Below are 230,686 nucleotides of genomic sequence, written 5' to 3'. Positions count from 1 at the left end.
GCAAGCAATCCCCGCACCTCATGGACCAGCCCCAGCCGCAGCATTTCGTCAATTCGCTGTTCAATACGGTTATAAAGCATTTGACGGTCCATTGTCAAACCGATGATGCAAAGCTCGTAGGGCGATTGCTTGTTTTGTCCTTCCAATTGAGACGATAACGTGCCGCCCGTCAGATGATGTATCTCCAAGGCCCGAATGACGCGCCGCACATCGTTGGGATGCAGCCGGGTCGCCGACTTCGGATCTACGGCAGCAAGCCTGGCATGCAGGGCTTCCGCTCCCTGCTCGTCGGCATATGCCTGCTGGCTGGTGCGAAACGCCTCGTCCGCCCCCGCATCCGTAAATTGAAACTCATAACAGACCGATTCCACGTACAGACCCGTTCCCCCAACGATAAAAGGCAAATGCCCCCGCGTTGTAATCTCTGGAATAAGCTCCCGGCACCACTCTTGAAACATAGCGACAGAGAAGGGCTCATCCGGTCTCAGCACATCGATAAGATGATGAGGGACGCCGCCCATCTCTGCCTGGTTGATTTTGGCTGTGCCGATGTCCATTTCTTGGTATACCTGCATGGAATCTCCGGAGATAATCTCGCAGGACAGGGACTTGGCCAGTTCAATGCTCAGCTTCGTCTTGCCCACAGCGGTAGGTCCCACCAGCACAAGCAGTCTAGGTTTTTGAGTTTGAGTCAAGTGAAATCACTCCGTAAGCTATTTTAGAATGGGCACGGGTACAGGGAGTAAAGCCCAGTCGGTCAAATTCTCCGCTGCTCTTCTGCTCCTTAAGGACCACGGACTTGCGCGCTACCCGGCAGGCTTCCTTCACGGCCTCGGCATCCAGCCGGTTCGAATTGGCGAAGGAGCGCAAGGGAGACAGAGAAGATGATTCCGCAATCGGATCGCGGAACATCGGATCGAAATAGACAATATCGACGCTATCATCAGGCATAGCGCGTAAAGCCTCCAGATGGTGCATTTGCCGAGCCTCAATCCGTCTAAGTGCCTCATTGAAGGGAAGAATCCTGGATGTGTATCGCTGCAAGCCTTCATATAGCAAAGCCCAGAGCGGAAGCGAATCCTCCAGCGCCACAACACGGCCTTTCTCACCTACTGCAAACGAGAACACCATCGCATCGGAGCCCAGCCCGGCTGTGGCATCGATTACTGTATCGCCGGGCATTACTCTGGCTGCCTCCAGCATGGCGTCTCCTTCGCCTTTAAGTAGTCGCTTGGCCCGCACAAAGGCCATGCTGGGGTGAAACACCATGGGTTCCTGCCCAGTGCGATGCAGACGTACCCCCAGCTCCAGGATGACCAAAATATCAGCATCGCCGTAGCGCTCCGCCAGCTTGGGTAGTGCGGTTCGGCTTCTAGACACATAAGGCTGATTAGACAGCTTCGCCAATTCACGCGCCCGCTGCACGGTACCAGGCGTTTCGTGGTCACCTGTTGTAATGATCAACATTAAATTCCAATTCCTTCCTTTACGGCCACCTGCTATCGTTACATGACCCGTTTGAACAGCTTTTCTAAATCATAGGTAGAGAAGGAGACAAGAATGGGACGCCCATGCGGACAGGTATACGGCTGTTTGCAGGCGGCAAGCCGCTGAATCAGCGTATTTGCTTCCTCCGGCGTCAGCTTCTGGTTCGCCTTGATGGACGCTTTGCAGGATACCAGGGTGGATGATTTCTCGCGTAGCTTAGACAAATCAATCGTCCGTTCGCTTAGCACCCATTCAGCCATCTCTTCAATAATCTCGGCTTCCTCCCCTTGAGGGAACCAGTACGGATGAGCCACCACACGGAAGGTGCTGCCCCCGAAATGCTCCAGAATGACCCCCGCTTGCTCGAACCAATGCAAGCGTTCCTGCAGCTTGGCTCCATCCGAAGGTGTGAATTCTAGCGTAATCGGTAACAGCAGTTCCTGAGAGGCATCCGCAGGATGTCCGAACTTCTCATAGTAATATTCATAATTGACCCGCTCATGCGCAGCATGCTGGTCGATCAAGTATAAGCCCTGCTCGTTCTGGGCGATCAGGTAAGTGCCGTGATGCTGTCCAATCAAGGACAGCTCGGGGAAGGCCGGAAGCTCCGGCGCCGCCTCTGGCGAGCCGCCGTACAGCGCTTCCGGCATCTCTTGCAGCCGCGCAGGCGACAGCGGCCCTCGCCAGTGCTTGGCGGGCGCACAGCCTGGTCCGCCGTTGCCGCTGGCCCGGCGGACCCATCCCCTGCGCCTGAACCCGGCGCGGCGAAATGGAATTGCTCCTGGATCACGGAGCGACTTCCTCCCTTGCCGATGTTCTGCCGCACCACCTGCGGAATCAACACCTGCCCGGACAGCACCGCACGGATGCTGTTCTCCACAAACCCGTTCAGCTCAGGCTCCTTGCTGAACCGCACCTCCAGCTTCGCCGGATGCACGTTAACGTCCACCAGCGATGGATGCATGTCCAGCATCAGCACCGCAATCGGATAACGGTTGATCGGCAGCAGCGTATGATAGGCCCGCAGCATGGCCTGATGCAGCCCATGGTTGCGGATATATCGGCCGTTAACGATCGTCGACATGCCGTTGCGGTTAGAGCGCGCCAGATCGGGACGTCCGATAAATCCCGTCAGCTTATAATCCAGATCCTCCGCCTCAATCGGCACCATCCCTTTGGAGGTGTTAATTCCATAGATGGCGGCAATCACTTGCAGTAAATCTCCCCCGCCCGGAGTTTGCAGTAGCGTATTGCCATTATGCCGCAGCGTAAAGGCAATTTCGGGATGCGCCAGCGCCTGACGGTACATCACGTCCGAAATATGTCCAAGCTCCGTTTGGATGGTTCTCATATATTTTAGCCTTGCCGGGGTATTGTAAAATAATTCCTTAACCTGAATATCCGTTCCTTGCGGGACCGCCTCGTCGTCCTGCTTCTTCAAGGTGCCGCCCTCAATCTCAATCATGCGCCCAAGTCCCGTATCGCTGTTAGCCGAGACAAGACGGACTTTGGACACGGCGGCGATACTTGCCAGCGCCTCGCCCCGGAACCCCAGCGTGCGAATTTGATACAAATCTCGTCCGGTCGCAATCTTGCTGGTAGCATGGCGGAAAAAAGCCGTCTCGCAATCCTCCGGATCAATGCCTGATCCGTTATCCGTCACCCGGATCAACTGCAATCCGCCCTCATCCACCGCAACTTCGACTTTCGTCGCTCCCGCATCCACGGCGTTCTCCACCAATTCCTTTACCACGGAAGCCGGGCGTTCCACAACTTCCCCGGCTGCGATCTGGTTGGCAATATGCTCGTCCAATATTGCGATTTTTGCCATTTCCTTGTCCTCCCGTCAAATAAGTCCGGTTCACGGTACACGGTCAGAAGCTTATAGCTCCCTGGCCTTCATCTTCAAATCGTTGACTAGCTGCATCGCCTGTAGCGGTGTCATATTCATCAAATCAATCTCTTTAATCAGATTAATGATCTCCCGCGTACCTGGATCTTCCGGAGCTTGAACGGATTTCGCTTTCCGCTTCGGTTCCTCGTCACCAAAGATCGATAATTGTACAACCTCTTTGACTTCATCGCTGTCCAAGACCTTTTCAACAGCAGTTGCTCCCGCAGCAACCTCAAGCGCCGCGAGCTTGGCCTCCGTCAAACCAGCAGAACGTTGTTCGAGTCCGTCATCTTCCAAACCATGCAGCAGCCCGTAGGCGCGGCCGATAATTTCGTCTGGCAACCCGGCCAATCTGGCACAGTAGATACCGTAGCTAGTGTCGGCCGCACCCGGAATCAGCTTGCGCAAGAAGTGCACCTTATCGCCACTCTCCTGCACAGCCATACTATAGTTGCACAACCCATGCAGACTTTGCTCCAGATGAGCCAATTCGTGAAAATGGGTTGATACGAGCGCTTTGCAGCCGATACGGTCGTGCACGTACTCAATGACCGCCTGGGCGATGGCCATCCCTTCGCTCGTGGATGTACCACGTCCTAACTCATCGATGATGATCAGACTTCGCGGTGTCGCCTTTTCGGTCATAATTTGAATGTCAGCCATCTCCACCATGAAGGTGCTCTGGCCCCCGATTAAGTCATCCGCCGCTCCAATTCGCGTAAAGATGCGGTCCACCAGTGGCATTTCCGCCTGATTAGCCGGAACGAAACTGCCGATTTGCGCCATAATTGAAATAAGGGCTACCTGCCGCATATACGTACTTTTGCCCGCCATATTCGGCCCTGTAATTAACAGAATGCTGGCGTCTTCCTTACGCAAGGCTGTGCCATTAGCAATAAACGCGGAATCATGCATAACCGACTCCACGACTGGATGGCGGCCCTGCTCCACGATAAGATCATAACCATCCGTCAATTGCGGCTTAACAAAGCGGTTCTCCGATGCCACGGCTGCCAAAGCACGCAACACGTCGATACCGGCAATTTGCTCTGCCAGCTTTTGCAATCGCGGGATATTGCCAGCAATTTGCTCGCGCAGTTCATTAAACAGCGCATATTCGAGGTCAACCATTTTCTCCTCGGCTTCCAGGATCAGCGCTTCCTTCTCTTTTAGCTCAGGAGTAACGAACCGCTCCGCATTGGCCAGCGTCTGCTTGCGCTCATATCGCCCTTCAGGCAAGGAATTCAGGTTGGCACGGGTGACTTCAATATAGTAGCCAAATACTTTGTTGTAGCCAATCTTCAGTGATTTAATGCCGGTTGCTTGCCGTTCTGCCGCTTCCAACTCAGCAATCCAACGCTTCCCGTTCGCTCCCGCTTCCCGCAGCTCGTCCAATCGTGCATGGTAACCGGACTTGATAATACCGCCATCCCGCACTGATACCGGAGGATCGTCGGCAACCGCCGTATCAATCATGTCCGCCAGGTCTTTAGCCTCATCCATTGAGGCCGCAATCCCCTGTAAAGTAGACGACCCTGAGCCCGCGCACAATTCCTTGATTTGCGGAACCTGACGCAAGGAGGTTTTCAAGGCCACCATATCCCTGCCATTGGCATTACCAAAGGCGACACGCCCGACCAGCCGTTCCAAATCATAGATTTCCTGCAAGGAGCTGCGCAAATCCTCACGCAAAATAAACGCACCATGCAAATGCCCTACCGCTTCCAGCCGTTCCTCAATACGCCCCTTCTGTAACAATGGCTTATCGATCCAGCGGCGCAACAGTCTTGAGCCCATGGAAGTCTCGGTCTTATCGAGCAGCCATAGCAGGGAGCCTTTCTTGGAGCGTTCCCGAACCGTCTCTATTAGCTCCAGATTACGCCGGGTGAAAGGATCGAGAATCATAAAATGCTCCGGCTCATACGTGGATATTTTCGTTAATTGTCCAAGAGAACGTTTCTGGGTTTCACTCAAATAGCCAACAAGCAAAGCGATATTGTCACAGCGCTCCGGCTCCAGACGAGTCCATTCCGCTTCCCCAAACAAGGTGCGCCCTGTATCCTCTCTTGATTTGGTCCAAGGAGTATACACAACAGGTTTGCTGAGCGGCGCGGCTTGTCCGTTAACCCATTCCAGCAGTTCGACATCACCAATCATTTCCGCCGGATCGTACAGACCGATTTCATCACGAAGCCACTCCTTGTTGGATGGCGCCGAGGTCGCATATAGTTCTCCAGTAGACAGATCACAAGCGGACAAGGACATCGTGCCTTGCTGCTCGGTAATACATACGATGTAATTATTGACCCGCTCGCTAACCGTTTTGCCTTCCATAATGGTGCCCGGAGTAATCACCCGTACGATTTCGCGTCTAACGACGCCTTTGGCGACCGAGGGATCCTCCAGTTGCTCGCATATCGCAACTTTATAACCCTTCTCAATCAGCCGGTGTATGTAGTTGTCCGCCGAATGGTAGGGAACTCCGCACATCGGAATTTTTTCCTTCGTGCCCCCATCCCGTCCGGTTAATGTAATTTCCAGTTCCTTCGAGGCCAAAATGGCATCGTCAAAAAACATCTCATAAAAATCGCCTAGCCGGAAAAAGAGAAACGCATCCTGCGCCTCTGCCTTGACCCGCAAGTATTGTTCAATCATTGGCGTGTAGGTAGCCATGATCCCCCTCCACCTTGTCCTCTTTTAGTTGAAGCTTGCCAAATCTTTCTTCGACAGACTTCTATTATACCAGAAAGGGACCTGTGGTTACGAGAGGTTTTGCTTCTCTGACAGGGCAGTCGCTTTACGAAAGCGGACGTCGGTTCATCCAAAAGAGCAGCATCCGTCCTGCAACATGAGCTTCTTTTAATGCTAGGCCACACTAGTGGGAAATTCTCCCGCTAATTTGCGGAAATCGGCTGAATTTCGAGGTTTAGCAGGAAATGCTCCCTATAAATCCACACTTTTGGTCCATATTCGGTAATTACGACCGTATTATATGGAGAAATTCCCTATAAAGGGTAATAATTCATTCAATAATAAACTTTAGCTGGAGAATTTCCCGTTAAATGGGCGGTTTGCGATAGGCAATGGATTGGCGCTTACCAGTTCAGATTAATGCGCTCTCACCGGCTAATTATCTCGACTAAGGCAAGGGGCCTAATATTTAAGGCCCCTATCCATCTGCTATCAATTTACCCCGGCAGCTTCCAGGCGCGGCGGATATCGGCGGACTCATCCCACGTACGGCCGGAAAGGACCAGCTTGAGGAAGGGGACAAGATAGCTTTCATAGGCAGCATATGAGGGAGCCGCCTGAATATCCGCGATGATGCGCGGCAACGCCGCTTGGAGCGTACGGCGGTCGCCGCTATAGAAAGCCGTGAAGATCTCTTCCCGGTCCAGCGGTCTGGCCAGCAACTGGCTAGAATCCTCGGCAATCAGGCAGGCCAAAGCTACCACGCCCTTGGTGATGCGCGGAGAGACGAGGAAGCTGGGCAAGGTCCGGTACTCAAAGCCGCCGTATTCCTTGCGGCGGAAGTCGCCAAGGAAGCCGTATTTCGGACGGCGCCGCGCGCTGCCTTCTCCTTCTAGTAGTGAGAGAGGCAAGGCCAGATAGTTGTCTAACGTACGCAACAGCTCTGCCGTCAGTAATACACCGCTGAAATGCAGATGCCCTCCCAGCGGGAAGCCCTGCTGCGGCATAGCTCCCGCCTGCCAAATCAGCTCGCGGTTGTCAATGGCCGCATGAGCTTGATGGAAGGCTCGCAACAAGTGAGTGACGACCTCACGTGGCTCTTGCCCCGGACGGGGACGAAGCTCCGCAAGGGGGAACAAGCGTCGCCCCCTGTACCGCAAGACATCGCATCCTGCTTCTCCATGAAATTGCAGATAACGCGAGGCCGGAATCACTTTACGTGTCGTATGGTTAAATAACAGAAATTCGGGGTCCATCCCGATCATCCGCTCCTTGGACAATTCCAGCAGCCGCTCCTGCTCGGCAAGCTCATCACGCAACGCCAAAGCCACCCCATCTGCAACCACGGAGCTTCTTATCTCCGGAGATATAGACAGTGGATCGATGGTGAATCTGCCCTCCTCGCCTGCGGAGATGATGACCTCCCCCATATCCAGGCCAAGTGCATAGAGCGCCCGGATAGCTGTGCTTTCCAATCGCTTCCCAAGTGGCGAGTCAAAAGAAGGGCCGCTACCTGGAAGTGGCAAGGTCTGTCCTGTATTCCCCAGCAAACGAGCGTCCAGCGCCCGGAGGTGAAATACCGTCACCGCATAACGTCGTGCGAAGGAGGTTTCGCCACCGCTTTGAGGCACAGAGCGGCCCTGCGCTACCTGTAACCCGGCTGCTTGAAGCCGTTGACGCCAGGCCGCCGGGTCGCGCAAACCCAAGCGACGACCAACTGTGATCTCCTCTACAGGTCCGCGGAAGTAAGCGTCCTCCGGTCCGTAATAAATCCAGCGTGGACCGGAGCCTTTGAGAGCATCAGCCTTGGGCAACACCTGATAAGGACCTCCTAGACGGACAAGCGCCTGTAACAAACGAGTATGGGAGGCTTCTGAGCTAAGCCGGATTTTGAACACCAGGCATTTTTCCCTAGCCATGACGCACCCCCTCCTTTCGCCCAATCGGGAAATCATTCCACAAAAAGAGGGCAGCCGCCCTCTTCGACGACGCCCCTGCTGCATATACTACACTGTAAGCGGCACAACCCGGTTCTTCTCCATTACGACTTCCGGCACAGACACGAATCACAGTTCGTCGTCGAGGAGATCCGGGTCCAGGTCTTCGTAATCTCCAAGCTCCGAGCCGAAGTCATAATCCTTGTCTTCAATGTCACTTCCCGGCACAACAAGGACATTCAGCTTCGTCTCGGCTACCAGTTCCACCGAGAATTCGCGTTCCACCCGAATGGCAACGCGGCCGTCTCCCGACACGCTGGCTTCTACCGTACTTGGCTCTTGCGTAGCTTCGGCAGATACCTCCACCGTAGAAGTACGGTGTCTGGAATCCAGATAGTTCAGCGGCACATTCTCAACATAAGATACAGTTTCCTTGGCAACCTCAGTCTGCGAGTTCTTGTCGTACGAATACCAGATGTTAATATCGTAAGTACCAATAACTTCAATTCCGTCTCCCGCCGCAACCGCTTCATACTGGTGGTTAATAATCCAGGCCCCCAGAATGCTTGAAGGTTTGTGAGGTGGAGTCACGGTATGTGTTACGGTAGAGAACTTACGACCTTTTCCGCAGATCGCTTTCGTGATGATCTCTCTACTTTGATATTTCAATGACATGTTAGAACCTCCTCCATACATCATTCACTAAAAGTGTATGCAGGACATTCGTCTAGGGTGACAACTATTTTAAAAGCTATTTCAGTTCCCCTTCACCTGTTGCTCCGCGATTCGCTGAATCGGGGTTTTATTTTTTTTGGAGATATCCAGAAATAGAGACAACTCGCGGCATAACTGAAGGATCGCCGAGCGAATCTCGAACTCCTCACGAGTGGAAGGTAACTCCATCATTTTAAAGTTTTGCTCCAGATCGTCCAGCATTTGTTCCGTAATGCCGGTGTACTCCTCCTCGTTCACATCCACACTAAGTCGATCGAACAGCATGGCGGCGATTTCTCCTTGCGGCATTTGTTGATACACCTGGGCGATAAGCTCAAGCATCCCTTCAATGCGTTCCAACTGCTGCTTGCGCATATAGAAGTACACCGTCCAGGCCTCGTTTGGGGCAATCATCTGATTCTCCAGCGCCCGTCCCGCTGTCGTTACTCCTTCGTCCACCAATCTTCCCGCCTTCGTCAGTTCCTTGCCGTCCCAAATATGCTTCGGGTCCCGCAGCGTCTCCGCTATCTCCTGAAAAATAATAGAGAACGAGCCATCCACCCTGCGGCGCAAATCCAGGAGCTTGTCCTCCGTCTTGGGCATATAGAGGAAATTAACGACCATCGCCGAGCCGAGACCGATAATAAGCAGCTCCGTCTGCGTCAACAGGACATGCCACGATATCTCCTCACCCCCGAACACACGGAACACCACGACCGAGCTCGTTACAATGCCTTCCTTGAAGCCCGCCCGGGTAATGAGTGGAAAAGCAATCAGAATATAAATGGCCAGCACCCAGATATGAAATCCCAGAACGTAAAAGATACCGAAAGCCAGCAGCAAACCGAGCAATGAAGCGAAAAACCGCGCCCCGATGGATTTCAGACTCCGCTTGCGCGTCACATCCACGCCCAGAATCGCCAGTAAGCCCGCCGAATTAGCTCCCGGCACATTGGCAAAATCAGCGATAAAAATCGCCATCAATGTGGCTATTGCTGTTTTGATGACTCGAAACCCCATAGAAACCACCTTTTCTCGCATCGGATGAACAATCATTATAGTATGGCAATATCCTACTTGATTTTGCACATTCCGACAATGATAATCTAAAAAGGAGCGTCACCGCTCCTTGATTAGCTTGCGTTCAATATAGACAACCATCTGATACATCGCGGTGGCGACGATGGCGATAATGACCAGGCTTGACAACACTAGCGTAAAGTTGAACACCTGGAAGCCGTATACAATCAGATAGCCCAGCCCGATTTTGGCTACCAGGAATTCTCCAACAATGACGCCAACCCAGGCCATGCCTACATTCACCTTGAGTGTCGAGACTATGGCGGGAAAAGAAGCAGGAAGTATCGCTTTCAGGAAGACGTCACGCCGACTGCCACCAAATGTTCGGATGACCTTCACAAGGTTGGAATCCACTTCATTAAAGCTATTAAACACAACAAGGGTAGTTACAATCACGGTTATCGACAACGTCGTGACTACAATAGCTGTAAACCCGGCGCCAAATAATACGATGAAGATCGGTCCCAATGCCACCTTGGGCATGCTGTTGAATACAACCATATAAGGGTCCAGCACCTTGGATAAGAACGGTGACCACCAGATCAACACAGCCAGCAGCGTGCCAAGCACAGTACCTAACAAAAAGCCTACCGCCGTTTCGCCCACCGTCATGGCCAGATGCGGCCATAGCTCACCATTTAGCATATCCTTAATGATCTGCCCGCCCACTTTGGAGGGATAGCTGAAGATCAGGACATCGATCCATCTCATCCGTCCGGCCAATTCCCACAACAGGATGAACGCCACTAGCAGCAGGGCCTGAACTCCGAACACCCAGCGGTTCATTCTCCGTTTTCGCTTACGGTGCTCTATCCATTTCTCCTCCAGCCAAGCTTCCATACCTACGCCCCCCCTCTTTCCGCACTCTCAAGATCTCCCCAGATTTCATGAAACAGCTCATTGAACCCTTCCGCTTCCCGGGCGTAGAAGGGCGTCGCCTGCCGAATCGGTTCGGGAATGCTATATGTGCTGCGAATTCGGCCCGGATTGGGAGCCAGCACAATGACCCGGTCGCTGACCGCAATCGCTTCAGACAGATCATGGGTGACCAGTACGCCCGTCTTATGCCGCTGCTTAAGGGTTGACCACACCAAATCCTCAAGCTGAAGCTTGGTTTGGTAATCCAGTGCGGAGAAGGGCTCATCTAGCAGTAGCAATTCAGGATCAGTTGCGAGTGTCCGTACCAACGCGACCCGCTGCCGCATGCCGCCCGAGAGCTGATGAGGATACAGATCTTCCGTATCCCCAAGTCCCATCTCGGCCAGTAATTCTCTGGCCTTCCCCCTGCTATCCGGTGTCAGCCGTCCGGTCAGTTCAAGCCCCAGCACCGCATTATCCAAAATTGTGCGCCAAGGAAATAAATAATCCTGCTGGAGCATATAACCGACCATCGGAGACGGTCCGTTCACAGGCTGGCCATGCAGCAGCATTTCACCGCGCGACGGAGGAAGCAATCCGGCCATGACGGAGAGTAACGTCGTCTTCCCGCAGCCGCTCGGACCAACCAGGCTGATCATCTCGCCCGCGTGCACCGCCAGATTCATCTCTTGCAGAGCAAGTACGGCTTCCCGGTCCGTGACGTAGACCAAATCCAAATGCTTTAATTCCACGACAGAAGGCATCAAATGCTCACGTCCCCTTTCCGTATTTGATGAATGTACTGCGTGCCAAGCCGCTTATTTTGCCGTCTCCACAGCCTTCTCCGCAAATCCATTGTTAACGAGCGTTCCAGCATCTACCCGTTCGTTCAATTCCCCTGCTCCCTCCATCACATCCAGCAGGTTATTCCAGGCTTCTTCTTCCAGAGCCGGCGTCTTGGCATAGGTATCCTGTTCCAAGTAACGCTGAATAGAACTAACCAGAATATCCATATCCGTATCTTTAAAATAAGGAGCGATCACGGCCGCGGTCTCCTCCGGCGTATGGGACTGCACCCAGCGTTGCGCCTTGTGAACGGCATTCGTGAAGCGTTGGACCGAGTCAGCGTGATCGGTAATATAGCTTTGGCGCGTCATGAACACCGTGTAGGGCAATTGCCCGCTCTCCGTGCCGAAGGAGGCAACTACATCCCCTTTGCCCTCCCGCTCAATAATGGAGGCCTGAGGCTCAAACAACTGGACAAACTGCCCCGTGCCGGAGACGAATGCTGCCGTAATGTTGGCAAAGTCAATATTTTGAATCAGATTCAGATCCTGATGCGGATCAATTCCATGCTTGCGCAAGGTGAATTCCCCAGCCATTTGCGGCATGCCGCCCTTCCGCTGGCCCAGAAAGGTACTTCCCTTCAACATCTCCCAATCAAAATCACTAATCTCTTCGCGTGACACTAGAAACGTGCCGTCCGTCTGCGTCAGTTGGGCGAAATTGATGACCGGGTCCTCAGAGCCCTGCTGATACACATAAATTGATGTTTCTGAACCAACGAGTGCCACATCGATGGCTCCTGACAATAATGCCGTCATCGTCTTATCCCCACCTGCGGTGGTTTGCAGTTCAACATCAAGTCCCTCTTCGGCAAAAAAACCTTGGGCCAAAGCAACGTATTGGGGTGCATAGAATACCGAACGGGTCACTTCCCCGATTTTGATCTTAGTCGCTTGACCGTTATCTCCACAGCCGCTCAAGGCAGCGGTCAGGAGCAAGACGAGGGCAAGCCATAATCCGGCATGGCCTTTGCTCATACCGTTCACCTCTCCTTCCAAATACTAAATAATATGCACAGGCTAGGCAAAAGGTTAAGGCCGGACGCCTCCCCCTTGGACATAACAAAAAGCCGCTACCAAAGTGGATTACTCCATTTCAGCAGCGGCTTTGTCGTCAGATGGTCACCAGATCAACCGGAAACTTTAGATGGGTTAGATACTTTAGAATCCGTAAATGGCTTTAAATTTTTCTTCCAGATAATCAGCCAGATAATCCGGGTTCAACTCTTCACCGGTTACAGCCAGGATAATCTCCGAAGGCTTGCGGCTCTTGCCGTATTTATAAATTTTGTCCGTCAGCCATTCCTTAATCGGCAGGAAGTTACCCTCGGCGATAAATCCTTCAAACTGCGGCAACTCCTTTCGCAAGGTGTGCGTAATCTGCGCAGCATACATATTCCCCAGCGCATAGGACGGGAAGTAACCGAATAACCCGCCGGACCAATGCACGTCCTGCAGCACGCCAAGTCCATCATTTGGCGGAGTCAGGCCAAGGTAGGATTTGTATTTCTCATTCCATACCTTAGGCAGCTCACTCACGGCCAGCCCCTCGTTAAACAGCATCTTCTCAATCTCATAGCGGATAATAATATGCAGATTGTAGGTCAACTCGTCGGCTTCAATGCGAATCAACGAATTCTCTACGCGATTAGACCCGCGATAGAACTGCTCTGCGTTCACATCCTTCAGCTCAGTTGGAAAATGCTGCTGCAAATCACCAAAGTACCGCTGCCAGAAAGGCAAGCTCCGTCCGACCACGTTCTCCCAGAAGCGGGATTGCGATTCATGAATCCCCATGGATGTCCCTTGGCCCAGCGGTGAACCCGCCAGGTCTTCAGCAACATTTTGCTCGTACAGAGCATGACCGCCTTCATGCAAGGAGCTAAAGATGGCACTGGTCACGTCATCCTGCTTGTAGTTGGTCGTAATACGTACATCCCCATGATTAATAGTCGTCTCAAACGGATGGACGGTTTCGTCGATTCGACCGGCTTCAAAATCATAGCCGATCTGCTCCAGCAGGAAGCGGCTGAACTTCTCCTGCTGCTCTTTGTCGAACAACTGATCCAGAAATGGAGCCTCCGGTTTGTTCTTGGCGGCAGTGACTGCCTCCACCAGCGGAACCAACCGATCACGCAGTTGGCCGAACACCTGATCGACCTTCTCTACCGTCAAGTCCGGTTCATACATGTGCAGCAGCGTATCGTAGCGGGTCGCTCGCGGTCCCCAGTAATCGATAAACTCTTGTGTCTTGTCCACAATCTGCGTTAAGTAAGGCTCAAATCCGGCGAAATCACTATCTTCCTTGAAGTCTTCCCACAGCGTTTCCGCATGAGCGGTTAATTCCGTATACTCCTGAAATTTCTGAGCCGGAATCTTGATACTGCGATCATAATCTTCTTGAACTTCCAGAACCATGCGACGCTGAACATCATCCAGTTCGCCCAGAACCGTGGCATGGTTGAGGTAGGAGAGATATTCTCCCATCTCCGCAGAGGTTTGCAGCTTGAAGGCTTCCGTCGACAATAAGCCGATGGTTGCTGCCCGAGTCTCCGCTCCTTTGCGCGGCGCTCCCGTACGTAAATCCCAGTTCATCAGGGCTACTGCTTCCTCATAAGCGCTAATCTTCTGTAGAAGTGTCCGAAAGAGCTCCCACTTCTCGGCCGTTTCCTGCTTCATGACATCTCCCACCTTTGCGAGTTGAAATTATTTTATTGCTACTCTTGATGATACTTTTAACAATCCGTATAATCAAATTTTAAGATAGGAACTTAGCTAAACAAAGGAGGCAGGTCAGATGAACCAACTGCATTCGATTCTGGATTTCAACCGTAAATTCGTTGAAGGCAAGGAATACGAGAAGTATTTGACAGATAAATTCCCAGAGAAAAAAATTGCGATCGTGACCTGCATGGATACACGGCTCGTTGAGCTTCTGCCTAAAGCGATGGATCTTCGCAATGGCGATGTCAAGCTGATCAAGAACGCAGGAGCTATCATATCCCAGCCCTTCGGGAGTGTCATGCGTAGTCTCATCGTAGCCATATATGAGCTACATGCTGAAGAAGTGTTCATTGTGGGACACACAGGCTGTGGTATGGCTGCCTTGAACTCGGACCACGTCATCGACTCCATTCGGGAGCGGGGCATCAACGATGATGTGCTGAATACGCTGGAGAATTCCGGAATCAAGCTTAAGAAATGGCTGCGAGGATTCGAGAATGAGAAGGAAGGCATCATTCAAACGGTGAATATTGTCAGAAGACACCCTCTCCTGCCCGCAGATATTCCTGTACATGGGATGCTGATCGATTCGGTGACAGGCGAACTGGAGTTAATCATTGATGGATACGAGCACATGCCTGAGCTATAAGGAAGGGATGGAAGCATAAGATGAACTACCGTTTGGATGAAAGGATACCTCGGCGGGGAACCTGGTCCGAGAAGTGGGATACAGGACAGCAATTGTTCGGCGATCAAGACGTGTTGCCGCTTTGGGTAGCAGACATGGACTTTGCCTGCGCACCGGCCATTGTTGAAGCTGTTACCGAACGTAGCAAACATGGCATTTACGGGTACACACTCCGTCCCCAGGAATATCTGGATGCCATCACAGGCTGGTTCTCCCGTCGTCATGACTGGGAGATTGACTCGGCCTGGCTAACGGATGCGCCAGGAGTAGTACCTGCGCTGAGCATAGCTGTACAGGCCTTAACAGCGCCAGGGGATGCCATCATTGTGCAGCCTCCCGTGTACAACCCCTTCTATGACGTCATCCGCAGGAATGATCGGAAGGTTGCGGAGAATCCGCTCATCCTGGAGAACGGGCAGTATCGCATGAACTACAGCGAGCTTGAAGCTCTGATGCAGGACGGGGCTAAGCTGCTGCTGCTGTGCAGTCCCCACAACCCCGGTGGCCGGGTATGGACCCGGGAAGAGCTGGAGCAAGTGGGTAGTCTCTGTACCCGTTACGGCGTTAAGGTGGTAGCCGATGAGATCCATTGCGATCTGGTGTTCCGCGAGCAGCGCCATTTACCATTCGCTTCGCTATCCGAGGCTCATGCTCAAATGACGGTTACCTGCCTGGCTCCTTCCAAGACTTTTAATATCCCGGGATTGGCTACCGCCTTTACGGTTATTTCCAATACTGAACTACGGCGCAGGTTCAACGACCGGCTGAAGGCATTGGCCCTCGGTTCAGTCAATTACTTTGGCCCTGCGGCAACGATTGCAGCCTATAATCAAAGCGAGGACTGGCTCGAAGCGGTGCTTGACTACGTACAGGACAATCGCGACTATACGATAAAATATCTATCTACCCATCTCCCCGAGGTACAGCCCATGTTGTCCGAAGGAACCTACCTGCTCTGGGTGGATTATAGGAAGCTTGGCCTTAGCGGGACTGAATTGAAACAACTGATGTACCGCCAGGCCAAAGTCGCATTTACCGAAGGCTCTGTCTATGGGACGAACGGAGAAGGCTTCCTGAGAATTAATCTGGCCTGCCCCCGTTCCTTGCTGACAGAGGCGCTGGAGCGGTTTGTAGCAGCAGTACGGCGCTAGTCCTTCTCTATGAAAATATGCCGTTTCATCCAAGAAACATATGATCTGTGACATATGCTAGAGTATCCTGACAGTAAAGGAGGGATACTATATGCCTACTCTTATTGATGGTAGAACCTCGCAGAATGCCAGTACCGCCAACTCCATCGCTATCCCGATTCTTGTAATCAACACCCCGCAGCTCTTCGGACAAATCGGGTTGATTACCCAAGGAGCGGTAGGAGTGCCGCGTGTTCAGTTAAAGGGAACGATTGCGCTTCAGCTCCCATTAGCCCTGGTTGCGATCACGATTACGGTGGTTAGGGGAACGCTGCCGACCGATCCGGTCGTATATAGCGCTTCTTCCACATTTAACCTTTCTGTACTGGCACCGCAGCTTCTCACATTCTCTGCCGACGATTTCAATCCTCCGTTGACTCCCCAGTTGACTTATACTGCCTTCGTCTCGTCCAACCTTCTGGGAACAATTCGGGTCGGACCGGAGAACTTTGACGGCATTCTGATCTCCGACTAACTTCTTGGTTCATCATCCGAAGCCAGGTCCTGAGGTTATCTCCTCAGGGCTTGGCTTATCTGCGAATAACATGAAATAAGCCACTTCACTAGTGGCTTATTTCACCTTATTGCTAGCTGACAATCAACACTTATCCGCCTTGGCTGGCCTCCGCCTTCTCCTTACGCAACGTCTTTAATTGCTCCGAAAGCTGATCCAGTGATTTCTTCCGTCGTTCCATCGCTTGCTGATGCTGCTGCTCCAGCAAAGCAAACTGCCGACAGTCGAACTGCATCCAGGCCATTAAACTAGGCGCATCCGGTAGGCCCCCCCGCTTGAGATGACTACGTTTGCGAGCCACACAGCACAAATATTTATGCTGTAGTTCTACCTTCTGTATCTCGAAATAGGGATTCAGACAAACCGCCAGATTCCCGGCATAAAACGTCTGCTTATGATCATAAAAAGGATGGTATCCGTAAGGCACCGTCACTACCAGCGTCCCATCGTCTACGAGCAGCCGGTGAGCATGTTCCAGCAGCGTCTCCGGCCGGGCAAAATGCTCCAGAATCTCTCCCAAAATAATAGAGTCGAAGCTACCCTTCCCCTTCCAATCCGTGATGTCCATTAGCTTGAATTGGGCCTTGGCTCGCACGGAGACGGATTCCTTGGCCAATTCTTGACGCGCGTACTGGATGCTCTTCTCTTCGAGATCGATGCCGGTTACTCGCAATCCTTCTCGCGCCAGCAAAATTGCGGTAATCCCTTGACTACAGCCTACATCAAGCACTGTCTGGCCGGTAACCGAACGGCATATCCAGTGTACCCTGGCCCGGGTCGATTCATGGGATTCCACCGAATTAACCAGCCCGTAATAACGCTCGCTCACCCGATCATGAATAGCCATCTATCAATCGCCTCCCCTCTCCCCTCAGAATGTCCCGCCCTTAGACCATAAATTCCTTCAGCACCCGCTGAATCTCTGGCGGACTCAGCCGATCCCGCGGGGGAACCTTCTTCTTGGAGGTATTGGTGGCGTGCACCACATTTACATAATTGCGGGGAGCCAACAATTCATGGGGCAGATCAACCACATTACCATGGGTGCCTCTTCCCGGTAATTTCACGCGGTAGCCTGATAGATATTCCGCCGTCTTGTACAAGAAAACATAAAATTGTGGCGAACGGTGAAAGGTTGGTGCCATTTCACCTGCTACGCTATCCCACAGATATCCATTCTGATTGGTCAAGGCCATCGTGTCTGCTTTCGGCTTGACATCATACAGTTGCTGTACATAAGTACGATGATACAAATCGTCGGAATCCAGGCGGGCAATATATAAATCCTCACTATTACCGGCAAAGGACGAAATCACTTTCACGCTGTCCTTATTGGTACCGAACCAGATATTCTTGGGCAGCGGGCTTTGACTCGCCAGAATATCGGCAACGAATTTCTCTGTGCCAGGTGCAATTTTTAATATAGCCATAAAATTCTGATTGGTTTGCGCCTTCAGGGAACGAAGCGTATAGGTGCGAAAAATCTCCATTCGGTTCACCAGCCACTCCTTGGTCAAGCGCTGCGGATCAAAACCGAAGGTATTGAAATTCGTCTCAATAATCACCTTTCTTGACATGCACTCTCCTCCTTCATCGTTGAAACCACCGGTGTTGTACTTTATGCTTCAGGTGGCCAAACCGACAGGACATATGCAGCAATTCCGGCAAAATATAGATTATTGTGCCACAGTCCGGGCCTCGGTCAGGATAGCCGCACAATAATTTCACCAGCTAGCTACATAGAGTAAAGAGATCCATACGTCATGTGAAGGGATGGAGTTGGCATGCAACAGGTATTTCTGGAAAGTAGAGATTTATTAAAACGCATGTCCCAGGCTCTTTGGAAGAAAGAGCCTTTTTCTCTGGTGCGCGTCGGGGATGGAGAGAACCTCGTGTTGTCCCAGGATACGGTATGGCCGGTAAGCAAGGTTCTGGAGGAACGCTGGGCCATTAAGGCCAGCAAGGGGCAGAAAGGCTTGTACCTGCCCAACATTCCCTTAAGGGATGCGGTTGCAGCCTCCATTCGAAATGCATCCGTGGTTGGCATTCTGCCATATAACGATGACATGATCAAGGCCCCCGACTACTTGAAGCGGCCGTTAACCGATCAGGTATTCCGTCACTTTGATCTAAGTCCTCCGTTAATATGCCATGCCGGGGTAAATCGTGAGTTGGCAGAGATGCGTGAGTTCTGGAGGCTGCTCAAGCAACGGCGCATTCTAATCGTCACCCGGGAGGCCGAACAACTGCACCAACGCCTTGAACAACCGCCCTATTCTCTGCATATTGTCAAGGCCTTGCCTTTTGACCATTGGGGACAGTACCGGCAAACCATAGACTGGATTACCAGCCATGCCGCCAGCTTCGACATCGCCCTCTTCTCTTGCGGGGTTAATGCCGTGGTCCTTGCCGAACGGACGATGGCCCTCACTGGGAAAATAGCACTGGATTTCGGTAAAGCAGCTAATATCGTCTTAAAAGGACGGGCCAATTGAGCGGAGTGCTTCATCTCCGCAAGCTAGGAACATCTCTTTGGCTGCAAGTAATAAAAAAGAAGCGGCCCTCTAGAAAAGGACCGCTTCCTTCAAATATTACCAGGCGTCTGTTCAACCGATGGCTTGCCTGCTTCCAACAACGGTTTGTTCCGCACCAAAATCAGGGATAGCAATAATATGAGCACCCCTGTGCCAAGCAGTAACCATTCAATCGGAAATACATCGGCAATCGGACCGAAAATCAACATGCCCAACGGCATCATGGAGGTGGAGATCATGCTGAACACTCCAAAGATACGCCCCATATAGTTCTCGTCCACCTTCTCCTGGATCATGACCATGGTTGGTGTGTTCAAGAGTGGCATCGCTATGCCGAAGATGGCCATGAACACCAAGTAGATCCAGAAGATAGGCACCGCTCCAAGCAGAAAGGTACATACTCCCATCAAGATAGTGGCAAGTGTCATGGTATGAACTTTATTTCTAAAACCGCCCCAAGCTGCAATTAATGCTCCGCCTATCATCATCCCGACAGAGAATACAATCTCAATGGCCGTTAGTCGCCAGACATCATCACCGAAGGTTCTGGTAACTTGCAGGGGCGTCAGGAAGGAGGCAGGGGCCATCAGAATGAAGAACACCGCCATGAAGGCAAAGAACGCCTTCAGGTAAGCTTGCTTCCCGATATAAGCCAACCCTTGCTTGAGATCATCAAAATATCCCGTGGTCGCATGCTCCGCTGCTTTACGGTGAACGGGAATACGAAAGAACAGCAGCAATGTCAGAATGGCGAGGGCCGCAGTCACGACATCGATGAAGAAGATGGCCTCAATGGTGGCGACCGTTAATAACCCCGCGCTCACGATTGGAGACACGAACATAATGATGGCTTGCAGGCTTCCGTTAATCCCATTAATTCTTGTTAGCTTGTCTGCTGGTACAATCTGCGGCAGAATTGCCCCGACCGCCGGTGTCTGCACACCTGCACCAAGTGCACGGACTGCTGCAATCACGAATAATAACCACGCCTCGTCATAGCCCGCCAGGAACAGGAGCGCTAATATGAGCGTGGAGAATGCAATCATGCCATCAGCCAGCATAATAAGTCGCTTGCGGTTGTACCGATCCGCCCACACCCCCGCTACTGGAGACAACAAAAATGTGGGGATGAAGCCGCAAATAATATAGAGGGTCATCATCACGCCGGACTTCGTGTTCAGCGTAATGTACCACATAATTGCGTACTGAACCAGAGAAGAGCCAAATAATGAAATAGTCTGACTGCTAAGAAAGAGAATGACATCTCTTTGCCACTGGTTCGGCGACGGCTTGGAAGTGGATTGTTCTGTGCGGCTCACCTTTGTCCCCCTTTATTATGAAACAGTAATATGCCTAATTATAGAATAACCCGCTTCTGTCGCCAAATACTAAAATTTCATGATGTCAGTTCAGCTCTTACGGAGAGGAACGTATCCAGTTCACGGGTAGTGATCGCATCCACTCCCATGGAAGCCAGCCGCCTCATCTCCCTAGCCTCGGATACCGTCCAGACATACACCACCAGGCCTTGGTTATGGGCCGCCTCCAGCATTTCCGGCCGGACAAGCTCATAAGGAACATTTAACCCGAAGCAACCTGTCGCCAGGCTATCCGCACAGGCATGAGCAACCGCCTTGGTATAACTAAGCGTGTGAAAACGATCAACGTCTATATTCAGCAGCTTATGTAATTGGGGCGCACCTAGCTGAGCCTCCAGAGCAGCAGAATAGCCGCAACCACTGAGGAAGACCTGCTCGGTCATCTCTAGGCGATGAATCAACGCCGCCAATGGCTTCAGGCAGGCCATTGTCTTTAGATCCAGATTCATGGTGAGACCGACCTCCCTAACACGGGACAGGAGCGTCTCCAGCAGAAGCGGCGGTGATATTGCTTCATCCTGTAACTCCTTCCAGCTCATGGCTAAGATGCTACCTTGACCACCGCCATGCAAACTAACCCCGTCATCGTGAGCCAGAACAAGCTTTCCATCACGCGTTACGCGAACATCATCTTCGTAAATATCAGCTCCCAATTCCAGCGCCGCATCCAGCGAAATCAAGGAATGATCGGGATGTCCCATACAGCCGGTATGAGCAGTCATTAAGGGAAATTTAGACATGTTATAAATTACCTCACCTTCCGTCAGGAATACGACAAGAGCTTGAAGCTCAACTCCCTATGTTACGTAGCATCAATCATCTCTATATCATCGCGATGTTAAGTTTATGTAAAGGACGATGAAGTACAAATGGCGCTGCCCGGACATGCCCGGGAGCGCCATTTGCTTAATTCAGCTCTTGCTGATTCTTCTCCTGCTTAGGGAGCACGCCTCAGGAACCGTAGACCTTCCAGCTTTGCAGTCCCGTTGAGGTTGTTTCCTTGGCCACAATCATCAGCCGCAGGCGATCGGTGGTCACAGGAGTAAATGTGGTTGTGTTATATTGATCGGCCTGGGTTCCGTACCCCGAAGCCCCTGTCACATCTACCCAAGCTGACCCATCCCAATATTGAAGGGTATAGGCAGCGGGAAGATCAATTCCACCGTCGTCATCAAACCAATAGACATCGACCTGTTTCACTGTGAAGGTCTGATTCCACTCATACTGGACCCATTGAGTAGTATTCGGGTTGTCCCAATTCCCGTAAACCGCATGACCACGGTCGTTGGAACTGGTTGGGCTATAGCCGTCATTCAAGCCGTCGAGACTCTCCCAAGGGGAGACATAAGAAGTCGAGACCGTAGCAAGCGGAGCAATATCCTCCGTCTCCTCCTCGCCCCCCTCCGAGTCACTACTAGCCAGTGCAGCAATTTCGGTAGCACTGAGTCCACGACCGTAAATCCGGAAGTCATCAACGCTTCCGTTGAGATACGCATCCCCGCTGAATTGCGAGCGTCCAATCCAATTTTGCGTCGTCAAGCCCAAATTTGACGGGCTTAAGGTCAGCGCCGTATTGCGAGCAACCTCGCTGCCGTTGACGTATAGAATGCCCGTTGTTCCGGATTTTGTGACTGCAACATGAGTCCATTCCCCGGTAGGAAGCGGCGTATTCACGCCAATCTGCTGCTCACTGCCATTCCCGTTGGTCGTGATGCCAAATCGTAGCCCGGCAGCTCCCCCGGCATCAGGAGTCAGGAACATATAACTGCTTGTTCCCGTACCGAAGTCGAAAATCCGGGCCCATTCGGAGTTAGCCCCCAGGTTCACCCAGGTAGCAATGGTAAAGTCGTTCACGTTGCTGGTGACACCTGAAGGCAACGAGGCGTACGCATTCGTGCCGTTCAAGGCCAGTGCATTACCGGACTTCCCTGCCACCCAGCTAGTTCCACCGGACAGAGTAGCATTGTACCCATTACCTGAGGTATCCGTAGCCGTGGAACCCGAAGTCTCATCCAGCGGATAAATGGCTACTACTTCCGGTGTTCCCGGTACACCCGGACCATCGCCGGGCTGCAATTTGATGTCATAAGTCGTGGCCGTACCGATGTTCAGAGAGACTACAGCCGGTGATCCACTGATTGCCGTCACGTTGCCAACGACATTGTCGTTGATTAATACATCATAGGAATCCGCAGCAAGACCAGTGAAGGTCACCTTCGTGGTATGAGCGGTCCCTGGCGTTGCATTCTTCAGGTTAAATTGGACATAGTCCTTGGAGGTTGCTACTGTAGCTGTTGTATAGGTATCCCGCTCCAAGGCCATCCCGAATTTCTCTGTAATCAGATTCAGCTTCTGGAACACGCCGTCCTTCGGAATCACAACGTAGTTGTTGCCATTCTTGGTAACATCGGCTCCGTACCCGTAAAGGCCAAACAGCGGATCAACCGCTACATCGGCGCTCAGGATCTTGATCGCACCCCACAGGCCCAGATCGGCTTCGCCGGACATGCCGCGCCATCCGTTAAACAGCGGGCCATCCCCGACACCAAGTGCCCCATGGTTGCCCTTGGTCATTTGATACGTCCAGGACACTGCCCCGATATCTTCCGGGTCGGAGCTGATTTGCCCGGAGTTGATTGCGCTCAGATTACCAATCTTTGAAGCATAGGTCAGACGTTGCTCCACCTCCGGATTCGTAGAATGATTACGCACCCAATCATCCATCGCGTAGCCCTGCAACGCTACCGTGTACTGGAAGTTCCACCATGGTTCGCCTGTAATCGTCACCGGCACCGAATAGAAGTACCAGAGCGGCATATGACCACGAGTCGCCCGAACCTTGGTATTGATTTTGTTCATCATCGTCTGATTATCGTTCATCTTCGCAAGCGTATATACGGACTCTTCTCCCGTGTTGTCGTAGTTATATTCGGAGCCGTACGGATAAGTGGTGTTGCGGAAATTGTTATACTTGCGGGTCATTTTATTAATAACATCGTTGGCTTGGGTGTTATACCCCTCCTCTTGCAATGCCTTGATAATCTCTGGCGTGCTGAGTTCGCCCATCAGCCCGGTATTCCAGTTGTACGCCACCGGACCATCGTATAATGCTTTGAAAATATTATAGGCACGAAGCAGATAAGTCGTACGTGGATGCTCATAGTTGATCAGATCCGGGTACATCTTTGCCAGCTTGTACATGCTGAAGTAGGTATTGTAAACGTGCGGGTATGCGTATCCACGATAAGTTGGCGTCGTGTTCGGCTCCGGCATGAGGAAATCGTGAATTAAATAATCGTCATGATGCCCGTTCATCAGGTTGGTCCAGATCGCCGTCTCCAGATAGTCATCTACGGCTTGAATCTCGGACGCTACCGGTCTCTGAACATTCTTCTCGGCCAGGAACTGGCCATGGGTCAAGCCCCAATCATCGCCCCAACCCCAATAACCATTAAATACGTTACGACGGGAATTCGACTGCATCATCCAGTCGTCAAACACCTTGTCCCGGATATCTCCTGGCACATTCCACTGTTGCTTCTGTACCATAAAGGTGGCATGGCGCTGCAAGGCATCGGCAATAGGCTCAATAGCGTAAAATTGCAGGACGGTCTTCTCGCCGCTACCATAGTTCACTGTAATGTCATTTTGGCCGAGCCTGCTTAGCTTTAATGAATACAGTTGGTGTCCGCCAGGCGCGGTACCAATTGAAGTAATCGTGGTCTGCGAAGGATACTGAGCCACAACGGAGTTGATCGCCTTGGTCGTCCGCAAGCTGAACTTGGCCGTCTGGTCCGTAGGCACAATCATCCCCGGTACGACAGTAAAGTCGATCATGCCTTCCGAGTACAGTCGATCCTTCACGGCTTGCTCGTTAGCCGCTTTGAAAAATTTGAAGGCATACGTCTTGCTGGCCCCCGGTGCCAATACGAGGCTCGTATTCGGCAAATACCCTCGGTTCGTGCTCTTGATAACATTGGAGTGGATATAGAACACCGTCAGCCCTTCCGGCCAGCCGCCTTGATCGGCTGCCCATTTGCTGCCCGGATGCTCTTCAATCCGCCAGTTGTCCATATATTCGAACCCTGCCCCGGTCGTGCTATCCGGCACCATGAGCAGTGTATTGCCAATGCCGCTTGGACGTTGAACCGTAATATAGGAGTTGTTGTTAGCCACGTTAGAGTGGGTTACAACCCGCGACTCGTAAATCTGCTCATTGCCCCCTGCTGACCAATATTCATTGAAAGGCAAAGGCAGCCCGAAATCGCCAATTTCCAGCGTCTGATTGCTGGTGTTGGTCAACGTAATCTCCCAGCGCAAGTGATTGCTCTGCAATGAATAAGACTGGTTCACCCGGAAGTTGCGAATTCCTTCTGAATTGCTTGAATTCTGATACGTGATATTGACCGTATTTCCGGATTGGCTTTGCGTCCGCCCGTCCGCAGAGCGGTTGGTCCAAGCTGTCGTCCAGGCCCCGTTATTCAAGCGGTACTTGAACATCAACTCCCCCACCCACTGGTGATCGGACGTATTTTGCTGCGGTGCATTGGTAGTGTTCATCACGTAGTTGGTTGGAAAGCTGTCCCCGACAATCTGCAAGCTGGTAATTTCCCCGTGATTTCCCGTAGTTACCTGAAAATCGCCGTTGGACAATGTGTAGGCGGAAGCCGCCTTCGGTAATGCGATAACCAGCGTACTTGCGACAAATAAGCCGACTAGCCATTTTATAGGTCTTGACAGTGTCCTTCCTTGCCCCATCATTCGTCGCGCCTCCTTCTTCGATTCAGGAATAGTCAGAACAGCCCTCTTCTCCGATCCGGGTTTCTTATGTGTATGCTTGTCCTCTCTCCGATGCCTACCTGAAGAACACCACCTCCTTTCCAGTTGAAATGGGCCGCATAAGTACCTTAAGGGCATGGCACAGGTTCCAAGCTCCTAGCTCTGCCTCGGCAAACGCACGACAACCCGGGTTCCTTGGCCTGGTGCTGAATGAAGCTCTACACCGTAGTCATCTCCATACAGTAGCTTGATTCGGCTCCTGACATTGGACAACCCCACGCCAGTAGCATCGGGATTCAGCACCGCTCCCAGGGTAGCTTCATCCATGCCTTGGCCGTTGTCCTCTACCGTGAATTCCAGTATCCCCGCCTCTTCGCGGCCAGTAATGACCAACTTGCCCCCCGCTTGGATCGCGCTAAATCCATGAATAATGGCATTCTCCACGAGCGGCTGAAGGAACATCTTCGGCACCTTGATGTCCGCCGGAATGTCTTCCAGGTCATATTCGGCTTCAAAGACGCCGCGATAACGCTGCTCCATAATGTACAGATAGCTCCGCAGCCAGTTAAGGTCATCGTTAAATGCTACGAGTTCCTGCTTGTTTTTGACCGTGTATTGCAACATGGTGGACAAGCTGACGAGCATCTTGCTCATCGCTTCCTCTCCCCGTTCCAGAGCCATCCAGTTAATCACATTAAGCGTGTTGTAGAGAAAATGCGGGTTAAGCTGCAAATTCAGCGCCATGATCTCGGCCTCCTTCTCCCGCAGCCGGGTCTCGTAGTTCTCCTTGATCAAATCTCCGATCTTCTCGTTCATCAGATTGAATTTGTTGATGAGAATTCCAAATTCCAGATCATGCTGCTCGGGAATTTTGGTCGAGAAGACACCACGTCCCGTCAACTGAATCGCTACTAAGAGCTTCTTGATCGGGTTCGTCAGCCAACCTGAAATCATATACGCTACCGCCACAGATACCGCAATGAGTACCGCGGCAATGTAAAGGCTATAGATCGGCACCAAGGGAAGATCGCTGAGCAGCCGGTCATAAGGCACCGCCAGTACACTAATCCACCCGGTAATTTCCGAAGTGTCATAGCATATGAGCATCTTCTCTCCATCCATCTCCGATATAGCCGTGCCTCGCTTGAGCACCAACGCCTTGCTTAACCAATCGGCAGATTCCGCCGCCGTCAGCCTGCCCGTATCCGGGTGAGCGACAATATCTCCTCCCCCGGAAATCACGAAGAGATAAGAGCCCTCAATAGCCGTCTCGCTCCCCTTCGGTGAGCGGAAGAAGCTTTCGTTGAAATTAATCAGCAGCAGCGGGTATTCGGTGCGCGCCTGCCAGCTTCTTACCACACCATCTTGAACAATGGAGCTCTTGAGCAATTGGGCGGCTGAGAAGACGTAGCGGTATCTTGGGTCCATGTCCGTAAGTTCCTGCTGGTCGAATTGTTTGGCAAAATCATAGGTGGGAATCCAGATCAGCTTGCCATCGGCCAGCCGCGTTTGGCGGTAAAGCTCTGACGTATGCAGCTTGTCCGGCTTGACAGACACAAAGGTGGGTCTGGAAGTCACCGACGCCGTCCCGCCAAAGCTGTAATAGCTGGTGACGAGTTGAACGCCCTCTACGCTCGGCTCGGAGGCGTAATAGGTGCTTAAGATCTCCGAGACCTTGCGGTCCATTTGCAACAGTTCGAGCAAATCTGTGGGGCGCGTTCGGTCGAAGAGATGGAACAGGTCCGGGTCAGCTAACAGGGACAATGATTGATCCTTGACTCGACCCAGAACGATGTCTGTATATTGGGTATTCTTCTGGACAACCTCCTGCATACTGTCGCTGGCGTGCTTGAGAATGATGTCTGAGCTGGTTTTGTAGTAGGCATAGCTGATGAGCATGATGGGGAAGGCAATGAGGAAGACATAGTAGACAATCAATTTAGTTCTGAATTTGAGACGGTTAAACCGCCGAAATGCACGGATGAAGGGCATCATCAAGAGGCTCTACCCCCGCTTCCGTTCTAGAAGGCGAATGGTTTTGCGGTATTCCTCCGGCGTCATTCCGACCTCGCGTTTGAATACGCGGTTGAAATACTTGGCATCCTGATACCCAACAGATTGAGCAATTTGGTAGACTCGCAAATCTTCGCGCTCCAGCATGACCTTGGCCTTGGTCAAGCGGACTTGATTCAAGTAGGCCGTAAAGTTGATATGCAGCTTGTTCTTGAAATACTGGCTGAAATAGCCGGGACTAAGTCCAAAGCGTTCAGCCGCAGATTCCAGGGAAATGTCGTAAGCGTAATGCTCATCGATATAGGCCAGACAGCGATGGACAAGCTGGTGACGGCGATTGTCCTTCCACTCCCGAACCGAGTGAACGGCACGGCGAAGCACATCGTGGGCAGCGCTCGCAAGCGTCGATAAGACGGTCGCATGCTCCGTGAAGGCCTCAATCTCCCTCAGCCAGTCATCGTGCTGGCTTCCCTCGCGGAGTAGTTCATGATCCTCGATCGCCTTGGTGAGCAGCAGCCGGCACTTATCCCGTACACGGCGGGGCAGCGGATAAGGGCGATGACGCCACTCGCGAAATATGCTGGCAAGTGACTCGGTGGCCGCCGCCTCATCCCCGCTGCGGATTGCCTCCTTCAACTGCGACTCCTCTGCGGTTGTCAGCACAGGAAGAGCCTCGCGGTCCAGCCCGCAGGAGGTAAAGTAAAATACGATTTGATCCTCATGGTAGAAATGCTCCGCCAAGGCCAGGCGGGCCTCGCTCAAACTGAGGTGAGCTTCTAGCAGCAGAGAGTCACGGCGCGTTCCTATTCCTGCCACCAAGGACTCAAATGCTGGCTGCTGAGCCATTTCAGCAAATATCCGTCCAGCGCTGGCGGCGTCTATCCCCCCGCCCAGCAGACAAACTAATTCTTCGTCCCCGTGTCCTAAGAGAAAACAGAGACTATCTCCGTAACTCCGTAGACGAGCCTGCACTTGCTGCACTTCCTCGTGACTGAAGGGCGTCTTCCTGCGAGCGCAGACCGCTGCACCCGCTCCTGTGAAAGGCAGGATGGCCGCCAATTCACTCAGTCGCTCCGGGCTAAGTGTCCCCTCAACCCAGGCCTGCAACAAGCGCTCGCTATAGGCCGGTTCCATTCGACTGATGCGGGCTGCCAGTTCTTGCTGGCGCCTCCGCTCTCCCCGCTCACGCTCGCTAGTTTGCTCCGCCCGGCGGAACACCTCTTGCAGCTTACCCACGTCTACCGGCTTCAACAAGTAGCCAAAGGCCCCAAAAGTAAGCGCTTTCTGAGCGTATTCAAAAAAGTCATACCCACTCAATACGACCACCTTCGACCGAACCAACGGGTCAAGCTTCTCCATAAGCTCCAGACCGTTCATCTGCGGCATCTGGATATCGGTGAAGATCAGATCAAAGCTCTGATGAGCACAAAGATGCAAAGCTTCCTCGCCGTTGCGCGCAGAACTGATGCGGTCATTCGGTCGCAGCTTACCCAGTAATCCGGTAAAGCCAAGCACATGGCCAGGTTCATCATCAACCAACAGGAAATGCAGCATATTCTCCCCTCCTTATACCTCATTATAATCAAATAATTGAACAAATTGGTATAAATAGGAGGTTATTCTTATCCCTTCACACCGCTCATGGCAATGCCCTCCACGAAGAACCGTTGGCCAATCAGGAATACGGCTAATGAAGGCAGAACAATAATGGAGGTTGCCGCCATCATCAGATGCCACTGGGCAGTATAGGTGCCTTGGAAGAGCGTAAGTCCGAGCATCAGGGTATAGTTTTTCTCTGAGGAAATGAACACCATCGGGGCCAGATAATCATTCCAGTTCGCCAGAAAGGTCAACATGCCAACCACAATTAACGCCTGCTTGCCGATAGGCATAATGATATTCCAGTAGATACGGAAGTGACCGGCCCCGTCCATCTTGGCCGCCTCATCCATCTCCCGCGGAATAGTCAGGAAGAACTGGCGCAGCAAGAAGATGTTGAATACCCCGCCGCCGAACCAGGCCGGAGCAATCAGCGGCACCAGCGTATCCGTGAGATGAAGCAGCTTCCACCCGAGAAAATGCGGGATCATCACTACGAAGAACGGCAGCATCAGCCCCGTAAGGATGAAGCCGAAGATTTTATCCCGCCCGGGCCAGGAAATCCGCGAGAAGCTGTAGGCACATACCGATCCGGACAGAAGGACACCTGCTACGGATAACACAGTCACTACGGTACTGTTCCAGAAGTAAAGACCAAACGGACTGCTGGAAAGCGCCTCGGCAAAATTGTCGAACTGGAACGTATTCGGAATGATATCCGGCGGAATGGTGAATAACCCCTCCATGCCGGTAAAAGCCGTGCGCAGCATCCAATAGAACGGAAAGACAAATATAAAGCCGCCTAGTGACAAGATGGCATACAAGCAGATGCGACCCACTGTTCTGCGTAAGATCATCGTTCACGCTCCCGCCCTTCGTAATAAACCAGTGAATTAGAGAATCTGAAGAGCACGAAGGTGCACAGCAGAACAACCAGGAACAACAAGGATGCGACCGCACTGGCCGTGCCAAACTTCGTGAATTGGAACCCTTCCTTGAACAAGTAATAGACGATGAGATAGCTCGCATTATCCGGCCCTCCCTGCGTCATGACTGAAGGCTGGACAAAAGTCTGGAAGGCGTTCACCAATCCAATGACCGTATTGAAGAATATAATCGGCGAGCACATCGGCAATGTGATGTACCAAATCTTGTGTAAGGTATGTCCCCCGTCTACCTCTAAGGCTTCATACAGATGAGACGGAATGTTTTGCAGACCAGCCAGGAAAATGACCATCGTGTTCCCTGTCAACCAAAGGCTGAACAGAATTAAGGTAGGAATGACGGTCGTATCCGAAGATAGCCAGGAACTCTTGGGCAGATGCAGCAAGCCCAGCACATAATTGACGATGCCGAAATCCGGCTGGAGCATCCACAGCCAAATGACCGAGGATGCGGCGAGCGGGATAACCACCGGCAGGAAGAACAGACCACGAAAGAAGGATTGGCCCTTGATTTTGCTATTGAGCAGCATCGCCAGAATGAAGGAGAAGGCAATGCCCAGGGGAACGCTGACGAACACATAATATAGGGTGCTAACGGTGGCATCGTAGAACAAAGGCTCCCGTCCACTGAACAGCCGAACGAAGTTATCCATGCCCACAAACTTGGGACTGCCCACCATACTGTATTCCGTAAAGCCAAGCGCGAAGGTAAACAGCAATGGTCCCAGCACGAAAAGCAGGTAGCCCAGCAATACGGGGGAAGCAAACAACAACCCATATTTCAGTTCGTTCCTTTTGCGCTTGCGTATCCCCCGCCCCGGATCAAACACAGCTTGACTTGAGACGGATGTTTCAGCCATTTTCATACGTAACTCCTTCTGCCAGGATGGGGATGCCCAAGGAGGGCTAAGCTTTATGGCTTAGTACACGCCCCTTGGACTTGGGCCCCGTGTGCTGCTATTTGTCGTAACGCCCCTGAACCTCAGGTTGAACCTTGGCCGCTACTGCCTTCATCGCCTCTTCAGCCGTTTGCTTGCCCAGCCACACCGGATCGAGGGCAGAAAAAGCCAATGAGCTTACCTTGCCGAAATTCTTCACATAATACACCGGCGATGGAGTGCTGTTATTGAGCAGATTATCCAGGAAGGCGTCCTTGAAGCCGGCCGGATGAGAGGGATTATCCTCGGCCCACTGGGCCACCAATGCCGGGTCTGTGTACCAAGCCTTAAGCGTTGGCATCCAAAGTCCATCCCGGTACAGGTTCAACGCCCCCGACGGATCTGCCAGGAACTTGGTCAAGAGCCAGGTCTCCTCCGGATACTTTGTCGCCTTGAACATAGCACTTACTCCGCTGATTCCCATCGCCACGCTTCGCTGCATCTTCGGCAATACGCCGATATCATAGTTCACCTTGGCAGCTCCCAGGTCGAGATTGATCCACTGTCCGTGCATACTCATGGCAACCAGACGCGATTGCAACGCCACCGCCTGAGAAGGTATGGACTTGGCTTGCACCGGGTTCGGTGCCACATGATGCACATTGATCAGATCGGCCAAGCGTTGGATGGCTTCCACGGCTTCCGGTTGGTCCAGCGCGAACGTCGTACCGTCCTCGGATACAAGATCGCCGTTATTGTTGACGATGTGCGCCATCACTGGACCATACCAGCTCTCGAAGGAAACGCCAAATTGCTTGATATTATTTTCATCAAAATCAGGATCGGCCGCATTTTTTCCATTCTTGTCAAGGGTTAGCTGCTTGGCGACCTCCACAAATTCCTCCCAGGTCCAGGCTTCCTCCGCCTTCGCTGGAGGCATCTCCACCTTAGCCTCTGTAAATAAATCCTTGTTGTAAAACAAGGCAAAGGTCTCCCCGGCTGTGCTAATTCCCCAGGTATAGTCCGGGTCATCGCCATTAAACCAGATATAATCGAGGAAATCCTCCTTCTTCAGCTCCGTGTCCTTGGCGAACATATCGTTGAAGTTAATGAATTTGCCTTCGCGCTGCCAGGCCTCGCCCAATTCACCATGGACATACCCGGCATCCGGTGTTTCATTGGCGGCTACCATAGCCGTGAGCTTGGCGTCATAATCGCTTTCAGGTATATGCACGGCATTGACGGTAATCCACGGATATTTCTCCGTGAATTTCTGCGTTGCTTCCTCCACAGCCTTCTTCTCCTGAGGACTCCCCCAGAATGTGTATTTCAGCGTTACAGGCTCCTTCTGTCCGCCTTCATTCGTATTCCCTTCCGCCCCCGTGGCAGAATTACCGCCAGCGTTATCCGGCGAAGCCCCCATCGAGTTCTGTCCTGCATTTGTTCCGCCGCAGCTTGCCAGCATGACCACCATCACAAGCAGCAGTATGCTGAGCCATGGTGAACGTTGTACCTTACGGTTCAAATTCATTCCTCCCTTCAACATAGGTCTCACGTCTGCCTGAAGGTTAAGTTGTTTTCATTATAATGTAAACGCTAACAATGGAAAATTATAGATTTTTCAGATAAGTGGACATTTTATAGGTCAGATTTGATGGATTGGATATACATCATAGCCTAACTCATTTAGGGAACAAAAAAAGACGGGGAGTCTCCCGCCTTGAATTGTGTTCATTTCTAAACTTCCCACGCCTCGAGAATTGTGATGGTATCCAGAACAGGATTGTCTGGCCAAAGAATATATTGCTGCTCTACAAGTATGCGTAAGGCTCCAGTTATCTCTTCCCTGGAACGCCCAGTCTTTTGCTGCAGCTCGGGCATACGAGGCATACGTCCGTGTAGTGATGAAAAATTATAAAGAATACGGAGCAGTTTACGCTCCAGATCATCTAACATATGTATCACTCCAATAAGAACATTTGTTCTTATTATACGAAAACATACGTTTCCCAATCAACAAGGAAAAATTTCCTTGTCTGAATCAACATGATATTGCAGATATATTAACTACTCCAAATTGCTGTGTCGTTGGAAAGCTTGCTCATGGTCGACCTGCTTCAGCTTGGAATAGATCAGGCAAATGGCATCAAACATAATGTGGATGCTCTGATCAAACAACGAGCCTAGCGGTTGAATAGATGGGGGTTCGTTCTCGTTGCGATATTTCGTAGCCGCAGGCACGACCGCCAACAAAGACGCATGAGATGCCAAGGCTGAATCTGGATTGGTCGTCACCACAACCACCTCGCAGGAGGCTGCTTTCGCTTTTTCCGCGGTCCATATGACACTTTGCGTTTTTCCCGAGCCTGACACAGCGATTAACACATCACCGGCTTCGATGGAAGGCGTGATCGTTTCGCCCACTACATACGCATTGGCCCCCAGATGCATTAAGCGCATTGCAAAGGATTTGGCCATAAATCCGGAACGGCCTTCCCCCGTAACGAATATCCGCTTACCGTTCTGCAAAATAGCTGCAATCTCGTTCAGACGTGTCTTGTCGAGCTTGCTCATTACGCTCTGAATTTCCTGTAAAATCAGTTCTGTTGTGTTCATCGTCGTATTACCCTCCTTGTAAACCTTCCTTAAATGCTTTTGCGGCACCTTGCGGATCAGCAGCTTTGGTAATGGCTGAGCCAATAATGACTACCTCCGGCTGTTTAACAACAAGGCCCGGTAGCGAATCCATACTAATGCCCCCAGCGACCGCAACCTTGACATCAGGAGCGTAACTGGCTACTGCTAAATCATTTCTTTTGCCCGATACCTCCTGCTCGTCCTTGCTGACATGCTCGCAATAGTATACGTCCTGACTGGCTAATTGAAACAACCGTTGCTGCTGCTCAGGTGTGGTATTGAGCAAATCGATCATCACCTTCTTGCCCAAGCTCTGAGCTGTCTGCAAGCAAGTCTCCACCGTAGCGAGGGGAGAAACACCCATAACCGTGACTACATCAGCCCCGGCCGCAAAACAAAGCTCAAATTCATATTTGGCATTATCAATGGTTTTCATATCTGCCAGGAGGGTCTTGTCAGGAAAACGTTCCTTCATTCTTCTTACGCTGTCCATCCCATATTCTTTAATGAGCGAAGTTCCGACTTCCAGCCAATCCACGTGCTCCTCCGTCAGTTCGCCCAATTTCAGCGCTTCCTCGATCGTCAAGCGGTCTAATGCCAATTGAATCATCATCATTGTCGCCCCTCATTTAACTAAATCGGTTTATTAAATAGGCAAAAAAAGGGCTCGAATATACTGCCCCTATTCTCTTGTTAATCTGGATGATTCCTTCACCACAAGCTCACAGCTATACACTACATCCTGAACGGCCGTGTCTTCCTTCTTGATCAACTTGTACAGCATGTCCGACGCCTTCTTCCCCATCTCATAGGAAGGCTGCGCAATCATCGTAACCGGAGGGTCCACCAGATCAGCGAATGGAATATTGTCAAATACGGCTAAAGAGAAGTCGCGGCCTACCTTAAGTTTGCCTTCCTTGGCAAATTTCAGCACCTCCAAAAAGGCCAGGTCATTCCCGGCCAATAGGGCTGTCGGCGGCTCCGCTTCGGCAAAAAGCTGCTTCAACGCATTCCCCATCAGCGATACTTCTGCACTGATGATGTACCTTGGATCAAGTAACTTTCCATAGGCTTTGAGCGCGCTCTTGTAGCCCTCAATCCGGTCAATCCGAGTCGAAATAGTCAGCGGCTGTGTCACAACAGCAATCCGGTCATGCCCATAGTTAATCAAGTGCTCAATAATGGCATAGGTGGATTCGAAGTTGTTGACTTTCACAGCAGGAATATCAATTCCCTGTACCTTGCGGTCCATAAATACCACAGGATAACCGCTTTTCAGCATATTCTCGTAGAGCTGCACATTTTGCCCGGTAGGAAAAATAATAAGGCCATCCACCTGCTTGGCACGCAGCATATCAATATACTTCTTCTCTTTCTCCGGATCGTTATCTGCATTGCAGAAGATCGTATGAATGTCATATTCGTTAAAATAATCCTCAATGGCCCGGCTGACCTCAGTAGAGAAACGGTGCATAATATTTGCTATGATAATGCCGATCATGGACGTCCGCTTCTGCTTCAAGCTGCGAGCGATATAGTTAGGCTGGTAGCCAAGCTGATTAACGGCCTCCTCGATCTTCTTCTTGGTGTCGTCGCTCATATATTCATACCGTTTATTCAAAAATTGGGACACCGTGCTTTTGGAAACGCCTGCTTCCTTCGCCACATCCGCCATCGTTACTTTTTCCATAAGCTCTACCTCTTTTTCTTAATCACTCCTTGATAATCGGTGTTCAAAAAGTCAGGTTTTCAGCACCGAGAAGCTTGGATAAAGCTAGGGGCTGAGTAGCGGAGCGTACGTAGTGGGTACGTGAGCAACGGAAGACCCGGCTGAATTCAAGATTCGACGCCGAATCTACTTCCTGACCCGCTTCGTGATCAAAAGCTGACTTGTTGAACTACCTCTTATTATTGTATCTTGTCTTGCGGCCCTAATCCAGTTAGTAAATCTAAACCCTCTAAACGCATGCATCGTCTAGAGGGTGTTTGGGGGATTGTGAACTTTATCAGAACTTAGGAACATCACGTCCCTGGGTAAATCCAGGGCCGCCCGCCGCCATATAGCCGTTGCTATGCCCCTCTTCATCCGGTGAGATCCAGAAGGAATAGAGCGTTGCATTCTCTAAATAGAAACGAATTTTGATGATGTTGGTATCTAAGTCTTCTAACCGCTTGTTGTTCCATTTCAACTCTATCTTCGTCGCATCCCCGGATACCGGGATACACTCCGACTTGCCAAAACCCTCGATGACCTTGGAATTCTCGTCCAGCAGTTCGGCATAAATCCGGCCCGTCTCACAGGAGGCGTTGACGAACAGATGGTTCCCGGTAAAGCTTAGCTTGGTCGTCAGCACTTCGCCGCCCTTACCTTGGTCGCTCAAGGAAGCAAAGCCGTCCCGGCGTAATTTAGCCAATCCCAGGCTGCCTCCGGAATATTTATGAGAACCGAATTTCGGCGATTCCCCTGAGAAGCAGGAGTAATAGAAGTAAATCTCATCTTCCACCACCAGGCACACCCCATTGACAGCATGGGCATATCCGTAGTCCCACGCTCCCTTCTTCCGCGAAGAGGCAATAAAGTTGTCGTAGGTGGGACGATGCCAGTGGAAGCCATCCCGGCTATAGCCTAATTTAATGTCATTAATCTTAGGCAATCCCTGCTTGCCGCTAATGTTGTTGGGAGGTCCCATAAATACGCTGAATACTCCCAGCATCAAGCTCTCATAAGGCGTAGCATCCAGATTGTACAATTGCGTATAGTAGCCCATGTCCGGGTCAGGCATATCATAGATATCGGTTCTGGACCAGAACTTGATATCCTCGGCCTTCCAATTCGTTCCGCCAAAGAAATCATCTGTTTCGAAGTAACCTCTAGTCCGAATACGGCTATCCAGCGAAGAAAAGGTCCGCAGGCTGAATACCCATTTCTTCGTAAAAGGATTATAGAAGAAGGTAGTATTATCGCCGCACGGGCCAACATCGCCCACTTCCTGCCAATCAATACCGTTGGCCGATTTGTATAGTACAGCTCGCTCCAGCGGCGGAATCGAACCCGGGATATCGTGGGAGTGCTTCGGCTTGTCCGGGTAATACCGCACATCGAAGTCATACTTACGGTAGAAGATCAGCATCTTGTATTTCTCGTCGGGATGCTCCGCCTCATAGTCCAGCCATACGGCTGAACCGTCGCGCAAAGTGCCGAACTCGCGCGGAATGACCCGCTCCGATGTTCTCTCTGGAAGCAGCTCGGTGAGCCGCCTCCAATGTACTCCGTCGTCGCTCTCCGCATAACCTACCGCATCAAACCAACCAGCGTGATACCACATTTTGAACTTCTTGTCTTCATCGTCGTAGAAGATGCCATCGTTGAAAGGACAAGCACAGGTGCAATTGCCTTCATTTAACTCCAGCGGTGTTGTCGGCTCAAAGATCGGGGCATCCCCTAACTCAGGCTGATGGAATTCACGCACCAGATTGCTCTCTTCGATCAGGAAATCATCGACGAACAATTGCCGTCCTACCTCGATATTGATGATTTCAGGCCTATTATTGATATACGGAGCCCCAAGTGGCTGGTCCAAGGTCGTTTCCTTATATTCGGGAGGCCAGGTGTCCGGTAATTTCAAGTTATTATATAGCCGTGTCATGCTTACCTTCCCTTCTGATGAAGTATCGTGTTGTCTGTCATGCTGATAACTCGTAACTGCTATTCCTTATGCTTGAAGAAAAGATAGGTTAAGGTGAACGCTACACCCAGACCAATCAAGTTGGCAATGATGTACATCAGCATTTGGCCATTCAAGTATAGCAAGGCGCCCGGGATTACCGTAATGGCCATACCTGTTCCTTGCAAGCCTACGATGGAGGAGAAGATCCCGGCAACACCGCCGCCCAAGAGACCGAATACGAACGGCTTCACCAACCGCAGGTTAATCCCGAAGATAGCCGGCTCGGTAATACCCAGGAAAGCAGGAATCGTGGAGGAGAAATACAGCGATCTCTTCTTCAGATCCTTTGTCTTGAATGCAACCGCCAGAGCTGCGCCGCCTTGTGCCGCAATCGCTCCGGATACCAGGGCGTTGAAGGCATTGGCGCCCGTCTTGGCCAGAAGCTCAATCTCCAGCGCTTTGAAGATATGATGGACCCCGGTGGTGACAATTAATTGGTCCAAGGCCCCGATGATAAATCCGCCGATTCCCAGTGGCCAGGTTAACATCGCCCGGAACCCGTTCAAAATAATGGCTTCAATCCCGTGCATCAACGGACCCACGATCAGCAATCCGCAGAAAATACTGACGAGCAGCGTAGCAAATGGTGTAATGATCAGAGATAACGTATCAGGTACAATCTTCTTGAAACCCTTTTCTATTTTGGCCGCAAAGATAGCGATTACGAGCGCAGGAAGTACGGAACCCTGATATCCGGTAATCGGGATCGACAACCCGAGGAAGTTTAACAGAAGTGGTTCCACGGTACCGCTGGCCACTGCATTCGCATTAGGGAGCTGCGGTGCGACCAGCATCAGCCCGATGACGATCCCCAGTAATGGAGAGCCGCCGAATTTCTTCATAACAGAGTAACCTACAAGAGCCGGCAGGAAGGCAAAAGCCGTATCCGTCAGCACCTGAGTAAAGACCAGGAAGGTCGGGTTCAGTTCAACGCCGAGATTGGTGATCAGTCCGCGCAGACCCATGAACAGACCGGTCGCAACCAGCACAGGAATGATAGGAATAAAGACGTCACCGAGCGTTCTGGATATTTTTTGGACCAGAGTCATGTTCTTGTAGGCTTCCGCCTTATTATCATTCTGAATGGAGGTATCTCCACCCACAAACGCATCATAGACCTTGTTGACGAAGCCTGTGCCGAGGATGATTTGATATTGTCCGGCGGAGAAGAATTGCCCCTTCACTCCGTCGATTTCATCGATACTTTTCTCGTTAATCTTGGATTTATCCTTCAAAATCAATCTTAAGCGTGTAGCACAATGTTCTACAGAAGTCACATTCTCTTTACCGCCAATATGCTCAAGAATCTGTTTGGCAACTTCTTGTTCTTTCGACATTTCATGGCCTCCCTCTAAATTTGCCTTATTGGTTGAACTTTCATAAATTGCTCTAGCTGCTCTCTCGTCGGATAGCCGTCATAATCCCCAGGGGACTGAACCGCCAGGGAACCGATAGCATTTCCTCGTTGCACGGCCTCCACGATTGAGCACTTCTCGATCAGGGCACTGACTACACCTACGGCAAACCCGTCTCCGGCACCTACCGTATCCACGGCTTGGTCAATCGGATAAGGATCAACATAGCCTTCCTCGCTAGCGTTCCGGTAGTAGGCTCCCCCGGCACCAAGCTTAACAATCACTAACTCGACCCCTCGCTCCAGATAAAAAGCAGCGATATCGCGAGCTTCCCCGTAACCCGTGAGGATTTGTCCCTCACTTATACCCGGAAGCACGTAATTCGATTCAATGGCAAATTCATTCACCACCTGAATCATCTCTTCTTCCGACTTCCATAATGCAGGACGCAAGTTCGGGTCAAAGGAAACGGACCGACCATGCTCCTTCATGCAGCGAAGAACGGTGCCTGCGTAAGCCCTGGTGTGCTCCGACAAAGCCAGCGGAATACCGGTCATATGCAGATGAGCCGCTCTCAGATAATGTTCTTCCGAGAAGCGTTCTGGTCCCATATAGCTTGCAGCAGAGCCTTTCCTGAAATACTGAATTTCCGGATCTCCCTCCACCACCTTGGATTTCAATTGAAAACCTGTGGGGTACTGGGAGTCAACCTGAACATGCTGCCTGTCCACCCCTTCTTCTTGCAGGCGCTGCAGAATCAGCTTGCCGAAGGAATCCTCCCCGACCTGGCTTACCCACCCGGACCTCAGGCCCAGCCTGGCCAAACCGATCGCAAAGTTCATTTCAGCACCGGCCAAGCCTAGCGTATAGTGGTTAATTTCATGGAATGGACCCGGTTCGTCCGCGGTAAACATCGCCATCGCTTCGCCAAAAGTAATACCATCCAAGTTACTCAATTGATTTCTCGCCCTTCTTTGGATTTCTGCGGGTATGGATTCATTTTGAAAAATAAATCTCCCCTTCCACTTCAGAATTCCCATCCTGTTCAGTTTCAAGCAAAATGGGTTGTTGATTGTTTCCCCCTTTTTGATAAATCGGTTTAGTAAATCGATTTACCTAGATTATAGATCATATGTAAGCGCTTTTCAATACCTAAAATAAAAAATCTCATCGAATGTCAAATTTGACGGATAAGCCGCCAAATATTCTCTATTTCATTTGTAACGAAAGTTTAGTTTTATAGATATATAGTGTGAGAGGGGGTGAACGAATGGCGAAGGATTTGGAGGAAATCTATAAGAATCATGCTAATAGCGTCTATAGGTACTTGCTCAGTTTAACCCATGATGCAGACGTGGCTGAGGAACTCACGGAGGAGACATTCTACCGGGCTGTTTATTCCATTCATACCTATGATGGCTCTTGCCAAATCAGAGTTTGGTTATGTCAAATTGCCAAGCATATCTGGTATCAGGAGCTTGCCAAGAAGACCAAGCAAACCCATCAAGAGCTTCACGAGGATATTCCTTCGCCGTCCAGGTCCCCGGAGGAAGCTGTCCTGTTCCACGGTCACAAGATGGATTTGTACAAGGCTATTCATCAACTCAGCGAGCCGATGCGTGAGGTTGTACATATGCGGATATCCGGCGAGTTTTCATTTGCGGAAATCGGTGAGATCCTGGGCCAAAGCGAAAACTGGGCACGCGTGAACTTCTACCGGGCCAAACAAAAACTTATGGAGGTGCTCTAATGCTTAAATGCCATATCGTTCAGGATTTATTGCCTAATTATATAGACGGCTTGGTGAGCAAAGAGACGGAGGCTGAAATTCAACAGCATTTGCAGGAATGCAAAGCCTGTCAGGCTATCTATACTCAAATGTCCACCCCAACAGATGCGCCGTCCACTATTGCAGATCGTCGGGAGATCGATTTCCTGAGGAAAATCCGGAGAAGATTCACGGAGAAATTACTCTTGAGCGTTGCCGGTATCGTTCTGGTTCTTGCTATCGTGGCTTATTTCATCGCAATAGGCTCTCCTGTTAATCAGAATCATCTGGTTTATAAGACTGAAGTTAAAGGAGACCTCTGGCAGCTTGATTTGGAGTTGACCAATAACAAGGCCTTGCTCGTAAGGACCGAACCCCTCTATGGGGAGGCTAATGCAAACGGCATCCGCCCTGTAATTGGCACGCTCCTTAAGCCGTATCAACTCGTGCCCTCTCCCCTGCTCGAAGCTGAGAACAAGTCGTTTATGTATGGGACCCAATTGGACAGCTTCGAGCGGGAAGATTACAAGATTATTCTGCGGCTGGACGATGGTGATGTTACGTTTACGGGCGATAATTTCAATCAATAAGGTGGGCTATTCGCGCCAGGGGACCCCGGTCGATGCTATAATCATTATTAATAATCTATGGTATTTGCAGAAATCTTCCCAAGGAGTTGGACCCACCGATGACTACGCTCCACCCTGACTATAACTATATTCAAGCCATTCTTGAAGCCTACCCGCTTCCTCCTTGCTTGGGAATCGAGGAGCGAGACAGCGGCATGAACAATACAACGCGTTATGCGCTGTTCCCGGACGGGCTGGTCCGAGTGCTGCGTATCTATGAAAATCATCGCTCGACGGACAAGCTTGCGGCCGAACACGAGCTCTTGCTGCTGCTCGCGAAGCAGGAGCTGCCTTTCGCCGTGCCTTGTCCGCTGCGCACCCGGCAAGGCGGCACCTGGACCGTCGCTCCGGACGGCAAGCTCGCCGCGCTGTTCACCTATTTGTCCGGGGCGAAGCCCGCACCGGACCAACACCATCTGGCTTACGCCTACGGTCTCGCCACGGGCCAGCTTACGCAGGCCATGGCGGGACTACGGCTTGAAGCCGCGCCCGCCTATCCGCCCTATGACGAGCTACTGGGCGGAGACACCACAGAGGCGGCGGAAAGCGCCCGCCGCCTCTATCATGCCGACCCCGACCTCGCTTCGCTCGCCGGGGAGGCGAACTTCCTGCTGGACATTCTGACCTCCTTGCCCAGCCGTGCCGAATCCATCCGCCGCCTTGCGCGGCAATGGATTCATGGCGACTTCTCCCACGCCAACGTGCTTATGGACGGTGGGAGCGTCAGTGCAGTGCTCGACTTCGAATTCGCCACCCATGACCTTCGGGTAATGGAACTGGCTGTCTGCCTGGCCGAGCAATTATCGGCACCTGGAGGCCTCTCCAGGTCCGTGGTGGTTGAGATGCTGGCTGGGTACCGCCAGGCACAAGAGCTTACAGCCCACGAGTTAGCTTGTCTCCCTGAACTGCTTCAGCTCCGCAAGCTTGACGTCTTCCTGCATTTTCTTAACCGCTATGAAGCAGGGTTGGACTCCCCTCTCGTCCTGCGGGACCAGACGCAAAAATCCGCTACCGTCTGCCGATTTATCAGCACGGAAGCGGATTGGATTCGCAGCGTTTAAGCATCCTTCAAGCCTCTATTCGGAGAACTCTGTCAGCAATTCCTCCACTGGAGTTCTCCGCTTAGGCTTGGGTGCCTTATCGAAATACCCGAGATGCAAAGTACCCACGATGCGCTCATGGGGCATCACCCCAACCTGTTGATGGAAGGATGGGTCCCAGTTCCACTCATTGGTCTTCCAGACTACCCCCACCTGTCGCTCCCAAGCCAGCAATTGGATGTTCTGAATTAACGCCGACGCCGCTCCAATGGCATCCTCCCAATACTTCTGGCGAGGATCAGCTTCAATGACCACCAGCAAGTGGGCCTGCATCAGCTCGCAGTATTGCCTGAATGCCCAGTCACTCCAGCGCTCTGCCAGTTCGGACGAATACGTTCCGATAACGGCTTCTGCGAACCGTTTGCGAGCCTCGCCAGTGAACAGGATGAACCGCCACGGCTCCTTCCTGCCGTGAAATGGTGCCCATACGGCATCCCGCAGTATGCCGAGAATAACCTCTCGCTCCAGCGGCTGACCGTTAAAATCCCGTACGGTTCTGCGCTCCCGGATGATGGAGGCCATTTGCATATCCTGCTCCCGATCAGCCATCCCGGTCATTTCCCTTCGTCAGCATTTTCCGGAGCCAGCATCTCTACGGCTTCCTTCATCGTCTCGCGAATCGTGACAATATCCGAGCCATAATACTTGTCCGTCTCCAGAAAATGCAGCTTCCCGTTCTTCACCGCATCAAGGCTGTTCCATAGCCCCGACTCCTTAATCTCTTCAAAGGCTTGGCGGTCATCTCCCTCTTCACGTACGATAATGAACAGGTGATCGCCCGCAAATTCCGGCAACTTTTCCATGGATATTTGCACGGCTGAGCTATTAGGATTCTGCTCGATTTCGGCAGTCACTGCATCCGGTGCCGGAACCTGCAAGCTGCTGCGTAGCATATATCCAGCAAAGTTCCGGTTCAGATAGATCCGCAGCCGTCCCTTCTCCACCCGGAAAATAGACACCGTTTCATCGCCAATCGCAGCCGCCAAGCGCTCCCGCCCAGCTTCTGCCTCCTGCTCATACTCGGCAATCCAGGCTTTGGCCTCCTCACTTTTGCCAACCAGTTCGGCCAGCTTAACAAAGATGCCATGGATGGGATCTTGGTCGAAGCTCAAGTAATATACCGGGGCAATAAGAGCGATTTGCTCCATTTGCTCTGGATAAATCTCCAGGAACACCGTAGGCGCAACAACCAGGTCAGGATCAAGCTCCAGAATTTTCTCCGGGTTAGGCGGATCACCAATGCGGTCCACCCCTTCCATCTCGTCCAAGGTATAAATAACCTTAAATCCGTTATCTCCCGAAGCGATGGGCTTAATGCCCAGCGTCAGTAGTTCGGGAGCGAACTCTCCGGCAACGATCCGCTCAGGAGCTACAGGAACCTCTACTTCCCGATCCAAATCATCCACTACGGTGCGAGTCTTCGCTTCCAAAGGTGCTGGTTCTGTCGCGGCATTCTGCGGCTCATTGCCACTACCACTTGGCGTATTTGTTGCACCGCACGCTGTCGCCAGCAATGCCACTATTAGCAGCAGCAACAGCATAAATCCCGGTTTTCGTTGCAGGTGTAAGACATGATGTAAATTCATAGGACCCTCCCGTTTTCTATGTGATAATGATTATTAATATCAACTTATATTTTAATCATCTCACCAGAACGGCTCCATGGCGAATTGTTGCGTGGAGGATGGATTATTCCGGCATATGAGCCCCGGATAACAACAAGCCTGCCGCTTCCTCCATTTGGAAACGGATGGATATCGGATCATATGCCAGCCAGCGGCTGACGTCCAGCTCATATATTCGCCCTGATCGATACGCGGGATGAGAACACAAGGATGGCGAGGCCTGCAACTCCTTCCACCGTCGCCGTGCCCCCTCTTCCGGCTGGACTACAACGAACAGTTCGTCTGCCTCATAGAATCCGATCTCCTCCATACTAATAGCACTGGAATGAAAATGAACATTGCATACCGTTTGCAGCAAAATACGCTCGGGAGGAACCACTTTCAAGGAGCGATAGAATGGATAGCCCATATTTTGCATCCCGTAAATTTGGAGCAGTGGTTCCCTGACGCGGAGAATTGCCACACGACGTGATTGCCCGTCCTTGGCAAGCTGCATTTTCAGCATATGGCAGCGTTCTTCGTAGTCCTGAATCCATTGTGCCGCCTGCGCTTCTTTGCCAAGAGCGGCCGCAAGTTTGACAAGCTGCCCATAAATGGGGTCCTCCAACACATCCAGGAATACGACCGGGGCAATCTCTGCCAATTCCTGCTCGTCATGGCGATTCATCGTGATGATGATATCTGGCTTCAGGGTGGCCAAACGCTCTCTGTCCATTTCCCGTTCCCCGGATAAGGACAAGACCTCGACCTCCTTCATCCATGGCACATATTGACCGATGGGTTTGGCATCCGCCGCAACTGGCACCACACCAAGCGCCAGACAATGCCCATAACCGTCGAGTGCCACCACGCGAAGCTGGGGCGAAGCCATATAAGCTGAAGGAGCTACACCAACGACTTGCTTGAACCTGCGGCTGAAATGATACGGGTCCTCGAACCCTACGCTGCGGGCAACTTCCATAATGGACGAAGGCGACTTGGCGAGCAGGGATTTGGCCCTCTCCATCCGTAAGCGCGTGATATATTCCTTCGGACTAATCCCCGTTTGCTTTTTGAACATCCGCGAGAAATGATCCGGGTTAATGCCTGCAATGTCAGCCAATTCGGAGCGGCTGATGGACTCATTCAGATGATCCTCTATATACATCATGGCTTGTTGAATATGCCCGTTTCTCATGATAGCACCTACCGTCTTCACTTTATGAGAATCATTATCAATAGATTATAGCATATTCAAGTTATACAATTTTCAGCAATTTCAATGGTTAGGGCTATCTCGTTACATTGTTTATGTTGTACCCAACAAAAAAGAACAAGCACCTCCCGATGGGAAGTGCCTGCTCGTCTTGTGCTAATTATTTATTTATTCCTTGGTGAGCGAGGAATTCCCTTTCTCCCCCAAATGCAGCAGTCGAACATGCTTCAGTGTAGGATACCCGCGGTACTGCTTGAATACGATCTTTATTCGATCCAGCCAGGTCACGGGAATACGGAGGATTTTCTTATAGCCGATGATGCTGCTCTCAGCCAATAAAGTCCACTCCACTTGATCGCCACCAATCGCCCATATCTCAAATCGCTCAACCCGTTGGCCTAACTGAATTTGCTCCTGAAGCATAATCGTATCGATAGTTACCTCATTCTCCAAAGTAAGCTGGACCCAAGGCTCTGTATCATCTTCCGCTGGCCTCCAGACAAATTCGCTATACGCCGAATTCAATAAGCCCTCCATGTTTTCCTGAGAAGCTTCTTGGTTGCTAGAGACGTCAACGCGCGCGCCTAAACTCAGATTGACATCGTTCAAGCGTGTAATTTTGCTTCCCAAATCGCCAAGCGCCTGACAATCTTCTTCCACAATCACGCCCTCTGGATTGGGAGGAAGATTTAGCAGAAAGGTTCCGTTCCCGCCTACAGCATTCAAGTAAATATCAAACAGTTCGCTGCCGCTTCGCACTTGGCTATCCTCTTCCTGATGGTAGAACCAGCCTGGGCGAATGGAGGTATTCACCTCAGCCGGATACCATACCCAATCCTCATCGGGGTATTGAGCGATAGCTTTACGGCTTCCTAAGTCCTCATCCATCGAATTCAGAGAACGAGAGAACTCTCCATCATCGGCCTGTTGAGACTTTTCGGCCACCTTCTCGGCATCACGCAGGAACCTCGGGACCACACTCCACTCTTCCTGGCGGGTATGTCCAGCTTCATTGCCAACCCAGCGAATATCCGGACCACAAACACTGATCACACACTGCGGCTGAAGGCGGCGAACCGTCTCATAATATCGGTCCCAATCATAATATTGCTTCTTCCCACTAGGACCTTCCCCATTAGCCCCATCCAGCCATACACAGGCAATCTCGCCATAATGGGTTAACAGTTCGGTTAGCTGATGGACATAGAAGTCATCGTATAGCTTCCCCTCCCCATAGCTTGCCTCCGTCCGGTCCCAAGGGGATAAATACACCCCAAATTTCAACCCCTGCCGTCGGCAAGCATCTGCCACCTCTCGCACCACATCTCCTTGCCCTTGCTTCCACGGCGTATTAGCCACCGTATGCTCGGAATAACGGCTAGGCCACAAGCAGAATCCGTCATGATGCTTGCAGGTTAGGATCAGCGCCTTCATTCCGGCATTCTTGCACATAGACACCCAGTGCTCGGCGTCCAGCTTCACCGGATTAAACAAGCTTATATCCTCATGCCCCACCCCCCACTCGCGTCCGGTCATCGTATTGATGCCGAAGTGGATGAAGCCATAGAACTCCAATCGTTGCCACTCCAACTGTCTCCGGGAGGGACGAACCTCGAAAATTTCTTCTATTCTCATCAGCGCTTCACTACCCTCCATTGAATATCTTCGGCGGCCAGTTCTATCTTCTCCATCTGCCCGTTGCCATCGTAGACATGGGTTACCTGTGGCACGGACGAATTGTTCACAACGGCGTAATATCCGCTATCTGGATAGGCATGAACCTCACAGTGCAAGTTATCGGAATACCATATCTGCATTTCCTGTTCTTTGCCAGCAGCATAATATAGACTGCGCATCAACAGCCTGCTGTTCTCCGCGGAATAAGGCAATCCGGCAATATACACGGCTCGGCCTTGTCCCGCCTGATTTGCTGACAAATGAACTTCTCCGTTAGAATACTCCAGAATTTGAGTGCGATCATGCAAGGCGTACACATTTTTCATACTCTCGCCAAAATGGAAAGTTACATGTTCTTGCGTAATAAAGTGTTCGGCAACCGCTTCATGGAAGTATTTATCCGTGGATAGACTCAGTCCCATCTCCTTGTCGACGCCCAGGCAGTCGGCCAATTGAAAATATCTCCCCTGGTGAAGCACCGCCCCAGGCTCGCCCACCCCGATCAGACCGCCGCCGCCATATACCCATTCTCTCAATATCTCGATAAGCTCAACATTCTTCCAAACCTCACCGCCTGAGAACGCGGTCCCCGCATCCCCTGCATTAATGATGACATCCGTGGAAGGATCAATGCCACCGCCCAGCACATCCTCGAAGCTGATAAATTGCACCTCGACATTCATTCCACTAAGCGCTTCTAGGATACCGTAATAAGAATAAGCTTGCTTGGAATACAGGCTGTGGGCCACCGTAAAAGCCTGCCACGTCCGCAGCGTTCCCCAGCTATTGAGAATGGCCACCTTTAATCCGGTGTAGGGCTTGCTCTCTCCGATATGCTGATGAATCTCTCTGAACTCATCGGTAATCTTCTCTACGTACTCTACGAATTTCGGGAACTTGTAGGCCAGACTTAGATAGCCCCCGTACCCCATGCGATCGATGGGACTTCGAAGTATGGCACGGCGAGCTGCCAGCCAGTTCTCTCTGGCCTCTACCACCGGATCATTGCCTTCATGAAATACATCCGGGAAAAAGTAAGGCAAAAATCTTCCTTCCGTATAGGATACATGCGGAATGTCCGAAATCATCCGCAAGGTGGTCCCGTCGCCTACACTTCCCACCACCGCATCAAGCCCGATGGACGAGAAATACGGGCCGTAAGGCTCCATGCCAATCCATTGGTCTCCCAGGAACATAATCGCTTCCTTCTTGCTGTCATGGACCAGATCAACCAGCTTCTTCGCTTCGGCTGCCACATACTGTGAGACAAAATCCACATAATCAAGATACGCTGCCGCAGGCACCCGGAAGGAGGAATTATAATATCCCTGATCTACAAAATCCTCCGCCGTCAAGGCATACCCCTTCTCCTTGCGGAAGTCCTCCAGCATGGACACCGATACGCTCGCGCCATAACCAAACCAATCCACGAACTTCTCCTTGCCCTGTTGATTAAAGACCAGACTGAATTGATAGAAGAAGGTCGTGAACCGCACGACATCCACTTCCGGATTATCGACCAGCCATTGCTTCATCGTCTCATAAATAAAAGCATTCGTCTGCGGCTGCTTCACATCAAATGGAATCTCATGGGGCTTGTCACCCCAGTCGTTGATGATGTGATTGTACATTTGAACCGGGTCCCATTTGATATAAGCCAGGAAAGCTACGGTATACTCATGCCAGGGCTTGGCCTGGCGAATCAGCACCTTATGATCCGAGGGGCTAACGCTCCAGTTCTCCTCCGGTACAAGCTCCCCCGCCGTACGGTCCATGACCTGCCAGTAGGTCTTGGGCTCATGGATATAATCTACATCCAGTTGCTCCCCATAATAGGACTGAAGCAGATTAATCTCTAATGCTGTAGACTGGGCCATCGTAAAATCGGACATGAGATATATTTGTGGACATTCTTCCATATGCTGTTCAATGAATTCGTTATGCCCCCGCGTCGGAAAATAAGCCGTATAGATTTTGGCGTCCAGCGCTTTAAGCTGATCATCGAGCTTCGTCCCGTCGCTATCCCGAATCGCATCTGCTCCCCACCGCTCCATAATTTCCTTCGTCTCCCGCACGAAGCCTTCTTCGCTAGGTAGCGTAACTCTCCCCTTCTCTGTTGCCATCTGTCATCTCTCCTTTTGATCAAATCGTTGTATGTTATTAAGGTCTAGCCCTTGATTCCGCCTAACATCATACCTTCGGTCAGCTTCTTCTGTAGCAGAATATAGACGAGAATGGTGGGTGCCAGCACGATGACGAGTCCGGCAAATAATGAACCCCAATCCGTGGCATATTGCTGGATTTGCATCAGATTGGATAAGCCGACCGGAATGGTCTTCTTCGCATCATCGCTGATGAAGGTCATCGCCATTACGTATTCGTTCCAGAAATCAAAGAAGCTGAACACAATTAAGGTAATAATCCCTGGACGGGCCATAGGAACAATAATTCGCAGTAAAGTCGTGAAATAGCCGCAACCATCAATCATCGCTGCTTCCTCATAGTCATGTGGAATGGATTTCATGAAGCTGGTCAACAAGAAGATGGAGAAGGGCAAGCTCCCTGTGGCGTACACCGCACTCAGCCAGAAGCGATTGTCTAGCATATGCAAGCTATTCATCAGGATAAAGAGCGGTACAATGATATACACTCCTCCAACAAATAACCCCGCCATATAAAAATTGCTGAAAAAGGAACGTCCCCTAAAACGCATTCTCCCCAGCACATAGGCGCTTGGAACAGCCGCTATCAGGAGAATCGCCATCGAGAAGATAACCACCAGCAAGGAATTCAGCATGTAATCACCGATGCGGGCGGTGGTAAAGGCATGGACGTAATTGCTCCACTCCAGCCCGGCCGGCAGCTTCCACGGGCTCTCCATAATTTCCGCGTTGGTCTTGACCGAAGCAAGCACATTCCATAGCAACGGGTATACGACTACAATGGTCTGGATAATTAACAGCAAGCGTAACAGGAGCTTGCCGAAGCTAAAGCGGCGTCTATTCTTTGTGTGTGGATAATCTACCGTGTGGTCAACCATATCAGTGGGACCCCCTTTCCGTAAGCTTGTTGCTGAGCAAGGCCAGTATCATTGAAATGATGAAGATAAATACACCGATAGCCATCGCGTAGCCAAAGTTTGAATTCGTGAAGGCCTGGGAATACAAATAGGTCATAACCACCTCGGAATGATGATCCGGACCGCCAGCCGTCATCACCGACACAATGATGAAGCTGATGCTTAGCACCCCGTTAATGCTGAATATAATTGTGACCCGGATGATCTCCCATAACATGGGGATGGTGATTTGCATGAACTGCTGAAAGCGGGTAGCCCCGTCCAGATCGGCGGCTTCATAGAGATCAGGCGAAATGCCGTCAATCCCGGCCATATAAATGACCATATAATACCCCGCCGCTTGCCAGATCAAAGTCACCGCCAGCGCCCAGAGCACGACCCGCTGATCGCCAAGCCAAGGCAGCGCCCATTCTCCAAGTCCAAGGAATTCCAGGCCGGAATTCAGAAACCCCATCGTCGGGTGATAAATGAACGACCACAGAATCGCGATGACCACAAAGGACAGAATACTGGGGAAGAAGAACACGGTACGGTACAAGTTCCGTTCCTTGAGCTTCGACTTCGCCAGAATGGCTGCATTAGCCAAAGCGATTAGCAACGTAATTACAGGAACCACCAGCATCAGCAGCCCTGTGTTCTTCAAAGACAAGAGAAACGTATCATCATGGAACATGTCGATATAATTTTTAAGTCCGACAAACTTTGGCTTATCACTAAGCCCTGTCCAGAGATACAATGATTTCTGGAAGATTTGCACCGTCGGATACACCTTGAATAATAAGAACAAGATGAATCCTGGTAGCAGACAGGCAGCGATAAACACCCTTCTTCTTGTTTTGAGCAGCATGGTTGGAACCCCTTTCGATCAGATGTCCTCATTATAGAGTTGGAAGCACTTTCATCAAATGAACAAAAGAAAGGATGTTCATGGAGAATTTTAAGCGATATGCCTACCCAGTTACGTCCTCCATCCCCTGTCATTGTTGCATCTTAAAATTGTTAAGTTTCATGAAGGCAAAAAAATACCCCCGGCACCTTAAAGGTACCGGAGGTAAGTTCGTTCAGCCTCTTCTTATTGCTCGCCTTGCTCAGCCAGTTCTTTCTGAATGTCCGTATAGACCTTGTACATCTTATCCGAATACTCCTGCAACGTCATTTGCTTGCTCATAATAGAAGAGATCGGTTTATACACTTCGTCGCTCGGATTGTATTTACTGCCCTTCGCCACCGGCTGGAAGGAGCCATTAACAGCCACCATTCCGCTATCCACCGCTTTATAAATATTGTAGGTGGTATCAGAGATGTACTCTTTGACGAGATCAGGAGCTCCCTTCACCGCCATAACGCCCTTCGCTTTCTCAGCATTCAACTTGACGCTCTTCTCGGTGTACAGGTATTTCATGAACGCTTTAGCCAGCTCCGGGTTTTTCGCTTTGGCCGGAATGACCATTTGCTCGACCTGTGTCAATGCCATTACCTTACCTCCGGCATCCAGCGACGGAACGCCGAGGAACCCGAACTGGAAGCCATCTTCACGGGGCGCGTCCTTCATTTCATCCTCAAACCAGGTACCATTCGGAATGAACATGGCTTTACCCTGCAAGAAGGCCGTTTGAGATTGGGTATGGTTAAGAGCGACGGTCCCCTTCATTAACCCGTTGTCTTCATTCGCAATTCTCTCCAGCAAACCCCAAACCTGGGTAAACGTTTCACTCTTCCAGAACTCCGGGTCATAATTGAAGAATTGTTCCAACGCCTGTGGTCCGCCCGCATTGGCGATCGCGGGTACAATCATTTCTTCCAGATAACCAGGATACAGTCCCTGGTAAGTAAATAGCGCACGGTCATTATCCTTGGCCACAGCATTAGCAGCAAAGAATTCGTCCCAGGTGGTAGGCGGTGCGATTTGTTTCGAGTCAAATAGATCCTTGTTGTACCAAAGGCCCATTAGCCCAAAGTTATAAGGAGCAAGGTACACCTTACCGTCACCGTAGGGCGCGCTGGAGCTTGATTCCAGGACGCCGTCCAGGATTCGTCTCTTCAGGGGAACCTCGGACTCCGATTCTGATTCAAAGATATCCGTTAATTCCAGCAAAGCCTTGTCCTTGATTAATCCTGTCAAAATCGGCGTGTTGTCGCTGCCAGAAATATACATGAAGTCAGGGGGATTACCTGCGACAATCTTTGGTCTGATCAGCTCAGCAATTTTAGGGCTTGCACTAATATTGATCTTCGTACCCGGATACTCCTCCATAAATGCAGCCGCAACACTATCCCAATAATCCCGGCCGTAACCTCCTTGGAATACAGCAATGTTGAGCTCTGGATTATCGAAGGTCTCTACATCCCCATTGCTCTCCTCCGGAGCCGAAGGAGCAGGTTGGTTCTCGCCAGCCGCTTGATTGTTGCTGGAGCCGCAGCCAGATAGCATGCTTGCAAGCAGCAAGGCTACCGATGCTAGTACAATCCATTTCTTTTTCAATATCATGGTTTGACCCCTTTCTGGTTTGATGGTTTCATTATAGGATTGTAAGGGGTTTCAACATATTAACAAAAGAACGGATCATCATGGATAATTTTACGCAATCCGCTTACATTCCGTGGCAAATTTATCCCAAAGCTTTATTTTTTTCAGGTGACCTTAAAATTGTCCATTTTAACCTGCCCTAGGAGGGTTGATTCTTCTTGATCGTCTTCGGGGCTACGCCATAACGTTTCCTAAAGAGGCGATTGAAATAAAATGGATCGGGAATGCCTACCTCCATCGACACTTGCTTGATCAGATAATTACCCGTAGACAACATTTCATGGGCCTTGTTCATCCTGATCTCATTGAGGTACGTCAGCAGACTTACGCCCGTCTCGGCCTTGAACACCTGGCACAGGTAAGGTTCTGAGAAGCCAACATGAGCTGCAATATCGGAAATTACGACCCGCTGAGCATAATGCTTCTTCAAATAAGTAATAGCTTGCCGAATCTCTTCACGCAGATGCAATTGATCCCCGGGATTCTTGCCCACTCGGGTTACAACTTCATCGTAAAGATCCTGTAGTAACAGCATGAGAGCAGAATCTGTATCGGCTAACTCGATCTTCCGAATCCAGGCGCTCTCGTTCCACGACGTTTCGCTGCTCATGATCTTGGAATTGACCAGCCCCCAGACCCCGCCGATAATCGCCCTCTTCAAGGTACTGGGCTTCGTCTGAAGATCAGCGGCGGATTGAATCAAGCTTAGTCCACTCTCTAGCCAGAGATCCAAATCCGTGCCAGCCACATGATGGAAGCTGTCTTTGACTTGAATTTCCAGCCCCTTGAAGTCCTCGTCATTGTGAATTGGCTCCTTCAGATACGCATTAAAGATGCATTCTGCGCGATACTTCATGTAGAAGGACAGATCATCGGCTTCCCGGTTGAGCTTAATTTGTTTCATTAGTTCATCATAAGTGGATGCCCGGCTCCCGTATACAATTCCGATCTCCATATTGTAATAGCTCTTGAAGAGCGCTTTGATCCTCTTGGCCAGTTCCTCGGCCGCAGGTGGCTGCTCCCCTTCCTGCTGCTTTGGCAATGCCGCCAATAGGGAGTAGCGGTTGGGTGGAAGAGAGGCAACCCACCATTTGGATTGCGCCGGGAACAATCCTTCGGCAATTTTCTGCAATGCTTCTATGTATTCCGTAGTAGCTTGTGGCTGAACAAGCTCTTGCTGGTAAGCCTGTATATCAAACACAAAGGCCTGCCCCCTGTGTTCGCCTGTAAACCAGCGGGCTACTTCCGCTCGACCCAGGGAGTTATTTTGTTCTCCCATTTCCTCATGCGCCTGCTTGAGCCATTGTATAACCGCTTGTTCGCTAGCCTTGCCCGTGTCCTCATTCCCCTGTGGCGCCCGATCTCCAGACCTTTTCCCATCCAGCTTTAATGCCATTTCCTCTAAAGTGGACATGAACTCATCCGTCTTGAGAGTAAGCTTCAGCATATAGTCATGGGCTCCGCATTTCAGGGCCTCACGAACCAACTCAAAATCATTATAATTGCTAAGAACCAATACTTCTCCCGCATAACGGGCAGAGGTAAGCTGCTTGATCAGTTCCAGGCCGTCCATCTCGCTCATCTTGATGTCCGTAATGATAATATCCGGTTGCGTCCGATTCACCATCTCCAGCGCCGACACACCGCTTGCTGCCGATCCGGCATATTCGAAGCGGCTCCCCTCCCAACGAATCAACGATTTCACGGCATGTCTGACAATCATTTCATCATCTACGATAAGAACCTTGTACATCCCGCTTACCCTTCCTTCCTTTTGACAGGCAGTCGAATTGTCGTTACCGTCCCCTGCTGGGGCTCACTGCTGATATGCATCCCAAAAGGTTCTTCGACATATAGACGAAGACGCTCCTCCACGTTGACAATGCCAATGCCCGACAGCTTCTCGTGGGAAGCTCTGCGAAGCTGCAGGTCCCGGGTGTCAAAGCCCTTGCCATTGTCTGAAATCTTGAGTTGTAGTATACCATCCAGCGCCGTAATTTCAATATGAATTTTGACGATTCTCCCATCGTCTCCTCCGGCATGGATGATTGAATTTTCAACAATGGGCTGAAGAATAAACCGAGGAACCAGGCATTCATAAAGCCCCTCTTCCTCCACGCTAAAGGTCAGATCAAAGGATTCGCCGTAGCGGATACGCTGAATAACCGAATAATGGAGTAGATTATCCAATTCCTTGCTTAAGGGAATCATCTCTTCATGGTCAAGAATCGTATTGCGCAGCAGTTCCGAGAGAGAGGCAATCCCTTCCTCAACTACGGTATTCTTGCTCATCATCGCGCTCCATTTGAGGGAGTTAAGCGTGTTGAACAGGAAATGCGGATTAATCTGAGCTTGCAGCATCTTCAGCTCTGCGTCTCGCTTCGCCTTCTGCTCCATTTCCACCTGATAGATCAGCCGTTTCAATTGAGCCACCATCTGGTCGATAGTCTCCGTCAATTTGCCCATTTCATCCGGGGCATTCTCAGAGGGTAGCTTGAAGTCCAGCTTACCGAGCTTGATGGTCTTGGCATACTGCAACAGTTCCTTCATGGGATTAATGATACTTCTGTAAATTAGCAGAGCCATAAAGGTAGACAAGAATAGAATGAATATGCTGATGACAATCAGATTGCTGCGAATATCTACGAGTTCGGAAATGATGAAGGAGTGGGGAATCAAGCCGATCATATACCAATCAGCGGAACGGATATACGTGTGGGTAACCAGATACTTCTTGTTATTTATACGGGTATAGAAAGACTGCCCCGTCTCATTCCCGACAACTTTATCAAAGACTTCCTGCTGGCTATAAGGGCCGCCTTGTCCAATGATCGGATTAGCTGAGGAGACAACGGTCCCGTGCCTATCCATGATATACACCATTCCGCCATTCCCCAAATCGACATGCTCATAGGTATTACGAGTAAACACCCGGCCATCGATCACGATGATGAGATATCCTAATTTTTTATTCAAATTATCGGCAGAGAAAATAACGCGACTTAACGCGATCTTATCCGAGCCACGATTGGAACGAAGATAACTCCAGCTGGTATTCCCGGATAAAGGGTCGATTCGCCCAATGCTCTCCTGGATTTGATCATCGGGATACCATTCGTAGCCTACGTCGTAGAACGCTTCCATCTCTTCGGTGAGGACCACGACGTTGGACAAATTGCTTAGTCTGAAGACCTGCTCGCCAAGATCATTGTTGATTCGGGTCTTGAATTCATTCTTCTCAAAATCGGACATCGTGCCGGCCAGCCGTAACCCCTCTTGAATTTCTTTATTAACGATAATGGATTCACTTAAGGTTTCATACTGCACCAGTTCCCTGGATACGTTGACCGCAGATTCGGAGAGCACCTGTAAGGAGAAGGCGCTTAGCTTGTCAGAGATAGATTCCTCATAACGAATATTGGAATAAATCGTAATGAAAATGACGGGAAGCAGAGAAGTAATAAAAAACGCCACCAACAACCTGTTTTTTATGGTGATCCTTCTCAAAGTGGCGAGGATTTTGCCTGAATTGCTAAAAATACGACGTGGATTGTCCATACCAGTTCCCCTTGGCCTCGGTGTATGAGCGAATAGATGATTATAATATACTACTATTTATTATTAGAATTTTAAATTACATATTCAATATCAGAGTCATATGTATTAGATAAGTATAAATTTTGTTGTATCAATTTACTTCGTTCAATATGTCTAAAAATAGTTGCTTTTTCTGAGCTGAGATGATTCCCAATTAAAATCAAATTATTGTCTACAGGATGATAAATATACCATTTAATATTGCCTTCTATTATAAATAATTTTTTTTGGTCAGAAATAGAAATTATCATTTTAAATTCCCATCTCAATATCCACCAGGAAAAAACACATGATGCCAACATCAGTAGTAATATAAATGTTAGTTTCCCATAAGTATCAATAACTAAATTTTCTTCTGGGATCAAGGCTGCTGCAGAACCCGAATAAAAAGGCATCACAACAGCAATACAAATAATGTTAATCATAAATACAATTAAAGATATCATCTTCCAACAAAAATTCATGTTATTCCAGACTTTTTTACTCCAATCGCTAGAGAATGAAGTAATCCCCACTAATAAAAATATGATAAAAATGAAAACCATTCCAAGGTAACTTATCAATTTAAATTGATGAATTTTATTGCTATAAGCATACAAAAAGACGAGTATATAAGAAATATAGAGAACTACAATATATCCTATATTTGTTACTACTTTAATAGAAAGATTTCTCTCTTTTGTTGATAGCCTTTTCTCCACATATGTGGAGGTTAGCATAGTGACAGGCCGCAATCTAAAAATAGTTAAGACAAGAGTAATTATTCCCCCTGAAATTCCGATCTTACTTAGAAGACTATTAAAAATGTCCATTAGCCTCACCCTTCATAAATATGATTTTTAAAAAAAATTAGAGTAATTCATCATAGCCGAATCACTTGATTCGCCAGTGCGGTTAGTTCATCCTCATGGGAGATAAAGACCACCGTTTTCCCCGGATTAGTAATTATCTCCCGAACTAATTCCTTACCTTGCTGATCCAGGTCATGGTAGGGCTCATCCAGAAAAATGAGGGGGCTATCTTTTAATAAGGCACGCGCCACCGAGATGCGTTGCTTCTCTCCTCCCGAACTGTTCTCTATCTCTAGGCCCAAGGCCGACATATGAGATAAGCCCGTTCTGTCCAACACCCTTGCAACTTCCTTGTCACTGGCCTCGGGGCGAGCTAGCTTAACATTGTTGTACACCGAGTCTTCAAATAAATACGGAGACTGCTCCGCATAAGCATACTGCGCAAAATAAGAAGGCAAATCGATTTGCGAAAGGTCTACATGATTTACGGTAAGCTTCCCGCCACAGGGCTTAAGTAGTCCCGCCATAATTTGCATAAGCGTAGACTTCCCCCGCCCATTGGGGCCAACAATCGCCACCTTGTCCCCCTGCCTAATCTGAAAATCAATTGACGCTAATAACGGGCGGCCTTCCTCATATTGAAAGCTTATTTGTTTGCCTTCCAGTGCCAAAGGCCCCCCTTCTACTTGAGTGAGGTTAGCACGCGTTCTCCCGTCACTGATTTCACTTAATTTAGGAAGATAAATTTGCATCATATGATAGCTTTTAAGTGCTGCATCCAGATCGAGAAATACAGTCTTCAGTGTATTTGATAGGCCAAAGACCGTCATAATATAGCCGACTTCTATGTAACTCGCCGCCACAAGCCACGCACCACACAGAATAATGATGGCACTGGTGAGCAGACCCGTGAACGAGTCAAGTCTCTCCAGCATGTATTGCAGCCGCATATGATGTTGAAGCCGAGAAGTGTAATATTGCTGGAACCGTTCAGCAAACAGTCTCAGGAACCCCGATCCAAGCTGAAATACCTTGAGGTAACCGGCCCCATGTACCATATCCAGTTCCAGATTGCGGCTGCTCATCTCGTAATCCCTGGTCTTCATTTTATATTCGGCTTCTATCCGTTTCTTCACCCGACTAGCCAGCAACGGAACCGCCGCTACGATCAGACAGACCAGCGCATACCCCATATGAATCCGTATCAATTGCACGACTATACCCGCCCCCACGATAGCTGATACCGGGATCTTCGTGAACACAGCTAATACCGCGAACCGAAATTCATTAGGATCTTTCTCCAACCGGTATTGCATGTCCCCTTCCTTAAAATCCTTGATACGCTCTGGCGGCAAATGGATGAACTGGTGCAGGATATAGTGATCATGCTCCAGAGCATTGCGGAATAACAAAATATTCTTGATATATTGCAACAGCGGAAGCAATAGAATGCTCCCTAGCAAAGCCAGGATGAAGTAGGTGGCTGAACGGAAGGTCATCTCCTCCGGTCGATACAAGATATCGTTGGTAAAGCTCCCGATAATCCGATAAATCAAGATCGTTAGATAGCCCCCGGCAATGCCCTGTATGACTCCAAGCAGGATTGTCCATTTGTGGTGCCGCAATGCTTGGGTGACCACTGAGTTACGCATGTGCTCCATTCCTTCTATGCAAATTTATATCGCCTTGTTGCAGTTCAACGACTACGGTTGCTTGCTCGATGAATCCCTCTCCATGACTAACCATAAGCAAGGTTTGATCCGTCTTCTCCAGCCACTGCTGTAATACGCTTCTAGCTGCGGCATCCAAATAATTGTCCGGTTCATCGAGCAAAATGAGAGAGGCTGGCTTTAACAGCGCTGCGATGAGGTAGACCTTCTTCCGCTCACCACCGGACAGATCACGGATTGGACGTTGCTCCAACAAGACTTTGTTCAGACCAAATCTTTCAGACCAGACCACCATAGCGGACCATCGGTCTGTTCCTTCTTGGAACATCATCTGGTATAGCTGCTTTGGCGTAATCGACAGCAGGCAATCCTCCTGGGGTAACCAGGAAATCTCTTGCAAATAGGTTTCCTCACAAATTCCGGATAGTTCATTGCCCTTGTACATGATGCTGCCACGATCATATAACCTACGGCGAAGTAACACATTCAGCAGTGTTGATTTTCCCGAGCCGTTGGGGCCTTGGAGGAGAATTCGCGATTTTTCTTTAACAGACAGATTTACGATCACCTCTCTTCCGGGACTCCCAACAGGAAGATTGGCGATGAACACCAGAGGTTGATCCACTTCCGGAGGCAACACACATAGGGATGGTTCTTCTAGCTCCAAACCCATCAGTCCCTCTACCCGGGCTCTAGCGGTAACATAAATCGGTCTTTCTACGATATAATTAAAGATTTGTGCAGCCGCCCGATAGAATTCGGTACTTAGTGCTAACACGGCCAGCCCTGCCTTAAGATCGCCTGCCCCTTTCACCGTCAGGATGGCCACAAGGCCATAGGTGCCGAACTTGATAATATGCTCCAGAGAAGCCGTCATCCCTTGCTCAACAGTAATGGTTCTCTCCGCTTTCTTCCCGATACGATGATATTCCGTATGTATATTTCTAAGCTTATTCAGAAACCAGGCATGAGCCCCGTATACTTGCAGAACCTTAAATCCCCTGTAGCCCGCCAGCACATGGTTGGTCAGCCGCGCTTCAATCTCCCGGGCATCCAGATAATTTTGCCGCATATACCGTTTAATTAACACCGGAGGGATGACATGGAGCAAGGCGGCCAGAAGCAACAACCCACAAATCCATACATCCACGGTGGCAAAATAAACCGCATAAGCCGCAGCAGTGACCAGTGCAGCCAGCCAAGTCGGCAGACTATTTGTAAAATATTTCACAATTTCATTCACATCATGCTCCAGTCGCTCAATCACTTCTCCTTTACTAATCTCTGATGATAGCGATTTCATAGAACGACTCAGAAATCCGCTTAGGAGCGTTGCCTTGAACTGGTGCTTGCCAACCTCTGTCTGAACCTGCATGGCGACACTGACCATATAGTCAATGACGTAATAACAGATAGCTATTCCCACAAGCAATAGACTTTGTCGTAATAATTGCTCAAAGTCAGTATTCATGGCCGCCTGGATAATATCCGCCAGCAAGAATGCCGACATCAACCCATAAGGTACACCCAGCAACGACTTAGCCGTATTCCCGGCCGCGACCTTATACAGTAGAGCATAATTCCGTTCCTTCATCTTCATCTTCCCCAAGCCATTGGCCTCATTTTCACAGATTCTTCTATTATAAATCCAATAGGAAAATAATGACACTCCCCCTCCTAAAGATTGGGTTTACATATGCCGATATAGGAAAGAGTCGACTTACAACATGAAGGGATTTGGAGAGAAATGAAGTTCAAATTGTACAAAGTCACGCTAACTATGAGCGTACTACTACTTGTAGTTTTAAGTGGGTGCGGCGGGCCATCCTCGCTTACCAAGGACAAGAACGGGCTTCCGGCAGCCGATGAATTATTACAGAAATCCTCCGAACAATTCGACTTAATACATAGTTATGAAATTAAGGGCCAGCAAACTTATCGCGAATATGATACCCCTGAACAACAGGAGACCGCTCCATGGAACAACATCACGATATTAGATCAATACAACAAGGAACCCTTCCTATGGTATATGGAGCAAACCTATGAAGAAGGATGGGAGTATAAAATATACATTACCGAGCCTTATGGCCTGTTGTTCCACATGGGGTTAGATTATTGGGAGCAGTGGGGGAAGAAAGATGAAGAACACACTACTAAGGAGGTTGAAGCCAAGAAGCAGTCCATTAACCCATTCCTCGCAGCTTTGCAAGTGGAAAAGACGAACATGACCGTAAATCAGGATAAGGACAACTATACCCTCATCATTACAGGATCTCTGCATGAAGAGCCGAAGCAGGATGAATCGACGGACGATGCCCCTATCCTCGACATCCCGCGCTACACGATACTCAAGCAAACGTTCACTATCGACAAGAAGACTTTGTTGCCTATGCAGCAGGTTGACGACTATGAGGAGCAATTAGACTTCTCGGGGGATATTACCTATGTCGAGGGAACAAGAACACGGACTTACCAGTACAATCAACTGGATGAACAGGCAATAACCAGTACAATTGAAGAGATTATAGAGTCGAAGTTAACAAAATAGAAATACATCCTTGTAAAAAAACGAGCCCCAGCATATAAGCTGAGGCTCGTTTGCTATTGAAACAACCCGAACTCTACCTATCTCCGCCACTTCATGAACCGGTAGTCCAGCAGATCCACCAGTAGAAATAGCAGAAAGCCAACCAGGCTGAACAGCAGGATTCCAGCATACATCTGCGGGTAATCCAGCCTTAGCCAGGCATCCATGATGAAGAAGCCCATGCCATGCTCCGTTCCATAGATTTCCGTAAAGAACAGAACTGAGATCGCTGTTCCCAGCGAGACACGAATCGTGCTGAGGATGACTGATAAGGCGCCGGGCAAGGTCACATGCCAGAACTTCTGACCCCGCCCTGCTCCGATACTGGTCAGCACATCATAGGTGCTTGCCGGAATCGCTTTGATGCCATCCCGAACAGAAATGATAATCTGGAACAACAGAATCAGCATAATCATGAGAATCTTGGACGTCTCGCCAAGTCCAAAGAACAGCATTACCACGGGCAGCAAGGCAATCTTTGGTACCGGATATGTCAAGTACACTACGGGGTCCAGCAGCTTGTTCCAAAGTACGGATCGCCCCATCAACAGCCCAACAAGCAGGCCGAGAATCAGTGCCAACAGTACGCCGGCAAATACACGCATCAAGCTGTAGCCAACATTCAGTACAAGCTCCCTTCCCCCGAGCTGGCCCATCGCCAGGTAGACCCCCAGCGGACTGGGCAGCATGGGATGGTTCACCAATACATGCGCCACGTACCAGATGATATTCATCCCCACGAACACCAGCAACAATCTCAAGATATAGTTCAGTCTCCGCGAATTCACCATTTCTCCTGCATTACCTTTCTGACCTTCTTCATTTGGGTGAAAAAAGCATCGCTGGCCCGCTTCTCCGTAAGCTTCATGGAAAATACTTCCTCGTTATCGATAATTTCCGCCGGATCATTCTTACTAGAAGGGAGAACAATCATCTTCTGCCCTAGCAAAATAGCCTCGTCAACATCGTGCGTTACGAATAGCGCAGTAGCGGGATTGGCCTGCCAATGTTCCAGGAACAATTGTTGCAGCGTTTCCCTGGTTATGGCATCCAGCGCCGAGAACGGCTCGTCCAGCAACAGCATGGATGGAGCAATGGCAAAGGCCCGCGCAATGGCAACCCGCTGCTGCTGACCACCGCTAAGCGACAGCGGATAACGCTCCGCCAGCTCCGCGATGCCCATCGCCGCTAGCCACTGGTCTATCTGCGCTTCCCGGACCTGCTTGCTCTGTCCCTGAGGATGCGCGATGCTCATCGCTACCCGGATATTGCCCTTCACGGTCTTCCAGGGCAGCAGACCGTAATTCTGCGGAACCAGGCCCATCAGAACGTGCTGTTCACGCAAAGAGCTTCCATTGAACAGCAGTTCGCCCCGGTATTCCGGCAATAGACCGGTGATGGCACGAAGCAATGTGGATTTCCCGCTCCCGGAGGGGCCGAGAATCGTGTAAATGCCATGCTCCGGCAGGGTGAAACTGACCTTCCCCAATGCCAGTTCCCCGCTCCGGTATTCTACTTCAAGCTCCCTGACACTGAGTCCGCTATTTCTTGAACTGGACATCGGAGATCACATCTTCGGGGGTAATGTCTTTGGTCAACAGCCCCTGCTCACGGGCCCAGGCGAAGGCCGCTTCAACTTCCTTCACATCGACTTGGTTGGCCGGAATGTAAGCTGGCACCTCAATTTGCTCCTTCAAGGTTTCGGGATAACCCACCTCTTCAATCACCAGATCGATGTAGTCCGCTTTGTCATGGGATTGCATGTACGCTACGGCCTCATCATAGGCAGCATACATCGCCCGGATGGCGTCAGCCTTGGCATCAATGGCGCTCTGCGGGAAAGCCAGCACGAACGGATTAATGTTCGCTTCGTGCGTCGAGCTAAGCATGCGCAACCCTGCGGCTTGGCCCATCGTGACAAATGGCTCCGGTAAAATCGCCGCATCAGCCTTATTATTCTTCAGCAGCTCCAACCGGGTAGGAATTTGTGGTACTTCCGTGATACGGATATCCTGCTCCGTCAGACCGGCCTGCTTTAACATCATGGCAACGGTATACTGCGTTGAAGTATTTTTGGACAGAATCACAGTCTTCCCTTTCAGATCCTTCACATCCTGAATCTCGCTGTTGCCGGTGAGCAGATCAAATTCTCCAAAGGTCGTGCTGGTAATTTTCACGTCCAGCCCCGCCTCATTATAGATGGAGATCGCAACCAGATCGGCACTAATTCCGTCCACCTTGCCTGCTTGAAAAGCGACGTCCCGATCCTTGGCACTCTTGAATGTCTCAATGTCCAGAAGAACTCCATGCTGCTGATCGAAGCCTTGCTCATGGGCAATGACGAATGGAATGGCATCTATGGACGGCAACAGTCCCAGCTTCAGCTCGGCCAATCCCTCCGGCCCATTATTGGTTGAATCGGCGGCAACTGCGGTGCCACTCCCTTCACCCGTGTTCGTAGAATTTGCCGCCTTACTACCGCAAGCCACACCCACGATGCCGACGATCAGCACCAGTGCAAGCAGCATCATAGTTCTTCTAGTAGTCTCTTGCTTCATTGTTGTCCCATCTCCCTATATGTTCTATCTATAGTAGGCATAGCCATGTGCCATACTGGCTTAAATTTGTTCTACCGCCTTGGTTTGCGATTTTATTCACAATACATAAGACAAGTAGGCCATATTCCTCCAGGCAGCCTCAAATAACTTCATTTTACACCCATTGCTGTATTTTGTATATTTTCATTTTTAAATAATATAGAAAAAAACCGGCGCTCAGCAGCGCCGGATTAATCAGTCCCATGGATTTATTCAAACAATTCGCCAAGCCCTTCCTTAATCATCACATTCTGAAGTGCCTCAAGTGCTACAATACCACCCTCCCCATCCGTTTCCAAGGTTAGCGTATCTCCCATCTCAAGTCCTAAGGACAGTACGCCCAATATAGACTTCAGCGTCACCCTCTTACCATGAGCTTCTGCAAATGCTTCAACTCCCTGGAACTGATTAGCTGTATTAACCAGGGCTGTAGCTGGTCGCGCATGGATGCCGTCTTCATCGGTAATTTTAAATGTTTTTTGCATGTTTTCTGATCCATCCCTTCCCTTTTAACAGAATTCGCTCAACCAGCAAGGTTCCCGGGCCTGTAAGAAGCAAGGCAATCACCGTGCCGATCCCTACAATTCCCCCGCAAAGGTAACCCGTTCCTAATAAAATCGCATCCACCCCTATTCTGCCAAGATCGTATCTTAAGCCAAACTTCGACTCCAAATAACGTAATATGGCATCGATGGCATACATGCCGTTGCCAAATCTCATGAGCAGAACATAGGTGATGGAGTAACAGAAATTAGCTACAATAACAACGATAATTTTGTTAAATAACTGTAGATGGTCTAAGCCCATATTGGAAATGAACGGGAACAACATATTAATAAATGGGCCTATGCCGAAAGAATAAATGAAGGAAGATACGCCGATAGCCTTACGATTGAGTAAAAGTGCTACAGCCAGCAGAACCATGTTGATGATAAAGCTGGTCAGGCCTAGGCTCCTTCCGGTAGTCTTATGAAGTCCCTCCAATAGAACCGTGAGCGTATCCGATCCTATATTGCATGCGATAAACAAATTGACTGCAAGGGCGGTGAACCCCATCGCTATGATCAACATGATGACTTGTCCACCGAATTTCCAATAATTTGACATGGCTAACGCAACCTCAATCCAGGTTCTCCCCATTCGTAGCTATGGCTTTCTGCATCCAATAGAAGCTATCCTTGCGCAGCCGTCTCTTCGTCCCCTTACCATAATCATCTTGATCTACGTAGATAAATCCATAGCGCTTGCTCATCTCCGAGGAAGAACAGCTAATGATATCGATAGGGCCCCAGGCATAGTAACCTCTCAGGTCCACCCCATCCTTAATGGCTTCTTTCATTTGCTCGATATGAGCACGGAAGTAATCAACACGATAAGCATCATGAATGGAGTCGTCGTCCTCCAAAGTGTCGTGGTAGCCAATACCGTTCTCTGTGATATAGATAGGACACTGGTACCGATCATAGAACAGATTAAGCAAGGTGCGAAGCCCGATGGGATCAATCGTCCACCCCCAGGGATTGGCCGGAAGTTCGGCGTTGCGGTACGTCCCGCTCTTGTTCTTCATGCTGGCTTCGTCAAAAATACGAGTATAATAATAGGAAAATGACATAAAGTCAGCGGTATGTCTTAACGCCTCCTCGTCTCCCTCTTCGAACTTCACACTAATATTGTTATCCGCGAAATAGCGAAAAGCATAACCAGGGTAATATCCGCGCAGTAAGACGTCGGAGAAGAAATACTCCATTTGATTTCTCCTTACGGTCGCGAAAATATCTTCGGGCCGGCAAGTCGCCGGATATGCCGGGCCACCACAAAGCATCATACCGATTTGCAAGTCCGGATTCAGTTCGTGAGCATATTTCGTAATCAGTCCGCAGGCCACCATCTCATGGTGTACCCCTTGGTATTTGGCTGACTCCAGATCATCCACAACGTCTTCGGCAATGCCCAGGTGGTTGAAGGATTCATGGACAATCAAATTAATCTGATTAATGATAATCCAATACTTCACTTTGTGTTGGTAACGATCCAGGATGATTTTGCTGAACCGAACGAAGAAATCAATGACTTCTCTTGAATACCAGCCTTTATAGGCTGTGGTTAAATGCAGAGGCATCTCGTAATGGGACAAGGTGAGCATAGGTTCCATCCCATTGGCGATGATCTCATCAATGAGATTATCGTAAAACTTCAAACCTTCCTCATTAGGCTGCTCTTCATCCCCATTGGGGAAAATCCGGGTCCAGCTTATTGAGGTACGAAACGTTTTTAATCCCAGCTCCTTCAATAGCTTCAAATCTTCCTTATACGTGTGGTAGAAATCAATTCCCCAACGCTTGGGGAAGACTCGATCCGTACTAAGCATTGCTTCGCGAATATAATCGGTGGTTAACTCGGTATTCGTCTTTTTATCAAGCGGGATATCGTTCACATATTCGTTAATGTCCGCTACGCTTAAGCCTTTGCCCCCCACATTATAAGCACCTTCCAGTTGATTGGCAGCAACGGCACCTCCCCATAGAAAATCAGCGGGAAATCCTTTTGGAATAGGGTTCATTTACGTCTCTCATTCCTTTCTTTTATCGTTTATTTCTTAATCATTTCAAGGCTGACTAATCTTTGATTAAAGCTTTCAAAAATATCAATCAATCGCTTAACAAGATGAATTTCGCTGTATACAGTCATTAACGTGTCTTGAGCATGAGCGAATAACACCGAGTATTCACCCTTCTCCTCTCCTTGCGTTTCTTTCTGGATACAGTTCGTTTGCACACGATGAGCGATCACAATTTCTGAATTGGCCAACTTCACCTTTTGCTTGGCCTCTTCATAATTGCTTTTCTCAATATCCTTCAGTGCATCCGCGCAGTGTTTTCTCGCTTCTCCGGCGTGTAAAATAATTTGCATTGCATTTTGAGCCATTTGTTCCGAGGTCATAGTATGGTCTCCTTACACATTAATTAATAGGTGTTGCTTCTCTCTCAAGCTCTTGTTTTTCATAGGTTTTAAAAAATGGATACCAGATCAAGGTCGCTACCGCAACACAGATCAGCATAAGGATAATCCCCGTAATGGCTCCGGTTGTAATCCAGGTAGAAATCGGAAATGGTACATACCACATGTCAAATACGATCTTTGGAATGGGAGCAAGATGAATGATTTTAGTCCCAATCCAAACGATAGCCGGCAGGACCAATCCGATGAGCCACATGGGTAACATCAACAAAGGATTCCATACGATCGAGCCGAACACGATAGGTTCATTGATATTGAAGATGGATGGTACGAAGCTGGCCCGTCCCAGCGCCTTTAACTTGGCGCTTTTTGAGAACATGTGCATAATGACGAGCGGTAACGTACAACCCACGCCTCCTACCCATAAGTAAGCGGAATAGATCGTTTCGGAAGTAACGAGATTATGCGCACCCAAGGTGGCATTTGCAGTTATAGCTGCCAGAAGAATAGGCTTGGTGACGGGGGTTAGGACCCAACTGGAAATGCCCATGGAATATAGTAAGCAGTATATGAACATAATCAGGATGAACCCCCATGGCGTCTCAACCACATTGGCCAGCGGCATGAAGATACTTAAAATGATGTTATAAATATCAATATGAATGATATCTACCAATAGCCAAGCCGTAACCAGAGTAACTCCAATGGGAAGCATCGAGTCAAACCAGGCTCGAACAAAATCCGGAATAATCGATTCTTCCTTGAAGAAAGAGAATTTGCCGAACAAGCTCATGATATATCCGGTAAATAGAGCTGCGATAATCGCAACAAACATCCCCCCGGTTCCCAGTGAAGTATGCGTAAAGCCAACCGTTCCGTCTTTTACAATCTGGGGAGACACGATAATCAAAAAGGTAATCAGACCAGTACAGCCTGCAATAAAACGCTGTTTTCTTAATTTCTTCTTTTCCATCAAATTGAAGGGAATGAGGAACGACACCAGCAACGACAGCATCCCCATTGTCCATCCAAAGAGCACCCAGAAGTCAGGGTAATTTTTAATTTGATAAATATCTCCAGGTATGGTGAGTAGACAAAATACCGACCCCAGCAAAATGAATGGCAACAACTGCATGACGGAATCCTTGAGGGTGACAACCCATACATTGTTGTTAACTTTGTTCATCTTGGGAGAGAAATCATTTTTTAACCAGGCAATTAACTTGTCCATGGATCTTGTCCCCTTTAACTTTTCAATTCCTGTAACAAATCGTCTAAAGCAGCATCTCCATCCAATGTGGAGTAGTAGGAAGATTTCATTAAGAGCACTTTCACTTCCAGATCCTTAGTGAGTTCCTCAATTTCATCAATGATATACGCCAGATGAGGACCTACTAACAAAGCGTCGATATCATGGATATAATTCTCAATCTCTGCTTCTCCTCTGGCTTTGATATCCATGTCCAGATTTCTCTTCTTAGCAGCCTTCCTGATGTTGGCCGCCATAAACCCGGAACTGGCTCCGGAACCGCAAATAAGCAGTACGTTTAGTGTTTCGTTGGAATGGTCCATGGTGATCCTCCCTGCTTTTAGTTTGTTTTTGAGCCGCTGTTGAGCCTACTTGCTTGTTCCTTTCGTTCATTCTATAATTTTGACAGCGCTATCATTTGTTACAACCACAATATATTACAGAGCCTGCAACCCGCTCAAATAAAAAACTGCACCCCAAGGGTGCAACTAATTAAAGTGAGGACAACAATATGAAAGCTCAATATATGGATTTGATTCATTGCTTGAAATCTCCTCATCAGGATTGGGTCTCATCGCAAAATTTAGCGGATCAATTAGGCGTATCCAAGCGCACGATTAAATCATATATCAGTGAAATTCAGAGCCTTTACCCCAAGCTTATTATTGCTTCCAACAAAGGCTATAAAGTGAATACCGATCAAGTTAATACGTTTTTGTCTCATGAACGGAAGGCACTCCCCCAAACCCAGACGGAAAGGGTCGCTTACATTCTGAAAAATTTGGTGCATACCGTAGAACCCGTGGATATATATGATTTAAGCGATGTTCTGTTTATCAGTGATTCCACCCTTAGACTGGACCTCAAGCTGATTAAGGAGAAGTTGACCCAAAACAATCTGGAGCTGTACTTGACCAAAGATCAGCTATCCATCAAGGGGACAGAAAAAGACAAGCGCAAGCTTATGAGTAATATTTTGTACGAAGAGGCTAATGGAAGCTTTATTGATATTGAGAAACTTAAAGGTTTGTATGAGGGAATCGATATTGATTACATCCGCGATATTGTGGTGGAGACCTTCTCATCTCATCACTTTTTTACCAATGATTACTATTTAACGAATGTGATTATTCATATTACGATCGCCCTGGATCGAATGAAACATGATTTTCGCTTTCTCAGCAAAACGGTCGATTTCAACATGGACAATAATGCTTATGTTATTGCTCAGAAAATCGCGGTGCGGCTGGAATCCCATTTCCATGTTCAGTATTCTGAGGAAGAGATTGCAGACTTGGCGATCTTGATCTCAAGCAATGGAACCAACGTCAACTTCACACAAATTGAGATCGGCGATCTGGAGCGCATAGCAGGCAGAGCCTGTATTGATCTGGTTCATGCCATCACTACAGATTTAGACAATTATTACTATATCCATATTGCAGATTCAGACTTTGTAATCCGGTTTACCTTGCATATCAAAAATCTGCTCATGCGCCTGGATAACCGCTACTCCACCAAGAATCCCTTGACCGCTACGCTGAAGAGGGAATGCCCCCTCATCTATGATTGTGCGGTTCATGCTTCTCATGTAATCAAGGAGAAAACCGGGTACATGATTAGTGATGACGAAATTGCTTACTTGGCCTTTCATCTCGGATATGCGCTAGAATTACAAAGGCAAACGAACGTAAAAATCTCTTGCACCGTGTTATTCCCTCTGTACTACAATATGAACGTACAAATCATTAACAAATTGCAGCAATATTTCGGAGAGGATATCTCCATCCACTCCATTGTGACGGACGAGGGGGATTTAAGTTATATCACCAGCGATTTTATCATTTCAGCATCCCAGTTGCATAAGGTTCCAGAGGTTCCCTATGTCGTCATCACGCCCTTTTTTACCCGCAGCGACCGGGAAAAAGTCTCCAACAAAATATTTGAACTGAAAGAACAAAAGAAGAAGAAACAGTTTAAGCATAACTTGAAATTATTTTTGCACGATAACCACTTCTGCAGTTCCACTGCGCTGTCTGAGAAAGAGGATGTCTTGCGGTTGATCTGTCAAGTCATGAATCAAGATGGTTATACGGACGAACATTTTTTCGATAAAATTATGGAACGGGAAGCGATGTCCTCTACAGCGTTTGGACAAGTCGCCATTCCTCATGCCATTAAAATGGACGCACGTAAAACGGGCATTTATGTCTACTTAAATCCTAGCGGAATCAGATGGGACACTTCCGTGGTGAAGATTGTGCTGCTGTTAACCGTAAGCGGGGAGAATCGAATCATTTATCGCGATGTATTTGATGCCTTCGCCACCATTTTAACGGAGGATAAAAATGTAAACCTGCTGGCTTCCATTCAGAGCATCGAGGATTTTGTAGATAAATTAATCGATTGCTGGGAGTAAGTCAGCTTGTGTTATTAAATAGAGCCTCCTTATCCACTTTTCAGGTAGATAAGAAGGCTCATTTTCACTCATTCCTGAGCATCGAACTGGCTGTTGTACAGCTCTGCATAATATCCGCGCTGAGCCAACAATTGCTCATGGCTTCCGCTCTCCACCACATCTCCATCCTTCATATACAGAATGAGATCGGACTCGCGGATAGTCGAAAGTCTGTGGGCGATAACAAAGCTCGTTCTGCCCTCCATCATACGTTTGAAGGCTTGCTGGATGCGAATCTCTGTTAAGGTATCAATACTGCTGGTTGCCTCATCCAGAATCAGCATTGGAGGATCTACCAGCATAACCCGAGCGATCGTCAGCAATTGCTTCTGCCCTTGGGATAAGCTGTCCCCGGTACCGCTGAATTCCGTATCATACCCCTTGGGAAGTCTCTTGATGAACGCATGGGCATTGGCTGCCTTGGCGGCTGCAATGACCTCTGTTAGCGGAGCATCCGGCTTACCATAAGCAATGTTCTCTCGAACTGTACCACTTTTGAGCCAGGTATCCTGCAAGACCATGCCAAAAGCACCTCTCAGATGATCCCGGGTCATATTTTTGATATTGATGCCCCCAATCGTAATCTCACCCGCATCCACATCATAGAAGCGCATAAGCAGATTGACGAGTGTGGTCTTGCCCGCTCCCGTCTTGCCCACGATAGCAACACGGGTACCCGGAGTCACCGTCAAATTCAGATCAGAAATCAGCGGACGATCGGGTTGATAAGCGAACCGGACATGCTTGAATTCAATCGTAGATTGCCCGGGTGGCAGTACAGCAGGGGCTTGCGGATCATCTGACTCGGAACCCTCATCTATTACCTTGAAGACGCGTTGTGCCGATGCCGTAGCCGCCTGGAGTTGCGTCATTACCCCGGTAATTTCATTAAATGGCTTGGCGAACAGGTTGGCATAGATCAAGAAGCTCGATAAGCCCCCAACCGTTATTCGGGACAAAATCACCAGTATGCCGCCAAACATGGCAATGGCCGAGAAGGTAATATTGTTGACCAAACGGGTGGAAGGGTTAGACAATGAGCTAATGAATTGCGACTTTTCTCCCGTCTTTTGCAGACGTTCATTTTGCACTTGAAATGCTGCAAAGCTGCGGTCTTCAAATTGGAAAGCCTGAACCACCTTCTGGCCACCAATCATTTCCTCGACGTAACCGTTCAGACTACCCACAATCTCCGCCTGATCCCGGAATAATTGCTGGGAACGCATAGTTATAAACCGGGCTACGTAGTAAGCCGCCGGGGCTGACAACAATACAGCAACCGTCAGAAGCGGACTGGTGTATAGCATTAACACAATCGAGCCTGCTATGGTGACAACACCCGTCAGAAGGGTAGAGAACCCCTGAAGCAATCCGTCTGAAATAGCGTCCATATCATTGACGAAGCGGCTTATGCTGTCTCCTTGCGGGTGATTATCATGATATTTTAACGGCAAAGTGTTCAGCTTATCGAACATTTCTCGACGAAGATCGTTCACGGTCTCGTAAGCAAGACGATTTGTCCAGACGGCAAGCAGCCAGCCGAACAAGCTTCCCAGGCCGTATACGAGAGCCAGCCAAGTTAACAATTGAAATACGGCGTTAAATTCTACAGTCCCCTGAATGACCATGTGATCTATAGTTCTACCAATCAGAAGCGGCCCCACCAAGCTGGCGGTGACACTAAGCAACGCACTGATCATCGTTCCAATTAAATAAAGTTTATATTTTCCGGTATAGTGAAATATTCTGGACCAGGTTTCTCTCGTATTCATCATTTTGCCTCCTCCTCTGACAACTGGGAGTTGCAAATTTCACGGTAAGCATCACATTCCTGAAGTAACTGCTCATGGGTGCCGATCCCGGCAATTCCCCCATCCTCCATCACAATAATCCGGTCTGCATAACGGACCGTGCTGACTCGCTGAGATACAAGGAGCAGAGTCATCTGCTCACCATAACTGCGGATTGAATGGCGAAGTGCTGCTTCCGTAACATAGTCAAGCGCACTGGAGGAATCGTCCAGAATCAGAATATCCGGGCGAGTGATCACGGCTCTGGCAATGGTCAATCTCTGCTTTTGACCCCCGGACAGGTTCAAGCCTCCACGAGCGACCTGGGTGTCATAACCCTCAGGCAACTTGCTGATGAACTCAGCCGCTTGAGCTATGGTAGCTGCCTCTCTGATCTCTTCCTCGGTAGCCTGCTCTTTCCCCCAACGAATGTTACTCGCAATGGTGCCGGTGAAGAGCACCGCCTTCTGCGATACAAGCGCAATTTTACGGCGAAGTTCTGCCAGCGCAAGACTGGACACGTCCTGCCCCTCAACACGCACTACGCCTTGCTGAGGATCATAGAAGCGCGGAATCAGATGTACCAGTGTAGATTTGCCGGAGCCAGTTCCTCCGATAATTCCGATGGTCTCACCTGGATAAATGGCAAAAGACAAGTCGCGAAGAGCAGGATCACCGGCTTCGCTATAACCAAAGGTCACTTGATCAAATTCAATAATCGGTACACCGGGCTTACTACCGCTCCCTACGCCCATTGAATTCATCCGGGCTGGTTCTGGATTGGCTATGCCTGGCGTTGTATCCAGCACTTCATTGATCCGAGCCGCCGAAGAGGACGCCTTCGTGAACAAAATAATCAGATTGGATACCACAATAAGAGCAAGCAATATTTGGGTTACGTAATTAATAAAGGCAATAATCTCCCCGGAAGACAAAGTTCCGGCCTGGATATGAATGCTACCCACCCACAGAACAGCAATAATGGTCGAATTAACAACCAACGTGGTGGTTGGACTAAGCAAGGCCGAAATGCGTCCCACCCGAATCGCTGTAGCTGTAATATCATCCGCCGATTCACGGAATCGCGCCTGTTCTTCTCTCCGTTTGGCGAAGGCACGAATTACACGAACACCACTCAGATTCTCACTCAGTACCACGGCGAGTCTATCCAGCTTTTTTTGATAAATACGGTATAAGGGGGCTGATTTCTTGATAATCAAGTACAAGACCACGCCAAACACCGGCGTAGCAGCCATCAACACCAGGGAAAGGCGCATATCCAGCAGCATGGACATAATAATGGCCCCAATGCAAATGAATGGCGCTCGGATGACCAGCCGAATGAGCATGGCTACCGCTGTTTGGAGCTGATTGACATCATTGGTCGTTCGATTGACCAGAGAAGGAGTACCAAAACGGTCCAATTCCGCATAGGACAGCGAAGAAATATGCTTGAATAGCCTATTACGCAAGGTTGTTCCGAAGCCTTGGGAGGCTCGGGCCGCATAAAATTGGCAGATTAGTGAGCAAGCATAGCCGAGTATCGACATGGCGAGCATTAGCCCGCCCATTTTTAACACATATGTACTATCCTTATTACCAATGCCATGATTAACAATCAAGGCCACCACGGTCGGCAGGAGTAGCTCCAGTATGGCTTCAATTAGCTTGAATAAAGGGCCAAGAATCGTTTCTTTCTTGTAGGGTTTGAGAAATGCAGCTAGTCTGAACAAGGTTGCACCACCATCACTTATTTTGAAATTGTCAAAGCCAACTTTGATTATGACACAAAGGCTGATATATTAATAATATTGGTTTTATATCCTTTCCATACGTTTTCAATATACCAAAAGTGAGGATTTATTTATGGATATCAAGCAGCTTCACTATTTCCTGACCATTGCGGAAGAAGGACAAATTACGGCGGCAGCCAAAAAGCTGCAAATGGCGCAACCGCCTTTAAGCCAGCAGTTAAAACAGCTTGAAGATGAACTTGGAGTCCAGCTCGCTGAACGCGGCCCGCGCAGCATCCATTTGACAGATGCAGGCGAAATCCTTCGCCGGAGAGCTTTACAGATTATTGCATTGGCAGATTCTACTGTGCGGGAAATCCAGGATTTGTCCCATGGTCTCATGGGAACGCTTCAGCTTGGCACCGTCTCTTCGTCCGGAGCAGCACTGCTCAACGATAGGTTAACCGAGTTTCAACAAACCTACACGGGTGTGAAATTCGAAATTCACGAGGGCAATACGTTCCATGTGATCGATTTACTTCGCAGTGGGGTGATTGAACTGGGCATTGTACGAACCCCCTTCCAAACCAATGGGCTAAATTGCAAATTCATCTCCTCCGAGCCAATGCTGGCTGTTATGACACCGAAGCACGACTGGAGTCCAGGTCAATCCGCCTGTGAAGTGGAGGAACTCAAGGATCGTCCGCTGATTATTTATAGACGCTTCGAAAGTTTACTTCACGATACCTGTGAACGAGCTAATTTCGAGCCCAAGCTGTTCTGTAAAAATGATGATGCCCGTACCACCATACAATGGACGCAAGCCGGGTTTGGCATCGGTATCATTCCTCAATCCGCCTTGAAGTTGACTCTTCCCGAGGGGCTGATTGCCAAAACCATTAACAGTGAAGCGCTTTGGACTCGAATTGCCGCCATTTGGCCCAAGGATCGCTATCTGTCAGGTCTGGCCGAGCGGTTCCTCCGCAGCTTCGGGGAATCATGAAAAAGTAAACGGGCCAAAGCGTGCCTCCTGTTCACAGGTTGCAGCCACTTTGGCCCATAGCTTGAGGATGAACGGGAACCGGCAAAGGTCTCTTCCAACGTCATCCAAATCATAATTAGAGTTTTTCAATTTGCCCCTCTTTTAGCACGAAAAAACCGTTTCTGGCAAAGGACAAGATTTTGCTGGCACTAATGCCCGTCTGCTTCGAAATATCAATGACCATCGTATCGGGATGTACCTCCACAATGCCACGTATTTTTTCATAAGCTTCTTCACAGCTCTTGCACATCTTCTTACTCGACTTCACACATAAATTCCCACAAAAATCACAAATCTGATAATTTCCCATACCGACTCCTTGTCTGTCTCATATCGTGTTGGCTTCCATTCATGTAATCCACTATAAATTAAAATTATCCTTTATTAACTGAGCTACTTCACCTGCACTAAGATCAGTGTTGTTGATTTTTATGTACGAGTCTTTTGTAATTTCTCCCGGTTTGGAATTTAACCTGTGCTGATCCATGGTTGCCATTAAATTTTGTTTAGATTGTTCAACATTCCTTTTGGTTGGCTTTTGTTCCAGCCTAAAGGCAGTATCATTTCTCTGTAGCCTTGCTTCAAGATCCGCTTCTAATTCTACAAAATAAATTTCAGCACCTTGGGCTTCGAAAACATGACAGGTTTCATTTACAAAATCCCAATCCTCTTGAAGGTCAAGCGCCCATACATAGGTAAAAATCATTCCATATTGATCGCTTCTGGCGAAAGATTCAAACAACTCTTTCCGAAGAAGGTTGCTTAACCTCCATGTTTCACTTTCAAAACCAAAGTAAGGGTAAAACAATTCAATTGACATATGATTATGAAATAATTTTAATTCTGTTATTTGGGACAATTCGTGGCCTACCGTCATTTTCCCTACCGCCTGGGGTCCAAATATCAAGATGAATTTAATAGCCATCACTCCTTACCTTATATATTGAGCTCATCCATATTTCCTCTTTCATTCCTTCAAGTGTAAGGGTATTTAATGTTATAATAACTATAACTAGTTCCTGAAAGGTGTTGATTCTGAATGGCTATTAGTAAAGAACGAATTAATGAACTTCTTGACCAGTTATCTAAAAAAGACTTTGAGTTAGTTTCTGAGCTAGTCGAACGTCTTTCTCAAAGGTCACTCGATAGAAAAATCCCCCTGGATGATGAACCTACTACTCAGGATGATCTGAATGCAATAAATGCAGCACAGGATGCTTACTTAAAAGGTGAACTAGTTAACCTTAAGGATGTTGAAAATGAGTTACGAAGTTAAGTTTCTCAAAGAGGCTTTCAAATATCTTCAAAGGCAGGATGTAACAACCCGAAATCGAATCCTGGACCATCTAAAAATCCTGTCTGACAATCCCAAACACCCGGAACTCGATATTAAGAAAATGCAAGGTATTGACGATCGGTATCGACTTCGTATTGGTTCTTTTAGAGTCGTGTACTCCATTATAAATGATGAGCTAATCATTATCGTCATTAAAATTGGTTCTCGTGGAGATATTTACAAATCTTAAAGACACTTATATTCCAAGTGTCTTTAATTTGTTTTACACTCTTCCAATAATACCCCTGTTCCTTATAGCATGAAACGGTTCAGCCTTCTCCTCGCTTCAAAGCACCTTTAAACTCATGCTGCAAACCCCATATCTCCTTTAACTCAATTGCCTGTTTGTATGTATTTTCGATATCCTTGCCTTCCTTGGTCCACAAGTAAGGAAATATAGAGATTCCTTGATTAGGGGCTAACTGCTTCACGTCTTCTTGCCAGTTGTGCCATCTAAATGTCTCATAATACAAGTTCAGGTCCCCATGGAACACCCAATTCATAAAATCGGTGTAGCCTTTCTCCGTGTCCTCCCACTCCAAGGTATCCGGTGCAAAGTAATAAATATTGTGGGAATGTGCATCAAATTGACCCGTATTCATAGCAAATAACCCGCCTACAGCATCATAAGCAATAACATAGCCTTCCTCCAGCAACGGAAGCTGCCTGTTATCCGTCAATGACCCGTACATGGCTGGATGGCCTGAACCAAGGATGTGCAGCCAGCCGGAATCTACTACAATGCCGCCACATCCCAAGGCTATGGCCCCCATCGTTGATCTATTGGTGATCTGCATACGAAGCAATGCCGCTTCACCATCACTTTTCGTATTTTCAAGAACCTTGACATCAACCTGCGCTTCATCGATCCATTCCTGAATTATGGGCCAAGCTGAATCTTCTATAATAAGCTCTTCAATCGGCTTCATCGAAATAACGCTCCTTCACCAGGGGTACTCATTCGGTATAGCTAGATATTGCAAGTATATCATTAATCAATTATAAGAGGTTCAAAAAGTCGTCTTCCCAGTACGAAGCTGTTCGAGGAGTTAATTCGACATCGAATCTTGAATTCAGCCGGGACTTCCGTTGCTCACGTACCCACTACGTACGCTCCGCTACTCAGTCCCTAGCTTCATCCAATCTTCTCGGTTCTGTAAACCCGACTTTTTGAACACAGACTTGAAGAAAATCCCTCTCGGACAATATCTCAGCTTTTATCTAAAAAAATTAGAATTATCAATTGTGATGTTACTTAATGTATGGTAGTGTATTGTTAAGTAACATATTGGGAGGGATTCTCTGTGCAATATGTAAATCCGATTCGAGATATTGAGACCATACAAGCGATGAAGCTCGTACTGAGAAAGCAATCGCTCAGAGATGTGTTGCTGTTTGTACTTGGAATCAACACCGGAATCGGTCTTCTTGACATGTTGAACCTTACCGTACAAGATGTCTGGGACGGTCAGAGCCCCAAGCCATTCCTTTATCTTAAGGATGCGAATACTGGGGAAGTGAAGGCGTATTACCTGAACAGTAAAATTCGTCAAATTCTTAATGAGTATCTATCTGGCTGCGACGCATGCCCGGAAGATTATTTATTTAAATCCAAGAAGGATCGTCGTCCGATTACCCGTCAGCAGGCATATCGTATTATTAACCACTCGGCAAGGGAGGTAGGAATTACAGAGAAGATTGGTACGCATACCCTCAGAAAGACCTTCGGTTATCATGCGTATCAGAAAGGGATCGCCATCTCAATCATCAAATCAATTTTGAATCATCACTCCACTTCGGAAACTCTGAAGTATTTAGGAATCGACAAGAATGCAGACTTGCCCATCAAAGTAGATGTGAATTTATAGCGACTCTGTCTTTTGCCCATAAAAAAACACCCTCCGGATCAACCCTCGGAGAGTATTTTATAACAGTAGCCTATATTCACAGTTCCTAATTATTCATCGGTGTCTTCCAGACCCAACGCTGCATCAATATCTACGTTTTTCAGCTCAGTGACGATTCCATCGTCCACCAGAACCTGCAATGTTTCGGCATCCTTCATGAAGCGGAAGATTCCGTTATCGAAATCCGTATCGACTTCTTTGAAGAATATGCCTTCAAATTCCGTATCTTTCTCGTGATTGAAGCTCAGCTTATAATGGTCCCCGTCCTTGATTAAATAAGCACGTGTTCCATTTCTGTACATTCCTTCGCCATCCCGAATATAACGGGAGACCGACACGATGTGCAGATCGACAAAGGGAATTTCGCGCACCAAGGAATTGATGATGGAGCCCTTCGTAATCTGTTCCCAACGGCTCTGCGCTGTCTGACCGAGAATAATTTGAGTAATATTCTTCTCCCGAGCAAGTTCAGCAATAATCTTGGTCACGGGACGGCTCTCATTATCTTTCATAATGAATTCTGCCGAGCTATGGGAATTCGCATATTCTTTCCATTTTTCGATATAAAAAATTTTCTCCGCATCCAATTCGTCGAACGGCTTGGAGTCGATCGTCAAAATGTACAGCGGAGCCTTCAACATACTGGCGATTTTACAACCACGTTTGATTAGCCTTTCGCCATTGGGTCCATAATAAACGCAGACAAGAATACTTTCATTGAACAGATTATCCATTTTTTAACACTTCACCTCAAGGTTACATAGTAGAGCTTTATTTAAACTATGTAAGACTATAATTGATGTTACGGAAAGAGTCAACACGAAGACTATATTATTCGAAAGTAAGGAGGAGGACGCTTGGCTACATTTTATATTTTTATGTTTCTTCCGTTTTTCAGTGCCCTGCTAGTGCCTTTTCTGTACAAGTATTTGAATCGTCAGATACATACAGGTTGGTTCGTATTACTCGCCCCCCTATCCATCTTGATCTATTTACTTCAATATATACCTTCTATTGCTGCGGGTGAAACGTACAAATTCACGCTATCGTGGATTCCGACCCTTGGCATTGATATTACGACTTATGTAGATGGATTAGCTTTACTATTCGGGTTACTTATTTCTGGTGTGGGCGCCCTGGTTATTGTTTATTCTATCTTCTATATGTCCAAGGGCCGGGAAGCACTCCATCATTTTTATGTCTATTTGCTACTATTTATGGGAGCGATGCTGGGTCTTGTATTCTCCGACCATCTGCTCGTGTTATATGGCTTCTGGGAGTTAACCAGCGTATCCTCCTTCTTATTAATTGCCTATTGGTACGAGCGCAAGAGCTCGCGTCAGGGCGCATTGAAGGCTATGTTGATTACCGTAATTGGTGGCTTCGGTATGCTTGCTGGCTTCATTATGCTCATTATGATGGGCGACACCTACAGCATACGGGAGATCATCGCTCAAGTGGATGTGATTCAACAGCATTCTCTATTCATCCCTGCCATGTTGTGCATTCTCCTCGGAGCCTTCACCAAATCGGCGCAATTCCCGTTTGGTATCTGGCTGCCTGATGCGATGGAAGCCCCTACTCCAGTAAGTAGCTACCTGCATTCCGCTACTATGGTCAAGGCAGGTATTTACTTGGTAGCTCGTATGACACCGATCTTCGGCGGCAGTTCCGTGTGGTTCTGGCTTGTTGCCGGTGTCGGAATCATCACGCTACTGTATGGCTCCTTATCTGCCCTTCGTCAGACAGACCTTAAGGCGCTATTGGCCTACTCCACGATCAGCCAACTAGGCTTGATTATGAGCTTGCTTGGCGTAGGCTCTCTGGCAGTGTATTTTGGCCCTGGCGAGCAAGGTACTGTTTTCACAGTGGCTACCTTTGCTGCCTTGTTCCACCTGTTTAACCACTCTACCTTTAAAGGCAGCCTGTTTATGGTGGTCGGTATTATTGACCATGAGACAGGTAAGCGGGACGTCCGTTATTTGGGTGGGTTGATGCAGGTCATGCCGATTACGTTCACCATTGCCATGATCGGTGCCTTCTCCATGGCAGGACTACCGCCATTTAACGGCTTTCTGAGTAAGGAAATGTTCTTTGGCGCCGTGACAGAACTTGCCCATGTGAGTACCTTCGGTCTTGAGAGTATCGGTATTCTGTTCCCCATTATCGCCTGGGTGGCCAGCATATTTACCTTTGTGTACTGTATGATCTTCGTCTTCAAGACCTTTGGCGGTAAATATCATCCTGAGAAGCTGACGCGTAAAGTGCATGAGGCATCCCTGGGTATGTTATTCGCCCCGATGGTCCTGGGCCTGCTCGTCGTGTTGATTTTCTTCTTCCCGAACGTGCTTGGCAAATATATTCTGGCTCCAGCGTTAACCTCGGTACTGCCAATGATGCCTGTCACCGCGTACGATTTGAAGATCAGTGCGTGGCATGGGTTCAACATGGAATTACTAATGACCATTGGCGTCGTCGTGATTGGCTTCCTGTTGTTCAAGTCAGCCAAACGCTGGGTCCGAGTCATTCGTAATTATCCACAAGAGCTAACCTTGACTCATCTGTACAATATAGCTTTACCTGCTATGGAGAAAGGCGCAGCTTCCTTAACCAATCGTTACATGACAGGCTCACTAAGACATTATTTGAGCTACATTTTCTCCTTCTTCGTCATGTTATTGCTGGGCTCGCTTCTCTTGCTATACGGAATTCAGTTCGACTTCTCCAACAATGCAAGCATCAGCCTGTTCGATGTCGGCCTGGTCCTGGTCATGATCATTGCCGCTCTGACTGTGCTGTTCACGAACCATCGCGTTGTAGCTATTGTGGCGCTGGGAGCGGTTGGCTACATGGTATCCATGTTCTTCGTCATCTTCCGCGCTCCAGACCTGGCATTGACACAAATGGTGGTCGAAACGGTGACTACCGTATTGTTCCTGCTTTGCTTCTATCACTTGCCGAAGCTTAAGAAGGACATCGAACGCATTCCGTTCAAGTTAACGAATCTGATCATCTCTCTAGCCGTCGGACTGACCGTAACGATCCTGGCCCTTTCAGCAAACGGCCACAAATTGTTCGAGCCGATTACTTCCTTCTTCGAAAATGCCTTTGAACTGGCAGGTGCCAAAAATATCGTCAATGCCATATTGGTAGATTTCCGCGGCTTTGATACGATGCTGGAAATATCCGTGTTGGCCATCGCCGGATTGGGCGTGTATGTCCTGATCCATCAACGCTCCAAAAGGAGGGAACACGATGAAACCGAATAATGTCATCCTGCAAACGGTCACTCAAGTTGCTGTATTCATTATCTTTACCTTCTCCATCTATTTGTTCATGAACGGCCATCATAATCCGGGCGGCGGTTTCATCGGTGGACTTAGCACCGCAGCGGCCATCGTACTTCTCTATCTCTCCTTCGGCATTGAGAAGGTGCGGGAGAATATTCGCATCGATTACAAGAAGCTTGCTGCTGTTGGTGTCTTCATTGCCGTAGGCACGGGGCTTGCGGGCGTGATCTTCGGTCAGCCGTTCCTGACCCAGATCTTCGGCCATGTGCAGTTGCCAATCTTCGGAGACACAGAGCTTGCCTCCGCACTGGTCTTCGACACCGGCGTTGCATTGGCCGTCATCGGTACTGCGGTCAATATTATTCTGAGCATATGTGAGGACCGCTAATATGGAGACTTTAATGATTTTGCTGGTCGGCGTGCTAATATCCATCGGCACTTACTTGATTCTATCCAGACGGCTGCTGCGCATCGTGCTTGGTTCATCCCTAATCAGCCATGCGGTGAATTTGCTGCTCATCACCTCCGGTGGTCTGAAGACGGGAGCCGCTCCCCTGCTGAGCGAGAAGACGAAGCAATTCACCGATGCCATCCCGCAAGCCTTGATTCTCACGGCCATTGTCATCAACTTTGCCGTAACCGCGCTAGTATTAGTTCTGGGTTACCGTGCCTATCAGAGCTACGGAACCGATGACATGGAACAGTTAAGGGGAAATGAGTATGAATAACTTGTTGATTGCTCCGGTCGTTATTCCTTTGTTAACGGGAATGGCCCTCATCATTTTACAGAAGAACATACGTCTCCAACGGGCACTTAGTCTGATTGCCTTGTGCGTTACCGCTATTATCGCCGTAATGCTTATCAATCGCATCAGCCATGGAGGTATTCAAACCTTGCAATTAGGCGGTTGGGAAGCGCCGTTCGGCATTAGCTTCGTGGGCGATATGTTCAGTGCGCTCCTGCTGCTGGCTACCTCCATCGTCGCTATAGGCTGTGTGATTTTTGCCTTCTCTTCCACGGAACGACGGCAGGAGAAGCTCTATTTCTATCCTTTGTTTTTATTTCTGATTACAGGGGTTAACGGTTCATTCTTAACGGGGGACTTATTTAACTTATACGTATTTTTTGAAGTGTTTTTGGTTGCTTCCTACGTCATGATTACCTTAGGTGGTACCCAAAAGCAGCTTCGTGAGTCGCTCAAATATATCTTCACGAACATTATATCGTCTGCATTCTTCCTCATGGGCGTAGCTTACTTGTATTCTATCACTGGCACGCTGAACCTGGCGCATCTCTCGATGCGGATTGCCGAGGTAGGCCAAGATGGGCTGATTACCACCGTCGCTCTGTTATTCCTGATCGTCTTTGCCCTTAAAGCCGGATTACTGCTCTTCTTCTGGTTGCCGGGCTCCTATAGTGTGCCGCCTACAGCGGTTTCAGCTATCTTTGCGGCCTTGCTGACCAAGGTAGGCATCTATGCCATCTTCCGGATGTTTACCTTGATCTTCTATCACGAACCACAAGTCACTCATCTTGTCATCGGCATATTGGCGGCTGCAACCATGATTCTGGGGGGACTTGGCGCGATTGGCTTCTGGGATTTGCGCAATATTCTCACCTACAATGTCATCATCAGCGTCGGATTCATCATGCTGGGCTTCGTCTCCATGACAACGAACGGCATGATGGGCTCCATCTATTATTTGCTCCATGACATGATAATCAAGGCACTTGTATTTCTCATAGGCGGAACCATCATTCATTTAACGGGAACTAGCCGGTTGAAGGAAATTGGTGGCTTGATACGCTTGCAACCTTGGCTCGGCTGGATGTTCCTGATTGCTGCCCTATCCATGGTCGGTATCCCTCCACTCAGCGGCTTCCTCGGCAAAGTGTTCATTACCCGTGGTGCCTTTGAGTCCGGTTACTTCTGGCTTGGCGCGATCGGACTGGTAGCGAGCTTGTGTATCCTCTACTCCATGATCAAGCTGTTCATGAATGCCTTCTGGGGTGACACGATGCTGAATGAAGAAGAATTGAAGGGAAATGCCAAGGGTCTGCTGTTCCCCATTGCCTTCCTGACTTGTGCCAGTCTGGTCTTGGGAATCGGTGCCGAAGGGATTGCCGGTTACGTCACCCAAGCTGCCAATGAATTACTGAATCCAAACCTGTACATTCAAGCTGTGTTCAAATAAAGGAGGGATAGCCATGCCCGTTCAGGTACTGCTTAACATCTTCATCGCTTGCTTGTGGATGTTCCTGCAAGATAACATCAGCGTATTGAACTTTATCAGCGGTTACTTCGTAGGTGTATTTATTTTATTATGTACACGCCGCTTCTTTAAAGACCGCTTCTATGTATTTACGCTGGCCGCCATCGGCAAGCTATTCATTATTTTCATTCATGAATTGATCACCTCTTCCGTGATGGTCATGAAGCATGTGCTACGCCGCAAGATTGAAGTAACTCCCGGGATTTTCAAGGTCAGAACCGATCTAGAGGGGAGTCTGGAGGTTACCCTGCTCTCTCTGCTGATTTGCTTAACACCGGGTTCGGTGGTCATGGAGCTTACTCCCGATTCCAAGGTGCTATACATTCATGGCCTGAACTTACCCGAGTCTAAAGAGGCTGTCATCAAGTCAATTTCCGTGTTCGAAAAAGCGATAAAGGATGTGACGAGAAAATGATCTTCCAGACGATACTGCTCATCGCATTAGGCATATTGATGCTCTCAATCCTTGCGAATATGTACCGGGTCGTGAAAGGACCTTCCGGGGCGGACCGTGTTCAAGCCCTGGATTCGATCGGCATCAATATGATTGCCAGCATTGCGGCCTATTCCGTACTTTTCCATACTCATGCCTTCTTTGATCTTATCTTGCTGATCGGAATTCTCTCGTTCATCGGAACGATTGCCTTTGCCCGGTTTATAGAGAGGGGTGTTGTCATTGAGCGGAAGCGGTGAAGCCGTAGGAGCTATCCTCATTCTAGTCGGGGCCATCTTCAGCTTGATTAGCGCCATCGGAGGCATACGTTTGCCCGACGTGTATACCAGGTCTCATGCTGCATCTAAAAGTTCTACGCTTGGCGTGCTGTGTGCGTTGGTAGGAACCCTGCTATTCTTCCTGATCTCCGACGGATATTTCAGCATTCGCCTCATCCTGGGCATCTTCTTCGTATTCCTGACTGCGCCGGTGGCTGCTCATGTTCTGTGCCGGTCAGCTTACCGCAATGACGTCCCATTAGTGGGAACGGCCGAGGATGAATTGAAGGACTATTACATGGAGAATGAGAACACGGACGAGGACAAAGAAGAAGTGACCGAAAATGAAGCTCCTGCCATCAAATTGATTGACAACGAGACCCCGCTTCAGGTTTCGGAGACTTAAGCAGCGCCATGAGTGCTTTGAGGTACGACAATTAAAAGCCCGGTTAACAATAGAGAGCCGTGGCAACTTGCTCACCAGACTTTTCAATCAAACAAAAGGAGCCCCGGTTCAGACGGAGGGCTCCTTTTTGCTATTTAGATTCAGTTTGTAGATGATGCTATATCATGCCCACCGCTGAGAAAACAGTCAGCAGCACCGTGGCAATCAGACTCGCAATGGAGGCGAATATGCCAACCCCAAACCCTATACGGAACAAGAACGGTGTCTTCTTTCTAATGAAGTATCTCACCTCAGCAAGTGCGTTGGCATGAGGAATAGAAATCTTACTGTAGGGCTGATCTTCAATATTAAAAGTGAAATGACCGGGCGGCACGGAGAACGTATAAAGTAATCGGCGTGCCACCCCTATCATATTTACCGTATTGGTCCCCGCTATGCTGTAATACATAGTCACCTTCTCCATCCTTGAGTTCACAAGCAATGGATTCTCCACCATAAGACGATTAATCCGAAGGCCCCTGGTCTCTCCCCACAGTCCGTAGTCCCCTTCTTCAAGATATACTGTTTGCCCTGGTCTCAGTTGGTCTACAATAATCGGCGACGCGAAGGTCAATCTCCCCATCTTGACTGTAAAGATAATCAAGCTTACGGTTAAAATAATACCTGTAATCAATATGAATAGCATCATGTCTGTACCCGCACCTCCTCATCTTAATTTAAACCAATCATATCCAAGAAACAACGGTTCGGCTTCCAAAGGAAAAAATCCGATGGGAAGATGCAGTATACAATGTTAGCCGCAAATTATAACTCGGTTGATGGAGTCGCAGAGGGTTTGGCAAGGTTCAGTTTAGGCGGGATATAGCCGAGTTGTCTGCCTATTTTCACAATTTGTCCTTGATGATGAAATTCGTGAGTGGTGGTGTGCGTAAACAGCCATAATTCCGTTAACTCTGCGTTCTCACTCTTCCAGGAGGCTTGCATATCAGGGTCCCAGGTGCCTTTAAATTCATCTAGAAATTCATAGACCAGAGCATCAATTTTCTGAAAAGCTGCACGCATTTTCTGTACATTATCTACGGCTCCCGGCTTCACTTGAGCAAGGGATTGACCCAGCGCCCGGCTTCCTAACCATACTCGGTAACAATCGGCCACATGGGCATGCAAGCTGTGGATCGAAGCGCCTCCGAAGTTCTCCACTTCCTGCACATAATCTGTAGGAGACATCGTTTCACAATAACGAAATAAGGATTCCCTTGTAGTTTGGATCATGCCATATTGGACTTTGAGTAAGTTCATCATCTAGTCTCCTTTTGTATTCAAATTGAAACTTGATTGCCTCTACATGACTATGTTAAGTTCCCGTACCAACTCCAACATTTTCTGATTTCGCAGATGTTCCTCCATCTTCGCTTCAGCCGATAATACGACCTTCTGAATGGGACAATTGGGCCCATGTTCAAAGCTGCAATCAAATAAAGAGGCAGAACCTTCGATGGCATGAATAATGTCCAAGAATGAAATATCTTCCCAATTGGATTTGAGCCGATATCCGCCCTTCACCCCCGTGATGGATTCAATCATGCCAGCCTTCACCAGCTTGGTCAGGATTTTGGACAAATACGTGGGCGATACCTTCTGCCGCTCGGCCAACTGCTGTACACCGATGGGCTTTTGCGGAGTAGCCACAGTAAGAAAAAGCATCGTATGAAGCGCATAATCCGTAGCTTTTGAGTATTTCATTGCATCCTCACCTCAAACAAAGACTTTAGGTATCTATAATAACTATTATATTTTGTCAGGTCAAGGAATGATCCACCCCATGCTGCTTCAAAAAAAAGAGGTGAACGCGGGAAGCGTCCACCTCTTCGTTACCCTACAATCCCCCTACGCCCACGTTTTCCCCTAAATAACGCTGCACGAATTCAGAACTTATTCATAGTTACCTTGATAAGAACTGACGATAGTAATCCCGAAACACCTCGTAAATTTTTCGTATTTCTTCTATCTCCTTGGCGAACCGAGGCCGAAGCTCTTCCCTCTGTTGCCGCTCTACATCAAGATTAAACTCGCCATCCTCCAAGTAATTAAGCAACTCATAAAAATATTCACAAGGCTCCTTAACCCGCTCGCACTGATCAGCATATCTCCCCGCCTCCAGCAAGAAGCTGGCCCAGGAAATCTCGCTCCGCTCGTATTTCAAATACAAGCACGCGATATACTGATCTGCTAACCCCGTAGGCTCCCCAGCACTTAACTGCTCCGAGTGAATAAAGCTTCGAACAGCCTCTATCGCCTTCCCTTGATACGTCACACTCGCCAACTCAATCGCCCAATATGGCGGCTTATCATAAGCCAAAATCACCTCATCACAAAACAGCCGGTAATGCTTGTACCAGATGAGCTTCGTTTCTAACATGATTAGCAGTTGGTAGGTGAAAGATGGAGTGAGTTGTAATTTCATGAAGGCTCCTTATTTACAAAGTGTAGATATCTTCATACTAAGTAGCAAGAATGGACTTTATACTATAATCAAGAATCATTTTAATTTTATCGGGCGATGCGCCTGTCTTCTCCAACACTCGAATACCATGCTGCGTAGTCGCCAAACTTTGGGCTATTACTTTAGCTGGAAATTGCGACGTAATTTCAGAGTTTTCTTGACCACGACGGATTACTTCTTCCAGTAGCCTTTCTGAGTCTTCAAACAATGCATCGATCTCAATCTTTGCTTCTGGGTCCTCTTCCCCTAATTCCAAGGCCATATTAACGATCAAGCAGCCTTTGGGGCAGTCGTTCAGACCAGATTCAAGCAAATTAGCCCTCCACAATTCTAACGTCTTTATCGCTGACTTTTCTTGATTTAATAACGTCTGAATCGAGTCCATGGCTTGCATCCGATATAAACGAAGCGCCTTAATAAACACAGCATGCTTATCTCCATATGCTCCGTATATGCTTTGCTTTTTCAATTTACTAACTTCCACCAAATCCGCCAAAGACGTGCCTTTATAACCCTTCAGCCAAAAAACAAGCATAAGTTGATTTAGCACCTTATCATAATCGAATTCTCTGGGTCTACTCATTTTAATCCCTTCCAATCCTAGATTAAAATCAGTGCTTACAGGCATGAATGATTAGACATTCTCCTTGTAAAGCTCACTGTCTTTTATGGTAGGTAACGGGCTTAGCACTTCACCTGTGAACTCATCCATTGGCAATCCCTTGGCAACTTTAATTGGCCAATCATGATTAGCTAGAGCTGGTTTACCCAGAGAAATAAGGTCTGCACCGATCTCCAGCGCCTTCTCCGCATCCACCGGCTGATCTAGCTGTCCGTTGGCGATCACTGTTGTTTTTCCGTATTTTTTTACAAGCTCAACAAGCGTCGAGCTACTATTCTCAAAAGCAGGCAACAAACTATTATATTCCGTAATATGAATATAATCTACTTTTGCTTTACCTATAGCGCCAAAAATAATTTCAGCATCTTTTTCCCCATTAGCCCATTTATGTGTATAATCGTTGATTTTGGATTGAGATAGTCGAATACCGACAATGATACGATCACCGACTTTGTCCTTAATTGCTTCAATCAACTCCGTAATGAACCTTGTCCGGTTCTCGGTAGATCCGCCGTATTCATCTTGACGCTGATTGGTATAATCCGTCAAGAATTCATCCAATAAGAATCCACTTGCGCCATGAAGCTCTATTCCATCAAATCCGGCCTGCTCCGCCCGCAATGCAGCCTGAACAAAACCATCAATCACTTCTTTAATTTCTTGAACGGAAAGTTCTTTCGGCGCAATATGGTTCTGATCTGCTCCCAAGGGTTGAATAGCCGAAGGAGCGACCGTTCCAGATAGATACCGATTCCCTTGAGCAACCGCACCAGCATGAGCTACTTGTAAAATGATCTTGCTTCCTTTAGCATGTACAGCCTCCGTAGAAGCCTTCCAGGCTTGTACATGATCTTCATTCGCAATCCCTGGCTGATTAAGAGTGCCTTGACTATATTGTTCATCTGGATATGTTGCATCTGTAATGATCAGTCCGAAGCCACCCGCAGCGAAGCTTTCGTAATAACGAGCCATTCTGTCATTTGCGCTACCATCATGATCTGCCGACATTCTTGTCATAGGTGCAAGAACGACGCGATTTTTCAAAGACATATTTCCTAGTTGATAAGTCGAAAGTAGTTTTTTTCCTGTTGTCATATGAGCCACTCCTCGAAATTTTTTCTATATATTTTCATAAAACACTTAAAATACTGTGAATCGTACGTACAATTCTGCACTCACTCATAATTGACCAATCGGTCATTAATGATGTAAAAAAAGAGCATGTTATCTTAAGTAATTAATTCATTCCCTCCCCCACCAAACCTAATATGATCTCTGTTGGATTATAGTATCAATTCTTGACCTATAGGTCAAGAATATAGTTGCATAATGAATTAGTCAAAACCAGCGTACTATGAAAGTAGAAGGATTTATTTTTAATTCAATCGCCTTGGAGAATCGAGACAGCTACGCCCAACATTCTCTAGTTTCATCTTACTTGTATGTGCTACATAAAGATCCCGATTTGGTTCCAAACTTATATACCTTCAACATACGTGTTAAACAACTAAAGGATTATTTGTTTCTCCAGTTACTGAATTAGCTCTAGACGAGTAAAGCGTTCAATATTCTATATCCTAAATGATAATCAAGTTCCTTAATAACTTCTAACCGCTGAACTATATCAGTTAATAATGTTACCTTTTTATTTATGTAGTACTTTAATGCTAAATTTCTTATCATAAGTGTCTCCGTCTCAAGTTTTTGACATTGCTCTATTAGCTCATTTATATCTTTTAAAAAATTGGTTTTCTTTAAAAAATCAACTCTCATCCTCATTAACTTCTTATGCTCGTATATTAGGTGAAAAGATCTAATATCGAAATCAACCTGATTCTTCTCCAAAAGATATACATACTCACATACATCCGCATACGTGCTAATTCCATAGCTATGCGATTCTCTATACTGATGAATTTCATTCATAGTTAACTTTGATTCCAAATAATCTAACAACGACTTAATGACATAATTGATATTAAACTTGTATTCTATATGAGCATTCAAGCTTAAAAGTTTGACACTCTGATTAAATCCCTCATTAGGATTGAAGGGATAAATAGTATCTTGATCTTTAGGCAGCATATTATATGCGTTCTTTAATTCATCGAAGCTGCAAGTAGAAAAGACATATTTTCCACTCTTCATATTATCGGCTACATTGAAAATCTTTTTACAAGAATCATAACCATAAATGAAAATATCATGAGGACATCTAAGCCTTTGGAAAGCATCAGATGCCGAAAGGTAATGTTGATCTACTATCATATAAACATAGTTGTTCATATCGATAGAATCTATGATAAATTCTGCGATATCCTCCCATCTAGAATTAATCAGACTCTTCTTAATATGCTGATAACATAGTATCGGGGATTCACTATAATTTTTGAAATTCAATGTCAAACTATCGGGCTTAGGGCAAACAACTTGAATAAAATTACTAATGATCCATGACCAACCTTGTTGATTATCTTGGATGATGCTAAGTGGATTCGCGAAAACAGGATACGAAGTGATGACTGGCTCATTGACAGGAAGAATCTTGTACATCTATATTCCACCTTTCTAAGGCTTCAATTTAATCTAGTATTTTCAAAACTCTTTCATTAAGATAACCAATTTTCTTGCATATCTTAGCGTACTTTCGGGCATTGTTCAGTTTTCCCATTTTGAAATTCGCCAAAGCTATTTTTCCAAATAGAACAGCAACAATTTGCCCATGATTTTTATGATTTTCGAAAGAACTGATTTGCCCAATCCATAAAGGTGATTTACTTGTTTTCAAGTAATTCAGAACTTTTTCACAAGAATTAATGGCTTCTTCGTAATTTCCACTTTCTAAAAAGATATCAACCATTACATAACTTTTTTCGAAAAACGTTTTCTCATCGCTTACTCTTTCAAGATAACTATAATAATTATTATCAAATTTATATTTTTGCAATTTGAAAACTTTAAGCTTGTACAAGTTGGCCTGTTCGGAATGTGAACAGACTTTAAACCAGTTATCTATTAATTTTTCAGCTAACGCAGCGTGGTTATTATTTATTAATGAGTGAGCAGGAAAAAAATAAGGTTCATATTCTGCATAAGACGAAAGTAATTCATCGTAACATTTTTCAGAAATAGAAACGTCGTTATAAATACTGCTGTACATGAGTCCGATAAGTCCACTTAAATAACATTCAGGATAATCAAGCGAATTGTTAAATAGTATAGCAGCTTGTTTCGCATCATTGGTTTTAAGACAATTTATACCTGCTTCAAGACATGAATAACCACTATTTTTCAACTTCTGACTCATCAATGCACTACATAACTGTTCACAAATAAATGAATAGAGCAACGGGGTATACCCTCCCCAAATACTCCTAGATACGGTGATAACTCTACATTTTTCAATATAGTTTTGTATAGATTTTATAAATTCCTCACACTTTAACCAAAAAGAATTCTTATAGCAATTTGAATAAACAAGATCTATATAAGGGTTCACAAAATAATCAACATCAATATCAATAAGTATATTTTCATTCGTTATTTTATTATCCATAGCCGATTCCACTCTGGGTAGAGAAGTTATTACAAGTTGATTTTTGCTATTTTCGTCCCTATGAAAGCGAATCATATTGTAATCATGCTCTATGAGAGTAAATTTTTTTAATCCGCGTATAGCCCTCTTCATTATTTTTTCATTAGAAAAGGATGGATCTGGAATAATCCATATAATATCATTAACTATTTCATTATCCCAAGCATGATTTAAAAAGTTTCCAATTGATATATAACTATATTCATCATCAACAAAATCTCTGTGAGTATCTATATGTAATAGTGTAGCTTCTTTAATTTTGTTATCCGACCATATTCTATAGGCTTCATCATGATTATCGATTTTATATAGATAAGCCATTAGTTTACCTCCCGTTCAAAATCTACGATCGAATAATTTTAAATTCGGGAAAAATAAAAAGCAGCTATCTTGATTTTCAAGCTGCTTTCAAATTAATTAAAAGATATTTTAACTAAAGCATTGTCTAGACTATTTTACGAGTACCATTTTTCTTGTGCTGAATACATTGTTCTATACTCGCCCTCTTGAGCCATCAACTGTTCATGTGTTCCATCTTGTACAATCCTTCCTGCTTTCATAACGATAATTCTGTCAGCCAGTTTAACCGATCCTAAGCGATGGGAGACAATAATTGCAGTTTTATTTTCACAAATTTTTGCAAAGTCATTGTACAATCGAGTCTCTTCCAGTGGATCGATAGCAGCGGTAGGTTCATCTAGAACAATAAACTCACTGGTTCTATATAGTCCTCTAGCAATTGCAATTCGCTGCCATTGGCCACCAGATAAATCAACTCCTCCAAATTCCCTACCTAATTTTGTATGTATACCTTCTTTCAAGAAAAGTTCATGTCCTAAATGGATACCAGCATCTTTGCAGGCTGATTCTACCTTTCCATACACTACCTGCTCATCAATTTGACTTATACGTATATTTTCACTTAAAGACATTGCATAACGACAGTAATTTTGGAAAACTACTGACATATTATCATGGCTCACCCTATCGGCTCGAACATCCCCGTAAGTAACTTCACCTTCAGAGGGATGATATAGCCCCATAATGACTCTGCATAAGGTGGTTTTGCCGCTGCCATTTTCACCAACAATGGCCAATGTTTGCTTATCCGTAATGGTTAAATTAATCCCTTGAACTGCCCATCTATCTGTCATTGGATATTTAAAGCGAACATCCTTTAATTTAATATCTGAATGTTGAGGTCTAGGCAAGACCGATTGGTTTGAGATAGGTTCCGAGATAAAATCCAAGAAGTTCTCTGTAGAGCCGATGTTTTCTGTTGCCCATGCGATCCTTTCCGAGATAAGTTTATTCATAAATCGGTATAAATTTGCTATCGAAGCTAAAACCGCCGCAAAAGCTCCTATTGTAATCTCACGGTTCATAACCGAAGTAAAGAGCATATAAAGGATAACACCGTAGCCAATTACAGTACCTATACTTAACGTAAAATTGATTAAACTTTTCTTAAGTTCAACTCTAAACACAAGAGAATTCAACCGTTCTAAAGACGAATAATATAGCTGACTAAAAAATGAAGTGACCCCCAGCAAACGTGTTTCTTTAAGGCTATCTTTGTTTGTCAAACATTTTTCATAATATTCGTACTCACGTCGAAGCGGTGCTGACTCATCTTCCAAATTTTTAAAAGCCGATACACGTACTAATTGAGTTAGAATACAAGGTACAAATACTGCAACAATGCTGACTGCTAAAATGGGTTTTAGTGTAAATAGATACCAACTCATAAATACAAAATAAGAAGTATAATAAAAAATAATATCCAGTAAGGTCGAAGCGACCCAAATCATTTTGGCGCTCCCATTTATAGATTTATTGATAAACTCCAACCTTTTTGTATCTTCGAATTCTGCTGCTTTCAATTTTCCAATTCGCTTAAACGTTAGCTGGTTTAGATGTTTTGCAACACTTAATCCAAAAATTTCTTCATAGCAGTTTCCTAAACCATCCATAACATGATATAGAATATAAATTAAGGCCAAGCCAGATAAGGTAAGTAAAATTTGTGAAAAATTAATTTCATTCATAGAGAATGCTGAGAGTTTATCGAAAAACCATTGCAGCACCAAAACTTGTAGTACCCAAGAAATCGCTTGAAAAAAAGAAATACCGATATAAATCAAAGACATCCTAGAGTCTTCTTTAAATAGAAGCCTTAAGCTCAGGTATCCGTTAGCAAAAAAATTTCTACTATTCATTGTTTCTATTTCTGTTGCATGATGAGCTTTATTCATAGTGAATATTACGCCCCATTTCATACCAAGACTTTTGGCTTGAAAACATACTCTTATAAATTCCGTCTTTATGTTGCATTAAATTCTGATGAGAGCCTTGTTCGACAATCTGTCCTTCACTAACTACCAGAATTTCATCAGATATTTTAGCCGCACCCATTCTGTGTGTGATATAAATGTTGAATTTCCCTGTATTAATTGCTCCAAACATTTCATACAAGCGACTTTCTTCCAAAGGGTCTAATGCAGCTGTAGGTTCGTCCAAAATATTGATTGGTGCATCCGCATACACTAAACGAGCTATCGCCAATTTTTGCCATTGCCCCCCAGATAGATCTTTACTATTTGCTTTAATTTTCCCTAACTGTGTCTCAACGCCATCCTCCAACTCATTAACCACATTTTCCAGTTTCATTTGCCGAATCACCTGCTGCAGTTTCTCATTATCCATATCTAATACATTTCCCAACTGAATATTTGCTTTAAAAGTTAAAGCATATTGTGCATAATTCTGGTAAACAACTGCAATCATTGCTTTAAGTTCAGAAAAAGCATATCTCTTCAAATTTTTATTGTTTATGAAAATATCTCCTGTGTAATCTTCATACATTCCCACCAATAACTTAACGATTGTTGTTTTGCCCGCTCCGTTTGCTCCAACTAAAGCATATTTTTTTTCACCTGACATTTTAAAAGAGCAATTGTTTAAGACTAGCTTATCTGTACCTGGGTATTTAAAACTAACACCCTTAAATTCTAACGAACTGAAATGAAAGTCATCTGCCAGTTTAATTGGTAAATCACTCGCCCCTTCTTTTTCACTCAGTCGCATGAAACAAGAAAAATCTTTTAAATACTCCTGTACATGAGCATGTTGTCGCATCGTATCTGACAATTGCCATGACATGCGCTGAACAAGATTAAGTATTGCCGTAACAAGCGCTATGTATAGTCCCACAGTGAGACTCCCCGTGCGTAAAGAAGGCAATAACATGGCCACAACTACAATTCCAATGACAAGCGCAACCATAGACCCACTTTTCAAATTAATAAAGGTTCTGACCTGCATTTTCTTCTCAATATTATAGGACTCGTCATAAAGATTTTTGTATGTATCACTGAGTGCCGGGGTATATCCAAATAAGCTACGTTCTTCAGCATATTCTCGGTGTGTTAAAATTTCAGCCAGATAGCCGTATCTTCTTTTAATTTTTTGTGCTTCCTTATTTATAAAATAATTTTGCTTACCCAATTTAGTAGCTAGATAAAACAAAGGAATTGTTACAAGTAAGATTAACCCTCCTGTCACTAAGCTAGATGACATCACAATAATAAGAAGTGAAACCGTTCCGATTACGAGATTAAGAAAGTTAAGTAAATTGTTAAACCCATTCGTAAAATTATCAATTGGATCAGCACATACCCGATTAATGAGCTCTTGAGTTTCATTATTTTCGATATGCTTATATTCCAAACGATTGCGTTTTAATACGATTTCTTTTTTTAAAACAAGACTTAATTTGTTTTTACCAGAAACATCAATAATTTTCATGATATTTGGTAATAGATGAGTAAATATAATATAGGCCATGATTAAAGCGATTGGTGTATAAATAGCCCTGAGTTGTTCTGCTCCGTTAAAAATATCGGTGGCTGTATTAATAAAAAGAGCAACAACAATTGTTTGATAAGCAGGTATAAAAGCATCTAATAACATATATAAAATTGTAGTTGTAGTGTGAACAGGAATAATTTTAAATGGAATCCTAATTAAATCTAACCAACCGTATTTTCTGGCACTTAACATATGTTCCCCTCACCAATTCCTAGAATAATCACATCTCATTTGAACAATAATTTCTAACCCTCAGCTTGGCGATAGACCTTGCAAAAGTGTCACATTCGAAAATATCTCCTTTATCTAGCAACGCCATTCCTGGACATCTTTCACATTCAGATTGAAACTCACAACTTGGGCAATGTTTCAAATCACTTTTCTTAATGCTCTTTATATACTTAAGTGATTCTGAATGATTCCATATATCACTTATCGTATTTTCAAATACGCTTCCAACTTTATAAGGGAATGCATTGCAAGGGAATACATTTCCTTCGCTATCAATGGAAAACGAATAAAATAACGCTCCACAAGGCACTTCAGTTTCGTGTATAAGTTTATTTTTGCGATTGTTCATTTCATCAATTTTCTTCACAACAGTACCTAACTTATTGTCATGGACTCTTAAACATTTTGGTGACTCATTACCATCCAATTTAGAGTAAATCATAGGTGAGGCAAAAAATTTAAAATTATTTACTTCACAATATTCTCTGACTTCGTCAACACATAAAGAGTTGAACTCCATGATTGGCATTTTGATCTGAACCCTTATATTGTTTTCTTTTAACATTTGTAAATTTTGTTTTAGTCTATCTAAAGATCCCTTAGATGTTGTTATGGAATCATGAATTTCACATTGAGTAGAAAACATAGTTGTAGAAAATTCTGATATGTAAAGTTTAGCCAAACGTTCAACTTTATTTTGGTTTAGCAAAGTTCCGTTGCTAAGTAGGAAGACTCTAAGATGAAGATTTCGCGCTATCTTAATCAATTCAAAAAGATCTTCACGAAGTAAAATCTCTCCTCCTGTAAATGAGACATTTACTACGCCTAGTTCTCGAAGTTCTGTCAACAAGCTTCTCATTTTTTCAGTATTCATTCCACTTTGGTGGTAATTAGGCAAATAACAGTGTTCACATCTTAGATTGCATCTTGTTGAAAGCTCAATAACTACACTGACAGGTACATTGTTTAAATACGCAATATTATAGAAATGATCAACAATCATGTCTTGATTCATATGAATATCCTCCCAAGGATATTAATTTTTTTTCAACTAGATTATTTTTTATTCTCAAAACACGTTGTTGCATAATTTTTTGGTCTTCATCATATTTAATTGATAATTTTTTTACGATACTCAAAAAGTCATTATCCCGTTCAACTTCTAACCAAAAATCCCTTGATAAACCTTTGAAAAGATAGGTATTATTTGTTATTTCATCGAACACAAACATATTATTCACAAGTAAAGTAAATGAAACATTTTCAGCATAAAAAATACTATTACACATGAATATTTCCTCCTAACCTTTTAAGACATTGACGGTAAATTTGAAAAGGATTGTTAAAGTGGTAATCAAAATGATTCCCTTTCCCATCCTATGAGGGGAAAGGGAATATATCCTTGTACCCCATTGCTTGTAAACGGTCCCACGAATTTTCTGGCTACGATCGGCAATCTATTCCATCATCTTTTGGATATTATGTGGTAATAGAAATTATCTGCCACTACAAGTACCTGTGTTTTCACAATAGTAGAAGGAGACCAAAGTTTTCTTTTCTGAAACTTTCTTCACTAATTTTTTCATATAGTTCACCTCCTTTCAAATATAAAACGCATAAACTTTGAGTTTTTATTCACAATCCAAGATATTGTTTACCAACTTATCAATCACGTAATATATATTATCCATATTGAGCATATAATCCATTGAGAGATACTCATCTGGAAATTCAATGGAAAATTCCTGTTCCAAACATACAACAGATGAGATAAAACTCATAGAATCAACATTAAGTAAACTACCATCATCACTTATCTCTATACCGTTATCTTCTAAATTAATTCGTATTCTACTCTTCATCTCCATTTCCAAATCACTCATCTCCTTATTTATCATTCTGAAAAGTTATTTATAATTAGATCAACTAGAAAGTCCATATCATTTTCAATTCCTAATCCCAAAACAGGAATTTTAAACTTAGTACTAAAAACTTCTTTCAATACATTTAATTTCTTAGATTCTAATTCCTCAATCTTGTACTTTATTCCTGATAAAGTTTCTACTGCGCGCATTGGAAATATCGTCAAAGCCTTAACTTTCCCGTTATCAACAGAATTTATAAAATTAATAGTTCTCTCAATATAATCTATATCATCATGCGGATTCACACATAATATACAAAGATCTGGCATAATTCCTAGCAAAAATGCATACTGAAATATCCCAAAATGTTCGATCTGCGAATCATTATAATGTAAGGTTCCTGATTGACACCCTGTAATTAAAATGTCTTTCTCTTTCAGTTGAGTTTCCCATACCATTTCATTGAGTATGGAAATACTTTCCCACGGCTGAATCTTTAAATATGAATGGTAACCAAAGTGAAATACAAAATCAGCATCAAACAAATATCCTGAAGGTTCTGTAGAAATATGGCCTGTCTTATACCCTTTTTCCCTCAATTTTTTGACAATCTCTAACTGAAGTGTAAACTTCCCCTGCTTTGAGCTGGTTCCAAAAACCCCTACTGATGGAATCATAGGCTTCCTGAGCTTCAAAAAATTTTCATGTGGAACTGATGAAGAGGATATTTTAGGATAGTACATTCTATTGTAATCATTCTCTAACTGTTCAAATGTATAAATATTTTTCCTATAAAGCTTTGCCTTATTAATGATTTCCTCACTATAATTGCGCTTAGTGATTGCAGCTAGCTCAGTTGTACAAGATAAAACTACCGTATCAAAATCTCCTTCCCAATCAATAGAATCAAATGATTTTATATCCTCTCCATACAATTTTTTGCCTACATTTCCTGATAATCTTTCGTCATACACTCCATTAATTTCAAATTCAAGAATATCCTTGAATCTCAATAAAGCTTTGCTCTCTTTGTTTATTGGAAAAATTATGGCTTTTTGAATTTCAAAATTTGGAGGCTGAATCATTTCACCTGATTTAATATTCAGCTCAACATTAGCTATGCTTTTTAAAATATTAATTTTATCTACAGACTCATCAAAATTAATATTCTTATTTGATAACATGCCTGTTATTTTAGCGGCGGCAAAACTCGTTCCTTTTATTATCGTTCGATCTCCCTTCCAAATCGTACGATAGTAAATATCAGGTACAAAGATGTCAACAATACCGTTGACAGAGTAGTAAATATCATTTTTACTCTCATAGTCTTTCTTTACATCTACTCCTATCACATTATGCAGTGCTGCTGGATATGAAATTGCACCGTCATTATCAAATGCGGCAATAATTGTCGAACCTTTTTTGTGAATTTTTTCACAAATATTGTTTAATATATCAAACTCTGACAAGTGAGTAACTCCAGCGCTAATATTTATAATGTCAGCCCTGAGGTTCTGTTCAATATAAGCTAGTACAAATACTAATCCCTTCTCGTTAATTTCCATAGCTGAATCACATATTCTAAAAGATAAAATATCAACATTGCTACTTTCTGAATAAATAATATTAGCTACAGCCGTACCATGACCTATGTAGTCTTTAGGGCTCTCTTTTGCAATATGGAAAACACCTTCTTCTTCATTTAACACATAAGATTCAGATACAACATCTATTACATTAGAATTTTGTGAAATACCTGAATCAATTATTATAATTCTTGTTTTTCTCATTCTATTCTCCTAATGAAAATTTTTCTTGTTAAAAATAGAAATTATTTCAACTAAATAAAACATATCCCTTTTTCTCTTAGATGCTATCACGGATTAGACCAGTTATCAAGCAAATTATAAAGCGCTTACTTTGGAGGTGTAAATTGAGACATGTTAAGGGAAAGTAAGTTGCTCAACTTTCGCTCAAACTATGATCTGTACTTTTCTTGCTTACTCTATAATTTTGTTGGAGTAGCCTTACTAAAACACGCACTACTCCAACTCCCCCTACCCCAGCCTAACTTAAATCAATAAAGCAAACCGGATTTTATGCGATATTCGCATAGGGGTATATCCCCACCTATGCTAAAATGACAGTAAACCATCCCTCAAACCCGGAGCTGAACACTATGATTACAATCAGACCGTTAGAAGGTCATGACTTGGATTTCTTCCTGGATATGCACTATGAGTCTATTCATATATTGCAGGGCAAGCCGGAGAAGCATGAGCTCTTGAATGAGCCTGCGATTAGGAAATACCATGAGGGCTGGGGCAAGCCAGGAGATCGAGCTTTTGTTGCGCTGAAGGAGAATCATCTTGCAGGGGCAGTGTGGTACAGATTGTTCCCGGAGACGGATAAAGGGTACGGGTTCATCGATAGCGATACGCCAGAGCTAGGGATCGCCGTGCATCCAGCATACCGAGGGAGTGGCCTCGGGCGAAGATTAATGCATGAGGTAATAAAGCAAGCAGAAAGGGATGGCTACCCATCCCTTTCTCTTAGTGTTGATCCCAAGAATGCCTCCGCTGTGAAGTTATATCAGAGCTTGGGGTTTGTGTATTGGGGCGTCTCCGGTACTTCATGGACGATGAAGCTCACGCTTCCCTCATGCTAGGCTAACCCGTCTGCCAGCTTCTGTGATGCTCCAGCCGACCGCTTTCGGTATTCTTTGGGCGAGAGGCCTTCGGTTTTATTGAACGTATTCGTAAAGTAATTAGGATCGTTGAAGCCAACGGCTTGAGCGATTTCGAAAATTTTCATGTCCGTGCTTTTGAGCAGGAGCTTGGCTTTTTGTACGCGCAGATTCTGGATGTAGCCGGTGATGCTTTCACCGGTTTCTTTCTTGAACAGATTGCTGAAATAGCTAGCGTTCAGATGCACTTGGACGGCAACTTCAGTCAGCCCACATTCGCCCATATAATTCTCTTCAATGAACCGGATCGCCTGTTTGACCGGATTGTCGTTCTTGCTGACCAACCAGCTATTATGGGAGTGCAGGAACTCCTGAATATAGGTTTGTAGCCAAGCAACTACCTCTTGGGACGTGCCACATTGCTGCACCGCTCCCCATTCAATCGAATGAGAAGCCACCCTCCACTCGGGGAATTGCACTTGCACCAACCGCAGGAACGCGGTCGTCAGCAGCAACGCTTCGATCTTGGCCGTTTGCGGGGGCTGGCCGTCAATTCGTGCCACCTGCTCCTGGAGCTCATTGTTCAACTGCTCATTATCCCCTGACATCAGCCAAGACACGATTTCCTTCTCTTTTTCATAAAGTGCCGTCTGATTCAGCAAAGACTCATGAGCAGCGCTGCGCTCTGCCGTCTCCTCCCGATCCGCTCTGTCACTATACCGCACATAAGCCCGACGAAGGTCTTCGCCATGGCGACATGTCCCCTGCCCGTGGCAAGCTAGCTCCAGCTTCAAATAATGATGCACCGAATCGGCAAGCGTCTGCGTCCAGGATGAAGGAACCTCCGCTCCGAAAGCCGCATGATCCACTAACAAAGCCCATTCCGAGGGACTTAAGGAGAACAGCCGAAAGCCCCCTTCCACCACCCATTTATTCAAATGCTCCCGTACCATGTTGCTAAGCGCAAATTGCAGGAGAGGGATGTCCTGGGTAGAGTATTGTTTTGCCGTAGATAAATACGCAGGAACATTGAGCAAATAAAGCTCCCCTTCCTTCAACCGCCCGAGCAGCGCCTCTACCTCCCGCTTGTTACAAGACATCCCGAGCATGGCCGAGCGAAGCTGGCTGTCCTCATGCTGCCGCTTCCAGTCCTCCATTTGCCGACGGGACTGATTTTCTTCAATTAGCCGCACATAGGTCCGGTCAAGCACACCCAGAATATCACCCTCTACGCAGGGCTTCGTAATAAAATCCAGCACACCGTACTTAAGAGCCGACTGAGCATAGGCAAAATCCTTATACCCCGTAATAATCACAATCCGCGTCTTCCAGCCACGGGACTTGATCTCCTTGGCCAATTCGAGTCCATCCATGTGAGGCATACGGATATCCGTCAAGAGTAGATCCGGTACGCATGACTCCATCGCTTGCAGAGCGTCCCGGCCATTGGCCGCTTCCCCCGCCACCACCCATTCAGTGGAGCGCTTGCCTGCCAATTTCAGCAATCCGTTGCGAAAATTCGGCTGATCCTCAGCGATAAACAGCTTCCCTCTCATCCATTCCCCTCCCCCTAAGTTATGTGTGCATCACTTCACGATTTCTATATCTCCTGCGGCCTCGTCCGAAGGGGAAGCCGGATATCCACGGTGGTTCCTTTCCCTTGTACACTGGTAATCTCTACTCCGTAAGGAGCCCCATACACGAGTTCAATGCGACGCAGCACGCTCTTGAAGCCAATCCCGGTCTTGCTGCTCTCTGGCAGCACCTCTCTGGCATCTGTCAACGCCGCCAAAGTCCGTTCATCCATGCCACAGCCGTTATCCGCTACCTCAATATACAGGGCGTCTTCCTGCAAAGTCGCCTTCACCCGCAAGACCCGGTCCTTATCCATATCACGGAAAGCATGGACGAACACATTCTCGACCACCGGCAGCAGCAGACATCTCATCATCCGCAAGTCCAGCAAGGCCTCATCGGCCTGAATAATCGTCTCAATCTCTCCGGTGAACAACTCCGTCTGAATCATAATGTAATTGCGGATTTGCTGTAATTCCTCACCCAGCGTCGTATCGGTATTGACTGGCTGAAGCGAATATTTGAGCATTTCCGAGATGGCGTTGATCAGCAGTGCCGCCTCGGCTTGATCATCGTTATATAGCTTCCAATACAATTCATTGAACAGGTTATGCAAATAATGCGGGTTCAACTGGGCCTGGATCGCCTTCAACTCCGACTCCCGCTGACTGATCTGGGCCAGATATACCTTGTTGATCAGTTCACTCACTTGTTCGGCCATGCTATTGAAGCTCTCGCTGATGAATCCCAGCTCATCCCCGGAACGGACGCTAATTCGGGCTGCGAAGTCCCCGGAACGCAGCTTGCGGAGTCCCCGCATCAGATCAGCCAAGGGCTGTAGCAGCGTGCGGGTAGAGAGCGTAATGAGCAAGGCGCTAAGCAGCGCTACGCCCACACCGGCAATCACGAAGATATGAATGATGTCCTTGTTCTTCCGCTGAATCTCTTGCAGCGACACCCCTCCATAGAGCGTAAAGCCCGATGGCTCCAGTCGGTGTCGAACGAAGAAATAAGCGATGCCGTTCATGCGTGCATAATGGGGATCGCCAGCTTCAATCAGATGCATAAGCTGCTCCGTCTCTTCCCCGTTGGAATTGGAGTACAGCATGCCGCCCATCGGCTCCAGCAACAGCACTTTGCCGTTGCCATTCTCCGCGAGATCCCGCAACACTCGGGATACTAAGCTCTCCTCCATCACCATGACCATCGTGCCATAGGGAGTGAGTTTATCATTGAGCATGCGCCGAGCCGCAATCAGCACCGTTCGGCGTCCACCAGGATCGACCGCACTGGGGAGACTCGCACGACCCCACACCAGGTTCCCCCGATACGCCTCCAGCTTACTCATCACCATGTCCAAATCTGCCGCCTCCGGCTCACCCGATGCCCCATTTCGCGATAAAACCGCCAGTTCTCCACGCTCATTGAACAAGAATACCGAGCGGATCGACGGGGCATCCACTTGCAGGTTAGTTAACTGCTCTTCGACATATTTGCGGTTCTTGAATTGCGTATATAGATCTCCACCAGGATCAAGACTTTCCCTGACGAACAGTTCGATCGATTCATTTAAAATAATGGATTGCGATACCCGGCTGACCTCCTGGAACGTAAGCTCCAATCTAGCCAGGGCCTGCTCATTGGCAATGGAGAACTGCTTGCTGATCTCGCTCTCCATCATTTGAACATTCAGGCGGGAGACGAGCCAGCCCGCCAACACAAAGGCTAAAGTAACCATACAGGATAGCAATACAATCAGCTTCAACTTGAAGCTGCCCTTGAATTTGTCGGCAATGCGTCTTGGCCAGTTCATCGCATTCAATCTGGCTCCCCCCAAGATGTAGATGATTTACTCCGATTGTACCCCGTCACCCCGGGATATTAAAAGAACAAACTTGGCCCGGCATCCGCCGGACCAAGCCCTATTCACTTTATGAAAATGACTATTTCAATTGGGAACGTACCATCTCCAGCACATCCGCGCCGAGGAAGGCAGTGTCTTTATTTTCCTGATACCAGGAGTTCATGTATTCCTCGATTTGTTTGCCGCCGCTTCTCTCCCAGGCTGCCTTGGCATCTGTCACAGCTTGCTCCGCCGTATAACTCGGCCCACCGATAATCCCCTTAACATAAATGTCGCTTAATTCCTTATTGACGTTCGTATTAATAACCACCAGGTCACTTGGTAACACCGGCATATGCTCATAGTGAGTCAGAGCGGGATATTGAGCCTCAGGATCAAGCAGGAACTGATCTGCGGTGTTCATCATGTCCAGCCCCGCCTTCTGATCCGGGTCCTCCAGATTAAAGGCTGCGACCGAAGTTAAGTGTGGATTTTGCGGAAGGGAGTAGAACATCGTATAGTCCGCTGCCCAATCCACTTCCTTCACGTTCTTGTCGGGATCGATGACGACAGGAGCATCGCCTTCCCCCTTATTCCAATGTTCCCCTTCCAGGCCTTTTCTCAAGATTAACGCCGTTTCCGGCTGCATCATGAAGTTGAGATATTCCATCGCTGCCTTGGGGTCTTTCGTCCCTGCATTAAGCACCGTCGTCATTTGTAGTGGGTTCGTTACGTGATGGGTGAACAAGCCCATCGGAGACCTAGGTTGTTGCAAAGGAGCTATCTCCGCATCCGGCATAACTCTGCGAATTGTCTTGATGTCGGTCACCGTACTCTCGAACCAGTTGTTGATCTGAGGCGGAAGGAACACACCGACCTTGCCATTCAAGTAATCCTGCTTCGCCTTGGAGCCGTTCTTGTCGGCGAGGTAATCCCGGTCAATCAGCCCTTCCTCGAACAGTCTCTTCTTGAACTTCAGCGCTTCCAGCGTATTATCCCAGCTGCGAACAATCTGATCGTCCTCTAGCAGCCATCCGTTGGACCCAAACATGGAATCCACCATGCCGCCCGAGGTATAACTGATGTTCGTTCCGTACGTATCCTTCTGACCGTTGCCATCAGGGTCTTGCTCTACGAAGGCCTTGAGCACGGTATACAGTTCTTCGGTCGTCGTTGGCATCTCCAGATTCAGCTTCTTCAACCAGTCCACCCGGATAAAGGCGACGCTTTGCAGATGGGGCTCATTGATCTTGCCGATTTCGTACAGCTTGCCATCCGACTTGGTGCCCACGTTGCGCAGTTGGGGATAAGCCTCCAGCAGCTTTTCATATTCAGGAGCATACTGCAAATAATCGTCCAGCGGCAGCAATTGCTTCTGCTGGTACAAGGAATCCCGGAACCCGGTGTCGTAATCATTGACGATATCCGGGGCACTGCCGGAGGCGAACATGACGTTGAGCTTCTGTGTCGACTCCGACCGCAGCACCGGTACGAACTTGGCAGCAACCGGCGAATTCTCGTTGATCCATTTGGTCCAGCGATTCTCCTCTACCGTTCCCTCTGCAGCGGGGATATTTCCTCTGTCATAGTTGGATACGGTAATGACCGGCTTCCCGGCACTTTGCCCTTCTCCCTTGGATGAGCCACAACCGGCGACCCCCACGGTTAACACCAGAACCATTACTGCAGATGACCAGACCCTCTTGCTCCACTTGAATGTTTGTACAGACATGTTGGAAGCTCCTCTCAATCTATAATGAATGGAATGTGTTGCCGTTAGCCTTTAATGGAACCCAGCATGATTCCTTTGACAAAATATTTCTGCAAGAACGGATACACGACCAGCATAGGCACCACCATGACCATGACGCCTACCGCCTTCATCTTCTCGGAGATCAGCTCCTGTTGCTGTGCCACGTCCATCGCCATCATGTTATCCATACTTTGAATTTGCAGCATACTCTGAACAATCACCGTCAGATTCTGGAGTTCAGTTCGGTTGATGTACAAGATCACATTCATGAACATGTTCCAATACCCGACGCCGTAGAACAATGTCAATGTCGCCAGCATCGGCAGGGATAGAGGCAGAATGATTCGCCCTAGCAGTTGCATCTCCCCGCAGCCGTCAATTTGTGCAGAATCCGTGACTTCCCCCGGAATGTTCTCGAAGAAGCTCTTCATAATGAGCATATTATAGGTGCTTACCAGTCCAACAAACCATAGAGACCAGTACGTATTTGTCAAGTGCAGGCTGTTCATCACCAGATACGTAGGAATCATCCCACCGCTGAACAGCATTGTGAACAAGGCGGCTGTAGTGATAGGCTTACGTGCATACATGTAGCGCCGTGATAATGGATACGCTGTCAAAACCGTGGTCAGCATACTCAGCGCCGTTCCGCACAAGGTAATAACCACACTATTGGTGAACGCCCGTAAGGCTGGCGTGTTCTCGAAGAAATAAGCATATGCCGTAAAATCAAGGCCCACCGGCCAGAAATACACTTGCCCCAAATCGACCGCATGCCCCTCACTAAATGACAAGGCGACCAAGTGAAGGAACGGTAGAATACAGGTGAGCGAGATAATGATCAAGACGACGTGTACAAAGACGCTAAAGACTTTTCCTCCAGTAGACTCTCTCAACGTGATTCTCCCTCCTAAAATAAGCCCTGATCAAATTTCCGTGCAAGCGCGTTGGCCGACAATACCAGAATCAGCCCCACAAAGGATTCGAACAGCCCCATCGCGGTGGTTAAGCTGAATTGGGCTTGCTGTAGCCCCACCTTGTAGACATAGGTACTAATCACTTCCGCTTGCCCCAGAACGGTTGGATTTTGCAGGTTATATACCTGATCGAATCCGACCTCCATCAGACGGCCCATTCCCAGGATGAGTAGAAGAATAATCGTGGGACGAAGTCCCGGCAGCGTAATATGCCAAATCTGTCTCAGCTTGCCTGCTCCGTCCAGTCCGGCGGATTCATACAAGCTTGGGTCGATAGAGGAAAGAGCAGCTAAGTAGATAATTGCACCGAACCCCATCTCCTTCCACATGCCAGAGCCAATAAAGATCGCTACCCAGGAATCAGCTCGGTACAGGAAAGGAACGGCCTCTATCCCCCATTGGGCCAGCAATTTGTTGATCGTTCCGCCATCAATCGAGAACAAGGTCAGGACAATCCCCGCAACGATAACCCAGGATAGAAAGTGCGGGAGATAAATGATCGTTTGAATCCAGCGCTTCAGCCAGTTCTTACGAACCTCATTCAGTGCAATGGCAATAATGATAGGAGCCGGGAACCCGAAGATCAGGTTGAGAACGCTAAGTTCAAGCGTATTCCAGATGACTTGCAGCGTAATCTTGGATTGGAATAAAATCTCGAAATATTTAAGTCCCACCCAGGGACTGGATAAGATGCCGTCACGGAAGTTGTAATCCTTGAAAGCGATAACAAGACCACCCATAGGAAAATACCGGAAGATCACATAATACAAAATTCCCGGTATAAGCATCAGAAACAGTGGAATATTCTGCCGGAACCTCTTGGTGTGGTAAAAGGCTTGCCTAGGCTTTAGCACCCTGTCCGTTCCAGCGGTGGCAGGTGTTGTTGTCATGGTCTAACCTTCTTTCTTGGTTGGATGCTGATCAGTTGATGTGTATACTGTACCGCAATCCTGGAAGACCTTACCTTGAGAATCTATAGGTTTTTCTATAAATTTTTTGTGTATCTCCCAAGGCTTCAGGTTTGGACAACTTAAGTAACGCCCTAGACGCCTTAAACCAAACAAACGAGCCGCGGTTCATGCGAGGCTCGTTTTGCTATTCAGATATGACAATCAGTCCTCTAGCTTCAACAGAAGCTGCTGGATACGCATAGACATACCCGTAGGTTCTTCCTCCATACCGCGAACAACCCAGTCTTCAATGACTCCAAATACACCAGATACAATGAACAAGCTTTCTGTTTCTTCGTACACATTAGGTTTATCCGGATATTTATTTTCACGAAGCAGCTCTTGCAATATTTTCCCTTTGAAAAAAGCTTTAATTTTATCAGGGGTCAACAATGTATCCTCCGGGTTAGCCATAACAATAAACAATGTTTTGTTTTGATAAATATAATCCGTTAGTTTGTTGATAAAGCGCATAATATCATGACGCTCTTTCATTGGAAATGATTCATCGTAGAATCGATTGAACTGATCGAACATCGCTGCTTCGACCTCTCTGTATAGATCGTAGATATCTTGGTAATGCGAGTAAAACGTGCCTCTACCAATATCGGCAAGCTCCGAAATTTCAGAAATCGTTATTTTTGAAATTGGCTTGTTATTCAATAAAGTCAGAAATGCTTGCTTGATGGCGGCTTTAGTTTTAACGGAACGTCGATCTCCCATGAAAACAACCTCATTTTCTATACAATTAGGTGTTGACTGTTCATTAATGAACAGAAACGAACAGATTCCCTATTTTTTGCAGCGTAATTCCTTAATACAATAAGAAAATCAATTATGCAAAAAAAGGGGAGATTGCTATAAAGACCTATCGCTTGGCTCAAAAACATGAACTACACCAAATCGCTACCTTGTTTACGGAATCCTTCATGGAATATCCTTTATATTCACTTCTACTCGCGCCCAGCAAGGACTATGAAAAACAATTGTATCAAGTTAATTATACAAATACAAAGTCCTATTATCAGCAAAACTCCTGCTTCGTGGGTCTAATGAATGGGAACATCGTTTCCGCTGTTCTGCTAAAAAAACGTGGAGAAAAGAGTCCTGGGTTCTTTCGATATCTATTAAACGGAGGATTAACCTTGATAGCTCAGATGGGTCAAAAGAGGCTTAATCATTTCCTGAAAACGCTGGACAAAATGAAGGCAGCTTGTGCTCCTTACGGGGAGAATGGCTGGTATGTTGATTGCTTTGCGGTTGCAAAAGGTTATCAAGGTCAAAGCCTTGGGAGCGCGTTGTTTAACGAATTTATTTTCCCCTACATCAGGACCAACGGGGGAGGATGGATTACGCTCGTTACCCACACCGAACTGAACAAAAAGTTTTATGGGAAAAACGGCTTTGAGTTGTTTAGCGAATCAAGCCTCGGATTAGATCCTAATTCAATACCGAATTATAGCTTTCGGCAGGTTATAGATATCCCCTTACAGCTCCTGCACAACATTCCTGTCTTCAAGAATGAGTGACACGGCCTACTGGAAGGGGATATGACCTTGCATTATAGTAAGTGGCCTGTCCGTTGCTTAGTTCACCTTCACGGCCAGCACGTTCTCCTGTCCGGCAGTCACTTGGCCCGGGTATTCCGTAACCTCACCCACAGCATCAAGTCCATGGGGGATAATAATTGATGTAATGTCTGGCAGTTCCCGCCCACGAATTAGCGCAGAATCAAATTCCAGCAGCAGTTGACCCGCAGTTACAGAGTCTCCTTCCGACACATGAGCGGTAAAGCCTTCGCCCTTCAGAGACACCGTATCCACGCCGACATGAATTAACGCCTGCACACCCGAGGCATGTTCAATAATTACCGCGTGTTTGCTCTTCATCAGATTAGCAACCTTACCGTCAAAAGGAGCCATCACTTTACCCTCGGAAGGGATGATTGCAATGCCTTCGCCCATCATTTTCTCGGCAAAAGCCGGGTCCGGGACCTGCGCCAGGCCTACGGCTTCTCCTGTCAATGGAGCCTTGACCCAAACCGTTTCCGGTGTAGGCTGTTCTTTCTTACGTCTGAAAAAACCCATTCTCCTAACATCTCCTCTTGTTGTGATTCCTGAAGTAAATATAATGTCAGAATACCACCATAAGCGGCATTCGACAAATTTTGCGCCAGCCCAGGCGTATATTGATATTCTTTCCTTTAAAATCAGGAAATATATGTCTGCCCACTCCAAGTTAGACATGCTATATTGAAGTAGCTATTCCTGTTCAGTAGGTATTAATTACATATTCAAGAAGGAGTTATAATGAAAAAAATTGTTTATTCCATGCTCATGAGTTGGCTGGCAGTGACGCTGGGGTTATTCACCTTTGCCCCATTAACATACGCCGCAGCACCTGATTCATACGCACTGTATGTGGACGGTAAGCTCTTGTCCTCCCCTTACCCAACGATCGTGCAAAATAATACGACCCTCGTTCCCATGAAAACCGTGCTGGCTGAATTGGGGTATACCACCACCCTTGATTCCAAGACCAAGATGATCACCGCTAAGCATTCCTCCGGCTCCTATATCGTCGTATCTGCAGGAAGCAAGACAGCCAAGATTAATGGAGTAGCCGTTCAGCTTCCCGTAGCCGTCAAAGCCATGAATGGAACCACCTATTTGCCCTTATCGGCCATCAAGACCCTAACCGGCAAAGCCATTGGAGCTGACTCCTCCCAAGCCATCGCCTGGATTGGTCAACAGCCAGCATCTGATGCACTATCCCTGCCATGGGGAATGAGCCCGCAGGAATTGAAGAAATCTTTTGCCGGTAAGCTGCTAATTGATGAAGGCGGACAAGACGATATTTATGTTCTTCTATATCAGGATGGTCCTAATGACGACGAAGAAATATACATTTTCTATAAAGGTAAGCTGGCCAAGGCAACCTTTATGCCTTCTACCACGAACCTTGAATTGGCCTTTTATATCGGGGTTTACGAGGGGATTGTCAATAGTGTTACCAAGACTTATGGCGAGCCCTTAAGTAATACAGCCACTTATGATAAAGACACTCTCGAAGAAGTTTCGTTCGCAGATGGTGGGTTTTATATGAGTGTTTGGGAAGTCGATAACACGAAGATTATTGCACTCCTAAGAGCTACCAATGAGGGTTATGCAGCTAGTCTTCAATTTGTGGATATGTCCGTAGAGGCACAGCTCAATGCAGCTCTAGCAGCTATGAAATAAAATCACAAAACCACCGTAACAGCCTGGGGGATGTTCCCCTAAAGCTTTACGGTGGTTTTTTTAATCATTTCTCTTTTTCCGCCTTACACTATAGTACCTCATCGCTGTTGGAACGCCTTGTATTTCTAACACTCCATCATAAATCAAGGTCCGAAGCCGATACTCAAAATAAGCATCGCTAATATATTGGTCGCAGTATCCGATGGCCTCGCCGATAACCCGTGCTGATTTAATAAATTCTTCTGGCCCTCTGCTTTCTTGTAATTTATCCAGCTTGTTGAGAAGATAAGCATCATAGGCATCGGCAGATATCCCTACAACCTTACCATCCAGCCACACCCGCAATTCACTGGAGCACCCCGAGATATCCTGCCATTCCCCACTCAACCCCCCTACTTCTTCCTGAGACAAGCTCTGTAGATTGTCGACCACACGCTGAATAGCCTTGCCAAGCTTGTCCGGAGGTATTTCACCAGAGTGGCGATATTGGATTTGTCTGTTTGGCTCATTGTACAAGTGCTCGCAAATGGAGCAAGCATTATACACTGCTACCTTATTCGGATGGCTGCCAAGCAAATGCAGCGCATGTCTCATCCCGGTCTGCTCAGTAGCATTGCCAGAGGTCCAAATGACCACTTGCGCTTGCTCCGGAATTTGCCCAAATCGACGCACGATTCTTGAATATTCTTCCTCGAAACAAGAGTAGACCTCCGCTCCACCCAAGATATGATCACGGAACCAATCGCTCCGCGCTTGTCTACCTGTTGAGGTGTCCAGGGCGCCAAGTGGCCCTATCGCATAATCTTCCTCCAATATAATCAATGCATGCGTATCAGACCAGCCAAGTGACTTCAAAGTCTGCTTCATACTGCCTGCAAAAGAAAGGCCCGTTACAATATGTACATGCGTAGCATCAGGCGATATAGGCTGATCCTTGGAGCGGCTTACAGAGCTTGCGATATCCTTATAAAATTCAACTAAGTTATCTACCGCTTCCTGCGAGGATGGCTCCTGCTCTAACCTACGAATTTGCATCAGCATAAGACGTAGGCAAGCCCTTAGTTCATTCTCGCTCAGAGCTTCAATCGCTTTTCTGATCAATATACTGTCCTCCAATGCTCTCCCCCTCCTTATCTCTGATATAAAAATAAAGACGCCCACGCCCCATCAGGCTCCACTAATTGAAACAATCCCTCGCTTCTCGCCGTCTAGAGCAATAGGAGGTGTTCAATTTGAACAAAATAGCGTTGATTCTACTGTTTCTCTTGGTCGGCTGTCAAACGTTCGATTCTGGCTCTGCCAAGGAACCAACCGAGCAGGCTCAGCAGCCCCCTACAGAGGTTCATGCTTCCGTAGATGCGAAAGACGGTTTCTCCATCCAGGCTTCTGTACCCGAACAAGTTCAGGTTAATACCGCGGTTACCATGGAAGCAAAACTCACTAACGCTTCAGGTCAGTCCGTGGAGATTGCTACCGGAGAGCCTGTATTTTATTACATCATTGAAGATGAAGCTGGCCACTCCAACCCGATTACACGGAACGATATCGCGATGATGCGCCCCTTAGCAGAGGATGGCGCCATTTCAGAGCAATACTCCTATAACTTCAAGACCCCAGGCGTTTATACCGTTGTAGCCGTCGCTGAATTCACCCGGTATGAAGCAGATGGCAGCCCGATCAACTACAAGTTAGAGACAGAGCCGACAAAGGTTGAAGTGCTGCAATAAGCTCCAGGGAACATAGCTTCCTGGCTATATTATCTAAACCTGCTTGACCTGTATTCCCTTGCCCCGAATCGCTTCTATTTGATCCTCCGTGGCTTCCCGATCCGTTATAATGCAATCAAATGTGTCCAGGGGAGCCACATAGGCTTTATGAATCTTCCCGAACTTACTGTGGTCCGTGACGAGAATGCGCCGTGAAGCATAGCTTAGCATCTTCTGCTTGATACGGGCGACCGACAGATAAGGGTCCGTAATTCCTTGCTTGGGATCGGCCCCGGCGGTGCCCAGTATACATAAATTAGCCCGAAACTGCGAGATCATTTGTTCAGCTAGTGGCCCGACAATTCCCGCCTCCGATTGCACGTCCTCGGCTGTCCCGCCGCAGACGAACACGGAGAGGTCCGGCTTACGCATGCATTTGTAAGCGATATCGATACTGTTCGTCACAATCGTAATGTTTTTAAGCTCCGACAGTAAATCCCCGATATAGCTGTTCGTCGAACCTGAATCGATGAATAGCGTATCTCCTGGTTCGATCCACTTAATCACTTCGGCAGCAATGGCCTTCTTATGCACCGCAAAGAGGTCTCCTCCTTGGGTTGACGTTCCTCCATTCCCTTCGCCCTCCGCCTTGATTAAGGCTCCGCCATTAACCCGTTGAATATAACCACCGCTCTCCATCTCATGCAAATCTCTGCGGATCGTGGGCAGCGATACCTCCAATAGCTCTGCCAACTGATTCACATGCAAAAAGGTATGCTCCTTCAAATAATCCGCAATCACGCGATGCCGGACCTTCATTCGTTCCTTCCCCTCCCAAACCTCATCTCTTGTTATTTTCACTATAGAGGATAACCGATCACAAAAGCAAGATAAAAAAGAGAAAAACAGGAAATTTTGATCATTAACAATCAAATATTTATAATATATTGATCGATATTTACATATAAACACGAAATAATTAATACAAAATTGATATATTCCCTCTAAAATGAGATTGAAATGATCGAAAATAATCATTCTAGGAGGAAAGCAGATGCAAGAGAAGACAAAAGTAACGTTCTTCGGAACGGAAGCCGCCATACCGGAATTGGGAGGTGAAACCGCCAGCTTCGTGATTAATGACGACGTCATGGTTGATACGGGGTGGAATATTGTGGACAACCTGCGACGGCAGGGCATTGATCCAGGCAACATTCGCTATTTGCTGTTCACTCACATGCACCATGACCACTATATTTCCCTCCCTTCTTTTCTCTATTATTTCCTCATCAAGAACAAGGATTTGTCTGGCCTGAAAATATTAGGCCCTGCTGAAGATCTGGAACCGATAATGCACCACACTCTGGAATTCCTGTTCCTGAACCGCAAATTTTACCCTGATCGCAGCTATCCGGTTATCGTCCCGCTGACGCCGGGAGACTCCTATGAGGATGATCGCTTCCTGCTGGAGACGACCACTTCCCTGCATCCGGTACAAGCCCTTTGCTACAAATACAATGACAAGCACACGGGGAAGACCGTAACCTTCACGGGAGACACCGCCTATCATGAGCCAATTATCGAGCTGGCCAAGGATACCTCCCTGCTCATTCATGAGGCTACTTACGGAGCGACTCCGGCCAATCCGCTTAAGAACGGCGGGCTACATTCCAGCGCCATGGATGCCGCAGAGGTCGCCAAGGCAGCCCAAGTCCAGCAGTTGGCCCTTATTCATGGACTGCGTCACAACAATGAGGCTAGCGTGCAAGCAGCCCAAGCTATTTACTCCGGTCCCGTCCTGTGGCCTGAGAAGGATCAGACTATTTGGCTCTAATCTCCATACCCACCACATCCTACTTTAAAAGAAAGCGGTGAAATCAACACATGAAAGCCCCCTTTTTACGCAAATGGATCCCTGCCCTGCTCATCGGTGTTATCGCCCTGACCGGATGCGCTCAGCAGAATAATAGCGCTGCCCCTGATAACTCTGTCCCAGCGAGTAACAGTCAGGCCGCTACAGAAAGCGGCAGTACGGATAAGATCAAGCTGCGCATGACTACCTGGTCCACGGCCGATAGCTATGAAATGCAAAAATCCGTGCTGGACAGCTACATGAAGGAGCATCCCAATGTTGAAATCTCCTTCGAGTCAGTTCCACAGAACTATGATGACAAGCTCATTGCCCAGTTTGCCATCGGTGACGCACCTGACATTATCACTGTAGGCGACACGCAGGTACCGATCTTCGGGAAGAACGGCGGGCTGGCCGATATGACTCCTTTTATTGAAGGAGATAACGGTCTGGACCTTAATGAATTCTATGAGGACATCGTGAAGTATGGCCAATATCAAGGCAAGCTGTATGCCATGCCTAAGGATTGGACCAATATGGCGATTATCTACAACAAGAAGCTGTTCGATGAAGCGAATCTGCCCTATCCGCAACCAGGCTGGACCTGGGAAGAAATGTACGAGACCGCAAAAAAGCTGACTAAACGTGAAGACGATAAGGTTGTGCAATGGGGACTTAAGCTTCCGGGTGCGAACCAACGTCGTGTTCAACCGCTAGTGTTGGCTTATAGCGATGGTGTCGTCAGCCCGGACGGTAGCAAATACGAGGGTTATATGAACAGCCCAGGCATGATCAAGGCAATGCAATGGTATAGCGATGCCTATCATAAGGATCAGATTACACCGGGGTCTACAGATACCGATGCGTTTAAGGGAATCGACATGTTCGCCGCGGGCAAGGTTGCCATGGAATTGAACGGCCGCTGGCCGATCGAGGACTATTTGAAGGACCCGCAGCTTGAGTTCGGTACGGTTCCCCTTCCTGTAGGTCCTAATGGAGCCAATAACTTCGTATTCTACGGCGGTTGGTCAATCTACGAGAAATCTCCTAACAAAGAAGCAGCCTGGGATGTTATCAAATATATGACCAGCCGGGGCGGCTCAGAGATATTTGGCGATTTCGGCTTTGTGGCCTACAAGCCAGTAGCCGAAGAGAAAGGCCAGGCCACCGATGTTAACTACAAATCATTCACCGATGATATTCCGAACAACAAGATCATGCCGGATACACTGGACCCGGATTATCCGAAGACCGGCAAGCCTGCTTTCACGGAAGCGCTGGAAAAGATCCTGCTATCGGAGACTGACGTGAAGCAGGCCTTGGATGAAGCGGCTGCTGCCGCAGATGCAGCGAAGAACAAGTAATGGATGCGGTGCGGGCGAATCGGTAAGCTTCCGCTTCGCCCGCTACCCATCATGAAGCGGCACTGTCGAGAAAAGCATAATTGCTCTGCAAGGAGGTCAAAGAACGCAGTGCGCAAACCCAAATCATTGTTAAGACGCAAGGAAGCCTGGATTTTTTACATGCTCATATCCCCTTGGCTGATTCATTTGATCGCTCTGGATGCGGGCCCGATGCTCGCCTCCCTTTATTTCAGCTTCACAGAATGGAATATGCTCACTCCCCCGGAGTGGATTGGCCTTAGCAACTACATCTTTGCCTTAAGTAAGGACCCGCTGTTCTGGAAGTCCTTATCCATTACGTTTGGCTTTGCCGTGTTATCCGTGCCGCTAAATCTTGTTGTTGGCCTGGCACTAGCACTGTTACTCAACGTATCCCTGCCCGGGACACGGCTATTCCGTACTATCTACTATTTACCTTCTCAAATTAACGGCGTGGCAGTTATGGTCATGTGGATTTTCGTCTTCAATCCTGAGTTGGGATTGTTGAATTCACTGCTAGGCTTATTCGGCATTCAAGGCCCTGGCTGGATATTTGATCCCGATTGGGCACTGCCCTCCCTGATCTTTATGAGTCTGTGGTCCGTTGGCGGTGGAACGATGATCTGGCTCGCCGGACTAAAAGGAATCCCTGATTCCCTATATGAGTCGGCTATGTTAGACGGAGCAGGCTCTTGGAAGAGATTTGTGTATATTACGCTCCCGCTGCTAACGCCTACCATCTTCTTCAACTTGATCACGGGTGTCATTGGGGCGTTGCAGAAGTTCGGAGAGGCTTACGTGATGACCAAAGGCGGACCGCTCAACTCCACCCGCTTCTTCAACTTCCATCTCTACGACTATGCCTTTAGCAAATTTGAGATGGGCTACGCCTCGGCTTTGGCCTGGCTGTTATTCATTATTATCCTGGTCCTCACTTTAATTGTGTTCTCCACATCCGGGCGTTGGGTTTATTACGGAGGTGAGAAGAAATAATGCTGAAAAAACAACCTTTACTCAGTATTCTGCTATATCTGTTGCTCGGAATCGGCTCGGTCGCCATGCTCTTTCCTTTCGTCTGGATGGTGTCCACCTCCTTTAAGAGCGATATTCAGCTTTACGCCTGGCCACCGGTCTGGCTGCCGCTTCCACTGCAAGTGGACAACTATGTCAAAGCCTTCACCAAGCTTCCTTTCGGCCTATGGTTCGGCAATACAGCGTTAGTAACCATTCTAAGCGTATGCGGGACCCTGCTATCCTGCACGGTTGCGGCTTACGGCTTTGCCCGTTATCGCGCTCCCGGACGGACTGCGTTATTCATGATCATGATCTCCACGATGATGATCCCCTGGACCGTCGTCATGATTCCGAAGTTCTTTCTGTTTACACAGATCGGCTGGGTAAATTCCTTCTTACCTCTGACAGTGCCGACCTTTCTGGGCAATGCCTTTTATGTCTTCTTGCTGCGGCAATTCTTCCTGACCGTGCCTCCCGACACGGAAGAAGCGGCCAAGATTGATGGTGCCGGGGTCTTCAGTATTCTGTGGCATGTGGTGTTACCCGTGACGGTGCCCGTCCTGATCACTGTAGCCATTTTTCAATTCGACGCGGCTTGGAACGACTTTTTGCAACCACTGATCTATCTTAACAAACAAGAACTGTTTACAATTGCGCTGGGCATGAACTTTTTTAACGGACAATTCGAAGTCCAGTGGAACTATCTGATGGCCGTTGCCTGCGTGGCCATGCTGCCCACGGTCATCCTCTTCTTCATCGGACAGAAATATTTCGTACAGGGCATTGCCCTGACGGGTATGAAGGGCTGATATTTTTTCAAAAAACTTTGCCACTTTGTCACCTTTACAGGAGGTTTACTCGTTGAGAATCGTAATCTTAGGCGACTTCCATATTGATGCTACGCAGCTAGAACTGACCGAGAGCGCCATGGAGGATATTGCTCGGGTTGACCCCGACTTGGTGATCCCGCTGGGCGACTTCGGCCGGAATGGACGAATTGGACGACCCGATGGCCTTATGGAAGCACATAGCTATCTAAAGAAGACTGGAGCGCCCCTACGCCCGATCATGGGCAACCACGATTTGGAACGGGAGTCCGGTGGCCAGCAGACGCATGGAACGATGCAGCAAGCGTTTCTGGATATTTTCGCTTTACCCGAGCCTTACGGCGTGCTTGAATTCCCGGAGTGGCGGCTGTTCTTCGCCTCAACCGAGCCGCAGCCTGCGGACGACTGCTACGACGTACAGGAATGCTACGCTACGGACCGTCAGTTTGATGACCTGGTCGCCAAATTGGAAGAACGTCCCGGTGTGCCGGTATTGTTCTTCACCCATGCCCCGCCCATCGGCAGCGGTCTGCGCACCGTTCCCCGTGTCCATGTCCGATCCACCAACGCATATCTGGATCAGAATCATGACTCCTATCGCTGGCTGGAGCTTGTTCACCGCTTTCCCGAAATTATTCTGTGGTTCTCCGCCCACTATCACCTTAGCCAAGGGTATCCCAATTCTCATCAAGTCGTGCAGGGGACCCACTTCTTCCTGACTGGTGTTCATAGCTCCTGCACCCGGGATGGCAAGCGTCAATCGCGCGTAATTGAGCTCGATGAGACCGGACTACAGGTCCGCACGCTGGATCACATCCATCGCCAAATAACCGACGAAGGTGCCTTCACCTGGGAACGGCCTCCCCGTGAACTTATGGGCCAAGCCGATCAGGAGAATACCGCTGATTCTATGGTCGCTGCTCCAGTTCTGGGACAGGAGTCTGTCGCCACCAGTCTTATCGCAGATACCTATGTCGGAGAGACTCCTTCCCTCCCCTTCGGTCTGGTTCCCGCTCAGCCGGGACGTTACATCGTTGCAACGGAGGATGGCTTCTCATGGGAGACTGAGCCCACCTCCAGAGCTGTTCTCGGTACGCTGCACATCGGTCCACCGTTATCCGGCCTTGCTGTTACAGACACCCAGGTCTGGATGTCCTGGGACAACCGAATTGGCTACTCTTCAGTGAGCGATCCGTGGCGGTTTGTCCGCTTTGAGGATGGTGCCTGGCCTCAAGTGGCCTATACCTTTGAACACCGCGTTGAAGCGATTTGCCGGGTCAACGCTGTTAACGCTACGCAGGATGGGGACCTTCTTCTTGTAGCAGCGGATGGCTGGCTATGGGAAGCTAACACAATGGACACCCAGACTCTGGAGGGTTCCAATCTTCCCACTTCTGCGTCCTCTAATGAAGCTAAGCCATCAATTGAAATAGATACATTAGCCAAGATTCAACTTCATGCAGTGACCCGCTTGCCTCATGAACCCTGTCAGCAGTTGATCACTATGGGCGAACAAGTATGGGCGTTGGCAAGCTCAGGCACGCTATATCTTCGCCATGAGTCCAAGGGCGAGTTCGTACCTGTTAAGCAAGGCGTAGTTGCCTTCGATGCCTGGCAAGACGGTACAGTTACCTTACTTCTGGGGGATGGTCAATACTTTATTGAGCTTGATGCACAGAAGCAGGAACTAGGCCTGCCAAAGTATAGGATGATGCTTGCCGCAAGCCACATTGACTCTCATTCCGGCCCCGTCAGACTGGTCTATTTAGGCCAAGGAGCCTTTGCTCTGGCCATTCAAGGCACAGCATTCTTCGGAAGCCAGGGCTTAACCTCTCTACTCCCGCTTCCAATTGCCCCCGACATTCGGGTTACCTCCATCTCCCGGTCGCCCAAAGCGGCTAGTCATATTGCCATAGCTGGCATCCGAGGCGACGAGGACGCTGGGCTACTGCAAGTATGGCAACTCCCGGACTTGAGGTAAGAGCCTTTGCTGCTATTTAACATTTATCTTAATTCAGTATTTTACTTAGAGGGGGATGAACATGGACCGCCAACTTCGCGTGACCATATGGAATGAAAATCGCCATGAGCAGCATAACCCTGCCGTGGCCTCCATCTACCCGCAAGGCATACATGGAGCCATAGCTGCCTTACTTACTGATCAAGTTCAAGATGGAAGGTTCATTCGCTTCGCTACGTTAGATGAACCGGAACATGGCCTAACCGTGGACGTGTTGGAGCAGACGGACGTCCTCATCTGGTGGGGTCATGCGGCCCACGGGGAGGTTGAGAATTATGTTGTGGATCGCGAACAGCAACGGGTGCTACAGGGCATGGGACTAATCGTCCTCCACTCTGGCCATCATTCCAAAATCTTCCGGAAACTGATGGGAACGACCTGCAACCTCAAATGGCGCAATGCGGGAGAGAAAGAACGGCTCTGGGTCGTCACCCCCGGCCATCCCATCGCCACAGGCGTTGGCGAATTCGTTGAGTTGCCCCATGAGGAAATGTACGGTGAACACTTTGATATCCCTGAACCTGATGAGCTTGTGTTCTTAAGCTGGTTTGAGGGGGGAGAAGTCTTCCGGAGCGGGTGTTGTTATTATCGCGGTGCGGGCAAAATCTTCTACTTCCGCCCAGGTCATGAAACGTATCCTACCTATCATCATCCCGAAATAGGACAAATTATCTCCAATGCAGTGAGCTGGGCAGCCCCGATTCAGCGGGAATTGCCACAATATCAGCATACACCGCCGTTAGAGCCTATCGGAGCAAAGCAGCCATGAGCACACTTAAGGTAGGGGCCAGGAGATTAAGCTTTAACCCCACAAATAGAAGAAGTAACGGATAGGTACAACCTAATCAAGACCACACAGGCTTAATGCCTGGTGGTCTTTTTGCCGCATAGCCAGCTATAGTTTACTTGATGACATATAATTTCTTTTTACAGCCCCTCTACCAGCCCGCAATTCACAGAACAACCTAATTCTTCAAAAATCTGATGCGCCGCTTTATCCACGGGCAGGAACACCTGAATTTGTGGATGCATCTGTCCTCCAGTAGAGATAGAGAACTGCTTAAACTGAATCGAAGTCCATTCCCCCGTACGCTCACTTTTAGCCAGAATGGTCTGGGTTAGCTCTAGCGAATCATCTTCGCAAGCCGCCGCTTGCTCCAGATGACCACCAGCCAAATCGTATTGTCCAAAGCGCTTCACCACGTCTTGATACCAGCCATCGTGCCGGGACAGCATATGCTTCTGCTTGAACGCCCGAATCCCCCGAACAGCATGAGCTTCCCACTGCTCCAGAGAAGCTTGATCAAATGTAGAACGAGTACGGACGGGCAAGTCTGGATTGAAATGCAGATCTACTCGATTCATCCAGGACCCATCAACAGCACGCTGCGGAAAATGAAACAATTGGCGACAATATTCGTTATATCCCCGGATATCCTCGGTATGAGTAACAATCATGGCGGGATAAGGCAAGGCCATCATCGTATGCCGCGCTTGTTCAACTGCCTGCTCCAGCTTAGCTGGAGACAACGCTGTCTGAACCGGCAAATACCCGGTTGCCAACAATAGATCGTTGCGTTCACTGGAGCTACACTCCAGATATTCCGCGATATTCAGCATCGCTTGACGATCCGGCACGCGGCGAGAACGGCCAACGAGCAGGTTTTTGTAGGTTGGATACACCTCATCGTTCAACTCCTGCTGTGTAAACCTCTTCCAGGCCGCATAGCGATGGTGGACCCTTTCCTGCTGGCGATGCATACGCAGTCGTTCAATTTCGGCAAGGGCCTGCACTAAGATAGTCTCGTCTGCTGGCATTTAAAATCCTCCTTTCCAGATAAATTAGCGTTAGCACATAATCTATTGGGTTAAAACCTCATTTGCACTTGTCAGACACCGGTTCACAATAGTCCATCGGGTGACACTAATGAAGTGTAGTTCTACTCTTGGTTGAATAAACCGCCTTAAGTATACTCTTGATTGAAAACTACGGTCAAACCTACCCAAAGGAGAGATTTAGAAATGTCAAAAGATCACATACGAGCTATAGTCAGCGACCCTGATTTTCCATCCTATTTAACCATTAAGGAGGTTGAACCTCCTTTAGCCCAACCATGGGAGGCTCTGGTAGAAGTACATGCGGTCTCCCTCAATCGGGGAGAGGTAAAAGATGCCATCGACCAGGGCGCTTCCTCCCGCCTGGGCTGGGATTTTGCCGGAATCGTCACTCAGCCGGCCAAGACCGGCGATGGCCCTCCGGCCGGAGCTCGGGTAGTCGGACTACTGCCGCTGGGTGCCTGGAGCGAGCAGATTGCCGCACCAGTCTCGATGCTTGCCGAAATTCCGGACGAAGTCGGATTCGCTGAAGCAGCTACCCTGCCCGTCTCCGGCCTGACGGCGCTTAACGCCCTCCGTAAGGGAGGACTGCTGCTCGGCAAACGCGTGCTCATCACCGGCTCGACGGGAGGTGTCGGCCTCTTCGCGCATCAACTCTCCGCTCTATCCGGGGCCTTCAATGTCGGAATAGCCAGCACCGAGGCGAAGGCACAGCTCGTACGAGCTGCGGGGGCAGATGAAGTGCTCGTAGGGGCCTCACCCGCCGTCGGGGCAAAGGCCAGCCAACTCGGTCCCTACGACTTGATCATCGACTCCGTGGGCGGCGAGATGCTAGCGGCGCTGTTGCCCCATCTTGCCCCGCAAGGCATCTGCGTAGCTGTAGGGTTCTCCTCATCGCCCACGGCGACACTGGACATGATGAACCTTGTCACGCGCGGTGGGCGCACACTCTATGGTTTCTTTCTCGGTGAAGAACTAACCCGTACCCCTGCTGCACCGGATTTGGCTATGCTCGCCCGCTTGGTAGCAGACAAACGCTTGACTCCAACAATCGCCGTACAAGCCCCTTGGACGGAAGTGGGTACCGTCGCTCAACGGCTGATGGATCGCACCTTCTCGGGTAAAGCCGTGCTGCATGTTCGGGGTTAAGCTTGATTAGTTCCAGTTGATTAGATCCAGTTTGATTAGACCAGCCTGACTAGAGTTAATTCCAATAAGCTCTAATGTAGCTTATAGGGATTTCCTCATGTTAATTTTCTTAAATTCCCGCATTTCTGGTGATTATATGGAAAAGCTCCAGCTAATTGTGCTCAAACCTCTCATTTTCGCCAAACTGGACAGATTTATAGGGAGGTTTTCCAGTTAAGTCGTTGTATGAGCACCTTTCCAGCCTATTAGCATGAGGATTTCCATATTAACTCAATAAACTCAGCCAGATAATCTTTACCGGCTAAACTCTATCGATTCGCCAACTCCAATAGTTAAACCGAGTTCCATCCCCTATTCATCATTCCAACTCTCATTCAGCCATACAGTCACCGAGCACGAGCATGCCCACCACTACCAGCCCTCTCAAAAAAAACACCGCACAGGCCTTTAGCCCATGCGGTGTTCTCCATACCTGATTACTGCAACTGCCATAAGGCCGGTACGTTAGCCGGTTCCCAGCCTGGCAGAGAGGTGTGCGCCTGAATACAGCGGTAGACATTGCCGTTATAACTTACTTCTTGATTGACGCTGTAAGCTACATAGGCCTCCCATGGCTGGGCTTGTCCCGGTTCCCCGGGGCCATCACCCGTCGCCGTTGTTGTCCCTTGCACAGACACAGCCGTAGATATATTACCCGCCGCATCTCTGGCCGTCACAGTGAACGTGTAGGTCGTCTCGGGCGACAGACCGCTGACGGTCGCTGTCGTGCCGCCAACATTCACGCTACCTGCATCATAGGCAATTCTATAACCGGCAACGCCCACATTATCTGTAGAAGCATTCCATGCCAGCGTAAGACTATCTGAGGTAGCCGCCGTTACACGAAGCTGAGTTGGTGCAGTTGGTGGTGACGTGTCCACTGGATCGGGGTCAGGATCGGGTCCGGGACCAAAGCCGTCCAGAAAAGCACGATGTGCACGGGAGAACTCATAGTTAGCCGCCTTATCCCAGTTGATTGACCAGGTCATGATGCCTTTAAAGCCCGGATAGCCTTGCGGGTTACGCAAAGTATAGCTTCCGCCAAAAGACTGTCCCTTCATGAGATAATTCAGCGCCTTATGCACGTTGTCGGCCGTTGTATATCCCCCGCCTGCCGCGGATGGCGTAGACGGAAGGCCAATGAGCAATTGCTCCGGACGAAGCGCCGGGAACGGATAGTTAGCATTGCCGCCCACGTTGAAGCCTTGCAGCAGCATTTCCGCCATCGCCACTTGGAAATCTGCTGTTCCCTGGGAGTAGGATCTGCCGTCAAGCCCTGTCATCGGCCCGGAATTGTAATGCTGCACATGCAGGTAATCCAGGTCGTTGCGCAACGCATAAATGACTGGCAGATAGGCGCCCCAAGGACCACCGTAGGCCACATAGCCACCTTGCACATACGCCGTCTCGGGTGCCATGGTCAGCATAAAGTCTGAGCCGTAGCTGTCGATAATTGCTCGTACCCCCGAGATTAGGTTAACGATTTTTGGAGTTGTTGGGCTTTTGAAGTCCACATCTCCGCCATTCAGAGAGAGCGAGCTTCCCTCCAAATCGATATCCAGACCATCGAAGCCGTAAGTATCAATGATACTCTTCATCGTGCTGACAAAATTTTGCCGGGCCTGTGCATTAGCCAAATCTACAGTACCGTTAGCTCCCCCAATCGAGATGAGCACCTTTTTCCCTTGTCCTTGCAATTGCCGCACATCCGCCTGGAACTCACTCACAGATGCGTTATAAGGTTGAAAAGCCATATTTCCTGTTGTAGGTCCCCCGACCGGCTCGGCAAAAGCCACCTGAATCACATCGTAGTCCGGTGACACATCACGTAGCCGAATCGTACTGGACCCGTTATCGAAATTATGCCAATAACCGATCAGCTTATGGTCTCCGGCCGCTCCCACCGACTTGCTGTCTACCCATGAAGAGAACGAGAATAACGGAACAATAAGAGCCAACGCCAGCAACCACTTGCTAGATTTGCGCAAAAGATTTGCTTGAATCACGGTTTATTCCTCCCCGCAGTTTAAGATGATATCTCTTACTAGAAAGCAATAAAATGATATGAATCTGTCGGCGAACCTCCTTTTTCAAAGATAATTCATCCCGCATTTGATATATTTTACATAATTCGCCAATACTCCTGCTATATTTTTCATAATTATCATAGAAATGATCGAAAAAGAAGAATTTATCCCTCTTATTGTCGATAAAGCACCCAGTTTTGATAGATTTGCTTGACCAGATCACACGAAAAAAGCCCCTTACCGCAGCAAAGCGGCAGAGGCTATTCTCTATTCTGTAATCCCTATTCTAGCATCTCTAAAAAGTCTGGATAACGAGCACCCGCAGCAACACCCTTCGGTGAGATGCGCTCAATCTCCAGCAATTCCTCCTCAGAAAGAGTGACGCTCAGTGCGCCGATGTTCTCAGCCACCCGTTCCAGTCGCTTCGTGCCGGGAATCGGAACGACTTGTTCACCTTGGGCCAACAACCAGGCGAGCGCTAATTGGGATGCCGTGCAACCCTTACGGGAGGCTAAGCTTTCAATCAGCGATACCACCTCCAGGTTTTTAGCAAAATTCTCACCCTGGAAGCGGGGATAATATCGCCGGTAATCATCCGCAGGCAAATCCTCGAAGGTCTTGATTTGTCCGGTAAGGAATCCGCGGCCCAGCGGGCTGTAGGGTACGAAGCCGATGCCAAGCTCCTTTAGCACAGGCAGTACCTCATCTTCGACCTCCCGGCTCCATAGGGAGAACTCCGTTTCCACGGCGGTCAGCGGGTGGACAGCATGAGCGCGGCGAATTTGCTCAGGCGTCGCCTCCGACAAGCCAATATAACGAATTTTTCCGTCCTGAACCAGATCAGCCAGCGCTCCTACAGTGTCCTCAATCGGTATATTCACATCAATACGATGCTGATAATAGAGATCAATGTGATCCACGCCAAGATGCAGCAAGCTGGCATCCACCGACTTTTTAACATAGGCAGGGTGACCCAAATTACTCATGTCTGGCGGTACAATGCCGAATTTAGTGGCGATAACCGCTTGATCCCGAAGTCCCTTCAAGGCGCGGCCGACCAACCGTTCATTACCGCCAAATTTACCTTTGGCGACTTCCTCACCATAAATGTCCGCTGTATCAAACATCGTTACGCCAAGCTCCAACGCACCCCGTATTGTGCGGACCGACTCCTCGTTGTCAGGCATCATCATCGTGCCAAGTCCCAGGGCTGACACCTCAAGCCCTTGATTACCTAATTTACGTGTGGCTATCTTATTTGCCATGTTCGTTCCCCTCTTTCCGCAGCTTATAGAGATGGTCTTGCATAATCCCATTCTAGACCGCAGTTCAGGAGCCAGCCACATGACGTTTATGCTAGTAATCGCAGTAACAGGCACAGATCCAAGATTCTAATTCTCTACTCGACCACAGGGAAAAAGATGCACATGTGCAGATCAGGATGATCTGTCGTAAACGCTAATGAATTGATGTCATAAGCACGGGCTTGCAGCCAGCCAGGAGCTTGGTAAATCACTCGAGTGACTCTCTTGGCCTCCACTCGGTGCTGTTTCCACAAATTCGCGAACTCCTCGCTTCGTTCGGATAATTCATTTACAAATTTGGCAAACCACGGGTCATGGGCGTATTTATCATAGGCCGTGCGGAAGATACCTACGGCGTGTGCTGCCATAGCCTCCCAGTTGATTAAGCGGCTACGCATTTCGGGTTCCGTGAACTGCAAGGCCAACATATTCAAGGGATGCTCCACATTTTTGATCAGGTTTGAAGCATTGCCCAAAAGGTCTTCCAGCGCTTGATTCCAGATCAATAGCTCCGTGCGATCGTTGCTTATGAAGGCGGGATAAGCAATCCCGTTCACGATCTCCTTCCACTTCGGCTGCACCTCTCTGGTAATGGATAGCACAGCCTCGGGCTCGTTGCCATTCCATAGCTCAAGCAGGTGCTTGTATTCATCCTCCGTCAACTGCAGCGCCCGGCCAATACTCTCGATCACTTCACGGGAGACAGATACCTCCCGCCCCTGCTCCAGCCAGGCATAGTAGGTAGCGCTAACGCCTGCCAGAATGGCCACTTCCTCACGTCGCAGACCCGGTGTCCGCCGGATTCCACGCGTCTTGGTCAAGCCCGCCTGCTCAGGCTTCAGGCGCGAGCGGCGCGATTTCAAATAATCCCCCAGCCGCTTGGCCCTACTCTTATCCAGTTCTCTATGTGGCGGTGCCTCGTCAATATCACTATCTTGCTTGTTCAACATTTGCTTCCCCTCTCCAGCCGGGGCACATGGTTATTCAGCCGCATGAATTTGCGGTGCTTGCCCCTCGGCTCCTTGCTCTTGCTCTTTCTGTGACTTGCGCTGCACATGTCTGGTGCCCCAATTGTGCATCGCGTCCAGAATCGGCTCCAGACTGCGACCATATTCCGTCATCGAATACTCAACTCTTGGAGGCACCTCGGGGTAAACGATCCGTTCGATGATTTCCTCGGCCTCCAATTCACGCAGATTTTGCGTCAGCATTTTCTGCGAAATCTCCGGTAAATGACGCTTTAATTCGCTGAACCGTTTGGTTCCCTCCTGAAGCAGGTACAGCAAAATGATGGGCTTCCATTTTCCGACCAAGATCTCCAAGGCATTATCTACGCGGCAAAATCCGGGATGTTTCTGCATGACCTGGTAACACTCCCTTCCATTCATTTTTATGACTTATGGCTTTATGGTTTCATAGCCTATCATGCTGTTTATGTTCGCTGCCTAGGTTACCTATAAGTAACTATACCACTTTTAAGTGCGTACTTACTAAAAGTAGGTGACAGGGCTATAATAAAGGCATGAAAACTCATGATTCAACATTCATTACAAATCCATCAGAGGTGAAGCGACCTATGAATAAATATCGTCTTGATCCAAGCAAAGGACTGGAATTTGGCATCTACACTCTTGGGGATCATCTCCCTGACCCTAACACAGGTGAACGTATTTCTGCCCAGGAACGTATTAAGCAAATTATTGAGTACGCAAAGCTGGCCGAACAGGCCGGGCTGGACTTCTTCAGCATCGGTGAGAGCCATCAGGATTATTTTGCGACACAGGCCCATACTGTCGTGCTCGCTGCCATCGCTCAAGCTACCCGTACCATCAAACTTGGTAGCTCGGCAACCATTATCAGCACGTCTGACCCCGTACGAGTGTATGAGGATTTCGCCACCATCGATCTGATCTCCGGTGGCCGGGCCGAGCTTGTAGCCGGACGAGCGTCCAGAGTAGGGCTGTTCGACTTGCTGGGCTACAACGTGCGTGACTACGAAGAGTTGTTTGAAGAGAAATTCGACCTGCTACTCCAAATTAACGAACACCCTGTCTTGAACTGGGAAGGCGAATATCGCGCTCCGCTCCGCAACGCTAAAGTGTTGCCTCGTCCGCAGGACGGCTCTCTGCCCATCTGGCGAGCTGTAGGCGGTGGACCAGCCAGTGCCATTAAAGCCGGCTATGCCGGAGTGCCTATGTACATGGCCCATCTGGGTGGACCTGCTTCAGCGTTCAAGCAAACCGTGGATGCCTATCGGCAAGCAGCCCGCCAAGCTGGTCATAACCCTGACGAATTGCCGATTGCTACCGCTGGATTCTTCTATGCCGCAGACACCTCACAGCAAGCGCTGGAGGATCTGTACCCTCATATCAACGAAGGAATGAAGAAGACCAACGGACAGGGCTTCTACAAGCAGCTATTCATGCAAGGCGGCGACCCTCATCACATTATGAACGTCGGCAGCCCGCAGCAGATTATCGAGAAAATATTGTATCAGCACGAGCTATTTGGCCATCAGCGCTACATTGCCCAAATTGATTTTGGCGGCATGCCCTTTGACAAGCTGCAACGCAACCTTGAACTGATTGGCACGGAAATTCTGCCAGCCATTCGCAAATATACAGCCAAAGCCTGAAATTTGAAGCCTCAACCCCAAGGGAGGAATAACCTATGTTAGCTGTTGGATTATCAGGAACCATCGTGGGTTCCAAAACCAAAACCGCCGTTGAGCACACGCTAAACATCCTGCGGGAGAAATATCCCGACATCGAGACGACCCTGCTTGATTTAGGCGAATATGACGTTCAATTTAGTGACGGACGCAACTATCTGGATTATGAAGGCGATACGGGAACCGTGACCAAGACCATCATGGATGCCGATATTCTAGTGATCGGTACCCCGATCTTTCAAGCCTCCATTCCCGGAACGCTGAAGAATATCTTCGATCTGCTGCCGCAAAATGCGCTACAAGGCAAAGTAGTCGGTATTATAGCCACCGCAGGCTCGGCTCGCCATTACCTTGTCCCTGAACAGCAGCTCAAACCAATTCTGACCTACTTGAAGGCCCGTATCGTTCAGTCTTACGTCTTTGTCGAAGAGCAAGACTTCTTCCGCAAACAGATCGTCAACGACGACGTGAAGTTCCGAATTGAGCGCCTGGCTGAAGATATCGCTTTGCTAGCGAAAACCTACCGTCACCTTGAAGAGACACAAGAGTAACAAGTAACGTTCAAGCTGATCTCTTTGCTCAAAACAGCCGATTCCAAGTCTCACAAGGGATCGGCTATTTTTTTTATCCTATCTGTGCTTGGTCGCTCCCAACTTCACGACATCCGACAATCGGAAATGGCGCATCAACAACTGTTGCAGTTGCTCAACCATCGCCAGCGGAGGATAAGGAATCCCTTCCTTCACCCACCATTCCATCAACCCGACCACAGCCGACGTAATAAACTGTACCTCTACTTCCAGGCTCAATTGCAGGTCAAGCCTGCACTTTTCCAGATAATCCTTCACACCTTCCCCCACCATCTTCATCATGCTCTCCCTGAACACAGGAATCCCACTTCCCGTAATCAACGTGTTATAAATAGTGACGTTCGCTTCCAGGAACTCGAAGGAACGTAGCAGTATGTCTTGCATCTGTAGCTCCGTAACCTCGCCATCGACCAGGCAACTGTCTTGTAGCTGCTGGAGATAGGTGTTGATGCACTGCTCTTGTAAATCGTACTTATCGGTAAAATGCAAATAAATCGTCCCCCGGTTCACATTTGCCCGCTCGGCGATATCATTAATTGTTATCTTCTCCAGGTTCTTCTCTGACAGCAGTTCGATGAAAGCCTCCATAATGGCTTGCCGCGATTTTAATATTCTTCGATCCATATGTCCTCCTATAATTCGTTAATGAACAAAATAAAGCGAACTGTTGATTTCTCAACAAAACGTATTGAATTGGCTATTGAAGCCCCTCTCACACGGTGATAAGCTCATTTTATTCAATAATCGTTGATTAATCAACATTTGTTAATTAATTTAGAGAGGATGAACAATAGAGATGAAAGTATTGATTTATGGTGCAGGGGTGTTGGGGAGCTATCTGGCTCATGCGTTAATTCAAGGAGGTAACGAGGTATCTGTACTAGCACGCGGCTCCCGTGCGGACCAATTGGAGAAGGATGGCCTGGTCATCCGTCATTATTTCCAGCTTAAAACGACAAAAGACCCTATTCGAGTCATTCGCACGCTGGATGCCGAAGAGGTTTACGATTTGATTTTTGTCGTGATGAAATATAACGATTTCCCCAGTGTCCTGCCTATTCTTGCGGCTAATCGAAGCCGTCATATCGTCATGATCGGTAACAACACCGATGCTTGGGAGATGCAGCAGTTCCTGGAGAAGCATAGCGAGACACCGAAACAGGTTGCCTTCGGCTTCCAGCTGTCCGCCGGACGACGGGATCCCGAGCGGATGGTCGCTGTTCGGACCGGAGGCCAAATGGTTCTCGGCGGGCTGGATGGACCTATTCCCTTCAAAACGGAGTTGGAACGTGCCTTTGCCTCGGCCCGCTACAAGTTGACTTACCTGGATGATATGGATGCTTGGCTCAAGAATCATGTGATACTAATCTTGGCCATGAACTACGCGCCTGTACTTCACGACTATCAGATGAATAAAGTGGCACGGGACGACAAGCTGCTAAGGGAGGTCGTCGCAGCCATGGGTGAGGGATTCCACGTACTGGAAACTTTGGGTTATCCCCTGGTACCCGCATCTCAAGCTGCGTTCATTCGTAACCACCCTACACTATTACGTATGTTTTTCAAGCTGTATCATATCCTTCCCATTAGCCGCTTTGTCGATGGCAACTTCAGCGAACTTGCAGCCTTAGCTAATGTGTTCGAAAAATGGAAGAAGGAAGCTGGCGTGCTGACACCCAATTGGGATAAGTTGCAGAAGCGCCTGCAGGTGAAGAACCTAAGCAAGTTGTCTTAATCTATTCTCACAAGTTAGCTAAATCATTTGATTCTCCCTCTAATCTTAGCTAATATATATATCTATAAATAGCTAAAATGAGGTGATTTGAAGTGCATGTAACCTCGACAGATATGCAGAACAATTTTGGCAAGTATTTGAAGTTTGCAGAGGCCCGCGAGGAGATCATCATTACCAAGAACGGCAAAGCAGTAGCTACGCTAAGCTCCTTCCCAGAGGGTGGGCACAATTTGCTTAAAGAAAATGCGTCAGCCTATGAAACGAGTTATGCCCGGGTAAGCTATGAAGAGTTCCTTGAACTAAGCAAGGCATCAGATCAACGCTTTGAATTGATTGACGGTACCCTGTATAATCTGGCTTCTCCTTCATTCCAGCACCAGCATACCGTTCACGAGTTGCACGGCTTATTCTACGGCTGGTTCAAAGGTAAGTCCTGCACCCCGCTGACCTCGCCCTTTGATGTAACCTTGGAGAAGAGGGCTGGTAATACTTGCGTGGTTCAGCCTGATCTCGTCGTGATTTGCGACAAAGACCAAGTCGATGAACATGGCAAATACCAAGGGACCCCTACGCTGGTTGTGGAGGTGCTGTCCCCGTCTACGCGAAGCAGAGATGTGATTCAGAAGCTTGATCTATACCGGGCCTGCGGAGTACAAGAGTATTGGATCGTTGACCCAATGAAGAAGCAGGTGACGGTATATATCTTTCAGGACAAGGAAATTGCCGATATGTATTACTACGCAAACACTGTAGGTTCATTTGCAGCATCACAGGTATTTAACGGGTTACACATTTCCATGTCTGAGTTATTTACTTGAGCAGCACTGAAACCAATCCTCCAGGCGCGCGTATCAACTTACAGTGAGTTATTCCATTTCCAGGAGGGCAAAATCAATGATTATTACAACAACACCAACTATTGAAGGTTCGCCGGTTCAGCAATATTTGGGCGTCGTAACAGGTGAGGTCATCATGGGCGCCAACGTTGTACGCGACTTCATGGCCTCCATCACAGATATCGTCGGAGGACGCTCCGGTGCTTACGAGAACAAGCTACAGGAAGCTCGCGATACTGCCTTTGCCGAAATGCGTCAGGAGGCCTCCCAATTGCGTGCCAACGCTATTATCGGCGTGGACATCGATTATGAAGTCATTCGCGAAGGTATGCTGATGGTTACCGTAAGTGGTACAGCCGTGATTATCTAACTTATGTAACAAAAGTGGCGGTATAGGAATCTACTCCTACACCGCCATTTTCTTTGTCGAACTATACAGCATTACAGCAGCTTGGTCATGAACACACTGTTGGGGTCTTCCTCATAATCGGCAAACGGTCCACAGTAGCGAAAGCCAAAGCCCTCGTACAGCCCACGAGCCGGGACAAATGCCTCCATCGATCCCGTCTCCAGGCTGACTTGCTGATAACCACGCCGTTTTGCCTCCTCCAGAAGATGCTCCAGCATATGCTTGGCAACTCCCTTGCCCCGGTATGGAATGGCCGTGCGCATGGACTTCACCTCAGCATGCTGCGAGTCCAGTTCCTTTAAGGCGCCACAACCAGCCAGTTCCCCCTCCAGCCAAAGGCTCCAGAACGTTACTCCCGGCTGCTTCAACCCTTCAATATTCAAGGCATGAACACTCTCGGGTGGAGACGTCGCGGACATATTCGTCAGATGCTCCCCGATAAAAGCTATAATTTCTGGACCGCTTAAATCATCCAATCTTATCTCCATGTTGCACTCCCCTATTACTTGGCTTGAATATATCCTTCGGCCTTCAATAATTCGGCAATCAGTACGGCACCACCAGCCGCTCCGCGCAGCGTGTTATGGGACAGACCCACGAACTTGTAATCGTAAACGGAATCTGTCCGCAAGCGGCCAACCGATACGCCCATTCCCTTCTCCAAATCACGGTCCAGCTTCGTTTGCGGACGGTTCTCTTCTTCGAAATAAGTAATGAACTGCTGCGGTGCGCTTGGCAAAGCAAGCTCCTGAGGTCTGCCTTTAAATTGACGCCAGCACTCAATAATCTCCGCTTCCGATGGCTTCTTCTTGAAGGAGACAAATACGGTTGCCAAGTGGCCGTCCGTTACCGGCACCCGGATGCACTGTGTCGTTATGAGCGGCGCACTAGCCTTCACGATCTGTCCGCCATCCACATGGCCCCAAATGCGCAGCGGCTCCTGCTCGCTCTTCTCTTCTTCTCCGCCGATATAAGGAATAACATTGTCCAGCATATCTGGCCAATCGGTAAAATTCTTGCCTGCCCCGGAGATCGCCTGGTACGTCGAAGCGACCACGGTGGTTGGCTCAAAATGAAGGAGCGCATTCAGAGCCGGAACATAGCTCTGAATCGAGCAGTTCGGCTTGACAGCGATGAATCCAGTGGAGGTGCCTAGACGCTTCCGTTGGGCTTCAATGACCTCAATATGCTGCGGATTAATTTCCGGAATAACCATCGGGACATCTGGCGTCCAACGATGGGCTGAGTTATTGGAGATTACCGGTGTCCCGGTCTTGGCATAAGCTTCTTCCAGCGCTTGAATTTCCGCCTTCTTCATGTCCACAGCACAGAATACAAAGTCGATGTCAGCCGTAACCTCTTCCACCTTGGAGGCATCCTGAACCACGATGTCCTTCACAGCCGCAGGAATAGCTCCTGCCATCTTCCAGCGTCCTTGTACCGCTTCTTCGTATGTCTTGCCTGCCGATCCTGCGCTAGCCGCAATGCTCGTCACCTCAAACCAAGGGTGTCCGTCCAGCAATTGAACGAACCGCTGCCCCACCATTCCCGTACCTCCGACAATACCTACTTTCAACTTTTCTCCCATCCGTGCTCCAGTCCTTTCCCTGTTGGTTATATGTGTACCTTTGGCGAGATCGCTGTCAGGTTGTGGTCAAATTAAAAAAATCCCACCTCCAAGACAGATTTCGTCTTGGGGGCGAGATTGGTATGCCCGCGGTACCACCCCAGATTCGCTAAGATGTCGCCATCCTAGCCTCTTCAAGTACAGCCTCTCCGGCCCTCGGCCAAATACGCGTATACTCTAGCTCTGTAACAGGAGCTCCTGTCACACCATCCCGCTAACTTCCCGTTCCGATGTGCTGCTCAGAGTCTTTATTCAGTGAATAAGCGCTATGCTCCTTTTCAGCAACCGGAGCTCTCTGGGAAAGGCTGTATTTACCTACTTGTCTCATCAATGCATTTCATGTTCAAATTATATTGCGATAATATTACCAAATAACCGGCTTTACGTAAACCTATTTCGCAAAATTTCCATGATGCTCCCTTTTACCATATGACAAAATGGCTTGTAACGTGCCATCCTCTACCTCACAACGGCGCACAATAAAGAAGCAGACCAACCCGTAAGGCTGGTCTGCTTCTTAGCTGCAATAGCGTAACTTATTGAACTTCAGTTGCTCCGGTAACAGTACCTTCAACTACGGCTGTTCCCTTCACATCTTCGCTGGCAAAGTACAGGTTGCCGTCAATCGTGGCTGTTTTGTCCAGGCTAAAGCCATTAGCTTCTACGTAAACGTCGCCTTTAACTGTACCACCTTGAATCTTCAAGTTTTCACTTTGGGCCGTCAATTTAGGAACGGTCAGTGTAAACGAATCGATGATATTGTGGTCAGCATCTTGCGTGTACAGAGCTATTTTACGGTAAATATCCTTGGTTTCATCGTTTTTGTCATGGAATTGTCCAGCTACGACCACATCCTGATCTACCGTCAAATCATTAAGCGTCGCGATAATCCAAGTTCCTTGCTCACTTACTGCACTTACAAAAGCATCGGCTTGATTGACAATCGATGCCGTTGTTGTAGCATCTGTTTGCTCAGCGTTGTTTCCGGCTGCGCCTGTATTGCCCCCGGCTGCGCCATCATTCGAACCACATCCTGCCAGTAAAACTGCTGCGAGACCTGCTACAACTAAACCTTTGACCATTTTCATGTTGTTTCCCTCCTGAATTTTTATATCTTTGTTTAGATTATAAAAAAAAGTGTAATCTATACATGTGACTAAATTCACATTAATTGTGTATTTTTTCACACAATTTATTCACAGTCCTTTTTCTTATAATCTCTCTTTTATATAAACCGAAAATAAAACGTTCAAACAGCCCATATCCAACTTTTTCGGACATAGGCTGTTTGAGATGACTTCAAGTGCCTAAATTAAGCTCTAGCGGTACAACCTTAATTCCGAAACCGACCACCACCATGCAGGCGTATCCTTGGTCAAGACAATCTTGACATACCGGGCATGCTGCTGTGGGAAGGTCTCTTGAATCAATGAGGCCGTTCCTTCGTTATCACGGATAAGCTCCCACTGTTCCCCATCCAGGGATACATAGATCTGATATCCTCGGGCGTAGTCGTTCTCACTCCCCGTGGAGTCCATGATCAGACTGCTGAAGCGTTGCGGCTGCCCCAGGTCAAGCTGAATCCATTGACCCGGACGCTGTCCTTCGGACGTCGTCCAGCGGCTATGCACCTGATCGTCTAGCAGCGCGTCAACATCAGCATACGTCGATGCTGTAACCGTCCACTTTGTCCGATCAAGCTCATCAGGAAGGGAAATCTCGTCTTGGGCAGGCACCCATACTTCAGGATCGGCTGTATACAGCTTCACCTCGGCGATGGACCACCAGTGTGAATCACTTCCTGTTTGTACTACCTTGATATACCGTGCAAGCGATAACGGAAAAGCTGCGGTAACTTGTGGACCATCAGCCTGACCGGAAGCCACAGGGCTCCCCCAAGCTTCACCATCCAGGGAAGTATACACCTCATAGCCCCGTCCGTAATCATCACGGCTATGCGCGCTGTCCAGCACGATTTGATCCACCGGCTGCGCCGCGCCAAGATCCAGTTCAATCCATTCGCCACCAGCTTGCTCGCGTCCTGAGGTCCAGCGTGTATCCTCGCGGCCGTCCAGCATGGCCGCTGCATCCTCACCGGAAGAAGCAGCGACCGACCATCCCTCAGGAAGAAGCTGCTTCTGGCGGCCGATACCGTAATTATGAATGGCTAACTCGGAGATTGACCACCACTTATCAGCCTGACCAATTTGCACAAGCTTCACATAACGTGCCCGTTGCTGGGGGAACGTAATGGATAAGGCTCCAGACTCGCCCTCACCGCCGATGACCGGTTCGCCCCAACTCTCACCATCCTCAGAGACGTACAACCGATACTCGCGGGGATAGTCATCACGCGAATAGCCGGGATCGAGTACGATCTGGTCGAACTCACTGACTGCTCCCAAATCAATCTTGATCCATTGACCACTGGCCTGTGGACGCCCGCTGCTCCAGAGCGTGCCTTGCTCCCCATCAAGCATGTTGTCTGCTACATCTCCTCCATAAGTAGAGGAAGCCGTCACAACCCAGGAGGAACGATCAGCAAGCGAACCGTCCGCCGGAAGTGGCAAAGGTTGCTCAATGGCACCTGCACCAAATTTGGCCAGCTTCAGCTCGGAGATGGACCACCAGCTATCTGCCGGTTCCGTCAATACAATCTTGACGTATCTGACGGATTGTTCTCCCAGCGCTACCGCCAGGCTTGGGGAAGTACCAATAGCTCCAACCGCCGCTTCTTGCCAGTTCTCGTTATCATTAGACACGAGCACGTCATACCCATGGGCATAATCGCCCCAATTCGTGCCTGAATTCATGAACAAGGTGTCGAAGGCCTGCTCAGAGCCCAAATCAATGTGCAGCCAATCTCCGGGCACTTGCAGTTGCCCCGAAGACCAACGCGTGGCCAAATCACCATCAATCAGACGCTCAGTTGGCTCTGAGCTGGAAGAAGCCGTAATCGTCCAATTGCTGCGGTCCAGGTAACTAACACCCTGGGACGGATCAGGACCTTCCAGCACGGTGTCTTCCAGCGGATTCACCTTCACTTGCGCTTTGGCATACACCGTGGCAGAACCCAAGGCTCCCTGAGCATTATAGAAATGCACCGTCTTCGGCTCGTTGGACGGATTCCAGATTTGCGCGGTATAGATGCCGTCCTTCTGGTAGACCGTTACGGCCGGGTCGTCCGCCCAGATATCCATCGTACGAGTTCCTGTGGACACCATGCTGTGAATGAACCAATAAGCATTGAACACTTCATTTTGCTGCATATTCCGTGTATCCCACTTCGCCAGCGCACCCTCCGGGTTGCCAATCGACTGGAATGGCCAGATGATATGCTGCCAAGTACGCTCTGGCTGACCGCCAAGGTCCTTAATCATACCTGCATAGAGGTCATTTGTTTTTTGCGGATCACGGCCATAATAAGTCATCCATTCTGCTGGCGGTAGCCAGTGAATGCCATAAATATGCTCCGGATCTCCGGAGAAATACGTGCCGTATAGATAAGCACTGCCGAACACCATACCTGCTGTTGCGTGGTTATATCCTTCTACCCAGTTATCATGATCATAGTTGAACCAGTATTGCTCGGCGGCTTTTTCTTCCGTCACAAATCCCCAAATACCGGTATCCCGGTGGGCATCATTACCTGTGACCTCGCCCCACATATACTGCCCAACCCAACTGAACAAGGACTCTCCTGCTGCTTCCTGGTTGTTACCACTGCGATTGTCAGCATAACCACCTGCCCAGGAATGACCTTCATACGGATCGAAATTCCGCAGCCATGGGAAGAGATCGTCCGTCTTAGAAGGGTTAGCATAATCACGAATGAGTAACTCGACCATGTCTCCATAATCCCGCAGGAATTCCTCATCATACGTAGCAAGGACTGCCGACGCGAAGACATAATAGCCATAAGTGAAATGATGGTCTGTTAGCCCGGTGTTCACACCAAATCCACTACCATAAGGGAAGATCGATCCCCATACATCGTTGTAATGGAAATAATAAGAATGGAACCGTTCATCCGGCGAATAGGTGTACCAGTCCGTCAGAATCGTTCTCAGGAAGGACAAATACCGATCTCTGCGCTCCGTATCGCCCAGTTGATCACTAATCAAGGCAGCCAACCCCAGCGGGTGTAGCTTCTTGCCTTGCCAATAAGGATCATCGCTCATCAGACCATTCGCCATATCCGCATCAAGCTGATCCAGATAACCCATCAGTTGTGCCCGGGAATAAGTCGGATCATCCGGCTCCACGAACTGTGGAATAATCCCGTAGAAACGGTCTTGCGTAGTAAAAGAGTTCCCTTCACTGACACGCATCACACCGCGAATGGATGGATAAGTCAGTTCCGTCAGCGGCGTTGTTGCGATTTTCCATTGATGAGGAAGCAATGCCATTAAGGTGTCCCCGGAAAATCCAGGACGCTTCACTTCTGTCGTTGAACGGAAGCTCGTCGTAACCAGAGATTGTGACTTGTCATAATCATAGGTAACCGTCGTATCCGTCACGAAGGCATAGGCGTGGCGATAATAGTTGGACAATTCCTCTGCCGCTGGCAGCGTCGCCAGCGACAAGTAATCCCCACCTTGCCCGAACTTGATCTTGATTGTATTACCCAGCTTCATGAACAAGGTGCCCTCAGGGGCATAAACGCCATAGTTGCGCACGAACGTTTGCGGTGTTGGCGCATTGTCCCGGTTGGTGACTTCAATACCGATATGATCAGCCGTGAGCACGTCACCGTCATTCAGCAGAATCGGCTGATTGTTGTCATCGAACAACCTTGTAATGTTCGCCGATTGCAGAACTGCTGCGTCAGGTTGTTCAAAGGTGTTGTACAAGAAGGGCGAACCCTTGACAAACGTGGTCTTCATCTTCGCCGTATCATCGTCACTCATGATTACCGTCGCGGAATAATCACCGTAACCGGCAATCTTCGTCACCACTTCGGCTGGATTCATATTGCTTGTGGACAAGATTAAATCCGGAGGACCATCCGCATCAATGGAACCACCATCAGCCGAGGCGTATCCGGCGCCCGGATTCAGAATATTTAATCCTTGACGGGTATAACGGTTCTTGAAAGGAAGCGTCACCAGGCTGTTACCATCACCCAGATTAGCAATCAGGATAGATTGCCACCAGTCATTGGACGGGATCGGAGCCTGAACCTCAGAGGTCCGGTATTTTGGATTTTTCGGTGACAGCATCGTGACATCATTAATCTCATAGCTTCCCGCCCCAACCTGCACAGTAGCTATGTCACGAATAGCCGGAATGTCGTGAACTGGCTTGGCATCTCCTTCACGATAGGCATACACGCCGAACTCATAAAGCGAATAGCCGTTGGTAGAGCCTCGTCCATGTCCAGCCATCTTCACATAACGTGCCTGGGCATAGACGGGAATCTCATCCCGACCACCGGACCCATTCAGCTCACGGTACACGGTTGTCCAGCTTTGAGCATCGTCGGACACCTGAATGTCATAGGCGCGGCCAAAGGCGGTCTCCCAACTCAAGGAGACGCTGCCGATCTCGCTCACGGCCCCCAGGTCAACATAGATCCATTCATTATCCTTGTAAATGGAAGACCAGCGGGTATCGGGATTGCCATCGGTAGCGTTCCTGGCCAAGTAATTACGCTCTTCCATCTTGGCCTTGTCTTCCTCCGAGCGGCTAGGCTCATCGATCTCCAGCGAAGAAGCAATAACCTCCTTGCCGAGTGCCAGGTTCACAGCCTCGGGTTTGGGCGGTTGGTTTGCTCCTCCCGTTCCATATACGTTGAATTCAAATAACGAGATTCCGTAGGCCTGCTGTGCTCGTTTTGTACTATACAAACGAACGAATCGCCCTTCCTCGGAAACCTCTACCTCCGTTAATCCACCCTTGCCCTCCGTAGTAGCGTACACAGGGGTCCAGTTCATCTCATCGTCGGACACCTCGAAGGCAAACTCCGTAGCATAGGCATTCTCCCACAGGACAGAAATGCTGGAGATGTCCGCACTCGCCCCCAAATCCACATAAATCCACTGTGGGTCCTTCTGCCATTCGCTTTCCCAGCGGGTATGCTCACTGCCATCCACCGCCAGATCTGCTGTATTCCCGCCTAATGCTGAAGAACTGTAGACGGGTCTGTGTAACGATAATAAGTAGTCCTCTTCCCCTGCGGCTTGTGCCGTTGATGCAGGAAACCAGGGAACACTGCTCACCGTGAGGAGGACCGCCATCATCAGATGTGCCCAAATCATGCGGGCCTTACGTTTGGAGCTCAACCATTGCTGCATAATTCCACTCCTTCTTGTCTGTTTGTCTGAAAGAATAAATCGGCTCAATTCCACTCTCTTTTGTCTTCACACCTCTTTCATCGTCGATCTTCCCACTTTATGTATGAGTATGATGGAATGGCTGTGCTTGTGGGAATTTGTGGGAAATATACCACTCCATTTGGATTTATCGTCCATATGTCCTTAATTTTGAAGAGTTAACCCCATGAATTTTATAAAATTAGGATATTAGAACTAATCAAGCCAACAGAGTATAATTCCAAAGTTGCATCCCCTTTAGCGTAACAGCGAACTAGTGATAATAAGCATGAAAAAGGCAGCGCCAAAGCAACCTCTCCTGCTCTGGCTACTGCCTGTTCTGTTCATTAGAGCATAGTCAAATCCTTTGGCTAGCCACTCCTGCCTATTCCAAGCTGTTCAGATATTCGCTAACCTGCCCTGGTGTTTTGGCAAACTTGCTATGCAGATGCGCGATCTTCTCGCCGTTCCGATAAACCAGCAAGCTCGGAATGCCACGAACCTCATTCGCCTCCGCCAACGGTTGAAACTCCTCCGCATCCATCGCATAGAAGTCTTTATCCCCATGTTCCTCCACGATCCCCCCGATAAAGCGGTCCAGGGTTTTGCAGTCCGGGCACCAGGTCGTGTCGAACTTGATCACCGTATACTGATCTCTTTGCACCAATTGTTCGAATTGTTCCTGCGATTGTACTCTATCCATCTTCAAATTCTCTCCTTCACTTGAATATTTCAATTGAACTTTCCCTATGATATCTTAAAATTTAATATTTATATTAACCGAGATTGGCCGTGAAGGCCATAGTTATCATAAAGGTTTCATCTTGCGGGAACCATGATACAATCAAGGAACTAGGTAATGAAAGGAATGAGATCATGATATTTGCCATCATATTGTTCATCGTGGCCGGGCTAGCCGAGATCGGCGGTGGTTACTTGGTGTGGCTCTGGCTGCGCGAATCCAGACCTCTCTGGTACGGACTAACCGGGGGAATTATCCTGATGCTCTACGGTATCATTCCAACCCTGCAGAAATTCCCGGCCTTTGGACGTGTTTACGCCGCCTATGGCGGAGTATTTATTATTTTGGCTGTACTCTGGGGCTGGTGGGTCGATAAGAAAACGCCGGACTCCTATGATTGGGCAGGAGCAGCCATTTGCCTCGTTGGCGTCTCCATCATGCTGTGGGCACCTCGTCATTAATTTACTACTGACCCTGAGAAAGGAACTGCACCATGAACCTGTCTGCCATCTCTTCAGCCTTGACGCCGCTGCACCTGAGAAGCTGCTTGATCAGTCAGCAGGGGCAGCTTGTGCTTGAACATTATCGAGACGTACATACTGTAGATGAAATTGCCAAAATTAATTCCTGCACCAAGAGTATTCTGTCGGCGCTGATCTGTATCGCTATGGACATGAAGTTGCTGCCCAAGCCCGACACCCGAATCAGCGATTTCTTTCCCTCGTTGAAGGACGACAAGGACGCGCGCAAGCGGGATATTACCCTGCGCCATCTGCTCACCATGTCCGGCGGGTGGAACTGGACCGAATTCGGCGGGCATAATTCGTTCCCGCGGATGACCCGTTCCCCGGATTGGGTCCGCTTTGCCCTGGAGCAGCCGATGGCTGATCTTCCCGGGGACCGGATGGAATATAACTCCGGCTGTTCGCAATTGCTATCCGCTGTTCTGGTCCAAGCTTCCGGATTGCCAACCGCCGAGTTTGCCGAGCGCTATCTGTTCGGCCCGCTGGGCATTGAAGCTTACCACTGGGAGCAGGACCCGCAAGGCATCCATACCGGCGGCTTTGGACTGTCACTTCGTCCCGCCGACCTGCTCAAGTTCGGGCTGCTCTATCTGCATCAGGGCGTTTGGAACGGTCGCGGCCTGATCAGTTCCGAGCTATCTGCGTTATCCGTGCAGCCTGCCATCGATGTAGAAGCCCCGCGCCGCGGCTGCTATGCCTGGCATTGGTGGACAGACACCTATGCGGCAGGACCCGAGGGAGGTTCTGGTGCGTCCGCTGGCTTTGATTATTTTTTCGCCCAGGGTTACGGCGGACAGTTCATCTATGTTATACCGGGACTTAATACCGTCGTTGTGTTAACGGATGATAAACGAAAAAAAGACCGTCCTCCGGTCCATGTGTTTCGAAGCTGTATTGCCCCTTACCTGTAAGGGCTTAGCTATCCAGTGCTTCCTGGGTAATGCGCTTGATATCAATGGCTGACATCGTCTCTTCATTGACCATGTCAGTCAATATCTCGCGGAGGAAATAATCAACGCAGTGCAGGTCAATCTGCTTGATCTTGATCAGAGCATCACGATACATTTTGACGAATTCCTTCTCGGTGTTCCCTCGCAGCAGCTCAGCAAACGCCTCGTAGACTTGATCCAGCTTGTCAGCAACCTCAAGGATCAGTCCCTCCACAGAATCATCCTTCCCTTCGCGCAACTGACGCCGGAAGGTTGGCTTGAATTCCTCAGGAATATGCTCCTCGATAAAATTGTGAACCATCCCTTCCTCCACCTGGAGGATCAGGTTGCGCAACTCAATGGACGCATGCTTCACCGGCGTCTTGATATCACCGATAAATATCTCTCCATAATCATGGCTGCTCGTAATCTCGTACAGCTTCTTCCAGTCGATAGCCGTACCGTGCTGCTCCTCGATATCAGCCAGTGTCTTCGCATACTGCACGACCTTCCAGGAGTGCGCTGCCACACTATGCACCTCAAACTTGAATTTGCCTGGACAGCGGTAAATGCGTTCCAATTCGTTTAAAGATCGAAAGTACGTATGAATGCCCATCACATCAGCCATCCTTTTATAGGTATCATTTTAGTGGAGCATACCCCGATTATAGACAACGATTGTTAAGGGCGAATCAAATCCTTACTCTGCGTCACGAATTAATGAAGCAAATTGTCCTCTAATCTGGCTGACAAGCTCCTCTGGAGCAAGCTCGACTTGCATCCCGATTTTGCCGGCACTAACCAGCAATGTGTCCAAACGCACGGCCAGGCTATCAATGAACGTCGGAAACAGCTTCTTCATGCCCACCGGAGAGCAGCCGCCGCGAATATAGCCCGTTACTGCCTGCAAATCCTTGAGCGGAAGCATTTCGATCTTCTTAACTCCAGCAGCCTTGGCCGCCTTCTTCAAATCCAGTTCCTCTGCCACCGGAATAACAAACACAAAATAATCATTACCATGATGGGCAACCAACGTTTTATAGACCTTCTCCGCCGCTTCCCCGATTTTCTCCGCTACCATGGTGCCGTTTACAGGCTTGTCCTGTCCTTCATATATATGAACCTTGTACTCAATCTTGGATTTATCCAGCATGCGCATCGCATTTGTTTTTACTTCCGACATTTTTTGTCACTCCCTACCTCTCTATCCTAGCACTTCCCCTGAAAATACAGCAACAAAAGGCAGTAACTCCTCGCGTATGTCCTTCAATATTTACACGAAGACGCATCGCTTTTTACGCTCCCATGATACCCGTTACTTATGCTGGGAAGGAAAGAGATTTGACTCATCATTTTAGCGGGAGGAAAGCTTATGCCAGCCCTTTGGATGCATATTGAATATGGTCGGCGGCTTGCTGCTGAGTTTCGAGACCGCTTGCCATTTCTGAACCAGCTTCACCACCACGAGAACCTCTATCAAATGGGCTGCCAGGGACCGGATTTTCTACTCTTCCATGGCTTCCTGTCCTGGCGCAAGCCAAGTAGCATGACCCATCTCGGTAATCTTATGCACAGCCAGAACTGCGGCCCTACCCTGATTGATTTATGGCAAAGTAGTCTGCAATTATCCGAGCCGGAGCGTACTCCAGCATTCATTTATTTCCTCGGTTTCCTGACCCATCATCTACTCGATCGCAATCTGCACCCTTATATTAACTGGAAAGCAGGCTACCAGCGTCTGGACCATCAACGCTTTGAAATCGCCTTGGATGCTCATTTCCTATATCGTGCCAAGCAAGTGGATATCTCCCATGAGCAGGGCTGGAAGAAGATTGAGCTCGCCCAAGGACTTCCCCGGTCCATCCGCCAAATTTTACACGATACATCATTAAGCCTTTATCCCGAGGTGACCGGTCTATCCTTCCACGGCTGGCAACAAGCCTATAAGGACATGGTACTCGCACATCGTTTGCTTTACGACCCGAGTGGCTGGAAGAAATCATTGGTTCCTCCGGTGCTGGGGCAGCTCCTTTATCCCTCAACTTCACTCCTCTCCAACCAGGATATCCCCGATTATCTCAACGAGCAGCGAACAGAGTGGAGACATTCCGCTATTTATTCCGAGATCCGCCGGGAAAGTGTGTGGGAGCTTTGGGAACAGGCATTGGAAGATGGACGACAGGTCCTTCATGCCCTTGCGCAGTGGCTGCATCACAGCCAGGAAGACCCGACTACCCTTGCGGTCAAGCTGGAAGACTTCCAGCAAGTGCTGGGCAACCGCTCCTACGATACCGGCAAGGAATGTGGCAGCGATTTGGTCAATCTGTATGCCGAGCCCATCTGGAACCGGCAAAGAACTGGCTGATGCTCCAAGCCTTGGCTAAGAACGTGACAGCGTCTGCCGCGCTATAGTAGAATATAACCCTGAAGTCTGTACAGGAACAGGGGGAACTAACGATGGCCGAGACATTAAAATCCATATATAGCGAAGCTTTTCTGCAAGGGTTTGGCGATAAGATCCACGCGGTTTATCCATCCTTCAATCCCGAGCAATTCGTGACAGATACGATGGATAGTACATGGGAAGAACGAGAACTGAAGGCACGGATGCGGCAAATTACGCTAAAGCTGGGGCAGCAATTGCCTTCGACCTTTGCGGATGCCGTTAAGGTATTGTATGCCGTGGTGGAAGACTGCACCGGCTTCCCTTACTTGTTCTTCCCGGATTTTGTGGAGGTGTTCGGCAGCAACGAAGCGGACTGGTCTCTGGCCATGCAAGCGTTAGAGCGCTTTACGCCCAAATCCTCTGCTGAATTTGCTGTTCGCTCTTTTATACTGCGTGATCCTGAACGGATGATGCGACAAATGGAGGAGTGGTCCAAGCACGACAATGAACACGTTCGCCGCTTAGCTAGTGAAGGCTGTCGGCCCCGATTGCCTTGGGGACAAGCGCTAGCACCCTTCAAGCAGGCCCCCGCCCCCATCCTGCCTATTCTGGAGCGGCTCAAGGCAGACCCTAGCCTATATGTACGCAAGAGCGTTGCCAATAACCTGAACGATATTGCGAAGGACCATCCCGAACTGGTGCTTGATCTGGCTCATCGGTGGAAAGGCACGCACCCACACACCGACTGGATCGTGCGCCATGGCTGCCGAACCCTGGTCCGCAAGGCTGGTCCGGCTGCGCTGGAGTTGTTCGGATATGCCCAAGCCAGCGGAGACACACCACTGGCTGAATCCGCTGCGATCTCAGTAGACCTGGATACCCTGCGAATCGGAGATAGCTGCGAGTTGCACTACGAGCTGACCCTTCGTCCAGGCGAGCCAGCTAAAGTGCGAATTGAATATGGCATTGACTTCGTCAAGTCAAGTGGGCGCACTTCACGTAAGCTGTTCCTGCTCTCCGACAAGACCGTTCCGGGGAATACGAAACTGAGCAGCTCTCGTCGTCACAGTTGGGCTGACCTTACAACTCGGCGGCATTACCCTGGTGAGCACCGAATCGCCCTGCTGGTGAACGGCGTCGAGGTGGCCCATACGCTGCTTCAACTGAGCGAAGCTAATCCGGACAAGCCACTATAATTCCTACTGAAAGGGGGAGGGCGATACCTTTTTTCCTGAAATCGATAGGAGTCAATGGCAAGAAGTATCCACACAACAAGGAATTCAAAATGCTCAAAACCCCTATATTTACTATTTTCATGTTTATGAAAAGATAGCGAATTAACCATCCTGTTTAATAGAAAGGGCCTGCAAGCCAGTTCAATAGACTAGCATGCAGGCCCTCTTATAGTTAATCGAAAATGGAAAAGCCCACCCATTCCCCTTGCAGCAAATCTTGCCCTTTCGTATTCTCTACGTTTGCAATCGACATCTCCATACTATCTACTTGCTCCAATAGCTCTGCGGGCAATAAGAAGATGGCCAACCTCTCTAGACTGGCTCCTGCCTTCAATTCATCAGGCACGGGCTTACGTAAGTTCGTAGTCTCTTGCAGTGCAGCCTCGATTCCTGTTGTGCGAATGGATGTTTTTATCGCATTGACATTAATGGATTCCTTCGTATTATTCGTGACCACATATTTAACAGTCAACTCAATAATATCCGAATTGCCAAAGTCACTAAAGTTACTGGCATAAGCAGGCTTGACACTCAACTTAGCCCATTGGTAGCCCGGCATACGGAATTGAATCCCTGCCCGTTCTTCCTTGAAATCAGGTGTTCTTTCCTTGTACACCTCTTTATGAACCATACCCGCCTCAACTAACTGGTTCTGATAAGGCGGAATGACATCCTGCCACAAATAATCACCTTCTCCAATACGCAGCAGCTTCTCATCGTTGCCGGCTACAAAGAACATGCGCTGTACCTTCGTGCCGTCCTTGTACTGGAGAGTGATGGTGTACCCGGAAATGGAATACGTACCAGAAGCCTCCGAAGCACCAGCAATGGTTGTTGAGGTACCTGTATCATTACCTGTGTCGCTGGAGCCATCAGATGTACTTCCCGTCCACTGGCTATCCACAAAGCTGCCGTCAGGGCGGAAAATCAGCGTATTGGTCTTCGCCAACCCACCTCCGCCAGGCAAAGCAGTATAGCCACTAGCTTCATATTTTCCATCCAGCTTCTTGCCCGTAGACGGCCCATAACGTGTGTATTCCTCGCCATCAATAACGAGCGATCCGTTAGTACCCCGTTTCAAGGCATGAGTAGTGCCATTGCCCAAGATCAATTGATCTCCCTTAATTTGATAAGTTAGAGAGCCGCCCTCACTACCTTTAATCTGATCGACGCCTGTCTCGGGCAATTCAGTGACAACATAGCGATCATCAACGAAATAGAAAGTATCCCAGCATACGCCACCGCAGCCAGCCGTCCCTTGCAAATCAAGCGAATGCCGGGCATACAGGCCACTAACTCCCTGCCCGGAAGGAACGGGCTCCTGTCCTTGCTGGGAGGACTGAGCTTGATTCGCTCTACGCTGCGCCTCAGCCTGATCCCACCCCTGCTTCGCAATATACTCGGGGCTAAAGACTTGAATGATCCGCTGGTCAGGATTCCAGCCAACCACCGCGCTTGTTGCTTCTCCTATGAACCGAAGCGGTACCAGGGTATGACCATTGCGCACGCGCCCCGGACTATCCAACGCAACCTCTTTGCCGTTGACCTTAGCCTTACGGCTATCAATAATGAGGGAGAACTGGTTCTCCCCCTTCTGACCTTGTACCGTGCCCGTCTTAGGCTGCCAGTCCACCTTAATGCCTAATGCCTCAATTAAAGGCCGCAATTGTACTATGGTAGAACCATTTTGCACTTGGGGATGGATGGAGAAAGATACCTGCTGACCATCTACGTATACTTTAATTTCAGACGCCGCCATCGCAGACGGCACAGCCAGGAACAATGCCAATACCAAGCTCATGGCCGTTCCTCTTAGCCATAATATACTCAAGTTACCCTTTGTCCTCATCGTGACACTCCTTTCTAGACATAAGCAGAACGTTAGCTCTAGCTAAAAATTACTGCTATTATATGGGGAATGTGCAAGAGACACAATAGGGATAAGGGCTTGAATTCCTCCCACAGCCATCATCCAGGCTAAAGGCTATAGACTCAGGAGCACGGAATGCTGCGTCACCGTATGCAAGTCCCGCCAAGTGCGGTTCAGCGGATGATTCTGCTGGAGCCCCGTCATACCGAGCAGCGGGAACACCGTCTGTGCACCGCTACGCGCGGTGCTGGCTGTCTGCTGGCTAACCTGTCCCACCTCGTCCCAAAGCTCCGGGGATAGCTCCCCTTCTTGAACGAACGTCTCCCACGAGGATTCAACTATGGTATGGAACAGGTGGCTTGCTTCAGTCAGCCATTGTTCTTCCCGATCCACCGCCTCAAGCAGAGCTTCCAGACGCCGTGACTGCATCTCGCTCCACTCCCAAGCCTTATGAGCAGCCAGGGAACGGCATTCCTCCAGAAAGTGGCGTGCAATCCCTATTGATACCGCCGCAAACGAGGTTTGAGCGAACGGCAGGAACGGCACACGATAAATTGGATCGTCATAGCGAGGTTCAGTAGCGATATCGAACGTCATGTTCTCCGGTACAAAGGAGCTTTGTACCTTGATGGAATGACTGGAAGTCGCGCGCAATCCAAGTGAATTCCAGTCGCGTATGACCTCAACCTGCTCCGGTAGGAAGGCGAAGGAACGCATAAGCGGCTCCCCTTCTCCTTCAATCATACAATTCGCCGTGTAGAAGCTCGCATAGGTCGATCCGCTGCAATACTTCCATTCCCCGCTGACGATGTATCCGCCTTCCGTCCTTTGCGCCGTCCCTGTCGGCATCCCGCTGCCTGCAAGCACCGCGTCGCGGCCTGAGAATAGCGCCACTGCTTCCTGCTCCGGCAAGGTCGCGGAGAAGAACCCACCACCTGCGCCAATCGTCACAAGCCACCCAAAGGCACCGTCAATCCAGGATGCCTGCTCAAACAGCCGCAATGCCTCTGGCATCCCGGCACCACGTCCTCCAAGCTCTTGCGGAACAAACGCCTTGAACAACTTCGCGTCATAGATTAGTTCCAATAGCCAAGCCTCTATCTCCCCGCGCTGTTCCCTTTCCAACGCGTGATTCCGTATTTTCTCCACTTGCGCATGATCGTACAAGAACATGATGTTCATCTGCCTTTCTATGGATGGGATGAGTAAACAACCTGAGCCAAGTATAATATATTGCAAAAAAAGACAACAGAGCATTTGCTCCGCTGCCTTTTACCAGTCTGATCATAACTTTATTAAATAAACACCTGCTCCAAATCAATCGAACGCTCCCGCGACAAATCGCGGAACTGCTCCTCATCGACCTGCACGAGGGGCTTAAAGATATCCATCGGATTGTTCCACACGATGGTAGCCGTCTCTCCGTTACTCAGCTTGGCCCGCTTACCGATAAAGTTCGGCAGCAGATTGCGCGTTAACGCTTGGACAGCCTTCTCATTTAGCTTGCCAAATCCAAGCTCATAAATCCTCCGCAGCACCGTCAAGAGGTCCTGACGATTGCGGTTCTCATCCGGCGAGGCGAGGCCAATATAAGTATTAGCTACAGCTACGATCTCCGCATACGGATGAATCTTCTCCTTAGGCAACTTGCCCGGGTACCCTGAACCATCCTCGTATTCATGATGCTGCAAGGCTACCAAAGCCGTGATATCCTCTCCCGTTGAATCGCGAATAATCTCATAGCCGTAAGTCGTGTGACGCTTCATTTCCTCCCGCTCTTCCTCGGTCAATTCATGATCGTTGTTGCGAATCGACTGGCGGACCTTACTCTTCCCGATATCATGCAGATAACCCGCTTTACTGATCTCATAACATTCCTCGGCGGAATAACCGAGCCAGGTAGCAATGTAATAGGATAAAAGCCCTACCTGCAGGGAGTGATTGTAAATGGTTACATCTTCTTCGCTAAAAGCAATCAGCAACGACACGACATCCTTATTGCGGTCCAGTACCTCAAGCATGGGTACCAAATGGCGGTCGACCATCGACTGGTTGAACTTCCCGGTCGTGAGCGCCTCCAGGAACAAGGACTGATAGCCCTTCAGCGTAAAGTAAAAATTATCTCTCAGCCGCTGAGTAAATTCCTTAGGGTCCTTGGAAGCAGACACCGCTTCCCCTTCACGCAATTCAATATCTACATAGTCAATGCTTTGCCGAATCAGGAGGGCAATTTCCTCCGTATGTATACTGGTTCCCTTGGGAAGTATGTGCAGCCCAGCCCGGTTGAAAATATCCGTCTTCAACCGATCTCCTTCCTGTAACTCCATGACATGGGTTCTCATGTTTTCCCCTCTCCTCTTCTCGAACGCGGACGAACGCCGAATCAAATTCTTCTTACCTATAAATATCGAGTGTTTTCGTCATTTCCTTAATAGTGCTTAAGGTGGGATTTATAAATCATAGTGCACCTTAGAATCAATGTTCATTAGGCATTTAGACCTTGGAATCTACATTTCCCGGTCCATTCATTCATGCCAACCAAGCTATCAACACAAAGAACCGCCGGGCCTTTGGCCCGGCGGCAGACGCCTGATCTTATAAACTTACTGTCCGGTTAAGGACTGGAGATCTATGAACGGAGTTGCTCCACCCGTAACTTGCGGCAGCTTGCCATCCCATTTCTCCAGTGCCTTCTCCTGGACTTCGATTTGCTTCAATTGCACCAATTCAGGTGTCACTTCCTGCTTCTTGAGCTTGAGTGATTCCGCTTCGGCCTCAGCCTGAGCAATCTTTTGCTTGGCTTCAATCTCAATACGCTTGAGGTCATTGCTCGCCTTGAGCGCTTGCTGCTGAGCAACCTGTTTGGCTTCAATGGATTGGTTAAACGCTTCGGAGAATTTGAAGTTGACGATGTTGATTTCATTGACGATCAGATCGTATTTAGCCAACCGTGCGGTCAAGTGCTCGCTGATCTCGCCAGCCACCACATCCCGCTTGGCAATAAGGTCCTCTGCCTGATAACGGGCCGTAACCTCCTTCACAATCTCCTGCACAGCCGGATTAATAATGACGGTGTCATAGTTCCCACCAATATTGTTCATCAGGTTGTATGCCGAATCCTTGTTAACCGAGTAGTTCACCGACACATGAGTCGAAACTGGCTGCAAGTCCTTGGAAGAAGCCGTCGTGTCCGTCTCCGTCTTGGTTACCTGTGTATTCACTTGAATGACCGTCTGAATAAAAGGAATCTTTAAATGCATGCCAGGGGTCAAAATATTGCTATTCAGCTTACCAAATGTCTTATATAAGCCAACATGACCGTATTCCACCTGTGCATAACTACTAGCCCCCACCACCAGCAAGACGACGACCAATAAAGCAGTCGATACCATTCTTCCTAGGGGTATATTTGCTTTCGGTTTCTTCGTAGTTCCTTGTTCCATCTATTTAATCCCTCCACATGATATGATCTATCTTCTTGTTGCCCGCTAACTATACCATGTAATACGGAAGAAGGAGCCATTGGTAGCAAAAAGTTATTTCCGCGACAACCAGGCCCGTCCCTGATTCCAGTGCAGGGCTACAGGCACCTCGAAAAATTCGGATAAATGCTTCTCATTCAGCACTTCTTCCGTTGGCCCTTGCATAAAGGTCGCACCCCGCCGCAACAATAAGGTTCGGCTGAAGATGGGCAGCACTTCCTCAGTATGATGCGTAACATAGAGCATATGAGGTGCATCCGGCTCGGTGGCCAGTTCGGAAATACTCTCCAGCAACTCCTCACGAGAAATAAAATCAAGCCCGTTAGCCGCCTCATCCAGAATCAAGAGCTTGGGCGCCGCCATAAGCGCGCGTGCAATCAACAGCTTCTGCCGTTCGCCTTGCGAGCAGGTTTGATAAGTACGCCCCCGCAAATGCGCACAACGAAGCCGCTCCATCAATTTAAATGCTCGCTCGTAATCTTCAGCGGTTGGCTGCTCATACAATCCAATAGTTGCGAACTTGCCGCTTACAACCAGATGTTCGCCTTTCTGTCCACCATGCAGCCGCTCCTGCAAGGACGAGCTGACCCAGCCAATCCATTTGCGTAGGTCCCGCAGGTCCACCTCGCCAAACCGATTGCCCAACACACTGATCGAACCGGAGGTAGGCCATAAGTAACCACACAGCATATTAAGCAGCGTGGTTTTCCCTGATCCGTTAAGGCCAAGTAACGCCCAATGCTCCCCTGGCTGTACAGTCCAATCGATTCCGCTTAATACCGTCTTCCCCTCACGCTCCCAAATTACGCGCTCCATCTCAATAATATTATTCATGCTCTAACCGCTCCCTTCTCTTAAGCTCAACCGTGCAATTGGCCGAATTGCGCTTGATGCAAGCGGCTATAATGACCTCCCGCCGCAATCAATTCCTGATGGCGTCCTTGCTCGGATATCCCTTCCTCCGTCACCACCACAATCCGGTCAGCATTCTTAATCGTCGCCAGCCGGTGTGCGATAATAAGCGTGGTACGACCAACCGCAAGTTCAGATAACGACTGCTGAATCGCCAGTTCCGTCTCCGTATCCAACGCCGAAGTAGCCTCATCCAGAATGAGAATAGGTGGATTCTTCAGGAACATGCGGGCAATCGCCAGACGTTGCTTCTGTCCGCCAGACAGCTTCACCCCACGCTCCCCGATGACCGTCTCCAGGCCCTCCGGCTGAGAGCGGATAAATTCCTCCAGTTGCGCTCGCCGAGCGGCTTCCCACACTTCCTCTTCCGTCGCCTCCAGCTTCCCGTAGGCGATATTTTCGCGAATCGTGCCCGAGAACAGGTAAACATCCTGTTGCACAATCCCAATATTGCGCCGCAGCGAGTTCAGGGTCATCTTGCGGATATCCATGCCATCGATAGTAATCTCCCCTGCATTGACATCATAAAAGCGCGGCAGCAAGCTGCACAATGTCGTCTTGCCAGCCCCGGATGGGCCCACGAAAGCCACCGTCTCACCGGGACGTATCTTCAGGCTGATCTCCTCCAGCACCCGGGACGAGCCTTCATAACCGAAGGACACCCGGTCGAAGTGAATATCTCCCTTCAAGGAGCCAACGTGGACAGCGTCAGGTGAATCAGCCACATCCGGCTCCGTATCCATAATTTCCAGATACCGCTTAAACCCGGCGATCCCCTTAGGGTAGCTCTCAATGATTGCATTGATTTTCTCAATCGGACGTATGAAGACGTTAGCCAATAGAAGGAAGCCAATAAATTCTCCATAGGATAGCTCGCCCTGAATGACAAAGTAGGTACCGCAGACCATGACGAACAAGGAAACGAGCCGCATCAGCATATAGTTGATTGACAGGCTGCCCGCCATGATTTTGTAAGCACGAAGCTTGGTAGCCCGGTAAGCATTGTTGTTCTCCTCGAACAATCCCTGCTCATGCTGCTCGTTAGCGAATGCCTGAACTACGCGGATACCGCCGATGTTCTCTTCAACGCGGGAATTGAAATTCCCCAGCGCCGAGAACAAACCACGATACGTCGAAGTCATTTTCCGGTTAAAATAAAGGGCCGCCCAGACGATAATCGGGACGACGAGGAAGGTCAGCACAGCCAGCTTCCAGTTAATGGTCAGCATCAGCACGAATGAGCCGATCAGCGTCATTCCCGCGATGAACACGTCCTCCGGACCGTGGTGGGCAACCTCCCCGATATTATCCAAATCGTTGGAAATTCGGGACATCAGATGCCCGGTTTTATTGTTATCGTAGAAGCGGAAGGACAATTTTTGCAGATGATCGAACATCTTTTTGCGCATATTGGTCTCAATGTTAACTCCGAGCATATGACCCCAATACGTCACGATATAATTCAGCCCCGTGTTCAGGACATAAATACCCAGCAAAGCAACGCAGGCCCACATAATGAGCGACCAATTCTGCCCTGGCAGCAGCTTGTCGACAAATTGATTGACCGCAATCGGGAATCCAAGCTCCAGCAAGCCCGCAACCACGGCACAGGTAAAGTCCAGTATGAATAAGTGTTTGTATGGACGGTAATATGAGAAAAAACGGCGCAACATCTCTTGATCTCTCTCCTATCTTTTCGGCTATGTAAGTATGTTGATCAATCTATCACAGTTTTCGCATAAATTGAAGAAGTTTTCTCCAAGATGGTGGCATGAGGACAGTTAAATAAGGTACAATAACTACCGAATCAACTGACCTATGGAATGGAAAGCCCAGCAAGGGCTGTTCGCTTTAGGCGTACGGAAGGAAGGATTATTACATGTACGTAGCTAACGATTGGCAAGATTACGAAGTGCTGGACACGGGGAATGGTGAGAAGCTAGAGCGCTGGGGGGATATCATTTTACGGCGTCCCGATCCGCAGATCATCTGGCCAATTACCCAAGAAGATCATCAGTGGCGCGAGGTGCATGGTCATTATCATCGCAGCTCCTCCGGCGGAGGGCAGTGGGACATGAAGAAGCAGTTGCCCGAACGCTGGACCGTTTCCTACGACCAGCTGAAATTTTATATTCGCCCGACCAGCTTTAAGCATACGGGCTTATTTCCCGAACAAGCCGCCAACTGGCGGTGGATGATGGACAAGATCTCCGCAGCGGGGCGGCCAATTCAAGTGCTGAACCTGTTCGCCTATACTGGCGGAGCTACCGTAGCGGCGGCTTCAGCGGGTGCTTCCGTCGTCCATGTCGATGCCGCGAAGGGCATGGTACAGTGGGCCAAGGAGAACGTGGCACTCTCGGGCTTAACTGACCGACACGTTCGCTTTATTACGGACGACGTATTCAAGTTCGTGCAGCGTGAGCAGCGGCGTGGCAATCGCTATGATGCCATCATCATGGACCCACCGTCTTACGGACGCGGTCCGGGCGGCGAAATGTGGAAGCTGGAGAGCAGCTTGTATCCCTTCGTGGAATCCTGTCTCTCCATTCTGTCGGACAACCCGCTGTTCTTCCTGATCAATTCCTATACGACAGGAATTTCGCCAACGGTGCTGAATAACATGTTGTCCATGACCGTGAAGAAGCGGTTCGGCGGACAGATCTCTGCGGGAGAATTAGGGCTGCCAATTACGCGATCCGGGCTTCACCTGCCTTGCGGCATACTCGGTCGCTGGGAGGAATAGTCATGAGCTCCCCGGTTATGCGGACGACAGGCAAGCCGGACATGGCTATCCTGTTCGAGGACAATCATCTGCTGGGCATCGAGAAGCCCGTTAATGTTCCTACCCAGGAGGACGCCAGCGGTGACCCCGATCTGCTCAATTTGCTCAAGGCCGATATTAAGGAGCGCTACGGCAAGCCCGGCAACGTCTACTTAGGCCTCGTGCATCGGCTGGATCGCCCGGTTGGCGGCGCGATGATCTTTGCCAAGACGTCCAAGGCCGCCTCCCGGCTTGCCGAAACGGTTCGCACCCGTAAATTCGGCAAATCCTACGTTGCGATCGTACACGGGACGCCGCCGCAACCGCAAGGCGCACTGTCCGATACGCTATTGAAGGATGAGCGAACGAACACGGTATCCGTCGTCCCGGCGGGAACGCCCGGTGGGAAAGAGGCAAGACTGGATTACCGGGTGCTGGGCAGCTCAGCAGCAGACAACCTGAGTCTTGTTCAGGTGGAGCTGCACACAGGCCGTTCACATCAGATCAGGGTACAATTGAGTCATCTCGGCTGCCCTCTCTATGGGGACCAGAAATACGGAGCCTCCCTGAACAAGCCCGGTCAGCAAATTGCTTTATGGTCGCTGTACGTCGGATTTCCCCATCCAGTGACCAAAGAGCCCATCGACCTGGTCTCCCTCCCTCCACGTGAGTATCCGTGGAACCTTTGGGAGGAACGGACATTTAGCCATCTGGCCGAAATGCTTCGTGCGGGAGAGAACGGATTCTAAAAGTGTGGTGAGCAACTCAGACCTGCGGCCGGTATGGGCTTTCACTCGCTGTTAAACCCGGATTTACCTGAACTATTAGACCCCACAAGGTTAAAATCCGGGTTTAAAGGCGACCGCATTCGCTGTTCCAGCTCCATACCGGCTCTCCGGTAACGTTCACCACACTTTTTTTGAGCATAAAGGCGGGAGTTCTGGAGCATCTGCTCCAGGCTCCCGCCTTTGTCATTAATCCCGCCTATTTGGTTCCGGAGATCTTCCCCAGCAAATAAACCAGCAACTGTTGATTATGGGTGGAGATACGGTCAAGCACTCCGCTCAAATAAGCATTTCGGACAGCAACGCCCCGCTGAACCTCGGCTTGCCCTTTATCCGTAATGGACACCCACACGTTCCGACGATCATGCTCATCCCGGTCACGGCGAATCAATTCTCCGCGCTCCATCCGATCCAGCAGCATCGTAACCGCCGCAGGCGTTGTGGATAGGAACGGAATGAGATCGGACGGCTTCAGGCTCCCCTGCTGCTCCAGCAGTTCCAGCACGGTTAGCTGAGACGTGGTCAACGTCGGAGCCAGTTCCTCTTCCATATGAGTCTGATAGTCCTTGACGATAAGGTCCAGCAATCTGGAAAACTCGGCGGTATGCAAATCTTACCCCTCCTTGCCTAACATCACCATCCTTCCTAATTCGCTATGTTCCTATGAAATTCCTTCTCCGGGTTCCATCATTTGTCGTACTTTGCTTGCCGCAGCCAACTTAGGCTTCACAAACCGTGTATCTCCAGCCCCTAGGGTCTTCACGGTCTCCCCGCTGGATACCCGTGAGTGTATCATAGAGCCGCTGGGACAGCTCTCCGGTTTGTCCACCGCAAATTTCAATCTCACGGCCCTCCCACTGCATGCTACCGATGGGCGAAATGACCGCAGCCGTCCCTGTACCGAATGCCTCCAGCAAAGTTCCAGCCTCATGCGCTTCAAACAGTTCAGAGATCGAAATTTTCCGTTGCTTGACCGTAATCCCCCATTCCTCCAGCAAACTGATGACCGAATTACGAGTAATCCCAGCCAGAATGCTGCCGTTCAGTTCCGGTGTAATGACTTCATCTCCGATCTTGAAGAACACGTTCATACTGCCAACTTCTTCGACATAGCGGTTCTCAATACCGTCCAGCCATAATACCTGTGAGAAGCCAAATTCTTTAGCTACTTCCTGTGCTTTAATCCCGGCGGCATAGTTGCCTGAGGTTTTCGCCTCTCCGGTTCCTCCGCGCACGGCCCGCACATACTGGTCCTCCACATAAATCCGGACGGGGTGAATCCCTTCGGCATAATAAGCACCAACCGGCGACAGGATAACGATTAATTGATATTCACTAGACGCACGCACGCCAAGCCCTGCCTCCGTCGCAATCATGAAGGGACGGATATAGAGCGAATTGCCTTCGCCTTCCGGCACCCAATCCTTCTCCAGTTCGATCAGTTGGCGAATCACCTCCAATACCTGCTGGGTATCCACCTGTGGCATGCTAATCCGGGAACAGGACTCATTCATCCGCCGCAAGTTCATGTCAGGACGGAACAGGGCAATGTTGCCTTGCGGCGTGCGGTAAGCCTTCATACCCTCAAAGACCTCTTGACCGTAATGCAGCACCATAGCGGAAGGATCAAGCACCAGTGGTCCGTAAGGAACGATTCGTGGATGATGCCATCCCAGTCCATCTGTATAATCCATCAGTAACATATGATCGGTAAAATATTTCCCGAAGCCCAATTGATCGGCGGCAGGCTTGGGCTTCTTGTCCGTAGCGAGTGTAATTGGCCATGAATTCATCGTTTAACAATCTCCTTTGTTTTGAGAATCCGAATAGGTAAGTTGATTTAACTATAACGATTCTCCATTCATTGATCAATAATATAATTTCAATTATAATCATTGATAAAATCTATCGTTAGTGAAGGGAGATGGCGTGTTGGAGCATCGCTTGCTGGAGTATTTCATCGCGGTTGCCGAAGAATTGCATTTCACCCGGGCTGCTGAGCGGCTGGGCATTACCCAGCCCACATTAAGCCATCAAATTCGGCTACTTGAGCAAGAGCTTGGCACTCCCTTGTTCCAACGTACCGGCAAGAAGAATTATTTGACCCAGGCTGGGGAAATTCTGCTGGAGCATGCCCGGCGAGCCGTCTATGAGCTTGAACAAGCCAAGCGGCAAATCAAGCAACTGAGCGGTTTGCAGCAGGGACATCTGCGGATCGGCTGCTCGGGTAATCATTTACTGGAGAGCAAACTGATTTCCTTCCATCGGCAATATCCTGGAATCGGGTTAACCGTACTGGAGTTGGCAACCGAGGAAACCTACAACGGTCTGATGCATAACCAGTTGGATCTTGGCGTCGTGTTCCTCCCGTTACAGGATGAACAGATCGTGACCAAGCCCCTGTACGACGAAGAACTGGTACTGGTCGTCTCCGACCGTCATCCGTTTGCCCGCATGGCGGAGGTGCCGGTGGGCCATTTAACTGAACTGCCGCTGGTGCTGTTCCCGCCTAAATTTTACGTCCGCCAATTGTTTGACGCTTCCTGTGCGGAAGGGGGCGTTGTATTAAAGCCAATTATGGAGCTGTCCACCATGGAGTCCCAGGTCCACATGGTTCGCCATCAAGCTGGGGGCACCGTGCTGCCAAGCTCCTACGCCCAGACCTTGATTGGCACCGATCTGGGAAGCGGTGTGGCTGTTGTTCCGCTCAGTGAGCCCACGCCACGGAAGAAGGTAGGTCTGGTGTACCGCAAGAGTACCTCCCTGGACTTCGCCCTGCAAGCCTTTATAGAACATTTGACCGCGTAAAAAAGAGGATGCTCCAAAAGTAAATATTGGAACATCCTCAAGCAGATTTGTTTTGTTATTTCTTCCACCATGCATCAAAGGGCGAAGCTGGAAGCTCACGTTTGTGGGTGGTTACCAGGTAGCGGCGTTCAATATTCGCTTTCGCTTCAGGAGCAACCTCTTGCCCTGTTAAATATAAATCCAATATATCATAAGATAATCCAAGCTCAGTCTCATCCGCTTGCTGCGGCTTGTTATCGAGCAGATCAGCCGTAGGTACTTTAAGATAAATACGCTCTTCTGCTCCTAATGCTTGCAACAACTCACGACCTTGCCCTTTCGTAAGCCCGGTCAATGGAAGTACGTCCGCGCCACCATCCCCGTATTTTGTGAAAAATCCTGTAACGGCTTCTGCTGCATGGTCTGTTCCGACAACAAGACTTCCATGCTCTCCAGCAATCGCATATTGGGCAATCATCCGCATTCTTGCCTTCACGTTCCCCTTGTGATAGTCGGCTAACGGCGCAGATGCGGTCTCCTTGTAGCTACTAGCCAAGGCATCTACACTATCCTGAATGTTGAACACAAGTGACTTATCCGGCTTGATAAATGCCAGTGCTGCTTGTGCATCGTCCTCATCATGCTGAGATCCATAAGGCAAGCGTACTGCGTAGAAGGTAGCCTCAACGCCTTCTGCACGTAATCCTTCCACCGCTAACTGAGCTAATTTCCCTGCCAGGGAAGAATCCTGTCCGCCACTAATGCCTAACACTAGTCCCTTAGCTCCTGCGGATTTTAAATAGTCTTTCAAAAATTGTACGCGCTCTTTAATCTCTACCTCTGCATCAATGACAGGCTTAACCTGCAAACTACGTATGATTTCTTCTTGTAAACTCATCTCTCTCCATCCTTTCCTGTACCTCATTTAATTTAGTCAGCTAATTAGTATAGATCATGCTGTTTAATATACTGATAACAAGACTCAGGCAATAAATATCTTGGCTCTCCCCCACGGTGAAATTCTTCCCGAATATACGTAGAGCTAATCTCCATCGCGAGGCCTTTATCAATCAGATGAAAAGTATGTCCATCATCGGCATTGCGCAAAATGGGAGACTTGCTGATGGCCGCTAGCATACTGATTCCCTCTCGGGCCATAACTATAAATTTGTTCTCCTGAATGAGTTCTTCGGATTTTTTCCATTTTCCTTCCCCAATATCCAGCAGTAAATCTGCACCCATAATAAAGTAAACTTCATCATGGGGATACACGCTTTTGAAGTGCTTCAATGTTAAATAAGTGGCAATTTCCCAAGCAGGCAAATCCATTTCATAACGATCGCTAGTAAACTTATCATTCCCGCTGATTGCAAGTCCAATCATATTCCATCGATGCTCATCGGAGATCGTAATCGTTTTATCCGTCCGCTTGCTAGAGCATGGTAAGAAGATCACCTGATCTAGCTTACAACGATGAGCAATCGTGCTTGCTGTCCATAAATGTACATTCGTGATTGGATCAAATGAAGAGCCATAAATTCCGATCTTCCCCATGATTGACGACACACCTCTCCTAAGCCTCTAAGCTCCCATTCACCTTTTCTCGTACCGCTTCAATCAATTTCATCTTATTATTCCAGCATTGCTGACTTAAGTTCACAGGATATTCCGCAGGATTTAACATCCGCTTGTATTCCTCCCATAACACTTCAAGATTATTGCTGGCGAATGCTTGAATGTCAGCGAGCGTAGGAAGAGCATACACTAGCTTTCCTTGTTCAAAAATAAGCTGATGAAGCTCCTGTGCTTCAAAGTTCGTTACGAATTTGGCAATGTACGTATGCACGGGGTGGAACATTTTCAACTTCTGTTCGGCTTGTGGTTCCTCACTCGCAAGTGCCACATAATCCCCTTCGGATTTCCCACTATTTCGGTTAATTATACGGTATACCTTTTTGATACCCGGTGTCGATATCTTTTCAGGATTGGCGCTTATTTTAATGGTATCCACCATCGAGCCAACCTCATCTTCAATGGTAATCAATTTGTATACGGCACCAAGCGCAGGCTGATCATAGGCAGTAATGAGCTTCGTTCCCACGCCCCACACATCTATTTTAGCGCCTTGTGCCTTGAGGTTCATAATCGTATATTCGTCAAGATCATTGGAGGCATAAATTTTGGTGCCCGTATACCCTGCTGCATCTAGCATTTTACGTGCTTCCTTCGACAAATACGCAAGGTCACCACTGTCTAAACGTATCCCGCGGAAGTTAATCTTGTCACCTAGCTCCCCGGCCACTTTAATCGCATTCGGCACACCCGACTTTAAGGTATCATACGTATCCACGAGAAAGACACAATCCTTGTGAACCTCTCCGTATTTACGGAATGCCGTATATTCATCCTGATAAGCCTGCACAAAAGCATGCGCATGTGTACCCGAGACCGGAATGTTAAATAGCTTCCCTGCTCTTACATTAGACGTCCCATCGAAGCCCCCGATATAAGCTGCTCGTGTCCCCCAGATCGCCGCATCCATTTCCTGTGCACGTCTAGTCCCGAACTCCATACTAGTCCCGTCACCAATCACTTGCTTGATACGTGATGCCTTCGTAGCGATTAACGTCTGGTAATTCACAATATTGAGTACCGCCGTTTCAATTAACTGTGCCTCGGCCAGAGGAGCTTCGACACGTAGAATCGGTACATTGGCAAACACAAGCTCCCCTTCACGCATGGCATATAAATTACCCGTAAATCTTAACTCCTTCAAGTAGGCAAGATAATCTTCGGCATAACCCTCATCTCTTAAATAAGCAAGATCACTGTCGCTAAAATTAAAATCATGCAAGTATCGAATTACACGCTCAAGTCCAGCAAAAATAGCGTAGCCATTTTGGAACGGCATTTTGCGAAAATACACTTCAAATATCGCTTTACGATTATGAATCCCATCTCTAAAATAAGCCTCTACCATGTTAATTTGATAACGATCCGTATGAAGTACCAAGCTATCATCGGCATAAGTGCTTTGCGGCAGTTTAACTTCTGTCATATTCATCTTGGGTTGCTCCTTCTTCATCTTGTCTTATCTGATCTCGGCGCCTAAAGAGCCTTTGAAATGACGTAAAGCCCACGCGTGACCTTCTGCGTCAAAGCTTGCAATAGCTCCTTCATGAATCACAATCTGGAAGCCTTTATTATAAGCATCTACCGCAGTATGCAATACACAAATATCACTACATACCCCCACTAAATGCAATACTTCAATTTTACGCTCACGTAGTCTTAGCTCTAAATCCGTCCCAGCGAACGCACTGTATCTCGTCTTATCCATCCAGTATACATTCTCGTTATCACGGTTACCATCGTACACTGTCTGTAGTTCACCATACAAATGACGTCCACTTGTACCTACAAGGTTGTGAGGAGGAAACAGCTTAGTTTCTGGATGCAATTCATCCCCCTGCTTATGCAAATCAATGGCAAATACAACATAATCACCACGTTCGATGAACTGCTTGGTAATGGCTACAATCGTATTCTCAATGGCTTGCCCCGGCTCTCCACAAGTTAACGCCCCATCCGTAGCCACAAAGTCATTCGTATAATCGATATTGATTAAGCCTTGCCTTTTCCCCGTGTTGTTCTCCATGTTTGTATTCATAGTGATTCCTCCTCAACCCTGTTTATATAAAATTGATTTTACTACCGTTTGTTATGATAAATCGAGTGGTTGACCGGTACATCCACAAACCGATACAGTTGTGTTGGCTTCTTAGAGGTTCTTGTTGTTTTCTCTCCTTTAACCTCTTCAATAAAAGGTAAGGATTTAATTTTTCTCGCAAATGCTGCATCAAGAGTAATGGCTGAATCATCACTCACCGTGAGCAGTAAAGCCTGTAATTCTGAATACGTAAATTGTTCTGGCAAAAAGGATTGTGCTACCGTTGTCTCTAGTAGCTCACGTGTAATGACTGCAATGGCATCTTCAATAATGATTCTATGATCAAAAGCAAGGTCTAGCTGCAGCACATCTTTAACCGAGAACAATTCGACCTCACTCGCATCATCATTTGCCTTACGCTCCTGTAGCTGATGTTCTGGCACAATCGCATAATGTGCGTTAGTAATGATCCAACCTCTTGGATCACGCCCCGGAGTATCATATACCCCATAATGCTTGAGGTGAATATCTTTAACCCCGGTCTCCTCCATTAGCTCACGTCTAGCGGATTCATATGCCGTTTCATCAGGATTAACAAATCCCCCTGGCAAAGCCCATTTTCCTGCTTCCATATTAGGTCTGCCTTCACTATCCGTCATACTACGCTGAATGAGCATCAACTTTAAATCCATGACGGGAGGCTTAAATTCCTGATGTGAGGAAACAATCGTGAACACCGCAATATCTGAAGTATAACCGTCTGGCGTTCTATACTTTTTCACATCATATTGCTGCAATGCCTGTTCATTGGACACGTAGGTTACATCCTTTCCGCTAACAAACTTAACATTTAACACTTTGTTAATTGTTATTATAAATGAATGATTTTACTTTGTCAATTCATTACTTTCTGTTTTTTTGTTTAGCAAAATAAAGAGGATATCCCTTGGTCATCTACGATGATTTTCAGGACATCCTCTAACTTTAATCGGGCTATTCTTTGACGATGAGGTCGATGATCTCATCATTTTTGTCTACAGGTACCAGCACCTTGCCAATGGATTTCCGCTCAGCCAGCGGTGCTGATTCGGTACTGAAGTTATGGGTGTGCCCTTCACGGGTCACAACCTCAAGCGTGATGGGCTCCTTGCAATGAATTCCGCCAATCAAGCGGCTGCCATTTGGCTTAACACGCTTGCCTTCCTTGAATTCAAACGTCTGGAGCCCCTTGCCTCCACGGCTCTGCAACGTATAATCCAGCAGCAAGCTACGTTTGCCGTAGCCGAGATCGGACAGCACGAGAATTTCACCCTCCTCGCCCTCGACCCACAAGGCGGACACGATCTCATCCTCATCCTTCAGGTTAATGCCACGTACCCCGGCGGATACCCGGCCCATCGGATTGACCTCATTCTCTGCAAACCGAATCGTCATCCCCTGCTTGGTCAACAGCAAAATGTCCTGCTTGTTCTCACTAGGAGATACGCTAAGCACTTCATCTTCCGCCCCTACCTTGCAAGCTGCTACAGCTCCGGTGCGCTTGGTCTCGTACTCCTTCAGCTCCGTCCGCTTAACCTGTCCCCGCTTCGTCACGAACACCAGACTACGCGCGTCATCGAAGCTCTTGAGAGCGATGACACTGACGATACGATCTTCCTTGGCAAGCGGGATGACGTTAACGATAGCCGTACCGTTATCCTTCCACTTGAACTCTGGAATTTGATGCACCGGCAAGAGGAAGTACTGTCCGCGTTGGGTGAAGATGAGCAAGTTCTGCAACGTATCCACTTCGAACAAATGCTTGATGTAGTCGCCTTCCTTCACTCCCGAGCCGTCCCGTTCCCCACCGGAGCGGGTAAAGGACAGCATCCCTGTGCGCTTGATGTACCCCTCACGAGAAATCGTGACCAGCACATCCTCCTGAGCAACCAGCACTTCCAGATTGACCTTCAGTTCCTCTACCTCGTCCTGAATCAGCGAACGACGGTCGATCCCGTATTTCTCGCGGATTTCCAGCAGCTCTTTCTTAATCAGAGCAATCAACTTCTTGTCACTCTCCAGAATGCCGCGCAGAACCGTAATCTTCTTCTGAATTTCGTCCAGCTCTTTTTGCAGAGTCACAATTTCCAAGTTGGTCAAACGGTATAGCTGCAACGTCAAGATGGCATCGGCCTGTCGCTCGGTGAAGCCGAACATCCATTGCAGATTATTTTGCGCATCCTGACGGTTCTTGGAGGCTTTGATGGCATCAATGACTTCATCCAGAATATTGAGGGCCTTGACCAGCCCTTCCAGAACATGAGCCCGATCCTCCAGCTTCTCCAGCTCATATTGCGTCCGGAAGGTGACAATTTCCCGTTGGTGAGCAATGTAGGCATCCAGCATAGGCTTGAGGCCAAGCTGGCGCGGTGCCTTGTTCACGATGGCCACCATGTTGAAATTGTACGTTACCTGAAGATCAGTCTTCTTTAGTAAATAAGCCAAAATTCCTTGGGCATCCGCATCCTTCTTGAGCTCAACGACAATCCGAAGTCCATTCCGTCCGCTCTCATCCCGAACCTCGGCAATGCCGTCCACCTTTTTCTCCAGACGGATGTTTTCCATCGCCGTCACCAGCCGAGATTTGACCACCTGGAACGGGATTTCCGTGACGACAATCTGCTGCTTGCCTCCGCGAAGCGTCTCAATCTCCGTCTTGGAGCGTACATAAATGCGCCCTTTACCAGTAGAGTAAGCCTCCTGGATGCCTTCCTCGCCCATGATGATGCCTCCGGTCGGGAAATCCGGTCCCTTGATGAACAGGCGGATCTCCTCCAGCGTCATCTCCGGCTTCTCCATCAGCGCAATGCAGGCATCAATGACCTCACGCAGGTTATGCGTCGGAATCTCCGTCGCAAAGCCGGCCGAGATCCCGCTGACCCCGTTCACTAGCAGATTGGGATAACGCGACGGCAATACTACCGGCTCCTTCGCCGTATTATCGAAATTGTCCTTGAACGGGACAGTACGCTTCTCGATATCGCGCAACAGTTCCATTGCAATAGGTGACAAGCGCGCTTCCGTATAACGCATAGCTGCAGCCGGGTCATCATCCTGCGAGCCCCAGTTGCCATGACCATCAACCAGCACATGCCCCATCTTCCATGGCTGTGCCATACGGACCATGCCTTCATAGATGGAGGAGTCACCATGGGGATGGTAGTTCCCCATGACGTCCCCCACAGTCTTGGCCGATTTGCGGTAAGGCTTGTCCGGCGTATTGCCGGAGTCGTACATAGCATATAGAATCCGCCGTTGCACCGGCTTTAGCCCGTCGCGTACATCGGGAATGGCCCGGTCCTGAATAATATACTTGGAATACCGGCCGAAGCGGTCACCAACCACCTCTTCCAAAAACGCCGGCAAAAAGTTTTCCAGCATGCTCACATCAATTCACCTTCTATTCCTCAAACTCCGTGAAATCCACGTTCTCCACAATCCAGCGCTTGCGCGGATCAACCTTGTCTCCCATCAGCGTAGACACACGGCGTTCGGCCTTGGCAGCATCTTCGATCTGTACCTGCAACATCGTCCGCGTCTCGGGGTTCATCGTCGTCTCCCACAACTGCTCGGGGTTCATCTCTCCAAGCCCCTTGTAGCGCTGAAGCTCGAAGTTCTTGCCGAACTCCTTCAGGTAGTTCTGCAATTGCTCATCTGTCCAGGCATACCGCACAGTCTCCAGCTTGCCGGAACGGCGGGCAATCTTGTATAGAGGGGGCTGAGCGATATATACCTTCCCGGCGTCAATCAACGGCTTCATATAACGATAGAAGAACGTTAGTAGCAGTACCTGAATATGTGCTCCGTCGGTGTCCGCATCGGTCATGATAATGATCTTGGAGTAACTGCTGTCCTCCACTGCGAATTCTGGCCCGATGCCCGCGCCAATAGCAGCAATAATTGCCCGATATTCATCATTCTTCAGGATGTCAGCCAGTTTGGCCTTCTCCGGATTCATCGGCTTACCCTTGAGTGGCAAGATCGCTTGAATCTTCGAATCCCGTCCTTGCTTGGCCGAGCCTCCCGCCGAATCTCCTTCGACGATGAACAACTCGGTACGCGTATAATCCTTCGACTGTGCTGGCGTCAGCTTGCCGCCAAGATTGGAGCTCTCGCTGCGCTTCTTGCCGGTACGCATTTCATCGCGGGCTTTACGAGCTGCCTCACGTGCCTTGGAGGCTTGTACCGCTTTCTTGATCAGCGTCTGCGCCACCTGCGGATTCTCCTCAAGGAAGATGGCCATCTTCTCTCCGACAACCGATTCCACTGCACTACGTGCCGAGGCGCTGCCGAGCTGATCCTTGGTCTGGCCGACGAATTCCACCTCGGACATCTTCACGCTGATGACCGCCATCATTCCTTCGCGCAAGTCATTGCCTTCCAGGTTCTTGTCCTTCTCCTTGATCATGCTGTTCTTGCGGGCATAATCGTTCATCGCCCGAGTGTAAGCCGTCTTGAAACCCGTCTCATGTGTCCCCCCACCCCGTGTCGGAATAGAGTTAACGAAAGAGGCGAGCGTTTCCGTGTAACCCGCATTATATTGGAGCGCCACTTCGACTTCAATATCCTCCCGCTCGGCGTAGAAATGCACGACCTCGTGCAGCACGTCCTTGCCGTCGTTCAGGAACTCGACGAACTGACTGGCTCCGCCCTCGTAAAAAAACTCGTCAGAACGGTCGGAGCGCTCATCCTTCAAGGTCACCTTCAGGCCCGAATTCAGAAAAGCAATCTCCTGTAAACGTTCCGCGAGTGTATCATAATTCAGTCCAATTCCACTGGTGAACACGCGAGCATCCGGCTTGAACGTCACCTTCGTACCCGTTCGGTTCGTATTGCCGATAACTTCGAGTCCCGTCACCGGTTCCCCTACATGCTCACGGCCTTGATCGTCAACCCAATATTCGAAGCGCATTCGGTGAATCTTGCCGTCCCGGTAGATTTGAACTTCCAACCATTCAGACAAGGCATTGGTTACCGAAGCGCCCACGCCATGCAGACCGCCGGATTTCTTATAACCCGATCCGCCAAACTTGCCGCCGGCATGCAATATCGTATAAACCACCTGAGGCGTCGGGATGCCCGTCTTGTGCATCCCCGTCGGAATCCCCCGGCCGTTGTCGATCACGGTGACCGATCCGTCCTTATTGAGCGAGATGTCGATTTTGGAGCAGTATCTTGCCAAGTGCTCGTCGACGGCATTATCCACGATCTCCCATACCAGATGATGTAGTCCCGACGAGCTCGTACTGCCAATGTACATCCCTGGCCGCTTGCGTACCGCGACAAGCCCTTCGAGCACTTGAATGTCGTCCGCGTCGTAACCCGAAGACGAGCTGCCGGAACGTGTGCCGGGTACGTCCTCGAACAAATCGATTTGTTCGGCCATTCATGCTCCCCCTTTTACCTCTTTTATGTAGTCTTTTGGTAAATCGTAATCAAAAAATGCAAACAGATGTTTTGGTGCCTTTGTCCATTTTAATTCAAGATGTCTTGTTTCGTAAAGACAAGGAATGAAACGAGTAGTGAACAAGCCCCCCATACCGCCAGTACAATCAGTGAAAATCCCAGCGTCATGCCCTCAATCGGGGCCGGAGTTCCCGCCAGATAGTGGGTTAGCCCCAGATTGACCATAAATAAATATTTGGCACTCGTCCACGAAGCCGCCATATTTGTCAGGATATTACCTGCAATTAACGCCGCCATCATAATGACGATGCTGGCCGAGGTGCTCCGTACAAGCACAGAGACCATAAACGCCAGGCACGCCACAACCACGCTGACAAACCAGATCAGCCCGGCCTGCATAACGATGTACAGCCATTGAGGCACCGCGTGTACTCCCGAAATATCAACCTCGGCTCCTTGCAACTGGAATCCAGTGAACACCGGCAGGTTAAGTCCGCTGTAACCGAAGAACAAGCCGGAGATCAGGTAGCAAATCACACAGGTTGCAATGATGGTCAGTGAGACGAACATCTGCAATGTAATCAGCTTGCTGAGCAGAACCTTCCATCGCCTGATCGGCCGGGTCAATAACATCTTGATGGTTCCACTCGTCCGCTCCGAGGATACGATATCCGACGCTATCCCCATAATTAGCAACGGGATGAACAACGTCGCTGCATTGTCCAGAAATTCCCGGGTAAACGAAACTCCACCCGGTTCGCGAGGATTAACATCATGCTCCAGATAATATTTCATCTGCTGAATATAGATTCGACGATACTTCTTCCATTCCTCTGGTACCCGGTCACTACCCAGCGAATTTTGATTATCCGTAATGGCCTGCTGTACCTCGCGCCGCCAATCGGTACCGAATTTCTCCCGCTTGTCTTCGGCCTGCCTAAGCTGCGCATAGGTAAACATCGGCACAAGCACGATCAGCACCAGCAAAATGACATAGAACCGCTTCTTCTTGATCATCTTGATCGTTTCATTTTTTACTAAAGGAAGAATGTTATTCAATGCTCTCACCTTCCGTCATCTCCAGGAACAATTGCTCCAGCGTCGGATTTACCTTCTGTACCGCTCCCACCCGGACACCTTCCTGCACCAGCCGAGGGATTAACTCACCCACCCGCTCAAACGGCATCTGGGTCACCAGGGCCTCACCACGAATACTTGCCACTATAGAATCGTCCAGCACCCGGTCTACCTCATCCACAATACGCACCTCGGGCACAGACCGAAGCAGCGCTTCACCACGGTCTCGCGGCTCCAATTCCCACACCACAACGTTTGAACTGCCTGCCATTAATTCCTGAACGCCACCCACGGCAAGAAGCCGCCCACGACCGATGATGGCGACTCGGTCACAAAGCAATTGAATTTCACTTAACAAATGACTAGAGACAAATACAGCCATGCCTTCCTCCGCCAAACGGCGAATGAAGGTGCGCATTTCCTTAATGCCTTTGGGATCAAGCCCATTGGTTGGCTCATCCAGGATCAGCAACTTCGGGCGGCCAAGCAACGCTTGGGCGATACCAAGCCGCTGCCGCATACCAAGGGAATACGTCTTGACCTTATCGTCGATTCGCCCTTCCAGACCTACCGTACGTACCACCTCGGCAATGCGTCCGGCCGGGATGCCCGGTGTCATACGAGCGAAATGCTCCAGATTCTCACGCCCGGTCAGATAGGGGTAGACCTCCGGGTTCTCAACGATCGAACCTACGCAGCTCAAGGCTTGCTCCGGTTCCTGCCGAACATCATGACCACAAATAACTACCTTGCCCGCCGTCGGACGTACCAAATTAACCAGCATACGGATTGTCGTTGTTTTCCCGGCACCGTTGGGTCCCAGAAATCCAAAGATTTCGCCCGCATTCACTGTAAAGTCGACCTCATGTACAATCCACTTGCGGCCGATTTTCTTCTTCAAGCCCTGAACTACCAGCACGGGGGTTGTCTCCGGCACTGCAATCTCCCTCCTTGTCCTGTACTGACTGACTGAACCTGCTCATTCCATCTGCTCTATTCACGGGCCAAGCCCTGAACCATCCGCTCTGCAATAGCTTGGTATCCGTCTGCGTTAGGGTGAAAATGATCACTGGCCAAATAACGTACCGGGCCTAGTGTAAATAAATCGTAGGTAGGCACAATGAGTGTACCTTCATATTCGTTTAAAGTCTCTTGTGCCATCCGATTCCAGCGGGCTACGGCATCATTCCCCGTCTCCTTGATTCCCTCCAAATCGCTAAACGGATTATACAACCCGACATACACCAGCAACGCTTGCGTATTAATCTCCTTTAACTCCGCCACAATCTGACGGTAATGCTCCGAATGCACAGAGACCGCTTCCTCGATCTCTTCCGGGGTAGGCATGTGCTCACTCGATGCCATGCGCTCCGTACCATCAAACAGATCGTTGCCCCCGATCGATAAGACGATGATTCCTGCCTGCTGAAGCGCATGTCTCACGCCTGGATCGTCCAGCATGGATAGCAGCTTCTCTGTATCCAGCCCATTGATGCCCAGGTTATTAATCAGCTTGGACTCATGCCCTTGTTCCTGAAGCAATTCCACGCTGCGGCGCGCGAAGCCCTTACCCGTGTCGTCGCCGGTACCTTTAGCTAGCGAGTCTCCAATCACCGTCATATCCCAGGCTCCCGCCAGGGTCTCATGCTCCTCTAGTGCCGAAGGAACCTCCAAGCTTCCCTTGGCTGCCGAGGGATTCATAATATCAGTGACCGCATAAATAAAACCACCTAACAATAACAGGGTAGACAGGGCGGATACAGTCCCCGCCAACCTCCATATCCGGGATGCCGACTTCATGTCAATCTTCCCCCTGTTTCGTCATCATATTTAAATAAACTCTCCAACTTATGTAAATAACATAAAACTTCTCGTTTCCAGATGCAAATTTTTCAAAAAAAGACTAGCTTTTTAAAATCAGTCGAGATATAATAATTCCTGTTCCCAAAAAGAACACTAACATTTATGGGTTATTAGCTTAGCTGGCAGAGCAGCCGACTCTTAATCGGCAGGTCGTAGGTTCGACCCCTACATAACCCATTTACCGAACATCCTCCGCTCTTTTGCAGCGTGAGGATGTTTTTATATTGGTAGCACATTTCCAAGCATGAAGAAGCGCGAGAAGCGAGACTTGCCGTCCCGTTCCCCGCGCTTTTGTCTATGCGCTATTAGTTGCCGCGGATCACCTTGACATCCGCTGGAATGACCTTGACGCCCTCATAGAGCATAAAGCGTCCATGCTGCCATTCGATTCGCATCAAATGTCCATCATCTGACTGGTATTGCCAGACATGCTGCTCCCCACCTTGCATAAAAGGTGTCTTGCCTACCACCGCAACATGGCCGCCATATTCTTCTTCCAGGTAATATTGCGTTCCATCCAGCTCCATTTGCGCAGGCACCTGACTAGGATCATCAAGCCGCCCGTCAATCGGGCGATACAACTGATACTGCAAGGACTCTCGTTCCTCTATAAGCAGGTAGCTGATATGGCTACCGTCTTGCAAGGTTAGCACCACCGCATTGCGCCCGCGGTTACCTACCCTTCCGGTCACTTCATAAGAGACAAGGGACACCTCGCAGATGTCCCCCGGGCCCAGGTCCAGCATACTCTTCTCCGCAACTGGTGGAGTTGGCTTCGCGAACAGATTGCTTATTCTCTTCAACACGCTCATATCCGGTCAAGCCTCACTTCGCCATGGGTCCCTTATTTTTTGTCCTCATATTGCTTCAGCAATTCGGCCAACTCGGCTTCTACCGCAGCATCCTTGCTTAAAGTTTCGAATTCATCATCCAAAGATCTGCCCTTGGAGCTCACTTCATTGCTGGCTTCCGCCTGAGCTTCCATTTGCAGCATCTTCTCTTCCATGCGCTTCATGCCACCTGCTGCGGAATCGGAACCAAATCCGTTCATTGCCTTGTTGATTTCATTTTGCGCTTTGGCCGCATTATAACGAGCTACCAACGTTTCACGCTTATTTTTCATCTCGGTCAATTGCTTGCGCATTTCATCGAGCTTCAGACGAAGATTGTCTGCGGATGCTTTATTTTGATCATAGCTGGCTTTATATTCAGCCATCTTGGCTTCCGCTGCCTTCTTCTCTTCCAACGCGCGACGAGCCAGTTCGACGTTCTGAGCTTGGGCCGCTTGATGAGCCTGCTGCGTACGACGTTCGACCAAGGCCTCCTGCTCTTCATACAGACCTTTGAATCTTTTCTCAATGGCAATTTGCGCGGCTACCGCTTTCTCGGCGTCCTCCAAATCCTCCTGCATGTCCCGAATATATTGATCCGTCAATTTAATAGGATCTTCCGCTTTGTCGATCAAGGCATTAATATTGGACATGGTCAAATCACGTAATCTTTTAAATATAGACATTGTTTTATTCCTCCCGGTATAGAAATTCAGATTATGTTTATGTTTACGCTGCAACCGTCTGGAGGTTTCAAATTTAAGTTATTTATTTCCCGATAAACTCCTGAACCCAGTGACCGTTATAATAACCGACACCAATGAGCTTGAAATCCGGATTTAGGATATTTTCCTGATGATCGGGACTATTCATCCAATCTTTGACCACCTCTTCGGCGGAGCGTTGTCCCTTGCCCAGGTTCTCACCAGCATATTTATACGTAATACCAAAGGAATCCATCATTTCGAAGGGAGATCCGTACTTCGGCGAGGTATGACTGAAGTAGCGATTATTATACATATCAATTGCCTTGGTCTTTGCCATTTTTGTTAAGTTAGTATGAACCATAAGCGGCTTTAGGCCTACGGCCATCCGCTCTTTATTTATAAGCGCGACTACTCTGGACGCATTTTGCGTCTGAATTTGCGCATATGCGATCGCCAGAGCTTTCGATTTATTAGTTTCAGCCTTAGTTTGCGTTGCTGCATGGGCTGTTTCCACACCCCAGCCGCCCCCGTCTGTTATAATAGTTGATACGGCCAGAACGGACAATAATAAGCCGGCTAGCCCGATTTTTTTGCCCCATTGTTTCATGATGCTTGCTCCTCCTCGGCTGATTTCCCCCACTTCTCGTTTCTTGTCACATTTTAACATATTTCCAGGACAAAGGCTCGATAAAAAAATTGGAAAAAGACGGATTTTCATCTTCCTTCATTATACAAATCCCTGTTATGTCGCCTCAGCGTGTACAAGACCTTAGTCCAGTATAAATTCCGTCTTCGGTCCGTTTTTGAATCAGTTAAAAACTAGTACGATATTCATAACGCAAGACGCATAGGTATAACAGTTATTATCATATATAACGGTGGTTGAAACATGAACAATACAATGAAGATCTACATATTGCTAAGCAATCCGAATACGATTGTAGCCAAAATGATTGGCTTATACACGAAAGCTCCCTTTAACCATGCCTCGATTTCCTTTGATCACGAGCTTCGCGAGGTGTATAGCTTTGGACGCAAGCACCCGCTGATTCCGATTTATGGGGGGTTCGTCAAGGAGGATGTCCGCTGCGGGGTGTTCGAAAAGGCGAGTTGCGCGGTATACAGCCGTACTGTCAGCAAGGACACTTATTTGCATATGCGGAGTTTCGTGCAGCAGATTGAAGCCCATGGTGAGCTGTACAATTATAATTTCCTGGGCATTCTCGGCATTATCCTTAACATGGAGATGGGGGGAGATCGGTCTTATTTCTGTTCTCAATTCGTCAGCCAGGTATTCCAGGAAGGCGGAGTCAAGCTACTGAACAAATCAGCCGGACTTACCACGCCCGCCGACTTCTCCACCTGTACTTCTCTTAAGCTCGAATACAGCGGTTCACTGGAGGTCTATCGCAAGATGAATCGTTATTCACAGCTTCCGCAATCGGTCTTTGAACCAAACCATCTGTTTGTAGCTAATTAGTTACTTCTCCTAAAAGTGAAAGAAGCCCATCTGGTCAAGCCAGATAGGCTTCTTTCACTTCTTCGTTGGCAAGCAATACCGCAGCTTCATCCTCCATGATGATCTCCCCGGTCTGCATGACGTAACCCCGATGGGCAATCTGCAGCGCCTGATAAGCATTTTGCTCTACAAGCAGCACGGTCATTCCCTCCCGATTCAGTTGCCCGATGATAGCAAATATCTGTTCAACAATAATAGGTGCTAGCCCCATGGACGGCTCGTCTAGAAGCAGAATTTTGGGGCCCAGCATCATGGCCCGGCCGATGGCCAGCATTTGCTGCTCTCCACCACTCATCGTTCCTCCCATTTGCGTCAATCGTTCCTTCAACCGTGGAAAGTGATCAAAGACCGTATCCATGCGTCGCCGGATCAGCTTCTTGTCTTTGACGGAGAAAGCCCCCATCTCCAGATTTTCTTTGACCGTGAGTCTGGGAAAGATACGGCGCCCCTCAGGTACATGAGCTATCCCCTCCAACGCCGCCCGGTGTGGAGATAACGTGGACATATCTGTCCCGCTGAACCAAACCTTGCCGCTGGTACTCACCTGTCCGCAAATCGCCTTAAGCGTAGTCGACTTTCCCGCCCCATTGGAACCAATTAACGATACAATCTCACCCTCATTGACCGTTAGAGACACACCCTTTAACGCCTCGATCGCTCCATAATAAGCGTGGACCTCCCGCAATTCCAGCAAGCTCATGATATTTCTCCCTCCTTCACCACCGACTCTTCAACAGCACTCGTGCCCAGATAAGCTTCAATTACCTTGGGGTGTGAACGTATCTCATGCGGCTCACCCTCGGCAATCTTCACTCCGTAATCGAGCACCAGAATTCGTTCGGAGAGCTCCATCACCAGCTTCATATCATGCTCGATCAGGATTACCGTCATCCCGGTCTCTTCCTGAATTCTGCGAATGAGTTCAATCAACTCCACCGTTTCCCGTGGATTCATCCCCGCCGCGGGTTCATCCAGCAGCAGAACCTTTGGCCTTGTCGCCAGCGCCCTGGCGATTTCCAACCTCCGCTGCGCTCCGTAAGGAAGATTGGCCGCCTGCTCGTTCAGCAAATCTTCCAGACCTACAAACTCTAGCAAACGGTAGGCTTCCCGGTGCACCTCATCCTCCTCATGCCGAAACGCTGGCAAAGACAATAAGGTACCCAAAATGCCTGATTTCAAATGAATATGCATGCCAACCATCACATTTTCCAGCACCGTCATACTGCCGAATAAGCGAATATTTTGAAAGGTCCGGGCAATCCCGCGTCCAGTAATCTGATGCGGTTTAACGCCAACAATCGAGTTTCCGTCCAGTTCGATCTGACCCTCATCCGGCGTATAAATACCCGTAATCATGTTAAAAAATGTCGTCTTTCCCGCTCCGTTAGGTCCAATAACTGCCGATATCTTCCCACGTGGAAAGGAAAAATCCACGCCCCCCACCGCGGTCAAACCGCCAAAGCGCTTGACTAACCCACTGACCTTCAGGATTGTCATTTTGCTGCACCTCCGCTTTGCGTCTTTGCCGGGGCATGAGCAGGCATGGTCGCAGGCGAATCATTCGCCGCCTTCAGCCGTGCGGGATCTACCTGTTTATTCTTGGCCGCAATCAGCCCGTTAGGCCTGAATATAGCGATTAGAACCAGCACCAATCCAAAGATTAAACGCTGCATTTTCGCCGGAGACACTGAATTGGGAATATGAATGACCCCTTGCAGGGTCAGTTGATTCAGCCAGTTCGTCACCTCGGTGAGTACCTGAAGATTCAGGATTGTAATCAGCGCAGCCCCAAGGATGACGCCAGGCACACTCCCCATGCCACCCAGCAGCACCATGACTAAAATAGTAATGGACTCCAGCAGTGTGAAGCTCGTTGGGTCAATAAATGTCTGCTTGGCTGCAAACACGACACCCATCACGCCAGAGAAGGAAGCACCGATTGCAAAGGCTGACAGCTTGGTACGAATAAGCGGGATGCCCATAGACTGAGCGGCGATCTCATTCTCCCGAATTGCCTTCCACGCTCTGCCCAGCCGGGAATGCTCCAACCGCCGAACACTAAATATAACAATTGCCAAAATACCGATAACGATAAAATAATATTGATTGGGAAAAGCAAACTGAAAGCCAAACAAATTCGGTGCCTGAATCGAAGATAACCCCATCGCCCCACCCGTAATGTTCACGGGTCGATCCAGATTGTTGAATATAATCCGAATAATCTCCCCGAAGCCAAGGGTGACGATTGCCAGATAGTCGCCCTTGACGCGCAATACGGGAAGCCCCAGCAGAAGCCCAAACAAAGCCGCCATAAATCCACCCAGCAGGAGGAAAATCCAGAATGCCCCACCTGATAACGGAAACAGATCTCCGGCAATAAATTGATTCGCCTGCGGTGTAGCAAAGATAGCATAGGTGTAAGCTCCAACTGCGAAAAACGCTACAAATCCAAGATCCAGCAGTCCGGCAAAGCCAACGACGATATTAAGCCCTAGTGCCATAGCGATATAAATACCGCACTGTGTAGCTACCTCCATATAGGACTGATGTGCGGGCCCCCCTGAGGTCGCAAACGGAATAATGATTAGCAGCAGCAAGGCACCCACGGACCATTTGATTCTGCCCGGGAACGTCGTATAGTGCAATAAGAGCAATGAGCCTAGTAGCAACAGGAAAGAAACCACCGATTTATCTGAGAAATAAACACCAGCCGCTGTAACGACCACAAATAATGCGAATAACGAAGCCTGTGCGCCTTGACGGCGTTGTATCCATTGCGTAATTTGATTCAAGGCACCCACCTACACTTTCTCTTTCACGGCTTTGCCGAATAAACCTTCCGGCTTGAAGATCAATACCGCGATTAGAATCAGAAATGCCACTACATCTTTATATTCCCCACCAAGTACGCCTCCCGTGATAATGGATAAATTCGCTGAAGAGAACATTTCCAGTACACCGATGAACAAGCCGCCAAACATGGCCCCGCGAATATTCCCGATACCCCCAAGTACCGCTGCGGTAAAGGCCTTCATACCTAAAATGAAGCCGATATAAGGATCAATTGTTCCGTACTGCTGAGCGAATAACACCCCGGTTCCGCCCCCCAAGGCAGAACCGATAAAGAAGGTTAAAGCTATCATTTTGTTCACGTTGATCGACATCAAGGAAGCCGTTTCCCGATCTTGGGCCACCGCCCGCATCGCTGTGCCCCATTTCGTCTTATTGACAAAGAAATCAAGGCCAATCATAAGCGCTACCGCCACCACTACAACAATGATCGTATTCGTCTTCAGGAAGGCGTCGTCAAATCCACCCCACCACGAAGAGATTCCGAGCTTCACGTTACCCCCGTATAATGAAATGCCAGTTACGACAAAGTTTCCTGTACGAATATCCGCAATAAACCGCACGATATCCTGTAGCAAGAACGAGACCCCAATAGCCGAAATTAATGAAATTAGCTTTGGAGCCTTGCGGAGTGGCCGATAGGCCACCCGCTCGATTCCAATACCAAGCACACCCGTGAACAGCATCGCCGTGACCAATATGAGAAAGTAAGTTACCCCATTTGGTAGTCCGCCAAGCACGCCTGCCGAGCTCATGGTCAGCAGCACAGCCGTCCCTACGAAAGCGCCCGTCATGAAGATTTCCCCATGCGCAAAGTTGATAAATTCAAGAATGCCATACACCATCGTATAACCGATGGCTACGACGGCATAGACAGCGCCCAGCGTCAAGCCGTCCACCAAAACCTGGGGGAGTGTTTGCAGGATTATATCCATAAAGTCCTTACCCCTTCTACTTTAAAATCCGCTGCTGTGATTATTTGGGCTGTTCAATTTCCGACACTAAGGTGCCGGGATAAGTTGCCGTTTGAAATTTGTAAATGAACACTTTGGCAAATTCATTGTCGCCCTTATCATCGAAGCTGACTTTGGTAGCAATACCGTCAAAATCACTCGTCGCCCGAATTGTATCGCGAACCATTTCACGAGAAGGTAATTTCCCTTCCCCCTCTTCAATCGCTTTCTTCACACCATCCAGAATAATATTCATAGAATCATAGCCATAAGCAGAATAGTTCTCCACCGTTTTACCAAATTTCTCCTTATACTTATCTGCCCATGCCTGATTGGATTTTGTAATATCTGTGGATACCGAGCTGTAAGCTACATCCAGCACCTTGTCTCCTGCAATGTCGATCATCCCCGAGGAATCCAGAGCATCCCCGCCCATAATAGGTACTTTAATTCCTTTCTCCCGAGCCTGCTTGACGATTAAGCCCGCTTCCGCATACATTCCGCCAAAGAAGATGAAGTCCGGCTTCTTACTAAGTACCTGGTTCAACACACCGTTGAAATCCTTCTCCCCAATCGTAATCCCCTCATATCCCGAAATCGTGGCGCCAAGCTCTTCGGCGGCGCTTCTGAAGGCCTCAGCCAGCCCTTGTCCATAAGCCGTTTTGTCCTGAATAACGAAAATGTTGCTGGCTCCCACCGTATTGACCGCATATTCAGCGCCCGCAGGTCCCTGGAAGTCGTCACGAGCTACAATCCGGTTAGCAATCTTGAGCTTACGGTCCGTAAAGTCCGTTGCCGTACTTGCCGGAGATACCATCGGGATATTGTATTTTTCATACACGACCGAGCTTGGGATAGATACGCCTGAATTCAGATGGCCCAGCACAGCAAGAACTGCCTGATCGGCACCAATCAACTCGGAATTGGCTACCCCTTTCTTCTGATCCCCTTGATCATCATAAGGTACAAATTGCAAATCGAACCCGAGTTCCTTGAATTCAGCCTGCCGCTCCTCAAGTGCCATCTGGCCGCCAAGCTTGATCGACTCCCCTTGAATTGCTGAGCCTCCGGATAATGGTGATTGCGAGGCAATCTTGATGACCGTTAGATCCCCGCCTCCCGAGCCTGACGATGCGCCTCCTCCTGTCCCGGAGGAGTTACACGCCGAGAGCAATCCGATGATTAAGCAAGAGATTGTGAGTGATGCCAGTAATTTTTTGACTTTCATAGAAACGTCATCCCCTTCATTAATAGTTGCGCCGTCCTTACTGACATTCAGCCAGTTCGTGCTTGCGCCCTGCCACATGTTCCTCATCTGTCTCTCGGATGTGTTGTGTATGTCAGTAATCATGACATTTGAGAATAACCTTACTGCCCAAACTACTAAATACTATAATTTCCTACCTTTCCATTTTGTGAACAAACGATATTTTTTAGATAACTCCTTATTTATGTCATATTTAGTGACTTGAAACTGACAAAACCCACCATTTATAACATGACATACTGCCGTCTAGTATTGGGTTGTAAGATGAGAGAGGTTAATCCAACAGAAAGGTTGATCAAGATGCAAGAACGAGGAATAAGCTTTGAGGATATTATTTGCCTTCCTGACAGACGCAGGGAGAGTTGGAAGGTTGACAATGGCGCAGCAACAGCGATGGCCCATTGCGGGCAATGAAGTGGAGGAACTGAAGCAATCATGATCGCTTAGCCCTTGGTTAGGTTATCTTCCAATGCCTTTATTTTACTAAGAAGAGTGTCACGGACACTTTGCGGCTCAATATGTAGTAGAGTAGCTCCAAAGGAGAGCAGGTAGTGATAAAGCCATTCACCATCGGGGAACGACGTTGTAACCGTAAAAGATCCATCTTCGTTTTGCACGACGTCTTTTTCGAAGAATTCATCATATATCCTAAATGCTCCCAAAGGGGACACTCTCAATTCAATGGGGATCAAGCTGCCGGCAAATCCGCTGTCTATATGAGCTGGTGGCTCTAATCTTGTTTCGAACAATTCATTCGTCATTTCAACGTCATTTATACGAGTTACCTTGAAGGTCCGATAGGCCTTTTTCTCAAGCTGATAAGCAATCAGGTACCAGGCTCTATGCTTGAATACCAATTGCACCGGCTCAGCATGACGTAAACTCTTGACGCCCGCAGAATTGAAATAAGCAAATTTAATCACCCGAGATTCGGTAATGGCTAATCTCAGCAGATTGAACTTTTCTTTATGTTCTTCATTACTTCCCCAAGGAGAGAAATCCACTTCGATCCAATGGTTATTCTTTTGTTGAAACAGACTGCTTAGACGCGATAGCATATCATCCAGATCAGGATATTGAGTGGCAGAAAGATTTTGTAAAGCGATTAAAATTTGCTGCTGCTCCTGCTCGGAAAGTACAGATTTATTCAAGACAAAATCCTCAAGCAGGGCTATGCCGCCACCTTTGCCTTGACTCGTATATACAGGTATACCCGAGTTACTGAGCGTATCAATATCTCGATAAATCGTCCTGACCGATACTTCAAAATGGCTAGCTAACTCCTTGGCGGTAACCGTCTTCTTGTCGAGCAAAATGTAGACAATTTCAAACAGCCTGCTTATTTTCATAGGCCCTCCTCTTCTGACAAAAAAGCTTCACCTCTCCCTCAGGAAAGGCGAAGCTATTCAGGTATATCCAAGATACAATCAGCGTGTATTAGTGTCTAGGCTTGCGATAGCAGCTTGTTCATGCGGTAGCCAGCGCAGCGGAAGCCGCAATGCTCGTAGAAGGCTTTCACCAAATTATGATTATCTCCGGCGGTAGACAGAATCAACTCAGAACTGCCGCGACTGCGCGCCCAGCGTTCTGCTTCTTCAATCAGTCGTCTACCAATGCCCGAGGCACGATGCGCTTCATCTACAATCAATGCCGTAATTCTTGTCACCGGCTTCTTCATATCATGAGTTTGATGCTGCTTAAGAAATGCCGTTCCTACTACAACACCGTCCAGTTCTGCTACCAAATTCCCGAATAGCGGCTGCTCTTCCAGCATCGCTAGCCTCTCCTTTAATACGCTGGTCGTCGTCGGATAACGAAGCTGGCGCATCAAAGGAAGCATGTGGGCAACATCGTCACAGCATCCTTTACGAATGATCAACGCTGGAGCTAACACCTGTGTACTCACTTGGACCAAACCACCTTTAATGAATTTGCCGCTTCCTTGGCGCGGCTGCGTGCCGTTTCCACATCTTCCGCCGCACTCAGGGCAACGGCCATCCGCCGGCCCGGCTTGCAAAGCGGCTTGCCGAATACTCTGACCTGAGTTCTCGGTAGATTTAACGCTTCCTCAATTCCGGCAATCTCAAAATCCTCGCCCTCCCGGTCTTCAGCGCTCTTCAATGTCGCTGAAGCCCCTGGCGTCAGCAAGGATACCGAAGATACAGGCAAGCCCAGAATAGCCCGTACATGCAAGGCAAATTCGGATAAATCCTGCGTCACCATAGTGACCATACCAGTATCATGAGGTCTTGGTGACACTTCACTGAAGACGATGCCTTCCTCCGTAACGAACAACTCCACGCCGAACAGACCGTATCCGCCAAGAGCATCCGTAATTTTGCGGGCAATGTCCTCTGCCTCACGAAGCTGCGCTTCGCTCATCAGATGCGGCTGCCATGATTCTACGTAATCCCCGTCACGTTGCACGTGACCTACCGGTGGGCAAAACACCGTACCGGATACCGAGCGCACCGTCAGCAGCGTAATCTCACTGGTGAACGGGACAAACGCTTCGACGATGACCCGTGTATTTTTGGCCCGGGCACCTTCCATCGCCATTTGCCAGCAATCCTCAATCTCTGCGAGGCTGCGGCAAACGCTTTGTCCCTTCCCCGAGGAGCTCATCAGCGGCTTAATCACACAAGGCACACCGATCTCGGCCACCGCATTCTCCAGTTCCGCCAAGCTGTTCGCGAAGCGATAAGCCGCCGTTGGCAAGCCAAGCTCCTCTGAAGCCAGACGACGAATCCCTTCACGATCCATTGTCAATCTGGCGGCAGTTGCCGTAGGAATTACTTTGAAACCTTGTTGTTCTAGCTCCACAAGAGCCTTGGTCGCAATCGCCTCTACCTCCGGAACAATCAAGTCCGGCTTGGTACGGAGAATCAGCGACTTCAAAGCCTCCTCGTCCAGCATATCCATGACGTATGACTCATGAGCCACTCCCATCGCCGGTGCATGCGCATAGCGGTCAACGGCAATGGTACGGACGCCGAGACGCTGCGCCTCAATGACAACCTCCTTGCCTAATTCGCCGCTGCCCAGCAGCAAGATCGTCTTAGGACTTTTTGATTCAGGAGCTCCCCACATAACGACGTCATGTCCCCCTTAACGCATAGTTAACAATCCTATTCTATTTTCGGGCTTTATGTCGAATATTGCAATAGGGAGTAATTAAAAAATAGGATATATATTAAAGAAAAGTTACAAAACTTTAAACGCCCTTTACAATTCCTGTGATTCTCCGCCAAGACGAGCGGAAACATCTTGCCAATAATCCAATTGTTGGGATGTGGCTCGGGCTCCGCGAATACTCTCCTCCCATTCCTGCCAAAGGCCGTGGAAATAAATCGCCGTGTTCTCCAGGCCGACGGCAATCTCACGAGCATAATGATCCCGGAACTGAGCCTCCTGTACACTTACAACCTCCTTGAGCTGCTTCAATAGCGGCTCCTCCAACTTATTACGCAGGACAGTGCGACCTCCTCCTTCAAAGAAGGTCCGGGGGCTCTTGAACATTGGCCAGTACGTGTCCACCGGGAACGAAGCGTCAGTAAGCAGACCCTCAGGAATAGGTGGTGTACTCCAATTGACACCGCCTTCCGGCGGAGATAGGGGCATATCCAGCGCGGGTTCATGCTTGTTGCACCAAGCCTCCGCCGCATAGCTCAGTAAGTCCTGTGCCTTGCGTTCCAGACGCAGCGAAGTCGCCAGCAGCTCCCGTTCAAGCTCGGCAGATACCTGATTAAGCCAGCCTCTTAACGCTATAGCGAAGTTGCGCTTCATCGGACCATGATGCTCTTGAAGCAGAGAGGGATGGAAGAACTCGGCGAACATCTCTAGCGCCAGCAATCTAAGCCGCTGCACCACATGGTAGAGTAGCTCCTCATTCTCCTGATTCCATTCCCGGCTAATATTCGTCTGCCGATATTCAGACAGCGCCTGCTCGAAGATATGCCGCTTGTCTTCCAAGCCAGATAATTTCCGCCCCGCATCCTCGGCATTGTCTCCGGCAGCCGTGATCCATTGCAGCAGACGTTCCTTCATTTGCCCCAGGAGGGAGTCCGCTGAGGAGGCTGCCAGTTGTCCCAAATCATGCTCCAGGAACTCGGCGAAATGGCTGCGAAACAAGGCAAAGCCTTCGTCAGCAGCAGCTAAGCCTTGCTCGGCCTGAAGCGCCCGCAAGCTGGATACGGCATACACACTAGGCTGCTGGATGCCAGCCCCGTATAACCCTTCCCGTACATGTTCTACCACAGCAGCCAGTTCCTCCTGCGAAGCTGCCAGATCAGCCGCATTGACCAGGAAGAACATTTTGTCCAGCGCGAAGCTTCCTTTAATTCGTCCAAGCTGGCTTAATAACTGCTTGTCGGCTCGGGAGAACGCATGATTATAATAGGTTACAAATAAAATAGCATCCGAGGTTTTCATATATTGAAAAGCTACCCCTGTATGCCGGGCATGGATGGAGTCGGCTCCTGGCGTGTCCACCAGCACGATGCCCTGGCGGGTCAGTGGCCCTTGATGATACAGGTCAATCTCGGCGACAAAGCAAGCCTTCGTCTCCTCCGCGGCATAGCTGCGGAATTCCTCCAGCTCCACTAGCTCCGCCTGACCCAGCTTCGAAGCTGAGGTCTCCCAGCCTGCAAGTGCGGCTTGCAAAAAGCTGAAATGCGCTCTGCCTGCAGCCGGAATATCCCCGGCCTTCAAACGGCGAACGCTATCCATCCATTGCTCTTCCTGCCATGGCCCCAAGCCTAGCGCTTGAAAGGAGAAGGCCAGATCTTCCCGCATGGCTTCGCCGCTTTTGAAGCGAATGCTTGCGGTACGGTGACGGTTCTCTGCGCCGGGAGCCAGCACGCGGATAATCGCCGCGGTGGTCGGATGCGGCGATACGGGGAGCACGGCTTCGCCCAGCAAAGCGTTGGCGAAGGACGACTTCCCAGCGCTGAACGCTCCGAACAGCGCCACGGTGAAGATGCCGCTGCGCAGCTCGGCCGCGCGGCGAAGCAGCTCCCGCACCCCCGTCCTGCGGCAAGACGCGGCGAGGGCACTGCCAGCAGCGCATCCAGCATGCGCGCTGCGGCCCACCGGTAACGCGCTCCGATCCCGGCGGATACCGCTGCCGCGTAATGCAACGTCGCTTCGCCCGACAACAGCGCTCCGGCAGGCAGCGGGTCTATAATCCACTCCGCTTCAGGCCGGGGCATCGCTGCATCAAGCTGCCCCTCCCAAGCTTCACTCCACACTTCCAATTCCTGGCCAATCCGCCGTAGTTCCTGCCTAATATGCCAATCCAGCCCTGCATCGACCTGCTCAGCTAAGGCGAGCAGGATCGCCTCCTGCCGCTTCGCCTTCTCCCCTTCCGTACGGCCTCCGCCAAACCACCCCTTAGCCTTGAATCCCGGCGCCTGACTTTCCAGGTACCGGCCTGCCAGCTCACGAAGGGGCGGCGTCATTAATTGTGCCGTATCGGCGATATGGCTGATCCTGCCAAGCCCATCCTGCTTCCACGCTTCCATATCCGATACGGCAGGTTCTCCGCTCTCTTCCAGGTCTCGCAGTTCGTTCTCCAACGCTTCAGCATCGAATTCCCCGCCGGTCACTTCTTCAAGACGCTGACGCTCATCCTGCCCGGTATCCCGCACCCGCTCCAAATGAGCCTGCACCGTCCGTTCCGCCGAAGCATAGACACCATAATCAATCAGTGCTGACCCCCGGGACAATAAAACAGCAAGCGTCTCTTTGAGCCCGTCCAACATATTTCCCGGAGCTGTCGGAGCTTTTAGAGAAATATAGAAAATACCCTGCGGCTTGATGTTCCATATATCAAAAGCCTGAACCACAGAATTCTGAAAGTCAGCCCAGGATAACTCTTCTTCTCGATGCTTATCGATCTGATTAACGATCATATATAGAGGCTTGCCGTAATCCATCAACGATTGGGCAAAACTCAGATTTGTCTCGGATGATACATGGTTATAATCCATGACATAGAAGACGACATCGGCCAAATGCAGGGCTGAATATGTAGCAAGCGCATGGCCCGTATCATTGGAATCCACTCCGGGTGTATCCAGCAAGGCCCCTCCATGTAGCGGAAGCTCAAGCTCCGCCCACAGTTCGACTCGTGTATAGGCTTGACCGTCACGGCAATAGTCCGCCACCTCTTCAAGTGGTACTTCCACGCGAGGTTCACTTGAAGTCGCTAAAGTCAGCAAAGCCCGGGGAGCCCCTTGGCGAATAAGCACTACATTGGCGCTGGTTGGTAGCGGCCCCGTTGGCATCACCGTCTTGCCGCACAGGGTATTAATCAGACTCGATTTACCTGCCGAGAAATGACCGCAAAAGCCTATCATAAATTGTTGTTCTTCCAGCTTCTCTTCCAATTCCCTAAGCTCTGCTACCGCAGGATCTTCTTCCACCATCTCCCGCAGCAGCCGCAGCCGCTCCTGCAAGGAAATATCCGTCACCATTCCACCTAGACCTCCGCTCTCCTTGCACTCATATGTCTTCTTCTATATAGTGCCGTTTTGAATTATCAATATTTTAACATCTTCCGCTTGCCTTGCAAACGGTTTCCCTTTTGCCCATGAATGCAAAAAAATGCAAAAAATCCCCGTCAGATCATGTCTGACGGGGAGCTCTTACAATCCTATGGATTCTTGAACATGTTAGATCAGCGGCAATCGCCGCGTAGTCATCGGTCAGCTTAGCTTACAGCACCTGCTGCTTCTGTAGGAAGCAGAATTTCGAATACCTTGCCGTGCTGCAAAATTGTAATGCCGCGACTCTTGTCCTTCATAACCACAACCTCAGGTTTAGCTGACATTCTTTCCAGATAGTGCTCAGGCACCTCGCCGGAATCGCTGACCACCAGGCCTTCCACCTCGCGCTCGTCGTTTTCGCCAAGTTGCAAATCAATCACTTGCTCAAACACGTCGGAAAATTGTTCAAAGTTGTCGGTATACACAGAAATGCATCTCATCTTGGTCTCTCATCCTCTACTATCATTATCTTTTTTGGGCCATACGTTCCTTATTTTTTCTAGGTTGTGGTGATTTCATACGTTTCTTGCCTTCACGGCATACCTCAAGAAGCGGACAGATCTCGCAGCCCGGGTGCTGTGCCTTACAGTGGTATCTTCCAAAGAAAATCAGGCGGTGATGCGTCAGGGTCCACTCATCCTTAGGCACCCGCTTCATTAACTTCTTCTCCACCTCCAGGACGGAATCATTCCATCCCGCCAGACCAAGCCGCTTGCTGACACGCTCCACATGCGTATCGACCGCAATGGCGGGCACATCAAACGCATTGGATACAACTACGTTTGCGGTTTTTCGACCAACGCCTGGCAATTGAACCAGCAGTTCGTGTTCTTTGGGCACTTCACCACCGTATTGCTCCAGCAAAATCCGACACAAGCTTTGAATATGCTTGGCCTTGCTACGGAACAATCCGATACTGCGAATGTCTTGCTCCAGCTCCTCCAAGGGAACCGCTACGTAATCTTCCGGCGATCTATACTTGCGGAACAAATCGGCCGTGACTTTGTTCACGGTTGCGTCGGTACACTGCGCGGACAGCAGCACGGCAATCGTAAGCTCAAAGGCATTGCTATGGTTCAGCTCGCAGCGCGCATCCGGAAACATGTCCCCGATGGTGTCCAAAATATGACGGACATCTGCCGCATTCATGTCTCCTCACCCCTTCACCGGTTCATTGGTCAAATTAAGCTTCTCATTCCAGAAAAAACCGCCTTGGTCCGGGAAACATCCCGCATCAAGACGGTTGAATTCACGAAAATGATTATTGCTTTTCCACTTCAACCAACTTGTCCCCGTTGAAATACAAAACAATTTTATCACTTTCTTGTAGCGATTGCACGGATAATGTCGTGTCACCTTGGTGAATATACGTATCGCCCGTAACTACGAAACGATATTTATTGTCCGAGATGCTTGAGCGGTAGACGATAATCTCCTTGCTAACACCGTCATAGCGTGTAAATTTACGTTCTTGCGACTCCAGCACCTTCACAACCACCGCATTATTTGTATCCTTACGAACTTCAACACGATCGTTTACCGTTAGTGAATTGATAGTCGTGCTGACTTCTGTTCCCCGCTGTACCTTCACACCATTAGCCAGAGAATATGTCTCGGTTGCTCCCGCAAACGATTTGATCGTCAAGGTCGAACCATCCACCTGTTGCACCTGACCCAATGTCAATTTAACAACCTGAACAGAGGTTGCCGTTTGACCGTTAAATGTAACGTTAATGGTCTGGCCAGCCTGCAGATCGCTCACGCGAATCGCTCCACCATTCTCGCCTAGCAGCACAGCCTGATTTACATAGAAGTCACTGGTGGTTTTGTCCGATGTAACCCGAATGCGGCCATTCGAGGTATTCACCGATGTAATTTCGAATTGAATTGCCGTCTTCACCGCCAACGTTTGCAAGGCATCCTGATTGGCGCTTAGCATAGCCACAACCGAATCGCCTACCTTGATGTCCGATAAGGAAGCGCTGGCCTTACCATAAAGGATAATCGATGGAGATGTTGCTTGATAAGGAATTTCCACGGTCTTCCCGTCAGCCAGTTGAATAGTAATTCGCTTGGCGCTCGTATTGGCAGACACGAACGTGCCTTCATACTTGTAAGTGACTTCAAGATTCACTACACGCGAACCTACCACCGTCAAGTCGATTCTGCGTCCTTTGGAAAGTACGGCTTCCAGCCCTGAAAGTGTAGGGGCCGTAGAATTATAGGAATACTTCGTCTTGGAGTCAATGACAAATACGTACGGCTTCTCCGCCGAATCGACCACAGTCAGAGCCTTGGTCTTCGCATCGTAGTTGAGAACTGTGGCGCTGGTAAGCAACTCGGATTGACGTCCAGTCACGACAATCTTGGTGATTTCATCATCAGGGTTCAGAGTCAATTCGACCTTGTCCCCACCACTCGCATCGGTAATCAAATCATCGAGCGTTGCATCCAGAATCCCGTTAATTTCCACCGTAACATTTTTGGCTATCCGCTTGATTTCATCGCGGCCGCTAGGATTGGTATAGCTCAGCAACGTGTCTCCAGACAGGTCAAGCAGCGTACCTGTAACCGTCCGCTCAGTGGCCTGGGTTACTTCCAGACGAGTCAGCACGCTGTTAGTCACTCTATAGCTAACCGTTGCTCCTTCACTCACCTCACCCATCTGACTCAAGACTTGGCCTTGATAGAGCAAGGTAGTGTCGCTATCATACTTAAATGTTTCTTCAGCTCCGTTAGTCGCCTTGATGGTGACCGTCTTCCCGGTAAGATCCACCTTGGCTACCGTCCCATCGCCGGTCTTGTTCACTAATGCAGATTCCACCTGTACAATAATCGGCTTCTTCTCTGAGGTGAATGTCTCACGTTGTACAATGACCGTACTTTCAGGGGTAAGGTCCTGAGCCTTGATCGCATTGCCGTTCTGGTCGAGGAAGGCGGTATTGCTATCATACTCATACGTTACGGGAGCATTATTGACCAGCAGCAACAATTGATTGCCGAGTACCCGTAATAGCGTTCCTTCCACCTTCTCAAGTTGCTGCTCCGCATCAACGACCTCTACGTAAGCCGCAGCGCCCACTTTATCCACTGCTAACACCTTGGTGTACAGTTGCAAAGCGTTTTGTGTCGTGCGCGTCTCCGAATCTTTGGTGAAATATGCAGTACGGCTATCAAGGGTAAAGCTCTTTACCTGGCCGTCCGTATATAACGTAAGCTTGTTGCCTGTCAATTCGGTCACGATGCCTTCATAGGCATTCGCGTAACCGGCATTGTAATGATCGCCTCCACGGCTGAAGAAAGTAGCGATTTGAGCTCGGGTCACCTTACCCAGTGGATCAAATCGGTTGCCTTCAACCCCCTTGGTCAGATTGAGTTGAACAGCTACATTCACATAACCGCGGGCATTAGCAGAGATGCTTGTCTGATCGGCAAAGCCTGTTGACATCGTTGCCGAAGCCTTGGCTTCCGCATCCTTGCCTAGCGCCCGTACGATGATCTTGGCTACCCACTCCCGCGAAGCCTGTTGCTCGCCCCATGATTCATTATCTTTGGTAGCCGCAATCTCTTCATTCTTATCCAGCAGATTCTTGGACAGCGCAAGCTCCAGGTAAGGCTTGAAATAGTTGCCCACCTTAATCTCTTCCGGAGCCCCTGAGCCATCCCCCAATTGGGAATCCAGATTCATGAAGCGTACAGCCATCGTAATAGCTTCCTGGCGAGTAACACTGTCACCAGGACGGAACTTCCCGGCATCGCCCAGAATGATTCCTTCCGCTGCCAGCTTGTATATATGCTTCTCCGCCCAAAATCCGTTCTGTACATCGCTGAACAGAGGAACCGAAGCGATATTTTGCGAAATGTTGTTGTTAACTGTCGTTTCGTCAGCAAAAGCTGCCGTACCGACACCGCCGAGGCACAAGGCCGTTACTAACATGGTTGAAACCGCTCTTTGTGTGCTGCGTTTAAAAGTACGTTGATATGATGCCATCAAATTCTCCCTTTCTACAAAAAAGATCTCTATAAGAGGTTGTTCAAAAAATCGTCTTCCCAAGACGTCCTGAGAATTCAAGTTTTTGAACGCACTTATTACCATGTTCGACGGCAGGCAGGCAAGTTCCTCCCTAATGGCTTAATTTCTTGTTATCGGATGCTCCAATTCGACATGTCCCATCAGAGTATCGACCTGCTGTCCATCAACAAGCAACTCGATAGCCTCGACCTCGCTGAATTGAAATAGCGTATTCCGAAGCGCATCAAGGGCGAGCGCTTCTCCGCCTGCACCTAGCCGTGCCTCGTCAGGTAATGACAGGTCCACGGTCAGTATTTCCCCCTTTAGCTCTGCCTTGTGAAATTCGGCTTTGCCCCATAACGGCAATAGCTGAGAGTCACTACTATCCTGCAGTGCCTTTAAAGCCTCCAGATATTTATCCTCATCCGCTTGAAACGTAATTTCACGGCTCACCTTGGTCAAATCCAACATCTGCTCGTCCGTAAAATAAACCTCAATCGAAGCAGATTGTTGATCTGGCTTGTCCACGTTACCAGCTCCTTGGGCCGGATCTGTGACCTGTGGATCGGTTACCCCGCTTCCCTGATTTGTCCCGGCGTTCCCCGCTCCTGCCTCCGGAGAGGCGCCGGGCTTTTGACCACAGCCGGTGCTAAGCACTAGCACTAGCACAAGTACGCCCAAGATCATTCCCTTTCTGTTCACGGCTTGCTTCCTCCTTCATCCAGCACTCAGTTGTAACCGAGATATTCTTTGATGCCATCTGCAATGCCCCGTGCAGCCTTCTCCCGGAATTCCTTGGTCGCCAGCAACGCATCATCGTCCTTGTTACTCAGATATCCGCATTCCAGCAGTACGGCAGGCATGCTTGTCTCCCGCGTCACATGCAAGCTTTGCGTACGGATCTTACGATCTGGCGATCCGGTGGCTTCCACCAAATGTTCATGCATGACTTGGGCCAGGTTCAAACTTTCCTTCCGGGTGTAATAGGTCTCAATACCGCGCGCGGTAGCAGAGCCTGCATTCGCATGGACAGATATGAAGATATCCGCCTTAGCGTTCTCTGCAATCTTCACCCGTTCAGGCAGCGTAGGATAGGAATCATCGTTACGAGTTAATACGACTTCGATGTCCGTCTCCTGCTCCAGCAGCTTCTGCACCATTAACACCACGGCCAGATTAAAGTCCTTCTCCCGTTTTTGGGTCACACTAAGAGCTCCCGGGTCACTGCCGCCATGCCCTGCATCCAGCACGACCGTCTTCTTGCCGTCATCTGCCCCTGCACCAGGGTCCACATTCAAATGCACAATAATAAGTCCGTCGTCTTCATTAATCAGTTGGTAGTTAACTTTGTTATTCAAATCCAGCACAACCCGGATGGTAGATGGGCTGTTGCTAAACAAGGCATATCTCACCTTGGAGACATCAGGATAATCTGTCACTTCAATTGACCCGCTCTGATTGGCGTCCAATCCATGACCGTCCGTCAGTGTCCCGGCAAATTGTGCTTGAGGCAAATCGATGACAAGACGTTCAGGCTCCCCCATCGTAAAAATGCTCGGGTTCACATTCTTGTCGACTGCGATCATCAAGCTGTTGTTGCTAAAGGTAATTCCTTGAACGGTTGCCAGCCCATTGTCTGCTGGCGGAGTCTCCGTTCCCGGCTGTCCTGTTCCGCTGTCTGGAACCGGAGTTTTCAGATAAGCGGATTTGGACGTGTTGTCCCAGCTCACCTTCAGCCCCATTTGTTCCCCGACAAAACGCATAGGCACCAGTGTTGTGTCCTTAGTAAGCATCGGAGCAATTGGTAACTTTACTTCATTACCGTTGACCGAAGCCAACGTCTTGTCGACGGTTAGAATAAGCGTTGTACCCGATTGCTTTATGGTTACCGTGCCCGTCTTTTTCTCCCAGTTGACTTGAAACCCTAGCTCCTCCGCGACGACACGAATTGGAATCATCACATTTCCATTCACATTTTGTACTTGTCCGTTCTTGGGTAACGCAAGCGCTTTCCCGTCCAGATAAATACTTGTACTACCCGCCGCTGCATGTCCCATTTGCGCAAACGCAAACAGCAACATCCACGCAAACATGAGCGTCGCCAATCCTTTTTTCTTCATCTGTCACCCCTACCATCCTCAATTTTTTGACTCATGACGCCGAACCAATTCCTTCCTGACTTCGACATCATCAGACGACATATTAGACGTGCCTTCCTGTAAAAAGTTGCGAAATTATGCCATTATTCGTTCAGTTTCATCCTGATTGTCTCTCCGCAATTCCCCCTTCTTCCTAACTGAAAAATAAAAAAATGCTCGCTTCATCAGCACGATGAAGCGAGCATTTTATAATTATGTCTTATTGTTTTATCTTGTCATAGGGTGCTCCAGATCGGCGTGACCCATCAGTGATTCAACCTGCTCACCGTCTACAGTCAATTCAATCTGTTTCACTTCTTCAAATTGGAACATGGTTTGCTTCAGCGCTTCAATCGCCAACGCCTCCCCACCTGCTCCCAGACGGGACTCGGCGGGAAGCTGAACATCCAATAGCAATTGCCCATCCGCTTCCGTATAGTTCACACTGCCCAGAACGACTTTCTCCCACAGAGACAACATGCCATCCTCTGCCGTTTGCAGTGCTTTAAAGGCTGACTCGTATTTGGAATGCTCGTCCGACACCTCAATCTCCCGGCTTGCCTGCTTAAGCTCCATTAATTCATTATCGGTGAAGTACACCTCAATGGTCTGCTTGCTTGGAGTGACCACTTCTTCCTTTGTATCTTCCGTCCCCTTGTTCTCAGGACTATTGTTCTCGGAATCATTGTTTGCCGGTTCAATCTGCTGTGCACCGCCGCCTTGAATCTCGGTGTTTGTTCCGCTTCCATTCCCTGCCGGGGCAGCCGTGGGCTTATTACCGCAACCCGCAGCAACTCCCAACAATACTATCAAGGCTAGTAACATTCCTATCTTTTTCATTCTGCTCCCCCCTATCATTTCGTCTCTTCTCATATTATAACCCAAAATACTCCTTGATGCCCGCTACGATGCCCTCGGCTACCCGTTGCTGGAAAGCTTCGGTGTACATCAAGGCCTCGTCATTCTTGTTGCTGAGATATCCTGCCTCCAGCAAAACAGCCGGCATCAAGGTCTCCCGCGTCACGTGCAGGCTACTGTATCTGACCTTGCGATCCGTCAGACCTGTAGCGTCCACCAAATGCCGATGCATGATATCGGCCAGCGGAATACTTTCCTCTCGGGTATAATACGTTTCTGAACCGCTGGGGTTGCTTGGGGGATCAATACTGTTCCCATGGATGGAAACGAAGACATCCGCTCCCAAATCATTGGCAATCTTCACCCGCTCCTGCAAAGACATCGTAACATCCGTGGCCCGCGTTAATACAAAATCGATATTTGGCTCCTGCTGAAGCAAGGCTTCTACCTTCAAAGCCACCGCTAGAGTAAAGTCCTTCTCCGGCTTCTTCGTAAGGCTGATAGCCCCTGGCTGTGTGCCTCCGTGGCCCGCATCAATGACGACCACCGGCTTGCCGTCCAGTCCGAGGCCATACCCCGGCGCCGCGTTATCTGCGGTCAATTCCACAGTCACAAGCCCACTTCCGTCATTATTCACGTGGTACTGCATCTTATGATTGAGGTCAACAACAATCCGCACCGTTGACGGATCTGTGCTGAACAAGGAATAGCGTACCTTAGATACATCCGGATATTCCAGCACCGTCAGTTCTCCCTGGCCAGTCTCATCCAACGGAAAATTATTATCAAAATGCTCGGCATAAGCCGCATTCGGGATATCCACCACAAGTCGATCCGGTCCTGTCATCGTGAACACATTAGGGGTCACCTTACCAGATACTGCGAACATCAGCCGATTCTCGCTGAAGCTGATTCCTTGAATCAATGCCAATTCAGAAAAATCGCCCCCATCGGTGCTGCCAGAGTCCGGGGAAGACGTATCGCCATCCTTTCCGCCAGGCTGCTCTACAGGTACAGTTACAGGCTGGTCCTCCTCAGGACTTGGGCTGCTCGTCCCCGGGACCACCTCACTGGATTCTCCGCTGTCAGGATGATTCAGGTAAGCCGATTTCGTCACGTTATCCCAACTGACCTCTAGCCCCATCTGCTCACTAACGAAACGAAGCGGAACCAGCGTGCGCTCATTTTTCAGTATAGGAGCCGCGTCCAGTTCAACCTTCTCGCCGTCAACAAGCCCTGTGGCCTGCCCTACAACCAGCTTGAGTTCAGTATCGTCTTGCTTAATAGTGGCTGTGCCGCTCGTCTTCTCCCAGGCTACCTCGAAGCCGAGTCCTTCGGCCACTACACGAAGCGGAACCATAACCTTGCCACTAACCAGACCTGCCTCGGCACCGGCTGGCTGCTCCAGAGCCAGACCATCCAGATAAATATGCGTCTGCGCCGCTGCAACCGCTTCCCTTGCTGCTGTCGGAAATACGATCGAACATATCATTACAAACAAGATCAAGCTGAGCTTCTTCATCAATTAATCCCTACCCCATCCTCATAATTTGCCGGATCAACAACTCACTGACGGACGAATACATCACATCGACTTACAGAGGTTGTTCAAAAAGTCGTCTTCCCAAGACGAAGTTGTTCAAGGAGTGGATTCGACATCGAATCTTGAATTCACCCGGGACTTCCGGTGCTCACGTACCCAATACATACGCTCCGCTCCCCAGTCCCTAGCTTCATCCAACCTTCTTGGTCCTGTAAACCCGACTTTTTGAACACACACTTATACATTTAATTCTCATCAAAAAACGCCAATAATCCCAGAACGTTGCTAATTACTTCCATAGTACCAGAAAAAACACCTGTCTGATAGACTTATATTTTCATAGAATGACAAAAAAAGCCCCCGGCCCATAATAGCCGGGAGCAAGCCTAAGTCGAATTAAAAATGCTACTTATGCAAGGCGGGCAGATCTCTTACTCTCATAAGCCGAGATCAAGTCCTCATGTTGCAGCGTCAACCCGATATCATCCAAACCCTGCAGCAAGAACTGCCGGCGGTGCTCATCCAGATCAAAGCTGAGGTTCAGGCCATGCTCATCCGTAATCGTCTTCTGCTCCAAATCAATCGTCAGCTTGTAGCCCGGATGATTGGCTGTCCGTTGGAACAAATCCTCTACCTGCTCCTCCGACAACTTGATAGGCAAGATGCCGTTCTTGAAGCAGTTATTGTAGAAAATATCAGCGTAAGACGGCGCGATAACGCAGCGAAAACCATAGTCCAGAATTGCCCAAGGGGCATGTTCCCGTGATGAGCCGCAGCCGAAGTTCACCCGTGAGATCAGGACGGAAGCTCCTTCGTAGCGTGATTTATTCAATTCGAATTCAGGATTGACGTTCCCTTTGGTATCAAAGCGCCACTCGTAGAATAAAAATTGTCCAAACCCGGTACGCTCAATGCGCTTCAAAAATTGTTTAGGTATAATTGCATCGGTATCAACGTTCACACGGTCCACCGGACCGACAATCCCCGTATGCTTCACAAATGCTTCCATGATCGTTCTCCCCTTCTTCGCCTAGATTAGCTTACGACTTCGTCTCTGACATCCCATTCGCGGACATCTACGAAGCGGCCCTTAATCGCCGCTGCTGCCGCCATCGCCGGGGAGACCAGATGGGTTCTTCCGCCGCGTCCTTGACGACCTTCAAAGTTCCGATTAGAAGTCGAAGCGCAACGTTGTCCCGGCTCAAGAACGTCGGGGTTCATAGCCAGGCACATGCTGCATCCCGCTTCCCGCCATTCGAAGCCCGCTTCCGTAAACACCTTATCCAAGCCTTCCTTCTCCGCTTGCAGCTTAACCCGTCCTGAACCTGGAACGACAATAGCCGTTACCTTGCTCGATACCTTGTGACCCTTGGCCACCTCGGCGGCTGCACGCAAGTCCTCAATCCGTCCGTTGGTGCAAGAACCGATAAACACATAATCGATTTCGATCTCTGTGATGGACGTCCCGGGAGTCAAACCCATATATTCCAAGGCCTTCTCAGCAGCCTTACGCTCGTTTTCACTCTCAAAGTCAGCCGGATTGGGTACCTTGGCATCAATGCCTGTTCCCATACCAGGGCTGGTTCCCCAAGTAACCTGCGGAATCAACGAATCCACATCGAATTCCACGACCCAATCATAAACAGCGCCTTCATCCGATACAAGACCCTTCCATTCAGCAACGGCCTGCTCGAACGCATCTCCTTGAGGCACATGCTGACGACCGCGCAAATACTCGAACGTGGTATCATCAGGAGCGATCAAACCTGCTCTTGCTCCGCCTTCAATAGACATGTTGCATACGGTCATCCGCTCTTCCATGGACAATTCCTGAATAGCTTCACCCGTGTACTCAATAACATAACCGGTGGCAAAGTCGGTGCCGTACTTGGCAATGACGCCCAGGATCATGTCTTTTGCCGTCACACCCGGCTTGCGCTTACCAACAAAACGCACTTCCAGCGTCTTCGCCTTGGCTTGCTGCAAACATTGGGTAGCCAGCACGTGCTCAACCTCACTCGTACCGATTCCGAAGGCCAATGCTCCAAACGCACCATGCGTCGAAGTATGGCTGTCGCCACAGACGATGGTTTTGCCCGGATGAGTCAAGCCCAATTCCGGCCCCATTACGTGGACAACCCCTTGGTCAATCGTATCCAGGTCGTACAGCGTCACGCCAAACTCATTGCAGTTATTGGAAAGCGTGTCGATCTGTTGCTTGGAGATCGGATCAGTGATGTTGTAACGGTCTTTGGTTGGGACGTTGTGATCCATCGTCGCGAACGTCAATTCCGGACGGCGAACCTTGCGACCGCTCAGACGCAAGCCTTCGAATGCTTGCGGAGAAGTCACCTCATGTACAAGATGCAAATCGATGTACAGAATGCTCGGCTTGCCTTCTTCCTGAAAAATAACGTGATTGTCCCAAATTTTCTCATACATTGTTCTTTTGTTGTTGCTCATTTCATTCACCCCACACAAGGATTCGAACTATTTCTCAAAGCGCAAATCAGGACTTCAAACCCAGCCCATTCGGCCTTGAATACTGAGACCAATATAACATGACGGTGTTAATTGCTCCAAGATATAATATCTATAATAGTAATAGGAAATACCTATAAGTAAGAGAATGTTCAAAAAGTCGGCTTCCCAGAACGAAGCTATTCTAGGAGTAAATTCGACATCGAATCTTGAATTCAGCCGGGCCTAGCATATGCTTCCGTAGTATGTTTCTTGCAGAAACATTTCAGTTGCTCACGTATCTATGCTTCCGAAGTCGTTTTCTCCGAAAACGTGTAGCTCCGCTACTCAGTCCCTGACTTCATCCAACTCAAGCGTTTTGAAAAAACGCACATCGGAAGCATAAGCTTCGGTCCTGCGAACCCGAATTTTTGAACACGCACTATAACAACCTATGGGACTGGATTCACCAGCGCCAGCAACACCGGCAGGGCAACAAACGAAGCCAGCGTCGTCCAGACGATACAGCGGGAGACAAGGCCCGGTGCGGCATCGAAGCGTTCCGCAAGCACGACAGCATTCACAGCCACGGGCATAGAAGCCAGGATCAGCAGGACGGAGAATAAGGTTCCGGTAATTCCGAGCATCAACAGTCCCGCGCAAGCCGCAAGCGGTGCGATTACCATCCTGATAATAATTCCCATCCAGAAAGCCGGCGGCTTAACCTCTTTGACTTCCGGACGACCCACCTTGATCATTTGCGCCCCAAGTACGGCCAGGACGACCGGTGAATAGGCTGCCGCTACCATAGATATGCCCTGCTCCAGCTCCGTAGGTAAATGAAGACCGCTGATCTTCAGCAGTGACGCCCCTATTGCAGCATATATCGCCGGGAGAGTAAAGACAGACCGAACCGCATTTCTTACGGAGAACCGGGAGCGGGTCGCAAAGTATACCCCTACCGTATTCACGATAATCATCTGCGTCACCACGTAAACAGTAGCCTTATCAAGTCCCAGTTGGCCGAAAGCGAGCAGTATGAGCGGGAGTCCATAATTGGCGCTGTTAGTTAGCGTCGAGATCAGAGTTAATCCGGCTGTCTCTGCCTGTCCCAGTCTTCCAATGGCAGCAAATAGTTTGGCAATTGCCCACATAATTAACAGATTCACAAATGCGAAGGTGATGGTAGCGTACATCTCATCCAAGGAGATACGGGCATTTCGCAAAGTATCAAAAATAATGGCCGGGCTAAGCACGTACAAATATAAGGTTAGGAGCGGCTTGGTATCCCACTGGAGGAAACGCGCCAGCAGCGCCCCCGCTATCACTGGAATCGATAAAGGCACAATGACTTGAAATAAGGTAGATATGACGGTTTGCAGCATAGCCTGCTCTTCCTCCACTCGCTTTGATGTCTATCTAATCGCTCTCCATATTGTAACGTCCCTGGGTTCCTCTCGTCCAAGATTAGAAAGCAATATCATTAATAGACATAGCCTATACCATACTCTCGACACGGGCGCGTAAGAAGACGTGACTCAGCGTGCAATAGCGCCGAACCGGTCTGGCCGGAACGCCTGCTGCCACCCCGGCAACGGGCGACCTTCCACGCAGTCCGCAGCCACCTTGGCGGTAACCGGGCTGAGCAATATGCCGTTGCGGTAATGCCCTGCTGCGAAGAGCACACGCTCTGCCCGTTCCAGACGGCCGATCAGAGGTCGACCGTCAAGCGTTGCCGGGCGCAGGCCAGCCCAGCGGTGGAACGGTTCCTTGCCGCCCAGCTCCGGCAGCATGTTCTTGTTCCACCGCAACAGCCGCTGAATACCTCGCTCCGTCACGCTTGTATCGAAGCCGGCAACATCCTCAGAGGCGCCGCAGACCAAGGTCCCGTTCGCTTTCTGTACCAGATACCCCTGGCTGCCGAATACCATATGACGCAGCGGCGTTTGTTCTTCAGCCCATGTATAGGCGCAAATCTGTCCGCGGATGGGCTGCACTGGAATTCGCAGACCAAGCCGGTCAGACAATTCTCCCGCCCAGGCACCAGTGCAGACCAGAACCTGCTCCGCCGCAAACACCTCGCCGCCACGCGAGCGTACTTCGACCCGCGGCTCCCAGGCCGCCAATTCTAGCGCACCAAGCTCATCATGAATGATCACCCCGCTACGCAAGCAGGCTTCTCTTAGTGCCGCCACAAAGTCCGGCGCATAAATATGGCTCTCCTCAGGCGTCCACAGCGCCGCCTTCACCTCGCTTGACAGCCCGGGCTCCATGCTTCGCAACTCTGCCCCGCGCAGAATCGCGCCGCTAGATCCATGCTGACGCTGCCAGTCAAGCCGGCTCTCCAGCGCCAGTAAATCTGCCTCGTGGTATGCAGCGTAGAGACTCCCACATTCCGTATACTCGAACTCCATGCCCGACATTCCTCGCACTAGGCGCTGCCAGGACGGATACAGTTCCAGGCTTTCACGGCACAGCATAAAGAACTCGTCTGGCGCCTCCGGATTCTCGGAATATGGTGCCAGCATACCCGCTGCTGCACCGGAGGCCTGTCCACCACAGGCACCAGTCTCAAGCAGCGTAACCACCGTCCCCCGCCGACGCAGCTCCAGAGCGCATGACAGCCCGATAATGCCACCACCCATTACAATCAAAGAATTGTTCATTCCGTCTCCCTTCCCGGATGCGCAATATCACGATCGACCCTGCTTATTTCACCACGAGCGCATCCAGACCACTGCTGGCCGATGCATAGCGTTTTCTCGGGGCCCGGCCCGACAAATACGCGAGCCGGCCGCTCTCGATAGCCAGCCTCATAGCAAACGCCATATTGACCGGATCTTTTGCTTTGGCAACAGGCGTATTCATAAGCACAGCGGCTGCGCCCAGTTCCATAGCCAATGCCGCTTCGCTTGCCGTGCCAAGTCCGGCATCCACAATCACCGGAATATTTGCCTCTTCGGCGATCAAGCCGATATTGTACGGGTTCAGGATGCCCAAACCTGTGCCAATCGGCGCGCCGCCTGGCATAATCGCAGCCGCGCCCGCCGCTTCCAGCTTGCGGCAAATCACAGGATCATCGGAAATATACGGCAGCACGGTAAATCCCTCTTTAACCAGTATCTCTGTAGCCCGAAGCGTCTCGATTGGATCGGGCAGTAATGTACGCTCGTCGGCGCTGATCTCCACCTTGATCCAGTCACTCAGACCCGACGCCCGCGCAAGCCGCGCGATACGCACCGCCTCTTCCGCTGTCCGCGAACCTGAAGTATTGGGCAGAAATTGATAAGCGTCCAATTCGATATGCTGAAGAATAGAATCGTCCTCGGCCGATTCCAGATCAACCCGCCGGATTGCAAATGTCAGTACCTCCGCGCCAGATACGCGAATAGCTTCCGTCTGCACGAACGGATTGGGGAACAATCCTGTGCCAAGCAAAAAACGCGACGTCATCTCCCGATCCCCGATGCGCCAGGTATCTCCTCCGCTTGTGACAACACCTGCCAACTCCTGATCGCTTTTTCCGCTCATACTCCTCATCCCCCTCCCACAAAATGAACCAACTCAATGCTCATCCCCGGCTCGGTTGCCGTATCCGCCCATCGCTCCAACGTCAGCACCTCGCCGTTCACCTCCGCCACCACCGGACGCCCTTCAAGTCCAAGCAGTCTGACGACGTCCTCAACCGTGGACGCATCAAGCTCCCGCTTGCTACCGTTGATGATCAACTCTTTCATCTGTATCACCCTTTCCCTTGGTCCAGCTTTTGAATAAAGCTTCGACACACGTCCGCTACGTCGTCGCTGCCGACGAGTTCGCTAATGGCACATACCCGCGTCGCTCCTGCTTGAATGACCTCATCCACATTGCCAAGCTTGATACCGCCAATCGCCACAAATGGAATCGTAATTTGCTGCGACACGGCGCGAATATAGTCCAGCCCCACCGGGGCTACCACGTCTGCTTTAGTCTGCGTTGCGTAAATCGGGCCCACTCCTATATAATCCGCTCCCTGCTTTTGTGCCAACAGCGCCTCTTCAATCGCGTGGGTCGAGATGCCAATTATCCGATTCCCGACCTTGCGCCGCGCTTCTTCCAGCGACAGATCGCCTTGACCCAGATGCACCCCATCCGCGTCTACTTCCAGCGCGAGCTCAACATCATCGTTTACGATAAATGGCACGGCGTACCGTCTCGTCAGTTCTCTAAGTGCTTGGGCTTTACGCAGCCGTTCTGTCCGCGCCCCCGTTTTGTCGCGAAACTGAACAATATCGGCGCCTCCCACGATGGCCTGCTCCATGACCTGGACCAAATCACGCCCTGGATGAAAGTTCTCTCCGGTAATCACATATAATCGAAAGTCCCTCATACTCTCTCGTCCCTTCTTTGTTTTCCGCATTCCTCATCCTCCAATATACCGAGCATAAATCGTCCGGGCTCTGGCCGGATCAGCCGTTCCTTGCACCAATACACGCCCGTCAGCGAACAGCACAAGCCGCTCGCCTTCCGGCAAGAAACCGCGTAGCAAGTAGGGATTCATCTTAAGGTTGGGCATCGCCTTTTCCAGCTTCTGCGCCCAGACGTGCAGATCGAACGGCGGGTGTCCAGCAATCTGGACGGAATCACGCCCGCAGAGGGAAATTGTTGCTTCCCCTTCCCGTTCCAACGCCGGATATTTGTTCAGTCCGCAGCATGGACAATTGTCCCGTGGCTGGCCCAGCTTCAGCATATGCTGGTGGTTATTCCATACGTCGAAGGAGATCAGGCTGTCGCGCCTCGCCTTGTCGTCCCCAATGAGGTACTTTAGTGCCTCGGCCGACTGATACGAAGCGACCAAGTCCACAACAGGCGAGATGACGCCCACTGTATCACAGGTTTCCCCGCCGGAATCAGCAGACGGGATCAGGCAGCGCAGGCACGGGGTCAGACCCGGTACAAATATGGCGCTCATACCGCGAGAACCGACCGCCCCACCGTAAACGAACGCAATCCCTTCATGGTAGCAGGCGTCATTTAATAGAAACCGGGTTTGAAAATTATCTGTCCCGTCCAGCACCAAATCAGTGTTCTCAATGAACTCCAGTACATTGGCTGGCGTGACATCGGCCATAATGGCTTCAATCGATACCGATGAATTGATACGCTTTAGCTTACGCTCGGCCGCGATGACTTTCGGAAGCGCCAAATCGGCGTCTTCTTCGTCATACAGCATCTGCCGCTGCAGGTTGCTGCGCTCCACGTAATCACGATCGACGATACGTACCTTTCCAACGCCTGCTCGGACCATATGATTCGCCAGCACCGTGCCGAGGGCGCCCATGCCGATGATGGACACGGAGCGCTCGGCAAGCTTATGCTGTCCTTGCGTCCCGATCGGCGCGAACAATATTTGCCGCGAATAACGTTCGTCCGCGGCACCCGAAATATACACATTGCTCCCTGCACTTGCCACCACTGTCTGCGCTTCGTTCACGGTGCGTTCAGCTTTCACTTTCATTCACGCCTCCTTGCTCCAGGGCGATGCTGACCAAGCTTCGCAGTCTAATTGTCTCGTTCTGCACCTCGTTAACGATACAAAAAAGCCATCCGAGAATACACGAATGGCTTGAACAATTCGAATGAGGTTCTCTACGCCAGCATTACCTGGATCAGATTAACGGTCCGAAGACACAAGGCCTTCATCTCAGCCGGACTTCATCCAGCACCCGCATTCTTATTTAGTTTGAATTCAGCATAACGAATAGCTTAAAAAATCGCAACAGTTGATACTAAAGCTATGCCATGACCAATTTAGAAAGAATCGATTCCCATAACATGATCGAGTGGCACCGGACCGATGCTGCGGCTATCATTGCTGTTGTTCCGGTTATCTCCCATTACAAACACATGTTGATCGGGAATTTCCCAGATTTGCGGAGCCGCACCAGTGTCCATCGCTTCTTTAATATAAGTTTCCTGAAGCTGTTCACCATTGCGGTATACTTGTCCGTCCTTGACCTCAATGGTATCCCCCGGCAAACCGATGACTCGTTTCACATAGAAAACATCGTGATCTTTGCCAGACATCCAGGTAATAATCGGATGTTCCTTAACATCATCCAGGAAGGTGCGATCTCGCTCCACTCGGCTATCAATAATGACGATATCGCCGAATTTAGGCGCCTTCTCTAGTACGTGGGCGAACTTCCAGGCATATATCCGCTGTTTGTCGCTGAGGGTGGGCTCCATCGAATGCCCGTCTACTTTATAAGGTTGGATAATAAAAATACCGATAATCATGCTAAGCACAAAGCCAAGTACAATGGATATGCCCCAGCCGCCAATTTCTCTCCACCATTTGTTCTTCTTCAAACCGACGTCCTCCAAGCCTTTGTTGTTTGACCTTATTATACCGGGTAAGAAGGCATCAAGACAAATGCATCTGATTTCCCCTATTAAATATGTTATGCTTATAGGTATATGCTATAAGATGAAGCTCAAAAAAGAGACAGCTCAAAAAGTTATTCTCGGAGAAAAATAAAGGGGTTATTGTCATGGAATTACGCCAGCTTCAATATACTTTGCAAATTGCCGAAGAGAAAAATTTCTCCCGGGCAGCGGACAAACTGCATATCGCCCAGCCCTCGCTCAGCCAGCAGCTATCCAAGTTAGAGCAGGAGCTTGGGGTCAAGCTCTTTCAGCGCAATACAAGCACCGTGGAATTAACCTATGCCGGCGCCAGCTTCATTGAGCACGCGCAGAGAATTATGGATGCCGTTGCCGAACTGCGTCAGGAGATGGATGATATCTCCCAATTACGCGCCGGACGCGTTGTCATCGGGAGCATGCCAATCACGGGCTCTCATCTGCTACCCTATGTGCTGCCCGCTTTCAAGCAGAATTACCCCGATATCCGAGTAACCCTGCTGGAAGACACCTCACTCAATCTGGAGAAGCTTACCGCCGGCGGAAGCACGGACCTGAGCCTCTTATCCTTGCCATTACAGGAACCAACGCTCTCCTACGTCCCCATTGGCGAAGAGATTATCGATTTGGCCGTACCGCCGGATCACCGGCTAACAAACATCCCTGGCATTAGGGAACAAGGCGTCCCGCTGGAGGAATTAAGAGACGAAGCATTCATCGTACTCAAAAAAGGCCAGGGCTTTCGCAAACTTACCGTCGATCTGTGCCGTAGCGCCGGATTTGAGCCAAATGTAGTATTTGAAAGCAACAATATGGAGACGGTGCAATCCCTCGTGGCCGCAGGCATGGGGATTACCCTGGTGCCACGCTTTATTGCTCGGGCGAAGCGCAGTGAATTGATACCGTCCTATCTTCCACTAACCCAGCCCGTTCCTAGCCGCACCCTCGTCATTGCGTATCGCAAGGGAAGATATTTATCCAAGGCCGCCGAAGCATTCATCGATACTTTCAAAGCCACGATGGAACAGCGGGAATCGCTCTATAATTCGTAAGTTGCCGGACAGCGGTCAGTAAAAACAGGAATGCTGCTGCGCACCTGCTCCACCAGCGACAGATCGATAACCCCGCGAACGACCGCCTCGTCCTCCCCACCTTCGGCGATGATTTCACCCCAGGGGTCGATGATGAGGGAGTGCCCGAAGAAATCATTCTGGCCACTCGGACCCGTCCGGTTGCAAGCAATGACGTACATCTGATTCTCAATGGCCCGGGCCATCAGCAGTGTTCGCCAATGATTCAGCCGGGGATGAGGCCATTCGGCCGGAACGAACAGTACCTTCGCTCCCTTCAAGGCCAAGGTCCGTGCAAGCTCCGGGAAGCGGATGTCGTAACAAATAGCGGCGCCGGCAAGTGTACCGTCCATCTTGAAGATCACGTTTTCCTCACCCGGGTGCAGATGCTTCTCCTCCTCCATTAAACGGAACAGATGGATTTTGGAATAGCGACCGATGTTTTCACCCAAGCGGTTGAAGACATACATCGTATTGTACATGCGTTCTCCCCGCCGCTCGGCAATGGACCCACCCACGATATGAACACTATGGCGGCGGGCAAATGCTGATAACCAGGCTCGGCTATCCCGCCCGTCAGGATCAGCCAATTGCTCCAGATCAGCGAGCGCATATCCTGTGTTCCACATCTCCGGCAGAACAAGAACATCCGGCTTCTCCGAAGCCGACATCGCAAGCTCCATTGCTTGCTCCAGATGTTCCCTGTTAAGCTCTGGCTGACCCAGGGCAATATCGCTTTGAATTAGCGCAATCTGCCAATTCATGCCTTGCTTCACTACGTTCCCCATGTTTTTCCCCGTCCCTTCGCTATGGCTTTGCTAACATCATAGGTGGAGTTCGCAGCTTCCGCAACCTATCCGAGGTTGTTCAAAAACTCGTCTTCCCAGAACGAAGCGGCTCAAGGAGTAAATTCGACGTCGAATATCCGTATGCCCCGACGGGACTAAATTCTTTGCGTCTTTCCTTTGCAATGGCGCCGAACGCGTGGTATTCTAGCATTAATTAATTTCGTTTATATGAGTCCAAACGCAAAGACGGGACCAGTAAGAAAGATAGCAGCGCAAAGAGAGTAAATTCCACCGGCTGAGAGAATTTACATGCTTGCCCTTTCCGAACCCTACCCCCGAGCGGCCGGCTTCCAAGCCGGACAGCGCCCCTGTTAACGGGCATTCGAGTCGGATGAGAACCTCATCAATTAAGGTGGTACCGCGGAAGTCATACTTTCGTCCTTTGCATGCAAAGGCGGAAGTTTTTTTGTTTTTTGCGAACAACCTCCAAAGGACAGACATCATCTAACCAAGTTGTAGGAGTGATTACCATGCTGCGTCGCATCGTTGTCAAAATTGGAAGCAGTTCACTGACTTCATCGGAAGGAGCGTTGAACCGAAACGCCGTGGCTTATTTTGCCGCTGAGCTTGCCAAGCTGATACAAAGCGGCTATCAACCGTTGCTCGTATCCTCGGGAGCCGTTGCTGCCGGCTTCCGCGAGATCGGTTACCCCGAACGTCCAAAGCTGCTGCATGAGAAGCAGGCCGCGGCCGCCGTCGGGCAGGCCCTTCTGATGCAGGCCTATCGGGAAGAACTTGCCAAGCACGGTATATCGGGGGCGCAAGTGCTGCTCACCCGAGCCGATTTCCAGAACCGCAAGCGGACTGGTAATGCCAGCATGGCCATCGAGGAGCTGTTACAGCGAAACGTGCTGCCCATCATTAATGAGAACGATACCGTCTCCCTCGACGAGTTGAAGTTCGGGGACAACGATACCCTCTCCGCACTCGTCGCCAACCTGATTCGGGCCGATCAACTGCTGATTCTTACGGATATGCCTGGCTTGTACACCAGCGATCCCCGCAAAGACCCTGCGGCAACACGGATTAGTCATGTTCCGGAAATTACAGGCGAGATCTATGCCATTGCCGGAGGGGCAGGCTCATCGGTGGGCACAGGTGGCATGCGTTCCAAAATCGATGCGGCCAAAATCGCCTCGATCGGCGGCATTCCCATCTTCGTTGGCCGGATTGCCCAGTCAGGCGATTTGCTGGCTGCCCTGCTCGGCAACGGACAAGGGACTTACTTTGAAGCACATGGAGCTGCCATTCCGCGGAAGAAGCAATGGTTAGGCTTCTTCTCTATCCCAATCGGCACATTAACTATTGATGCTGGAGCAGAGGAAGCCATGATTCATGGGGGATGTAGCTTGCTGCCGGTAGGAGTGAAGGCTGCCCAAGGACACTTCCATACAGGTGACGTCGTTGAGGTGGTGAATCTGGAGGGTGAGGTACTGGGACGAGGCATCGTGAACTATGATACGGAACAGCTTCTTGGCATCCTGGGACTGCCCAGTGCAGAAGTGGTCAAGAAGATGGAAGTCGTTCACCGCTTGGAGGTCATTCATCGGGATGAATGGATTTCATTGAAATCCTGAATACATTAGAGGAGGTTATATCATGAGCGAAGTGAGACAAAAAGCAACATTGGCCAAAGGGGCTGTCGCGGAACTGAACCGATTAACAACGGCGCAAAAGAACGAAGCGTTGCTGGCAGCAGCCGAAGGCTTGGTGAATGGAACTGGTGCCATCATTGAAGCGAATGCCGAGGATCTTCAGCGCGGCAAAGAACAAGGCACTTCGGCTTCCATGCTGGATCGGCTGACATTGACCCCGGACCGTATTGCAGGCATTGCCGAAGGATTGCGGCAAATCGTCGCCCTACCCGATCCTGTGGGCGAAATTTTGGAAACGCTGGACCGGCCAAGCGGCCTACACATCGTGAAGCGCCGCGTACCCATTGGCGTCATAGGAATCATATATGAGGCGCGGCCCAACGTTACCGTAGACGCTATGGGTTTATGTCTGAAGACAGGCAATGCCGTTGTTCTTCGCGGTGGCTCCTCCGCCCTCTCCTCCAACCGCAAGATTGTGGAGATCATCCATCAGGCATTGGCTGGAACTGCGCTTCCACCGGATGCGGTGCAACTCATCGAGGACCCCAATCGTTCGTCCGTCGACGAAATGCTTAAGCTGAACGGCTTGCTGGACGTAATCATACCGCGGGGGGGCAGTTCCTTGATTCAGAATGTCGTACAGAACGCTACGGTTCCTGTCATTGAGACAGGTGCTGGCATTTGCCACACGTATCTTGATGCCACCGCCCAAGTGGAGATGGCCACGGCGATCGCCCTGAATGCCAAGGTACAACGACCTTCCGTCTGCAATGCGATGGAGACCTTACTTGTTCATGAAGCCTTTGCCCAGCAGCATTTGGTGAATTTGGCGGAGCGCTTCAAGGAGGCGAATGTTGAACTTAGAGGTTGTGAAGCGACCACACGCCTGGTGCCTTGGGTTGTTCCCGCTACAGAGCAGGATTATGCGACAGAATATAATGACTATATCCTGAACGTCAAGATCGTCAGTAACCTGGAAGAGGCGCTGGAGCATATCTCAAGGTATGGCACCAAGCACTCGGAATGCATCGTTACAGAGGACTCTACTCTGGCGGAGCGCTTCCAGCAGGAGATCGATGCTGCAGCCGTATATCATAATGCCTCCACTCGCTTTACCGATGGCTTCGAATTTGGCTTTGGAGCCGAAATTGGTATCAGTACGCAGAAGCTTCACGCCCGGGGTCCTATGGGCTTAAACGCCTTGACTTCGAGCAAATACATCATTCAGGGGAACGGTCAGATCCGGCAATAATGCCTGGATCGCCCCTCTGTTCATATCTTACATCCGGGAGGTCATCTATCTATGAATTCCAATGAATCTCTAGCTTCCGCTTCAATATGCTTCTATGGAGCGGGCTCCATGGCCGAAGCCATTGTACGCGGGCTCCTGCATAAGCAGGTGGCCCAAGCCGACCGTATTATTATGCTGAACCGTTCCAACCAAGAACGGCTGGCCTTCCTATCCGAGCAATACGGCGTTGTAACGGCCCACGATGAAGATAGCAAGCAGCAACAATTACAACAAGCCTCGATCATCGTGCTGGCCATGAAGCCGAAGGATGCAGGTGAGGCGTTGGGCGCTCTTGGCCCGCTGCTCCGCGAGGATCAACTGGTCGTCTCCTTGATTGCGGGCTTGTCCATCTCCACGATGCAAGCTTTGCTGGGCAGTAAGGTGGCCATCGCTCGCACCATGCCCAATACGTCCAGTTCTATTGGCTATGGTGCAACGGGGATCTCCTTCTCGCCTGAAGCGACGGCGGTACACCGGGCCCAAGCGCTCTCCATGTTTGAAGCCGTAGGCATCGTCAGCGTCATTCCCGAGCAACAAATGGAAATTCTGACTGGCGTATCCGGGAGTGGACCAGCATATGTTTATTATATGATGGAAGCCATGATTGCCGCAGGCATTGAGGGTGGCCTCTCGCCGGAACAAGCCCGTGAGTTGACCGTGCAGACAGTGCTTGGCGCTGCATTGATGATGCAAGAGACCGGCGAAGAGCCCGCAAAGCTTCGTGCGGATATCACTTCTCCAAATGGTTCCACACAAGCTGCTATCGGCGTACTTACCTCCGGCGGCTTCCAGACGAGTGTCAAAGCAGCCGTACACCGGGCTGCCGAACGCTCCCTGGAGATGGGAGAGGCCGTGAAGCAAGCCTTGCTGTAAGCTGCTCATCACAGCAATAACGGGAGGGGAGACCGATGGAGTTCGAAGCCATAACGCTGGAAGAGAAGCAACAGGCTCTAAGGGATCTGGAGAACGTCAGGGAGCAATTAATAGCTTGCGGTCAGCTTCCAGCAGCGAGCGGAAGCCTGTCCGCTCGGGTTGGTGATTACAAGCCGGACGAGTTCTATTTCGCGATTACTGCTCAGCAAGATGTCCGGGAAGAAGCCCAACCTCCCTCCCTGGGACACTTTCTATTTGCTGATTCTACCGGTTCTCCCTACCATTCAACCCGTCTGCTTCCCAGCGACGATATCCCCCTTCATGCCAAGTTGTATCGCATGTCGGGCTGTAAAGCAATTATCCATGCGCATACCGTGTTCGGCAGTGTCATGAGTAATTATTACGGGGATGACGGCTACGTCCATGCTCAAGGCTTCGAGTTGATTAAGCAGCTTGGGATATGGGAGGAAGCGGCTGAAATTCGCATACCGGTCTTGTCCAACAATAGCTCCCTCCCTGCTATACAACAGCTCCCCCAAGTCGTCGATACCCGCATTCCGGTACTGTTGTTGCGAGGTGGCGGTATGTATGTTTGGGGAGATACCATTCAACAAGCCAAATTGCGGCTTGAAGCCATGGAATTTATTTCTGAGGTACTGTATCGGTCCCTGCTGCTACCTGCCAAATAAAGTGCAAGCCAAACAAGAGGTTCGTCTCAGGTTGCTGATAACCCGAGAGGCGAACCTCTTGTTGGTCGTATTCGCAAACCGGACCCGCTTGATCTATCTGTCCACAAATGCCGCATACGCTTTGGCATCCATCAATCTGGACAAGGCGATGTTCGGGTCCTCCTTCAGCCGGATATGCACCATCCAGCCCCCATCATAAGGCTCCTCATTAACAAGCTCCGGTGCACTTTCCAGCTCCCCATTGATTTCAAGGACGGTTCCGCTAACCGGAGTGAACAAATCAGCCACCGTCTTGACGGATTCAATCGTTCCAATAACATCGTCCGCCTCGATTTCTTGCCCTAGGTCCGGCAGTTCCACAAACACAATATCGCCCAGGCGATGCTGGGCCACATCCGAAATCCCGATCTTTACGGTCCCGTCCCCCAAGTCCAATACCCATTCATGCTCGTCACTGTAAGCTACCTGTTCCCTGATCTCATTAGCCAAGTGTTTTCCTCCTCTACCGACTGGTCTCGTCCACCCTATGCCTATTTTACGTTCAGATTATGACAAACCCGGCCTTCGTGTCAAGAATATTAACACAAATATAAGAAGTTGACGTCTAAATGAGATCAAATCTGGGGAAATAAACTTTTCCTCTCAAAAATACGACATATTTCTTAACATGCAATTCTATTTTTCGACAATTCTTTATTGCCGCTTTTCTTTTTCGCTACGCTCCCGGTTTCGTATGGTGATCAATACCTCATACGCCTCCTCCGGGCTCTGCATGGCCTTCTCCGCCTCTTCCGGCGTTACTTCAATGGTGCGATAACGAACGAACAAGCCCCCATCATCGTAACTAAGCAAGTACCGTCCGTTTTTCTTGGTAATGAGAATGCCGTATTTGGAAAATAACACACTCATATAAACTCCTCCATCCGTTTCTCGCGATGCGCTTGTAATTTTTGTAACAGCATGGCGGCCTGTGTCTTGAAGCTTCGGGCTGGAATCTCCCAAGTAGAATATACCCTTTTCTTTCACCTTCTGAATCGGCTTTCCCCCAAACCTCAACAGATCCATGAGAGATCATTTTCTATTTTTAATTTTTGTGATAAGTTTCTTGACATCAACAAGAAATTTAAGGTATTAATGAGATGTATACGTCGCGGTTGAAGGCAGAAGGAGAGATTACATGCAGCAGTGCATTGTAACGCCGAAGGAGCAAGCCGTCATACGGTGAATCTCTCAGGCAAAAGGACTTCTGCCGGACGCATCTCTGGAGAGAATTCGCACAGGACGTTGGTTTAGAGCGAATCACCCAAGGGGTAACCTGTATGTAGACTCTTTTTTCGCCTGAGTCTGAACAGGGTAACTCTCAGGTACAAGGGACAGAGCCGAGAAAGACCGTCATGCCTCAGGCATGCGGAATTTCTTTGCCTGTCCTTTTTGCGTTGAACGGTAATCACAGAAAATACGGCCTGCGGGCCCATGAGGTGATGAAAATGACTGAACCCCAATTGCTACGAACCCCGTTATTTTCCCGTTATGCCCGTTACGAGGGGGTCAGATGCATCGATTTTGGCGGGTGGGAGCTGCCGGTGCAATTTAGCGGTATTCAAAAAGAACATGAAGCTGTTCGTGAGTGTGCCGGCCTGTTTGATGTTTCACATATGGGGGAGTTTTACGTGGAGGGCCCTGAAGCTGGAGGCTTCTTGCAGCAGTTGACAACCAATGATGTAAGCTTGCTTAAGCCCGGCAAAGCGCAATACACCTTCCTTTGCTATCCGGATGGTGGTGTCGTGGATGATTTGTTGATTTATATGCTGGAGCAGGACCGATACATGCTGGTCGTTAACGCCTCCAACATAGATAAGGACTGGGAGTGGCTGGTAGAGCATGTCCCCGATGAAGGCGTGGCTCTCCGTAACGCATCGGCTGACACCGCCTTGCTGGCCTTGCAGGGCCCCCTGGCGGAGTCCATACTGACTCCCCTATGTGACGGAACACAGCCCGCTTCCCTACGGCCCTTCACCTTTGTCCCTGATGCTCTTGTGGATGGCATCCCCGCCCTATTATCGCGTACCGGATATACCGGCGAAGACGGCTTCGAGCTATATGTGGCAGCGGAGAATGCCCCGGCGCTATGGGATGCGCTGATGCAAGCGGGCGAACCTGCAGGACTGCTTCCCGCCGGGCTTGGTGCAAGAGATACGCTTCGCTTTGAGGCTGGCTTGCCACTTTACGGCCAGGAGCTGAGTGCAAGTATCTCTCCGCTTGAAGCCGGGCTTGTTCGCTTCATCAAGTGGAATTGTGGAGATTTTATCGGACGCGAAGCGTTGATCAAACAGCGGGAGGAAGGAATTCCCCGAAGTCTGGTTGGCTTAGAGATGATTGACCGCGGAATTCCAAGAGCCCACTACCCAGTTCATGCTGCCGGAACGGAAGCCGCGATTGGAGAAGTCACGACAGGGACACAGTCTCCTACTTTGAAAGTCAACCTCGGCTTGGCCCTGGTAAACCGCTCTTACGCCAATATTGATGATCTTGTTGAAGTAGAGATACGCGGACGACGGCTACAAGCCAAAATCATCCCCCTGCCCTTCTATCAACGAAACCGCGCTGCCAAGCAGCACTGAAAGGAGTTGCCTTGAACTTATGCCTAAACATCGTTATCTGCCATTAACCGAGCAGGATCGCAACGAGATGCTCCACACTATCGGGATTGATTCCGTAGAGACCTTATTCGCGGATATTCCGGGGTCGATCCGCTTTCAGGGAGAACTCCCCATATCCTCCCGTTTGGATGAGTATTCACTGACCCGACACATGGCCGCCTTGGCGAACCGCAATGCCGATAGCGACCGTTACACCAGCTTTCTAGGTGCGGGAATTTACGATCACCATATCCCTTCTGTTATTCAGCATGTGGTATCCCGTTCCGAGTTCTATACCGCCTATACCCCCTACCAGCCAGAGATCAGCCAGGGCGAATTGCAGGCCATCTTTGAGTTTCAATCGTATATCTGTGAGCTTACCGGACTCAAAGTCGCCAACGCCAGCATGTACGACGGGGCGACCGCACTGGCCGAGGCCGGATCGCTAGCCGCTGCTGCCACCAAGCGCAAGCAGTTGATCGTAGCCCGCACTGTGCATCCTGAAGCTCGGGAGGTGCTAGCCACCTACGCCCGTGGCCTTGGCCTTGACATCGTTGAGATTGGCTGGCATGACGGGGTCATCGATCAAGAGGCACTCGCTTCCGCCATCTCCGGCGATACCGCCGCCGTACTGGTACAGCATCCGAATTTCTTGGGTTCGCTGGAGGATATCCAGGCTATCGGACAATTGGTACATGACCACGGGGGCCTGCTGGTTGTTAGCAGCAATCCACTCTCCCTGGGTCTGCTGGAAGCTCCCGGCAGGCTAGGCGCCGATATTGTAGTAGGCGATGCGCAGCCCTTAGGTATTGCGCCCTCCTTCGGCGGCCCCACCTGTGGGTTCTTTGCTGTAGCGGAGCCCTATATGCGCCGCATCCCTGGAAGAATTGTCGGACAGACGACCGACCGGAATGGCAAGCGTGGCTTTGTGCTGACACTGCAAGCCCGCGAGCAACATATCCGCCGCGAGAAGGCTACCTCCAACATCTGCTCGAATCAGGCTCTGCTTGCTTTGGCAGCCTCTGTATATTTGTCAGTCATGGGCAAACAAGGCATGAATGATGTGGCGGAGCTGAACCTGCAGAAGAGCCATTATGCCAAAACCCGTCTCACCTCAATACCGGGGGTCGACTTAGCCTTTCAGGCTGCCACTTTCAATGAGTTCGTCATCCGGCTGCCTGAAGGAGTCGATCCCAAGCTACTTCAACGCAAGCTGCTTGAGGAAGGCTTCATTGGTGGCTATGATCTGGGCCGTAGCTATCCTGAACTACCAAATCACGTTCTGATTGCTGTCACTGAAAAACGCAGCAAAGCGGAAATCGACCAATTTACCAAGGTTATGGAGGAATGGATATGCTCAACATGAGAGAGAACAGTTCGGAAGAAAGGCTGATCTTTGAACGAAGTCGGTCCGGGCGAATCGGCTATTCCTTACCCCCTTGCGACGTTCCCGCCATGGCCAAGGAGAATCTGATTCCAGAGAAGATGTTACGCCAGGAAGGCCTGGCTTTTCCCGAAGTCTATGAGGTAGACGTCATCCGGCACTACACAGCCCTCTCCCGTCGCAATTTTGGCGTAGATAACGGATTTTATCCTCTGGGCTCCTGCACTATGAAATACAATCCCAAAGTCAACGAGGACGTAGCCCGTTATGCCGGCTTTGCCAAGATTCATCCCTATCAACCGGAAGAAAGCGTGCAGGGCGCTCTGCAACTGATGTATACCCTGCAACAGGACCTGGCCGGAATTACCGGTATGGATGCCATGACCCTGCAACCCGCCGCTGGTGCCCACGGCGAATGGACCGGACTGATGATGATACGTGCCTTTCATGAAAGCCGCGGTGAGCAGCAACGGTCCAAGGTCATTGTTCCCGATTCCTCTCATGGCACCAACCCGGCAAGTGCTTCTGTAGCCGGATTTCAAACGGTAACCATCCCTTCAACAGCCAATGGAATGGTTGATTTGGAAGCCCTGCGAGCTGCCGTCGGTGATGATACTGCTGCACTGATGCTCACCAACCCGAATACGCTTGGTTTATTTGAGGAGCATATTGTAGAGATTGCCGATATTGTGCACCAAGCCGGAGGATTATTGTATTATGATGGCGCCAATTCCAATGCTATCATGGGTATTACGCGCCCGGGGGATATGGGCTTTGATGTGGTGCATCTCAATTTGCATAAGACGATGAGCACTCCGCATGGGGGTGGCGGACCCGGTGCAGGACCGGTTGGCGTGAAGCAACGGCTGATTCCCTTCCTGCCAGAGCCTTTGGTTGTCAAGGACGATCAAGGTCATTATGCCATCGCTGGGAGCCGGGCGGAGAAGCACGGCGCGGAGGGAGAAGGCAATACCGTATCTACACACTCTATTGGTCGGGTTAAAGCCTTCTACGGCAACTTTGGCATTCTGGTCCGTGCCTATGCTTACATTCGCAGCTTTGGTCCGGATGGACTGCGTCAGGTATCGGAGGATGCCGTACTGAACGCCAACTATATGATGGCACGGTTGGCGCCGTATTACGACATGCCCTATCCCGGGCAACATTGCAAGCATGAATTTGTTATGTCAGGCAGCAGTCTCACGCCCTACGGCGTGCGGACCCTTGATGTCGCCAAGCGCTTGCTGGACTTCGGTTACCACCCGCCAACCATCTACTTTCCACTAAATGTAGAGGAATGCATCATGATTGAACCGACAGAAACGGAAAGCAAGGAGACACTGGATGGCTTTATCGAGGTCATGATTGCAATTGCCGAAGAGGCCAAGACGGCCCCCGAGATGCTGCACAACGCTCCACATACAACGCCAGTGACTCGCCTGGACGAAACCCGAGCCGCACGCAAGCCCGTGCTGAACTGTACCTGCGGATAATGTTATAGATATAAATAAAGGCCCTCCCCGTCATCTTCCACGAGGAGGGCCTTAGCCATAGTTGAAACTTAGAAGTAAATAACCCAAATCAAGATGGCAAGCACAATGCGGTAAATCGCAAAGGGCAACAGCTTGATTCGATCAATCAGCTTCAGGAAGAAGCGGATAGACAATAGCGCGAACACGAAGGCGCTAATAAAACCGAAAATAAAAAACGGCAGAACCTCCGGCGTAAAATATTGCAGGTTCTTCATTAATGATAATGCGCTGGCTCCAGCCATAATTGGCACTGCCATAATAAAGGTGAAGTCTGCCGCCGCCCGATAGCTTAAACCAAGCAGCACCCCGCCTGAAATTGTCGAGCCGGAGCGGGAAAAGCCAGGCCAGATGGATATGCACTGGAACAGTCCAATCATTAAGGCCTGCTTGTACGTTATTTGATCCACCGTCTCCGTATGTATACGCTTTGGTCTAAACCGGTCTGCGGCAATCATCAGCAGCGCGCCCACTACCAGACCAATCAGCACCGTCGATGTAGAGAATAAATGCTCATCGATAAAATCCTCGAACAGCAATCCAAGAATACCAGCCGGGATCAGACCAACAATCACCTGCATCAGCTTGAGCCTTGGTCCCTCAGATACACGTCGTCCAGGCATAAAGCGCGACAGACCAAGCAAGTCGATGAATCGATTGCGAAATACGACCAGTACGGCCAAAATAGAACCTAGCTGAATAACTACTTTAAATGTATTAGCCACATACTTTGACGCGAGCAGTTGCTCGGTTTGCAGCCACATGTCATCCACGATAATCATGTGCCCCGTAGAAGAAACAGGGGCAAATTCCGTCAATCCTTCTACCAGGCCCAATATGATAGCCTTCATAATTTCCCAAAAACTCATCGTACCTACATCTCCCTTAACCTATCCCTGATTTTCCTGGCTGTTATGTTGCTGCGCGGTGTTGATCCTGCGCTTGCGCAACCATAACAGTAGCAGGCATATTGCCCCGATGGCAATGACAATATAGGCAATGGTGGAATAGACATCCATAAATTCAACGATTTTTTCCCAGGAGCCCCCAACAGCCGCCCCAACCCACACGAGCGCGATATTCCAGATCAGCGTACCAATGGTGGTAAACAGCAAGAACAAGCCGAATTTCATCTTCGCCATCCCGGCAGGCACCGAGATCAGACTCCGAATCAAAGGTACCATACGGCAGAACAGCACTGTCCAATAACCATAGCGTTCAAACCATCGGTCTGCCCGGCGAATGTCCTCGTTCGTCAGTCGCAAGAACCGTCCATAACGATTAATCCAGCCCTCCAGCCGGTCTACATTGACCAAATAACCAACACCGTACAGAATCACGGCGCCCAGCACCGAACCTAATGTCGAAGCGATAATTACACCTGGTATCGTCAGGCTAGTGTAGGTGGTCATGAAGCCTCCGAATGTCAGAATCACCTCCGATGGAATCGGGGGAAATACGTTCTCCAGAGCGATGAGCAGGAAAACGCCAAAATAGCCAAACTGCTCCATAAATTCCGTAATCCAATTATTCATGGTGTACCTCCCATGGGATTTAGCAAAAAGCAGTCTATTTTGCAGTTACTGATCGCCTGCAACGATTAACATACGGGTGACCTGGCGGATAAGTTACAAATATAGCAGCTAATTCACTTCTTGCGGTGTAATAAATATCCCATGGGCATCTTCTCTCTATGAAATCCAGCCTATTACAATTCCTACAATTCCTCGTCGTATCTGCTCCGAATTTGCCGCTTATGAACAGCCAGCAACTTGATCCCTCCGCCAATCAGCAATATGGACACAATGACCGGACGAAGATACTGGTCGATACGGAAGTACAAGCGAAGCTCGGGATACAAGGAATTCAGCCAGGGTACCAGTAGCTCCATCCCGATGAAATAAATCCCCAGAATAACAAGAACAACACCCAGCCAATGCTGGTAACGTCCACGCATCTCCATTAACGGCTGATCCTCCATCGGCAGAATTCCATACCTACTAGTCTGTTGTAGCCCATCAAAGAAGCAATAGAACCAAATGACCGGAACTACGAATAGAAACACGGAAAGTCGCAGTACATCAATAACATAAAAGCTTCCCAGAAACAGCACCATCATTTGCAAGCCCCGCTTCTGTAGACCCAGATACATCTGACCTGCGCCGGGAAATGCCGACAATAACGTGGCCAGCACCTTGCTGCGCCGCCCTTCCACGCGTCCTTGCTCCCATTCATCAAGCAAAGATCGATCAAGCAGCAGCTCACCCGCCTGCTTCCGGTGCACAAGTTGTACCACATCAAACATGCAGTATAGCCAGATAATCGGCAGCAAGCCAAGCAGTAGCAGAAATACCGATTCTCCGGTCACTCCGGTAATAAAAAACATCATGGTAATGACACCAAAGAAGGAAATTAGAAAAGACAATCCCCGCTGCATCAGACCAAGTTGGAAATGACCCAGCCCCGGCACAAAAGACAGCAATATGGTAAAGAACTTCTCTTGTTCCATTCCTGCATGTGAAGGAGCAATCGCCGGATCATATCCTCCTGAGGGCACTTGCGGATCACGAAGCATCGTAATTAACAAATCCAGCATCGATATCCCCCATAGAATGGCTGCACAAATCAAGGTAATAAAGAAAAGCTCCTCACTGTGTGCAAGCAAACTCACTACAACGCCAAACAGCAATCCTCCAAACAGCAGGATTAGGTAGGCCGCTCCCTTAAACTTTCTTCCCCAATATAAATGCCCGAAGCCCGGGATCAAATTTAGTATGCATGCCAGCATTCGGCTGCGTTGATAAGGCATGTTCATCCTTCCTTTCTTTATTCACAGACGCTATTGTTCTAAGTCTTGGCTAACGTCTCCACGTATCGACCCATTTCACAGTCATATCCAGCATTCGCTCACTCAGCGGAGCATCCTGCTGAGGACGATGTATCCACTCACTGGTTCCTGATGACAATTGGTCAAATAACCCACATCCCATCAGCAGCACGGTAATGGCGGCCGCCACGGCGTAATGAAATAATGGATGTCTGCTCCACGTTTTTCTGCGTTCTGAATGTACAGGCTTAGCTTTCTCCTGTGGAATTGCACCTAATAACCTTTGCAAATAAAGTTCCTCATCTTCCGGCCCCGGCAGCGTGGATTCCTGGGAAGAGAGTACGGAAGCATAGGCCTTGAACGCCTGTTCATCCTGCAACAGCAACGCCTCCAGGCGCTCCTCGTCTTCCCGGTCCATAGTGCCGCTGATATAGCCATCCCACAAGGCTTGCTCGGTATCCTTCTTGCCACTCATCCCCATTCCTCCTTCGGCCAGTGATCTCGGATATAAGCTCTAGCCCGATATAATTTCGATTCTACCGTCTTCATCGTCACGCCAGACTCTTGGGCAATCTGTTCATGGCTCTTGCCTTCCAGATAGAACTCCGTAACAATGCGGCGGTGTCCCTCCGGCAATCGCTCGATCTTCTCACGTAGTTCCTGGTTCCGCTCGGCTTCCAGCAACCCTATGATATGATCATCCACTTCTCCGGGTAACTGCATTTCAAGATCGGCAGGGTCCCATTGCTCCTCCTGACGGCGATCCCGCTTGCGCTTAATATCAATCGACTTATTGACGGCAATACGAGTCATCCACGTTTTCAACCCTCGGGAACGGTAATTCGGGAGAGATTTATATATTTGCAGGAAGGTTTCCTGGGCTGCATCCTCCGCTTCCTTCGCATCATGCAGTACGGAATAGGCAACCCGGTATATATAGGTTCCATATTCACGAACCAGCCACGGAAATACGTTATGCTCGCCCTGCTGGAATCTTAATATAAATGATGCTTCATCGATGACTCTCCCCTCCTCCCAACTAAATAGACGACACCCCTCCGCCTTACCCCTGCATATCCCGTCAAATTTTTTTGAAGCTTTTGCCCCGTTCCCGTACGAAACTGAAATAGATGATTGCAAATAGTAACATGCTGGCTGGCAGGACCAGGAAGCTACGCTCGTAGCCAACCAGATCTACCATTTTACCGAAGAAAATATTAAATCCGATATCAAATAACGATGCCACACTAATGACAGCCCCCGTTGCTGTGGAGATCATACTTGCAGGGAAAATAGACTGAAGCATCATGACCATCGTCGGATATAAAATCGAGAAAAACAGCCCACTTGCGCTCAGCAACCATAGGGTGGAAGCACCGCCTAAAATTCCAGCCACATACAAGAGGCTTGCTCCCAAGGTAAATATCGTAATACTTCGATGAATGCCCAATCTATCAATAAGCGGTGAGAAAATTAAACGTCCCGCTGTAATTCCGCCAAAAAAAATCGCTAGTGCATTTGCTGCCGTCCCCTTGGATAAAGCCAAATGCTGCGTGCCATAAGCTACCAGCCAATTCATAATCCCATGCTCGGCTATAAAATAAAAGCCAAATAACAGCACCACCGGTATAAAGGAACGGTTGGCTAGTATATCCTTGAATCTGTACTTTCCCGGTTCATCTGCTCCTGCTTGTCCATGAATGCGATGATCAGGAACCCGATTCATCATAATGAGCAAGAAAGCCACCAGACCCAGACCAAGCAAGAGCGCATTGGTTATCTTCCAATCGTAGAAATCTGATGCCAAATTTCCCGTCAGACTCTGACTTCCGCTTGTACCCACCCCTTGCACAAAAAACAAGAAATTTACGGCAAGTCCAGGTGTGGTCGCAAATAACAAGGGTGTCACAATATTAATCGTCGTGCTCAGCAAGGTGGATGCTCCCATAGCAAAGAACATCCCGATTAAGACAATATAGAAGTTATCGCTAACTATAAATAATAATAAGGCCAGCATCCAGATCAGCAGCATGGCTAGCATCGCTGTTTTGCGTGGGAACCGGTCTGTTAATCTGCCACCAATCAGCAAAAAAACAAGGTTACCCGCATAGCTGACCGTCACAATTTGAGCCGCCTGGTTTGTCGTCAGATTAAAGTGCTCAGTAAAGATCACAGAAAAGACGCCTCGCAAACTATCGCTGGCGCCTAGGGTCATCATCAATATAAGAAATCCCCAAAACACAACATTTTTTTGCTTCACTACAGTCTGTCTCCTATGAGCGTATCAAAAAACCTCTCTTGTACGCGATGGTAATATTCGTCATTTATTGAAATACGTTTAACCTTACTCTTAGAAAATTATATATTTCTTCAGCGATGTTAACCTGACAACACGACTCCAAGCCTTCAAATCCAGGAGAGGAATTGGCCTCACAAATTTTGTAGTGGTCGCCGTCAAAGAGCAGGTCGATGCCAGCAATATCAAGATTTAGCAATCGTGCCGTTTCCAGAGCCAGCCATTCAATTTCCGGGTTAATCTCATAAGGCTCCACAAATCCACCACGAGAAAAATTAGCCTTAAAGCTATCATTGCCTGAGCTTCTCTTCATCGCCGCTACGGCTCTTCCGCCAATCGTCAACACCCGCAAGTCCATGCCTCGACTGGATTCCACGAATTCCTGCAAGATCATAGTAGCATTTTCTTTGTAAGCACTGATCATTTCTAATAAATCCGTAAATTTAGATTTCGTTTCGGCCAAAAATACCCCGCTCCCCTGTGATCCCGATATCGTCTTCACAACTACCGGAAACCCCAGGTGTTTCTCTACCAAATCAACATCTACCTTCGAGCGAATAAGCATTGTCTTTGGCACAGGCAAATTATATTCGGCCAGGATTTGCAAGGTGAACAGCTTGTCCTTTACAGTATCGATGCTTTGAGCGGAATTGAAGGTACGCACTCCTAATCGCTCCAGGTGCCGAATTAACGCCAGGCCAAAGTAATTGGTGTTCGCCCCCATCCGAGGCAATACAAAATCAGGAAGCTGCACTACTTCCCCATCAACCATCACACTTTTGCGATCATCTCTGGTCACAATCAGCTCTAACTGCTCAGGGGAAAGAACCCGCACATCAATATCTTGCTTGTTAGCCTCTTCGACCAATCGCTGCAATTCATACGTTTCCGGCTTCACGTCATTCACCGAGCTTTTATAGATGATCCATCCTTGCATCAACAACTACCCCCAGCTTCAAATTCGTCTAACCTCTAATTTCTTCTCCCAGCATACGATGTTAATGCGTGATTAGTGTGTTCTGAGTTCCATAAGTATGTAAAATGAGCAAAGAAAAAACCAGGAACCTCCACTGCATGTTACAGTAGTCATTCCTGGTTGTAGGATCATCGATAATTGCTACGAAAACGTTGTGTATATGCCTTGGCATCCTCGGCTGTACGCACCCGGTTGCGGCTCCATTCCAGCAAAATCCTGTCGATATAACGAAAGTGTACCTTGCCAGCAAATACCGCTTCCTTCAAGGCTAACAGAATTAGCTCCTCAGGGTAACGATCTTGATCGACCCAGCCGGAGATCGTTTCGAACTCCATGGGAGATAGCGTACGGGCGAATTCCTTCTCAAATATGACAAACAGGTTGCGCTCCTGCTCCTCTTCCCGGCCAACATCCTTAACGGGTTCCGTTACTTTACGCTGCCCAGAGGAAGATGAGTTCTCGGCCAGGAAACGGCCAAGTTGATCGTACATTCCCGTCAAATTATAGCGCTCCGAGCGAATGCCGGTCAATTCATCAGTGTTCTCGTCAATTCTGAGCCAGCCATCCTTCAATAAGCGGCGAAGGATGGGAGCGATCATACCAGGCCCCGTCTCCATCCGGTACTCCAGTTGCTCAATAGATGGAAATTCATTATGCTCCGCCTGTTGAAAAGTCAACAACTGAATGAGCAACATGGCCTCCATGTCACTCAGGCCCAGCTTGCGATAATGAAGCAGCAGCGGGAAGGGAACCTGAACCGTTCCCGCCGCCAAACCCAAGGCAATGCCTTTGGCCCATGACTGATTGCTCTCATACATAAGTTATATTCCCCCTGTTATCCAAATCAAGGATACAGGCGATACAGCATCCGTGGGAACGGAATTGTCTCACGAACATGATCCAGCCCGCATAACCAGGCTACTGTCCGCTCCAGCCCCAGACCAAAGCCTGAGTGCGGTACGGAACCGTATTTGCGAAGGTCAAGATACCATTGGTAGGTTTCCGGGGACAATTGGTGCTCCTTGAAGCGAGCTTCCATCAGTTCGGGATCATCAATCCGCTGCGAGCCGCCAATAATTTCGCCGTATCCTTCCGGCGCAATCATGTCGGCACATAATACAACCTCCGGACGATTAGGGTCCGGCTTCATGTAGAACGCCTTAATTCCCGCAGGATAATGCGTGATGAATACCGGCTTGTCATAACGCTCAGCAATTGCCGTCTCATGAGGTGCTCCGAAATCCTCACCCCAAGGAATATCAAAGCCTTGAGTATGCAAGTAGTCGATTGCTTCATCATAAGTAATCCGCGGGAACGGCGTTTGGATATTCTCCAATTTAGATACATCGCGTCCTACCGCCTCAAGCTCAGCCCGGCAATTTTTCAACACAGACTGCACAACAAAGGTAATGAAATTCTCCTGTACCTGAAGGCTCTCCTCATGATCAGTGAAGGCCATCTCCGGTTCAATCATCCAGAATTCAATCAGATGGCGACGCGTCTTGGACTTCTCTGCCCGGAAGGTTGGCCCAAACGAATACACCTTGCCAAGCGCCATTGCCGCTGCTTCCATGTACAACTGGCCGCTTTGCGTCAGATAAGCATCTTCCTCAAAGTATTTCGTGTGGAACAGATTTGTAGTCCCTTCCGCCGAGGTTGGCGTAAGGATTGGCGGGTCAACCAAGGTGAACCCGTTTTGATCGAAAAATTGCTGTACCGCGCGGATAATTTCGGCCCGAATCACCATTACCGCCCGTTGCTTGGCAGAACGCAACCACAAGTGGCGGTGATCCATCAGGAAATCAACACCGTGTTCTTTTGGCGTAATCGGATAGTTCTCGGTCAAATGAAGGATTTCAATCTCCGTTACCGTCATTTCATAGCCCGATTGGCTCCGGGGCTCCTCGCGGATAACACCCGTTACGTACATCGAAGACTCCTGAGTCAAGCTCTTGGCATTGTTCCAGGTATCCTCCGATACTTCGCTTTTCACCACAACTGCCTGAATATAGCCCGTTCCGTCGCGAAGCTGCAAAAATTGAATTTTGCCGCTAGAGCGTTTGTTGTTAAGCCAGCTACCGATAACTACCGTCTCTCCAACGTGCTCATTCACTTGACGAATCACAGTTTTGACCGCCATGCCTTTATCTCTCCTCTAACATCACTATAAAATATTTTACAACTCTTATGCTTATAATTCGCCGCTACTAATTCGATTCCTGCACGATGTTCAGGGTATCACGGGCAATCATCAGCTCTTCATTTGTCGGGATAACCAGAACCTCTACCTTGGAGTTCGGGGTAGAAATGCGGCGCGGATCGCCGGAACGTACTTTGTTCAACTCTTTATCAATCTCAATCCCCAGGTAAGTGAGGTTCTCAAGCACTTTCTCCCGCACAATGACCGAGTTCTCGCCAACACCCGCAGTGAAGACAATAGCGTCAACGCCGTTCATGGCTGCTGCGTAAGCACCGATATATTTGCGCAAGCGATATTCATACATTTCAAAAGCAAGCGTTTCGTTCGGCTTGCCTTCTTCCCAGCCATCCGTGATGTCACGCATATCACTGCTGCTGCCGGAAATCGCCAGAAGTCCACTATGCTTGTTCAGCATGGAATTGACTTCGCTGATCGACAAGTCTTCCTTGTTCATTACGAAGGTAACGACCGTTGGGTCCAAATCGCCGCTGCGCGTTCCCATCATCAGACCTTCCAATGGAGTAAGACCCATTGAGGTATCCACAGAAACACCGCCCTTAACGGCTGTCAAGCTGGCACCATTACCGATATGGCAAGTGATAATCTTCAAGTCTTCGATCGAACGGTCCAGATATTCTGCTGTTATACGGCTGACATATTGATGAGAAGTACCATGCGCACCGTAACGGCGAACGTGATGCTTCTTGTAAAGCACTCTCGGAATAGGGTACAGATAAACCTTCTCTTCCATCGTTTGGTGGAAGGCAGTATCAAACGCCACTACCTGTGGTACGCCCGGCATATTAATCTCTGCCGCGTTAATCCCCATGATGGCTGGCGGATTATGTAGCGGAGCCAAGTCGAACAGACGGCGGATTTCTGCTTTCACCTCAGGTGTAACTAAGGCTGAGCCTTTGAAGTATTCGCCGCCATGCACAACACGATGTCCGACGGCTTCGATCTCACCGATGGATTCAATCACGCCATGCTCTGGGTCCGTCAGCTTATCAAGCACTTTGCGAATAGCCGTTGTGTGCTCCAAAATTTCACTGACTTCTGTCACTTCTTCCTTACCGGTTGGCTTATGGTTGAGGATCGAAGAATCCATGCCGATCCGCTCTACAAGGCCTTTGGCCAATACTGATTCGTCTGTCATGTTGTACAATTGATATTTAAGGGAAGAACTTCCCGCATTAATTACTAATACCTTCACAGTCGATCACCATCCTTGTCGTATTTGAAGAATCCTTCACCCGTTTTTACACCCAGGTGACCGGCACGAACCATCTTCTTCAGTACAAAGGAAGGACGATACTTCAATTCGCCAAATTCGCGGAACATACGCTCCAGCGCAGCAAGCACTGAATCCAGACCAAAGCGGTCCGCCATTTCCAGCGGGCCATATTGGAATTGATATCCAACACGCATAGCTTCGTCAATCTCTTCCGCTGAAGCCACGCCTTCTCCGAGCACATGCAAAGCTTCGTTGATCATAACGCAAATAATCCGGGACGTTACAAAGCCCGGCGATTCATAGACCATCACACCGCGTTTCTCCACTACTTCTTCTACGAAACGTTTCGTTTCTTCGAAGGTCGTTTCAGAGGTTTTCAGACCGCGAATGATTTCGACCAAGTTAATTTTGGCCACAGGATAAATAAAATGCATGCCAATAACGCGCTCCGGATAAATCGTTCCTCCGGCAATTTCGGTCAGACTCAAAGTCGAAGTGTTGCTGGCAAGAATAATATTGCTAGGACATACCTGATCCAACTGCTTGAATACCTCTTTTTTGGCATCCAAATCTTCCGAAATACTCTCGATAACCATATCGCAGGTACCTAGTTCGGCAAAATGAGTTACTTTATGGATTCGGGATAAGATCAATTTTTTCTCAGCCTTCGTAATTGCCCATTTCTCCAATTGCTTGTCGAGGCTTGTCTCAATCATGCTATAGGCATGGTTCAGCTTTTCGGTCGTTTCTTCCACGAGCAATACGTCCAGGCCTTTGGCCGCGAGCATCTCACTGATGCCTTGCCCCATTGTGCCACCACCGATGACACCTATTTTTTTGTAATTCATGGTCCTCTCGCTCCATCCTTTCATCTTCTGTACATAATATGGTTCCCTAGATGTCGAATAATACATCTTCCTATACCCAACATATAATAATATCTTAGCACGAAGAAAAAGTAAAAAGAATAACCGGCATAGCGAATTATGCCGGTAAATCCATACTGTCACTAAATTGGCAACGGAACTGTTCCCCCGAAAGGCGCTCTTCCTGCAGCAAAATATGCAAGGATTTGTCGAATACGGCCGCATGCTTCTGCAGCATTTCCTTGGTTCTGCCCGCAAGCTCGTCCAAAATCCGTGAATTTTCGTTCATAAGAACTTCGGTTGTCACCATCTCCATGTTCACAATTCCTAGTGAAGTCAGGCCCGAAGTCATCATCGTCTGGACGATATTCAATGCCTGCTCAAAATCATTGCTGGAGCCCGTGCTGCGTCCACCGTAATAGATCTCCTCTGCGGCTGCTCCTGCCAGGGCAATCATAATTTGGCCTTCCAAATAAGGCTTGGTATACAGGTACTTCTCGTCCTGCGGATTGTGCCGAACATACCCCAGCGCCCTACCACGCGGACTAAGCGCAACCTGGCTGACACTGCCCGGCGCCACAACCTCGGCAGCAATCGCATGTCCCAGTTCATGAACCGCAACCCGGCGTTTCTCTTCTTCCGCTGCCTGACGATCGGTTTTCTCGCCCATGAGTACCTTGTCGATCGCCATCGACAAATGCTCTGGAGCAATTTGCTCCAGCTTATCACGCATCGCATAAATTGCCGCCTCGTTCATGACACTCTCAAGCTGAGCCCCGGAGAAGCCAAACGATTCTTCGGCCACCTTGTCCAAATCGACGTTGTCCTGCATCGGCTTGTTGGCCGCGTGCAGTTCCAGAATGCTGCGGCGCCCCTTCTTGTCCGGCAAATCCACTTGAATATGCCGATCGAAGCGACCCGGACGCAGCAAGGCACTATCCAGCATCTCCTTACGGTTAGTCGCGGCAACGAGTAAAATACGCGGAGTATCCGAAGAATAAATCCCGTCCATCTCGGTCAGCAACTGGTTCAAGGTCTGATCATACTCGCGTTGCTGACCGCCTTCCCGCTTGCCACCAATGACTTCAATTTCATCGATAAAAATAACAGCGTTCTCTTTGTTTTCCTTAGCTGCACGAGTTCGGGCCTCCTTGAACAGCTCACGAATCCGGCTGGCCCCCACGCCAACATACATTTCCACGAACTCACTACCTGAGGCCGCTACGAATACAGCATTGGTATAGTAAGCAGCCGCTTTGGCCAGCAACGTCTTCCCCGTTCCCGGAGGTCCGGTAAGCAAAATCCCCTTAATGGGGCGAATGCCAAATTTGCTGATTTCCTCATGTCGCACCATAAAATCCAGTGCTTCCCTCAGCTCTTGCTTGGCGCTCTCTTGACCTCCAATTTGATCAAACGTCAATTTGGCCGGAGCGCGCTTCTTACGTTTTCGTTCCTGACCAGCTCCGATCGCCAGTCCACCTCCGCGCATTTTAATCGCCATCAACAATGCGCCGAGCATCACCAGCGATAACAGGAGGGGAATCATGTTCACAACGCCGGTTATCCCTAGAAATATAAGCAGTACAGGGACAAAACCAACAGCAACTTCCACCATCCATCTACGCATTAGGCCATACCCCCATCCGCTGTGGCGTACGCGGCAAAATAATAAACTTACTGCTTTGCCCGTCTGTTAATGTGATATAGACATACTCATTGTCCATCTCCGCCGTGGCCTTGAGTTCTTTATGATCTTGTTCCATTTGCTCCAGAGCTGCCGTAATCTCCGTATATTGCTTGTTCTCCATCGCCTGAGCGACAGCAAACATGGCATTCTCCCATAGCTCGTTCAGCTCCGGAGAAGCATTGTCCGCCACATCTATCTTCAATTCACGATTGCCGATTTGCTTCTTCCCATCCTGCTCCAAATGCCGAATCACAGCACCCAAATCGGTACCTGGTACCAAATCCAGCTTGACACCAAGCTCCTTGGGCTGTATATCCAGTTGCACCTGACTTACACCTTCAACATCCTTTAACAAGTTCTCAAGCGGGCGTTCTATTGCCCATTCTTGGTAAAGGAACCAACCGCCGAACAGTACAACTCCGGAAATGACGATACTGGTAGCAATTCGTCCAACACGCAGTTTCACGCGTTTGCCTCCTTTATCTGTATATCCTTTTGTATATCATTATTACAAACAATAGTATATCATACCGTATATCAAAATTCGAAAAAAAAGAATGGAAAACAAAAAACAGTTTCGAAAGATCAGGTCTGCATCCTGAACTTCGAAACTGTTTTGCCATGTCAACGATTAGGCAACGTAAATACCTCCGACAAAGGCTCGCCGGTACTGAAGCTGAAAAATCGATAATAATGATGGGCTTGCTGCTTGTAGAACAATTGCCAGACCAACTGGTCGTTATAAATTCCGGGCAACAGACGGACCACCTCGATATCCGGCAACGTCTCCTTGATGATCCCTCTAATTTGGTCCTCGGATTTGCCCTCAGACAACAAGCGGACTTCCGGTTTTTCGTCTTCTGGTAGCCAGACCATAATCTCTCGCCCAGCCTCATCCTGTCCTTGAATTACAAAGCAAACCTTATCCCAGACCGACTTCCATACCTCATCACTGCGGACCAGTTCTGTCTCCTGTTTGGCTTGCTGAACCGCCGCCCTTTCGGCTTCCCAAGTATCCTCGTAAATATATATGTAGAACCGGTAGAGACCGATGAGCATTATCAACAGAATAATGATGGAGAGCAGGATCCATTGGGTTCGCTTCCTCAACCTTCTCTTCCTTTCTCTAAGCAGGCAACTGTAAGCCCCTTTTATCTTTCACCATGTATACTCACAGTGTACACCTGTATCTATATCAGTTGGACGGAACGATTAACGTGTCAATAACCCGTCAAATGCCTCTTGAGCCTCATAGCGGATACGCTCTTCATCAAGCGTCAGGCAAGCTCTGTTCTTCACAATCTGCTTCCCGTTCACCCATACGTGCTCTACATCCCCTGAACCTGCGGAATAGACCGCATGGGATACATAGTCCGTTTTCGGAACGAAATGAGCCTGTTCCGTGTTCAGCGCAATGAAATCTGCCTTCATTCCGGCAGCAAGCTTGCCCGTCTCGGGCAAGAATACCGAACGCGCTCCATATTCTGTCCCCATCTTCAGCGCTTCAAGTGCCGGGACAGCCGTCGGATCACCAGATACCCCTTTATGAATCAAGGCCGCCAGACGAACTTCCTCCAGCATATCCAGATTATTGTTACTGGCGGGACCATCTGTGCCGAGGGATACCACAATGCCCTTCTTCAGCATTTCCGGTACACGGGCTACTCCGCTAGCAAGCTTCAAGTTACTGCCCGGATTATGCGATACAGTCACTTGATGAGCCGCCAAAATGTCCAGTTCCTCATCTGTTAAATGCACAGCATGGGCTAATAGCGTAGGCCGTGAGAACATGCCCAGATTCAACAGATGTTGAACCGGACGGACTCCGTAATCTTTAACATTTTGTTCGACCTCAGCCCGGGTCTCCGACATATGCGTATGCATCGGCAAATCCAGGTCATGGGCGGCCTGTACGAATTTCTGAATGAACTCCGGCGGACAGGTATAGGGAGCATGCGGCGATAACATGGTCGTAATCCGTCCATCCGCCTGCCCCTGCCAGTTACGAGCAAAGGCGATAGCTTCATTCAGCTTCTGATCTTGTACCTCGGGTGGGCATAAACCAATGGCTCCCCGCATAAGAACAGCCCGAATGCCAGATTCCTGGGCGACCTTGGCTACCTCATCCATATGATCATACATGTCGAGGAAGGTTGTAGTCCCCCCCTTGAGCATTTCCAGCACCGACAATGCCGTCCCAGCCCGTACGTCCTCTGCTGTAAACTTGGCTTCCATCGGCCACATCTTCTCTTCAAGCCAGGTTTGCAGCACCATGTCGTCACCGTAACCTCTTAGCAGCGACATAGCGGCATGGCCATGGGTATTAATCAATCCGGGAAGAAACAGTAGGCCTTTACCGTCAAAGCTCTCTGCACCCTCCACACCTTCGGGGCGTTCTTCCCCGATGTAAGTAATCGTATCCCCCTCAACCAGCATATAACCTTGAATAACCGGACGCTCCTGATCCAATACCGCGAACGTCCCGTTCTTTATTAACCATTTTCGACTCATACTTCAGCATGTTCCTTTCCATTTTCCAGATAATAGGCCAGACTCAATAAGTCCGTTGTAAAGTCAGCCGCATGAATCCGTACTTCCGGTGGAACCTTCAATATGGTAGGGGCAAAATTTAAGATCGCTCCGATGCCTGCAGCGACCAATTGGTCTGCAACTCGTTGAGCTTCAAAATCCGGTACGGTAATGATTCCGATACGGATTTTTTCCTTTCTGACCGTATCCACCAACTCTTCAATCGGCCGGATCGTAATATTATTGATCTGCGTCCCGATTTTGTCTGGAGAAGCATCAAACACAGCGACAATCTTCATGTTATCCTTCAGATAAGCGTTGTAATTGGATAACGCATGACCAAGATTACCAGCACCCACAAGAGCTACATTGATTTGTTGGTCAAGATTCAATATCTGTTGAATTTTCTCAATAAGGTAAGCAACATCGTAGCCGATGCCCTTACGTCCAAAGTCTCCGAAATACGCCAAGTCCTTGCGAATTTGTGCTGGATTCAAATCCAGCTTCTGTCCTAGCTCCTGGGACGATACCGTAGGAACTTCCCTCCGGCTCAATTCATTCAAGAAGCGCAGATAGACGGGCAGTCGACGGACCACCGCATCAGAGATTTTATCTGATTTCATAACCATTCCCCCTTATCAACTTTACTTCATTTCACCAGCTTGATCAGCTTCATTATTAGCTTCATCAACCTGCAGCCATTCCGAGATACGCGAGACCATTTGACCAAGCGGCATATGCTCCATCTTCGGGCCGGGCAAAGAATATAAGAAATACTTTCCATAGTAGGATTCCAAGATGCGTGTATCATAAACAATCACAATGCCGCGGTCCTGCGATGAGCGAACCAGTCGCCCGAACCCCTGCTTGAAGCGGATGACCGCCTGCGGCACAGATAACTTCATAAATGGATTCTTTTTCTCACGTTGTAGCCGCTCACTCTTCGCCTCCACCAGCGGATGGTTCGGTGGTTGAAATGGCAAACGGACAATCGCCAGACTCGTCAGGGCCTCACCGGGGATATCAACACCTTCCCAGAAGCTGCTTGTGCCAAGCAGAACGGAAGCATCTTGCCCTTGGAAGCGACGCGTTAATTTGGTTCGACTACCGCTATCCATCCCCTGCCCAATCACTGTGATCCCCTTCTGAGCCAGCAAAGTCTTCAGCGGCTCATATACTTGTCGCAGCATCCGATATGATGTGAATAACACCATCATTCTCCCCCGGGTTGCCACCGCGGAGTCGGCAAGGGATTGTACCAGCGTATTGACGAAATGATCGTCACCTACCCCGCCCTTGACACTGGGGAAATCACGCGGGATAACCAGCAGTGCCTGATCCCGGTAATTAAACGGCGATGGGAGCATCGTTGTTACTAGCTTGTTCTCGCTTGCCGCCTCTGTTAAGCCCAGTTGTTCCACCATGTACTGAAATGATTTATCAACCGACAAAGTAGCTGAGGTCATCACCACGCTCTTCTTCTTGTCGAAGAAATATTCCTTCAGTTGGGCACTGACATCAATAGGTACCGCGTACATTTGCAATGACCGGCTACGATAGTTACCGCTCGCCTCCATCCAGTACACCGTATCCTCGCTCTCCAGCTTCATGAAGAACCGCAGTGCTTCGCGTTCGGTCGCCAGATCCTTGAACAAGCCGCTGATGTCAGTCAGCAAGCTCTCAGACCCATAATCATCCTGGTCCTCACGAATTTCGCTGAGCATGCGTTCACCCTTGCGGAGAACATCCCCCAGCGCAACATATATTTGATTCTCCAGAGCGGTCAAGGTATCCCATTCCTTGGGTTCCTTCCCCGGCAAGAGACGGTACACAAATTGCCCCGGGTCACCAGGAGCCGCGTCACTGCGATCCGGCATCAGTGAGAACAATTGCTCGCTTAACTTGTCCCAGTTCTCCTTCACCTCAATCAGGTTCGGGTAGATGCCATCGATGACCGCTGACCATTCGCCTGACTTCTCGCCTGGCGAGGCTTGTAATGCAGCCCGCAAATTAGCCAACTGACCAGTCTTGCTGTCCTTGAATAAACGGGTCAAAGTATGAACCACTGTGAAATATTTCA

Annotated in this window: 211 protein-coding genes, 1 tRNA gene, 2 pseudogenes, 3 riboswitches and 1 other annotated feature (2 of these 218 only partly in view); of the genes and pseudogenes, 54 read left to right on the top strand and 160 right to left on the bottom strand. The window is 49.1% G+C overall.

The window, feature by feature from the left end; genetic code table 11:
• The 12 genes from miaA to BN3279_RS18815 form a co-directional block, all read right to left on the bottom strand.
• Positions 1 to 695 carry the 5' portion of a tRNA (adenosine(37)-N6)-dimethylallyltransferase MiaA gene (gene miaA / locus BN3279_RS18865; protein WP_059052938.1) on the bottom strand. 280 nt of this gene lie to the left of the window's left edge, so 695 of the gene's 975 nt are visible here — the first part of the coding sequence; the start codon lies at positions 693 to 695; the stop codon falls past the left edge of the window.
• On the bottom strand, positions 673 to 1,464 hold the full coding sequence (locus BN3279_RS18860) for a class I SAM-dependent methyltransferase (RefSeq protein ID WP_059054562.1): 792 nt from the start codon (positions 1,462 to 1,464) through the stop codon (positions 673 to 675). The genes miaA and BN3279_RS18860 overlap by 23 nt, the downstream gene beginning before the upstream one ends.
• 41 nt (positions 1,465 to 1,505) lie before the next feature.
• Positions 1,506 to 2,138, bottom strand: coding sequence for a DNA mismatch repair MutL family protein (locus BN3279_RS24495; RefSeq protein ID WP_392396878.1), 633 nt, complete (start codon positions 2,136 to 2,138; stop codon positions 1,506 to 1,508).
• Positions 2,066 to 3,319, bottom strand: coding sequence for a DNA mismatch repair endonuclease MutL (gene mutL / locus BN3279_RS18855; RefSeq protein WP_392396877.1), 1,254 nt, complete (start codon positions 3,317 to 3,319; stop codon positions 2,066 to 2,068). Before mutL ends, BN3279_RS24495 begins: the two co-directional genes overlap by 73 nt.
• A 51-nt stretch (positions 3,320 to 3,370) precedes the next feature.
• A complete protein-coding gene (gene mutS, locus BN3279_RS18850; RefSeq protein WP_059052936.1) occupies positions 3,371 to 6,055 on the bottom strand; it encodes a DNA mismatch repair protein MutS in 2,685 nt (894 codons plus the stop codon).
• Positions 6,056 to 6,570: 515 nt separating this feature from the next.
• Positions 6,571 to 7,992 (bottom strand): putative amidoligase domain-containing protein, encoded by a 1,422-nt coding sequence (locus BN3279_RS18845; protein ID WP_059052935.1) that lies wholly within the window; start codon positions 7,990 to 7,992, stop codon positions 6,571 to 6,573.
• Positions 7,993 to 8,139: 147 nt separating this feature from the next.
• Complete coding sequence (gene cotE / locus BN3279_RS18840; protein ID WP_018752871.1) at positions 8,140 to 8,685, bottom strand: outer spore coat protein CotE; 546 nt, start codon at positions 8,683 to 8,685, stop codon at positions 8,140 to 8,142.
• A gap of 81 nt (positions 8,686 to 8,766) precedes the next feature.
• Positions 8,767 to 9,744, bottom strand: a complete 978-nt coding sequence (locus BN3279_RS18835; RefSeq protein WP_059052933.1) for an aromatic acid exporter family protein — start codon at positions 9,742 to 9,744, stop codon at positions 8,767 to 8,769.
• 99 nt (positions 9,745 to 9,843) lie between these two features.
• Positions 9,844 to 10,644 (bottom strand): ABC transporter permease, encoded by an 801-nt coding sequence (locus BN3279_RS18830; protein ID WP_059052931.1) that lies wholly within the window; start codon positions 10,642 to 10,644, stop codon positions 9,844 to 9,846.
• Between the two features lie 2 nt (positions 10,645 to 10,646).
• Entirely contained in the window at positions 10,647 to 11,426 is a 780-nt protein-coding gene (locus BN3279_RS18825; RefSeq protein ID WP_059052929.1) for an ABC transporter ATP-binding protein, read from the bottom strand.
• A gap of 54 nt (positions 11,427 to 11,480) precedes the next feature.
• A complete protein-coding gene (locus BN3279_RS18820; RefSeq protein ID WP_059052927.1) occupies positions 11,481 to 12,485 on the bottom strand; it encodes an ABC transporter substrate-binding protein in 1,005 nt (334 codons plus the stop codon).
• A 183-nt stretch (positions 12,486 to 12,668) separates the two neighbouring features.
• On the bottom strand, positions 12,669 to 14,186 hold the full coding sequence (locus tag BN3279_RS18815; protein WP_059052924.1) for a carboxypeptidase M32: 1,518 nt from the start codon (positions 14,184 to 14,186) through the stop codon (positions 12,669 to 12,671).
• Between the two features lie 118 nt (positions 14,187 to 14,304).
• On the opposite strand from BN3279_RS18815, the gene BN3279_RS18810 reads away from it, so the two are divergent.
• The 3 genes from BN3279_RS18810 (at position 14,305) to BN3279_RS18800 (ending at position 16,584) form a co-directional block, all read left to right on the top strand.
• The gene (locus tag BN3279_RS18810; protein WP_059052923.1) at positions 14,305 to 14,880 is read left to right on the top strand and encodes a beta-class carbonic anhydrase; all 576 of its coding nucleotides are present in this window, start codon (positions 14,305 to 14,307) and stop codon (positions 14,878 to 14,880) included.
• Positions 14,881 to 14,900: 20 nt separating this feature from the next.
• Complete coding sequence (locus BN3279_RS18805; RefSeq protein WP_059052921.1) at positions 14,901 to 16,070, top strand: MalY/PatB family protein; 1,170 nt, start codon at positions 14,901 to 14,903, stop codon at positions 16,068 to 16,070.
• 91 nt (positions 16,071 to 16,161) lie between these two features.
• Positions 16,162 to 16,584: a hypothetical protein gene (locus BN3279_RS18800; protein ID WP_059052920.1), complete on the top strand. Its 423-nt coding sequence runs from the start codon at positions 16,162 to 16,164 to the stop codon at positions 16,582 to 16,584.
• 130 nt (positions 16,585 to 16,714) lie between these two features.
• Here the strand turns inward: BN3279_RS18800 and BN3279_RS18795 are convergent, their stop codons facing one another.
• Positions 16,715 to 17,470 carry a class I SAM-dependent methyltransferase gene (locus tag BN3279_RS18795; protein WP_059052919.1) on the bottom strand — a complete coding sequence of 252 codons (756 nt, stop codon included), beginning with the start codon at positions 17,468 to 17,470 and terminating at the stop codon, positions 16,715 to 16,717.
• 40 nt (positions 17,471 to 17,510) lie between these two features.
• A complete protein-coding gene (locus BN3279_RS18790) occupies positions 17,511 to 18,200 on the bottom strand; it encodes a glycosyltransferase (protein WP_059052917.1) in 690 nt (229 codons plus the stop codon).
• A gap of 207 nt (positions 18,201 to 18,407) precedes the next feature.
• Between BN3279_RS18790 and BN3279_RS18785 the strand changes: the two genes are divergently transcribed.
• Entirely contained in the window at positions 18,408 to 19,118 is a 711-nt protein-coding gene (locus BN3279_RS18785; protein ID WP_059052916.1) for a GT-D fold domain-containing glycosyltransferase, read from the top strand.
• A gap of 89 nt (positions 19,119 to 19,207) precedes the next feature.
• Here BN3279_RS18785 and BN3279_RS18780 read toward each other — a convergent pair whose 3' ends face one another.
• The 15 genes from BN3279_RS18780 to BN3279_RS18710 all read right to left on the bottom strand — a co-directional run bounded on the left by BN3279_RS18780 (position 19,208) and on the right by BN3279_RS18710 (position 39,425).
• Positions 19,208 to 20,476, bottom strand: a complete 1,269-nt coding sequence (locus BN3279_RS18780) for an MFS transporter (RefSeq protein ID WP_059052914.1) — start codon at positions 20,474 to 20,476, stop codon at positions 19,208 to 19,210.
• A gap of 77 nt (positions 20,477 to 20,553) precedes the next feature.
• A complete protein-coding gene (locus BN3279_RS18775; protein ID WP_059052912.1) occupies positions 20,554 to 21,276 on the bottom strand; it encodes a glycerophosphodiester phosphodiesterase in 723 nt (240 codons plus the stop codon).
• 211 nt (positions 21,277 to 21,487) lie between these two features.
• Entirely contained in the window at positions 21,488 to 25,297 is a 3,810-nt protein-coding gene (locus BN3279_RS18770; protein WP_232436888.1) for a DUF5695 domain-containing protein, read from the bottom strand.
• A 174-nt stretch (positions 25,298 to 25,471) separates the two neighbouring features.
• Entirely contained in the window at positions 25,472 to 27,310 is a 1,839-nt protein-coding gene (locus BN3279_RS18765) for a sensor histidine kinase (RefSeq protein ID WP_082673135.1), read from the bottom strand.
• A gap of 9 nt (positions 27,311 to 27,319) precedes the next feature.
• Complete coding sequence (locus BN3279_RS18760) at positions 27,320 to 28,882, bottom strand: helix-turn-helix domain-containing protein (protein WP_059052910.1); 1,563 nt, start codon at positions 28,880 to 28,882, stop codon at positions 27,320 to 27,322.
• A 68-nt stretch (positions 28,883 to 28,950) separates the two neighbouring features.
• The gene (locus tag BN3279_RS18755; RefSeq protein WP_059052908.1) at positions 28,951 to 29,784 is read right to left on the bottom strand and encodes a carbohydrate ABC transporter permease; all 834 of its coding nucleotides are present in this window, start codon (positions 29,782 to 29,784) and stop codon (positions 28,951 to 28,953) included.
• Positions 29,781 to 30,731, bottom strand: coding sequence for a carbohydrate ABC transporter permease (locus tag BN3279_RS18750; protein ID WP_089153506.1), 951 nt, complete (start codon positions 30,729 to 30,731; stop codon positions 29,781 to 29,783). Before BN3279_RS18750 ends, BN3279_RS18755 begins: the two co-directional genes overlap by 4 nt.
• Before the next feature lie 97 nt (positions 30,732 to 30,828).
• Complete coding sequence (locus tag BN3279_RS18745; protein WP_059052907.1) at positions 30,829 to 32,274, bottom strand: ABC transporter substrate-binding protein; 1,446 nt, start codon at positions 32,272 to 32,274, stop codon at positions 30,829 to 30,831.
• A gap of 212 nt (positions 32,275 to 32,486) precedes the next feature.
• Positions 32,487 to 32,705 carry a hypothetical protein gene (locus tag BN3279_RS18740; RefSeq protein WP_059052905.1) on the bottom strand — a complete coding sequence of 73 codons (219 nt, stop codon included), beginning with the start codon at positions 32,703 to 32,705 and terminating at the stop codon, positions 32,487 to 32,489.
• Positions 32,706 to 32,816: 111 nt separating this feature from the next.
• Positions 32,817 to 33,365 (bottom strand): 6-phospho-3-hexuloisomerase, encoded by a 549-nt coding sequence (hxlB, locus tag BN3279_RS18735; RefSeq protein ID WP_059052903.1) that lies wholly within the window; start codon positions 33,363 to 33,365, stop codon positions 32,817 to 32,819.
• 7 nt (positions 33,366 to 33,372) lie between these two features.
• Positions 33,373 to 33,999: a 3-hexulose-6-phosphate synthase gene (gene hxlA / locus BN3279_RS18730; protein ID WP_059054555.1), complete on the bottom strand. Its 627-nt coding sequence runs from the start codon at positions 33,997 to 33,999 to the stop codon at positions 33,373 to 33,375.
• 69 nt (positions 34,000 to 34,068) lie between these two features.
• A complete protein-coding gene (locus BN3279_RS18725) occupies positions 34,069 to 35,076 on the bottom strand; it encodes a LacI family DNA-binding transcriptional regulator (RefSeq protein ID WP_059052900.1) in 1,008 nt (335 codons plus the stop codon).
• 316 nt (positions 35,077 to 35,392) lie between these two features.
• The gene (locus BN3279_RS18720; RefSeq protein WP_059052898.1) at positions 35,393 to 37,033 is read right to left on the bottom strand and encodes a glycoside hydrolase family protein; all 1,641 of its coding nucleotides are present in this window, start codon (positions 37,031 to 37,033) and stop codon (positions 35,393 to 35,395) included.
• Positions 37,034 to 37,092: 59 nt separating this feature from the next.
• The gene (locus BN3279_RS18715) at positions 37,093 to 38,451 is read right to left on the bottom strand and encodes a PTS transporter subunit EIIC (protein WP_059052896.1); all 1,359 of its coding nucleotides are present in this window, start codon (positions 38,449 to 38,451) and stop codon (positions 37,093 to 37,095) included.
• 14 nt (positions 38,452 to 38,465) lie between these two features.
• Positions 38,466 to 39,425: a sugar kinase gene (locus BN3279_RS18710; protein ID WP_232436887.1), complete on the bottom strand. Its 960-nt coding sequence runs from the start codon at positions 39,423 to 39,425 to the stop codon at positions 38,466 to 38,468.
• Positions 39,426 to 39,739: 314 nt separating this feature from the next.
• Between BN3279_RS18710 and BN3279_RS18705 the strand changes: the two genes are divergently transcribed.
• From BN3279_RS18705 to BN3279_RS18695, 3 genes are all read left to right on the top strand, one after another.
• Complete coding sequence (locus tag BN3279_RS18705; protein WP_059052894.1) at positions 39,740 to 40,219, top strand: RNA polymerase sigma factor; 480 nt, start codon at positions 39,740 to 39,742, stop codon at positions 40,217 to 40,219.
• The gene (locus tag BN3279_RS18700) at positions 40,219 to 40,827 is read left to right on the top strand and encodes a zf-HC2 domain-containing protein (protein WP_059052892.1); all 609 of its coding nucleotides are present in this window, start codon (positions 40,219 to 40,221) and stop codon (positions 40,825 to 40,827) included. The genes BN3279_RS18705 and BN3279_RS18700 overlap by 1 nt, the downstream gene beginning before the upstream one ends.
• A 98-nt stretch (positions 40,828 to 40,925) precedes the next feature.
• Complete coding sequence (locus BN3279_RS18695) at positions 40,926 to 41,927, top strand: phosphotransferase (protein ID WP_059052891.1); 1,002 nt, start codon at positions 40,926 to 40,928, stop codon at positions 41,925 to 41,927.
• A gap of 15 nt (positions 41,928 to 41,942) precedes the next feature.
• Here BN3279_RS18695 and BN3279_RS18690 read toward each other — a convergent pair whose 3' ends face one another.
• The 13 genes from BN3279_RS18690 to BN3279_RS18630 all read right to left on the bottom strand — a co-directional run bounded on the left by BN3279_RS18690 (position 41,943) and on the right by BN3279_RS18630 (position 59,727).
• Positions 41,943 to 42,515 (bottom strand): nitroreductase family protein, encoded by a 573-nt coding sequence (locus BN3279_RS18690; RefSeq protein WP_059052889.1) that lies wholly within the window; start codon positions 42,513 to 42,515, stop codon positions 41,943 to 41,945.
• A 5-nt stretch (positions 42,516 to 42,520) separates the two neighbouring features.
• Positions 42,521 to 43,552 carry an ABC transporter substrate-binding protein gene (locus BN3279_RS18685; RefSeq protein ID WP_059052887.1) on the bottom strand — a complete coding sequence of 344 codons (1,032 nt, stop codon included), beginning with the start codon at positions 43,550 to 43,552 and terminating at the stop codon, positions 42,521 to 42,523.
• A 103-nt stretch (positions 43,553 to 43,655) separates the two neighbouring features.
• Positions 43,656 to 44,768 (bottom strand): helix-turn-helix domain-containing protein, encoded by a 1,113-nt coding sequence (locus BN3279_RS18680; RefSeq protein ID WP_059052885.1) that lies wholly within the window; start codon positions 44,766 to 44,768, stop codon positions 43,656 to 43,658.
• A 186-nt stretch (positions 44,769 to 44,954) separates the two neighbouring features.
• Complete coding sequence (locus BN3279_RS18675; protein ID WP_059052883.1) at positions 44,955 to 46,442, bottom strand: alpha-L-fucosidase; 1,488 nt, start codon at positions 46,440 to 46,442, stop codon at positions 44,955 to 44,957.
• On the bottom strand, positions 46,421 to 48,586 hold the full coding sequence (gene gnpA, locus BN3279_RS18670; RefSeq protein WP_059052881.1) for a 1,3-beta-galactosyl-N-acetylhexosamine phosphorylase: 2,166 nt from the start codon (positions 48,584 to 48,586) through the stop codon (positions 46,421 to 46,423). Before gnpA ends, BN3279_RS18675 begins: the two co-directional genes overlap by 22 nt.
• Positions 48,587 to 48,630: 44 nt before the next feature.
• On the bottom strand, positions 48,631 to 49,503 hold the full coding sequence (locus tag BN3279_RS18665) for a carbohydrate ABC transporter permease (RefSeq protein WP_059052879.1): 873 nt from the start codon (positions 49,501 to 49,503) through the stop codon (positions 48,631 to 48,633).
• A gap of 1 nt (position 49,504) precedes the next feature.
• Positions 49,505 to 50,389, bottom strand: coding sequence for a carbohydrate ABC transporter permease (locus BN3279_RS18660; protein WP_059052877.1), 885 nt, complete (start codon positions 50,387 to 50,389; stop codon positions 49,505 to 49,507).
• 225 nt (positions 50,390 to 50,614) lie between these two features.
• Complete coding sequence (locus BN3279_RS18655; protein ID WP_059052876.1) at positions 50,615 to 52,030, bottom strand: carbohydrate ABC transporter substrate-binding protein; 1,416 nt, start codon at positions 52,028 to 52,030, stop codon at positions 50,615 to 50,617.
• Positions 52,031 to 52,208: 178 nt separating this feature from the next.
• The gene (locus BN3279_RS18650) at positions 52,209 to 53,822 is read right to left on the bottom strand and encodes a response regulator transcription factor (RefSeq protein ID WP_059052874.1); all 1,614 of its coding nucleotides are present in this window, start codon (positions 53,820 to 53,822) and stop codon (positions 52,209 to 52,211) included.
• A 5-nt stretch (positions 53,823 to 53,827) separates the two neighbouring features.
• Entirely contained in the window at positions 53,828 to 55,543 is a 1,716-nt protein-coding gene (locus BN3279_RS18645) for a sensor histidine kinase (protein WP_232436886.1), read from the bottom strand.
• A 155-nt stretch (positions 55,544 to 55,698) separates the two neighbouring features.
• The gene (locus BN3279_RS18640) at positions 55,699 to 56,478 is read right to left on the bottom strand and encodes a hypothetical protein (protein WP_059052872.1); all 780 of its coding nucleotides are present in this window, start codon (positions 56,476 to 56,478) and stop codon (positions 55,699 to 55,701) included.
• 50 nt (positions 56,479 to 56,528) lie between these two features.
• Positions 56,529 to 58,109 (bottom strand): ATP-binding cassette domain-containing protein, encoded by a 1,581-nt coding sequence (locus BN3279_RS18635; RefSeq protein ID WP_059052870.1) that lies wholly within the window; start codon positions 58,107 to 58,109, stop codon positions 56,529 to 56,531.
• Positions 58,102 to 59,727 (bottom strand): ABC transporter ATP-binding protein, encoded by a 1,626-nt coding sequence (locus BN3279_RS18630; protein WP_232436921.1) that lies wholly within the window; start codon positions 59,725 to 59,727, stop codon positions 58,102 to 58,104. The genes BN3279_RS18635 and BN3279_RS18630 overlap by 8 nt, the downstream gene beginning before the upstream one ends.
• Positions 59,728 to 59,907: 180 nt before the next feature.
• Here BN3279_RS18630 and BN3279_RS18625 point away from each other — a divergent pair, with 180 nt between their 5' ends.
• Positions 59,908 to 60,678, top strand: coding sequence for a hypothetical protein (locus tag BN3279_RS18625; protein ID WP_187377819.1), 771 nt, complete (start codon positions 59,908 to 59,910; stop codon positions 60,676 to 60,678).
• A gap of 77 nt (positions 60,679 to 60,755) precedes the next feature.
• Here BN3279_RS18625 and BN3279_RS18620 read toward each other — a convergent pair whose 3' ends face one another.
• The 9 genes from BN3279_RS18620 to BN3279_RS18580 all read right to left on the bottom strand — a co-directional run bounded on the left by BN3279_RS18620 (position 60,756) and on the right by BN3279_RS18580 (position 67,844).
• Positions 60,756 to 61,508 (bottom strand): ABC transporter permease, encoded by a 753-nt coding sequence (locus BN3279_RS18620; RefSeq protein WP_059052863.1) that lies wholly within the window; start codon positions 61,506 to 61,508, stop codon positions 60,756 to 60,758.
• Positions 61,502 to 62,278: an ABC transporter ATP-binding protein gene (locus BN3279_RS18615; protein ID WP_059052862.1), complete on the bottom strand. Its 777-nt coding sequence runs from the start codon at positions 62,276 to 62,278 to the stop codon at positions 61,502 to 61,504. The genes BN3279_RS18620 and BN3279_RS18615 overlap by 7 nt, the downstream gene beginning before the upstream one ends.
• The gene (locus BN3279_RS18610; protein WP_059052860.1) at positions 62,259 to 63,275 is read right to left on the bottom strand and encodes an ABC transporter substrate-binding protein; all 1,017 of its coding nucleotides are present in this window, start codon (positions 63,273 to 63,275) and stop codon (positions 62,259 to 62,261) included. The genes BN3279_RS18615 and BN3279_RS18610 overlap by 20 nt, the downstream gene beginning before the upstream one ends.
• Positions 63,276 to 63,523: 248 nt before the next feature.
• A complete protein-coding gene (locus tag BN3279_RS18605; protein ID WP_059052857.1) occupies positions 63,524 to 63,799 on the bottom strand; it encodes an HPr family phosphocarrier protein in 276 nt (91 codons plus the stop codon).
• Positions 63,783 to 64,421, bottom strand: a complete 639-nt coding sequence (locus tag BN3279_RS18600; protein ID WP_059054549.1) for a DUF6198 family protein — start codon at positions 64,419 to 64,421, stop codon at positions 63,783 to 63,785. The genes BN3279_RS18605 and BN3279_RS18600 overlap by 17 nt, the downstream gene beginning before the upstream one ends.
• A gap of 13 nt (positions 64,422 to 64,434) precedes the next feature.
• Positions 64,435 to 65,874, bottom strand: coding sequence for a glycoside hydrolase family 1 protein (locus BN3279_RS18595; RefSeq protein ID WP_059052855.1), 1,440 nt, complete (start codon positions 65,872 to 65,874; stop codon positions 64,435 to 64,437).
• Between the two features lie 29 nt (positions 65,875 to 65,903).
• A complete protein-coding gene (locus tag BN3279_RS18590) occupies positions 65,904 to 66,254 on the bottom strand; it encodes a PTS lactose/cellobiose transporter subunit IIA (RefSeq protein ID WP_059052853.1) in 351 nt (116 codons plus the stop codon).
• 19 nt (positions 66,255 to 66,273) lie between these two features.
• Positions 66,274 to 67,503, bottom strand: coding sequence for a PTS sugar transporter subunit IIC (locus BN3279_RS18585; RefSeq protein WP_059052851.1), 1,230 nt, complete (start codon positions 67,501 to 67,503; stop codon positions 66,274 to 66,276).
• Between the two features lie 14 nt (positions 67,504 to 67,517).
• A complete protein-coding gene (locus BN3279_RS18580) occupies positions 67,518 to 67,844 on the bottom strand; it encodes a PTS sugar transporter subunit IIB (RefSeq protein WP_059052849.1) in 327 nt (108 codons plus the stop codon).
• Between the two features lie 188 nt (positions 67,845 to 68,032).
• Between BN3279_RS18580 and BN3279_RS18575 the strand changes: the two genes are divergently transcribed.
• The gene (locus BN3279_RS18575; RefSeq protein WP_059052847.1) at positions 68,033 to 69,940 is read left to right on the top strand and encodes a BglG family transcription antiterminator; all 1,908 of its coding nucleotides are present in this window, start codon (positions 68,033 to 68,035) and stop codon (positions 69,938 to 69,940) included.
• A gap of 68 nt (positions 69,941 to 70,008) precedes the next feature.
• On the opposite strand, the gene BN3279_RS18570 is transcribed toward BN3279_RS18575, so the two are convergent.
• Positions 70,009 to 71,751: an ABC transporter ATP-binding protein gene (locus tag BN3279_RS18570; RefSeq protein ID WP_082673194.1), complete on the bottom strand. Its 1,743-nt coding sequence runs from the start codon at positions 71,749 to 71,751 to the stop codon at positions 70,009 to 70,011.
• On the bottom strand, positions 71,751 to 73,502 hold the full coding sequence (locus BN3279_RS18565) for an ABC transporter ATP-binding protein (protein WP_059052843.1): 1,752 nt from the start codon (positions 73,500 to 73,502) through the stop codon (positions 71,751 to 71,753). The genes BN3279_RS18570 and BN3279_RS18565 overlap by 1 nt, the downstream gene beginning before the upstream one ends.
• Before the next feature lie 133 nt (positions 73,503 to 73,635).
• Here BN3279_RS18565 and BN3279_RS18560 point away from each other — a divergent pair, with 133 nt between their 5' ends.
• Complete coding sequence (locus tag BN3279_RS18560; RefSeq protein ID WP_059052841.1) at positions 73,636 to 74,505, top strand: LysR family transcriptional regulator; 870 nt, start codon at positions 73,636 to 73,638, stop codon at positions 74,503 to 74,505.
• Between the two features lie 115 nt (positions 74,506 to 74,620).
• On the opposite strand, the gene BN3279_RS18555 is transcribed toward BN3279_RS18560, so the two are convergent.
• Together BN3279_RS18555 and BN3279_RS18550 are read right to left on the bottom strand one after the other, a co-directional pair.
• A complete protein-coding gene (locus BN3279_RS18555) occupies positions 74,621 to 74,812 on the bottom strand; it encodes a hypothetical protein (protein ID WP_148466871.1) in 192 nt (63 codons plus the stop codon).
• Between the two features lie 93 nt (positions 74,813 to 74,905).
• Positions 74,906 to 75,463 carry a DEAD/DEAH box helicase family protein gene (locus BN3279_RS18550; RefSeq protein ID WP_059054547.1) on the bottom strand — a complete coding sequence of 186 codons (558 nt, stop codon included), beginning with the start codon at positions 75,461 to 75,463 and terminating at the stop codon, positions 74,906 to 74,908.
• Positions 75,464 to 75,583: 120 nt separating this feature from the next.
• On the opposite strand from BN3279_RS18550, the gene BN3279_RS18545 reads away from it, so the two are divergent.
• Positions 75,584 to 75,820: a hypothetical protein gene (locus BN3279_RS18545; protein ID WP_059052837.1), complete on the top strand. Its 237-nt coding sequence runs from the start codon at positions 75,584 to 75,586 to the stop codon at positions 75,818 to 75,820.
• Complete coding sequence (locus BN3279_RS24490) at positions 75,795 to 76,070, top strand: type II toxin-antitoxin system RelE family toxin (RefSeq protein WP_082673129.1); 276 nt, start codon at positions 75,795 to 75,797, stop codon at positions 76,068 to 76,070. Before BN3279_RS18545 ends, BN3279_RS24490 begins: the two co-directional genes overlap by 26 nt.
• A 79-nt stretch (positions 76,071 to 76,149) precedes the next feature.
• Here BN3279_RS24490 and BN3279_RS18535 read toward each other — a convergent pair whose 3' ends face one another.
• Entirely contained in the window at positions 76,150 to 76,809 is a 660-nt protein-coding gene (locus BN3279_RS18535) for a DUF2625 family protein (RefSeq protein ID WP_059052833.1), read from the bottom strand.
• A gap of 375 nt (positions 76,810 to 77,184) precedes the next feature.
• On the opposite strand from BN3279_RS18535, the gene BN3279_RS18530 reads away from it, so the two are divergent.
• Positions 77,185 to 77,748: a tyrosine-type recombinase/integrase gene (locus BN3279_RS18530; RefSeq protein WP_059052831.1), complete on the top strand. Its 564-nt coding sequence runs from the start codon at positions 77,185 to 77,187 to the stop codon at positions 77,746 to 77,748.
• An 89-nt stretch (positions 77,749 to 77,837) separates the two neighbouring features.
• On the opposite strand, the gene BN3279_RS18525 is transcribed toward BN3279_RS18530, so the two are convergent.
• The gene (locus tag BN3279_RS18525) at positions 77,838 to 78,521 is read right to left on the bottom strand and encodes a universal stress protein (protein ID WP_059052829.1); all 684 of its coding nucleotides are present in this window, start codon (positions 78,519 to 78,521) and stop codon (positions 77,838 to 77,840) included.
• A gap of 123 nt (positions 78,522 to 78,644) precedes the next feature.
• On the opposite strand from BN3279_RS18525, the gene BN3279_RS18520 reads away from it, so the two are divergent.
• The 7 genes from BN3279_RS18520 to mnhG are packed head-to-tail and all read left to right on the top strand — an operon-like array spanning position 78,645 to position 84,468.
• Entirely contained in the window at positions 78,645 to 81,056 is a 2,412-nt protein-coding gene (locus tag BN3279_RS18520) for a Na+/H+ antiporter subunit A (RefSeq protein WP_089153488.1), read from the top strand.
• Positions 81,043 to 81,465, top strand: coding sequence for a Na(+)/H(+) antiporter subunit B (locus BN3279_RS18515; protein WP_059052827.1), 423 nt, complete (start codon positions 81,043 to 81,045; stop codon positions 81,463 to 81,465). The genes BN3279_RS18520 and BN3279_RS18515 overlap by 14 nt, the downstream gene beginning before the upstream one ends.
• Before the next feature lies 1 nt (position 81,466).
• Complete coding sequence (locus BN3279_RS18510; RefSeq protein WP_059052825.1) at positions 81,467 to 81,805, top strand: Na(+)/H(+) antiporter subunit C; 339 nt, start codon at positions 81,467 to 81,469, stop codon at positions 81,803 to 81,805.
• The gene (locus tag BN3279_RS18505; RefSeq protein WP_059052823.1) at positions 81,798 to 83,273 is read left to right on the top strand and encodes a Na+/H+ antiporter subunit D; all 1,476 of its coding nucleotides are present in this window, start codon (positions 81,798 to 81,800) and stop codon (positions 83,271 to 83,273) included. The genes BN3279_RS18510 and BN3279_RS18505 overlap by 8 nt, the downstream gene beginning before the upstream one ends.
• A gap of 13 nt (positions 83,274 to 83,286) precedes the next feature.
• Positions 83,287 to 83,766 (top strand): Na+/H+ antiporter subunit E, encoded by a 480-nt coding sequence (locus tag BN3279_RS18500; protein WP_059052821.1) that lies wholly within the window; start codon positions 83,287 to 83,289, stop codon positions 83,764 to 83,766.
• Positions 83,763 to 84,044, top strand: coding sequence for a Na(+)/H(+) antiporter subunit F1 (locus tag BN3279_RS18495; protein ID WP_059052818.1), 282 nt, complete (start codon positions 83,763 to 83,765; stop codon positions 84,042 to 84,044). The genes BN3279_RS18500 and BN3279_RS18495 overlap by 4 nt, the downstream gene beginning before the upstream one ends.
• Positions 84,019 to 84,468 carry a monovalent cation/H(+) antiporter subunit G gene (gene mnhG / locus BN3279_RS18490; RefSeq protein WP_392396876.1) on the top strand — a complete coding sequence of 150 codons (450 nt, stop codon included), beginning with the start codon at positions 84,019 to 84,021 and terminating at the stop codon, positions 84,466 to 84,468. The genes BN3279_RS18495 and mnhG overlap by 26 nt, the downstream gene beginning before the upstream one ends.
• 157 nt (positions 84,469 to 84,625) lie before the next feature.
• Here mnhG and BN3279_RS18485 read toward each other — a convergent pair whose 3' ends face one another.
• From BN3279_RS18485 to BN3279_RS18420, 14 genes are all read right to left on the bottom strand, one after another.
• On the bottom strand, positions 84,626 to 85,156 hold the full coding sequence (locus BN3279_RS18485) for a hypothetical protein (RefSeq protein ID WP_059052815.1): 531 nt from the start codon (positions 85,154 to 85,156) through the stop codon (positions 84,626 to 84,628).
• 116 nt (positions 85,157 to 85,272) lie between these two features.
• Positions 85,273 to 85,767, bottom strand: coding sequence for a DinB family protein (locus tag BN3279_RS18480; RefSeq protein ID WP_059052814.1), 495 nt, complete (start codon positions 85,765 to 85,767; stop codon positions 85,273 to 85,275).
• A gap of 42 nt (positions 85,768 to 85,809) precedes the next feature.
• Positions 85,810 to 86,211, bottom strand: a complete 402-nt coding sequence (locus BN3279_RS18475) for an Rrf2 family transcriptional regulator (RefSeq protein WP_059052811.1) — start codon at positions 86,209 to 86,211, stop codon at positions 85,810 to 85,812.
• A 199-nt stretch (positions 86,212 to 86,410) separates the two neighbouring features.
• Entirely contained in the window at positions 86,411 to 86,932 is a 522-nt protein-coding gene (locus BN3279_RS18470) for a hypothetical protein (RefSeq protein WP_059052810.1), read from the bottom strand.
• Positions 86,933 to 86,969: 37 nt separating this feature from the next.
• Complete coding sequence (locus BN3279_RS18465; protein ID WP_082673128.1) at positions 86,970 to 87,599, bottom strand: TetR/AcrR family transcriptional regulator; 630 nt, start codon at positions 87,597 to 87,599, stop codon at positions 86,970 to 86,972.
• A gap of 6 nt (positions 87,600 to 87,605) precedes the next feature.
• The gene (locus BN3279_RS18460) at positions 87,606 to 88,688 is read right to left on the bottom strand and encodes an oxidoreductase (RefSeq protein WP_089153487.1); all 1,083 of its coding nucleotides are present in this window, start codon (positions 88,686 to 88,688) and stop codon (positions 87,606 to 87,608) included.
• Positions 88,689 to 89,138: 450 nt separating this feature from the next.
• Complete coding sequence (locus BN3279_RS18455; protein ID WP_059052806.1) at positions 89,139 to 90,146, bottom strand: hypothetical protein; 1,008 nt, start codon at positions 90,144 to 90,146, stop codon at positions 89,139 to 89,141.
• A gap of 28 nt (positions 90,147 to 90,174) precedes the next feature.
• Positions 90,175 to 91,509: a hypothetical protein gene (locus BN3279_RS18450; RefSeq protein ID WP_059052803.1), complete on the bottom strand. Its 1,335-nt coding sequence runs from the start codon at positions 91,507 to 91,509 to the stop codon at positions 90,175 to 90,177.
• 134 nt (positions 91,510 to 91,643) lie between these two features.
• Positions 91,644 to 93,443 carry an ABC transporter ATP-binding protein gene (locus BN3279_RS18445; RefSeq protein ID WP_059052801.1) on the bottom strand — a complete coding sequence of 600 codons (1,800 nt, stop codon included), beginning with the start codon at positions 93,441 to 93,443 and terminating at the stop codon, positions 91,644 to 91,646.
• Positions 93,436 to 95,250 (bottom strand): ATP-binding cassette domain-containing protein, encoded by a 1,815-nt coding sequence (locus tag BN3279_RS18440; RefSeq protein WP_059052799.1) that lies wholly within the window; start codon positions 95,248 to 95,250, stop codon positions 93,436 to 93,438. Before BN3279_RS18440 ends, BN3279_RS18445 begins: the two co-directional genes overlap by 8 nt.
• Before the next feature lie 28 nt (positions 95,251 to 95,278).
• A complete protein-coding gene (locus BN3279_RS18435; RefSeq protein WP_059052798.1) occupies positions 95,279 to 96,304 on the bottom strand; it encodes a radical SAM/SPASM domain-containing protein in 1,026 nt (341 codons plus the stop codon).
• Positions 96,282 to 96,578, bottom strand: coding sequence for a hypothetical protein (locus BN3279_RS18430; RefSeq protein ID WP_059052796.1), 297 nt, complete (start codon positions 96,576 to 96,578; stop codon positions 96,282 to 96,284). The genes BN3279_RS18435 and BN3279_RS18430 overlap by 23 nt, the downstream gene beginning before the upstream one ends.
• Positions 96,579 to 96,920: 342 nt before the next feature.
• Complete coding sequence (locus BN3279_RS18425) at positions 96,921 to 97,163, bottom strand: hypothetical protein (protein ID WP_059052794.1); 243 nt, start codon at positions 97,161 to 97,163, stop codon at positions 96,921 to 96,923.
• A 20-nt stretch (positions 97,164 to 97,183) separates the two neighbouring features.
• Complete coding sequence (locus tag BN3279_RS18420; RefSeq protein WP_059052792.1) at positions 97,184 to 98,944, bottom strand: S8 family serine peptidase; 1,761 nt, start codon at positions 98,942 to 98,944, stop codon at positions 97,184 to 97,186.
• A 389-nt stretch (positions 98,945 to 99,333) separates the two neighbouring features.
• On the opposite strand from BN3279_RS18420, the gene BN3279_RS18415 reads away from it, so the two are divergent.
• Positions 99,334 to 99,822 carry a GNAT family N-acetyltransferase gene (locus tag BN3279_RS18415; RefSeq protein WP_082673126.1) on the top strand — a complete coding sequence of 163 codons (489 nt, stop codon included), beginning with the start codon at positions 99,334 to 99,336 and terminating at the stop codon, positions 99,820 to 99,822.
• Here the strand turns inward: BN3279_RS18415 and BN3279_RS18410 are convergent.
• The 6 genes from BN3279_RS18410 to BN3279_RS18385 form a co-directional block, all read right to left on the bottom strand.
• A complete protein-coding gene (locus BN3279_RS18410) occupies positions 99,819 to 101,396 on the bottom strand; it encodes a response regulator transcription factor (RefSeq protein WP_059052790.1) in 1,578 nt (525 codons plus the stop codon). The two genes, BN3279_RS18415 and BN3279_RS18410, sit on opposite strands and share 4 nt — an antisense overlap.
• 44 nt (positions 101,397 to 101,440) lie before the next feature.
• Positions 101,441 to 103,228 (bottom strand): cache domain-containing sensor histidine kinase, encoded by a 1,788-nt coding sequence (locus BN3279_RS18405; RefSeq protein WP_232436920.1) that lies wholly within the window; start codon positions 103,226 to 103,228, stop codon positions 101,441 to 101,443.
• Positions 103,229 to 103,358: 130 nt separating this feature from the next.
• Positions 103,359 to 104,990, bottom strand: a complete 1,632-nt coding sequence (locus BN3279_RS18400; RefSeq protein ID WP_059052787.1) for an extracellular solute-binding protein — start codon at positions 104,988 to 104,990, stop codon at positions 103,359 to 103,361.
• A gap of 44 nt (positions 104,991 to 105,034) precedes the next feature.
• Positions 105,035 to 105,907: a carbohydrate ABC transporter permease gene (locus BN3279_RS18395; protein ID WP_059052785.1), complete on the bottom strand. Its 873-nt coding sequence runs from the start codon at positions 105,905 to 105,907 to the stop codon at positions 105,035 to 105,037.
• 14 nt (positions 105,908 to 105,921) lie between these two features.
• Positions 105,922 to 106,878, bottom strand: a complete 957-nt coding sequence (locus tag BN3279_RS18390; RefSeq protein WP_059052783.1) for an ABC transporter permease — start codon at positions 106,876 to 106,878, stop codon at positions 105,922 to 105,924.
• Between the two features lie 222 nt (positions 106,879 to 107,100).
• Positions 107,101 to 107,661, bottom strand: a complete 561-nt coding sequence (locus BN3279_RS18385; RefSeq protein ID WP_059052782.1) for a TetR/AcrR family transcriptional regulator — start codon at positions 107,659 to 107,661, stop codon at positions 107,101 to 107,103.
• A gap of 152 nt (positions 107,662 to 107,813) precedes the next feature.
• Here BN3279_RS18385 and BN3279_RS18380 point away from each other — a divergent pair, with 152 nt between their 5' ends.
• Positions 107,814 to 108,467 carry a GNAT family N-acetyltransferase gene (locus BN3279_RS18380; RefSeq protein WP_059052780.1) on the top strand — a complete coding sequence of 218 codons (654 nt, stop codon included), beginning with the start codon at positions 107,814 to 107,816 and terminating at the stop codon, positions 108,465 to 108,467.
• A 57-nt stretch (positions 108,468 to 108,524) separates the two neighbouring features.
• Here BN3279_RS18380 and BN3279_RS18375 read toward each other — a convergent pair whose 3' ends face one another.
• Complete coding sequence (locus BN3279_RS18375; protein WP_059052778.1) at positions 108,525 to 109,025, bottom strand: PTS sugar transporter subunit IIA; 501 nt, start codon at positions 109,023 to 109,025, stop codon at positions 108,525 to 108,527.
• 222 nt (positions 109,026 to 109,247) lie between these two features.
• Between BN3279_RS18375 and BN3279_RS18370 the strand changes: the two genes are divergently transcribed.
• Positions 109,248 to 110,177, top strand: coding sequence for a copper amine oxidase N-terminal domain-containing protein (locus BN3279_RS18370; RefSeq protein ID WP_059052777.1), 930 nt, complete (start codon positions 109,248 to 109,250; stop codon positions 110,175 to 110,177).
• Between the two features lie 60 nt (positions 110,178 to 110,237).
• On the opposite strand, the gene BN3279_RS18365 is transcribed toward BN3279_RS18370, so the two are convergent.
• Positions 110,238 to 111,278 (bottom strand): DUF1835 domain-containing protein, encoded by a 1,041-nt coding sequence (locus tag BN3279_RS18365; RefSeq protein WP_232436885.1) that lies wholly within the window; start codon positions 111,276 to 111,278, stop codon positions 110,238 to 110,240.
• Between the two features lie 131 nt (positions 111,279 to 111,409).
• Between BN3279_RS18365 and BN3279_RS18360 the strand changes: the two genes are divergently transcribed.
• Positions 111,410 to 111,904: a hypothetical protein gene (locus BN3279_RS18360; protein ID WP_059052775.1), complete on the top strand. Its 495-nt coding sequence runs from the start codon at positions 111,410 to 111,412 to the stop codon at positions 111,902 to 111,904.
• Positions 111,905 to 111,937: 33 nt separating this feature from the next.
• Here the strand turns inward: BN3279_RS18360 and BN3279_RS23875 are convergent, their stop codons facing one another.
• Positions 111,938 to 112,702, bottom strand: a complete 765-nt coding sequence (locus tag BN3279_RS23875) for a DeoR/GlpR family DNA-binding transcription regulator (protein ID WP_059052774.1) — start codon at positions 112,700 to 112,702, stop codon at positions 111,938 to 111,940.
• A 235-nt stretch (positions 112,703 to 112,937) separates the two neighbouring features.
• Here BN3279_RS23875 and BN3279_RS18350 point away from each other — a divergent pair, with 235 nt between their 5' ends.
• The 6 genes from BN3279_RS18350 (at position 112,938) to BN3279_RS18325 (ending at position 119,747) form a co-directional block, all read left to right on the top strand.
• Positions 112,938 to 113,717: an MBL fold metallo-hydrolase gene (locus BN3279_RS18350; protein WP_059052772.1), complete on the top strand. Its 780-nt coding sequence runs from the start codon at positions 112,938 to 112,940 to the stop codon at positions 113,715 to 113,717.
• A gap of 50 nt (positions 113,718 to 113,767) precedes the next feature.
• Positions 113,768 to 115,099, top strand: coding sequence for an ABC transporter substrate-binding protein (locus tag BN3279_RS18345; protein ID WP_059052770.1), 1,332 nt, complete (start codon positions 113,768 to 113,770; stop codon positions 115,097 to 115,099).
• A gap of 108 nt (positions 115,100 to 115,207) precedes the next feature.
• Positions 115,208 to 116,110: a carbohydrate ABC transporter permease gene (locus BN3279_RS18340; RefSeq protein ID WP_232436884.1), complete on the top strand. Its 903-nt coding sequence runs from the start codon at positions 115,208 to 115,210 to the stop codon at positions 116,108 to 116,110.
• Positions 116,110 to 116,940: a carbohydrate ABC transporter permease gene (locus BN3279_RS18335; protein ID WP_059052768.1), complete on the top strand. Its 831-nt coding sequence runs from the start codon at positions 116,110 to 116,112 to the stop codon at positions 116,938 to 116,940. The genes BN3279_RS18340 and BN3279_RS18335 overlap by 1 nt, the downstream gene beginning before the upstream one ends.
• Positions 116,941 to 116,992: 52 nt before the next feature.
• Positions 116,993 to 118,939, top strand: coding sequence for a metallophosphoesterase family protein (locus BN3279_RS18330; protein WP_059052766.1), 1,947 nt, complete (start codon positions 116,993 to 116,995; stop codon positions 118,937 to 118,939).
• 61 nt (positions 118,940 to 119,000) lie between these two features.
• On the top strand, positions 119,001 to 119,747 hold the full coding sequence (locus tag BN3279_RS18325; RefSeq protein WP_059052764.1) for a ThuA domain-containing protein: 747 nt from the start codon (positions 119,001 to 119,003) through the stop codon (positions 119,745 to 119,747).
• Between the two features lie 158 nt (positions 119,748 to 119,905).
• Here the strand turns inward: BN3279_RS18325 and BN3279_RS18320 are convergent, their stop codons facing one another.
• Complete coding sequence (locus BN3279_RS18320; protein WP_059052762.1) at positions 119,906 to 120,796, bottom strand: hypothetical protein; 891 nt, start codon at positions 120,794 to 120,796, stop codon at positions 119,906 to 119,908.
• A gap of 204 nt (positions 120,797 to 121,000) precedes the next feature.
• On the opposite strand from BN3279_RS18320, the gene BN3279_RS18315 reads away from it, so the two are divergent.
• Positions 121,001 to 121,963, top strand: coding sequence for a zinc-binding dehydrogenase (locus BN3279_RS18315; RefSeq protein ID WP_059052760.1), 963 nt, complete (start codon positions 121,001 to 121,003; stop codon positions 121,961 to 121,963).
• A gap of 476 nt (positions 121,964 to 122,439) precedes the next feature.
• Here BN3279_RS18315 and BN3279_RS18310 read toward each other — a convergent pair whose 3' ends face one another.
• The 4 genes from BN3279_RS18310 to BN3279_RS18295 form a co-directional block, all read right to left on the bottom strand.
• Complete coding sequence (locus tag BN3279_RS18310; RefSeq protein ID WP_059052758.1) at positions 122,440 to 124,008, bottom strand: carbohydrate-binding protein; 1,569 nt, start codon at positions 124,006 to 124,008, stop codon at positions 122,440 to 122,442.
• A 302-nt stretch (positions 124,009 to 124,310) separates the two neighbouring features.
• Positions 124,311 to 125,282, bottom strand: coding sequence for an aldo/keto reductase (locus tag BN3279_RS18305; RefSeq protein ID WP_059054535.1), 972 nt, complete (start codon positions 125,280 to 125,282; stop codon positions 124,311 to 124,313).
• 146 nt (positions 125,283 to 125,428) lie between these two features.
• On the bottom strand, positions 125,429 to 126,280 hold the full coding sequence (locus BN3279_RS18300) for a helix-turn-helix transcriptional regulator (RefSeq protein WP_222860893.1): 852 nt from the start codon (positions 126,278 to 126,280) through the stop codon (positions 125,429 to 125,431).
• Between the two features lie 33 nt (positions 126,281 to 126,313).
• On the bottom strand, positions 126,314 to 126,694 hold the full coding sequence (locus BN3279_RS18295; RefSeq protein ID WP_059052755.1) for a winged helix-turn-helix transcriptional regulator: 381 nt from the start codon (positions 126,692 to 126,694) through the stop codon (positions 126,314 to 126,316).
• A 215-nt stretch (positions 126,695 to 126,909) separates the two neighbouring features.
• On the opposite strand from BN3279_RS18295, the gene BN3279_RS18290 reads away from it, so the two are divergent.
• A complete protein-coding gene (locus tag BN3279_RS18290) occupies positions 126,910 to 127,968 on the top strand; it encodes an LLM class flavin-dependent oxidoreductase (RefSeq protein WP_059052753.1) in 1,059 nt (352 codons plus the stop codon).
• A gap of 35 nt (positions 127,969 to 128,003) precedes the next feature.
• The gene (locus tag BN3279_RS18285; RefSeq protein ID WP_059052752.1) at positions 128,004 to 128,555 is read left to right on the top strand and encodes an NADPH-dependent FMN reductase; all 552 of its coding nucleotides are present in this window, start codon (positions 128,004 to 128,006) and stop codon (positions 128,553 to 128,555) included.
• Between the two features lie 78 nt (positions 128,556 to 128,633).
• On the opposite strand, the gene BN3279_RS18280 is transcribed toward BN3279_RS18285, so the two are convergent.
• Positions 128,634 to 129,218 (bottom strand): TetR/AcrR family transcriptional regulator, encoded by a 585-nt coding sequence (locus tag BN3279_RS18280; protein ID WP_059052750.1) that lies wholly within the window; start codon positions 129,216 to 129,218, stop codon positions 128,634 to 128,636.
• Positions 129,219 to 129,390: 172 nt separating this feature from the next.
• Here BN3279_RS18280 and BN3279_RS18275 point away from each other — a divergent pair, with 172 nt between their 5' ends.
• From BN3279_RS18275 to BN3279_RS18265, 3 genes are all read left to right on the top strand, one after another.
• Complete coding sequence (locus BN3279_RS18275; protein ID WP_059052748.1) at positions 129,391 to 130,329, top strand: ketopantoate reductase family protein; 939 nt, start codon at positions 129,391 to 129,393, stop codon at positions 130,327 to 130,329.
• A 92-nt stretch (positions 130,330 to 130,421) separates the two neighbouring features.
• Positions 130,422 to 131,147 (top strand): type II toxin-antitoxin system Phd/YefM family antitoxin, encoded by a 726-nt coding sequence (locus tag BN3279_RS18270; protein ID WP_059052746.1) that lies wholly within the window; start codon positions 130,422 to 130,424, stop codon positions 131,145 to 131,147.
• A 76-nt stretch (positions 131,148 to 131,223) separates the two neighbouring features.
• A complete protein-coding gene (locus tag BN3279_RS18265; protein ID WP_059052744.1) occupies positions 131,224 to 131,535 on the top strand; it encodes a YbjQ family protein in 312 nt (103 codons plus the stop codon).
• Positions 131,536 to 131,606: 71 nt separating this feature from the next.
• Here BN3279_RS18265 and BN3279_RS18260 read toward each other — a convergent pair whose 3' ends face one another.
• The 5 genes from BN3279_RS18260 to BN3279_RS18240 all read right to left on the bottom strand — a co-directional run bounded on the left by BN3279_RS18260 (position 131,607) and on the right by BN3279_RS18240 (position 140,218).
• Positions 131,607 to 132,062 carry a GNAT family N-acetyltransferase gene (locus tag BN3279_RS18260; protein ID WP_059052742.1) on the bottom strand — a complete coding sequence of 152 codons (456 nt, stop codon included), beginning with the start codon at positions 132,060 to 132,062 and terminating at the stop codon, positions 131,607 to 131,609.
• Positions 132,063 to 132,076: 14 nt separating this feature from the next.
• Positions 132,077 to 133,162: an aspartate-semialdehyde dehydrogenase gene (gene asd, locus BN3279_RS18255; protein WP_082673123.1), complete on the bottom strand. Its 1,086-nt coding sequence runs from the start codon at positions 133,160 to 133,162 to the stop codon at positions 132,077 to 132,079.
• 104 nt (positions 133,163 to 133,266) lie between these two features.
• Positions 133,267 to 133,541 (bottom strand) — a binding site (T-box leader).
• A 196-nt stretch (positions 133,542 to 133,737) separates the two neighbouring features.
• Positions 133,738 to 134,283, bottom strand: coding sequence for a polymer-forming cytoskeletal protein (locus BN3279_RS18250; protein ID WP_232436882.1), 546 nt, complete (start codon positions 134,281 to 134,283; stop codon positions 133,738 to 133,740).
• Positions 134,284 to 134,520: 237 nt separating this feature from the next.
• Positions 134,521 to 139,497 (bottom strand): discoidin domain-containing protein, encoded by a 4,977-nt coding sequence (locus BN3279_RS18245; RefSeq protein ID WP_059052735.1) that lies wholly within the window; start codon positions 139,495 to 139,497, stop codon positions 134,521 to 134,523.
• Between the two features lie 403 nt (positions 139,498 to 139,900).
• Positions 139,901 to 140,218 (bottom strand): thioredoxin family protein, encoded by a 318-nt coding sequence (locus tag BN3279_RS18240; RefSeq protein WP_059052733.1) that lies wholly within the window; start codon positions 140,216 to 140,218, stop codon positions 139,901 to 139,903.
• A 173-nt stretch (positions 140,219 to 140,391) separates the two neighbouring features.
• On the opposite strand from BN3279_RS18240, the gene BN3279_RS18235 reads away from it, so the two are divergent.
• Complete coding sequence (locus BN3279_RS18235) at positions 140,392 to 140,718, top strand: YnfA family protein (RefSeq protein ID WP_059052731.1); 327 nt, start codon at positions 140,392 to 140,394, stop codon at positions 140,716 to 140,718.
• Positions 140,719 to 140,750: 32 nt separating this feature from the next.
• Positions 140,751 to 141,692: a serine hydrolase domain-containing protein gene (locus tag BN3279_RS18230; protein WP_059052729.1), complete on the top strand. Its 942-nt coding sequence runs from the start codon at positions 140,751 to 140,753 to the stop codon at positions 141,690 to 141,692.
• A gap of 4 nt (positions 141,693 to 141,696) precedes the next feature.
• Here the strand turns inward: BN3279_RS18230 and BN3279_RS18225 are convergent, their stop codons facing one another.
• Together BN3279_RS18225 and ybaK are read right to left on the bottom strand one after the other, a co-directional pair.
• A complete protein-coding gene (locus BN3279_RS18225) occupies positions 141,697 to 142,326 on the bottom strand; it encodes a YfbR-like 5'-deoxynucleotidase (RefSeq protein WP_059052727.1) in 630 nt (209 codons plus the stop codon).
• 84 nt (positions 142,327 to 142,410) lie between these two features.
• Complete coding sequence (ybaK, locus tag BN3279_RS18220; protein ID WP_059052726.1) at positions 142,411 to 142,893, bottom strand: Cys-tRNA(Pro) deacylase; 483 nt, start codon at positions 142,891 to 142,893, stop codon at positions 142,411 to 142,413.
• Between the two features lie 189 nt (positions 142,894 to 143,082).
• On the opposite strand from ybaK, the gene BN3279_RS18215 reads away from it, so the two are divergent.
• From BN3279_RS18215 to BN3279_RS23510, 3 genes and pseudogenes are all read left to right on the top strand, one after another.
• Positions 143,083 to 144,075 carry a zinc dependent phospholipase C family protein gene (locus BN3279_RS18215; RefSeq protein WP_059052724.1) on the top strand — a complete coding sequence of 331 codons (993 nt, stop codon included), beginning with the start codon at positions 143,083 to 143,085 and terminating at the stop codon, positions 144,073 to 144,075.
• 92 nt (positions 144,076 to 144,167) lie between these two features.
• Positions 144,168 to 145,292 (top strand): DNA alkylation repair protein, encoded by a 1,125-nt coding sequence (locus BN3279_RS18210; RefSeq protein WP_059052722.1) that lies wholly within the window; start codon positions 144,168 to 144,170, stop codon positions 145,290 to 145,292.
• A gap of 16 nt (positions 145,293 to 145,308) precedes the next feature.
• A pseudogene (locus BN3279_RS23510) lies at positions 145,309 to 145,437 on the top strand (dihydrofolate reductase); the annotation flags it as partial.
• Between the two features lie 66 nt (positions 145,438 to 145,503).
• Here the strand turns inward: BN3279_RS23510 and BN3279_RS18205 are convergent.
• From BN3279_RS18205 to BN3279_RS18180, 6 genes are all read right to left on the bottom strand, one after another.
• Positions 145,504 to 147,180 carry a copper amine oxidase N-terminal domain-containing protein gene (locus tag BN3279_RS18205; RefSeq protein WP_082673122.1) on the bottom strand — a complete coding sequence of 559 codons (1,677 nt, stop codon included), beginning with the start codon at positions 147,178 to 147,180 and terminating at the stop codon, positions 145,504 to 145,506.
• 135 nt (positions 147,181 to 147,315) lie between these two features.
• Positions 147,316 to 148,368 (bottom strand): acyl-CoA dehydrogenase family protein, encoded by a 1,053-nt coding sequence (locus BN3279_RS18200; RefSeq protein ID WP_232436881.1) that lies wholly within the window; start codon positions 148,366 to 148,368, stop codon positions 147,316 to 147,318.
• A 128-nt stretch (positions 148,369 to 148,496) separates the two neighbouring features.
• Entirely contained in the window at positions 148,497 to 149,543 is a 1,047-nt protein-coding gene (locus BN3279_RS18195) for an HD-GYP domain-containing protein (RefSeq protein WP_059052716.1), read from the bottom strand.
• Between the two features lie 261 nt (positions 149,544 to 149,804).
• Positions 149,805 to 150,644 (bottom strand): prohibitin family protein, encoded by an 840-nt coding sequence (locus BN3279_RS18190; protein WP_059052714.1) that lies wholly within the window; start codon positions 150,642 to 150,644, stop codon positions 149,805 to 149,807.
• A 93-nt stretch (positions 150,645 to 150,737) separates the two neighbouring features.
• A complete protein-coding gene (locus BN3279_RS18185; protein ID WP_059052712.1) occupies positions 150,738 to 151,517 on the bottom strand; it encodes an ABC transporter ATP-binding protein in 780 nt (259 codons plus the stop codon).
• Between the two features lie 26 nt (positions 151,518 to 151,543).
• On the bottom strand, positions 151,544 to 153,268 hold the full coding sequence (locus BN3279_RS18180; RefSeq protein WP_059052710.1) for an ABC transporter ATP-binding protein: 1,725 nt from the start codon (positions 153,266 to 153,268) through the stop codon (positions 151,544 to 151,546).
• A 206-nt stretch (positions 153,269 to 153,474) separates the two neighbouring features.
• Here BN3279_RS18180 and BN3279_RS18175 point away from each other — a divergent pair, with 206 nt between their 5' ends.
• Together BN3279_RS18175 and BN3279_RS18170 are read left to right on the top strand one after the other, a co-directional pair.
• Entirely contained in the window at positions 153,475 to 154,338 is an 864-nt protein-coding gene (locus BN3279_RS18175) for a class I SAM-dependent methyltransferase (protein ID WP_059052708.1), read from the top strand.
• A 2-nt stretch (positions 154,339 to 154,340) separates the two neighbouring features.
• Positions 154,341 to 155,105, top strand: a complete 765-nt coding sequence (locus BN3279_RS18170) for an RluA family pseudouridine synthase (protein ID WP_059052706.1) — start codon at positions 154,341 to 154,343, stop codon at positions 155,103 to 155,105.
• Between the two features lie 235 nt (positions 155,106 to 155,340).
• Here the strand turns inward: BN3279_RS18170 and BN3279_RS18165 are convergent, their stop codons facing one another.
• Together BN3279_RS18165 and BN3279_RS18160 are read right to left on the bottom strand one after the other, a co-directional pair.
• Positions 155,341 to 155,751, bottom strand: a complete 411-nt coding sequence (locus BN3279_RS18165; protein WP_059052704.1) for a MarR family transcriptional regulator — start codon at positions 155,749 to 155,751, stop codon at positions 155,341 to 155,343.
• Positions 155,752 to 155,860: 109 nt separating this feature from the next.
• Positions 155,861 to 156,934, bottom strand: a complete 1,074-nt coding sequence (locus BN3279_RS18160; protein ID WP_059052703.1) for a branched-chain amino acid aminotransferase — start codon at positions 156,932 to 156,934, stop codon at positions 155,861 to 155,863.
• A gap of 139 nt (positions 156,935 to 157,073) precedes the next feature.
• Here BN3279_RS18160 and BN3279_RS18155 point away from each other — a divergent pair, with 139 nt between their 5' ends.
• Entirely contained in the window at positions 157,074 to 157,949 is an 876-nt protein-coding gene (locus BN3279_RS18155) for a LysR family transcriptional regulator (RefSeq protein ID WP_059052701.1), read from the top strand.
• Between the two features lie 55 nt (positions 157,950 to 158,004).
• On the opposite strand, the gene nadE is transcribed toward BN3279_RS18155, so the two are convergent.
• From nadE to BN3279_RS18105, 10 genes are all read right to left on the bottom strand, one after another.
• Positions 158,005 to 158,826 (bottom strand): ammonia-dependent NAD(+) synthetase, encoded by an 822-nt coding sequence (gene nadE, locus BN3279_RS18150; protein WP_059052698.1) that lies wholly within the window; start codon positions 158,824 to 158,826, stop codon positions 158,005 to 158,007.
• A gap of 44 nt (positions 158,827 to 158,870) precedes the next feature.
• On the bottom strand, positions 158,871 to 159,482 hold the full coding sequence (nadD, locus tag BN3279_RS18145) for a nicotinate (nicotinamide) nucleotide adenylyltransferase (protein WP_059052696.1): 612 nt from the start codon (positions 159,480 to 159,482) through the stop codon (positions 158,871 to 158,873).
• Positions 159,483 to 159,501: 19 nt separating this feature from the next.
• On the bottom strand, positions 159,502 to 160,992 hold the full coding sequence (locus tag BN3279_RS18140) for a nicotinate phosphoribosyltransferase (RefSeq protein WP_082673121.1): 1,491 nt from the start codon (positions 160,990 to 160,992) through the stop codon (positions 159,502 to 159,504).
• Between the two features lie 27 nt (positions 160,993 to 161,019).
• Positions 161,020 to 161,598 carry a cysteine hydrolase family protein gene (locus tag BN3279_RS18135; RefSeq protein WP_187377818.1) on the bottom strand — a complete coding sequence of 193 codons (579 nt, stop codon included), beginning with the start codon at positions 161,596 to 161,598 and terminating at the stop codon, positions 161,020 to 161,022.
• 41 nt (positions 161,599 to 161,639) lie between these two features.
• A complete protein-coding gene (locus tag BN3279_RS18130; RefSeq protein WP_059052694.1) occupies positions 161,640 to 162,413 on the bottom strand; it encodes an NUDIX hydrolase in 774 nt (257 codons plus the stop codon).
• A gap of 178 nt (positions 162,414 to 162,591) precedes the next feature.
• A complete protein-coding gene (gene gyrA / locus BN3279_RS18125) occupies positions 162,592 to 165,024 on the bottom strand; it encodes a DNA gyrase subunit A (protein ID WP_059052693.1) in 2,433 nt (810 codons plus the stop codon).
• 13 nt (positions 165,025 to 165,037) lie between these two features.
• Positions 165,038 to 167,023 carry a DNA topoisomerase IV subunit B gene (gene parE, locus BN3279_RS18120; protein ID WP_059052690.1) on the bottom strand — a complete coding sequence of 662 codons (1,986 nt, stop codon included), beginning with the start codon at positions 167,021 to 167,023 and terminating at the stop codon, positions 165,038 to 165,040.
• An 89-nt stretch (positions 167,024 to 167,112) separates the two neighbouring features.
• On the bottom strand, positions 167,113 to 168,102 hold the full coding sequence (locus tag BN3279_RS18115; RefSeq protein WP_059052688.1) for an ABC transporter permease: 990 nt from the start codon (positions 168,100 to 168,102) through the stop codon (positions 167,113 to 167,115).
• The gene (locus BN3279_RS18110) at positions 168,095 to 169,057 is read right to left on the bottom strand and encodes an ABC transporter ATP-binding protein (RefSeq protein ID WP_082673120.1); all 963 of its coding nucleotides are present in this window, start codon (positions 169,055 to 169,057) and stop codon (positions 168,095 to 168,097) included. Before BN3279_RS18110 ends, BN3279_RS18115 begins: the two co-directional genes overlap by 8 nt.
• 56 nt (positions 169,058 to 169,113) lie before the next feature.
• Positions 169,114 to 169,920 (bottom strand): GDSL-type esterase/lipase family protein, encoded by an 807-nt coding sequence (locus tag BN3279_RS18105; RefSeq protein ID WP_059052685.1) that lies wholly within the window; start codon positions 169,918 to 169,920, stop codon positions 169,114 to 169,116.
• A 167-nt stretch (positions 169,921 to 170,087) separates the two neighbouring features.
• Between BN3279_RS18105 and BN3279_RS18100 the strand changes: the two genes are divergently transcribed.
• Positions 170,088 to 170,160, top strand: a tRNA-Lys gene (locus BN3279_RS18100).
• A gap of 128 nt (positions 170,161 to 170,288) precedes the next feature.
• Here BN3279_RS18100 and BN3279_RS18095 read toward each other — a convergent pair.
• The 3 genes from BN3279_RS18095 to BN3279_RS18085 all read right to left on the bottom strand — a co-directional run bounded on the left by BN3279_RS18095 (position 170,289) and on the right by BN3279_RS18085 (position 172,127).
• On the bottom strand, positions 170,289 to 170,795 hold the full coding sequence (locus BN3279_RS18095; protein ID WP_059052683.1) for a DUF4178 domain-containing protein: 507 nt from the start codon (positions 170,793 to 170,795) through the stop codon (positions 170,289 to 170,291).
• Between the two features lie 32 nt (positions 170,796 to 170,827).
• The gene (locus tag BN3279_RS18090) at positions 170,828 to 171,499 is read right to left on the bottom strand and encodes a PspA/IM30 family protein (protein ID WP_059052681.1); all 672 of its coding nucleotides are present in this window, start codon (positions 171,497 to 171,499) and stop codon (positions 170,828 to 170,830) included.
• A gap of 82 nt (positions 171,500 to 171,581) precedes the next feature.
• Positions 171,582 to 172,127 (bottom strand): CAP domain-containing protein, encoded by a 546-nt coding sequence (locus BN3279_RS18085; protein WP_059052680.1) that lies wholly within the window; start codon positions 172,125 to 172,127, stop codon positions 171,582 to 171,584.
• A 282-nt stretch (positions 172,128 to 172,409) separates the two neighbouring features.
• Between BN3279_RS18085 and BN3279_RS18080 the strand changes: the two genes are divergently transcribed.
• The gene (locus BN3279_RS18080; RefSeq protein ID WP_059052678.1) at positions 172,410 to 173,000 is read left to right on the top strand and encodes a C40 family peptidase; all 591 of its coding nucleotides are present in this window, start codon (positions 172,410 to 172,412) and stop codon (positions 172,998 to 173,000) included.
• Positions 173,001 to 173,034: 34 nt separating this feature from the next.
• On the opposite strand, the gene BN3279_RS18075 is transcribed toward BN3279_RS18080, so the two are convergent.
• The 26 genes and pseudogenes from BN3279_RS18075 to lepB all read right to left on the bottom strand — a co-directional run bounded on the left by BN3279_RS18075 (position 173,035) and on the right by lepB (position 202,019).
• Complete coding sequence (locus BN3279_RS18075; protein ID WP_059052676.1) at positions 173,035 to 173,739, bottom strand: ABC transporter ATP-binding protein; 705 nt, start codon at positions 173,737 to 173,739, stop codon at positions 173,035 to 173,037.
• A complete protein-coding gene (locus BN3279_RS18070; protein ID WP_059052674.1) occupies positions 173,736 to 174,536 on the bottom strand; it encodes an ABC transporter ATP-binding protein in 801 nt (266 codons plus the stop codon). The genes BN3279_RS18075 and BN3279_RS18070 overlap by 4 nt, the downstream gene beginning before the upstream one ends.
• Entirely contained in the window at positions 174,533 to 175,822 is a 1,290-nt protein-coding gene (locus BN3279_RS18065; protein ID WP_232436919.1) for a branched-chain amino acid ABC transporter permease, read from the bottom strand. Before BN3279_RS18065 ends, BN3279_RS18070 begins: the two co-directional genes overlap by 4 nt.
• Positions 175,823 to 175,840: 18 nt before the next feature.
• Positions 175,841 to 176,824 carry a branched-chain amino acid ABC transporter permease gene (locus tag BN3279_RS18060; RefSeq protein ID WP_059052670.1) on the bottom strand — a complete coding sequence of 328 codons (984 nt, stop codon included), beginning with the start codon at positions 176,822 to 176,824 and terminating at the stop codon, positions 175,841 to 175,843.
• 40 nt (positions 176,825 to 176,864) lie between these two features.
• Positions 176,865 to 178,070 (bottom strand): branched-chain amino acid ABC transporter substrate-binding protein, encoded by a 1,206-nt coding sequence (locus BN3279_RS18055; RefSeq protein WP_059054529.1) that lies wholly within the window; start codon positions 178,068 to 178,070, stop codon positions 176,865 to 176,867.
• A 482-nt stretch (positions 178,071 to 178,552) separates the two neighbouring features.
• Positions 178,553 to 179,458: a helix-turn-helix transcriptional regulator gene (locus tag BN3279_RS18050; protein ID WP_059052668.1), complete on the bottom strand. Its 906-nt coding sequence runs from the start codon at positions 179,456 to 179,458 to the stop codon at positions 178,553 to 178,555.
• A gap of 95 nt (positions 179,459 to 179,553) precedes the next feature.
• Positions 179,554 to 180,015 (bottom strand): GNAT family N-acetyltransferase, encoded by a 462-nt coding sequence (locus BN3279_RS18045; RefSeq protein WP_059052666.1) that lies wholly within the window; start codon positions 180,013 to 180,015, stop codon positions 179,554 to 179,556.
• Positions 180,012 to 181,199, bottom strand: a complete 1,188-nt coding sequence (gene purT, locus BN3279_RS18040) for a formate-dependent phosphoribosylglycinamide formyltransferase (protein WP_059052664.1) — start codon at positions 181,197 to 181,199, stop codon at positions 180,012 to 180,014. Before purT ends, BN3279_RS18045 begins: the two co-directional genes overlap by 4 nt.
• A gap of 135 nt (positions 181,200 to 181,334) precedes the next feature.
• Positions 181,335 to 183,131 (bottom strand): dynamin family protein, encoded by a 1,797-nt coding sequence (locus BN3279_RS18035; protein WP_157686464.1) that lies wholly within the window; start codon positions 183,129 to 183,131, stop codon positions 181,335 to 181,337.
• 884 nt (positions 183,132 to 184,015) lie between these two features.
• Positions 184,016 to 184,468 (bottom strand): annotated as a pseudogene (locus BN3279_RS24280) (dynamin family protein); the annotation flags it as partial.
• Between the two features lie 353 nt (positions 184,469 to 184,821).
• Complete coding sequence (locus BN3279_RS18025; RefSeq protein ID WP_059052657.1) at positions 184,822 to 185,097, bottom strand: hypothetical protein; 276 nt, start codon at positions 185,095 to 185,097, stop codon at positions 184,822 to 184,824.
• Positions 185,098 to 185,122: 25 nt separating this feature from the next.
• Positions 185,123 to 185,806 (bottom strand): endonuclease III, encoded by a 684-nt coding sequence (gene nth / locus BN3279_RS18020; protein ID WP_059052655.1) that lies wholly within the window; start codon positions 185,804 to 185,806, stop codon positions 185,123 to 185,125.
• Positions 185,807 to 185,918: 112 nt separating this feature from the next.
• On the bottom strand, positions 185,919 to 188,648 hold the full coding sequence (locus tag BN3279_RS18015; RefSeq protein ID WP_059052654.1) for an S-layer homology domain-containing protein: 2,730 nt from the start codon (positions 188,646 to 188,648) through the stop codon (positions 185,919 to 185,921).
• A 141-nt stretch (positions 188,649 to 188,789) separates the two neighbouring features.
• The gene (locus BN3279_RS18010) at positions 188,790 to 189,371 is read right to left on the bottom strand and encodes a GerMN domain-containing protein (protein WP_059052651.1); all 582 of its coding nucleotides are present in this window, start codon (positions 189,369 to 189,371) and stop codon (positions 188,790 to 188,792) included.
• Positions 189,372 to 189,397: 26 nt separating this feature from the next.
• Complete coding sequence (locus tag BN3279_RS18005; protein ID WP_059052649.1) at positions 189,398 to 190,789, bottom strand: N-acetylmuramoyl-L-alanine amidase family protein; 1,392 nt, start codon at positions 190,787 to 190,789, stop codon at positions 189,398 to 189,400.
• Between the two features lie 246 nt (positions 190,790 to 191,035).
• Positions 191,036 to 191,647 carry a GerMN domain-containing protein gene (locus BN3279_RS18000; RefSeq protein WP_059052648.1) on the bottom strand — a complete coding sequence of 204 codons (612 nt, stop codon included), beginning with the start codon at positions 191,645 to 191,647 and terminating at the stop codon, positions 191,036 to 191,038.
• 34 nt (positions 191,648 to 191,681) lie between these two features.
• Entirely contained in the window at positions 191,682 to 193,157 is a 1,476-nt protein-coding gene (locus BN3279_RS17995; RefSeq protein ID WP_316245762.1) for an N-acetylmuramoyl-L-alanine amidase family protein, read from the bottom strand.
• 460 nt (positions 193,158 to 193,617) lie between these two features.
• Positions 193,618 to 194,217: a 3-isopropylmalate dehydratase small subunit gene (gene leuD / locus BN3279_RS17990; protein WP_059052644.1), complete on the bottom strand. Its 600-nt coding sequence runs from the start codon at positions 194,215 to 194,217 to the stop codon at positions 193,618 to 193,620.
• A 26-nt stretch (positions 194,218 to 194,243) separates the two neighbouring features.
• Positions 194,244 to 195,671: a 3-isopropylmalate dehydratase large subunit gene (gene leuC, locus BN3279_RS17985; RefSeq protein ID WP_059052642.1), complete on the bottom strand. Its 1,428-nt coding sequence runs from the start codon at positions 195,669 to 195,671 to the stop codon at positions 194,244 to 194,246.
• A 449-nt stretch (positions 195,672 to 196,120) separates the two neighbouring features.
• Positions 196,121 to 197,053 carry an AEC family transporter gene (locus tag BN3279_RS17980; protein WP_059052640.1) on the bottom strand — a complete coding sequence of 311 codons (933 nt, stop codon included), beginning with the start codon at positions 197,051 to 197,053 and terminating at the stop codon, positions 196,121 to 196,123.
• Positions 197,054 to 197,206: 153 nt separating this feature from the next.
• A complete protein-coding gene (thiO, locus tag BN3279_RS17975; RefSeq protein ID WP_059052638.1) occupies positions 197,207 to 198,334 on the bottom strand; it encodes a glycine oxidase ThiO in 1,128 nt (375 codons plus the stop codon).
• 43 nt (positions 198,335 to 198,377) lie between these two features.
• Positions 198,378 to 199,199 (bottom strand): thiazole synthase, encoded by an 822-nt coding sequence (locus BN3279_RS17970; RefSeq protein ID WP_059052636.1) that lies wholly within the window; start codon positions 199,197 to 199,199, stop codon positions 198,378 to 198,380.
• Positions 199,200 to 199,204: 5 nt separating this feature from the next.
• Positions 199,205 to 199,405, bottom strand: a complete 201-nt coding sequence (thiS, locus tag BN3279_RS17965) for a sulfur carrier protein ThiS (protein ID WP_059052634.1) — start codon at positions 199,403 to 199,405, stop codon at positions 199,205 to 199,207.
• Positions 199,406 to 199,410: 5 nt separating this feature from the next.
• On the bottom strand, positions 199,411 to 200,037 hold the full coding sequence (gene thiE, locus BN3279_RS17960; protein WP_059054527.1) for a thiamine phosphate synthase: 627 nt from the start codon (positions 200,035 to 200,037) through the stop codon (positions 199,411 to 199,413).
• Positions 200,038 to 200,070: 33 nt separating this feature from the next.
• Positions 200,071 to 201,165, bottom strand: coding sequence for a ThiF family adenylyltransferase (locus BN3279_RS17955; RefSeq protein WP_082673117.1), 1,095 nt, complete (start codon positions 201,163 to 201,165; stop codon positions 200,071 to 200,073).
• A gap of 111 nt (positions 201,166 to 201,276) precedes the next feature.
• Positions 201,277 to 201,387, bottom strand: a riboswitch (TPP riboswitch).
• Between the two features lie 71 nt (positions 201,388 to 201,458).
• Positions 201,459 to 202,019, bottom strand: a complete 561-nt coding sequence (gene lepB, locus BN3279_RS17950) for a signal peptidase I (RefSeq protein WP_059052632.1) — start codon at positions 202,017 to 202,019, stop codon at positions 201,459 to 201,461.
• A gap of 182 nt (positions 202,020 to 202,201) precedes the next feature.
• Between lepB and BN3279_RS17945 the strand changes: the two genes are divergently transcribed.
• Positions 202,202 to 203,125 carry a LysR family transcriptional regulator gene (locus BN3279_RS17945; protein WP_059052629.1) on the top strand — a complete coding sequence of 308 codons (924 nt, stop codon included), beginning with the start codon at positions 202,202 to 202,204 and terminating at the stop codon, positions 203,123 to 203,125.
• Here the strand turns inward: BN3279_RS17945 and BN3279_RS17940 are convergent.
• A complete protein-coding gene (locus BN3279_RS17940) occupies positions 203,113 to 203,931 on the bottom strand; it encodes a carbon-nitrogen family hydrolase (protein ID WP_059052628.1) in 819 nt (272 codons plus the stop codon). The two genes, BN3279_RS17945 and BN3279_RS17940, sit on opposite strands and share 13 nt — an antisense overlap.
• Positions 203,932 to 204,461: 530 nt before the next feature.
• On the opposite strand from BN3279_RS17940, the gene proB reads away from it, so the two are divergent.
• From proB to BN3279_RS17920, 4 genes are read left to right on the top strand one after another with little or no spacing between them, the layout of a single operon-like run.
• Positions 204,462 to 205,568: a glutamate 5-kinase gene (gene proB, locus BN3279_RS17935; RefSeq protein WP_059052626.1), complete on the top strand. Its 1,107-nt coding sequence runs from the start codon at positions 204,462 to 204,464 to the stop codon at positions 205,566 to 205,568.
• 22 nt (positions 205,569 to 205,590) lie between these two features.
• Entirely contained in the window at positions 205,591 to 206,838 is a 1,248-nt protein-coding gene (locus BN3279_RS17930; RefSeq protein WP_059052624.1) for a glutamate-5-semialdehyde dehydrogenase, read from the top strand.
• A 51-nt stretch (positions 206,839 to 206,889) separates the two neighbouring features.
• Positions 206,890 to 207,750, top strand: a complete 861-nt coding sequence (gene proC, locus BN3279_RS17925; protein WP_059052622.1) for a pyrroline-5-carboxylate reductase — start codon at positions 206,890 to 206,892, stop codon at positions 207,748 to 207,750.
• Between the two features lie 35 nt (positions 207,751 to 207,785).
• Positions 207,786 to 208,439 (top strand): class II aldolase/adducin family protein, encoded by a 654-nt coding sequence (locus tag BN3279_RS17920; protein ID WP_059052620.1) that lies wholly within the window; start codon positions 207,786 to 207,788, stop codon positions 208,437 to 208,439.
• 93 nt (positions 208,440 to 208,532) lie between these two features.
• Here BN3279_RS17920 and gcvH read toward each other — a convergent pair whose 3' ends face one another.
• Both gcvH and BN3279_RS23865 read right to left on the bottom strand, forming a co-directional pair.
• The gene (gcvH, locus tag BN3279_RS17915) at positions 208,533 to 208,928 is read right to left on the bottom strand and encodes a glycine cleavage system protein GcvH (RefSeq protein WP_059052618.1); all 396 of its coding nucleotides are present in this window, start codon (positions 208,926 to 208,928) and stop codon (positions 208,533 to 208,535) included.
• Between the two features lie 204 nt (positions 208,929 to 209,132).
• Entirely contained in the window at positions 209,133 to 209,348 is a 216-nt protein-coding gene (locus tag BN3279_RS23865) for a hypothetical protein (protein ID WP_148466865.1), read from the bottom strand.
• Positions 209,349 to 209,593: 245 nt separating this feature from the next.
• Positions 209,594 to 209,695: riboswitch (glycine riboswitch) on the top strand.
• Between the two features lie 3 nt (positions 209,696 to 209,698).
• Positions 209,699 to 209,818, top strand: a riboswitch (glycine riboswitch).
• 108 nt (positions 209,819 to 209,926) lie between these two features.
• Between BN3279_RS23865 and gcvT the strand changes: the two genes are divergently transcribed.
• The 3 genes from gcvT to gcvPB are packed head-to-tail and all read left to right on the top strand — an operon-like array spanning position 209,927 to position 213,955.
• Positions 209,927 to 211,060, top strand: a complete 1,134-nt coding sequence (gcvT, locus tag BN3279_RS17905; protein ID WP_059052614.1) for a glycine cleavage system aminomethyltransferase GcvT — start codon at positions 209,927 to 209,929, stop codon at positions 211,058 to 211,060.
• A 19-nt stretch (positions 211,061 to 211,079) separates the two neighbouring features.
• Entirely contained in the window at positions 211,080 to 212,444 is a 1,365-nt protein-coding gene (gene gcvPA, locus BN3279_RS17900) for an aminomethyl-transferring glycine dehydrogenase subunit GcvPA (protein ID WP_059052612.1), read from the top strand.
• Complete coding sequence (gene gcvPB / locus BN3279_RS17895; RefSeq protein ID WP_059052610.1) at positions 212,432 to 213,955, top strand: aminomethyl-transferring glycine dehydrogenase subunit GcvPB; 1,524 nt, start codon at positions 212,432 to 212,434, stop codon at positions 213,953 to 213,955. Before gcvPA ends, gcvPB begins: the two co-directional genes overlap by 13 nt.
• A gap of 68 nt (positions 213,956 to 214,023) precedes the next feature.
• On the opposite strand, the gene BN3279_RS17890 is transcribed toward gcvPB, so the two are convergent.
• The 17 genes from BN3279_RS17890 to dinG all read right to left on the bottom strand — a co-directional run.
• The gene (locus tag BN3279_RS17890; RefSeq protein WP_059052608.1) at positions 214,024 to 214,860 is read right to left on the bottom strand and encodes an undecaprenyl-diphosphate phosphatase; all 837 of its coding nucleotides are present in this window, start codon (positions 214,858 to 214,860) and stop codon (positions 214,024 to 214,026) included.
• Positions 214,861 to 214,881: 21 nt separating this feature from the next.
• Positions 214,882 to 215,526, bottom strand: coding sequence for a DedA family protein (locus BN3279_RS17885; protein WP_059052607.1), 645 nt, complete (start codon positions 215,524 to 215,526; stop codon positions 214,882 to 214,884).
• Positions 215,527 to 215,708: 182 nt separating this feature from the next.
• On the bottom strand, positions 215,709 to 216,800 hold the full coding sequence (locus BN3279_RS17880; protein ID WP_059052605.1) for a hypothetical protein: 1,092 nt from the start codon (positions 216,798 to 216,800) through the stop codon (positions 215,709 to 215,711).
• Positions 216,801 to 216,849: 49 nt separating this feature from the next.
• Positions 216,850 to 217,293: a hypothetical protein gene (locus tag BN3279_RS17875; protein WP_059052603.1), complete on the bottom strand. Its 444-nt coding sequence runs from the start codon at positions 217,291 to 217,293 to the stop codon at positions 216,850 to 216,852.
• Positions 217,290 to 217,958, bottom strand: coding sequence for an RNA polymerase sigma factor (locus BN3279_RS17870; protein ID WP_232436880.1), 669 nt, complete (start codon positions 217,956 to 217,958; stop codon positions 217,290 to 217,292). The genes BN3279_RS17875 and BN3279_RS17870 overlap by 4 nt, the downstream gene beginning before the upstream one ends.
• The gene (locus tag BN3279_RS17865; protein WP_059052601.1) at positions 217,900 to 219,078 is read right to left on the bottom strand and encodes an MFS transporter; all 1,179 of its coding nucleotides are present in this window, start codon (positions 219,076 to 219,078) and stop codon (positions 217,900 to 217,902) included. Before BN3279_RS17865 ends, BN3279_RS17870 begins: the two co-directional genes overlap by 59 nt.
• Before the next feature lie 64 nt (positions 219,079 to 219,142).
• Positions 219,143 to 220,051, bottom strand: a complete 909-nt coding sequence (locus BN3279_RS17860) for an ATP-grasp domain-containing protein (RefSeq protein WP_059052600.1) — start codon at positions 220,049 to 220,051, stop codon at positions 219,143 to 219,145.
• A gap of 167 nt (positions 220,052 to 220,218) precedes the next feature.
• Entirely contained in the window at positions 220,219 to 220,908 is a 690-nt protein-coding gene (locus tag BN3279_RS17855; RefSeq protein WP_059052598.1) for a DnaD domain-containing protein, read from the bottom strand.
• Positions 220,909 to 220,934: 26 nt separating this feature from the next.
• Entirely contained in the window at positions 220,935 to 222,230 is a 1,296-nt protein-coding gene (gene asnS / locus BN3279_RS17850; RefSeq protein ID WP_059052596.1) for an asparagine--tRNA ligase, read from the bottom strand.
• Between the two features lie 67 nt (positions 222,231 to 222,297).
• Complete coding sequence (locus tag BN3279_RS17845; protein WP_059052594.1) at positions 222,298 to 223,503, bottom strand: acetate/propionate family kinase; 1,206 nt, start codon at positions 223,501 to 223,503, stop codon at positions 222,298 to 222,300.
• Positions 223,500 to 224,372 (bottom strand): 3-hydroxyacyl-CoA dehydrogenase family protein, encoded by an 873-nt coding sequence (locus BN3279_RS17840; RefSeq protein WP_059052593.1) that lies wholly within the window; start codon positions 224,370 to 224,372, stop codon positions 223,500 to 223,502. Before BN3279_RS17840 ends, BN3279_RS17845 begins: the two co-directional genes overlap by 4 nt.
• Before the next feature lie 136 nt (positions 224,373 to 224,508).
• On the bottom strand, positions 224,509 to 226,017 hold the full coding sequence (locus BN3279_RS17835; protein WP_059052591.1) for an AAA family ATPase: 1,509 nt from the start codon (positions 226,015 to 226,017) through the stop codon (positions 224,509 to 224,511).
• Entirely contained in the window at positions 226,010 to 226,543 is a 534-nt protein-coding gene (locus tag BN3279_RS17830; protein WP_059052589.1) for a hypothetical protein, read from the bottom strand. The genes BN3279_RS17835 and BN3279_RS17830 overlap by 8 nt, the downstream gene beginning before the upstream one ends.
• A gap of 158 nt (positions 226,544 to 226,701) precedes the next feature.
• Positions 226,702 to 227,187: a cell wall elongation regulator TseB-like domain-containing protein gene (locus BN3279_RS17825; protein WP_059052587.1), complete on the bottom strand. Its 486-nt coding sequence runs from the start codon at positions 227,185 to 227,187 to the stop codon at positions 226,702 to 226,704.
• A 102-nt stretch (positions 227,188 to 227,289) separates the two neighbouring features.
• Entirely contained in the window at positions 227,290 to 228,588 is a 1,299-nt protein-coding gene (locus tag BN3279_RS17820) for an amidohydrolase (protein ID WP_059052585.1), read from the bottom strand.
• Positions 228,585 to 229,229, bottom strand: a complete 645-nt coding sequence (locus tag BN3279_RS17815; protein ID WP_059052583.1) for a redox-sensing transcriptional repressor Rex — start codon at positions 229,227 to 229,229, stop codon at positions 228,585 to 228,587. Before BN3279_RS17815 ends, BN3279_RS17820 begins: the two co-directional genes overlap by 4 nt.
• 21 nt (positions 229,230 to 229,250) lie before the next feature.
• On the bottom strand, positions 229,251 to 230,686 hold the 3' portion of the coding sequence (dinG, locus tag BN3279_RS17810) for an ATP-dependent DNA helicase DinG (protein ID WP_059052581.1). The gene runs 1,456 nt beyond the window's last position; only the last 1,436 of its 2,892 coding nucleotides appear in the window; its start codon lies beyond the right edge, outside the window; the stop codon is at positions 229,251 to 229,253.

The sequence above is a fragment of the Paenibacillus senegalimassiliensis genome, from assembly GCF_001486585.1.
GTDB lineage: Bacteria > Bacillota > Bacilli > Paenibacillales > Paenibacillaceae > Fontibacillus > Fontibacillus senegalimassiliensis.
The sequence above is the reverse complement of the archived record's forward strand: the minus strand, read 5'-3'. Positions and strand labels throughout refer to the sequence as shown.

Bases quoted from the DNA above. Each gene is read 5' to 3' on its own strand.
- BN3279_RS18760 (WP_059052910.1), bottom strand. From the start codon at position 28,882: ATGCTGCATTTCCTGTTGGTTGATGATGAACCTGGCCATGTGCTTGGC.
- BN3279_RS18830 (WP_059052931.1), bottom strand. From the start codon at position 10,644: ATGGAAGCTTGGCTGGAGGAGAAATGGATAGAGCACCGTAAGCGAAAA.
- BN3279_RS18025 (WP_059052657.1), bottom strand. From the start codon at position 185,097: ATGAGATGCATTTCTGTGTATACCGACAACTTTGAACAATTTTCCGAC.
- BN3279_RS18210 (WP_059052722.1), top strand. From the start codon at position 144,168: ATGGCCGAGACATTAAAATCCATATATAGCGAAGCTTTTCTGCAAGGG.
- BN3279_RS17840 (WP_059052593.1), bottom strand. From the start codon at position 224,372: ATGAATTACAAAAAAATAGGTGTCATCGGTGGTGGCACAATGGGGCAA.
- nadD (WP_059052696.1), bottom strand. From the start codon at position 159,482: ATGGGGAAGATCGGAATTTATGGCTCTTCATTTGATCCAATCACGAAT.
- BN3279_RS18320 (WP_059052762.1), bottom strand. From the start codon at position 120,796: ATGCCAGCAGACGAGACTATCTTAGTGCAGGCCCTTGCCGAAATTGAA.
- BN3279_RS17980 (WP_059052640.1), bottom strand. From the start codon at position 197,053: ATGCTGCAAACCGTCATATCTACCTTATTTCAAGTCATTGTGCCTTTA.
- BN3279_RS18420 (WP_059052792.1), bottom strand. From the start codon at position 98,944: ATGAGAAAAACAAGAATTATAATAATTGATTCAGGTATTTCACAAAAT.
- BN3279_RS18400 (WP_059052787.1), bottom strand. From the start codon at position 104,990: ATGTCTGTACAAACATTCAAGTGGAGCAAGAGGGTCTGGTCATCTGCA.
- BN3279_RS18795 (WP_059052919.1), bottom strand. From the start codon at position 17,470: ATGGCTATTCATGATCGGGTGAGCGAGCGTTATTACGGGCTGGTTAAT.
- BN3279_RS18535 (WP_059052833.1), bottom strand. From the start codon at position 76,809: ATGAAGCCGATTGAAGAGCTTATTATAGAAGATTCAGCTTGGCCCATA.
- BN3279_RS18385 (WP_059052782.1), bottom strand. From the start codon at position 107,661: ATGGGAGATCGACGTTCCGTTAAAACTAAAGCCGCCATCAAGCAAGCA.
- BN3279_RS18510 (WP_059052825.1), top strand. From the start codon at position 81,467: ATGGAGACTTTAATGATTTTGCTGGTCGGCGTGCTAATATCCATCGGC.
- BN3279_RS18240 (WP_059052733.1), bottom strand. From the start codon at position 140,218: ATGGATAGAGTACAATCGCAGGAACAATTCGAACAATTGGTGCAAAGA.
- BN3279_RS18835 (WP_059052933.1), bottom strand. From the start codon at position 9,744: ATGGGGTTTCGAGTCATCAAAACAGCAATAGCCACATTGATGGCGATT.
- BN3279_RS18465 (WP_082673128.1), bottom strand. From the start codon at position 87,599: ATGCCTGTAAGCACTGATTTTAATCTAGGATTGGAAGGGATTAAAATG.
- BN3279_RS18055 (WP_059054529.1), bottom strand. From the start codon at position 178,070: ATGAAAGTCAAAAAATTACTGGCATCACTCACAATCTCTTGCTTAATC.
- BN3279_RS18455 (WP_059052806.1), bottom strand. From the start codon at position 90,146: ATGTACAAGATTCTTCCTGTCAATGAGCCAGTCATCACTTCGTATCCT.
- gnpA (WP_059052881.1), bottom strand. From the start codon at position 48,586: ATGGCAACAGAGAAGGGGAGAGTTACGCTACCTAGCGAAGAAGGCTTC.
- BN3279_RS24490 (WP_082673129.1), top strand. From the start codon at position 75,795: ATGTTGAAAATGAGTTACGAAGTTAAGTTTCTCAAAGAGGCTTTCAAA.
- BN3279_RS18415 (WP_082673126.1), top strand. From the start codon at position 99,334: ATGATTACAATCAGACCGTTAGAAGGTCATGACTTGGATTTCTTCCTG.
- BN3279_RS18070 (WP_059052674.1), bottom strand. From the start codon at position 174,536: ATGACAATCCTGAAGGTCAGTGGGTTAGTCAAGCGCTTTGGCGGTTTG.
- BN3279_RS18230 (WP_059052729.1), top strand. From the start codon at position 140,751: ATGAACCTGTCTGCCATCTCTTCAGCCTTGACGCCGCTGCACCTGAGA.
- BN3279_RS18505 (WP_059052823.1), top strand. From the start codon at position 81,798: ATGAATAACTTGTTGATTGCTCCGGTCGTTATTCCTTTGTTAACGGGA.
- BN3279_RS18585 (WP_059052851.1), bottom strand. From the start codon at position 67,503: ATGGACAAGTTAATTGCCTGGTTAAAAAATGATTTCTCTCCCAAGATG.
- BN3279_RS18290 (WP_059052753.1), top strand. From the start codon at position 126,910: ATGAATAAATATCGTCTTGATCCAAGCAAAGGACTGGAATTTGGCATC.
- BN3279_RS18805 (WP_059052921.1), top strand. From the start codon at position 14,901: ATGAACTACCGTTTGGATGAAAGGATACCTCGGCGGGGAACCTGGTCC.
- BN3279_RS17920 (WP_059052620.1), top strand. From the start codon at position 207,786: ATGGAGTTCGAAGCCATAACGCTGGAAGAGAAGCAACAGGCTCTAAGG.
- BN3279_RS18775 (WP_059052912.1), bottom strand. From the start codon at position 21,276: ATGTCTAAATTTCCCTTAATGACTGCTCATACCGGCTGTATGGGACAT.
- asnS (WP_059052596.1), bottom strand. From the start codon at position 222,230: ATGGCGGTCAAAACTGTGATTCGTCAAGTGAATGAGCACGTTGGAGAG.
- BN3279_RS18635 (WP_059052870.1), bottom strand. From the start codon at position 58,109: ATGCGTAACTCAGTGGTCACCCAAGCATTGCGGCACCACAAATGGACA.
- BN3279_RS18280 (WP_059052750.1), bottom strand. From the start codon at position 129,218: ATGGATCGAAGAATATTAAAATCGCGGCAAGCCATTATGGAGGCTTTC.
- BN3279_RS18495 (WP_059052818.1), top strand. From the start codon at position 83,763: ATGATCTTCCAGACGATACTGCTCATCGCATTAGGCATATTGATGCTC.
- BN3279_RS18750 (WP_089153506.1), bottom strand. From the start codon at position 30,731: ATGGCTGAAACATCCGTCTCAAGTCAAGCTGTGTTTGATCCGGGGCGG.
- BN3279_RS18105 (WP_059052685.1), bottom strand. From the start codon at position 169,920: ATGAAGTCGGCATCCCGGATATGGAGGTTGGCGGGGACTGTATCCGCC.
- BN3279_RS18315 (WP_059052760.1), top strand. From the start codon at position 121,001: ATGTCAAAAGATCACATACGAGCTATAGTCAGCGACCCTGATTTTCCA.
- BN3279_RS18800 (WP_059052920.1), top strand. From the start codon at position 16,162: ATGCCTACTCTTATTGATGGTAGAACCTCGCAGAATGCCAGTACCGCC.
- BN3279_RS18785 (WP_059052916.1), top strand. From the start codon at position 18,408: ATGCAACAGGTATTTCTGGAAAGTAGAGATTTATTAAAACGCATGTCC.
- BN3279_RS23865 (WP_148466865.1), bottom strand. From the start codon at position 209,348: ATGAGTGTGTTATTTTCCAAATACGGCATTCTCATTACCAAGAAAAAC.
- BN3279_RS18615 (WP_059052862.1), bottom strand. From the start codon at position 62,278: ATGTCCAGTTCAAGAAATAGCGGACTCAGTGTCAGGGAGCTTGAAGTA.
- nth (WP_059052655.1), bottom strand. From the start codon at position 185,806: ATGAATGCGGCAGATGTCCGTCATATTTTGGACACCATCGGGGACATG.
- thiE (WP_059054527.1), bottom strand. From the start codon at position 200,037: ATGAGGGACTTTCGATTATATGTGATTACCGGAGAGAACTTTCATCCA.
- thiO (WP_059052638.1), bottom strand. From the start codon at position 198,334: ATGAACAATTCTTTGATTGTAATGGGTGGTGGCATTATCGGGCTGTCA.
- BN3279_RS18725 (WP_059052900.1), bottom strand. From the start codon at position 35,076: ATGGAAAAAGTAACGATGGCGGATGTGGCGAAGGAAGCAGGCGTTTCC.
- gcvPA (WP_059052612.1), top strand. From the start codon at position 211,080: ATGCCTAAACATCGTTATCTGCCATTAACCGAGCAGGATCGCAACGAG.
- BN3279_RS17855 (WP_059052598.1), bottom strand. From the start codon at position 220,908: ATGTATGAGAGCAATCAGTCATGGGCCAAAGGCATTGCCTTGGGTTTG.
- BN3279_RS18820 (WP_059052927.1), bottom strand. From the start codon at position 12,485: ATGAGCAAAGGCCATGCCGGATTATGGCTTGCCCTCGTCTTGCTCCTG.
- BN3279_RS18640 (WP_059052872.1), bottom strand. From the start codon at position 56,478: ATGGACATTTTTAATAGTCTTCTAAGTAAGATCGGAATTTCAGGGGGA.
- proC (WP_059052622.1), top strand. From the start codon at position 206,890: ATGAATTCCAATGAATCTCTAGCTTCCGCTTCAATATGCTTCTATGGA.
- BN3279_RS18205 (WP_082673122.1), bottom strand. From the start codon at position 147,180: ATGAGGACAAAGGGTAACTTGAGTATATTATGGCTAAGAGGAACGGCC.
- BN3279_RS17970 (WP_059052636.1), bottom strand. From the start codon at position 199,199: ATGAGCGGAAAAAGCGATCAGGAGTTGGCAGGTGTTGTCACAAGCGGA.
- mutS (WP_059052936.1), bottom strand. From the start codon at position 6,055: ATGGCTACCTACACGCCAATGATTGAACAATACTTGCGGGTCAAGGCA.
- BN3279_RS18685 (WP_059052887.1), bottom strand. From the start codon at position 43,552: ATGAATTTACATCATGTCTTACACCTGCAACGAAAACCGGGATTTATG.
- BN3279_RS17885 (WP_059052607.1), bottom strand. From the start codon at position 215,526: ATGAATAATTGGATTACGGAATTTATGGAGCAGTTTGGCTATTTTGGC.
- hxlA (WP_059054555.1), bottom strand. From the start codon at position 33,999: ATGATGATTCAATTGGCATTAGACCGCTTGACGATCGAGGAAGCGCTG.
- BN3279_RS18160 (WP_059052703.1), bottom strand. From the start codon at position 156,934: ATGAATTCATGGCCAATTACACTCGCTACGGACAAGAAGCCCAAGCCT.
- BN3279_RS18275 (WP_059052748.1), top strand. From the start codon at position 129,391: ATGAAAGTATTGATTTATGGTGCAGGGGTGTTGGGGAGCTATCTGGCT.
- BN3279_RS18720 (WP_059052898.1), bottom strand. From the start codon at position 37,033: ATGACACGGCTATATAATAACTTGAAATTACCGGACACCTGGCCTCCC.
- BN3279_RS18810 (WP_059052923.1), top strand. From the start codon at position 14,305: ATGAACCAACTGCATTCGATTCTGGATTTCAACCGTAAATTCGTTGAA.
- BN3279_RS17835 (WP_059052591.1), bottom strand. From the start codon at position 226,017: ATGCGTAGATGGATGGTGGAAGTTGCTGTTGGTTTTGTCCCTGTACTG.
- BN3279_RS18605 (WP_059052857.1), bottom strand. From the start codon at position 63,799: ATGCAAAAAACATTTAAAATTACCGATGAAGACGGCATCCATGCGCGA.
- BN3279_RS18375 (WP_059052778.1), bottom strand. From the start codon at position 109,025: ATGGGTTTTTTCAGACGTAAGAAAGAACAGCCTACACCGGAAACGGTT.
- BN3279_RS18575 (WP_059052847.1), top strand. From the start codon at position 68,033: ATGAAAGCTCAATATATGGATTTGATTCATTGCTTGAAATCTCCTCAT.
- cotE (WP_018752871.1), bottom strand. From the start codon at position 8,685: ATGTCATTGAAATATCAAAGTAGAGAGATCATCACGAAAGCGATCTGC.
- BN3279_RS17890 (WP_059052608.1), bottom strand. From the start codon at position 214,860: ATGAGTTTTTGGGAAATTATGAAGGCTATCATATTGGGCCTGGTAGAA.
- BN3279_RS18140 (WP_082673121.1), bottom strand. From the start codon at position 160,992: ATGAATATGACAGAAGTTAAACTGCCGCAAAGCACTTATGCCGATGAT.
- BN3279_RS18285 (WP_059052752.1), top strand. From the start codon at position 128,004: ATGTTAGCTGTTGGATTATCAGGAACCATCGTGGGTTCCAAAACCAAA.
- BN3279_RS18475 (WP_059052811.1), bottom strand. From the start codon at position 86,211: ATGAAATACTCAAAAGCTACGGATTATGCGCTTCATACGATGCTTTTT.
- BN3279_RS18225 (WP_059052727.1), bottom strand. From the start codon at position 142,326: ATGGGCATTCATACGTACTTTCGATCTTTAAACGAATTGGAACGCATT.
- BN3279_RS18350 (WP_059052772.1), top strand. From the start codon at position 112,938: ATGCAAGAGAAGACAAAAGTAACGTTCTTCGGAACGGAAGCCGCCATA.
- asd (WP_082673123.1), bottom strand. From the start codon at position 133,162: ATGGGAGAAAAGTTGAAAGTAGGTATTGTCGGAGGTACGGGAATGGTG.
- BN3279_RS18790 (WP_059052917.1), bottom strand. From the start codon at position 18,200: ATGTCAAGAAAGGTGATTATTGAGACGAATTTCAATACCTTCGGTTTT.
- BN3279_RS18660 (WP_059052877.1), bottom strand. From the start codon at position 50,389: ATGCTGCTCAAAACAAGAAGAAGGGTGTTTATCGCTGCCTGTCTGCTA.
- BN3279_RS18485 (WP_059052815.1), bottom strand. From the start codon at position 85,156: ATGATGCTATTCATATTGATTACAGGTATTATTTTAACCGTAAGCTTG.
- BN3279_RS18625 (WP_187377819.1), top strand. From the start codon at position 59,908: ATGAGCGTACTACTACTTGTAGTTTTAAGTGGGTGCGGCGGGCCATCC.
- BN3279_RS17940 (WP_059052628.1), bottom strand. From the start codon at position 203,931: ATGGGGAACGTAGTGAAGCAAGGCATGAATTGGCAGATTGCGCTAATT.
- BN3279_RS18235 (WP_059052731.1), top strand. From the start codon at position 140,392: ATGATATTTGCCATCATATTGTTCATCGTGGCCGGGCTAGCCGAGATC.
- BN3279_RS18600 (WP_059054549.1), bottom strand. From the start codon at position 64,421: ATGTCAAATTATTGGAAATTCGGTGGACAAGTCATCATGTTGATCATA.
- BN3279_RS18215 (WP_059052724.1), top strand. From the start codon at position 143,083: ATGCCAGCCCTTTGGATGCATATTGAATATGGTCGGCGGCTTGCTGCT.
- BN3279_RS18430 (WP_059052796.1), bottom strand. From the start codon at position 96,578: ATGTGTAATAGTATTTTTTATGCTGAAAATGTTTCATTTACTTTACTT.
- BN3279_RS18715 (WP_059052896.1), bottom strand. From the start codon at position 38,451: ATGTCGAAAGAACAAGAAGTTGCCAAACAGATTCTTGAGCATATTGGC.
- mutL (WP_392396877.1), bottom strand. From the start codon at position 3,319: ATGGCAAAAATCGCAATATTGGACGAGCATATTGCCAACCAGATCGCA.
- proB (WP_059052626.1), top strand. From the start codon at position 204,462: ATGCTGCGTCGCATCGTTGTCAAAATTGGAAGCAGTTCACTGACTTCA.
- BN3279_RS18325 (WP_059052764.1), top strand. From the start codon at position 119,001: ATGGACCGCCAACTTCGCGTGACCATATGGAATGAAAATCGCCATGAG.
- BN3279_RS18295 (WP_059052755.1), bottom strand. From the start codon at position 126,694: ATGCAGAAACATCCCGGATTTTGCCGCGTAGATAATGCCTTGGAGATC.
- BN3279_RS18650 (WP_059052874.1), bottom strand. From the start codon at position 53,822: ATGTACAAGGTTCTTATCGTAGATGATGAAATGATTGTCAGACATGCC.
- BN3279_RS18700 (WP_059052892.1), top strand. From the start codon at position 40,219: ATGCTTAAATGCCATATCGTTCAGGATTTATTGCCTAATTATATAGAC.
- BN3279_RS17860 (WP_059052600.1), bottom strand. From the start codon at position 220,051: ATGCAAGGATGGATCATCTATAAAAGCTCGGTGAATGACGTGAAGCCG.
- BN3279_RS18460 (WP_089153487.1), bottom strand. From the start codon at position 88,688: ATGACAACAGGAAAAAAACTACTTTCGACTTATCAACTAGGAAATATG.
- BN3279_RS18445 (WP_059052801.1), bottom strand. From the start codon at position 93,443: ATGAATAAAGCTCATCATGCAACAGAAATAGAAACAATGAATAGTAGA.
- BN3279_RS18050 (WP_059052668.1), bottom strand. From the start codon at position 179,458: ATGAAAATAAGCAGGCTGTTTGAAATTGTCTACATTTTGCTCGACAAG.
- BN3279_RS18825 (WP_059052929.1), bottom strand. From the start codon at position 11,426: ATGCCTTCTGTCGTGGAATTAAAGCATTTGGATTTGGTCTACGTCACG.
- BN3279_RS17880 (WP_059052605.1), bottom strand. From the start codon at position 216,800: ATGCCTTATCAACGCAGCCGAATGCTGGCATGCATACTAAATTTGATC.
- BN3279_RS18665 (WP_059052879.1), bottom strand. From the start codon at position 49,503: ATGGTTGACCACACGGTAGATTATCCACACACAAAGAATAGACGCCGC.
- BN3279_RS18180 (WP_059052710.1), bottom strand. From the start codon at position 153,268: ATGTTGCGCCGTTTTTTCTCATATTACCGTCCATACAAACACTTATTC.
- BN3279_RS18470 (WP_059052810.1), bottom strand. From the start codon at position 86,932: ATGAAATTACAACTCACTCCATCTTTCACCTACCAACTGCTAATCATG.
- BN3279_RS18000 (WP_059052648.1), bottom strand. From the start codon at position 191,647: ATGAAAAAGATAGGAATGTTACTAGCCTTGATAGTATTGTTGGGAGTT.
- BN3279_RS18500 (WP_059052821.1), top strand. From the start codon at position 83,287: ATGCCCGTTCAGGTACTGCTTAACATCTTCATCGCTTGCTTGTGGATG.
- BN3279_RS18440 (WP_059052799.1), bottom strand. From the start codon at position 95,250: ATGTTAAGTGCCAGAAAATACGGTTGGTTAGATTTAATTAGGATTCCA.
- BN3279_RS18695 (WP_059052891.1), top strand. From the start codon at position 40,926: ATGACTACGCTCCACCCTGACTATAACTATATTCAAGCCATTCTTGAA.
- BN3279_RS18680 (WP_059052885.1), bottom strand. From the start codon at position 44,768: ATGAGAAACGGGCATATTCAACAAGCCATGATGTATATAGAGGATCAT.
- BN3279_RS18570 (WP_082673194.1), bottom strand. From the start codon at position 71,751: ATGAATACGAGAGAAACCTGGTCCAGAATATTTCACTATACCGGAAAA.
- BN3279_RS18190 (WP_059052714.1), bottom strand. From the start codon at position 150,644: ATGGAACAAGGAACTACGAAGAAACCGAAAGCAAATATACCCCTAGGA.
- BN3279_RS18175 (WP_059052708.1), top strand. From the start codon at position 153,475: ATGTACGTAGCTAACGATTGGCAAGATTACGAAGTGCTGGACACGGGG.
- BN3279_RS17875 (WP_059052603.1), bottom strand. From the start codon at position 217,293: ATGAGTGGCAAGAAGGATACCGAGCAAGCCTTGTGGGATGGCTATATC.
- BN3279_RS18560 (WP_059052841.1), top strand. From the start codon at position 73,636: ATGGATATCAAGCAGCTTCACTATTTCCTGACCATTGCGGAAGAAGGA.
- BN3279_RS18135 (WP_187377818.1), bottom strand. From the start codon at position 161,598: ATGAATACAAACATGGAGAACAACACGGGGAAAAGGCAAGGCTTAATC.
- BN3279_RS18515 (WP_059052827.1), top strand. From the start codon at position 81,043: ATGAAACCGAATAATGTCATCCTGCAAACGGTCACTCAAGTTGCTGTA.
- BN3279_RS18740 (WP_059052905.1), bottom strand. From the start codon at position 32,705: ATGTTAGATGATCTGGAGCGTAAACTGCTCCGTATTCTTTATAATTTT.
- parE (WP_059052690.1), bottom strand. From the start codon at position 167,023: ATGGCCGAACAAATCGATTTGTTCGAGGACGTACCCGGCACACGTTCC.
- BN3279_RS18335 (WP_059052768.1), top strand. From the start codon at position 116,110: ATGCTGAAAAAACAACCTTTACTCAGTATTCTGCTATATCTGTTGCTC.
- BN3279_RS18480 (WP_059052814.1), bottom strand. From the start codon at position 85,767: ATGAACTTACTCAAAGTCCAATATGGCATGATCCAAACTACAAGGGAA.
- BN3279_RS18845 (WP_059052935.1), bottom strand. From the start codon at position 7,992: ATGGCTAGGGAAAAATGCCTGGTGTTCAAAATCCGGCTTAGCTCAGAA.
- BN3279_RS18755 (WP_059052908.1), bottom strand. From the start codon at position 29,784: ATGATCTTACGCAGAACAGTGGGTCGCATCTGCTTGTATGCCATCTTG.
- BN3279_RS17995 (WP_316245762.1), bottom strand. From the start codon at position 193,157: ATGATATGTTCGATCGTATTTCCGACAGCAGCAAGGGAAGCGGTTGCA.
- BN3279_RS18345 (WP_059052770.1), top strand. From the start codon at position 113,768: ATGAAAGCCCCCTTTTTACGCAAATGGATCCCTGCCCTGCTCATCGGT.
- BN3279_RS18765 (WP_082673135.1), bottom strand. From the start codon at position 27,310: ATGATGCCCTTCATCCGTGCATTTCGGCGGTTTAACCGTCTCAAATTC.
- BN3279_RS18170 (WP_059052706.1), top strand. From the start codon at position 154,341: ATGAGCTCCCCGGTTATGCGGACGACAGGCAAGCCGGACATGGCTATC.
- BN3279_RS18245 (WP_059052735.1), bottom strand. From the start codon at position 139,497: ATGCAGCAATGGTTGAGCTCCAAACGTAAGGCCCGCATGATTTGGGCA.
- leuC (WP_059052642.1), bottom strand. From the start codon at position 195,671: ATGAGCAACAACAAAAGAACAATGTATGAGAAAATTTGGGACAATCAC.
- BN3279_RS18060 (WP_059052670.1), bottom strand. From the start codon at position 176,824: ATGGATATAATCCTGCAAACACTCCCCCAGGTTTTGGTGGACGGCTTG.
- BN3279_RS18195 (WP_059052716.1), bottom strand. From the start codon at position 149,543: ATGAGAACCCATGTCATGGAGTTACAGGAAGGAGATCGGTTGAAGACG.
- BN3279_RS24495 (WP_392396878.1), bottom strand. From the start codon at position 2,138: ATGCCGGAAGCGCTGTACGGCGGCTCGCCAGAGGCGGCGCCGGAGCTT.
- BN3279_RS17930 (WP_059052624.1), top strand. From the start codon at position 205,591: ATGAGCGAAGTGAGACAAAAAGCAACATTGGCCAAAGGGGCTGTCGCG.
- purT (WP_059052664.1), bottom strand. From the start codon at position 181,199: ATGTGGGGAGCTCCTGAATCAAAAAGTCCTAAGACGATCTTGCTGCTG.
- BN3279_RS18185 (WP_059052712.1), bottom strand. From the start codon at position 151,517: ATGAATAATATTATTGAGATGGAGCGCGTAATTTGGGAGCGTGAGGGG.
- BN3279_RS18005 (WP_059052649.1), bottom strand. From the start codon at position 190,789: ATGAAGAAAAAAGGATTGGCGACGCTCATGTTTGCGTGGATGTTGCTG.
- BN3279_RS18435 (WP_059052798.1), bottom strand. From the start codon at position 96,304: ATGAATCAAGACATGATTGTTGATCATTTCTATAATATTGCGTATTTA.
- BN3279_RS18410 (WP_059052790.1), bottom strand. From the start codon at position 101,396: ATGAGAGGGAAGCTGTTTATCGCTGAGGATCAGCCGAATTTTCGCAAC.
- BN3279_RS17815 (WP_059052583.1), bottom strand. From the start codon at position 229,229: ATGAAATCAGATAAAATCTCTGATGCGGTGGTCCGTCGACTGCCCGTC.
- BN3279_RS23875 (WP_059052774.1), bottom strand. From the start codon at position 112,702: ATGAAGGTCCGGCATCGCGTGATTGCGGATTATTTGAAGGAGCATACC.
- BN3279_RS18250 (WP_232436882.1), bottom strand. From the start codon at position 134,283: ATGGTCAAAGGTTTAGTTGTAGCAGGTCTCGCAGCAGTTTTACTGGCA.
- BN3279_RS18450 (WP_059052803.1), bottom strand. From the start codon at position 91,509: ATGGCTTATCTATATAAAATCGATAATCATGATGAAGCCTATAGAATA.
- ybaK (WP_059052726.1), bottom strand. From the start codon at position 142,893: ATGTCGGAAGTAAAAACAAATGCGATGCGCATGCTGGATAAATCCAAG.
- BN3279_RS18260 (WP_059052742.1), bottom strand. From the start codon at position 132,062: ATGGAGATAAGATTGGATGATTTAAGCGGTCCAGAAATTATAGCTTTT.
- BN3279_RS18590 (WP_059052853.1), bottom strand. From the start codon at position 66,254: ATGACCTCGGAACAAATGGCTCAAAATGCAATGCAAATTATTTTACAC.
- hxlB (WP_059052903.1), bottom strand. From the start codon at position 33,365: ATGAACACAACAGAACTGATTTTACAGGAAATTCAGAGCGTAATGAGC.
- BN3279_RS18675 (WP_059052883.1), bottom strand. From the start codon at position 46,442: ATGGAGGGTAGTGAAGCGCTGATGAGAATAGAAGAAATTTTCGAGGTT.
- BN3279_RS18690 (WP_059052889.1), bottom strand. From the start codon at position 42,515: ATGGCTGATCGGGAGCAGGATATGCAAATGGCCTCCATCATCCGGGAG.
- BN3279_RS18705 (WP_059052894.1), top strand. From the start codon at position 39,740: ATGGCGAAGGATTTGGAGGAAATCTATAAGAATCATGCTAATAGCGTC.
- BN3279_RS17945 (WP_059052629.1), top strand. From the start codon at position 202,202: ATGGAATTACGCCAGCTTCAATATACTTTGCAAATTGCCGAAGAGAAA.
- gcvPB (WP_059052610.1), top strand. From the start codon at position 212,432: ATGCTCAACATGAGAGAGAACAGTTCGGAAGAAAGGCTGATCTTTGAA.
- BN3279_RS18815 (WP_059052924.1), bottom strand. From the start codon at position 14,186: ATGAAGCAGGAAACGGCCGAGAAGTGGGAGCTCTTTCGGACACTTCTA.
- BN3279_RS18595 (WP_059052855.1), bottom strand. From the start codon at position 65,874: ATGAACCCTATTCCAAAAGGATTTCCCGCTGATTTTCTATGGGGAGGT.
- BN3279_RS18610 (WP_059052860.1), bottom strand. From the start codon at position 63,275: ATGAAGCAAGAGACTACTAGAAGAACTATGATGCTGCTTGCACTGGTG.
- BN3279_RS18095 (WP_059052683.1), bottom strand. From the start codon at position 170,795: ATGAGCGTGTTGAAGAGAATAAGCAATCTGTTCGCGAAGCCAACTCCA.
- BN3279_RS18525 (WP_059052829.1), bottom strand. From the start codon at position 78,521: ATGGATAATCTGTTCAATGAAAGTATTCTTGTCTGCGTTTATTATGGA.
- BN3279_RS18630 (WP_232436921.1), bottom strand. From the start codon at position 59,727: ATGAAGATGAAGGAACGGAATTATGCTCTACTGTATAAGGTCGCGGCC.
- gcvT (WP_059052614.1), top strand. From the start codon at position 209,927: ATGACTGAACCCCAATTGCTACGAACCCCGTTATTTTCCCGTTATGCC.
- BN3279_RS18015 (WP_059052654.1), bottom strand. From the start codon at position 188,648: ATGGCATCATATCAACGTACTTTTAAACGCAGCACACAAAGAGCGGTT.
- BN3279_RS18090 (WP_059052681.1), bottom strand. From the start codon at position 171,499: ATGTCTATATTTAAAAGATTACGTGATTTGACCATGTCCAATATTAAT.
- BN3279_RS18075 (WP_059052676.1), bottom strand. From the start codon at position 173,739: ATGAGCTTGCTGGAATTGCGGGAGGTCCACGCTTATTATGGAGCGATC.
- thiS (WP_059052634.1), bottom strand. From the start codon at position 199,405: ATGAAAGAGTTGATCATCAACGGTAGCAAGCGGGAGCTTGATGCGTCC.
- BN3279_RS18545 (WP_059052837.1), top strand. From the start codon at position 75,584: ATGGCTATTAGTAAAGAACGAATTAATGAACTTCTTGACCAGTTATCT.
- nadE (WP_059052698.1), bottom strand. From the start codon at position 158,826: ATGAGTTTACAAGAAGAAATCATACGTAGTTTGCAGGTTAAGCCTGTC.
- leuD (WP_059052644.1), bottom strand. From the start codon at position 194,217: ATGGAAGCATTTGTGAAGCATACGGGGATTGTCGGTCCGGTGGACCGT.
- BN3279_RS18620 (WP_059052863.1), bottom strand. From the start codon at position 61,508: ATGGTGAATTCGCGGAGACTGAACTATATCTTGAGATTGTTGCTGGTG.
- BN3279_RS18770 (WP_232436888.1), bottom strand. From the start codon at position 25,297: ATGATGGGGCAAGGAAGGACACTGTCAAGACCTATAAAATGGCTAGTC.
- BN3279_RS18265 (WP_059052744.1), top strand. From the start codon at position 131,224: ATGATTATTACAACAACACCAACTATTGAAGGTTCGCCGGTTCAGCAA.
- BN3279_RS17955 (WP_082673117.1), bottom strand. From the start codon at position 201,165: ATGAAAGTGAAAGCTGAACGCACCGTGAACGAAGCGCAGACAGTGGTG.
- BN3279_RS18655 (WP_059052876.1), bottom strand. From the start codon at position 52,030: ATGATATTGAAAAAGAAATGGATTGTACTAGCATCGGTAGCCTTGCTG.
- BN3279_RS17820 (WP_059052585.1), bottom strand. From the start codon at position 228,588: ATGAGTCGAAAATGGTTAATAAAGAACGGGACGTTCGCGGTATTGGAT.
- BN3279_RS18405 (WP_232436920.1), bottom strand. From the start codon at position 103,228: ATGAACTGGCCAAGACGCATTGCCGACAAATTCAAGGGCAGCTTCAAG.
- BN3279_RS18390 (WP_059052783.1), bottom strand. From the start codon at position 106,878: ATGACAACAACACCTGCCACCGCTGGAACGGACAGGGTGCTAAAGCCT.
- BN3279_RS18580 (WP_059052849.1), bottom strand. From the start codon at position 67,844: ATGGACCATTCCAACGAAACACTAAACGTACTGCTTATTTGCGGTTCC.
- BN3279_RS18080 (WP_059052678.1), top strand. From the start codon at position 172,410: ATGAACAATACAATGAAGATCTACATATTGCTAAGCAATCCGAATACG.
- BN3279_RS18085 (WP_059052680.1), bottom strand. From the start codon at position 172,127: ATGAAACAATGGGGCAAAAAAATCGGGCTAGCCGGCTTATTATTGTCC.
- BN3279_RS18370 (WP_059052777.1), top strand. From the start codon at position 109,248: ATGAAAAAAATTGTTTATTCCATGCTCATGAGTTGGCTGGCAGTGACG.